This is a genomic window from Aliagarivorans taiwanensis DSM 22990 (genome assembly GCF_000429505.1).
In the GTDB taxonomy this organism is placed as follows: domain Bacteria; phylum Pseudomonadota; class Gammaproteobacteria; order Enterobacterales; family Celerinatantimonadaceae; genus Aliagarivorans; species Aliagarivorans taiwanensis.
Genome location: NZ_AUBZ01000001.1, coordinates 1 through 230,686, shown reverse-complemented (window position 1 = coordinate 230,686; position 230,686 = coordinate 1). Strand labels below are relative to the sequence as shown.

The 230,686-nt window shown below is 53.5% G+C and carries 205 protein-coding genes, 2 tRNA genes, 1 other RNA gene, 1 pseudogene and 1 riboswitch (1 of these 210 cut by a window edge); of the genes and pseudogenes, 119 read left to right on the top strand and 90 right to left on the bottom strand.

The features are described from left to right. The 3 genes from G462_RS0101075 to G462_RS0101065 all read right to left on the bottom strand — a co-directional run. Positions 1–942, bottom strand: partial view of a methyl-accepting chemotaxis protein gene (locus tag G462_RS0101075; RefSeq protein ID WP_026957345.1) — the 5' portion only. Its footprint begins 606 nt before the window's first position; 942 of the gene's 1,548 nt are visible here — the first part of the coding sequence; its start codon is at positions 940–942; the stop codon falls past the left edge of the window. A 341-nt stretch (positions 943–1,283) separates the two neighbouring features. Further along, a complete protein-coding gene (locus G462_RS0101070; protein WP_026957344.1) occupies positions 1,284–1,715 on the bottom strand; it encodes a hypothetical protein in 432 nt (143 codons plus the stop codon). Between the two features lie 198 nt (positions 1,716–1,913). Further along, the gene (locus G462_RS0101065; RefSeq protein ID WP_026957343.1) at positions 1,914–2,921 is read right to left on the bottom strand and encodes an isocitrate dehydrogenase; all 1,008 of its coding nucleotides are present in this window, start codon (positions 2,919–2,921) and stop codon (positions 1,914–1,916) included. A 589-nt stretch (positions 2,922–3,510) separates the two neighbouring features. On the opposite strand from G462_RS0101065, the gene pnp reads away from it, so the two are divergent. The 10 genes from pnp (at position 3,511) to tadA (ending at position 12,727) form a co-directional block, all read left to right on the top strand. Beyond that, complete coding sequence (gene pnp, locus G462_RS0101060) at positions 3,511–5,613, top strand: polyribonucleotide nucleotidyltransferase (RefSeq protein WP_026957342.1); 2,103 nt, start codon at positions 3,511–3,513, stop codon at positions 5,611–5,613. A 131-nt stretch (positions 5,614–5,744) separates the two neighbouring features. Next, positions 5,745–6,467, top strand: coding sequence for an oxygen-insensitive NADPH nitroreductase (nfsA, locus tag G462_RS0101055; RefSeq protein WP_026957341.1), 723 nt, complete (start codon positions 5,745–5,747; stop codon positions 6,465–6,467). Between the two features lie 23 nt (positions 6,468–6,490). Beyond that, entirely contained in the window at positions 6,491–7,120 is a 630-nt protein-coding gene (locus G462_RS0101050; protein WP_026957340.1) for a LysE family translocator, read from the top strand. 13 nt (positions 7,121–7,133) lie between these two features. Next, entirely contained in the window at positions 7,134–7,988 is an 855-nt protein-coding gene (locus G462_RS21330; protein WP_051326430.1) for a DNA-3-methyladenine glycosylase 2, read from the top strand. Positions 7,989–8,028: 40 nt separating this feature from the next. Beyond that, on the top strand, positions 8,029–8,538 hold the full coding sequence (locus tag G462_RS0101040) for a methylated-DNA--[protein]-cysteine S-methyltransferase (protein ID WP_245579505.1): 510 nt from the start codon (positions 8,029–8,031) through the stop codon (positions 8,536–8,538). A gap of 202 nt (positions 8,539–8,740) precedes the next feature. Continuing rightward, positions 8,741–9,550 carry a hypothetical protein gene (locus G462_RS21325; RefSeq protein WP_051326429.1) on the top strand — a complete coding sequence of 270 codons (810 nt, stop codon included), beginning with the start codon at positions 8,741–8,743 and terminating at the stop codon, positions 9,548–9,550. Positions 9,551–9,874: 324 nt separating this feature from the next. Then, a complete protein-coding gene (locus G462_RS21315; protein ID WP_051326428.1) occupies positions 9,875–10,486 on the top strand; it encodes a GNAT family N-acetyltransferase in 612 nt (203 codons plus the stop codon). 102 nt (positions 10,487–10,588) lie between these two features. Beyond that, the gene (locus tag G462_RS0101025; RefSeq protein WP_026957338.1) at positions 10,589–11,602 is read left to right on the top strand and encodes a metal-dependent hydrolase; all 1,014 of its coding nucleotides are present in this window, start codon (positions 10,589–10,591) and stop codon (positions 11,600–11,602) included. A 133-nt stretch (positions 11,603–11,735) separates the two neighbouring features. Beyond that, positions 11,736–12,059, top strand: a complete 324-nt coding sequence (locus G462_RS0101020; RefSeq protein WP_026957337.1) for a Dabb family protein — start codon at positions 11,736–11,738, stop codon at positions 12,057–12,059. A gap of 182 nt (positions 12,060–12,241) precedes the next feature. Next, positions 12,242–12,727 carry a tRNA adenosine(34) deaminase TadA gene (gene tadA / locus G462_RS0101015; RefSeq protein WP_026957336.1) on the top strand — a complete coding sequence of 162 codons (486 nt, stop codon included), beginning with the start codon at positions 12,242–12,244 and terminating at the stop codon, positions 12,725–12,727. Between the two features lie 224 nt (positions 12,728–12,951). Here the strand turns inward: tadA and mltF are convergent, their stop codons facing one another. Then, positions 12,952–14,454, bottom strand: a complete 1,503-nt coding sequence (gene mltF, locus G462_RS0101010; RefSeq protein ID WP_026957335.1) for a membrane-bound lytic murein transglycosylase MltF — start codon at positions 14,452–14,454, stop codon at positions 12,952–12,954. A 434-nt stretch (positions 14,455–14,888) separates the two neighbouring features. Between mltF and purL the strand changes: the two genes are divergently transcribed. Then, entirely contained in the window at positions 14,889–18,785 is a 3,897-nt protein-coding gene (gene purL, locus G462_RS0101005) for a phosphoribosylformylglycinamidine synthase (protein WP_026957334.1), read from the top strand. A gap of 108 nt (positions 18,786–18,893) precedes the next feature. Here the strand turns inward: purL and G462_RS0101000 are convergent, their stop codons facing one another. Next, positions 18,894–19,130, bottom strand: a complete 237-nt coding sequence (locus G462_RS0101000) for a hypothetical protein (protein WP_026957333.1) — start codon at positions 19,128–19,130, stop codon at positions 18,894–18,896. Positions 19,131–19,286: 156 nt separating this feature from the next. Further along, positions 19,287–20,585: a glycosyltransferase gene (locus G462_RS0100995; protein WP_026957332.1), complete on the bottom strand. Its 1,299-nt coding sequence runs from the start codon at positions 20,583–20,585 to the stop codon at positions 19,287–19,289. A gap of 132 nt (positions 20,586–20,717) precedes the next feature. On the opposite strand from G462_RS0100995, the gene G462_RS0100990 reads away from it, so the two are divergent. Continuing rightward, positions 20,718–21,065, top strand: a complete 348-nt coding sequence (locus G462_RS0100990) for a rhodanese-like domain-containing protein (RefSeq protein ID WP_026957331.1) — start codon at positions 20,718–20,720, stop codon at positions 21,063–21,065. Between the two features lie 33 nt (positions 21,066–21,098). Next, positions 21,099–21,563 (top strand): GNAT family N-acetyltransferase, encoded by a 465-nt coding sequence (locus tag G462_RS0100985; protein WP_026957330.1) that lies wholly within the window; start codon positions 21,099–21,101, stop codon positions 21,561–21,563. Positions 21,564–21,580: 17 nt separating this feature from the next. Here G462_RS0100985 and G462_RS23715 read toward each other — a convergent pair whose 3' ends face one another. Genes G462_RS23715 through G462_RS0100970 form a run of 3 tightly spaced genes read right to left on the bottom strand, consistent with a single transcriptional unit; the run spans position 21,581 to position 23,417 of the window. Then, positions 21,581–22,030: a GGDEF domain-containing protein gene (locus tag G462_RS23715; RefSeq protein ID WP_245579511.1), complete on the bottom strand. Its 450-nt coding sequence runs from the start codon at positions 22,028–22,030 to the stop codon at positions 21,581–21,583. An 8-nt stretch (positions 22,031–22,038) separates the two neighbouring features. After that, positions 22,039–22,383 carry a PAS domain-containing protein gene (locus G462_RS23710; protein WP_157378522.1) on the bottom strand — a complete coding sequence of 115 codons (345 nt, stop codon included), beginning with the start codon at positions 22,381–22,383 and terminating at the stop codon, positions 22,039–22,041. Then, positions 22,380–23,417, bottom strand: coding sequence for a cache domain-containing protein (locus G462_RS0100970; RefSeq protein WP_035476250.1), 1,038 nt, complete (start codon positions 23,415–23,417; stop codon positions 22,380–22,382). The genes G462_RS23710 and G462_RS0100970 overlap by 4 nt, the downstream gene beginning before the upstream one ends. Positions 23,418–23,520: 103 nt before the next feature. Here G462_RS0100970 and G462_RS0100965 point away from each other — a divergent pair, with 103 nt between their 5' ends. The 3 genes from G462_RS0100965 to G462_RS0100955 are packed head-to-tail and all read left to right on the top strand — an operon-like array spanning position 23,521 to position 24,567. Then, positions 23,521–23,715, top strand: coding sequence for a hypothetical protein (locus G462_RS0100965; protein WP_026957328.1), 195 nt, complete (start codon positions 23,521–23,523; stop codon positions 23,713–23,715). Continuing rightward, positions 23,705–24,208, top strand: a complete 504-nt coding sequence (locus G462_RS0100960) for a hypothetical protein (protein ID WP_026957327.1) — start codon at positions 23,705–23,707, stop codon at positions 24,206–24,208. Before G462_RS0100965 ends, G462_RS0100960 begins: the two co-directional genes overlap by 11 nt. A gap of 2 nt (positions 24,209–24,210) precedes the next feature. Continuing rightward, the gene (locus G462_RS0100955) at positions 24,211–24,567 is read left to right on the top strand and encodes a VOC family protein (protein ID WP_026957326.1); all 357 of its coding nucleotides are present in this window, start codon (positions 24,211–24,213) and stop codon (positions 24,565–24,567) included. 50 nt (positions 24,568–24,617) lie between these two features. Here G462_RS0100955 and G462_RS0100950 read toward each other — a convergent pair whose 3' ends face one another. Together G462_RS0100950 and G462_RS0100945 are read right to left on the bottom strand one after the other, a co-directional pair. Then, entirely contained in the window at positions 24,618–25,331 is a 714-nt protein-coding gene (locus G462_RS0100950) for a riboflavin synthase (RefSeq protein ID WP_026957325.1), read from the bottom strand. An 88-nt stretch (positions 25,332–25,419) separates the two neighbouring features. Next, the gene (locus tag G462_RS0100945; RefSeq protein ID WP_026957324.1) at positions 25,420–25,845 is read right to left on the bottom strand and encodes a DUF3465 domain-containing protein; all 426 of its coding nucleotides are present in this window, start codon (positions 25,843–25,845) and stop codon (positions 25,420–25,422) included. Between the two features lie 151 nt (positions 25,846–25,996). Between G462_RS0100945 and efpL the strand changes: the two genes are divergently transcribed. The 3 genes from efpL (at position 25,997) to G462_RS21300 (ending at position 29,042) form a co-directional block, all read left to right on the top strand. Next, a complete protein-coding gene (efpL, locus tag G462_RS0100935; protein ID WP_026957323.1) occupies positions 25,997–26,563 on the top strand; it encodes an elongation factor P-like protein EfpL in 567 nt (188 codons plus the stop codon). Positions 26,564–26,772: 209 nt separating this feature from the next. Continuing rightward, on the top strand, positions 26,773–27,168 hold the full coding sequence (locus tag G462_RS23705; RefSeq protein ID WP_051326425.1) for a glycine zipper 2TM domain-containing protein: 396 nt from the start codon (positions 26,773–26,775) through the stop codon (positions 27,166–27,168). Positions 27,169–27,350: 182 nt separating this feature from the next. Beyond that, positions 27,351–29,042, top strand: coding sequence for a sensor domain-containing diguanylate cyclase (locus tag G462_RS21300; RefSeq protein WP_051326424.1), 1,692 nt, complete (start codon positions 27,351–27,353; stop codon positions 29,040–29,042). On the opposite strand, the gene G462_RS0100920 is transcribed toward G462_RS21300, so the two are convergent. The 3 genes from G462_RS0100920 to G462_RS0100910 form a co-directional block, all read right to left on the bottom strand. After that, positions 29,016–30,680, bottom strand: coding sequence for a methyl-accepting chemotaxis protein (locus G462_RS0100920; protein ID WP_026957322.1), 1,665 nt, complete (start codon positions 30,678–30,680; stop codon positions 29,016–29,018). The genes G462_RS21300 and G462_RS0100920 overlap by 27 nt on opposite strands. A 99-nt stretch (positions 30,681–30,779) precedes the next feature. After that, positions 30,780–31,643, bottom strand: a complete 864-nt coding sequence (locus G462_RS21295; RefSeq protein ID WP_035476246.1) for a patatin-like phospholipase family protein — start codon at positions 31,641–31,643, stop codon at positions 30,780–30,782. A 147-nt stretch (positions 31,644–31,790) separates the two neighbouring features. Beyond that, complete coding sequence (locus G462_RS0100910; RefSeq protein ID WP_026957321.1) at positions 31,791–32,327, bottom strand: YceB family lipoprotein; 537 nt, start codon at positions 32,325–32,327, stop codon at positions 31,791–31,793. Between the two features lie 61 nt (positions 32,328–32,388). Here G462_RS0100910 and G462_RS21290 point away from each other — a divergent pair, with 61 nt between their 5' ends. Next, positions 32,389–33,174 (top strand): endonuclease/exonuclease/phosphatase family protein, encoded by a 786-nt coding sequence (locus tag G462_RS21290; protein WP_169720125.1) that lies wholly within the window; start codon positions 32,389–32,391, stop codon positions 33,172–33,174. On the opposite strand, the gene G462_RS0100900 is transcribed toward G462_RS21290, so the two are convergent. Together G462_RS0100900 and gloB are read right to left on the bottom strand one after the other, a co-directional pair. After that, on the bottom strand, positions 33,164–34,795 hold the full coding sequence (locus tag G462_RS0100900) for a lytic transglycosylase (protein ID WP_026957320.1): 1,632 nt from the start codon (positions 34,793–34,795) through the stop codon (positions 33,164–33,166). The two genes, G462_RS21290 and G462_RS0100900, sit on opposite strands and share 11 nt — an antisense overlap. 73 nt (positions 34,796–34,868) lie before the next feature. Next, positions 34,869–35,636: a hydroxyacylglutathione hydrolase gene (gloB, locus tag G462_RS0100895; protein WP_026957319.1), complete on the bottom strand. Its 768-nt coding sequence runs from the start codon at positions 35,634–35,636 to the stop codon at positions 34,869–34,871. A 68-nt stretch (positions 35,637–35,704) separates the two neighbouring features. Here gloB and G462_RS0100890 point away from each other — a divergent pair, with 68 nt between their 5' ends. Further along, on the top strand, positions 35,705–36,418 hold the full coding sequence (locus tag G462_RS0100890; protein WP_026957318.1) for a methyltransferase domain-containing protein: 714 nt from the start codon (positions 35,705–35,707) through the stop codon (positions 36,416–36,418). On the opposite strand, the gene rnhA is transcribed toward G462_RS0100890, so the two are convergent. Then, complete coding sequence (gene rnhA / locus G462_RS0100885; RefSeq protein WP_026957317.1) at positions 36,415–36,882, bottom strand: ribonuclease HI; 468 nt, start codon at positions 36,880–36,882, stop codon at positions 36,415–36,417. The two genes, G462_RS0100890 and rnhA, sit on opposite strands and share 4 nt — an antisense overlap. Positions 36,883–36,950: 68 nt before the next feature. On the opposite strand from rnhA, the gene dnaQ reads away from it, so the two are divergent. From dnaQ to G462_RS0100870, 3 genes are all read left to right on the top strand, one after another. Beyond that, a complete protein-coding gene (gene dnaQ, locus G462_RS0100880; RefSeq protein WP_211234172.1) occupies positions 36,951–37,709 on the top strand; it encodes a DNA polymerase III subunit epsilon in 759 nt (252 codons plus the stop codon). Next, positions 37,694–38,977: a TIGR03503 family protein gene (locus tag G462_RS0100875; RefSeq protein ID WP_026957315.1), complete on the top strand. Its 1,284-nt coding sequence runs from the start codon at positions 37,694–37,696 to the stop codon at positions 38,975–38,977. The genes dnaQ and G462_RS0100875 overlap by 16 nt, the downstream gene beginning before the upstream one ends. Positions 38,978–39,077: 100 nt before the next feature. Next, positions 39,078–39,773 (top strand): DNA-3-methyladenine glycosylase I, encoded by a 696-nt coding sequence (locus tag G462_RS0100870; RefSeq protein WP_026957314.1) that lies wholly within the window; start codon positions 39,078–39,080, stop codon positions 39,771–39,773. Positions 39,774–39,796: 23 nt separating this feature from the next. On the opposite strand, the gene G462_RS0100865 is transcribed toward G462_RS0100870, so the two are convergent. After that, positions 39,797–40,690 carry a TIGR01777 family oxidoreductase gene (locus G462_RS0100865; protein ID WP_026957313.1) on the bottom strand — a complete coding sequence of 298 codons (894 nt, stop codon included), beginning with the start codon at positions 40,688–40,690 and terminating at the stop codon, positions 39,797–39,799. A 71-nt stretch (positions 40,691–40,761) separates the two neighbouring features. Between G462_RS0100865 and G462_RS0100860 the strand changes: the two genes are divergently transcribed. The 6 genes from G462_RS0100860 to G462_RS0100830 all read left to right on the top strand — a co-directional run bounded on the left by G462_RS0100860 (position 40,762) and on the right by G462_RS0100830 (position 45,573). Then, complete coding sequence (locus G462_RS0100860) at positions 40,762–41,475, top strand: SDR family oxidoreductase (RefSeq protein WP_026957312.1); 714 nt, start codon at positions 40,762–40,764, stop codon at positions 41,473–41,475. A 64-nt stretch (positions 41,476–41,539) separates the two neighbouring features. Next, on the top strand, positions 41,540–42,637 hold the full coding sequence (locus tag G462_RS21285; RefSeq protein WP_035476244.1) for an AI-2E family transporter: 1,098 nt from the start codon (positions 41,540–41,542) through the stop codon (positions 42,635–42,637). Further along, positions 42,630–43,529, top strand: coding sequence for a class I SAM-dependent methyltransferase (locus G462_RS0100850; RefSeq protein WP_026957311.1), 900 nt, complete (start codon positions 42,630–42,632; stop codon positions 43,527–43,529). The genes G462_RS21285 and G462_RS0100850 overlap by 8 nt, the downstream gene beginning before the upstream one ends. A gap of 193 nt (positions 43,530–43,722) precedes the next feature. Further along, positions 43,723–44,457 (top strand): DUF1538 domain-containing protein, encoded by a 735-nt coding sequence (locus tag G462_RS0100840; protein ID WP_026957310.1) that lies wholly within the window; start codon positions 43,723–43,725, stop codon positions 44,455–44,457. Further along, entirely contained in the window at positions 44,457–45,233 is a 777-nt protein-coding gene (locus G462_RS0100835) for a DUF1538 domain-containing protein (RefSeq protein ID WP_026957309.1), read from the top strand. Before G462_RS0100840 ends, G462_RS0100835 begins: the two co-directional genes overlap by 1 nt. Further along, positions 45,223–45,573 (top strand): P-II family nitrogen regulator, encoded by a 351-nt coding sequence (locus G462_RS0100830; RefSeq protein ID WP_026957308.1) that lies wholly within the window; start codon positions 45,223–45,225, stop codon positions 45,571–45,573. The genes G462_RS0100835 and G462_RS0100830 overlap by 11 nt, the downstream gene beginning before the upstream one ends. Positions 45,574–45,910: 337 nt before the next feature. On the opposite strand, the gene G462_RS21280 is transcribed toward G462_RS0100830, so the two are convergent. The 3 genes from G462_RS21280 to G462_RS0100815 all read right to left on the bottom strand — a co-directional run bounded on the left by G462_RS21280 (position 45,911) and on the right by G462_RS0100815 (position 50,598). After that, entirely contained in the window at positions 45,911–47,044 is a 1,134-nt protein-coding gene (locus G462_RS21280; RefSeq protein ID WP_035476243.1) for a glycoside hydrolase family 53 protein, read from the bottom strand. 137 nt (positions 47,045–47,181) lie between these two features. Then, the gene (gene pta, locus G462_RS0100820; protein ID WP_026957307.1) at positions 47,182–49,335 is read right to left on the bottom strand and encodes a phosphate acetyltransferase; all 2,154 of its coding nucleotides are present in this window, start codon (positions 49,333–49,335) and stop codon (positions 47,182–47,184) included. Between the two features lie 60 nt (positions 49,336–49,395). Next, complete coding sequence (locus G462_RS0100815) at positions 49,396–50,598, bottom strand: acetate kinase (RefSeq protein WP_026957306.1); 1,203 nt, start codon at positions 50,596–50,598, stop codon at positions 49,396–49,398. A gap of 402 nt (positions 50,599–51,000) precedes the next feature. Between G462_RS0100815 and yfbV the strand changes: the two genes are divergently transcribed. Next, positions 51,001–51,441, top strand: coding sequence for a terminus macrodomain insulation protein YfbV (gene yfbV / locus G462_RS0100810; RefSeq protein ID WP_026957305.1), 441 nt, complete (start codon positions 51,001–51,003; stop codon positions 51,439–51,441). 30 nt (positions 51,442–51,471) lie between these two features. Here yfbV and rlmA read toward each other — a convergent pair whose 3' ends face one another. The 4 genes and pseudogenes from rlmA to G462_RS21275 all read right to left on the bottom strand — a co-directional run bounded on the left by rlmA (position 51,472) and on the right by G462_RS21275 (position 57,029). Beyond that, entirely contained in the window at positions 51,472–52,266 is a 795-nt protein-coding gene (rlmA, locus tag G462_RS0100805) for a 23S rRNA (guanine(745)-N(1))-methyltransferase (RefSeq protein WP_026957304.1), read from the bottom strand. Further along, a complete protein-coding gene (gene pflA / locus G462_RS0100800; protein ID WP_026957303.1) occupies positions 52,266–53,006 on the bottom strand; it encodes a pyruvate formate lyase 1-activating protein in 741 nt (246 codons plus the stop codon). Before pflA ends, rlmA begins: the two co-directional genes overlap by 1 nt. A gap of 95 nt (positions 53,007–53,101) precedes the next feature. Beyond that, positions 53,102–55,384: a formate C-acetyltransferase gene (gene pflB, locus G462_RS0100795; protein WP_026957302.1), complete on the bottom strand. Its 2,283-nt coding sequence runs from the start codon at positions 55,382–55,384 to the stop codon at positions 53,102–53,104. Positions 55,385–55,508: 124 nt separating this feature from the next. Continuing rightward, positions 55,509–57,029: pseudogene (locus tag G462_RS21275) on the bottom strand (DUF3360 family protein). 827 nt (positions 57,030–57,856) lie between these two features. Between G462_RS21275 and G462_RS0100785 the strand changes: the two are divergent. The 5 genes from G462_RS0100785 to G462_RS0100765 all read left to right on the top strand — a co-directional run bounded on the left by G462_RS0100785 (position 57,857) and on the right by G462_RS0100765 (position 62,331). Continuing rightward, entirely contained in the window at positions 57,857–58,627 is a 771-nt protein-coding gene (locus tag G462_RS0100785) for an ABC transporter ATP-binding protein (RefSeq protein ID WP_026957301.1), read from the top strand. A 105-nt stretch (positions 58,628–58,732) separates the two neighbouring features. Continuing rightward, positions 58,733–59,497 (top strand): transporter substrate-binding domain-containing protein, encoded by a 765-nt coding sequence (locus G462_RS0100780; protein WP_026957300.1) that lies wholly within the window; start codon positions 58,733–58,735, stop codon positions 59,495–59,497. A gap of 47 nt (positions 59,498–59,544) precedes the next feature. Beyond that, positions 59,545–60,246, top strand: a complete 702-nt coding sequence (locus tag G462_RS0100775; protein ID WP_026957299.1) for an ABC transporter permease — start codon at positions 59,545–59,547, stop codon at positions 60,244–60,246. 2 nt (positions 60,247–60,248) lie between these two features. After that, complete coding sequence (locus G462_RS0100770) at positions 60,249–60,971, top strand: ABC transporter permease (protein ID WP_026957298.1); 723 nt, start codon at positions 60,249–60,251, stop codon at positions 60,969–60,971. Positions 60,972–61,095: 124 nt separating this feature from the next. Further along, a complete protein-coding gene (locus G462_RS0100765; RefSeq protein ID WP_026957297.1) occupies positions 61,096–62,331 on the top strand; it encodes a cystathionine gamma-synthase family protein in 1,236 nt (411 codons plus the stop codon). A 52-nt stretch (positions 62,332–62,383) separates the two neighbouring features. Here the strand turns inward: G462_RS0100765 and bamJ are convergent, their stop codons facing one another. From bamJ to G462_RS0100740, 4 genes are all read right to left on the bottom strand, one after another. After that, on the bottom strand, positions 62,384–62,854 hold the full coding sequence (bamJ, locus tag G462_RS0100760; protein ID WP_026957296.1) for a BamJ family beta-barrel-assembly machinery protein: 471 nt from the start codon (positions 62,852–62,854) through the stop codon (positions 62,384–62,386). A 48-nt stretch (positions 62,855–62,902) separates the two neighbouring features. Then, positions 62,903–63,883 (bottom strand): pentapeptide repeat-containing protein, encoded by a 981-nt coding sequence (locus G462_RS0100755; protein ID WP_026957295.1) that lies wholly within the window; start codon positions 63,881–63,883, stop codon positions 62,903–62,905. Between the two features lie 20 nt (positions 63,884–63,903). After that, on the bottom strand, positions 63,904–65,556 hold the full coding sequence (locus G462_RS0100750) for a response regulator (RefSeq protein WP_169720124.1): 1,653 nt from the start codon (positions 65,554–65,556) through the stop codon (positions 63,904–63,906). Between the two features lie 170 nt (positions 65,557–65,726). Continuing rightward, a riboswitch (cyclic di-GMP riboswitch) is annotated at positions 65,727–65,806 on the top strand. Between the two features lie 538 nt (positions 65,807–66,344). Continuing rightward, positions 66,345–66,428, bottom strand: a tRNA-Tyr gene (locus tag G462_RS0100740). A 252-nt stretch (positions 66,429–66,680) separates the two neighbouring features. Here G462_RS0100740 and G462_RS0100735 point away from each other — a divergent pair. Continuing rightward, the gene (locus tag G462_RS0100735; protein WP_026957293.1) at positions 66,681–67,253 is read left to right on the top strand and encodes a VC2046/SO_2500 family protein; all 573 of its coding nucleotides are present in this window, start codon (positions 66,681–66,683) and stop codon (positions 67,251–67,253) included. A gap of 54 nt (positions 67,254–67,307) precedes the next feature. On the opposite strand, the gene purU is transcribed toward G462_RS0100735, so the two are convergent. The 3 genes from purU to G462_RS23700 are packed head-to-tail and all read right to left on the bottom strand — an operon-like array spanning position 67,308 to position 70,163. Continuing rightward, entirely contained in the window at positions 67,308–68,144 is an 837-nt protein-coding gene (gene purU, locus G462_RS0100730; protein ID WP_026957292.1) for a formyltetrahydrofolate deformylase, read from the bottom strand. A 26-nt stretch (positions 68,145–68,170) separates the two neighbouring features. Continuing rightward, entirely contained in the window at positions 68,171–68,626 is a 456-nt protein-coding gene (locus tag G462_RS0100725; RefSeq protein WP_026957291.1) for a YchJ family protein, read from the bottom strand. A gap of 55 nt (positions 68,627–68,681) precedes the next feature. Continuing rightward, a complete protein-coding gene (locus G462_RS23700; protein ID WP_169720123.1) occupies positions 68,682–70,163 on the bottom strand; it encodes an HD domain-containing phosphohydrolase in 1,482 nt (493 codons plus the stop codon). Between the two features lie 73 nt (positions 70,164–70,236). Between G462_RS23700 and G462_RS0100715 the strand changes: the two genes are divergently transcribed. Next, a complete protein-coding gene (locus tag G462_RS0100715; protein WP_026957289.1) occupies positions 70,237–70,632 on the top strand; it encodes a lysozyme inhibitor LprI family protein in 396 nt (131 codons plus the stop codon). Between the two features lie 102 nt (positions 70,633–70,734). On the opposite strand, the gene G462_RS0100710 is transcribed toward G462_RS0100715, so the two are convergent. Beyond that, positions 70,735–71,817, bottom strand: a complete 1,083-nt coding sequence (locus G462_RS0100710) for a ketoacyl-ACP synthase III (RefSeq protein ID WP_026957288.1) — start codon at positions 71,815–71,817, stop codon at positions 70,735–70,737. A 207-nt stretch (positions 71,818–72,024) separates the two neighbouring features. Between G462_RS0100710 and G462_RS0100705 the strand changes: the two genes are divergently transcribed. From G462_RS0100705 to G462_RS21255, 6 genes are all read left to right on the top strand, one after another. Next, positions 72,025–72,393, top strand: coding sequence for a hypothetical protein (locus G462_RS0100705; RefSeq protein ID WP_026957287.1), 369 nt, complete (start codon positions 72,025–72,027; stop codon positions 72,391–72,393). 382 nt (positions 72,394–72,775) lie between these two features. Beyond that, a complete protein-coding gene (locus tag G462_RS0100700; protein ID WP_035476239.1) occupies positions 72,776–74,284 on the top strand; it encodes a sugar ABC transporter ATP-binding protein in 1,509 nt (502 codons plus the stop codon). Between the two features lie 32 nt (positions 74,285–74,316). Further along, positions 74,317–75,303, top strand: a complete 987-nt coding sequence (locus G462_RS21265) for an ABC transporter permease (protein ID WP_051326423.1) — start codon at positions 74,317–74,319, stop codon at positions 75,301–75,303. A 118-nt stretch (positions 75,304–75,421) separates the two neighbouring features. Then, positions 75,422–76,387 carry a sugar ABC transporter substrate-binding protein gene (locus G462_RS0100690; protein WP_026957285.1) on the top strand — a complete coding sequence of 322 codons (966 nt, stop codon included), beginning with the start codon at positions 75,422–75,424 and terminating at the stop codon, positions 76,385–76,387. Between the two features lie 54 nt (positions 76,388–76,441). Then, complete coding sequence (locus G462_RS21260) at positions 76,442–77,419, top strand: ABC transporter permease (protein ID WP_051326422.1); 978 nt, start codon at positions 76,442–76,444, stop codon at positions 77,417–77,419. A 60-nt stretch (positions 77,420–77,479) separates the two neighbouring features. Further along, complete coding sequence (locus tag G462_RS21255) at positions 77,480–78,148, top strand: M15 family metallopeptidase (RefSeq protein WP_051326421.1); 669 nt, start codon at positions 77,480–77,482, stop codon at positions 78,146–78,148. 29 nt (positions 78,149–78,177) lie between these two features. Here the strand turns inward: G462_RS21255 and G462_RS0100675 are convergent, their stop codons facing one another. The 6 genes from G462_RS0100675 to G462_RS0100650 form a co-directional block, all read right to left on the bottom strand. After that, positions 78,178–79,665 carry a carboxypeptidase M32 gene (locus G462_RS0100675; RefSeq protein ID WP_035476232.1) on the bottom strand — a complete coding sequence of 496 codons (1,488 nt, stop codon included), beginning with the start codon at positions 79,663–79,665 and terminating at the stop codon, positions 78,178–78,180. A gap of 54 nt (positions 79,666–79,719) precedes the next feature. Further along, positions 79,720–80,295, bottom strand: coding sequence for a DNA endonuclease SmrA (smrA, locus tag G462_RS0100670; protein ID WP_026957283.1), 576 nt, complete (start codon positions 80,293–80,295; stop codon positions 79,720–79,722). 151 nt (positions 80,296–80,446) lie between these two features. Further along, positions 80,447–80,920 carry a phosphate-starvation-inducible PsiE family protein gene (locus G462_RS0100665; protein WP_026957282.1) on the bottom strand — a complete coding sequence of 158 codons (474 nt, stop codon included), beginning with the start codon at positions 80,918–80,920 and terminating at the stop codon, positions 80,447–80,449. A gap of 14 nt (positions 80,921–80,934) precedes the next feature. After that, positions 80,935–81,798: a TraB/GumN family protein gene (locus tag G462_RS0100660; protein WP_026957281.1), complete on the bottom strand. Its 864-nt coding sequence runs from the start codon at positions 81,796–81,798 to the stop codon at positions 80,935–80,937. Between the two features lie 2 nt (positions 81,799–81,800). Beyond that, positions 81,801–82,649 (bottom strand): SDR family NAD(P)-dependent oxidoreductase, encoded by an 849-nt coding sequence (locus G462_RS0100655; RefSeq protein WP_211234169.1) that lies wholly within the window; start codon positions 82,647–82,649, stop codon positions 81,801–81,803. A 294-nt stretch (positions 82,650–82,943) separates the two neighbouring features. Next, positions 82,944–83,150, bottom strand: coding sequence for a DUF1127 domain-containing protein (locus G462_RS0100650; protein WP_026957279.1), 207 nt, complete (start codon positions 83,148–83,150; stop codon positions 82,944–82,946). Positions 83,151–83,269: 119 nt separating this feature from the next. Here G462_RS0100650 and G462_RS0100645 point away from each other — a divergent pair, with 119 nt between their 5' ends. Continuing rightward, complete coding sequence (locus tag G462_RS0100645; protein ID WP_051326420.1) at positions 83,270–84,205, top strand: LysR substrate-binding domain-containing protein; 936 nt, start codon at positions 83,270–83,272, stop codon at positions 84,203–84,205. Here G462_RS0100645 and G462_RS0100640 read toward each other — a convergent pair. The 3 genes from G462_RS0100640 to G462_RS21250 all read right to left on the bottom strand — a co-directional run bounded on the left by G462_RS0100640 (position 84,200) and on the right by G462_RS21250 (position 86,220). Further along, entirely contained in the window at positions 84,200–84,988 is a 789-nt protein-coding gene (locus G462_RS0100640) for a DUF3108 domain-containing protein (RefSeq protein ID WP_026957277.1), read from the bottom strand. The genes G462_RS0100645 and G462_RS0100640 overlap by 6 nt on opposite strands. 38 nt (positions 84,989–85,026) lie before the next feature. Then, positions 85,027–85,689 (bottom strand): DUF3108 domain-containing protein, encoded by a 663-nt coding sequence (locus G462_RS0100635; protein WP_169720122.1) that lies wholly within the window; start codon positions 85,687–85,689, stop codon positions 85,027–85,029. A gap of 138 nt (positions 85,690–85,827) precedes the next feature. Then, complete coding sequence (locus G462_RS21250; RefSeq protein ID WP_084404864.1) at positions 85,828–86,220, bottom strand: DUF1294 domain-containing protein; 393 nt, start codon at positions 86,218–86,220, stop codon at positions 85,828–85,830. A gap of 234 nt (positions 86,221–86,454) precedes the next feature. Between G462_RS21250 and G462_RS0100625 the strand changes: the two genes are divergently transcribed. After that, on the top strand, positions 86,455–87,327 hold the full coding sequence (locus G462_RS0100625; RefSeq protein ID WP_035476230.1) for a DUF2608 domain-containing protein: 873 nt from the start codon (positions 86,455–86,457) through the stop codon (positions 87,325–87,327). 143 nt (positions 87,328–87,470) lie between these two features. Here the strand turns inward: G462_RS0100625 and adhE are convergent, their stop codons facing one another. Then, positions 87,471–90,179 carry a bifunctional acetaldehyde-CoA/alcohol dehydrogenase gene (gene adhE / locus G462_RS0100620; RefSeq protein ID WP_026957274.1) on the bottom strand — a complete coding sequence of 903 codons (2,709 nt, stop codon included), beginning with the start codon at positions 90,177–90,179 and terminating at the stop codon, positions 87,471–87,473. 1,207 nt (positions 90,180–91,386) lie between these two features. Between adhE and G462_RS0100615 the strand changes: the two genes are divergently transcribed. The 6 genes from G462_RS0100615 (at position 91,387) to G462_RS0100590 (ending at position 99,089) form a co-directional block, all read left to right on the top strand. Then, positions 91,387–93,033 carry an ABC transporter substrate-binding protein gene (locus G462_RS0100615; RefSeq protein WP_026957273.1) on the top strand — a complete coding sequence of 549 codons (1,647 nt, stop codon included), beginning with the start codon at positions 91,387–91,389 and terminating at the stop codon, positions 93,031–93,033. A gap of 91 nt (positions 93,034–93,124) precedes the next feature. Then, positions 93,125–94,045 carry an oligopeptide ABC transporter permease OppB gene (oppB, locus tag G462_RS0100610; protein WP_026957272.1) on the top strand — a complete coding sequence of 307 codons (921 nt, stop codon included), beginning with the start codon at positions 93,125–93,127 and terminating at the stop codon, positions 94,043–94,045. Between the two features lie 19 nt (positions 94,046–94,064). Then, on the top strand, positions 94,065–94,973 hold the full coding sequence (gene oppC, locus G462_RS0100605) for an oligopeptide ABC transporter permease OppC (RefSeq protein WP_026957271.1): 909 nt from the start codon (positions 94,065–94,067) through the stop codon (positions 94,971–94,973). Between the two features lie 8 nt (positions 94,974–94,981). Further along, positions 94,982–95,995, top strand: a complete 1,014-nt coding sequence (gene oppD, locus G462_RS0100600) for an ABC transporter ATP-binding protein (RefSeq protein WP_026957270.1) — start codon at positions 94,982–94,984, stop codon at positions 95,993–95,995. Next, complete coding sequence (gene oppF / locus G462_RS0100595; RefSeq protein WP_035476229.1) at positions 95,995–96,984, top strand: murein tripeptide/oligopeptide ABC transporter ATP binding protein OppF; 990 nt, start codon at positions 95,995–95,997, stop codon at positions 96,982–96,984. The genes oppD and oppF overlap by 1 nt, the downstream gene beginning before the upstream one ends. Positions 96,985–97,424: 440 nt before the next feature. Further along, a complete protein-coding gene (locus tag G462_RS0100590) occupies positions 97,425–99,089 on the top strand; it encodes an AMP-binding protein (protein WP_026957268.1) in 1,665 nt (554 codons plus the stop codon). A gap of 106 nt (positions 99,090–99,195) precedes the next feature. Here the strand turns inward: G462_RS0100590 and G462_RS0100585 are convergent, their stop codons facing one another. Further along, entirely contained in the window at positions 99,196–100,356 is a 1,161-nt protein-coding gene (locus tag G462_RS0100585) for a hypothetical protein (protein ID WP_026957267.1), read from the bottom strand. 532 nt (positions 100,357–100,888) lie between these two features. Between G462_RS0100585 and G462_RS23695 the strand changes: the two genes are divergently transcribed. After that, positions 100,889–103,666 carry an EAL domain-containing protein gene (locus G462_RS23695; RefSeq protein ID WP_051326419.1) on the top strand — a complete coding sequence of 926 codons (2,778 nt, stop codon included), beginning with the start codon at positions 100,889–100,891 and terminating at the stop codon, positions 103,664–103,666. Positions 103,667–104,029: 363 nt separating this feature from the next. After that, positions 104,030–105,292 carry a hypothetical protein gene (locus G462_RS0100575; RefSeq protein WP_026957266.1) on the top strand — a complete coding sequence of 421 codons (1,263 nt, stop codon included), beginning with the start codon at positions 104,030–104,032 and terminating at the stop codon, positions 105,290–105,292. Positions 105,293–105,353: 61 nt separating this feature from the next. On the opposite strand, the gene G462_RS0100570 is transcribed toward G462_RS0100575, so the two are convergent. From G462_RS0100570 to queF, 7 genes are all read right to left on the bottom strand, one after another. Next, on the bottom strand, positions 105,354–106,037 hold the full coding sequence (locus G462_RS0100570; protein WP_026957265.1) for an SDR family oxidoreductase: 684 nt from the start codon (positions 106,035–106,037) through the stop codon (positions 105,354–105,356). 67 nt (positions 106,038–106,104) lie between these two features. Continuing rightward, positions 106,105–106,881: a flap endonuclease Xni gene (xni, locus tag G462_RS0100565; RefSeq protein WP_026957264.1), complete on the bottom strand. Its 777-nt coding sequence runs from the start codon at positions 106,879–106,881 to the stop codon at positions 106,105–106,107. A gap of 69 nt (positions 106,882–106,950) precedes the next feature. Then, positions 106,951–108,303 (bottom strand): nucleotide 5'-monophosphate nucleosidase PpnN, encoded by a 1,353-nt coding sequence (gene ppnN / locus G462_RS0100560; protein WP_026957263.1) that lies wholly within the window; start codon positions 108,301–108,303, stop codon positions 106,951–106,953. 228 nt (positions 108,304–108,531) lie between these two features. Further along, a complete protein-coding gene (locus G462_RS0100555) occupies positions 108,532–110,118 on the bottom strand; it encodes a diguanylate cyclase (protein ID WP_026957262.1) in 1,587 nt (528 codons plus the stop codon). Positions 110,119–110,216: 98 nt separating this feature from the next. Continuing rightward, entirely contained in the window at positions 110,217–110,819 is a 603-nt protein-coding gene (locus tag G462_RS0100550; RefSeq protein WP_157378520.1) for a hypothetical protein, read from the bottom strand. Continuing rightward, complete coding sequence (locus G462_RS0100545) at positions 110,767–112,407, bottom strand: tetratricopeptide repeat protein (protein WP_157378519.1); 1,641 nt, start codon at positions 112,405–112,407, stop codon at positions 110,767–110,769. The genes G462_RS0100550 and G462_RS0100545 overlap by 53 nt, the downstream gene beginning before the upstream one ends. A 5-nt stretch (positions 112,408–112,412) precedes the next feature. Beyond that, a complete protein-coding gene (queF, locus tag G462_RS0100540; protein ID WP_026957259.1) occupies positions 112,413–113,270 on the bottom strand; it encodes an NADPH-dependent 7-cyano-7-deazaguanine reductase QueF in 858 nt (285 codons plus the stop codon). Between the two features lie 64 nt (positions 113,271–113,334). Between queF and syd the strand changes: the two genes are divergently transcribed. Further along, positions 113,335–113,865: a SecY-interacting protein gene (gene syd, locus G462_RS21240; protein ID WP_035476228.1), complete on the top strand. Its 531-nt coding sequence runs from the start codon at positions 113,335–113,337 to the stop codon at positions 113,863–113,865. Here syd and G462_RS0100530 read toward each other — a convergent pair. Genes G462_RS0100530 through G462_RS0100520 form a run of 3 tightly spaced genes read right to left on the bottom strand, consistent with a single transcriptional unit; the run spans position 113,855 to position 115,983 of the window. Then, complete coding sequence (locus G462_RS0100530) at positions 113,855–114,628, bottom strand: Zn-ribbon-containing protein (RefSeq protein WP_026957258.1); 774 nt, start codon at positions 114,626–114,628, stop codon at positions 113,855–113,857. The two genes, syd and G462_RS0100530, sit on opposite strands and share 11 nt — an antisense overlap. Positions 114,629–114,631: 3 nt before the next feature. Next, positions 114,632–114,922: a hypothetical protein gene (locus G462_RS0100525; RefSeq protein WP_026957257.1), complete on the bottom strand. Its 291-nt coding sequence runs from the start codon at positions 114,920–114,922 to the stop codon at positions 114,632–114,634. Between the two features lie 11 nt (positions 114,923–114,933). Continuing rightward, complete coding sequence (locus G462_RS0100520) at positions 114,934–115,983, bottom strand: DUF3549 family protein (RefSeq protein ID WP_035476226.1); 1,050 nt, start codon at positions 115,981–115,983, stop codon at positions 114,934–114,936. Between the two features lie 100 nt (positions 115,984–116,083). Between G462_RS0100520 and G462_RS0100515 the strand changes: the two genes are divergently transcribed. From G462_RS0100515 to G462_RS0100485, 7 genes are all read left to right on the top strand, one after another. Beyond that, the gene (locus G462_RS0100515) at positions 116,084–116,401 is read left to right on the top strand and encodes a YqcC family protein (RefSeq protein ID WP_026957255.1); all 318 of its coding nucleotides are present in this window, start codon (positions 116,084–116,086) and stop codon (positions 116,399–116,401) included. After that, entirely contained in the window at positions 116,394–117,170 is a 777-nt protein-coding gene (gene truC, locus G462_RS0100510; protein ID WP_245579504.1) for a tRNA pseudouridine(65) synthase TruC, read from the top strand. The genes G462_RS0100515 and truC overlap by 8 nt, the downstream gene beginning before the upstream one ends. A gap of 396 nt (positions 117,171–117,566) precedes the next feature. After that, the gene (locus G462_RS21235; RefSeq protein WP_051326418.1) at positions 117,567–118,919 is read left to right on the top strand and encodes a carbohydrate porin; all 1,353 of its coding nucleotides are present in this window, start codon (positions 117,567–117,569) and stop codon (positions 118,917–118,919) included. Positions 118,920–119,008: 89 nt separating this feature from the next. Next, positions 119,009–120,031, top strand: coding sequence for a MalM family protein (locus G462_RS0100500; RefSeq protein ID WP_157378518.1), 1,023 nt, complete (start codon positions 119,009–119,011; stop codon positions 120,029–120,031). A 207-nt stretch (positions 120,032–120,238) separates the two neighbouring features. Further along, positions 120,239–121,258, top strand: coding sequence for a MalM family protein (locus tag G462_RS0100495; RefSeq protein WP_026957252.1), 1,020 nt, complete (start codon positions 120,239–120,241; stop codon positions 121,256–121,258). Positions 121,259–121,566: 308 nt separating this feature from the next. Then, entirely contained in the window at positions 121,567–122,997 is a 1,431-nt protein-coding gene (gene ptsG, locus G462_RS0100490) for a PTS glucose transporter subunit IIBC (RefSeq protein ID WP_026957251.1), read from the top strand. A gap of 174 nt (positions 122,998–123,171) precedes the next feature. Further along, positions 123,172–124,239, top strand: a complete 1,068-nt coding sequence (locus G462_RS0100485; protein WP_026957250.1) for a MalM family protein — start codon at positions 123,172–123,174, stop codon at positions 124,237–124,239. Positions 124,240–124,347: 108 nt separating this feature from the next. Here the strand turns inward: G462_RS0100485 and G462_RS0100480 are convergent, their stop codons facing one another. From G462_RS0100480 to G462_RS24420, 4 genes are all read right to left on the bottom strand, one after another. Continuing rightward, on the bottom strand, positions 124,348–126,345 hold the full coding sequence (locus G462_RS0100480; protein WP_026957249.1) for a methyl-accepting chemotaxis protein: 1,998 nt from the start codon (positions 126,343–126,345) through the stop codon (positions 124,348–124,350). 142 nt (positions 126,346–126,487) lie between these two features. Further along, positions 126,488–127,156 carry a PilZ domain-containing protein gene (locus G462_RS0100475; protein WP_026957248.1) on the bottom strand — a complete coding sequence of 223 codons (669 nt, stop codon included), beginning with the start codon at positions 127,154–127,156 and terminating at the stop codon, positions 126,488–126,490. 59 nt (positions 127,157–127,215) lie between these two features. Further along, the gene (locus tag G462_RS0100470; RefSeq protein ID WP_035476224.1) at positions 127,216–129,252 is read right to left on the bottom strand and encodes a methyl-accepting chemotaxis protein; all 2,037 of its coding nucleotides are present in this window, start codon (positions 129,250–129,252) and stop codon (positions 127,216–127,218) included. Positions 129,253–129,505: 253 nt separating this feature from the next. Further along, positions 129,506–129,679: a hypothetical protein gene (locus tag G462_RS24420; RefSeq protein WP_157378517.1), complete on the bottom strand. Its 174-nt coding sequence runs from the start codon at positions 129,677–129,679 to the stop codon at positions 129,506–129,508. 56 nt (positions 129,680–129,735) lie between these two features. Between G462_RS24420 and G462_RS0100460 the strand changes: the two genes are divergently transcribed. From G462_RS0100460 to G462_RS23690, 8 genes are all read left to right on the top strand, one after another. After that, the gene (locus tag G462_RS0100460; RefSeq protein ID WP_026957246.1) at positions 129,736–131,148 is read left to right on the top strand and encodes a COG3014 family protein; all 1,413 of its coding nucleotides are present in this window, start codon (positions 129,736–129,738) and stop codon (positions 131,146–131,148) included. A 9-nt stretch (positions 131,149–131,157) separates the two neighbouring features. Beyond that, a complete protein-coding gene (locus G462_RS0100455) occupies positions 131,158–131,556 on the top strand; it encodes a YcfL family putative periplasmic lipoprotein (protein WP_026957245.1) in 399 nt (132 codons plus the stop codon). Positions 131,557–131,565: 9 nt separating this feature from the next. Next, entirely contained in the window at positions 131,566–132,162 is a 597-nt protein-coding gene (gene lpoB, locus G462_RS0100450; RefSeq protein WP_026957244.1) for a penicillin-binding protein activator LpoB, read from the top strand. Positions 132,163–132,165: 3 nt separating this feature from the next. Beyond that, entirely contained in the window at positions 132,166–133,197 is a 1,032-nt protein-coding gene (gene nagZ, locus G462_RS0100445; RefSeq protein ID WP_026957243.1) for a beta-N-acetylhexosaminidase, read from the top strand. 40 nt (positions 133,198–133,237) lie between these two features. Continuing rightward, positions 133,238–133,786: an alpha/beta hydrolase YcfP gene (ycfP, locus tag G462_RS0100440; protein ID WP_026957242.1), complete on the top strand. Its 549-nt coding sequence runs from the start codon at positions 133,238–133,240 to the stop codon at positions 133,784–133,786. A 218-nt stretch (positions 133,787–134,004) separates the two neighbouring features. Beyond that, positions 134,005–135,297, top strand: coding sequence for an NAD(P)/FAD-dependent oxidoreductase (locus G462_RS0100435; RefSeq protein ID WP_026957241.1), 1,293 nt, complete (start codon positions 134,005–134,007; stop codon positions 135,295–135,297). A gap of 129 nt (positions 135,298–135,426) precedes the next feature. Then, positions 135,427–135,870: a hypothetical protein gene (locus G462_RS0100430; protein WP_026957240.1), complete on the top strand. Its 444-nt coding sequence runs from the start codon at positions 135,427–135,429 to the stop codon at positions 135,868–135,870. Beyond that, on the top strand, positions 135,848–136,969 hold the full coding sequence (locus tag G462_RS23690; RefSeq protein WP_051326417.1) for a hypothetical protein: 1,122 nt from the start codon (positions 135,848–135,850) through the stop codon (positions 136,967–136,969). The genes G462_RS0100430 and G462_RS23690 overlap by 23 nt, the downstream gene beginning before the upstream one ends. 30 nt (positions 136,970–136,999) lie before the next feature. Here G462_RS23690 and G462_RS23685 read toward each other — a convergent pair whose 3' ends face one another. The 4 genes from G462_RS23685 to G462_RS0100405 are packed head-to-tail and all read right to left on the bottom strand — an operon-like array spanning position 137,000 to position 142,649. Further along, on the bottom strand, positions 137,000–137,404 hold the full coding sequence (locus G462_RS23685; RefSeq protein WP_051326416.1) for a DUF2919 family protein: 405 nt from the start codon (positions 137,402–137,404) through the stop codon (positions 137,000–137,002). Further along, positions 137,401–138,597 carry a CsiV family protein gene (locus tag G462_RS0100415; RefSeq protein ID WP_026957239.1) on the bottom strand — a complete coding sequence of 399 codons (1,197 nt, stop codon included), beginning with the start codon at positions 138,595–138,597 and terminating at the stop codon, positions 137,401–137,403. The genes G462_RS23685 and G462_RS0100415 overlap by 4 nt, the downstream gene beginning before the upstream one ends. Next, the gene (gene mfd / locus G462_RS0100410; protein WP_035476310.1) at positions 138,587–142,042 is read right to left on the bottom strand and encodes a transcription-repair coupling factor; all 3,456 of its coding nucleotides are present in this window, start codon (positions 142,040–142,042) and stop codon (positions 138,587–138,589) included. Before mfd ends, G462_RS0100415 begins: the two co-directional genes overlap by 11 nt. A gap of 4 nt (positions 142,043–142,046) precedes the next feature. Further along, positions 142,047–142,649: a PilZ domain-containing protein gene (locus G462_RS0100405; RefSeq protein WP_026957237.1), complete on the bottom strand. Its 603-nt coding sequence runs from the start codon at positions 142,647–142,649 to the stop codon at positions 142,047–142,049. Between the two features lie 174 nt (positions 142,650–142,823). On the opposite strand from G462_RS0100405, the gene G462_RS0100400 reads away from it, so the two are divergent. From G462_RS0100400 to lolE, 3 genes are read left to right on the top strand one after another with little or no spacing between them, the layout of a single operon-like run. Then, positions 142,824–144,020, top strand: a complete 1,197-nt coding sequence (locus G462_RS0100400) for a lipoprotein-releasing ABC transporter permease subunit (protein ID WP_245579503.1) — start codon at positions 142,824–142,826, stop codon at positions 144,018–144,020. Continuing rightward, positions 144,013–144,753 carry a lipoprotein-releasing ABC transporter ATP-binding protein LolD gene (gene lolD / locus G462_RS21220; protein ID WP_051326415.1) on the top strand — a complete coding sequence of 247 codons (741 nt, stop codon included), beginning with the start codon at positions 144,013–144,015 and terminating at the stop codon, positions 144,751–144,753. The genes G462_RS0100400 and lolD overlap by 8 nt, the downstream gene beginning before the upstream one ends. Further along, on the top strand, positions 144,750–145,991 hold the full coding sequence (gene lolE, locus G462_RS0100390) for a lipoprotein-releasing ABC transporter permease subunit LolE (protein WP_026957235.1): 1,242 nt from the start codon (positions 144,750–144,752) through the stop codon (positions 145,989–145,991). Before lolD ends, lolE begins: the two co-directional genes overlap by 4 nt. Positions 145,992–145,997: 6 nt before the next feature. On the opposite strand, the gene G462_RS0100385 is transcribed toward lolE, so the two are convergent. Beyond that, the gene (locus G462_RS0100385; protein ID WP_026957234.1) at positions 145,998–146,519 is read right to left on the bottom strand and encodes a DUF2062 domain-containing protein; all 522 of its coding nucleotides are present in this window, start codon (positions 146,517–146,519) and stop codon (positions 145,998–146,000) included. 95 nt (positions 146,520–146,614) lie between these two features. Here G462_RS0100385 and G462_RS0100380 point away from each other — a divergent pair, with 95 nt between their 5' ends. Genes G462_RS0100380 through G462_RS0100355 form a run of 6 tightly spaced genes read left to right on the top strand, consistent with a single transcriptional unit; the run spans position 146,615 to position 153,231 of the window. Beyond that, complete coding sequence (locus tag G462_RS0100380) at positions 146,615–148,786, top strand: DNA internalization-related competence protein ComEC/Rec2 (protein WP_026957233.1); 2,172 nt, start codon at positions 146,615–146,617, stop codon at positions 148,784–148,786. 30 nt (positions 148,787–148,816) lie between these two features. Beyond that, the gene (msbA, locus tag G462_RS0100375) at positions 148,817–150,574 is read left to right on the top strand and encodes a lipid A export permease/ATP-binding protein MsbA (protein WP_026957232.1); all 1,758 of its coding nucleotides are present in this window, start codon (positions 148,817–148,819) and stop codon (positions 150,572–150,574) included. Further along, the gene (lpxK, locus tag G462_RS0100370) at positions 150,571–151,566 is read left to right on the top strand and encodes a tetraacyldisaccharide 4'-kinase (protein ID WP_035476220.1); all 996 of its coding nucleotides are present in this window, start codon (positions 150,571–150,573) and stop codon (positions 151,564–151,566) included. Before msbA ends, lpxK begins: the two co-directional genes overlap by 4 nt. Further along, entirely contained in the window at positions 151,550–151,738 is a 189-nt protein-coding gene (locus G462_RS0100365; protein ID WP_026957230.1) for a Trm112 family protein, read from the top strand. Before lpxK ends, G462_RS0100365 begins: the two co-directional genes overlap by 17 nt. Further along, complete coding sequence (gene kdsB / locus G462_RS0100360; RefSeq protein WP_026957229.1) at positions 151,735–152,475, top strand: 3-deoxy-manno-octulosonate cytidylyltransferase; 741 nt, start codon at positions 151,735–151,737, stop codon at positions 152,473–152,475. Before G462_RS0100365 ends, kdsB begins: the two co-directional genes overlap by 4 nt. Before the next feature lie 12 nt (positions 152,476–152,487). Further along, entirely contained in the window at positions 152,488–153,231 is a 744-nt protein-coding gene (locus G462_RS0100355; RefSeq protein ID WP_026957228.1) for a phosphatase, read from the top strand. Positions 153,232–153,321: 90 nt separating this feature from the next. On the opposite strand, the gene gltA is transcribed toward G462_RS0100355, so the two are convergent. Next, positions 153,322–154,593, bottom strand: coding sequence for a citrate synthase (gene gltA, locus G462_RS0100350; RefSeq protein ID WP_026957227.1), 1,272 nt, complete (start codon positions 154,591–154,593; stop codon positions 153,322–153,324). A 388-nt stretch (positions 154,594–154,981) separates the two neighbouring features. Between gltA and sdhC the strand changes: the two genes are divergently transcribed. The 8 genes from sdhC (at position 154,982) to sucD (ending at position 164,478) form a co-directional block, all read left to right on the top strand. Beyond that, positions 154,982–155,371: a succinate dehydrogenase cytochrome b556 subunit gene (gene sdhC / locus G462_RS0100345; protein WP_035476218.1), complete on the top strand. Its 390-nt coding sequence runs from the start codon at positions 154,982–154,984 to the stop codon at positions 155,369–155,371. Further along, complete coding sequence (gene sdhD, locus G462_RS0100340) at positions 155,365–155,706, top strand: succinate dehydrogenase, hydrophobic membrane anchor protein (protein WP_026957225.1); 342 nt, start codon at positions 155,365–155,367, stop codon at positions 155,704–155,706. The genes sdhC and sdhD overlap by 7 nt, the downstream gene beginning before the upstream one ends. Before the next feature lie 6 nt (positions 155,707–155,712). After that, positions 155,713–157,482, top strand: coding sequence for a succinate dehydrogenase flavoprotein subunit (sdhA, locus tag G462_RS0100335; protein ID WP_026957224.1), 1,770 nt, complete (start codon positions 155,713–155,715; stop codon positions 157,480–157,482). 10 nt (positions 157,483–157,492) lie between these two features. Further along, on the top strand, positions 157,493–158,203 hold the full coding sequence (locus tag G462_RS0100330) for a succinate dehydrogenase iron-sulfur subunit (protein WP_026957223.1): 711 nt from the start codon (positions 157,493–157,495) through the stop codon (positions 158,201–158,203). 115 nt (positions 158,204–158,318) lie between these two features. Next, on the top strand, positions 158,319–161,120 hold the full coding sequence (gene sucA, locus G462_RS0100325; protein ID WP_026957222.1) for a 2-oxoglutarate dehydrogenase E1 component: 2,802 nt from the start codon (positions 158,319–158,321) through the stop codon (positions 161,118–161,120). A gap of 21 nt (positions 161,121–161,141) precedes the next feature. After that, positions 161,142–162,359, top strand: coding sequence for a 2-oxoglutarate dehydrogenase complex dihydrolipoyllysine-residue succinyltransferase (gene odhB / locus G462_RS0100320; protein ID WP_026957221.1), 1,218 nt, complete (start codon positions 161,142–161,144; stop codon positions 162,357–162,359). An 80-nt stretch (positions 162,360–162,439) separates the two neighbouring features. Continuing rightward, positions 162,440–163,606: an ADP-forming succinate--CoA ligase subunit beta gene (gene sucC / locus G462_RS0100315; protein ID WP_026957220.1), complete on the top strand. Its 1,167-nt coding sequence runs from the start codon at positions 162,440–162,442 to the stop codon at positions 163,604–163,606. Then, positions 163,606–164,478: a succinate--CoA ligase subunit alpha gene (gene sucD / locus G462_RS0100310; protein WP_026957219.1), complete on the top strand. Its 873-nt coding sequence runs from the start codon at positions 163,606–163,608 to the stop codon at positions 164,476–164,478. Before sucC ends, sucD begins: the two co-directional genes overlap by 1 nt. Before the next feature lie 106 nt (positions 164,479–164,584). Here sucD and G462_RS21215 read toward each other — a convergent pair whose 3' ends face one another. Further along, a complete protein-coding gene (locus G462_RS21215; RefSeq protein ID WP_051326414.1) occupies positions 164,585–165,154 on the bottom strand; it encodes a tetratricopeptide repeat protein in 570 nt (189 codons plus the stop codon). Between the two features lie 288 nt (positions 165,155–165,442). Between G462_RS21215 and G462_RS0100300 the strand changes: the two genes are divergently transcribed. Together G462_RS0100300 and pfkA are read left to right on the top strand one after the other, a co-directional pair. After that, positions 165,443–167,527 carry a hypothetical protein gene (locus tag G462_RS0100300; protein WP_026957218.1) on the top strand — a complete coding sequence of 695 codons (2,085 nt, stop codon included), beginning with the start codon at positions 165,443–165,445 and terminating at the stop codon, positions 167,525–167,527. Positions 167,528–168,161: 634 nt separating this feature from the next. Then, a complete protein-coding gene (pfkA, locus tag G462_RS0100290) occupies positions 168,162–169,124 on the top strand; it encodes a 6-phosphofructokinase (RefSeq protein WP_026957217.1) in 963 nt (320 codons plus the stop codon). 74 nt (positions 169,125–169,198) lie between these two features. Here pfkA and G462_RS0100285 read toward each other — a convergent pair whose 3' ends face one another. Continuing rightward, the gene (locus G462_RS0100285; protein ID WP_026957216.1) at positions 169,199–169,960 is read right to left on the bottom strand and encodes a DUF547 domain-containing protein; all 762 of its coding nucleotides are present in this window, start codon (positions 169,958–169,960) and stop codon (positions 169,199–169,201) included. A 90-nt stretch (positions 169,961–170,050) separates the two neighbouring features. On the opposite strand from G462_RS0100285, the gene ffs reads away from it, so the two are divergent. The 3 genes from ffs (at position 170,051) to G462_RS0100275 (ending at position 172,294) form a co-directional block, all read left to right on the top strand. Then, positions 170,051–170,147: signal recognition particle sRNA small type (gene ffs / locus G462_RS24130), an RNA gene on the top strand. Between the two features lie 286 nt (positions 170,148–170,433). Beyond that, the gene (locus G462_RS0100280; RefSeq protein WP_051326413.1) at positions 170,434–171,303 is read left to right on the top strand and encodes a patatin-like phospholipase family protein; all 870 of its coding nucleotides are present in this window, start codon (positions 170,434–170,436) and stop codon (positions 171,301–171,303) included. An 88-nt stretch (positions 171,304–171,391) separates the two neighbouring features. After that, on the top strand, positions 171,392–172,294 hold the full coding sequence (locus G462_RS0100275) for a dienelactone hydrolase family protein (protein ID WP_026957214.1): 903 nt from the start codon (positions 171,392–171,394) through the stop codon (positions 172,292–172,294). 52 nt (positions 172,295–172,346) lie between these two features. Here the strand turns inward: G462_RS0100275 and G462_RS0100270 are convergent, their stop codons facing one another. Then, positions 172,347–172,916, bottom strand: coding sequence for an outer membrane beta-barrel protein (locus G462_RS0100270; protein ID WP_026957213.1), 570 nt, complete (start codon positions 172,914–172,916; stop codon positions 172,347–172,349). 163 nt (positions 172,917–173,079) lie between these two features. Here G462_RS0100270 and G462_RS0100265 point away from each other — a divergent pair, with 163 nt between their 5' ends. The 3 genes from G462_RS0100265 (at position 173,080) to G462_RS0100255 (ending at position 176,431) form a co-directional block, all read left to right on the top strand. Beyond that, a complete protein-coding gene (locus G462_RS0100265) occupies positions 173,080–174,108 on the top strand; it encodes a polysaccharide deacetylase family protein (protein WP_157378516.1) in 1,029 nt (342 codons plus the stop codon). 135 nt (positions 174,109–174,243) lie between these two features. Continuing rightward, on the top strand, positions 174,244–175,221 hold the full coding sequence (locus G462_RS21210) for an alpha/beta hydrolase fold domain-containing protein (RefSeq protein ID WP_051326412.1): 978 nt from the start codon (positions 174,244–174,246) through the stop codon (positions 175,219–175,221). 118 nt (positions 175,222–175,339) lie between these two features. Further along, positions 175,340–176,431, top strand: a complete 1,092-nt coding sequence (locus G462_RS0100255) for an acyltransferase family protein (RefSeq protein WP_026957211.1) — start codon at positions 175,340–175,342, stop codon at positions 176,429–176,431. Positions 176,432–176,449: 18 nt separating this feature from the next. On the opposite strand, the gene G462_RS0100250 is transcribed toward G462_RS0100255, so the two are convergent. Genes G462_RS0100250 through xdhA form a run of 7 tightly spaced genes read right to left on the bottom strand, consistent with a single transcriptional unit; the run spans position 176,450 to position 184,596 of the window. Beyond that, a complete protein-coding gene (locus G462_RS0100250; protein WP_026957210.1) occupies positions 176,450–177,667 on the bottom strand; it encodes a urate hydroxylase PuuD in 1,218 nt (405 codons plus the stop codon). After that, on the bottom strand, positions 177,613–178,995 hold the full coding sequence (guaD, locus tag G462_RS0100245; RefSeq protein ID WP_026957209.1) for a guanine deaminase: 1,383 nt from the start codon (positions 178,993–178,995) through the stop codon (positions 177,613–177,615). The genes G462_RS0100250 and guaD overlap by 55 nt, the downstream gene beginning before the upstream one ends. 2 nt (positions 178,996–178,997) lie before the next feature. Next, positions 178,998–179,372, bottom strand: a complete 375-nt coding sequence (uraH, locus tag G462_RS0100240) for a hydroxyisourate hydrolase (RefSeq protein ID WP_245579501.1) — start codon at positions 179,370–179,372, stop codon at positions 178,998–179,000. Then, a complete protein-coding gene (gene uraD / locus G462_RS0100235) occupies positions 179,369–179,860 on the bottom strand; it encodes a 2-oxo-4-hydroxy-4-carboxy-5-ureidoimidazoline decarboxylase (protein WP_035476215.1) in 492 nt (163 codons plus the stop codon). Before uraD ends, uraH begins: the two co-directional genes overlap by 4 nt. Continuing rightward, positions 179,857–180,780: a xanthine dehydrogenase accessory protein XdhC gene (gene xdhC / locus G462_RS0100230; RefSeq protein WP_026957206.1), complete on the bottom strand. Its 924-nt coding sequence runs from the start codon at positions 180,778–180,780 to the stop codon at positions 179,857–179,859. The genes uraD and xdhC overlap by 4 nt, the downstream gene beginning before the upstream one ends. Before the next feature lie 11 nt (positions 180,781–180,791). Next, on the bottom strand, positions 180,792–183,176 hold the full coding sequence (xdhB, locus tag G462_RS21205; RefSeq protein ID WP_051326411.1) for a xanthine dehydrogenase molybdopterin binding subunit: 2,385 nt from the start codon (positions 183,174–183,176) through the stop codon (positions 180,792–180,794). Beyond that, positions 183,169–184,596: a xanthine dehydrogenase small subunit gene (gene xdhA / locus G462_RS0100220; RefSeq protein WP_026957205.1), complete on the bottom strand. Its 1,428-nt coding sequence runs from the start codon at positions 184,594–184,596 to the stop codon at positions 183,169–183,171. Before xdhA ends, xdhB begins: the two co-directional genes overlap by 8 nt. Before the next feature lie 609 nt (positions 184,597–185,205). Between xdhA and G462_RS0100215 the strand changes: the two genes are divergently transcribed. Next, on the top strand, positions 185,206–185,946 hold the full coding sequence (locus G462_RS0100215; RefSeq protein WP_084404858.1) for a TetR family transcriptional regulator C-terminal domain-containing protein: 741 nt from the start codon (positions 185,206–185,208) through the stop codon (positions 185,944–185,946). 70 nt (positions 185,947–186,016) lie between these two features. Here the strand turns inward: G462_RS0100215 and G462_RS0100210 are convergent, their stop codons facing one another. After that, a complete protein-coding gene (locus G462_RS0100210; protein ID WP_026957203.1) occupies positions 186,017–186,226 on the bottom strand; it encodes a cold-shock protein in 210 nt (69 codons plus the stop codon). 331 nt (positions 186,227–186,557) lie between these two features. Between G462_RS0100210 and G462_RS0100205 the strand changes: the two genes are divergently transcribed. Then, complete coding sequence (locus G462_RS0100205; protein WP_026957202.1) at positions 186,558–186,797, top strand: RNA recognition motif domain-containing protein; 240 nt, start codon at positions 186,558–186,560, stop codon at positions 186,795–186,797. Between the two features lie 112 nt (positions 186,798–186,909). Here the strand turns inward: G462_RS0100205 and G462_RS0100200 are convergent, their stop codons facing one another. Next, complete coding sequence (locus G462_RS0100200) at positions 186,910–188,079, bottom strand: MerR family transcriptional regulator (protein WP_026957201.1); 1,170 nt, start codon at positions 188,077–188,079, stop codon at positions 186,910–186,912. Positions 188,080–188,318: 239 nt separating this feature from the next. Between G462_RS0100200 and G462_RS0100195 the strand changes: the two genes are divergently transcribed. Next, complete coding sequence (locus G462_RS0100195) at positions 188,319–188,759, top strand: hypothetical protein (protein ID WP_026957200.1); 441 nt, start codon at positions 188,319–188,321, stop codon at positions 188,757–188,759. Between the two features lie 94 nt (positions 188,760–188,853). Here G462_RS0100195 and G462_RS21200 read toward each other — a convergent pair whose 3' ends face one another. The 3 genes from G462_RS21200 to G462_RS0100180 all read right to left on the bottom strand — a co-directional run bounded on the left by G462_RS21200 (position 188,854) and on the right by G462_RS0100180 (position 191,224). Further along, entirely contained in the window at positions 188,854–189,534 is a 681-nt protein-coding gene (locus tag G462_RS21200; protein WP_084404857.1) for a YehS family protein, read from the bottom strand. 130 nt (positions 189,535–189,664) lie between these two features. Then, on the bottom strand, positions 189,665–190,297 hold the full coding sequence (locus G462_RS0100185; RefSeq protein ID WP_026957199.1) for a MarC family protein: 633 nt from the start codon (positions 190,295–190,297) through the stop codon (positions 189,665–189,667). Positions 190,298–190,534: 237 nt separating this feature from the next. Beyond that, a complete protein-coding gene (locus G462_RS0100180; protein ID WP_026957198.1) occupies positions 190,535–191,224 on the bottom strand; it encodes a hypothetical protein in 690 nt (229 codons plus the stop codon). A gap of 167 nt (positions 191,225–191,391) precedes the next feature. Between G462_RS0100180 and G462_RS0100175 the strand changes: the two genes are divergently transcribed. Further along, the gene (locus tag G462_RS0100175; RefSeq protein ID WP_035476290.1) at positions 191,392–192,186 is read left to right on the top strand and encodes a glucosaminidase domain-containing protein; all 795 of its coding nucleotides are present in this window, start codon (positions 191,392–191,394) and stop codon (positions 192,184–192,186) included. A gap of 189 nt (positions 192,187–192,375) precedes the next feature. Then, positions 192,376–194,010 carry a methyl-accepting chemotaxis protein gene (locus G462_RS21195; protein WP_051326410.1) on the top strand — a complete coding sequence of 545 codons (1,635 nt, stop codon included), beginning with the start codon at positions 192,376–192,378 and terminating at the stop codon, positions 194,008–194,010. Positions 194,011–194,155: 145 nt separating this feature from the next. On the opposite strand, the gene G462_RS0100160 is transcribed toward G462_RS21195, so the two are convergent. Continuing rightward, a complete protein-coding gene (locus G462_RS0100160; protein WP_026957196.1) occupies positions 194,156–195,034 on the bottom strand; it encodes an alpha/beta hydrolase in 879 nt (292 codons plus the stop codon). Next, positions 195,031–196,572, bottom strand: a complete 1,542-nt coding sequence (locus tag G462_RS0100155) for a hybrid sensor histidine kinase/response regulator (protein ID WP_026957195.1) — start codon at positions 196,570–196,572, stop codon at positions 195,031–195,033. Before G462_RS0100155 ends, G462_RS0100160 begins: the two co-directional genes overlap by 4 nt. Before the next feature lie 240 nt (positions 196,573–196,812). Between G462_RS0100155 and G462_RS0100150 the strand changes: the two genes are divergently transcribed. Beyond that, positions 196,813–198,465: an FAD-dependent oxidoreductase gene (locus G462_RS0100150; protein ID WP_026957194.1), complete on the top strand. Its 1,653-nt coding sequence runs from the start codon at positions 196,813–196,815 to the stop codon at positions 198,463–198,465. A 17-nt stretch (positions 198,466–198,482) separates the two neighbouring features. Here G462_RS0100150 and G462_RS0100145 read toward each other — a convergent pair whose 3' ends face one another. Continuing rightward, positions 198,483–199,481 carry an endonuclease/exonuclease/phosphatase family protein gene (locus tag G462_RS0100145; RefSeq protein WP_026957193.1) on the bottom strand — a complete coding sequence of 333 codons (999 nt, stop codon included), beginning with the start codon at positions 199,479–199,481 and terminating at the stop codon, positions 198,483–198,485. Between the two features lie 76 nt (positions 199,482–199,557). Next, positions 199,558–200,433 (bottom strand): DUF6279 family lipoprotein, encoded by an 876-nt coding sequence (locus tag G462_RS0100140; protein WP_157378514.1) that lies wholly within the window; start codon positions 200,431–200,433, stop codon positions 199,558–199,560. A 436-nt stretch (positions 200,434–200,869) separates the two neighbouring features. Here G462_RS0100140 and fusA point away from each other — a divergent pair, with 436 nt between their 5' ends. The 8 genes from fusA to G462_RS0100100 all read left to right on the top strand — a co-directional run bounded on the left by fusA (position 200,870) and on the right by G462_RS0100100 (position 209,985). Next, complete coding sequence (gene fusA, locus G462_RS0100135) at positions 200,870–202,906, top strand: elongation factor G (protein ID WP_026957191.1); 2,037 nt, start codon at positions 200,870–200,872, stop codon at positions 202,904–202,906. Positions 202,907–203,119: 213 nt separating this feature from the next. Next, positions 203,120–204,718, top strand: coding sequence for an acyl CoA:acetate/3-ketoacid CoA transferase (locus G462_RS0100130; protein ID WP_026957190.1), 1,599 nt, complete (start codon positions 203,120–203,122; stop codon positions 204,716–204,718). Next, positions 204,715–205,428, top strand: a complete 714-nt coding sequence (locus G462_RS0100125; protein WP_026957189.1) for a beta-ketoacyl-ACP reductase — start codon at positions 204,715–204,717, stop codon at positions 205,426–205,428. The genes G462_RS0100130 and G462_RS0100125 overlap by 4 nt, the downstream gene beginning before the upstream one ends. Positions 205,429–205,690: 262 nt before the next feature. After that, a complete protein-coding gene (locus G462_RS25020; RefSeq protein ID WP_281171839.1) occupies positions 205,691–205,822 on the top strand; it encodes a hypothetical protein in 132 nt (43 codons plus the stop codon). A gap of 290 nt (positions 205,823–206,112) precedes the next feature. After that, positions 206,113–207,528: an SLC13 family permease gene (locus tag G462_RS0100115; RefSeq protein ID WP_026957188.1), complete on the top strand. Its 1,416-nt coding sequence runs from the start codon at positions 206,113–206,115 to the stop codon at positions 207,526–207,528. A 9-nt stretch (positions 207,529–207,537) separates the two neighbouring features. Further along, complete coding sequence (locus G462_RS0100110; RefSeq protein ID WP_245579500.1) at positions 207,538–208,875, top strand: ATP-binding protein; 1,338 nt, start codon at positions 207,538–207,540, stop codon at positions 208,873–208,875. A 9-nt stretch (positions 208,876–208,884) separates the two neighbouring features. After that, a complete protein-coding gene (locus G462_RS0100105; RefSeq protein WP_026957186.1) occupies positions 208,885–209,358 on the top strand; it encodes a response regulator in 474 nt (157 codons plus the stop codon). Positions 209,359–209,565: 207 nt separating this feature from the next. Beyond that, a complete protein-coding gene (locus tag G462_RS0100100) occupies positions 209,566–209,985 on the top strand; it encodes a DoxX family protein (RefSeq protein WP_035476213.1) in 420 nt (139 codons plus the stop codon). A gap of 109 nt (positions 209,986–210,094) precedes the next feature. Here the strand turns inward: G462_RS0100100 and G462_RS0100095 are convergent, their stop codons facing one another. Further along, on the bottom strand, positions 210,095–211,474 hold the full coding sequence (locus G462_RS0100095; protein WP_026957184.1) for an alpha/beta hydrolase: 1,380 nt from the start codon (positions 211,472–211,474) through the stop codon (positions 210,095–210,097). Between the two features lie 256 nt (positions 211,475–211,730). On the opposite strand from G462_RS0100095, the gene queC reads away from it, so the two are divergent. From queC to G462_RS0100065, 5 genes are all read left to right on the top strand, one after another. Further along, positions 211,731–212,396: a 7-cyano-7-deazaguanine synthase QueC gene (gene queC, locus G462_RS0100085; RefSeq protein WP_026957183.1), complete on the top strand. Its 666-nt coding sequence runs from the start codon at positions 211,731–211,733 to the stop codon at positions 212,394–212,396. Further along, the gene (gene queE, locus G462_RS0100080) at positions 212,396–213,040 is read left to right on the top strand and encodes a 7-carboxy-7-deazaguanine synthase (protein WP_026957182.1); all 645 of its coding nucleotides are present in this window, start codon (positions 212,396–212,398) and stop codon (positions 213,038–213,040) included. Before queC ends, queE begins: the two co-directional genes overlap by 1 nt. A gap of 107 nt (positions 213,041–213,147) precedes the next feature. Further along, positions 213,148–215,250: a bifunctional 2',3'-cyclic-nucleotide 2'-phosphodiesterase/3'-nucleotidase gene (locus G462_RS21190; protein ID WP_084404856.1), complete on the top strand. Its 2,103-nt coding sequence runs from the start codon at positions 213,148–213,150 to the stop codon at positions 215,248–215,250. 438 nt (positions 215,251–215,688) lie between these two features. Further along, entirely contained in the window at positions 215,689–217,791 is a 2,103-nt protein-coding gene (locus G462_RS0100070; protein WP_051326408.1) for a bifunctional 2',3'-cyclic-nucleotide 2'-phosphodiesterase/3'-nucleotidase, read from the top strand. 279 nt (positions 217,792–218,070) lie between these two features. Then, on the top strand, positions 218,071–220,197 hold the full coding sequence (locus G462_RS0100065; protein WP_051326407.1) for a bifunctional 2',3'-cyclic-nucleotide 2'-phosphodiesterase/3'-nucleotidase: 2,127 nt from the start codon (positions 218,071–218,073) through the stop codon (positions 220,195–220,197). 158 nt (positions 220,198–220,355) lie between these two features. On the opposite strand, the gene G462_RS0100060 is transcribed toward G462_RS0100065, so the two are convergent. The 4 genes from G462_RS0100060 to G462_RS0100045 all read right to left on the bottom strand — a co-directional run bounded on the left by G462_RS0100060 (position 220,356) and on the right by G462_RS0100045 (position 224,674). Further along, positions 220,356–221,177, bottom strand: a complete 822-nt coding sequence (locus G462_RS0100060) for a hypothetical protein (protein WP_026957179.1) — start codon at positions 221,175–221,177, stop codon at positions 220,356–220,358. 450 nt (positions 221,178–221,627) lie between these two features. Further along, positions 221,628–223,013: a TRAP transporter large permease gene (locus G462_RS0100055; protein ID WP_026957178.1), complete on the bottom strand. Its 1,386-nt coding sequence runs from the start codon at positions 223,011–223,013 to the stop codon at positions 221,628–221,630. Then, complete coding sequence (locus tag G462_RS0100050) at positions 223,000–223,521, bottom strand: TRAP transporter small permease subunit (protein ID WP_026957177.1); 522 nt, start codon at positions 223,519–223,521, stop codon at positions 223,000–223,002. Before G462_RS0100050 ends, G462_RS0100055 begins: the two co-directional genes overlap by 14 nt. 94 nt (positions 223,522–223,615) lie before the next feature. After that, a complete protein-coding gene (locus G462_RS0100045) occupies positions 223,616–224,674 on the bottom strand; it encodes a TRAP transporter substrate-binding protein (RefSeq protein WP_026957176.1) in 1,059 nt (352 codons plus the stop codon). A gap of 230 nt (positions 224,675–224,904) precedes the next feature. Between G462_RS0100045 and G462_RS0100040 the strand changes: the two genes are divergently transcribed. From G462_RS0100040 to G462_RS0100030, 3 genes are read left to right on the top strand one after another with little or no spacing between them, the layout of a single operon-like run. Beyond that, positions 224,905–226,302 carry a cache domain-containing protein gene (locus G462_RS0100040; RefSeq protein ID WP_026957175.1) on the top strand — a complete coding sequence of 466 codons (1,398 nt, stop codon included), beginning with the start codon at positions 224,905–224,907 and terminating at the stop codon, positions 226,300–226,302. Next, the gene (locus tag G462_RS0100035; RefSeq protein ID WP_026957174.1) at positions 226,299–226,928 is read left to right on the top strand and encodes a response regulator; all 630 of its coding nucleotides are present in this window, start codon (positions 226,299–226,301) and stop codon (positions 226,926–226,928) included. Before G462_RS0100040 ends, G462_RS0100035 begins: the two co-directional genes overlap by 4 nt. Beyond that, positions 226,928–227,884, top strand: a complete 957-nt coding sequence (locus G462_RS0100030) for a LysR family transcriptional regulator (protein WP_026957173.1) — start codon at positions 226,928–226,930, stop codon at positions 227,882–227,884. Before G462_RS0100035 ends, G462_RS0100030 begins: the two co-directional genes overlap by 1 nt. Positions 227,885–227,970: 86 nt before the next feature. On the opposite strand, the gene G462_RS21185 is transcribed toward G462_RS0100030, so the two are convergent. Beyond that, positions 227,971–228,525, bottom strand: coding sequence for an NnrU family protein (locus G462_RS21185; protein ID WP_051326406.1), 555 nt, complete (start codon positions 228,523–228,525; stop codon positions 227,971–227,973). A 199-nt stretch (positions 228,526–228,724) separates the two neighbouring features. On the opposite strand from G462_RS21185, the gene G462_RS0100020 reads away from it, so the two are divergent. After that, positions 228,725–228,801 (top strand) — tRNA-Pro (locus tag G462_RS0100020). An 814-nt stretch (positions 228,802–229,615) separates the two neighbouring features. Continuing rightward, on the top strand, positions 229,616–230,368 hold the full coding sequence (locus tag G462_RS21180) for a site-specific integrase (protein WP_051326405.1): 753 nt from the start codon (positions 229,616–229,618) through the stop codon (positions 230,366–230,368). A 16-nt stretch (positions 230,369–230,384) separates the two neighbouring features. Here the strand turns inward: G462_RS21180 and G462_RS21175 are convergent. After that, the coding region (locus G462_RS21175; RefSeq protein ID WP_035476211.1) for an ISAs1 family transposase at positions 230,385–230,686 on the bottom strand (302 nt) is incomplete at its 5' end.

Genomic DNA, 230,686 nt, shown 5'->3' with positions numbered 1-230,686 from the left:
CATCGCCTGGCTACCCTGGTGGGTGGCCTCGTTGGCCCGCTGGCTTAGTTGAGCACTCTGCTCGCAGCGCTCAGCCACCTCTTGCGAAGAGTGACTCATCTCATTAACTGCCGTTGCCACCTGTTCGGTCTCGCTGCTCTGGGCTTGCGCACTTTGCTGAATATCTTGGGTGCGCGCAAGCTCTTGCTCGGCGTTGAGTAAGATGTCGTTGCAGGTTTCGCTGCTGCGCGCCACCACTGCGCGAAGTTCGGCTTGGCGCATCCGAAGTGCCAGCTCGATGGGGGAGTACTCGTCAAAGTGGCCGCTATAAAGCGGCTCCATTAAGCGGTTGCTGTAGGCCTGCTCGGCCAGCTCGCGCAGCTTGCTCATGCGCACTCGCTGCTTCCATAGTAAGCCCAAAGCGCACAAGCAAAACAGTGGGATTAAGGCCTGCAGTATCGCGAGCTGGGGCAACGCAAAAAGCGCGCCGCTAAGGGCGAGCATTGCCAGCAGGCATAGCTGGCTGAGCCGGGAGTAACTCAAGCGCGGGCGATGTAGCTGCTTGGGCTGTTTTTGCTGCTGAATGTCTTGGTAACAGGCACCTGCGCGGTCGATTTGCTCACGCTCTGGACGGCTGCGCACCGATTGGTACTCGATGATGTTGCCAGCGGCATCTTTGATAGGCGTGACAAAGGCACTAACCCAATAGTGGCCGCTATCTTTGCATTGGTTTTTCACCAAGCCCATCCAGCTTTGACCGGCGTGTAGATACTCCCAGAGCTGCTTGAAGGCGGCCTTGGGCATATCGCCATGGCGCACCATGTTATGCGCTTCTCCCTCAAGCTCTTGCTTAGCGAAGCCAGATACATCGCAGAAGTGTTGGTTGGCGTAGGTGATGTAGCTTTTCGGGTCGGTGGTGGAGATCAAGCTGATGTCATCGGCATAACGTACCTCGTTATCCATTCGTGGCGTCCTTTCGTGAGCGGCTAACGTAAAGGTCAAAATATCATCACTTCGCGGTGGGAAGTGTCAAGTGATGCTTTGGTGTCAGTTGATAGTTCTATTGATCTGGATCTAGTGTGGTTGAATTATCCATGTTTTCAGCGTTTTAATGACATATGAGTCACTTGCGATAGGCGAGTGCCTACAGCAATTTTGCCGCCGAAGCGCTAGGTGGTAACACAGCGCCCTACCACCCGTATATACCCAAACAACCTCAAGATGCAGGATTCAGACGAGCTCAATGTTCATTGGGCGAGGCGAGAACACGAAGGAATGATGACCCATTTCGAGAGTTTTCTAAGCTAAGCCCGCGAAACCAAAATACCGCCAACGGTAATCAGGCTCGCGCCTAATAACAAAGGTGCCATCTGCACCTGCTTGTACTCCGCAAACACCCATAAACCGAGGAGCACTGCCACTAGCGTATTGGTGTTGAAGATTGGCGTGAGCACGGAGACCGGCGTGGCGAAGCGGGTGAGCGCTATAGTAATCAGCAGCATTGCCACTGCCCAACTGGCAGCGGCCAATACGCCAACCCCCATCCCTTTGAGCGTGAACTGCTCGCTTAGGCTGCCTTGCGTGAGCGCTCCCACAAGGCCGATAGCAAGTACGGTGATGCCAACGGTAATCAAATAGGCGAAGTTGCCCAATCCGTGCAGGCCACTGGCCTTGGTGAGAATGGCAAACAGACCGAGCAGCAAGGCGCCACCCACGCCACCGATTAAAATTCCCATAACGAACTCCATGCGAAAGATTTTGCAAGCATTCTGCGGGTTAATCGAGGGATAGACTGTGAACTGCGCAACGCATTTGTAAGCGCTGTGCTGATTGGCGTTTATTTGCACAGATTATTTGTGCAATCAAGGTATTGGCGAGAGGTGGAAATAAAAAGGGCCGCTCAGTCGCGACCCTTTGATGCCGGTGTCTGTTACTTAAAGGCGCTCTAGGATTGCCTGAGTGAACTCATCGGTACCGGCACTGCCGCCTAAGTCGCGGGTGGTGCGATCGCCAGTGGCAATCACGTCTTTCACCGCGTCCAGAATGGCCTTGGCTTTATCTTCCATACCGAGGTATTCCAGCATCTGGATACTGGCCAGGATCACGGAAGTTGGGTTGGCAATGTTCTTACCAGCGATATCCGGCGCGCTGCCGTGTACCGCTTCAAAAATCGCTGCCCGCTCACCGATATTGGCGCCCGGAGCCATGCCCAAGCCACCGACCAAGCCGGCACACAAGTCAGACAGGATATCGCCAAACAGGTTGGTGGTGACAATCACATCGAAGCGCTCTGGGTACATGACCAGGTTCATACAGCAGGCATCGACAATCATCTCTTCAGATTCAATATCAGGGTATTGCTTGGCCACTTCACGCGCTACTTCCAGGAACAGGCCTGAGGTGGACTTCATGATGTTGGCTTTGTGTACCGCAGTGACTTTCTTGCGGCCTTCGCGGCGGGCTAGCTCGTAGGCGAATTTCACAATACGGGTGGCACCTTCGCGAGTAATTACGCTCATGGCTTCCGCGCTGTCGCCGCATTCGCTGCGCTTTTGACCAACACCGGAGTACATGCCCTCGGTGTTCTCGCGCACAGTGATAATGTCGATGTCTTCGTAGCGGGCCTTGGTGCCCTTGAACGAGCGAACCGGACGTACGTTGCCGTATAAGTCGAACTGCTTACGCAGGGATACGTTAATCGAGGTGAAGCCAGTGCCAACGGGGGTGGTTAGCGGGCCTTTCAGGGTGATCCCGTTTTGTTCGATAAGCTCTAAGGTACGTTCGGGGAGGAGGTTGCCTTCTTCTTCGAGGGCGCAGAGACCGGCCTGGGCGTAGTCGTATTCGAAATTACATCCGGCTTTATCAAGAATGGCTACGGCGCTCTCGATGATGCTGGGGCCGATGCCGTCGCCGGGAATCACGGTGATCCTTCTAGTTGACATACTTCTTTCCTGTTCCTAGGTCTTAGGGGGAGCAAAGGGGCTGGTGGCGGGCTTGGCGTGTGTGTCCAAGTTGCCGTGGCTAAACCTTGTTGAGGTGTCCAGTCCCGGTGACTCCATGTCGATGTAGCTGGGAGGGCAGTTGCCCAGTAGCAGCGGAAGTTTACATAGTTTTAACTAAATACTCAAAGCGCTTAACCTAAGACCTTGGTATCAATCATAAAAATTTACAAAATCAAACGCTCTGCGCGGCTACGCCCAGCAGTATAGGCTGGCTCGTAAGAGGTGTCGATGCTTGTAGCACGTCTGTAACGTTGAGTTTGGTCCGCTAAGCGGCCTTTACTCTGTCATTGACGGCTCTGATTCACTTGGCCGTTTTTAGGATCTCATGAGGGCTAACAACGGGGAAAATGAGTCCTTTGTTAGTTGCCGTTAGCGCGAGCTATAGCAGGTTACTCAGCGCGAATGCTCAACAAAAATACGAACAACTCTGATAGTCATCAAAGGGTAATAACAAAGATTATCTTTTGCAGGGTCATTGCATTATACTTGTGCGCGCATTAAAGAAGAGAAAATTTAAAAGGAAATTCAAGTGAATCCTATCGTAAAAACGTTTAAGTACGGTGAGCACACCGTGACCATCGAGACTGGCGCAATCGCCCGTCAGGCAACCGCCGCTGTGATGGTAACCATGGATGACACTGCGGTATTCGTATCCGTAGTAGGTAAGAAAGAAGCAAGCCCAGGTCAAGATTTCTTCCCCCTCACCGTAAACTACCAAGAGCGTACCTACGCTGCGGGTAAAATCCCAGGTGGTTTCTTTAAACGTGAAGGCCGTCCAAGCGAAGAAGAGACTTTGATTGCACGTCTTATCGACCGTCCAATCCGCCCACTGTTCCCAGACGGTTTTGTTAACGAAGTTCAGGTTATTGCCACTGTTGTGTCGGTAAACCCACAAGTTAGTCCAGACATCGTTGCGCTAATCGGTACCTCTGCGGCGCTTAGCCTCTCAGGTATTCCGTTCAGCGGTCCAATCGGTGCTGCTCGCGTAGGTTACGTTGATGGTAACTACATTCTTAACCCAACCACCGACGAGCTGCCAGAGAGCAAGCTTGACTTGGTGGTAGCCGGTACTGAAAACGCAGTACTGATGGTTGAGTCTGAAGCTGAGCTGCTGTCTGAAGACGTAATGCTGGGCGCGGTAGTTTACGGCCACGAGCAATCTCAGACTGTTATCCAAGCGATCAACGAGCTGAAAGCCGAAGCTGGCAAGCCAACTTGGGACTGGGTAGCTCCTGCAGTAAACGTTGAGCTGAAAGAGAAAGTGGCTGGTCTGGCGAAAGGCAAGCTGACTGAAGCTTACCAAATCACTGACAAAGCTGCGCGTTACGAGCAAGTAGGCGAAATCAAGAAAGCGGTAGTTAGCGAGCTAACCGAAGCTGACGAAGAGCTGGACGCAGGTGATGTAAGCGATGAGCTGAGCAAGCTGGAAAAATCAGTTGTACGCTCACGCATTATCGCCGGTGAGCCACGTATCGATGGTCGCGAACCAGACATGATCCGCGCGCTAGACGTACAAACTGGCGTACTGCCACGTACTCACGGTAGCTCTATCTTCACCCGTGGTGAAACTCAGGCTCTGGTAACTTGTACTCTGGGTACCGAGCGTGATGCACAGATGATCGATACCCTAAACGGTCTGCAAACTTCGCGCTTCATGCTGCACTACAACTTCCCTCCATACTGTGTGGGTGAGACTGGCTTTATCGGTTCGCCGAAGCGTCGTGAAATTGGTCACGGTCGTCTGGCCAAGCGTGGCGTGTTGGCGGTTATGCCTACTGCTGAAGAGTTCCCATACACCGTTCGCGTGGTATCGGAAATCACTGAATCTAACGGTTCAAGCTCAATGGCTTCTGTTTGTGGTAGCTCATTGGCACTGATGGACGCAGGTGTTCCAACCAAGGCTTCTGTTGCGGGTATCGCGATGGGTCTGGTTAAAGAAGGCGACAACTTTGTGGTTCTGTCTGACATCTTGGGTGACGAAGACCACCTGGGCGACATGGACTTTAAAGTGGCTGGTTCTTCTACCGGTATTACTGCGCTGCAAATGGATATCAAAATCGAAGGTATCACCAAAGAGATCATGGAAATCGCTCTGCGCCAAGCGCGCGGTGCCCGTCTGCACATCCTGGGTGTGATGGACGAAGCGATTGCTACCTCTCGTGACGATATCTCTGAGTTTGCGCCACGCATTCACACCATCAAGATCAGCACTGACAAGATCAAAGACGTTATCGGTAAAGGTGGTGCAACCATCCGTTCTCTGACTGAAGAGACTGGTACTACCATCGAGATCGAAGACGACGGTACCGTCAAGATTGCTGCCACCGACGGCGCGCAGGCGAAAGACGCTATTGAGCGTATCAAGCTGCTGACTGCTGAAGTTGAAGCTGGCCAGTTCTACACCGGTAAAGTGGTACGTTTGGCTGACTTCGGTGCCTTCGTTGAAATCCTGCCGGGTAAAGATGGTCTGGTACACATCTCGCAAATCGCTGCAGAGCGCGTTGAGAACGTATCTGACTACCTGAAAGTTGGCGACATCGTGAAAGTGAAGGTGCTGGAAGTTGACCGTCAAGGTCGTGTACGTCTGAGCATCAAAGAAGCAAAAGAAGGCGAAGCACCAGCGGCTGAATAAGCTGTCGGTTTAAGCCCTTTGCTATTGAGCCGCCCAATCGGGCGGCTTTTTTCGTTTTGGAAGGTAAACTCTTGCCTGCTCAAGTGGCCACATGGGTATACTGAAGCTCCTTAGATTCAGGACCATAACTCATGACCCCGGTTATCCAAACCATCAAGCAGCATCGCTCCATTCGCCAGTTCACCGAGCAAGCCATCGAGGCTGAAATGCTCGACGCCATTATCACTAGCGGCATTGCCGCCTCATCATCCAGCCTGCTGCAGGCAGTATCGATCATCCGCGTAAGCGATAGTGATAAACGCACGAAACTCGCCGAGCTTGCCGGCAATCAAGCCTATGTGGCCAGCGCTGCGGAGTTCTTGGTGTTCTGTATCGATTTCCAGCGTCATCATCAGTTTAACTCCGAAGTGCAGAGCGATTTTACCGAGCTGACCCTTATCGGTGCCATCGATGCCGGGATTATGGCACAAAACTGTTTGCTGGCGGCCGAGTCACTTGGGCTAGGTGGGGTGTATATCGGCGGGCTGCGTAATGCGCCACAACAAGTCGATGAGTTGCTGGGTTTGCCGCAGCACTGTGCGATACTGTTTGGGTTGTGTCTGGGCCACCCGGCGCAAGATCCTGAGTTAAAACCGCGGCTAAGCCCACAGGTGCTGGTTCATCAAGATAGTTACCAGAGCTTGGACAAAGCCAGCGTAGCGCGTTATGACCAAGCCATGCGAGAGTATTACCAAGCGCGCAGCAGCAACACCAAGCAGCAAGGTTGGTCTGAGCAGGTCGGTGCCAAACTTAGCAAGGAGACCCGGCCGTTTATGCGCGCTTACCTTAACGGGAAAGGATTGGCTAAACGTTAGTAAGATCGTGTCAGGGAGGACCTATGAGTGTTGAAACGTGGCTGGCTTTTTCAGCCTTGGCCTTGGTAGCGACCTTAGTGCCGGGGCCTGCAGTATTGTTGGCAGTCTCCCATGCGCTTAGCAAGGGGATGGGCAGCGCCTGCTGCGCCATTGCGGGTAATCTCACCGGCTTGCTGCTGATGTCGGCAGCATCGGTGCTCGGCCTAAGTGCTTTGGTACTCAACTCGGCAGTGGGCTTTTTACTGATTAAGTATCTGGGGGCGGCCTATCTTATCTATTTGGGACTCAAGCTGTGGCGCCATGGCTTTACTCAAGCTTACAGCGATGCGGCCAGCTGCGTGCGCATTCATGGTGGGCTTTGGCGAAGCTATCTGCAAGGCCTGCTCACCGCCCTGAGCAACCCCAAAGCGCTGGCCTTTACTAGTGCCTTGTTTCCGCAGTTTATCGATATCCAGCAAGCGTTGTTGCCGCAGTTCTCTGCGTTAGTGGCCACTTTCTTGCTTCTCTCTGCGAGCTGCTTAGCTGGCTACGCCTATCTCAGCCGTCGTCTTTGGCAGGCACAGCGCCAGCGCCGCTCTGGCAAGCTATTATCGCGGCTGTTTGCCGGCAGCTTTGTTGGGGCGGGTGTGGCGCTGGCCGCCAGTCATCGCTAAGCAAGGAGGTGATGTGTTAACCAAGCTAGATTGCTCTCTAAGGTTTGCTGGTGATTTTGATTGGCCGCGCTGCCTAGGGTTTTATCGCTCGCGGGCCTTGGATGGTGTTGAGCGGCTAGGACGGAAAGAACGGGAAGGTCAGGAGGGGCGACAGCCACAAGAGGGGCAGAGTGTTTATCAACGCATTATCGCCTTGCCTGCAGGCTGGGCGGTGTACCAAGTACAGCACGAGGAATTCAGTCAATCACTGCAACTGCAGGCATCGCTGCAGCACGTCCAAGATATCGAACCACTCAAAGCGGCGGTAACACGGCAGTTCGATTTAGATGCCGATCTTTCACAAGTCGAAGCCCAGCTAAAGCTCGGTGCGCTGGGGGCTGGCTGGATAGATGGTGTGCGTATCCCCGGCATTATCAGCCCGTTTGAAGCGGGTGTGCGAGCGGTATTGGGGCAGCAGGTCTCGGTGACCGCTGCGCGCAACCTGGTACAACAAGTCGTTGATGAGTTAGCTAGCGCCATTGATGTAGAGGCGCAAACTTGGCGCCTGTTCCCAACACCGGCCCAAATTGCCCAGTCGGAGCTGATCTTTCTAAAAGTGCCGGGTGCCCGCCGCGAAGCCCTGCGCCGACTGGCCGGCTACTGCGCAGAACATGGCGATGCCAATCCAGATGATTGGTTGGCACTCAAGGGGATTGGCCCCTGGACGGTAAACTATGTGAAGCTGCGAGCAGGCCATTGTCGTGATATCTTTTTGGACTCGGATCTTGGGGTGAAGAATGCGCTCAAGCAGCAAAAACTAAGTCTGAGTGCCGTGCAAGTCAGCCCTTGGGGCAGCTACGCCACCTTCCAGTTGTGGCACCGACTCTAAGCAACCTTGGCAGTACTCTTTACAAAACAACGAGAACACAATGAGCAAGGAAGAGAACAGCATGAAGCCCAGCTATTTCTGTGAGTTTGTCAGCCCCATCGGTTTGATGTTTGCCGAGGCCAACGAAGACGGCTTACTTCGATTGGGCTTTAGCGACAAGCAATCTCCGTCAGCGAGCGCCGTGCTCAACCCCGGTTTCGCTTTATTGCAGGCTTGCCAAAAACAGCTAGCGGAATATTACCAAGGCAGCCGCCGCGAGTTCGACCTACCGCTCGCGGCTCCCGGTACGGACTTCCAGTTGCAAGCCTGGCAAGCGCTGCAAACCATTCCCTACGGCCAAACCCGCAGCTATGCCGAGCAAGCCGCAAGCATCGGCAAGGCCACCGCCGTGCGCGCGATTGGCGCGGCCAACGGCCGCAACCCGATCTCAATCGTAGTGCCCTGCCACCGGGTGATGGGCAAGAACGGCGCTCTGACTGGTTACGCCGGCGGGGTAGAGCGTAAGGATTGGTTGATTAAACATGAGTTGAGTGTGCTCGCGAGCAGTTAGGCCTATTCAGGTCTGGCTTGGTTGTTACGGATGTGCCAAGGCGAACCCGTGACCACAGCAAGAAGCTTAATGCGAAGGATAGCATGGCAAATTTCTATCTATAAGGATCTTTCTTATTGGGATTTTCGTCCAATTTTCATTGGTTTATCCGTATAATGCGTTAGCGATAATGTGATGTTATGTGGTTATAAGTTCGGTTTTTATGTTTAGTTTCTTTAAAAGAAAACCCGTTTTAACGGGTGAAGACTTGCTGTTTCAACTCGAAACCTACAAATGGTTGATGAAGTATTTTGGTGGGGAGGATTTTTTCCACAACACTCAGCTTGTATTGCCAACGGATCAGTTCTTTCCGCTGCGAGTTGGCTCCTCCGATGAAGCTGTGATTGCTACCTTTGCTCAGGTACAGGTTCATGCGGGGATGGCCAAGTGGCCAAGCAAATTGATTCGTCAAGAGCACGATGCAGATCCTCATTTGGGGCAGACCTTGTTGGTGAAGGGCTCGCCCAGTACAGCAAATGGGACCTTTTCTCTTCGAGAGGGGAAGGCCTACATCTCATTTAACCCCAAGCTAGAGAATAACCCGGCACGTATGGTTGCAACCTTTGCCCATGAGTTTGGCCATTACTTAACGTGTGATTTACCAGAGCCGCCTCCGGGTGGATGGGAAAACTGGGAGTTTGCGACAGACCTAACGGCTGTCTTTCTTGGATTTGGCATTTTTTCGGCTAACACCGCATTTAGTTTTCAGCAGTATACCAACACGAGTACTCAAGGCTGGCGCTCTCAGCGCTCTGGTTATCTTTCTTCAATTGAGTTGCTATTTGCCTTGGCCATTTTTTGCAGGCTCAAAGGGATCAGCCCCGATATCGCTAAACCATATATCAAGCCCACTCTCAGAAAAGTATTTAGACAATGCTGTAGGCAAGTTGATGGTTGCGACAAACTAATCAACGAGATCCGCTCTGCGAGCTACGTGGGGGCTAAGGACTACAAACCTGCTCGGTTTGAGTAGTTGCGCGATTTTACCTTACGATAAGGAGTGTTTGCTCACCTAGCCCTTGTTGGAGCTTGGGTAGCATAGCCCTCCTATCGCGTCTCTTAATTCTGCTTGTGAGATTGATAGCCCCATTGATCACATTCAGTGGCCAACGAGGAACCGAAGGTTAGATACTCCTGGTAAGCTGTTGTGAGGCAAAACTCGCTATGGCAAACTCCCGCCCGTAGCTTTATTGTCTCAGAGCCATGGATGCCTCTGTTAACTTGTTGTTTGCATCCGAGTGCCGCTTTTACTTTTTCTGCATGGCACTTCGCTCGATGCTGTTTTATCGGAGTATCCATGCCATTTTCCGTTTTAACCCAAGGACAAAGTTTCCCTTTAATTGAAGGTTATCAGGTGCGTTTGCTAAGCCCCACCGATATGCCAGCGATTTGCGCGATGCTGGCTGAGCCAGAGGTGAATCGCTTTCTGTACTTTGCGCCTGCCGATGAGTCGGTTTACTACGACTACTTTACCCCTCAGTTTGAGCAGATGGCACTAGCGATTGAACAGGGGAGTGCATTGCCACAACTGATGCTGGCCATCGTCGATACCGATGGCAAATTTGCCGGTATGGCCGCCTTGGTGGCGAGCGCCACTGAAGATGGCTCAGAGACGGAACGCGGCCTGTTTGACGTTGGCTATCAGCTACCCACCCGCAGTTGGGGCAAGGGACTGGCAACAGCAGCGACGCGTTTGCTTACGAACATCGCGTTCGAAGCGATGGGTGCACAGCGCCTGCGCGCCGATACCTATGATGACAATCAAGGAAGTAAGCGAGTGCTGGAGAAGTGTGGCTTTGCCCGAGCGGGGAAGGATTATGGCTTCTTTGATGATGGCGCCCAAGACCGTTGCTGGTTTAGCCAAAGTAGGGCGCAGTTTGAGCGCTCCAAGCAAGTCGCTACTTTGTAGCCATAGGAAGCGGTATCTCGCAATCAAATTTGTTCCTTCAATAAGCCGAAGGTATAACTGTTAGCGTTCTATAGAAATTACGCGTTAACAGGGAAAGACAATTTGGATTCACTGACTCAAGCAGTATTAGGGGCGACGGTCGCCGGAGCGGTAGCGGGCAAGCAGTGCAATGCTAAGGTGTTACTGGCAGGGGCTGCTTTGGGCACCTTGCCTGATCTGGATGTGCTGATTAGCTACAGCGATCCGGTGATGGATATGGTCAAGCATCGTGGCTTTTCTCACTCACTGTTTGTGCTGTTTGGCCTATCGTTGGTGATAGCCAACATCGCCCATCACTTTTTGCACGCTCACTGGTCCTTCAAGCGCTTGTTCGCCTTAGTTGGGTTGGTGCTGATTACCCATACGCTGCTTGATGCCTTCACCAGCTATGGCACTCAGCTGCTATGGCCCTTGCCGGGCTATTTCGCGGTATCCAGCATCTTTATTATCGACCCGGCCTATACCTTACCGCTGCTGTTGGCAATCCCCTTTGCCTTGTTTAACAGACCCAGAGCTGCGTGTTATTGCAGCATCGCTTTGTCGGTTTCCAGCCTGTATTTGCTGTGGAGTGTTGTGGCGCTCTCGGTAGTGGAAGGTCGAGTGCAGCAGAGCTTAGTGGATTCAGGGCGGGACCGTGATCTGCCGGTGTTTATCAGCCCAACCCCGTTTAACACAATATTGTGGCGAGTAGTGGTGCTCGATGGCGACAACTATCTGGAAGGGCTGAGTTCGGTACTGGACAAAAGCCCTACTATTGCGTTTATAGAACGGGAACGTGGTACTTGGCCCTTGGCTGACGAGCCAGAATCCTTGCTGGCACAGCGCAACTTCGCAGGCGACTTTGTGCGTTATCGCGAGCAAGACCAGCAGTTGATTGTGAGTGACCTGCGTATGGGTATGGCCGACTTTTTAGCGTTTCAGTTCAGCTATGCCGAGCATGGCGAGGGCAATCAGTGGGATTTGCAAACACCAGAGCAATTGGGGCGCAAACCGGGAGCCGAGCTCTACCTTCCTAAGCTGTTTCTACGGATGATGGGCGATCAGGAGATTGACGCCAACCTGTGCCGGGGCTGCTAAACACAGCCTCTTTCTGTATTGTGTAACCAACACCAATTTACATAAGTAACTGATCATTAACTTATCCAGATTGGTATAACATTCTGCTCAACCCACTTGAGCGGTAAACCTGTCATTCACGCAAGGACCTGGCATGACCCCACAAACGCCACCGCGTATCCGCCACGTACTGTTTATCCGCTTTAAGCCCGAGGTCAAGTTCGATCAGATTGTTGAAGTGATGTTCGAATTCCTGGAACTGCGCCGACGTATCGCTGGCATAGAGGCGGTGGAGTGGGGCGGCAATAATAGTCCCGAAAGGCTAGATAAAGGCTACACCCACGTGCTTGAAGTCACCTTTATCGACGAGCAAGCGCGCGATGCCTATCTGCCACACCCTGAGCATAAGCGTTTTAAGACCTTGTTTGTGCCACTGCTCGACGACATTATCGTGATGGACTTTAACCTGCCAAGCTAGTGGGCGAATTAAGCGCGAAAGGTGACTTGTGGCTGGGCTTTGACTAGAATGCGCCGCAAGCTGGAACCTTAGCAGCAAACCCAAGCTACCCTAACAACAGCCGAGAAGAACCGAGAGTAACCGTGAACGACACCCCTAACAGCCCTAATGCTAACGACGAACCCCAGCACAGCGCTGAGGATCTGCGTTGGATTGCCTATACGCTGGAATTGGCGGCCAAAGCCGAGGCCTTGGGTGAGGTGCCGGTAGGCGCTGTGTTAGTGGCCGACGGCGAGATTATCGGTGAAGGTTACAATCAAACCATTACCCTCAATGACCCCTGTGCCCATGCCGAGATCCTCGCGCTGCGTCAGGCTGGGCAACATCGCCAGAATTACCGCCTGTTGAATACCACCCTGTATGTGAGTTTGGAGCCTTGCTCGATGTGTGCGGGCGCCATGGTGCACGCGCGGGTCGAGCGCTTGGTGTTCGGCGCTTACGATCTGAAAACCGGTGCTGCAGGTAGCGTTTACGATATCGTGCGCGATAGCCGCTTAAATCACTTGATTGAAGTGCAGGGTGGGGTGAACGAAGTGGAGTGTGGGGAAGTATTAAGTCGCTTCTTCCGCCGACGACGTGTTGAAATCAAGGCGGCGAAAAAAGCGAGACGAGAACAAGAGTCTAGTTAGACTCGATGGGCATACCCATTTCAGATAGAACAAATGAACGTTGTCGACACAATACCTTACGGTGTTGACGGGCAATTTGTATACGACGTCGTGGCGAATGCGTCGCCATCCTTCTTCTTTTTAACATCGTTGTTTCCTCATGTTATAAGCCTTGGCCTCATTGCCTCGGCTACCCGATCTTTGTCAGGCTATGTTGCTAACATGACAAAACGATGAACCTTGTGTCAAGTCTCCGTGGCATTTGTGCTAGATACTTCTTCAATTTCGAGATCTTGTTCTGATAAATCCCCCGGATTTGAGAACGCTTCCGGTGTAATCGGCATGACGCTACGGCGGATGGCTTCACGCCGTGCTGCCTCGCGTTGCTCCGACTCCAGCCACAAAAGACTCTGATAATACTGACGGATATTGTTCACGTAGTGGTAGGCTTCGGCGCCACGGGCATAACCGTAACGGGTCTGCTTGTACCACTCCTTGCGCATCAGCAGCGGAAGATTGTCCTTCACATCCAGCCAACTATCAGGATTTCCTCCACGCATACGGGTGATCCTGCGCACGTCCAGCATGTGACCAAAGCCCATGTTGTAGGCCGAGAGCGCAAACCAGATCTTTTCATCCTCAGGGATGCTATCCGGCACCCGGGCAATAAGTTGTTGCAAGTAGGTTGAGCCGCCTCGAATGCTTTGCTCGGCATCCAAACGATTCTTCACGCCAACGCCTTTGGCGGTATCTAGGGTGAGCATCATCATACCGCGCACCCCGGTAAATGAGCGGGCGTGGGGCTCCCAGTGGGATTCTTGATAGGAGACTGCGGCCAGCAGGCGCCAATCAAGGCTACCGGCATACTTCTCAAATAGCGGCTGATACTCGGGTAGCTTGGACTTGGCCGAGCGCAAGAAGGTGCGGGTGTCTACGTAGTCAAACTCTTCCACGTGGCTGAAGTACTTCTCCAGCAAGCGGGCTATCTGGCCATCAACGTGTTGCTGGCCAACGAACTCGATCATCGCGCTGAACAGGCTGTCGTCGCGGCTTTGATTGATCATCCACACCACCGGGATGCCGCTTTTCACGGTAAAGGCTTGGTTTAGATCAGGATAGAAGCGCTGATGCAGCGCCAAGGTGGTGTCGTCTACCACCGCAAAACGGATCTCGTCATCGGTGATGGCTTTGAGCAGCTCCGAGGCATCTTGCTGATCGGTAACCGTGAGATCGAGCTCCAGCTCGTCATCGTTTTCAGCGATTCCACGCAGCAAGCCGTAGTGGTGGCTGCCTGCGGTCAGCCATAGCGGCGCGTCGACTTGATTGATTTCGCGGGGGCGGAAGGTGTTCTTTTTGTAGACCACCACCGCGTCGACTTGGTAGAGCTCGGGAGAGAAGCGGAACTGCTCGGCCAGTTTGTCGGTGGGGGAGAGCGCGGCGGCAATCATATCCACCTGCTTGTTTTCTAGGCTGCGGTAAAGCTCTGCCTTGGTGAACAGCGGCACCATGGTCAGCTTTACGCCGAGTTGCTCGGCAAACTCGGCGGCTAGCTCGTATTCAAAGCCCGCTTCTTTGTCGTCTTGGTTGTAGTAGAACACCTGAGGGTGGTAGAGGGTACCGACCCGCAGCTCACCGCGATCTTGTATCTTCTTGATCTCTTGAGTAAAGCTGAGGGGTTCGCAGCCGAGCAAGGTCAGTGAGAGCAGTGCCGCACCGAGATACCACCAGCGGCGAAAATCCGTAATCAAATCTTGTTTCCAGACAACTGTTTTTGGTTGATTTTAGAGATCCTGACCGTGGAGTCTAGGTTTACGCTGCGATTTCGTCCAAGCAGCAGTAAATATTTACCATTCTATATACCCAAACTACCTCAATATGCTGATTCAGAGGCTGTCTATGGGCAAAGGTCAAGGCGAGTGTTTGCAGGAAGGGTGGGCCCTTTCAAAAATACTCAACGCAGAAATTTGCCCATAGACAGCCTCCCTCCGGGCGAGTTTTATGAATGCGCATAATGCGTTATTGTTTTTTGGTTTAGCCCACCAAACCTGCAAAACAATGCCTTTTATGCGCAGCAGAAAATCTCGCTGAATATGCATCTTGAGGTAGCTTGGGTATATCAATTTCCTTATAATACCGCGAATTTTTTACTCCCACCTCCATACGGTAAAGCGAGACCCTAAATATGTTAATCCTACGTGGTGCGCCAGCACTCTCTGATTTCCGTGTTGCACAGCTACTAAAACGTTGTGCTGATCAGAACCTCCCAGTCACTTCTATTTATGCTGAATTCATGCATTTTGCTGATAACAGCGCCGACCTTAGCGAAGCCGAACAAGCGGTGCTTGATAAGCTTCTGACCTATGGGCCGACCATTACTGAACACCAGCCAGAAGGACAACTGCTACTGGTAACACCGCGACCAGGAACCATCTCTCCTTGGTCTTCTAAAGCGTCTGACATTGCCCACAACTGTGGTCTTGAGAAGGTAAAGCGCCTAGAGCGAGGCATTGCCTACTACGTTGAAGCCTCAAGCGAGCTGAATGATGCGCAACTTGGCGCGCTAAAAGCGATGATCCACGACCGCATGATGGAAGCGGTATTCACCGATATGGAGCAAGCGGCATCGCTGTTTGCCAAGGCTGAGCCTGCGCCTTACAACACCGTTGATTTGCTCGGTGGCGGTCGCGACGCGCTAGAGAAAGCTAACATCGAGCTGGGCCTGGCACTGTCTGACGACGAGAAAGAGTACCTGCTGGACGGCTTTAAAGAGATTGGCCGTAACCCGAACGACATCGAGCTGATGATGTTCGCTCAGGCTAACTCAGAGCACTGCCGCCACAAGATCTTTAATGCCGATTGGACCATCGACGGCGTCGAGCAGGAAAAATCCCTGTTCAAGATGATTAAAAACACCTTTGAACACAACAGCGAGTACGTACTGTCTGCCTATAAAGACAACGCTGCAGTAATGGTAGGTTCGGTTGCAGGCCGCTTCTTCCCAGCCACCGACAGCAAGCAATACACTTATCATCAGGAAAACATCGAAATCCTGATGAAGGTTGAAACCCACAACCACCCAACTGCGATTTCGCCATACCCGGGTGCCGCTACCGGCTCTGGTGGTGAGATCCGTGACGAAGGCGCAACCGGTCGTGGCTCTAAGCCAAAAGCCGGTCTGGTGGGCTTTACCGTTTCTAACCTGCGCATTCCGGGCTTCGAGCAGCCTTGGGAGAGCGAGTACGGCAAGCCATCACGCATCGTTGACGCCTTGGAAATTATGATCGAAGCCCCACTGGGTGGTGCGGCGTTTAACAACGAGTTCGGTCGTCCGGCAATTCTGGGTTACTTCCGTACCTACGAAGAGCAGGTCGAGAGCTTCAACGGCACCGAGGTGCGTGGTTACCACAAGCCAATCATGCTAGCCGGTGGTCTGGGTAACATCCGTACCGACCATGTTGCCAAAGGTGAAATTCCGGTTGGCGCAGCGATCATCGTACTGGGCGGCCCGGCGATGAACATCGGTCTGGGCGGTGGTGCGGCTTCGTCGATGAACTCTGGTCAATCTTCAGAAGATCTGGACTTTGCTTCGGTACAGCGTGATAACCCAGAGATGGAGCGTCGCTGTCAGGAAGTGATCGATCGCTGCTGGCAGATGGGCGATGCCAACCCTATCGCCTTTATCCACGATATCGGCGCAGGTGGTCTGTCGAACGCCTGTCCTGAGTTGGTAGACGATGGTGGCCGTGGTGGTATCTTCGACTTGCGCGCCATCCCTAACGATGAGCCGGGCATGTCGCCGCTAGAGATCTGGTGTAACGAATCACAAGAGCGTTACATGCTGGCCGTGGCTCAAGAGAATTTAGAGGTATTTAACAGCATCTGTGAGCGTGAGCGCGCCCAGTACGCGGTAATCGGTGAGGCCACCGAAGAGCGTGACCTTATCTTGAAAGACAGCCATTTTGGTAATGAGCCTATTCGTATGCCGCTAAGCGTACTGCTGGGTAAAACGCCGAAGATGCACCGCGATGTAACCCGCGCGACCTTCAATGGCCCAGCCTTTGATAGCGCCAAGGTTGAAGTGGCAGATGCCGCTGAGCGCATTCTGCGTCTGCCATCCGTTGCTGAGAAAACCTTCCTGATCACCATTGGTGACCGCAGCGTAACCGGCTTGGTTGCCCGTGACCAAATGGTCGGCCCTTGGCAGATCCCAGTGGCTAACTGTGCAGTAACCGCGGCCAGCTACGACACCTACCACGGCGAAGCGATGTCGATGGGTGAGCGCACTCCTGCTGCCCTTATCAATCACGCTGCCTCTGCCCGTTTGGCAGTGGCCGAAGCGTTAACCAACATCGCTGGCACCAACATCGGTGAGCTAAACCGCATCAAGCTAAGTGCTAACTGGATGTCGCCAGCCGGTCACCCGGGTGAAGATGTGGGTCTGTACGATGCGGTGAAAGCCGTGGGTGAAGAGCTGTGCCCGGCGCTGGATCTGACCATTCCGGTGGGCAAAGACTCCATGTCGATGAAGACCGCTTGGCAGGAAGAAGACGGTGAAGAGAAATCAGTCACCTCGCCGCTGTCACTGATTATTACTGCCTTTGCCCGCGTTGAAGACGTGCGTAAGACAGTAACCCCTCAATTGCGCAAAGATAAGGGCGATAGCGACCTTATCTTGATTGACCTAGGCAACGGCAAGACCCGCCTGGGTGCCAGCGCACTGACTCAAGTTTATAAAGAGCTGGGCAACGAGGTGCCAGATGTAGACTCGCCAGAGCTGCTGAAAGGCTTCTTCAATGCCATGCAAGCGCTGGTGCAAGACGAGAAGCTGCTGGCCTACCATGACCGTTCAGACGGCGGCCTGTTCACCACCATCACCGAGATGGCCTTTGCGGGCAACGTAGGTGTGGATGTTGAGCTAGACCTGCTAGGCGGCGACAACGTAAGCGCGCTGTTCAACGAAGAGCTGGGTGCGGTTATCCAGGTTCGCAGCGAAGACAAAGAAGCGGTACTGAACCTGCTATCTGGCCATGGCCTGGCAGCGTGCAGTCACGTTATTGGTAGCTTGAATAGCGACGACATGCTGCGCTTTACCCGCGACGGAAATATCGTGCTGGCGAACACTCGTAACCACTACCGTGGTATCTGGGCGGAAACCACCCGTGAAATGCAGGCGCTGCGTGATAACCCAGAGTGTGCTCAGCAAGAGTTTGAAACCAAGACCGATGCGGCCAACCCGGGTCTGCAAGCGAACCTAAGCTTCGACGTGCACGAAGACGTGGCAGCACCAATGATCGCCACCGGAGCTCGTCCACAAATGGCGATCTTGCGTGAGCAAGGTGTGAACTCGCACCACGAGATGGCTGCAGCCTTCGACCGTGCTGGCTTCAACGCTATCGACGTACATATGAGTGACATCCTGAGCGGCCGCGTAACCTTGGAACAATTCGCAGGCCTAGTGGCGTGTGGTGGCTTCTCTTACGGTGACGTACTGGGCGCTGGAGAGGGTTGGGCGAAGTCGATTCTGTTCAACAGCCGTGCGCGTGAGCAGTTCAGTGGCTTCTTCGAGCGTAACGACAGCTTCGCGCTGGGTGTATGTAACGGTTGTCAGATGCTGTCGAACCTTAAAGAGCTGATCCCAGGTGCTGACCTGTGGCCACGCTTTGTTCGCAACAACTCTGAGCGCTTCGAAGCACGCTTCAGCCTGGTGGAAGTACAGCAATCTCCGTCTATCTTCTTCGACGGTATGGCGGGCTCGCAAATGCCAATCGCGGTATCGCACGGTGAAGGTCGTGTGGAAGTTCGCGATGATGCCCACTTGGCGGCAATTGCCCAAAGCGGCACGGTGGCACTGAAGTTTGTCGACAACTACGGTCAGGCAACCACTCAGTACCCAGCTAACCCGAACGGCTCGCCAGAGGGTATCACCGGTCTGAGCACTGCCGATGGTCGTGTGACCATTATGATGCCTCACCCAGAGCGTGTATTCCGCACCGTGGCGAACTCTTGGCACCCAGATAGCTGGGGCGAAGACAGTGCTTGGATGCGTATGTTCCGCAATGCGCGTAAGAACGTTGGCTAAGCCCTCGCTCTAGAGCAAAACGCAAAAACCCAAGCCAAGTGCTTGGGTTTTTTATGCCTGAAGTTTTACGCTGGCAATAGTGCTTGGCGTTTGTGGTGAGATAGAACGCTAATGACGAGAAGAATGATGGGAGTCGAACGAGTTATGCTGTGCGTTGTCTTCCGACTCGTCTTCGCCGGGCTCTGCGGCGCTCTCACTGAGCAGATTGTAGACGATAACCAACATGGCGAGAAAACTCACCACGGCGGTGAGCAAGGGTACCAGCCCTAGCGCGGTTACCTTTAACAGCAGTAAAGAGCCGATAAAACAGACCAGTATTGCCAGCAAATAAAACTTCGATTTCATGGCATTCCTCGTAGGTGTTATGCGTTGACTACCTTGTTAACGCATCAAACAGACATTTTTATCACCGAGTTTGTTAAAACAGATTAACATGTTGCAGTCATATTAAAAACAATGCTGTTAATAGTTGCTGGTTGAGCCTCAATCGCAGTTTGTCAGTCAAGCTCCATCCTTGACTAATTGCCCCTCTAGAAAACTAACGACTTGCTCCGAACCATTCTCTAAGGCCAGCTCAGTCGCGAGTTGCTTACAGCGCTGGGTATAAGCCGGGTCCTCGGTCACCCTGCGTATTTGCTCAGCCAAACGCTCGGCACTGAGTTGGCGGTAGGGGATAGGTGTGCCAGCCAAACCGCGCGCCTCCAGCAGCTCTGCCCAAAAGGGCTGGTCACCAAAGAACGGCACGATAACCGCCGGTTTACCTGCGCGAAGGGCGGCAGCGGTGGTGCCAGCGCCGCCGTGGTGGACCACAGCAGCCACCTGTGGAAACAGCCAGTCGTGGGGGACTTGCTCCACCATGTACACCGAGTCCGGCAGATCTTCTGCGCGTAAACCGCCCCAGCCACGGGCCAGGATCCCCCTAACGCCGGCAAGCTCAAGCGCTTCGATAACCTTTCTCGCTGCTTTCTGCGGGTCACGTCCGGCCATCGAGCCAAAACCGACGTACACTGGCGCTGGGCCTGCGCGTAGAAAGGCCTGCAGCGACTCGCTCGGTTGCCACTGCGGGGCTGCGTCGCTAAAACAGTAACCCGATACCCGCGCATGACTTGGCCAGTCGTTGGGTTTGGCGAGCAATGAAGGGCTGTGTAGATGCAGTATCGGTAGTGGCTGACCGCTGCTCAGTGTTAAAAAGCGGTAGCGCTTTGCTGCCGGTAATCCAAGCTGCTGGCGAAGGTGCCTTACATAGCCGCGCCAAGCGATGTCGGTCAATCGGTTAATCAGCGTAAAACTTAGGCGGCGATAGCGCGCTTGTAACCGCTTCGGCAGCCAGTTTAACGCCGGCACTATAGGCAGTGAGAAATCAGCGGTGGGCACAAACATGGGGATGGGGGTTGCCAGCACGCAGGGTATTGCCAGTTTTTCTGCGATTTCGGGTATCGCCGCAGCCTTGGGGGGGAATAGGATAATGTCTGGCTGATAGGCCTTGGCTAGCTGCCACATCTGCATATTTAGCGCCTGCTGTAGCGGCTTAACCTGCTTGACCAGTTTTAGATTTAGACGAACAATATCGACGATGTTGCGGGTGCCTTCGAGCATTGCGCGGCCCTGCTGGCTATCGACAATCGCTAACAGCTCGTCGCTAAGCTCGCCAAACGCGATATCGTAGCGAGCAACGTGTTCGGCAAAGCGTACCGAGCTGGCCAACATTACCTGATGACCCTGTTGTTTTAAGGTAGTGGCAATGGCGATATAGGGCTGAACATCGCCTCTGGAGCCATAGCAACAAATGAGCACTTTCATCAGACGTATTTGCGGTAACTAAGTTGTTTTAGATAGTAAATTTTTTAAACTGATAAGCAATTGATCCGATGCGATGTTCGTCGCGATTTCAAAAGTACTGTTTGTTAAAGCATCGTTTACGAGAGGGCCAAAATGCTAAAACGTATCCTGTTATCCCTGTGTTGCCTATTCTCCGGTGTCGGGCTGGCCAATCAACGTGCGCCAGAGGCCTGGCAATGGCTTGAGCAAGGCGCCGTATTGATTGATGTGCGCACCTTGGAGGAGTTCCAGCAGGGGCATTTAGAGGGGGCAACGTTGATACCCTACCAACAGATTGTGGCCGGCGCGCAGCAGTTGGGGTTGAAGGAAGACCAAGCTGTGGTGGTGTATTGCCGCTCAGGACGTCGTTCCGGTATTGCCCAGCAGCTGCTTGAACAGGCCGGTTTTAACAAGGTGCACAATGGCGGTGGCCTGCAGGAAATGCAGTTAGCTCAGCCTTAGCCTTTAGCCACTGCCTTATTGCCAAGGAAGTCTATGGAAATTAACTACCGGCCAATCGTGGCGACTGATATCGCAGCACTTATCGATCTGCGTGCGCAAACTCGTGAGAATGCGATTAGCCAGCAGGCCCTGGCCGAGGTGTATGGGGTAACGGTTGATGCGACTGCGGCTGAGTTACAGCGCGGATTACAAGGATGGCTTGCTGAAACAGACGGGCGTGCGGTGGGCTTTGCCATGGGTGACAAACGCTCCGCTGAAGTTACCGTAGTGGCGGTGCTCGATGGCTATGAGCACCGGGGAATAGCTAAGACCCTGCTGAGCTTGGTGTGCCAGTGGTTGTTTGGCTGTGGCTATGCTGAACTTTGGTTAGACGCCAGCCCCAATCCGCAGTTTCGCTCCTTTGGTTTTTACCGGCACCTAGGCTGGCGGCGCAAAGGTCAGCCCAAGAATGATAACGACACCTTGCTGTTAAGCCGTGAGGCCTTTGAGGCTGCGTAGCCAGCTTGAGATTCGCGCTAACTGGATTGACGTACCTGATCTGAGCCTTGATAGACCACGCGGTTACGCCCTTGTTGCTTAGCCTGATAGAGCGCATCGTCGGCCCGCTTAATCATATGTGCGGCACCTTCATCGACAACTCCTTCGGCGACGCCAAAGCTGGCGGTAACCTCCCGGTCCAAGTTGTACTCTTGCTGGGAGATGTAAACCCGAAGCTTGTCGGCGAGTAGCGCGGCCGACTTGCCATCGGTGCCCGGGCAGATAATCAGAAACTCTTCACCGCCCCAGCGGCCCACTTGGTCAACCTGACGCACCCGGCGCTGTAAGTGCCTGGCGACGCTCACCAACACGTTGTCACCGGCGAGGTGGCCATAGGTGTCGTTAAGTTGTTTGAAACCATCCAAATCGAGCAGGATCACTGAGAACGACTGCTGGTAGCGGTTAAGCCGGCCGCTCTCTTCTGCCAGCAGTTGGTCTAGCTTGCGGCGGTTGTAGACCCCGGTTGGGTATCGGTGACCGAGAGCTTTTCCAGCGCCTTCTTCGAGCTGATATCTTGGGCCACTTGAGTGTAACCAATAAGCTGGCCATCTTGGTCCAAATCAGGACTAATCACTGATTTAATCCAGTAATCGCGGCCATCTTTGGTGCGGTTGTACAGCTCGCCGTTCCAAGTCTCGCCTTCCGTAATCGTCTGCCAGAGTTGCTTGTGATTGCGGCGGCTGGCTTTGGGGTGGGCGAGCACCCGATGAGTCTTGCCGATCAACTCCTGCTTACTGTAACCCGAGGCGTCACACATTTTTTGGCTTACATCGGTGATCACCCCATCGGTGTCGGTATGGCTGGGATTAAGGCGACCAGCCAAGACAGGGGGAAAGAGATCAGCAGTACGATCATTGCTATAAGCAGTGCCGCCAGATAGTTGCTGCGAAACAGTGTGGAGATCGCCTCTTGCTTGGGCGCAAACAACAGCAGCAAGCCTTCGCCGTTTGGGAACAGTTGAGTGATGTCTAAGGCATAGTGACCTTCGACGAGGTAATTGTTAGCGATATCGGCTGAACCTTGTAGGGCTCTCGCTAAGGCAGGCTGTTGGGCAAACACGCTCTCGCGCTCGGGCAGATAACGACTCCAGGCTTGGCTATCGTCGAAGTGGGCTAGCGTTTCGCCTTCGCGGTCGATCATCAGCACGTTAAATATCTCAGAGCGCAGCGCGTTATTCAGAACCGGCTGCGCATTGATGTTGATAATGACCACGCCGGCGGCGACCCGTTCGTCGAGATACACCGGGGTGGCGATACGGTAGGTGGGGCGGATCGGTATCTGGATCTGGCCTTGTTCGCGGTTAAGGTCGAGCTTGGAGTGCCAATGCAGGCCTTTTGTCAGTTGCATGGTTTGCTGAAAATAGGCCCGTGCGGATTTATCCTGCAATTGGCGGTTGGGCACTAATACGATGCTGCCGTCGTCATTGCGCTCAACCCTTACCTGCTCATTACCCCCCGCATCGATAAACCGCACCTGCATGAATAGTGGCTCTGATGCAGCCGATGCCTGAAATAAGCTCTCCAAGTTATGCAGGCTCTGCTGGGAAGGGCGCAGCAAGTAGGTTTTCATCAAGGGGTTCTCTGCCAGTGCATCCACCGAACTTTCCAGTTGAGAGATCACCTCACTGAGTTGTCTGTAGGTGTTGATGCGGGTACTTTCGAAGCGTTGTTGAATGGCTGCGTCGATATTATTGGTTTGCAGTCGAAAGTTAATCAAGGAAGAGAGCAGCGCGATAACGAAGCCAAAACTGATAAAGTAGAGAGCGAGGCGCAGGTAGGCGCGCTTTTTGTGCAGAGAATTCTTAAACAACGGCACGGTAGGAGATGAAGCCTTTAGATCCTGATGATTTAGTTTAAGAAATAGTCGAAAGTGGTCAAAATCACCACTGTTGGTAAGGATAATTCGCAGGGATGTGACGATGAAGGACAAACCGCAAGACAGAACAATGTGGGCGATGGGTGGCGGGGTGATGTTCGGTCTGGGGATCGGCATGTTTTTCTTGCCCGCCTCGCCCTTGGCGTTTGTTGGATCGCTTATCGCTGGTATTGGTTTGGGGCTGATGGTCACCGCGGCGATATCCCGCAAAGCTGATGGTGGGCGTGATGAAGCCTGAGCTGGCACTGAAGCTTGCGCAGAACCAGCAGCGACGCGAGCGTGAGCGGATTCTCGCGCAACTGCCTGAGCGATGGCAGGAGCTGCTGAAAACCGCCGACTACTTTTTGCGTAGTGATTTTTTCACTGAGTGGCCCTTTGAGCGTGGCCGGCAGTATGTCCGCAGCGCGCATCTTGAAGATAAGCGCTACTGCTATCACGATGTGGACGATATGGCTCATGCGCAAGATTGGCTTCGCGCGTCCAATCAAGCCCTTCAGCCTCCAATACTGCTATGCCTTGATATTGGCCCCTGTTTTATCCTTAAGCAGCCGGTGCCGCTTGCCTGGCTAAGCGAGTTGCTTACTAAGGATAACCACCACTGTTATGCGATGGAGCAGGGCTTCGCCCGTGGCGTGTTAGTCGACACCTACCTAGGCTATCTGGAGCCTGCGCGCATGACCAATAATCGCGAACTGATTTTTGAACTGCTGTTCTTTGAACCCAAGGATTGAACATGAAGCAACATGAGAAACTGAACTACGTGGAGTTTGCCGCCAAGGACCTGGCTGCCACCAAGGCTTTCTTCGAAGCGGTGTTTGGCTGGCAGTTTACCGATTTTGGGCCAGAGTACACCGCCTTTAGCGACCAAGGCCTTGATGGTGGCTTCTTCCTTGCTGATAAACATAGCGCTAGCGAGCAAGGTTCAGCGCTGTTGGTTTTTTACAGCGCCGATATTCACGCCACGTTGGCCAAGGTTACTGGCAACGGTGGGACTGTGGTCAAACCGCTGTTCGAGTTCCCCGGCGGCTGCCGCTTTCATTTCACCGAACCCAGCGGTAACGAGTTTGCGGTGTGGTCAGAGGGGCAGTAACCCTGCAAACCCGCGCACCAAAGAGTGAAGCCTTAGCAGCGTTTGACGAGTTACTTGTTTTCTAGGTGTTTACTGGCAGCCTGGCCCAGCGCATCGATATCGGTGCCTTGTTCCGCCAGTAGCTTCTCTAGCAGCGGGAGCATCGGGCCCAGTTGCTCTTGCAGGGTATCGCGCACGGTATCGACCACCACCTGAGTGCCGCGTTCGATCTCGACATTGATGTTGTCGCCGGCCTGTTTAAGCTCAAAGGTGGTCATGCGGCGGGTTTCTGGGATCAACCACACCTCGAACCAGCCTTGCTGCTTATCCACCGTAGACAAGGTCAGGCTGGTGCCATTTAGGGCGATATAGCCTTTGGGGAAGATATAGCGCTTCCACTGCTCACTGAGCGCGAAGCGGATGCAGTAGTTATCTTGGTCTTGAGTAACCGACAGCACCGGCGTTTTAAAATCCACGTGCCCAGATAGTGGGTGGCCGCCGATCTCTGCACCGTCTTTGGCGGCGCGCTCCACGTTCACTCGATCACCTTGTTGGTACTCACTCAAGGTGGTGATGTTTAGGCTTTGCAGCATCACATCGAAGCTGACGCGGGTATCAGATAACAGTTCGGTCACCGTGAGGCACACGCCATCCACCGCCACACTGGCGCCGATCTCTAAATCGACACAAAAGCCCGGCTCGAAATCGATGACAAAGGTGCGGATACCTTGATGATCAGAGATGGAAGCGAGGGTTGCAACGGACTGCACAATACCGGTAAACATGGGAACTCCTTAAGACTTCGGTGACGACAGCAAGCGGGGATTGTGGCAGGTTTTCCCGCTATCTGGAATTAAAAGTCATATCCGATCGCTATTGATAGCGCTTGCCGCGGTGTTTCAGCCAGCCATGGGGGTGACGATTCGCCGGATCGTGATGGGTCCAATGGATAACACCTCCTTTGTTGTTCCATTCATACACACCATAGAATGTTACCTTGTCGCCAATACTCAGGTTGGGGATACGCGGCGCTAAATCGATGTTGTGGGCAACAAGCAACGTTTGCTGGCTGGCGAGAGTGAGAATAAACCTCTGATGGCGAGAACCCACTGTATCATCGCTAAGAATGCGCGAAACGATGCCTTGTCCTTCTATCTGTAGGTTGCTTTGCTGATTGGCAAAGGCGTTCGCAAGTCGCTGATCGTTGGCGTAGCTGTGGGCAGAGAGGCCCACTATCAGCAGTAGGGCGAGTAACCAACCTAGCCATCTTGATGTGCTGCGAAAAGTGACGCTATCCATAGCTTCCTCGACATAATTAACTGCAAGCATAATAACACGATGAAGATCTCAGCAATTTTGATGTTGATCAGCCCGCACCATGGCTCTCTCTTGGCTAGTGCGATGCGCCGTGGTAAGTTTCGCTCATCTAAAGATGAAGGAAATTCCAACGATGCCAAAGGCAAGTGAAATCAAAAAGAACGCGGTTATCGAGCACAACGGCAAAGTGCTTTCGGTAAAGGAGATTAACAAGCTCACTCCAAGTGGCCGTGCCGGTGCCAGCCTCTATCGTATGAAGTGCTATGACGTAGCAACCGGTTTGAAAGTGGATGAGAGCTTTAAGGCCGATGAAATCGTTAATCTGGCCGACTTCAGCCGCCATCAGGTGATGTTCTCCTACATTGATGGCGATGAGTATGTATTCCTGGACAACGAAGATTACACCCCTTTTAACCTGCACAAAGAGACCATCGCTGACGAGCTGCTGTACTTCAATGAAGACACGGAAGGTCTGCAGGTACTTGCTGTAGATGGCAATGCCGTTGCCATCGAGCTGCCGTCTGCCATTGAGCTGGAGATCGTAGATACCTCTCCGTCTATCAAAGGTGCGTCGGCAAGTGCTCGTACCAAGCCCGCGACCTTAACCACTGGCTTGGTGGTGCAGGTGCCGGAGTACATCGCAACCGGCGACCGAATCAAGGTTAATACTGCCGAGTGTAAGTTTATGAGCCGCGCATAGGCGAAGTAAGCGCTCATGCTTTAACAGGTTTTATCATCGAAAAGGCACCGTTAGGTGCCTTTTTTGTAACGCCTTGAAAGATCTGCAGAATATTCCATCAATCAGTGTCAATTTGTGCAAATTTGCTGGGATAAGCCGCCATGGCGACATAGTATTTTAGCGGTTAATTCAGCATGTTATGGAGTAATGCTTTGTTTAGATCGGCAGTAATGGCACTCATGATGGTAGTGGGTCTGGCCGCATGTTCTTACACCCCGCCAACCTTGGTCAGCGAGCAAGTAGGCGAGGTGGTTAATGTTAAATCCTACAGCGAAACCAAACGCAACTTAGTGGCGGGTTTAGCGGGGGGCGCGGCCGGCGGCTTTTTGGGCTCGAAAATTGGCGGTGGCAGTGGCAAGAAGGTCGCCACCACCGTGGGTGCGGTAGGCGGTGCTGCGGCGGCCAGTCAGGCAGCCAGCTATGAAGTTATCTACTTCGACTACGATGTGCGCCTTGAGAGTGGTATGGTGATGCGCTTTACCAAGCGCGAAGAGCAGGGACGTTTTCAACCGGGTCAAAAAGTGGTAGTGGCAACCTTCTCTGACGGTTCTCGCCGTTTAAACTAGGTCTTTTCCCCAACTACAACCGGCGCTACCCTTATGCCACTGATTTAAGTGGCATTTCTTCCATCCTTTCTACCTCCTTTTGCTTATATAAGTTTTTGTTTATAAAAGGGTATTTACTGAGCATTTCAGTAATTGTTTTGCTAGGCTAAATGATGCGTTTGGTAATAAGCAAAGGAATGGTTATGTCCAGTAAGCGTCTGTTTTACCTCCCGGGGTTGGTGTTGGTGTTGCTGTCAGTGGTGTGTCTGATCGCCTATAGCAGCTTGGTTCGAAATTGGCTGGACAATCAAGTGCAGACGAACCTTACTCAGCAAGCTCAAAGCATCGCCCGTTCGTTGGAAAAGGAGAAGCCGATTGCGACTCCGCTTAAACTCTATGCGTTTATCTACGAGCATGGACTGGTGGGAAGCAATCGAGTCAGCTTGATTTCTCGCGACGGAGATGTACTCGCCGATAGTGGCATAAACCGTTTCCAGCTTAAGTCACTTCCCTCGCATGCAGACCGCTCAGAGGTATTGCAGGCATTAGCTGAAGGGGTCGGTGTTGCTGTTCGGCGCAGTGAAGTGCTAGATGAAGAGCTGATGTATGTGGCTGTGCCTGTTTCATACCTGGGCTTTGACGGTGTGGCCAGGGTTGCCATCCCGCTAAGCCGCCTTGAGAACATGGTCAGAGAGCTAGACTTTATTTTGGCTGCGTTACTGCTCGTGATGACCACCTTGGTTAGCTGCTTAGCGTTTTTTACCAATCGCAGTATTCAGCGGCAAATAGCCAAGCAACAGGCCAGCTTGGAGCATCAAGTAGAGCATCGCACCAGCGAGATAGAGCTGATTCAGCGTTTGGCCAATATGCTGGCCGCGTGTAATACCCTTGAGGAAGCGGAACAGGTGACTTCTGATGTACTACCGCGTTTATTAGGAAACGTAAATGGCGCGGTATCAATGATGCGTGCGTCCCGTAATCAGCTGGAGATCAAGTTGGACTGGGGAGGGGAGTGGCCCGGTGATAAAACCTTCAGCCCTGACGAATGTTGGGCCCTGCGCAAAGGTAAGCATCATCTCTCCTATGACAAGCATACCAAGCTCATTTGCCCGCATATGCATAGCTCGGAAGAGGTGCAAACCCTGTGTATTCCACTGATCGCTCACGGCAACACCATTGGCTTGATGCATCTATATCTCGAAGAAGAAGTTTCTGAAGAGTGGATGCAGTTGGCCTTTACCGTGGGCGAGCACCTTGGGTTGGCACTGGCCAACCTCAACCTGCAGCAAAAACTGCGTGAACAAGCCCTCAGGGATCCGCTGACTGGGCTGAGCAACCGTCGTGCCTTTGAAGAGGCGATGAGCAAGACCCTGATGCGCAGTGAGCGCTATCAGCAGCCAATGAGCCTTTTGATGGCCGATATGGACCACTTTAAACGCTTTAACGATAACTTCGGCCATGATGCAGGCGATTATGTCTTGAAGAGCTTGGCAACCTTGCTTATCGACAATATTCGTGGGGACGATATTGTGTGCCGTATTGGTGGCGAGGAGATCGCTATCATCCTGCCCAACACCAGTGAGCAAGGTGCGAAGGTGATTGCCGAGAAACTGTTGGATGCAGTTCGTGAGCTCGCGTTAACCTTCAATAAAATGTCCTTGGGTAAGCTGACGCTTTCCATTGGTGGGGCGACCTTCCCCCATTCAGGAACACGCTCAACCGAGTTGATTAAGCTGGCTGATGAGGCCCTGTATCGGGCCAAGCATAGTGGACGGGATCGCTATTGTTCGGATGCAGAGCTTGAGGAAGGAGGCGTTGAGTTAGTGCAACCGGCTCAAGATAGCTCTGAGCCGGTTGATGTTCCTAAGTTAGCTCAGTCGGAAGCGGCCAACTAGCTCTTGCAGCTTACTGGCATGGTCGTTCAACGAGCTGCTGCTGGCTCGGTTAGCGTTAGCCAGCTCAGCGCTTTGGTTACTCTGATCGGAGATTTGTTCAATTCGTTGAGAGATCTCTTGGCCTACATGGCTCTGCTCTTCGGTCGCCGTAGCGATTAACGCATTCATATCCATAATGGTCTGAATCGCATCCTTGATTTGCTGTAGGGCTTCGCTGGCGGCATTGGCACCATCCACCGCTTCGCTGCTACGTCCTTGGCTGCTTCCCATTGAAGACACTGCGGCATCCGAGCCGTTCTTCAGTCTTTCGATCATCTGATGAATTTCACCCGTGCTGTCTTGGGTGCGGCTGGCAAGCTGGCGTACCTCATCGGCCACTACCGCAAAACCGCGGCCTTGTTCACCGGCCCTAGCCGCTTCGATGGCCGCGTTAAGCGCAAGCAGGTTGGTTTGCTCGGCAATCCCTTGAATCACGCTCAGGGCTGAGGAGATGTTTTGCACATCGCCTTCTAGTTTTGAGATCACTTCACCCGCTTGGCTCACTTCACCCGCCAGCGCTTCAACTGAGCCTACCGCTTGCACCACGGTGCTCATGGCATTCTCTGCGTTGCCATCCGCTTCTTGAGCAGAGCCCGCGGCGTTATTGGCGTTGTCGGACACATCATGAGCTGAGGCGGTCATCTCGGTCATCGCTGTGGCCACTTGGGTGGTCTCTTCACGCTGCTCGACCAGCAACTGGTCGATACGGCCTGCGCGTTCTGACATAGCGCCGCTTTCATCCGCAACATCGTCGGCAACTTGTTTCACCATGCTGACTAGGTTGTGCAGTGAACCGGTAAAGGCATTGAAGTTACTGGCCAGCTCGCGGAACTCTTTGGCGTAGTCGGTGGGCAGGCGCGCGGTCAAGTCGGCGTCACCGGTGGCTAAGGCGGCAAACTGGTCGTTAAGGTCTCGCAGCGGTTTAGTGATAGAGCGGTTAGTCATTACCCCTATTAGCATGGCTAGGGCTATCAAGATGATACTGGTGATGATGACCACTGTTAAAGCATCTGCTTGGCTTTCTTTACTTTGCGCCCTTAACTCTGCCAGTTCGGCATCGATATCATCGGTGTAAAAACCGGTACCCAGCATCAGATCCCAACGGTCTAAGTAAATGGCGAAACTCAGTTTGGCCAATGCTTCAGTCTCCCCAGGTTTCGGGAAGTAGTAAGAGTAGTACTCACCGCGCTTAGCAGCTTGAATCAGGTCGCGAATGATGTACTGCCCTTGTTTATCTTGGAGATTCCAGAAGTTATCTCCCAGGCCTTTATCTGAGTGTCCGAGTAGCAGGCGAACCCCGTTTTTGTCATAGCCGAATATATAGCCACTTTCGCCAAATTTTAAGCCTTGTAGGGTTGGCAATGCATCTTCTAATGAGCCGCCACTTTCATAGATGTGAGCGATAGAGCCATAGGTCATATCCATATAGGATTTGAGCTCAGCGCGTTTCATCTTATTTAGATCTTGCTCTGTATTGGCAACAATATTTTCAGATAGCTCGTTCATTTCATACAGCGTTACTGCTACCAAGCAGACGCTAAGTAACAGCGCCGGGCCGATTGATAACAGCAATAAACGTTGGCGCACACTAAGAGACATTCTTTGACTCCTTTATATAAAACATCGACTTAGGCAATGCCTTTGAGTATAGAGTGAATAATAAAAGTCAAATTACTTAATAGAGTTAAGGCAAAGACCTTATTTAATTTGTGAGATCTGAGAGGGGTTTTGTTGATGAAAAATTTTACTTGGAACAATATCCAGAGCAGTTTGGTAGCCGATATCGTAGAGCGCCAACTTGGCTTCATCATCGAGGTGGAAGTCCACCGGTGAGGTATTGCCGGTATTGACCACAATGGTGCGGTGCCAGAATTTCTCGTTAACGTACTCGCGAGAGATGGTGGTCATAAAGGTGCGGATCAGCAGCGATACATAGGCCGCCAGTGGGAACCAACCGTTAGTGGGTAAGGGCTTGGTGTCGTTGTTGCCACGCAGCCTAAAGCAGATAACCGGCGTGCCATCGGAGGCCCAGTCGCGATGCAGTGCGTCCTCCGACAAGATACTGCCATCGACCATCAGGTGGTCTTGATAGTGTTTGAACGAGAAGATTAGCGGGATAGACATGGAAAAGCGCACCGCCCGCGAGACTTTTTCGTCTGGAGTTTGAATGGCGTCGAACACCACCGGCGAGCCTGAGCGAACGTCGGTGGCCACCACATGCAGCTTCATAGGCAGGTCTTTAAATCGTACCCCACCAAGCAGATTGTCTATCCACATCTCAAACTTGTCGCCGGAGCATAGCCCGCCGTTGCGTAGCAGGCTGATTAGCGAGAAGCCCTTGAACTGGTCGAAATCGGTGCTCAGGGCGATGGCTTTGATCTCTTCAATGGATTTGCCACTGGCATAGAGCGAGCTAATGATACTGCCGCCCGAGACGCCCACGATGTGGTCGAAGTCGATGTCCAGCTCATTGATCGCAGCAAGAATACCGATATGAGCAGGCAAGCGGGTACCGCCACCTGCGAATATAGGAACCAGTTTTTTGACCTGCTGCTGTTCCATGCTGTTGCCTTTTCCCTGTGTTGAGCCTGCTCGGTAACTAGAAGTATTGGTTAGCACTGAGACAGATGGATGATCTTTTTAAGACGCTAGAAACCCGCGCTGGGTCGCTGGCTTATTCAGTATAGTCTTGGCCCAGCTCAATAGGCCCTAATAACCAAATACAAAATCAATACGATTGGCTTTGATCTGCACATCCTTGCCCAGTCGCTTGGCCATCGCTTGCTTGCTGTCTGATTCGTCCAGTTGATAGAGCGGGTATCGCTCCAGATATTGGTTTAAGGCCAGCTCAACCAAGGGGGTTATCAGGCGTAGCATTGGCTCGGCATCGCTGGGCGATATCTCTTGATTGAGGATCCGCAGGTCTTTGAGGTAGATGGCGCCTTGCTCGGGCTGGTAGTCCGGGCGGGCTTCAAGGGTGGAGCGCATCTGAGCTTGTAACTGCTGGTCAGAAGTTTGCACGTTGATACTCAGTTGACTATCGAGCTGCAGTTTCTGATCTTGTTCTTGGAGCGCCAGCTCAAGGTCGGTGAGCTTGAACGCAGCTAATGCCAAACCGGGGATGCCCACTTGTTTACTCAGCTCTGCGCGTTGCAAACGTTGGTTTAGTTCAGCCTCGCTGATACTGTAGTTGTACGAGCAAGCGGTAAGGAAGAGCGTGACGGCGATGAGTAGAAAAGAGCGCATAGGCAGACCAACGGGAGGTATGTGTATCAAATGGTTAGCCAAGCTTAAGCAAGTTCTGGGAGTGGCTCAAGTTTACCTGCTGTTAGGTTGCTGCTCAGTGCTGCTCGCTTTTGATGCTTCAGCGCGCCCTTGCGATAACACCCAACTCGAGTTTGCTCCACTTGAGCTGCCGGCGGAACCCTTGTCCAGTGACGGGCTGGGCATTGTGGTGTGGAACGCCTACAAAGGGCAGCGCGACAACTGGCATAACGAGCTTAGTGAGCTGGTCGCAGGCAATCAGATATTGATGCTGCAAGAGGGCAGCCGCAAACAACTTTATGGCTGGGGGCAAATCGGTCAGTGGTATCGCTACCAAGCGCTAGCCTTTGAATGGCTGGGCGATGGTCTGGGCGTGGCAACCTTGACTCGGGCGCCGGCAGAGCGGGTATGTGCCCGTTTAACCACAGAGCCTCTTATTCGGTTTCCCAAGTCTAGCCTGTCGCTTGTCTACCGCTGGCAGGGGAGTGAGGTGCTAATTGTGAATGTGCACAGCGTGAACTTTACCCTCGATGAACTGACCTTCACCCAGCAATTAACCGATTTAAGCGATGAGCTGAACCAACATACCGGGCCGGTGGTGCTGGCGGGGGATTTTAATACCTGGAGCGATTCACGCTTGGCGGTGTTTGAGCGCTTTATCCAGCGACACAGCTTGCAGCTAGTGGCGTTTGAGCCGGATTTGCGCAGCAGAGTTTTTGGTGAGGTGCTAGACCATGTGGCCTATCGTGGCTTGAGTTTGGTGTCAGCGAAAAGCATTGTGACCGACAGCTCCGATCACAATGCTCTGCTGGTAAGATTTAGGCGCTGACTTCAGCCACATTAATGTACAGCTTGAGGCGTTGGCCGGGCTGTAGGTAGCGGTTTTGATCGAGCTTGTTCCACTTCACCAAGTCGCTGACACGTACCTTAAAGCGCGCAGCGATGGTGGATAGCGAGTCACCACTGCGAACCCGGTAGGTGATGGTTTGCAGCTGGTCGCGAGGAATATCGGTTTGTTGCCAGATCACCAGCTTTTGCCCTAAGCGCAGGGTGTCGCCCGGTGCCATACCATTCCAGCTGGCGATTTGGCGGTGGCTCACCTTGTAACGGCGACCAATCTCCCACAGGCTGTCTCCCGATTTTACCGTGTAGTTGAGCTTGATAGCGCCACGGTTGCGGCCTTGAGTCGCCGCTAGGCGCTGCTCTTGGCTCAGGGTGTAGGCTTCGCTATCACGACTGGAGATCGGGATCAGCAAGGCCTGGCCAATACGTATGGTATCGTCACTTAGGCTGTTAAGCTGACGAACTTGGCTGGAGGTGGTGTTGTAGCGACTCGCAATGGTGCTCAGGCTATCGCCTGATACCACGGTGTAGCGGGTCCACTGCAAGCGGTCTTGCTTGGGCATGTTGTTGACTGCTACTTCGAAGCGCTCGGCTTGCTCAATGGGCAGAAGCAGGAAGTGCGGGCCTTCCGGCGCGGTGGCCCAGCGGTTAAAGCCCGGGTTGAGGCGGTGTAGCTCTTCCAGCTCAATACCCGCCAGATCGGCGGCAACCGCTAGGTCGATCTGCGAGCCAACATCAACACGCTCGAAATACGGTTGGTTCGCCAGCTGTGGGATCTCCATATCGTAATCTTCGCGATTTTGCAGGATATGGCTCAGTGCCAGCAGCTTCGGTAGGTAGGCGCTGGTTTCGCGCGGCAGCGACAGCGACCAGAAATCGGTTGGCTTGTTGGCGCGTTTGTTGGCGCGGATGGCATTGCGCACCCGGCCTTCGCCTGAATTGTAGGCGGCAATGGCGTGAGTCCAGTCGCCATCGAAGAAGCGATTCAGATACTCCAGGTAATCCAGCGCGGCAATGGTTGAGGCGTAGACATCGCGACGGCCGTCATACCACCAGTTTTGCTCCAGCCCGAAGCGACGCCCGGTACCGGGGATAATCTGCCACAAACCAGCGGCACGGCCATGGGAGTAGGCGAAGGGCTGGAAGGCGCTTTCTACGATGGGAAGCAGCGCCAGCTCAAGCGGCATATCGCGCTTTTCAATCTCATCGACGATGAAGTAGAGGTAAGGCTCGGCGCGCTGTGATACCCGGCGCATATAATCGGGGTGGCGCAGGTACCAGTTCAGCTGAGATTGCAGGCTTTTTTGCTCTAGCGGGATCGCTAAACTTAGCTGCATGTCGATGCGCTCCCACAAATCATCGACCTGTTGTGGGGTAAGCGGCTCGGGTTGTTCTGGCTCAACTTGCTCGAGTGCAGCTTGATTAAGTGCGGCTTCGGCTGGCAGTTGCTCAGGCGTGGCGGCGAGTTCCAGGCTGCCCGCAGCACTCTCCATATCACTGGATAGTTCGGCTTGAGCCTGTTCGAGGGTATCCGGCTCATCTTGGCGAGCCGTAAGTTGGCACGCAGAAAGAGCGACACACATCGCGCCAACGTATAATTTTCTCATTCGTTTCCTGTCAGTCTTGCTGTTTTCGACACACAAAGTTCACATGTTATTGAGCTTGCCCGGTGGGTGCAAGTCAGAAGCGGTCTTTCCATGACCTCAGTGCTGTAAAGGTATCCAGCGGATTGGCCATTGGCTGCTGTGCTTCCATGGCGACTCGCTGCTGAACGCTAGATTCGGCGCTACGTAGAAACGGATTGATCGCTAATTCGTTGGCCAAAGAGGTTGGCACGGTCGGTAAACCTTGTTGGCGAAGTTTTGCGACGTTTTTCTGATAGGCCAACAGTTGCGGGTTGTTACTTTCCACCGCTAAGGCAAAAACCAGGTTAGCCTGGGTGTACTCATGTGCAGGATAAATAAGGGTTTTCTCAGGCAGTGAGGCGATTCGGCTGAGCGACTCTAGCATCTGTTGAGCGCTGCCTTCAAACAGGCGACCACAACCGCCCGAGAATAAGGTATCACCGATAAACAGGTGCCCCGGCGTGTAGTAGGCCACGTGATCTAAGGTATGCCCGGGTACTTCGAGTACCTCGAATTGCTCGCTTAGCCCAGCCAGTGTCAGGCGGTCTCCTTGCGCCACCCCTTGGTGCTCAAAGCGGTAGCTGCCGTTGACGGGCGCATAGACCTTGGCATCAGGGTAGCGCGCTAGTAACGCTTCAACGCCACCGATATGGTCGGCGTGGTGATGAGTAATTAGGATGTTAGTCAATTCTAGCTGCAGCTGCTCAAGGCGTGCGATGACCGGGCTTGCTTCGCCTGGGTCCACCACCGTTGCCTGGCCATTGCCAGCTTCTAATAGCCAGATGTAATTATCTGAAAATGCGGGGATATGCAGGATTTGCATTGTCTGTTCTCTGTCGCTAAAGTCTGGCTATTATTGCGCGAAACGCGGCGAATTAATACGGGAAGGCGATGCGGCCAGCGAGGATTCAGGAAGTTGTAGCAAGCCCCCACTCATGGCAGGACCTGCCACTGGGTGATTGGCTGTTGCGCCAGCAGCAGACGCTGCTCGACGAGCAATTGCCACGTATCTTTGGCTACCACATCCTCAAAGTGGGCTCGCTCAGTGCCGAACTTAGCTGCCATGTCTCCAGCGTCCGTCACCAGCTCAATGTGGCGCGTGAAAGCCAGCTTGCTGGCGTACTAGCCAAACCCGAGCACCTTCCATTTCAAGAAAGCTGTATCGACATGTGCTTGCTGGCGCACAGCCTTGATTTCTCCAAAGATCCCCACCAACTGCTACGAGAAGTTGAGCGGGTACTGACCGCCGATGGCTACATCATGCTCAGCGGATTTAATCCAATTAGCCTACTTGGTTTGCGCCGCTATGTGCCGCTGCCACGCAAGGGGCTACCGTTCAGCTCACGGATGTTCACTCCGTCACGGGTGAAGGACTGGCTAAACCTGCTGGGCTTTGAGGTATTAAGTGACGAGCGTTTTGCCTACACCAGTTTTGTGAATAACCGGCCGGCGCCGCAGTGGTTCGAGCGTTTTGGGCGGGATTACTTCCGGATGACCGCTTCGTGCTATTTCATTGTGGCGCGTAAGCGGCGGGCGCCGCTTACGCCGGTGCGCAACTCGCGTTGGGTAAAACCGCGGATAGCGGCGACCTCGGTAGGCGGTTAGCTTTCCTGATAGCCCTCGTCGACCAGTAAGTCTCTGCCGCTGGCGGCGTCGCGCGCCAAATCGTCACAGCGCTCATTCTCCGGGTGGCCGCTATGGCCTTTCACCCACTGCCAGTCCACATCATGTTGCTGACTCGCGGCGTCCAAGCGCTTCCACAAATCAACGTTTTTAACCGGCTGTTTGCTGGCGGTCTTCCAGCCTTTGCGCTTCCAACCGGCCAGCCACGAGGTAATGCCTTGGCGTACATACTGGCTGTCGGTGGTTAGTGTTACCTTGCAGGGGCGCTTTAAGCTTTCCAGCGCTACAATCGCGGCGAGCAGCTCCATGCGGTTATTGGTGGTGCGCTTGTAGCCTTGGCTTAACTCTTTGCGGTGAGCGCCGTAGGTCAGAATGGCACCATAACCGCCCGGGCCGGGGTTACCTAAACAGGAACCGTCGGTAAACACTTCAACTTCTTGCTGCATAACTTTGGTAAACTAGGGGAAATTTCTCCCTACAGTGTGACATAGGAAAACAAGTGAACCAATCTCCGATGCAACGACAGGTGGTTTTCGATACAGAAACCACCGGTATGAACGACAGTGGCGGCCCCATTTATCAAGGCCACCGGGTGATCGAGATTGGTTGTGTTGAAGTGATTGACCGTAAGCTGACCGGTCGCACCTACCATGTGTATATCAACCCGCAACAGAAGATCGACGATGAGGCGATCGAGGTTCACGGAATTACCGATGAGTTTGTCCTCGACAAGCCGCTGTTCCACGAGATTGCCGATGATTTTCTGGCCTTTATCGATGGTGCCGAGCTGGTGGCACACAACGCCCAGTTCGATATTAGCTTCCTTGATCACGAATTATCGATGTTGCCTCAAGCACGCCCCAAGTGTGCCGATATCTGTAGTGTCACCGACTCCCTGTTGGTAGCACGTCGCGGCGAATACAACGGCCGAGAGGTGCAGTTGGCGGGCAGCAAGCCGCTGCCTGCGCGTAAGAACCTGGATGCCTTGAGTGATTACTACGGCGTAGACCGTTCATCACGTACCTACCACGGCGCATTGCTCGATGCCGAGTTATTGGCCGAAGTGTTCTTGAAGATGACCGGGGGTCAAAACAAGTTAAACCTGATCCATGGTCAAGATGGTGAAGAGCAGGGCTTGGGCGTACGTCGCCTGGCAGCTGAACGCCCACCGTTGGCGGTTGTGTTTGCCAGCGACGAAGAGCAAGGCCTGCATCAAGAGCGTCTTGAACTGGTGGAGAAAAAAGGAGGAAGCTGCCTTTGGCGCAAGCTCTAATCCGGCTGTTTAGCCGAACCTGTCTGTGGTCGATTATCGCTGTATTACCTCTGTTTGCCTCAGCAAACGAGATTTTTACCAATCGTGATGTGCCGCTTATTGATAACCGCTTCCGGCTCGACCATGGGATAGAAAAGATCACCTTTATCCTGTATCGCGAAGAGGGAACCCGAGCGGCGGTATTGGTGCGACCTAACGGCAGCAAGCTGTATGCATGGGATCTGCCGGAAAATGCCACCTGGCTGGAAACCGACGAGATGGACATCGTGACCATCGAGAACCCAATGCCCGGCCCTTGGCAGGCGGTGGCTGAGAACCGTGGTCGTAACCGTATCCAGCTACTTAGCGATGTGGCGCTGGAGGTCGATGAGATCCCAACCCAACTCTACTTTGGTGAACGCCTTAAGATCGCCGCCCAGCTACATAACCGCGGCGATAAAATCGACTTGGGCGTGTATATCGATGAAGCGCTGCTGAGCGTTGCGGTGAATCGCACGGTGAATATCGACCTGCGTGAACGGGTACGTCGCGAAGAGCTGGCCAAGTTTTATGACGATGGTAAGAAGTTCGATGAAGTCCCCGATGACGGTATTTTCACCGCGGTGGTCGATGTAGACATCGAGCCCGGTAAATACGAGCTGGTGGTCAGCACCATCAACGAGGTGTTCACCCGCGCACTACGCCAAGAGGTGTTTATTTATCCCAACCCGGTGTCGGTGAAAATCGATGCGCCTGATGATGATAGCAATCAAGCGGTGATGCATATGCAGATCGACCGTGATGAGCTAGACCCCAGCAGCGTGATCATCGATGGTAAGGTGTTCAACAATGTTGGCTGGGAAGAGCCGTTTCAGGTGTTTGCCGAGACCGACAAGATTGCTGTGCCACTGCCGACTCCCGCGATGCATGGCCGCTACCGGGTCGGCGGTACGATCCTGGCCAACACCCTTGATGGGCGTGAGCTGGTGGTTGAGTTTCCAGAAGAAGACTTCGTGATCTTGCCGCCGCCGCCACCACCGGTTGCACCGGAAGTGCTCGAGCAGGCGGCCGAAGCCGAGGAGCCCAGTTCGCCATGGGGGATGATTATTGGCATCGTCTTCGGCGTGTTGCTGCTGGTTGGTGCTGTGTTCGGCTTTATTTGGTGGCGCAAGCGGGTTGCCTTTAAGAAGGCGCTGGAGAAAGCGCGCCAAAGTGAAGCGCCTGCGATGAATGGTGGTCCTGAGCCTAAGATGAGTGAAGGCCCAGAGCTGAACATGCCGCAAGAATAACAAGTGCTGGAAACGCACATCTGCAAGCGTTAGGCTTGAGCGATACAGGGGAGCAATCAGCTCCCCTGTTTGATCTGTGCTCACAAGGTAACAACACACCATGGTAGAAAAATTTAGTACTGTTTGGCAACGCGCCGCCGAGCGTAAGGGCGGGGATGCCGCATTAGAGGCGATGCTCAGTGTGCCGCGCAGCACTGCCGAGCTAGCTGAGGTTAGCGATGACCGCTGGCTGGCCGCCTTTACCCAAGTCATCTTTCAATCCGGCTTCGTTTGGCGGGTGGTGGAGCAAAAATGGCCGGCGTTTGAGCGCGCCTTCTTTGGTTTCGAGCCAGCCAAGATGTTACTGCTGGATGATGGGCACATTGAACGCCTGTGTAATGACGCCGGGATTATCCGCAATCGCCAGAAGATCCTCACGGTCCCCGCCAATGCCCAGATGATGGTGGAGTTGGCAGAGCAGCACGGTAGCTTTGCCAAGTTTATCGCCGAGTGGCCGGAGCAAGATATCGTGGGCCTATGGCTGCTGCTAAAAAAACAAGGGGCGCGTTTGGGCGGGAATAGCGCTTCCTATGCGCTGCGGCGGATGGGTAAGGATACCTTTGTGCTCTCGAAAGATGTGGTGGGCTATCTGCAGGCGCAGGGCCATATCGACAAAGCGCCTTCCAGCCAGCGTGCGCTAAATCAAGTGCAGCAGGTGTTTAACGAACTCCAACAGCAGTCAGGCCTGTCGCTCACCCAGCTGTCGCAGGTGATTGCCTACAGCGTGGGTGATAACGCCGTGCAGCTGGCCGAATAGTGCAGTTTATTGGGGCGGTGCAATTACACCAGCTGGCGCATGGCCTTATCTAAGCTCGGGTAGCGGAACTTATAGCCAGCCTCTAACAAGCGCTTGGGTAGCACCTGCTGGCCATCAAGCAGTAAGGTGGCCATCTCGCCGAAGGCCAGATCCAGCACTTGCTTGGGCGTGCGGAAAAAACAGGGGCGGCCCAGTTGCTTGGCCAGTACTTCGCTGAACTGTTGATTGCTCACCGGGGCTGGGGCGGTGAAGTTATACACGCCGGAGGTCTCACTATTGTTTAACAAGAATATGATGCCGTTGACCATATCTTGAATGTGGATCCACGACATCATCTGCTGACCACTGCCCATCGGTCCGCCTGCGCCGAGCTTAAAGGCCGGTAGCATCTTCGCCAGCGCGCCGCCTTCAACCCCCAGCACCACGCCAGTGCGCAGCAGGCAGACGCGGGTTTGCTCGCTCTCAGCCTTTAGCGCCAGCTCTTCCCAACGCTTACAGACGGTGCGGGTAAAGCACTGCTCGTGTACCTGCGTTGCTTCGTCGATCTCGCCGTCGATCTCGGTACCGTAGACGCCGATGGCGCTGCCGCTGATAAAGGTGTGCGGGCGTGGCATGCTGTTATTGATCATCTCAACCAGCTCTTCGGTGAGCTGCCAGCGACTGTCGCAGATCCGTTGTTTTTGCTTGGCGGTCCAGCGGCGGTTGGCGATGGGTTCGCCGGCCAGGTTAATCACTGCATCGACATCATTGAGGTCTTGTAGCTCATCCAAAGAGCTGATAGCTAAGATGTTATGGCCGAGTTGTTGGTAGGCGCGTACCGGGCGCCGGGTTAGGATGATAAGCTGGTGCTTTGGCTGTAATTGCCGGGCGAGGGACTGGCCGATAAAACCAGTGCCGCCGGTGAGCAAAATTTTCATTAACAGGGCCGTTGGCTAACTTAGTTATTGATTTCAATAACGATAGCAGAGATTCAGGGGATCATTGAAGTATGCCGATAGTGTTTATCAGTGGAATTGGACGGCGTTTAGGTTTCCACCTCGCCGAGCAGTTTTTGGCGCAGGGCTGGCAGGTGTTTGGTCATTATCGCCGGGCGAGTGAGCAAACCGAGGCCTTGGCTAAACGTGGGGTGAGGCTTTATCAGTGTGACTTCACCGACGCGGGCCAACTGCTCGGCTTGGCTGAGCGCCTCACCGCCGAGCTGCCTAGCCTGGATTTGCTACTGCACAACGCCTCACTGTTCGAAGGCGAGAGCGAGCATGTCACGTTAAGCGAGCATCTAGGGCTCGGCCAGCGGGCGATGGCACTGCATTTTCATGCGCCGCAGATACTCAGCGAGGCGCTGCAAGCCGCACTGCGTAATGCACGCGGGCAGATTATCGCCATCACCGATATCTACGCGCAGCTGCCGCGCCCGGATAAACGCGCCTACTGCGCCTCAAAAGCGGCCCTTAGCTGTTTGATGCAAGGCTACGCCGCTGCCTGGGCCCCATATATTCGGGTCAACTGTATCGCTCCCGGGCCATTGTCTTTTTTGCCGGAACACAGCGAGGCACAACGTGCGCAGGTGCTAGCCAGCACGCCGCTTGGGCGGGAAGGGGGCTTTGAGCCGGTGTGGCAGGTCGTTGAGATGTTGCTGGCCAACCACTTTATCACCGGAGAAACACTCAAAGTCGATGGTGGCCGCTCGTTAAGTGCTTGGTAAATGTGTTGGTTTTATCTTTGGCTGAACTTACACTTGCAAGCAAATCACTGTTAAGGAGTGAGATGTGAAATTTCCTGCCGTAAACCGAGAAGCTAATTTTCGAGATGGGTTATTGATTTGTGCATCTATTATCGTGGTGTTGGCGGGCCTAAAGGCGGCAACTCCGGTGCTTATCCCATTTTTGCTTTCATTGTTTATTGCCATTATTGCTAACCCGCTGGTTAAGATGTTGACCAAGCTGCGCATTCCACGAGTGCTGGCGGTGTTGGCAGTATTGGTATTGATTATCGTGGCCCTGATGTTAATCGCCGGCGTGGTGGGTAACTCGGTCAATGACTTCCGCGCGGCTATCCCGGAGTATCGCGATCAACTGCTGCAGCGCTTAGGCGGCGTGGTGCAGCTTGCGGCGCGCTTCGATATCGAAGTAAACATGTCGATGATTACCGGCTATTTTGACCCGGGCGTGGTGCTGGGGCTGTTCGCCAATACCTTGTCCGGCTTAAGTGGCGCAGCGACTAACATCTTTATGATTTTGTTGGTCACCGTGTTTATGTTGCTGGAAGCCGACAGCATGCCGCAGCGCCTGCATTATGCGCTGCACAGCCCTGATATTCGGATGTCGCAGATTGACCGCTCGCTCAAGGCAGTGAACAACTACATTGCGGTAAAAGCGCTGATCAGTCTGATTACCGCCACCCCAGTGCTGATAGTGCTGAGCATGCTGCGCCTTGATTATGCGGTGATGTGGGCCTTGTTGGCATTCTTGCTGAATTTCATCCCGAACGTTGGCTCGCTGATTGCGGCCATTCCGCCAATTATCTTGGCGCTGGTGCAGTTTGGGGTAAAAGAGGCGGCGATTGTGATGGCGCTGTACTTTTCGGTAAATATGGTGGTGGGCAACATGATTGAGCCGCGGGTGATGGGCAAGGGCCTTGGGCTGTCGTCGCTGGTGGTGATCCTATCGTTGATCTTCTGGGGCTGGCTGTTTGGCAGCGTGGGCATGCTGCTATCGGTGCCCTTAACCATGATCTTAAAGATTGCGCTGGAATCGAGCGAGTCAGGCCACTGGGTTGCATCCTTGCTGGCCCACCCCGATGAGCTAAAGCGCATCGATATCGAGCAATTAGAACTAGAACATATTGAGTTAGAAAAGAGTGAGTAATTTTTCCTTTGACCTGCCTGAGCTTGGAGCTGAGGCACTACGCGTAATCCACGGACGAGGAAACTGTGTACCTGGCGCCGAGGCGTTCAACCTTGAGTGGCTGCCGCCTTTAGCACTGATTGTGGCTTATGAGCCCTTGGCGGAGCCTGTTTTGGCAGCGCTAATGGCCCGTCTGCAGGCCGATGCGGCGGTAAAGAGTATCTATCTGCAGCAACGCGACCAGCCGGGCGCGCCGGTGCAGTGGCTGTGGGGCGAGGCGCAAACGCCTAGCCAGGTCACTGAACATGGGCTGCACTATCAGGTTGATATTGGCACCAATCAAAACTTTGGGTTGTTCCTTGATATGGCCGCAGGACGCCAGTGGGTGCAACAGCGAGCCAGCGGCAAGACCATCCTTAATCTGTTCTCTTACACCTGCGGCTTTGCGGTGGCGGCGTTGGCCGGTGGCGCTGAGCTGGTGGTGAATCTGGATATGAGCCAGGCAGCCTTGAACGTGGGGCGCAACAACCTGCGCCTTAATCAGCTCGATGTTAAGCGCGCCAAGTTCTTTGCCCATGACCTGTTTAAGTCTTGGGGTAAGCTGCGCAAATTTGGGCCTTATGATTTGGTGATTGCCGATCCACCGTCAATGCAAAAGGGCAGCTTCTTGGTGGAGAAAGACTACCAGCGAATCGTCCGTCAGTTGCCGAGTCTACTGAGTGACAACGGCCAAGCCTTGTTGTGCCTAAATGCGCCTTGGCTCGACCAGCAGTTTCTGCTCGATTGTGTAGCGAATGAAGCGCCTGAGCTGCGCTTTGTTGAAGCGCTGGCGCGTCCAGACTTGGTGTTGGAGAAAGACGCCGATGCTGGCCTAAAGGTTTTATTGTTCGAGCGCGCCGCTGCTGTTAGCTAGCTCTCAATCCCTTTGTTTTCCGCAGCTTGGACACGCAAAAGTGGCTCAAGCTGCTGGCCCTTTTGCTCCCCCATGTTATGTTGGTTACAACTGCTGCATTCCATCGCAGCTGTGATTAGCCGGCCATCCATCGTACTCATCAGTTTATAGGCCTTTTGGGCCCGCGCGATGATGGCATGACTAGGGGACGAGTATGGGTTATCACCTCTCTCACTTTTTCGATTCTCTCCTCAAAAGCCTCAGGGATATCAGCCCGATAATCCTGGTGGTCGCATTTTTCCAACTGTTTGTCTTGCAATCCCCGCTTCCCGATCTTGCCAATGTGTTTCTGGGCACCGCGCTGGTGGTGCTCGGCCTAACCTGCTTTGTGATGGGGTTGGAGCTGGGCTTGTTCCCAGTGGGAGAGGATATGGCCCATGCCTTTGCCCATAAGGGAAAGCTCTCGGCCTTGCTGCTGTTTGCCTTTTGTTTGGGCTTTGGCACCACCATTGCCGAACCGGCGTTGATTGCGGTGGCAGACGAGGCGGCCAAGGTCGCCGCTGTCACCGAGCATATCGTCGATAGCGATGCCGCCCGTCAAGAATACGCTGCCGCTTTACGCCTTTGTGTCGCCGCTGCTGTGGGCTTGGCAATTGTGGTGGGGGTATTGAGGGTGCTGCGTGGCTGGCCGCTGCATTGGCTGATGATCGGCGGTTATGTGCTGGTGGTGGTGATTACTGCGTTTGCGCCGCAGGAGATTATCGGTATCGCCTACGACAGCGGCGGCGTGACCACCTCGACCATCACCGTACCGCTGGTAACGGCACTAGGGGTGGGCTTGGCGAATGCGATTAAGGGGCGCAACCCCTTGCTGGATGGGTTTGGTTTAATTGCGCTGGCGTCGTTAACGCCGGTCCTATTTGTGCTGCTATTTGGGATTATCTGGTAATGGTTTGGTGGGTCGAGTTTCTCAGTAATCTGTTTGGTACCTTGGGCGATGTGGCACCCATCGTGGCGACCATTCTGTTCTTCCACTTGGTGGTGTTGCGCATCGCACTACGTCGCCCCACCCAGCTTGCGGTGGGCACCGGTTTTGTGATCATCGGTATGGTGCTGTTCTTGTTAGGGCTGCAGATGGCGCTGTTTCCCTTGGGCGAATCGATGGCCCGGCAGTTAACAAGCGAGCAGTTTGTCGGCAGCGCCGAGACCGCCAACTGGCAGAGCTACATGTGGGTGTATCTGTTCGCCGCTGCCATTGGTTTTGCCACTACCATCGCCGAGCCCTCACTGCTGGCGGTGGCCATCAAGGCCAATCAGGTATCCGGTGGGGTGATCTCGGTGGGTGGGCTGCGCAGCTCGGTGGCGATTGGCGTGGCGCTGGGTTTAGCGGTGGGCACTTATCGGACTGTGATTGGAGAGCCGCTGCAGTATTTCATTATCGCCGGCTACGCGGTGGTGGTGGTGCAAACCCTGTTTGCCCCTAAAGATATTATTCCCCTTGCCTACGACAGTGGCGGGGTAACCACATCGACGGTGACGGTGCCGCTGGTGACCGCCTTGGGCTTAGGCCTGGCGGCCTCGGTGCCGGGGCGCGACGTGTTAATCGACGGATTTGGATTGATAGCCTTTGCCAGCTTGTTCCCAATGATAGCGGTGATGGCTTACGCGCAGATTAGTGCTTATCTCTCGCGTTATAGCGAGTCAGGAGAAAATCATGAAGTTTAAGATGATTGTCGCATTCGTCGACGACCACAAGACAGCCAAGGTACTCGATGCCGCACGCGCGGCTGGGGCGACCGGCGCTACGGTGATCAACAATGCGCGAGGCGAGGGGGTGAGCCGTAAGAAAACCTTCTTCGGCTTGAGTCTGGAGTCGCAAGCGGATGTGCTGCTTTTTGTCGTGGAAAGCCATCGCGCCAAGTCTATTTTAAACACCATTAGTAAGGTTGCAGCCTTTGATGAAGAAGAGGGCAGCGGCATTGCTGTACTGCTCGATGTGGAAGAGGCGGTGGGGGTTGCCCACCAGATCCAGGCCTTGACTCACAAAGTTGACATCGATAGCTAGCTGTGCATAAAAACTGGGATCAAAGTCGTATTTCGCTCTCGTTATGTGGATAACTTTGTTGTTAGTTTAATTTAATCCACAATATCTGTGGATTAAAGTGTGTATTCATCCATAACTTAAACTTAAGTCATTGATTAAAAAGAATATATTGAGTTGTTCGAAAAGTGTCCTGCAATTGACTCTATTGTCATAAAAGGGCTGGTCGACTTTGGCTAAGCGCTTGCTTACTGTGGGAACGCTATGCGTGCAAACGCCCATCATACATAGCGCCAGCGGCAAATCCGCTTTGCTCTGAGCGGATCCCACCGTGCTATCAACATGCCACTTAGCTGTGCCCTCACTCCTGTTGATAAGTGATGGCAGGCAGCAGCTCTCCTTGATAATCAAAGAAGGCGCAGTTCTCCCACGACGAGCCCTGCCCCCATAAGTCTCGCATGTTCGAGCTTATCCAGCCCGGCTCCCAGTAGAACATCGCCTCAGTGCCCGACTGTGCCAAGTTGCGCCTAAGCGTTTGCAAAAAGGCTAGCTGCCCCTCGGGACTTGCTGGAAAGGCAAGTAGTGGTGCATCGCCATGTAGGTTGGGGTAGCTATCGTTGGCCTGCCGGGTGTGAGGATAAGCGGTCTCGAGCAGCCATAGCGGACGCTCGAAGCGCTGATTGATGGCCTGCAATGCCTCGGGCAGGGCATCAAAGCCAATGCTGCTGTGCCATAGCGGGTAGTAGGAAAAGCCAATGGCATCAAAATCATCTACCTTGGCCTTCTTGGTGATGCCCTCAAACCACCATGCTAGATGGGCGGGATCGGCCACGTGCAGCAGCACTATGGTGTCTTGCCGATACTTTTGGTCGATATCACGTACCGCGCGGATCGCGGCGTTGAAGATGTGACCGGCGTTTAGCCAGTGCCCATCACAGACTGACAGCTTGGGAAAATGGGTTGGGCTGTTGGTATAGAGCATGCCGCAGTTGGTTTCGTTGCCGATTTGCACCGCCTCGGGAAGCAGTTGCTTGCTCGCCATTCGCTCGAGGGTGTCATAGGTATATTGATACACCTGCTGCTCAAGCTCAGCTAGTTCGCGAATAGCTTGCCAGGCCTTGGGAATGTCTTGATGCTGAGGATCGGCCCAGCTGTCGGAGTAGTGAAAGTTAAGCAGTACCTGCATACCCTGCTGTTTGGCACGGGCGGCGCTATGCATCACATCAGCCAAATCGCTGTAACGCTTGCCATTGGCACCTTCAAGCTGGTCATGCCATTCCGGGCTGTGCCACAGCCGCAGCCGAATCATCTCGGTGCCATGCTCGGCGAATAAGGCGTAGGGGTCACGTGGCTCGCCGTTATGGTAATAGCGCCCGCCGTAGTTCTCGACTTGATTGATGTAGGAGAGATCGGCGCCAAAGCGCATTGATGACGACGCAGAGCCGCCAAAGGACAGCATGAGCAGCAAGGCGGCAATTTTAGACAGGTAGGGCATGCGCTTAGTTAAGCTATTGAATCGTATAGGCATTACTAGCATGGCGCGGGGTAGGGGAGTAGCGGCTTTGGTGAAAGCTGTGCACTAGCTACAAAAAAGCCGGAGCAGTTGCTCCGGCTTGTCGGCAATCGAGAGGCTTACTTAACCTGACTCGCCTGACTCGCCTGACTCGCCTGAATCGCAGTCAGTGCGATGGTGTAGACGATGTCGTCAACCAAGGCACCACGGCTCAGGTCGTTCACTGGCTTCGCCATACCTTGCAGCATTGGACCGATAGAGATCAGGTCTGCACTACGTTGTACCGCTTTGTAGGTGGTGTTACCGGTGTTCAGATCTGGGAAGATGAACACGGTCGCTTTACCTGCAACAGGGCTGTTTGGTGCCTTGCTCTTGGCTACGTTTTCCATGATTGCTGCGTCGTACTGCAGCGGACCATCGATAACCAGATCAGGGCGACGCTCTTGAGCAATCTTGGTCGCTTCGCGTACTTTCTCTACATCAGAGCCGGTGCCTGAGCTACCAGTCGAGTAAGAGATCATCGCAACGCGTGGGTCGATACCGAAGGCAGTCGCAGATTCTGCAGACTGGATGGCGATATCAGCCAGCTGCTCGGCAGTTGGGTCTGGGTTGATCGCACAGTCACCGTATACCAGTACTTGGTCAGGCAGCAGCATGAAGAAGATTGAGCTTACCAGGTTGTAACCCGGGGCGGTCTTGATCAGCTGTAGCGGCGGACGAATGGTGTTGGCAGTGGTGTGAACCGCACCAGATACCAGACCGTCTACTTCGCCTTGAGCCAGCATCATGGTACCCAGTACCACGTTGTCTTCTAGTTGCTCGCGGGCTACCACTTCGGTCAGGCCTTTGCTCTTACGCAGCTCGCACATTGGCGCTACGTACTTCTCGCGGATGCTTACTGGGTCGATGATGGTCACGCCATCACCCAAGATCACGCCTTCTTGCGCGGCAATACGCTGTACGTCTTCAACGTTACCCAGCAGTACCGGTTGCGCAATACCGCGCTCAGCACAGATAGCGGCAGCAGCGATGGTACGCGGCTCATCGCCTTCAGGCAGTACGATACGCTTGTTCGCTTCACGTGCCATCTCAGTTAACTGGTAACGGAAGGCCGGTGGAGACAGGCGACGGGTACGTGCAGAGGTTGAAGTCAGTGACTCAATCCAGTGCTTGTCGATGTGGCCAGCCACGTAGCCTTGAACCAGTTCGATACGCTGAGAATCATCTACTGGGATCTCGGTGTTGAAGCTTTGCAGCGCCAACGAGGTCTGCCAGGTGTTGGCTTCAATCAGCATCACCGGTAGGCCGGTTTCAAACGCGCGCTTACACAGGTCGATAACCTGTGGCTCTGGCTGGTAGCCGCCGGTAAGCAGCAGGGCGCCAATCTTCACGCCGTTCATCGCGGCCAAACACGCTGACACGATAACGTCTGAACGGTCGCCAGATGTTACCAACAGGCTTCCTGCGTTGAAGTGCTCAACCATGTTGGGAATAGAGCGTGCACAGAAGGTGACACGGCCCAGGCGGGTGTCCATGTTGCCTTCGTTGATAACGGTCGCATCCAAGTGGGTCGCCAGGTCGCGGGCACGTGGAGCAATCAGCGGAGCGCTCCATGGAATGCAACCTAGGATGCGCAGTGGGCTCTTACCGAACATCTGCAGCACTTCAAGGTTGGTGCTTTGACCTGCCTTGGTGTCGAACATCTCAGTCAGATCTGGGCGAGTCATTTCATGAGCATCGATAGGCGCGCCTACCTTGTTCATGATGCAGCCGATGATGCGTTTGTTCTTCAGGCCACCAAAGTTGTTGCAGGCAATCTCCATGCGCTCTTTGAGCTGCTGAGAGGTATCGCTACCAGGGTTGGTAACGAACACCATGTCTGCATCCAGTGCTTTAGCAATACCGTAGTTGATGCTATTGGCATAAGGGGTGTCCGAAGTCGGAACCAGACCTTCAACAACAACAATTTCGGCACCGCGGGTACCAGAATTGAAACGAGCAACGATTCCTTCAAGCAGGTCGTCTACCAGGTTGGCACTGATCAGGTTATCAGCGTGCGCCTTGGTGAACGGTTCGGGTGGAACGATGTTAGAGCCTTGACGAATAATTGCGGTGGAGCGCTCTGGACCAGATTCCCGAGATTTTGGCTGGGCAATAGGCTTGAAGAAATTGACGTTAACGCCATTTCGTTCCATTGCGCGAACCATCCCTAGGCTTACGGAGGTGACGCCAACACCTTCGCCTACTGGGATAAGCATGATTGTACGAGCCACTGCTGTACCTCTATTTGTGATTAGCAGAAAAAAGGTGGAGCGAACTCCACCTTGCCTTTGTTATTGCTGAGTCAGTGCTACCGCGTCGCGGGCAATGACCAATTCTTCGTTGGTTGGGATAACCAGAACAGGACGGCTGTTAGCCGTTGCAATGTTACCTTCACCACCGAAGCGTGCTTTCAGGTTTGCTTCTTCATCACATTCGAAGCCCAACAGCGCCAGCTGCTTGATTACCTGAGAGCGAATAGGGGCGGCGTTTTCACCGATACCACCGGTGAATACCAGTGCGTCCAGCTTGCCATCCAGAGAGGCAGAGTAAGACTCGATGTACTTAGCGATGCGGTAGCAGAATACGTCCATTGCACGGATCGCCACTTCGTTACCTTCTGCTACGCCGTCTTCTACGAAGCGGCAGTCGCTGGTTACTTCAGTCAGACCCATCAGGCCAGACTGCTTGTGCAGCATGTTGTTTACTTCTTCCAGGGTGTAACCTTCGCGGTCAACCAAGTGGAAGATGATGGCTGGATCGATGTCACCAGAGCGGGTACCCATTACCAGACCTTCCAGCGGGGTCATGCCCATGCTGGTGTCAACGCTCTTGCCGTTTTTAATAGCACAGATAGAACCACCGTTGCCCAAGTGAGCGGTGATAATGTTCAGCTCGTCAACCGGCTTGTTCAGTGCTTCGGCAGCAGCGTGGCTTACGTACAGGTGGCTGGTACCGTGCATGCCGTAACGACGTACGCCTTTCTCGCGGTACAGCTTGTAGGGCAGTGCGTATAGGTAAGCGTTTTCAGGCATGCTCTGATGGAAAGCAGTATCGAAAACAGCAACATGCGGCTGGCTTGGGAAACAAGCTTGGGCAGCACGAATACCGATAAGGGCTGCTGGGTTGTGCAGCGGTGCCAGTGAAGAGCACTCTTCGATACCAGCAACAACAGCATCATCGATGATGGCTGACTTGGTAAACTTCTCGCCGCCGTGCACAACACGGTGACCTACTGCCACGATGTCAGCCAAGATCTCTGGGCGAGGCTCCAGGATCTCTTTAACGATAAACTCGATGGCTTCGCGGTGAGCGGAGTAAGCGCTCAGATTAGCTTCCTGCTTTTGACCGTCCGCTTTCCATTTAATGCGGGCATCTTCAAGGTTGAAACACTCGGCCAGACCGGTAATAGCTTCTTCACCCGTTTGGGCATCTAAAACAGCGAATTTAAGAGAGGAGCTACCACAGTTCAGGACCAGGACAAGCTTTTTGCTCATGTTACGTATACCTATGGGGTTAAATTTGTTCAATTATAGACGCAGATGGAGGTCTGACCGGGTAATCACGGCCAACGTGCAGGAACGTTCGAACCTCGCTTGGAGCGCGGGTAATACAGCGATTTTATTTCAGCTAGTGCCTATTGCGCAGACGAGCTACACTTAGGACAAAGAAAAATGAGAGACAGTCGTATCACCGCGGTGAATAATACATGAAATGATTTGCCAAAAATACCGGTGTTATTGTCTGAAAAGCGATTATTTTTCGTTATTTTACTGTGAATTGGCGAAGGTCAATTTTTAAACGCTGACTGAGCGAGTTTGTTTGAGGTTTGCAGTAATCACAGTGGCGGCTAACGCCCTGGTAAGTTGTTGAAAAAAGGTCTGGATAAGGGGTAGAGAATGGCAAATTTTTCTGAGCGGGTTCGTGATGGCCGGGCATATATGAAAAAGTGGCCGGCGCAGCGTGTTTTGGCTCCCATGTTCCCCGAGAATCGGGTGATTGCCGCCACTACGCTGGCAATGAAAACCATGCCCGCGATTGCTGTCCTGACCGTTATTCTTCCATTTTCGGCGGGTATGCATGAGCTACTGCCACAGGCCGTGATGATGGCCATGGTGATATTCTTGATGCCCCTGCACGGCCTATTCTGGTTAGGCCAACGCGCTAACACCCATCTGCCACGTAGCTTAGCCAGCTGGTATCGCGAACTGCACGAGAAGCTGGCAGAGGCTGGTGTGCAGCTGGCGCCCGCCGCCACTCAGCCGCGCTATTTTGAACTGGCTGAAGCGCTCAACGCAGCATTTCGTCGCTTTGATAAAAGCTTCTTGGTGGATGACTAGAACAGCGCCCTAATGATGGGGACTAGCTGCTTAGTCCCGCTGATACCAGTCCAGCACAAACGCTGTACTCATTTCAAAAGAGGTCTTGCTTTGCAAGGCCTCTTTTAGTTTGTCGGTCTTACGCCAAGCGAAGGGGGTCATGCTGGCCAGTTGGCCCATGGCTGCTTGGTCAAGGGTGAGCTCGGCGCCAACCTTGTGTTGCTCAAGAAGCTGGAAGCCCTCAAGCTCATCGGCTTGCTCATCATGCAAGCGCACATCTTGGTAGATCTGCTGCTTGAGCTGATAAAGGTGACGCGCGCCGGGACGCACAATCAACAGGTGGCCGCCCGGTTTGATCAGTCGCTGCAGCTCACTGAGCTGACTGGGTGCCATCACTCGTACTGCGACATCAACGCTTTGCTCCGGCAAGGGGATACGGTGGTTACTGGCCACTAGGTAGTTTATCGCAGGCTGGCGCTTGGCCGCCAGGCGTACTGCGGCCTTAGAGATATCAATGGCGAACAGCTCTGCTGGCTTGAGTGATGCAAACATCGCCTCGGTGAAGTAGCCTTCACCACAGCCTAAGTCGAGTAGGGTGTTCGCGTTGACTTCGCCGAGCTGGTCGCAGATGGCGTCTGCCAAAAAATGGTAGTGCCCGCCATGCATAAACTGCTGGCGCGCTTGAATCATGTCGGTATTGTCGCCGGGATTCTTGGAGCGTTTATGTTGCACCGCCAGCAGGTTAACATAACCTTCTTTGGCGACATCGAAGCTGTGCCGGTTAACACAAGCCCACTGCTTGTTGGTAAGCGTGAGTGGGCTTTGACAGATAGGGCAGAGCAGCATTAAAAGATCACGTTATCGTGGTAGCGCTTGAGGATTGCCTGCAGGCGCTCCATGGTCTCTTTTGAAGGCGGCTTCACGCCGGCTAATGGGTACTCTTCGCCCATGGCGGTCCACTTGTGTTTGCCCAGCTCGTGGTAGGGCAGCATCTCAATCTTCTCAACGTTATCGAAGTCTTTAATGAACTCGCCTAGTGCAATGGCCGACTCATCATCGTCGCTCTTACCCGGTACCACAACATAACGAATCCAAGTGGTTTGGCCGATTTGGTTGAGGTACTTGGCGAAGTCCAGTACCCGCTTGTTGCTGACGCCAACCAAGGTCTTGTGCACATCGTCGTTAAGCTGCTTGATGTCGAGCATCACCAGATCGGCGGCTTCCATCACTTCGTCAACCACATCGGTGTGCTTGCGGATATAGCCGTTGGTATCAAGACAGGTGTGGATGCCTTCCGCCTGACAGGCGCGGAACAGGTCGCGAATAAACTCAGGCTGCAGCATCGCTTCGCCACCGCTGGCAGTGACGCCGCCGCCGCTGGCATTCATATAGTTACGGTAGGGGCGCAGGTCGTTCATGATCTGATCGACAGTCACTTCTTTGCCGTCGTGCAGATCCCAGGTATCACGGTTATGGCAGTACTGGCAGCGCATCAAGCAGCCCTGCGTAAAAACAATAAATCGGATACCGGGTCCGTCAACGGTTCCGCATGATTCGGTGGAGTGGATACGTCCAACAGTTGCCATTAAGTTTTCTACCTCAAAAAAGAAAAGCCCCGACCAAATTTGGCCGGGGCTTATTATAACCGCAGTATCGGCTTAGCCGAAACTACTCAAGGCAATTACATGCTTTGAGTGAAGGTACGGGTGATTACGTCTTGCTGTTGCTCTTTGGTCAAAGAGTTAAAGCGTACTGCGTAACCTGATACACGGATGGTTAGCTGAGGGTATTTCTCAGGGTTTTCCATCGCGTCCATCAGCATCTCACGGTTCATTACGTTAACGTTCAAGTGTTGACCACCTTCAACGTCAGCGTTGTGGTAGAAGTAACCGTCCATCAGACCAGCCAGGTTGGTCTTCTGAGTGTCATCATCTTTACCCAGTGCGTTAGGTACGATAGAGAAGGTGTAAGAGATACCGTCTTGCGCGTTAGCAAATGGCAGTTTTGCTACCGAAGTCAGAGACGCTACAGCACCTTTCTCGTCACGGCCGTGCATTGGGTTTGCACCTGGAGCGAATGGCGCGCCAGCTTTACGACCGTCAGGAGTAGTACCGGTCTTCTTACCGTATACAACGTTAGAAGTAATGGTCAGTACAGACTGAGTTGGAACGGCGTTGCGGTAGGTTTTCAGCTTACGAATCTTGTTCATGAAGCGCTCAACCAGATCAACCGCGATAGCGTCAACGGCGTCGTCGTTGTTACCGAATTTCGGATACTCGCCTTCGATGTCGAAGTCTACTGCGATGCCGTCTTCGTCACGTACTGGCTTAACAGTCGCGAACTTGATAGCAGACAGAGAGTCAGCAGCAACAGACAGACCCGCAATACCACACGCCATGGTGCGACGAACGTCACGATCGTGCAGCGCCATTAGAGAAGCTTCGTAGCTGTACTTATCGTGCATGTAGTGGATGCAGTTCAGTGCAGTCACGTATTGCTCAGCCAGCCAATCCATGAAGGTGTCCAGGCGACCCATCACATCGTCGTAGTTCAGAACTTCGTCGGTGATCTTGTCAGACTTAGGACCAACCTGCATCTTCAGCTTCTCATCAACACCGCCGTTGATTGCGTACAGCAGGGTTTTAGCCAGGTTAGCGCGAGCGCCGAAGAACTGCATGTGCTTACCAACAACCATTGGCGATACACAACATGCGATTGCGTAGTCGTCGTTTTGGAAGTCGTTACGCATCAGGTCATCGTTCTCGTACTGGATAGACGAGGTGTCGATAGAAACCTTGGCACAGTATTTCTTAAAGTTGATAGGCAGTTGCTCTGACCACAGTACAGTGATGTTTGGCTCTGGAGATGGGCCCATGGTGTACAGGGTGTTCAGGAAGCGGAACGCAGTACGGCTAACCAGGGTACGGCCGTCGGTGCCCATACCACCCATAGACTCGGTTGCCCAGATTGGGTCACCAGAGAACAACTCATCGTACTCAGGGGTACGTAGGAAACGAACCATACGCAGCTTCATCACCAAGTGGTCGATCAGCTCTTGCGCATCTTGCTCGGTCAGTTTACCAGCAGCGATATCACGCTCGATGAAGATATCCAGGAAGGTGGTGTTACGACCAAACGACATTGCTGCGCCGTTTTGAGACTTAACCGCAGCCAGGTAACCGAAGTAGGTCCACTGAACAGCTTCTTGAGCGTTGGTAGCAGGACCAGAGATGTCACAGCCGTATTTCGCTGCCATCTGCTTGATTTGGTCCAGAGCACGGTACTGCTCGAAGATCTCTTCACGCAGTTGGATGGTTTCAGCCAGAGTCTCGCCGCCAACCAGGTCTTTTTCCAAAGACTTGTGCTGTTTAGCTTTGTCAGCCATCAGGAAGTCGATGCCGTATAGCGCTACGCGACGGTAGTCACCGATGATACGACCACGGCCGTAAGCATCTGGCAGACCAGTCAGAACACCAGACTTACGACACTTCATGATGTCGCCAGTGTAAACGTCGAATACACCTTGGTTGTGAGTCTTACGGTACTCGCTGAAGATCTTAGAAACTTGTGGGTCAAGTTCGCGATCGTAGGCTTTACAAGAACCTTCGATCATGCGGATACCACCGTTAGGGATGATGGCACGTTTCAGAGGCGCTTCAGTTTGCAGACCTACGATGGTTTCCAGGTCTTTGTTGATGTAACCGGCATCGTGAGCAGTAATGGTTGAAATAACTGAGGTGTCGAAGTCTACCGGCGCGTGGGTGCGGTTTTCTTCTTTAATGCCTTCCATGACTTTGTCCCACAGGGCGTCGGTCGCTTCGGTAGCATCAGCTAGGAAGCTCTCGTCACCTTCATATGGGGTGTAGTTTTTCTGAATAAAGTCACGAACGTTAACCTCATTTTGCCAGTCGCCGGCGGCAAAGCCTTCCCAAGCGCTTGCAAAAACGTCGTTCTTATCTGCCATGTTTTGTCCCACCTATAGTTGGTATACAAATGTAAAACGTGTGTCGCCACACTGCGACGCGACCGCGCCGCTTATCTTTTACTCACTCGGTAGTATAGGGCCGAGCGAAGTTAAACCGAAACTGTTACAACAAAGCCGGAATGCCATACTGTCTTTCAAGCATGCCAACCGCGAGCATTGCGGCTAAACAGATCAGCAGTACTGATACAGGAATAATAACCCGGTCAATATAGCTCAGGGCTTTCGGGCGCTCTTTATCGCCGATCAAACCATTGTTGTCCAGTGCCATTGTTAGTGCCCAAGCCAAAACTGGGTTGGTCACCATCGCTGCGAATACACAAATACCCGCAGATTGTGAATCTTTTGCGTCTTTAATCATCTGCATGCCGGCTTCTAAAAGTGGCAGCGATACCCCTACTAGCAGGGCAACACGCATCACCGGTGGCCATACTGCCACATCCATCGGGAAGCCCAATACGGCGATGGTCATAACCAGTACGCCCAATACGATGGCGCCGGCCGGAATCGGACGTTTTGCGATGGCTGCTGGGATCATATAGGTACCCCAGCTTGAGGTGATGTTACCGCCTCCGACTGCAGTACCGACCATTTGGCGTACCGAACACACGGTCATGGTGTCATCCACGTCCATCAATACCTTGTCGGTTTTGTTGGGGTAGTTCAGTTCTTGGAAGATACGGTGGCCAAGAAAATCGGGAGACCACATGGCAACCGCCAAAATAGCGAATGGCAGCGATGCAATAAACTGTTGCAGGTTGGGAAGACCGAGCATCCAGCCGTGCTCTTGCGAGCCCCACCAGTAAACCGGGTTCAGGTTAGGCAGGCCAACTTGGGTTTCAAATACCAAGTCAAAGCCTGCGCCACACATCAGCGCGATAACCAGGCCGGTTACTGCACACAGCGGAATAGCCAGCCAGCGTTTACCGAGCTTGGCGAGAACCGCATATAACACGATAGTGGCGAACAATACGATCAGGCCCACATAGCCCATCTCGCCTTCCAGGCCATTGGCCCATTTTTGAACCTCGCCAATCTGGCTCATCGAGCCGGTAAAGCCTAAGTAAACCAGCAAACCACCGGCTACGCCTTGCGAGGTTAGGTTAACCAGCTTGGAGCCGCCTTTGAGGTAGCTAAGTAGCAGGCCGAACACGCCAATCAAGATGGCCAAGGCCAGAGGATGAGCGCCGGCCAGTGCGATACCGGCAATCATTGGGATCATCGGGCCGTGGTTACCGGCCAAGTTAGCGCGCGGGTTAACAAAGCCTGAGGCAAGCACGCAGAATAGCAGCGCGGGGATTAACATCTCTACCCGGGCCACTTCAATGGCAAAGTCTTTGCCGAGGTTTACCCATTCATATTTGGCGGTGAGGGCTTCGGCCCAAGATGACATCACCGCAGAGTACATGGCAATAATGCCGATAGTACCGGCGATAGCGGGAACCAGATCTTCCTATTCAAAGCGAAAATCACGGCCTGGCAGGTTGAGCGACCAGCGTCGCGGCTTCATGATTTGCAGTTCGTGATCCAGATAGTCAGAGCGGCTGTCAAACTCTGACGCGGGGCGGTGAAGCTCCTGATAGGTTTTTTCTTCTGCATCTCGACGCTGATGTGCGTTTGTAGACATATTATCCTCAGTGTTTTAGTACGCTGGATCAGATGCAGATCTTCTGAGCCAATTTTGCCCTGGGCTAATGCGAGATCCTTCTCTGAAACAAATTGTAATGTTGTAATCCGTACAAATTTAGCCCAGTGGTCAAAAGCGATGAATACAGCTCATCTTTTGGCCAGTTGGACGACGTTTTAACATGCGTTATTGGTAAGTTGAATCTAGAGCCTTTCGAACATTTTTCAGCAGACTACGCCAAGTTTAGCTACTAATGCTTAACAAAGATCCAATTGTAAGCAATACCTTTTAGCATCGTTGGCGGAAATTGTAGCAAAGCCGTTAGATTCCAAAGATTGATCAAGATCAATAATCGCCAAATAGTAAGTAATTTTACTACGTAATTCTGCTTATTTTGGATATGACAGCAAACGCTAGGGATTTTTGTCTGTAAGTTACTTACCAAATTTGGCTCCCTTAATAAAATAAGCAATTGCTGTGTTTACAAGTTAACAACACATCAACAACGTGCCCTAAGGAAAAGGCGAGCTTCTATATAAGGACAAAACTGAGTGAACTACGCGCAACTGAGGGTGTGGAAAAACAAGACCATAATCGATGTAATATGCACTGAAAATGAATATAAATATCCGGCGGTTGATTAGAAATAGAACATAATCTAGGCTGAAATTGTGAGATTGCACCACAAAATGTTGAGTTTGCCGGATTACAGTGGTAGCTTTCTAATCATTGGGAATAATAGAGTTGTCATGCCAAAACACTTTATAGTGTGATCTGAGCCTCGCTTTTGCAGGCGCGGTAATCGGCTTGCAAAGACAAGGAACAGAATGAGTCAAACTGCGGCATTAGAAGCGCGTAATGTGCATAAAACCTTTGGTGAACATGAGGTGCTTAAAGGCATCGATTTAACCGCGCACAAAGGTGATGTGATATCTATCATCGGCTCTTCCGGTTCTGGTAAGAGTACTTTCCTTCGCTGTATGAACCTGCTTGAGATCCCCACTCTAGGTGAGATTTACGTCCACGGCGAACATTTAGCATTTAAGCAACTGCGCAATGGCGACCGTGCCCCCGCCGATAAGCGTCAGGTTGAGCATATGCGCTCGCGCCTGTCGATGGTATTTCAAAGCTTCAACCTATGGTCACACATGACCGTATTAGAGAACATCGTTGAAGCGCCCATCCACGTACTTGGCAAAAGCAAGGCCGAGGCCACTGAACACGCTAAAGAGTTGTTGGAGCGAGTCGGACTCTATGAGCGTCGCGACTACTACCCGGCGCATATGTCTGGCGGCCAGCAGCAGCGTGCAGCCATCGCGCGTGCTTTGGCCATGGACCCTGAGGTGATGTTGTTTGATGAACCCACATCTGCGCTCGACCCTGAGCTGGTAGGCGAAGTGCTTAAGGTAATGCGCTCACTGGCAGAAGAGGGCCGCACCATGGTAGTGGTGACCCACGAGATGGCCTTTGCCCGTGACGTGAGCAATCACGTGATGTTCTTACATCAAGGCATCGTAGAGGAGCAGGGCACGCCAGATAAGGTGTTTAACAACCCCGACTCCGAGCGGATGAAGCAGTTCTTAGCACCGAAATACTAAGCCCAAAATTCTTAAAAGATATCGATAAAAACTACTATTACTAACTAGGGAAGAAGTATCGCGACAACCCAGTCCGGTACTTAAAGCAAACACATGGAGAAAACAATGAAGAAAACACTGGTCGCTCTATTTGGAGCAGTCGTTCTGTCAAGCACCGCCGTTCAAGCTAAAGACTGGGACGTGGTTCGTTTAGCCGTTGACGTACCTTATGAACCTTTTGAATACCGCGCGCCAGATGGCTCTCTGACTGGTTTCGAGATTGATCTTGGTAACGCAGTGTGTGAAGAGATGCAGGTGAAGTGTGAGTGGATAGTACAGGCATGGGATGGCATTATTCCGGGTCTGTTGGCGCGCAAATACGATGCGATCTTCTCATCAATGTCTATCAACGAAGAGCGTGCTAAGAAAGTCCTGTTCTCAGAAGCTTACTACAATACGCCAACTGGTTTCTTCGGCCCTAAAGCCAGCGAAGTTGACCCTTATAACCCAGAAACGCTGAAAGGTCTGCGTGTAGGTGCACAACGCGGTACCATCCAAGACGTTTACGCCACCGAGAACTACAGCAGCGTGGCTGAAATCAAACGCTACACCGCTGGTGATGACCTGGTAAATGACCTACGTGGCGGCCGTCTTGACGTAGTGGTACTGGATTACCCAGTGGGCGTTAGCACCATTATCGAAGCCGATGGCGGCGATGCCTACAAAGTACTGGGCGATAACGTTCAGCTAGGTGAAGGCGTAGGTGTTGCAGCGCGTAAGCGTGACACCGATTTGATTGAGATGTTTAACAAGGCTCTGGCAACCGTGAAAGAAAACGGTGTTTACGACGAAATCAACGCCAAGTACTTCGATTACAGCATCAAGAAGTAATCCAAAGCGACAAGGGCGGGAGACCGCCCTAAGCTGAGATCCAAACTATGTTAGACCTTCACGGCTACGGCCCGGCAATTTTTAAGGGCGCGATCCTAACCTTAGAAGTGGCCTTCCTCTCTCTATTTATTGCTTTGTTGTTGGGAATGCTCGCTGCAGTGGCTCGTTTGTCCAAGAACAAAGTGCTAAATGGCATCGCCATGGTGTACACCACGGTTATCCGCGGGGTACCCGATCTGGTGCTGATGCTGCTGATCTTCTTTGGTGCTCAAATCGGTGTGAATGCCTTTTCCGATGTGCTTTATGAGCGCTATGGCATCGACTTTTATATAAACATCAATGAGTTTGTGGCGGGTGTTACCACCATTGGCTTTATTTTTGGCGCCTACATGGGCGAGACCTTCCGCGGTGCCTTCCTTGCGGTAGAGCATGGGCAAATCGAAGCTGGGCGTGCTTATGGCATGTCAGCCTGGCAGGTGTTTAAACGGATTACCGTGCCGCAGATGATTCGCCATGCGATCCCTGGCATTGGTAATAACTGGTTGGTGTTGGTTAAAACCACCGCGCTGGTATCGGTGATTGGACTGGAAGACATGGTTCGCCTGGCAAAAGAAGCCGCTGGTGCGGTGCATGAACCCTTCCTGTTCTTTATCCCAGTGGCCGCGGTGTACCTGGCGCTGACCAGTGTGTCTGAATATGTGCTGAAACGGCTGGAAATCCGCTTTAGTGCTGGTGTGGTGAGGGCGTAACGATGTATGAAGCAATCGAGCAGCTGCTCGCCAATAACGACATCTTCACCTTGAGCACCGTACTTGAGTACTGGGATGGCTTGGTGATGACGGTACAACTGGTATTCCTATCGCTGATTATCGGCTTAGTACTGGCGATACCATTAGCCATCATGCGTACCTCCGAGAACTGGCTGGTGAATCGCAGTGTATGGCTATTTACCTACATTTTCCGCGGTACCCCCTTGCTGATCCAGCTGTATATCATCTACTACGGGGTGGCCTACATCGATGGCATTCAGCAATCGATGTTCTGGCCGATTGTGCGTGAAGCCTATGTACCGACCTTGTTTGCCTTTGTGTTGAACACCGCCGCTTATACCACCGAGATCTTCCGTGGTGCAATTGTGGCGACCGGACGAGGCGAGATTGAAGCGGCGATGGCCTACGGCATGTCGCGTGGTAAGTGCATGCGCCGGATTATCCTGCCGAGTGCGTTTCGCCGGGCTCTCCCTGCGTACAGCAACGAGGTGATCTTCATGCTGCATGCCAGCTCGATCGCCAGCGTGGTAACCATCATTGATATTACCGGTGCAGCCCGAGATGTGTATGCAAGGTACTACGCGCCATTTGAGGCCTTTACCTTCGCTGCGTTAATCTATCTGTGCCTGACCTTTATATTGGTGTTTGGCTTCAAGCAGTGGGAGAAACGTTGGCACCGCCATCTGAGGCCATTATCGAGTTAATTGAAAAAGGGGCGTCAGCCCTTTTTTTTCGCGACTATTTTTTTAACAGCAACTTTTTGCAACCAGCTTTGTCGAAACCTGCTATTTCGAAACCCGCTATTTCGCAACCAAAACGGAGAACCCTATGAAACTTAACGGCCTCACCACCAAGATTGTCCATTACGACCGTATGCAGGGCGTTGAGTTCGGTGGTGTTCATGCGCCAGTGCATGCCTCAGTGCCCTATGCCTATGCCCAGAGCCAGGATTTGGTGGATGTATTTCAAGGTAAGCAAACCGGCCATGCTTACTCGCGCCAATCCACCCCCACGCTCGATTACCTGCAAGGCAAGCTGGCGATGATGGAGCAATCTGTTGGCTGCTTACTGTTTGCCAGTGGTATGGCGGCGATTACCACTACCTTTATTACGCTTCTCAAGGCGGGCGATCACATCATTGCCAGCCGCCACTTGTTTGGTAACACCAGCAGTGTGTTTGGCACCTTACGCGGCTTTGGGGTAGAGGTCAGCTTGGTGGATGCAACCGATGCCGCCAATATCGCAGCCTGCGCTCAAGAAAACACCAAGCTGGTGTTTGTCGAAACCATCGCCAATCCGGCCACCCAGATTGCCGACCTGAAAGGCATTGGCGAGCTCTGCCAGCAGCACAACTGGATCTATGTGGTCGATAACACCCTAACCAGCCCACTGCTATTCCAACCCAAATCGGTGGGTGCCAGTTTGATTATCAACTCCTTATCCAAGTATGTCGGTGGTCATGGTGCAGTCTTGGGGGGCTCAGTGAGCGACACCGGGCTATATGACTGGCAGGGCTACCCGAATATCTTCGAAGGCTATCGCAAGGGCGACCCCACGCTGTGGGGGCTCAATCAGATCAAGAAAAAGGGCCTGCGTGACTTTGGTGGCTGTTTAAGCTCTGAGTCGGCCCACAAGCTTTCGATGGGCGTGGAGACCCTTGCACTGCGCATGCAGCGCCAGTGCGACAACGCCCAAGCGTTGGCCGAGATGCTGGCAGCGCACCCTAAAGTGGCGCGCGTGTATTATCCGGGGCTGGCGGAGCATCCTCAGCATCAACGTGCGGCATCGTTGTTCAGCGCCTTTGGCGCCTTGGTCAGCTTCGATCTGTTAGATACGTATCAGCCAGTGGCCTTTTTGGATAGCTTGCATCTGGTGTTAAACGCCACCCACTTGGGCGACAATCGCACCCTCGCGCTGCCAGTAGCGCAAACCATCTACTACGAGATGGGCTTGCAAGCACGCCAGGCCGCTCAGATCAGCGAGAATATGATTCGTTGCTCGATTGGCATTGAAGACCAACAGGACCTGTTGGACGACTTCAGACAGGCCTTAGAGGCACTATAAACGAAGGCGGCCTAGTAGCCGCCTTATTTGAATTGCGCGCTTAACGACGGGCCTACGACTCGATTTTAAGCAGGCTAACATCGAAGATAAGCAGTGAGCCGCCGGGGATGCTACCGATGTTGCGGTTGCCGTAGGCCAGCTTTGAGGGGATAAAGAAGCGGTATTTATCGCCTTCGACCATAAGCTGGAGGCCCTCGGTCCAGCCGCTAATCACTTGATTGAGGGGGAAGGTTGCGGGCTCGCCGCGCTCTTCTGAGCTATCGAAAACCTGGCCATTGATAAGCGTACCGTGGTAGTGAACAGTTACCGTTGAGCTGGCGCTTGGGTTGCTCTCGCCGCTGCCCTGTTCCAGTACCAAGTACTGCAGCCCTGAGGCCGTGGTTATCACTCCCTCTTTTTTACCGTTCTCTTCTAGGAACAAACGCGAATGGTCGAGGTGGGCACCCGCTTGCTGGCTACTGCTGTAGCGGCGTAAAAACCAGAAGGCAGCGAGAAAAATTGCCACGATAACGATGTATTGCAATGTGCTTACCTCTCTAAATCGTTGGAGAGAGCATTAAACTAGATTGGTTTAACGCGTCATTTTTTTTACAAACACTACCACAAACAGGGCGATAACGAAGCTTCCGGTGAACGCTTCCAAAGCGGCAACTAAGCGCGACAGCCCCACTGGGGTGAAGTCTCCGTAGCCGAGGGTAGTAAAGGTCACCACGCTGTAATACAAACACTCCGCCAGTGCGATAAGGTTCTGGGACACACTGTGTTGTAGATTAAAGCGTACGATCTCTCCACTAAAGTGGATACCCATAAAAAAGTAACACAGCGCACAGATCGCGATAATCGTGGCGGAAGAGACGATCACCCGCGCGGGCACCTCGCCATAGCCGCAACCCACTTCAACTAGCTTGGAAAGCAAGCGATTAATGCAGTAGCGCGGTAGTTGCTTGCGGCGCATGGTGAGCTCTTTCACCAAGAAACAACCGGAGATGTTAAACAGCCCTTCGTGCTCGGCAGTCTTACGTAGGTTGCGGTAGATCTCTTCGCTTTGCTGGTAGTAATCCAGCGCGCTGGTATGGTCACCCTGTTTATCGGCAGCCACCGCCAGCTTCTCCTGCATAAGATGTTCGCCGATATTGATATGGTCGAAGGCGGCTTGCTCGAGCTTGAGGCCCAGTAGGTTGGTGCCGCGCAGGTCGGCATGGTTTAGGTTAGCGCCGCGCAGGTCGGCCTTCATCAAGCTGCCGTTGCATAGCTTTACGTTAAACAGGTGGGCACCGCTCAGGCGAGCCCGGTAGAGGTCAGTCCCGCTCAAGTCATAGCCTTGCTTGCTGCCATGTTTGACTAAGTCGATGTCTTCGAGCTGAGCGCGCTTTAACTGTAGCCCGCGCAGCATGCCACCGTTGTGGGCAAACTGCTCGAGCTTGTGCTTTATATCAGGGCCTGATTTGTCTTGGTCCGGGTCGTGCCAAAAGCAAAGCCCACTGTCGAGGGCGGGCTGCTCACACTTGGCGCCAGAGCTGTCGTGATAAAGGCAACGTTTGATTTCTGGCATCGCTCTCCCCGGTGTTTAGACTACATATTTCCTTTTACAACCTGCTCAAAATCGCGCTTCAGGGTAACGTAACGTTCCGCGTGATTGGTGTTGAGTTTCAGTCCATCGAGTAACTTAATCGTATGTTTACACTCGCTGGCCAATTGAAGCCGCAGGTCTTTATCGTTGTTAACCAACAGCTTAAGGATAGCCTGAATTTTGTTGAGGATCGCACCAGTGTTACCGGGGGCGACTTGCAGGGCTTTATCGAAGTAGCTGACGGCCTCTTGGAAGCGGCCATCTTCATAGCACTCAATGCCCATCTTGTTGAACTCGCGGAACTGCCCGACTTTGAGCTCAAAGTTCTCATCTTCGAGCACCGACTGGGCGGAGCGCAGTGAAGATTTGTCCAGGCCGTCTCGCGATTTAAGTTCTTCGGCGAAGGGCATGGCGTACTCGTACTCACCCACCGAGTTCAGGGTCAAGAAGGTGTCAGGTAGTAGCTCGTTGCTGACTTGATCGGGGGTAGAAAGGTACTGCTCGTTGCTATCAAACAATACCCGCTTGGCTTTGTTTAACTCGCCCTTGGTGGCATGTACGCGGGCCTGAGAGATCCCTTCAAAGGCATCAAAGTCGAAGCTCTCGTCGCGTCCTTCTTCACGGCGTGCGTGAAACAGCACGGTGTTTACCTCATGCAACAGGCGGTTCTTGCGGTAGAGATCGTCTTCGGCCTGCGCTTCATCAATTAAGCTGCGAATGTAGTTACACAGGTGGCGAGGGCCACGGTGCACCGAGCGACGCGCTAGGTTAAGGATGATCGCAAAGGTCTCTTTAGCGATGCGCTGCTCGCCGGCTTCCACCGCAATATCAGCCAGCAGTTGTTGGCGTTCGATACTGAACGCCGCCATCTTACAGGCTTGCTGGGCGGTCTCCATGGCTTGTTCGAGTTGTCCGCCTTTCCAATAAGCGCGGGCAAGCCAGTCGTGCGCCATCATCAGCAGCGGACTTTGCGACAGTGTGGCCTTGAGAGTTTTGATTGCCTCTTGGTGCTCATGTTGCAGTAATTGGACCTGGCCTAGCTTAGCTTGCGCCCAGGTTTGGTTGCGCTCTTTGAGCATCGCTTGTAGGCCCGCTTTAGCATCATCCAGCTTACCGGTGAGGATCTGCGCCTCAATAACCAGGTTTTGGCAGTAGCTCTTATAGCGGGTGCCTGCTTCGATATGACGCTGGGCTTGGGTGATTACCCGTGGGTAGTTTTTGTCCATCAGCTCAGAGAGCACATCTTTGAGCGATTGGCGCTTGGCATGAGCCCTGGCTAAACGGTTGTGCAGCTGGAATTGCGAGAAGGGCTTGGCAATGAACTCGTCGGGCTCCATCTCCAGAGCACTGAGAACCATGCTCTTGTTGTTGTCGCCACTAATAATAAAGTACAGCGCGTCTACCTTGAGTAACTTGCGAACCCGTAGCTCTTCAAGTAACTGTCCACCGTTTTTTCCTGTTCCCAGATTGTAATCAACCAATAAGATATCGAAGTGATGCTTGCGGCAGGCTTGAACGGCAGCTTCGCCGGTGTTAGCAAAATGGATATCGGCAGCACCGAAATTTTGCAGCATCGCTTTGAGCATTACTTGGAACGCTCGCTGGTCGTCAACAATCAGAATTTTCTTGTCGTTGTAGTTATATTGACTTGCCATTTTCATCGTGAAATATGGATTTTTGCCTATCCTAGCATAACTTAGCGTAGGCGTAGCTAGTTGAACTGCAAAGCAAAGCCCACATTAACAGTGAGAAAAATAACACTTGCGGTGTAAAAGCGAATTGATCTACTATTGCCGTGTTGGCGGCAATTTTTTGCCGGTGACTACTGAGAAAAAGCCAAACCCGGAGCGATTCGGGGACGGAAAGTTACAGATCTCGCTTCGGCGAGATGGCTGAACCGCCTTGGTAAGTAGTGTGGTGATCCATCACTCTGCTAAGTAAGTTAGTCTATTTACCGTTTTTTACTTTCCGTTATGGTTGGAACGCCAAGCTGTAATTTGGCTTGGCGTCTTTTCATAACAAAGTAAATTCTCAGATTCCTCTTTACGGTGAGGGCGCCGCCAGGCGCCAAATTGCCTATCTCTTTTTTCAACATCCCCTATATGTAATCGCCTGTTCTGGGCTGCTTTCGCGTGCCTGGGTGTTGCCGTTTTAACGTGACTTGTGGCGATTGAGTCTAGATCTGGTGGGCGGGTTATCTGATGGACGTTCTAGGGTGGGGAATGTGGACGTGTTCATACCAATCAGAATAAGTAGATGTTCAGATGTTGCGCAGGGAAAATCTCTGAGGGCGAGGAAGGGCTTTTGTGACTAGTGGACTACTTACAAAAGCGCTGACGCTGTCATCAAAGATGTTAACCAGCAAGATGACCAGATACTTGTTCTGGTTGGTATCAGATCCCTGAAACGAGAAAAGCCGTCCAGAGGACGGCTTTTCGAAATGTGGTGGGGGGGGACGGATTCGAACCATCGAAGCTTTCGCGGCAGATTTACAATCTGCTCCCTTTGGCCACTCGGGAACCCCCCCGAAGTGCGAGGCGCATATTACCAGAACCGACTTTTCTGTAAAGCATCAAATGTAAAAAAAACGCCGAATAACGTCTATTTGGTTAAAAGCACATCATTGTGGTGCTTTATTGGCTGGTATGAGGGCGATTTATCAGAGTTTTACTGCAAATAGAGAGGGCGTGAACTGCTGCTGTGGCGGCGTAGCGAGTGCTAGTTCGATGTAAAGATTTGCCGCGGCTTGCCGATAGCATAAGCAACAAGCGGAGAGGCCATGCTAGCAGACAGTATTCGCTCCCATACTTTGTGTGACGAGCTACAACTAGGCGGACAACTAAACAGCTGTACCCATCAGGGTAACAAGGCTGCGTTCCACCTTATGCTCAGCATGCTTAGCCCTAACGTTTGTGACCAGCCGCAGTTTGAGATGGTAAAGCCCAGCCCTGCCGAGCAAACCCTTAGCCTGCGCCAGCGCTTTCAGCTCGCTGAGCCGCGCTCACTGCAAGCCCAGCCCCAAGACTATGCCCGTGAGGCCAGCTTTGCCCCGTTAAGCCAAGAATCCAGCCTTGCCAGCATTCGCCTGCAACATGCGCTGCAAGCCGGCCCGCTCCACGCCAATACCGATATCGCCGGCGTCGATGCGGAGGTGATGAACAACGTTGAGCTGTTAACCCGTGTTAAGCAGCAGCTGCGCTTTGATATGCAGACTGAAAACAAGCAAGTGGCGCTGGCTGCTCAAGCATCGGCAGATAAGGCCGTCACTGACGAAGTGATTGGTTCTGAGATGTATCGGGTAATGACCGATTTTGACTACGACAAGCCTTTAAAGCTTCATAGTTACGCCTGAGCATAAAAAAGCCCGGTACTAACCGGGCTTTGAATGTCGAGCTGGTGTAAATCGCTAACGGAACACAACAGTACGGTTGCCGTACACAAACACCTTCTCTTCGAGCACTTGTTGTAGGGCGCGAGCCAGTACGGTTTTCTCCACATCGCGGCCTGCGCGCGCCATCGCTTCTGCGCTATAGCTGTGGTCTACGTGGATTACGTGCTGCTCAACGATCGGCCCTTCATCCAGGTTATCGTTCACGAAGTGGGCGGTGGCACCGATGATCTTCACGCCGCGGTCGTAGGCCTGTTGATAAGGCTTGGCACCGATAAACGCGGGCAGGAAGGAGTGGTGGATGTTGAGGATCTTATTTTCATAGTGCTGCACGAACTCAGGGCTCAAGATGCGCATGTACTTGGCCAGCACCACGTAATCAGGTTGGTATTGCTCGATCACCTCGCGCACTTGCATATCGTGCTCGGTGCGCGACAAGCCGTCGTGACTGACGTAGTGGAAGGGGATGTCGAACTTCTCCACCAAGTCTTGCAGTGTGGTGTAGTTACCGATTACCGCGGCAATCTCTACATCCATATCACCAAATTTAGCCTTCATCAGCAGGTCGCCAATACAGTGTGCTTCTTTGGTTACCATGATGACAACGCGCTTTTTGCCTGCATTCACCAGGCGGCGGTGGCTGCCTTCTGGCAGGGCATTATCGAGTTCAGCCATCAGGGTTTCGTCGTTGAAGTAGCCCTCCAGCTCGGTGCGCATGAAGAAGCGCCCGTATTGGTTATCGACGAACTCGTTGTTCTTGATAATGTTCAACTGATGCTTGGCGCAGATATTGGTGATAGTCGCAATCAGTCCTTTTGCATCAGGACAGTCAGTCAATAAAATCTTCTTTTCCATGAATTGCCTATTTTGTGCTTGCTTGGTTAAGCCTTACCACAGCATTGTTTTAGTTTTTTACCGCTACCGCATGGGCAGGCAGAGTTGCGTTTTAAGCTAGCAGGGGAAAATTCGCCGTCGGTATAGTACCAGCGCCCGTCTTGTTTAACGAAGTTGGAGCGCTCATGCAGGATACCCAAGCCTTCACCTTCGCGGTAGTAGGCCTTGAACTCCACTATGCCTGTTTGTTCGTCCTGACTGCTACACGAGAAGATTACCTGTAAGCGATGCCACTGGGTTTGATCCTGCTTAAGACCAAGCGCGAGATCGGCGCTGCGAAAGTCAGGGTGATGGGTGGCAACCAGATAGTCGGTGTTGGCTAAACAGAATGCACTGTAGCGTGAGCGCATAAGCGCTTCCGGGCTGGTGGCGAGCTGTTGTTGCTCTACCAGTGGCTGACAGCAATCGTGATAGGTTTGGCCGCTGCCACAAGGACACTGCACGCTGGTTCTCCGGTAATCTTCAGGAGCGGCATTCTATCAGGATGCGCGGTAGCTGTCAGCTGACTGTAAGCGTATCCAAACTTGGCAGCAGCTTGGCTACCAGCTGTGGATCGAGTCGTGCTCCCGCTTGTGACTCCAGCGCTTGTTTAAGCTCAGAAGGCTTGTGCTCCAGCGCCGGGTGAAGCGCTGAGATTAACGCACTTAAGCGGGCAAACAAGTGGATCTCCTCACCTTGCAAGCCCATCGGCTGGCCTTGTCCATCCCAGCTCTCATGATGCTGATTGGCGATGCTAAGTGCCAGGCTTAAACGTTGCTGGTTGGTGGGTTGGGTAAGCTCGTCGGGCAGATCGCAGTGGCTGGCAAGTTTTTGCCACTGGGCGGGGTCGATTTGGCATTGGCTGAACAATGACTCAGGAATACCGATGCTACTGAGCCTGGCTATCCACGCCACTTCGACAAAACGCTGCTGTTCTGACTCGGACAGCCCAAGTATCGATACCACTTTCTCAGCGAGCGTTCGCAGCTCGCGCTGCTCTGAGTTGGGGCTCTCGATGGCATGGATAAGGCTGTTGTTCAGTAGCTTGATCATCTCCAGCTGGCCTTTAGCGACCTTCTGTTCGAGGTGGCGTTGCTGCAGCTTTAAGGTTGCGCCATCAACCAACATCGCCAATCCCTGCCAGGTACTCTCTTTTACCGGGCGCTCACTTTCTAAATAGAAGTAGATATCCGGCTGGTCTGGGTAGCACAGATGAAATACCGCGGATTGGTTGTCGGTATAGTGACTGCAGCAGTCTTTACAGCCGAGGATCTGTTCCTGCACTCGGCTGGGAAGCTCGGCAGCCGAGTGGGCTTGCTCCAAATAGGAGAGCTTTCCGGAGCTGGCCAACACTGTGACATGATGGCGAAACTCGGTGACAACCAACGCAGACAACTTTCGCGTGTCCGATTGGCTGAGCATATCGTCGAGCAGGCGTTTGGCCAGCAGCCGGTGGTCGTTGTCGTCGGGTAGGGTGGTGGCCGAGCTAATCATCGCCTGAAGTTGGCAACGCTGCTGCTTAAGTTCCAACAGTTCTTGATAGGCCCTAAGCGAGGCGCACATCAAGGTATCGAGACTCACGCTGTTAAGCTCGGTTTTATTCTTGTAATCGCTGACGTCGTAGTCACGAATTACTTGATGAGCCGGCGCCAAGCCCGGCTGGCCGGTGCGCAGGATTAAGCGAATATCGTGGTTGTTGAGCTCATTGCGGATCTGGCTTATTAAATCGAGCCCGGCGTGGTCGTTCTCCATGACCACATCCACCAAGGCGACCGCGATATCGTCGTGCTCGCTAAGGATTTGGTAGGCTTGCTCGGCGCTATGGGCATTTAAAAACTGCAGTGGGCGCTGTTGGTAGCGGAAATTAGAGAGTACCAGCTGGGTTACCGCGTGCATCTCTTGATCATCATCCACCACCAACACTTTCCATGGTTCAGGAGTATCGTTACCGGGGGATGAAGAGGCCTTTAGATCATCGACTAGAACAAAATCTTCACTCATAAACTCGTGCATAGTACTTGAATTGCATTGATAAAATCTTAGCAGCAAAGTCGCCAAGCGAAAGGAAGCAGTAATGAACAAAGTGAACTGGGTAGCCAATTTGGCCCTTTATCTGTGTATGTTGAGCCCGATGTCAGCCAGTGCGGAGGGCCTTGCTAGTTGCGAACAAAGCAGCCGTGTTGCCTATAACCAGTGCCTCGATGAGTTGCTAGCGCACACCCAGCAACAAGCCGATGCCGCCTATCAAGTGCGTAAGCAGCAAGCGATGAAATTGCAGCAAATTAGCAGTGGTGCTCAAGGGGTAGTGATGGCGCTGGAGCAAGCGCGGCTTAGCTTTGAGGCCTATCGCTATGCCCACTGCAACTGGCGTCGCCTCGAGATGGCCAGCGGCAGCGGCAGTGGCACAGAGTGGCGGATTTGCCACTATGAAATGACCGCGCAGTGGTTGCAGCAGTTGGCTAGCGAGTAAGTGGTTGATGGAGCGAAAGAAGAGACAAAAGAAGAACCCGCAGGGTAGCGGGCTCTGGTGATTGTTTTAGCGAGCTGTTACTGGCTCGCTTTATTCCCCAGTTTATTGGGGATTGGCCTTACGACAGCCCTCAATGGCTGGCGCAATCAACTGCAAGGCGCTTTGCTCGCACGGTGGAAGCGAAACGTCTGAGCGGCCCAGCGGTTCGACGCGCTCCCCCCACTGCACCGTTGCTGCTCCCCAGGTCAGGCCGGCACCGAAGGCCGCAAGTAGCAGCTTATCGCCGGGCTTAACTCGCTGCTGCTCCAGCGCTTCACACAGGGCAATTGGCACGGTGGCGGCAGAGGTGTTGCCGTAGTGCTGGATGTTTACCATAACCTGCTCAGCGTTGGCATTCATCCGCTTCGCCAGCGCCTCGATGATGCGCAGGTTAGCTTGGTGGGGAACGATAAAGTCGACATCCTCTGGCTGCCAATCCGATTGTGCCAGTACGCAGGAGGTGGCCTCGCCCATGCCGCGTACCGCACGCTTGAAGATCTCTGGCCCTTCGAAGTTGAAGCTGTAGTAGGCATCAGCGTTGGCGAAGCGTTCCCGGTTGGTACCAAAGTCTGGCACGCTTAAGATGTCACGGTTTTCGCTGTCACAGCCCAGTTTAGCGCTGACGAATCCGGCATCGCCGTCGCTTGCTTCAAGGATTACCGCTCCGGCGCCATCGCCAAACAGCACCGCGGTGTCGCGACGTGTCCAGTCTAGTAACTGGCTCAAACGCTCGGCACCAATCAGCAAAATGCGCTGCATGGCGCCGCTTTGAATTAAGGCGGAAGCTGTTTGTAGGCCATACACAAACCCGGTACAGGCGGCGTTAAGGTCGAACACCGCGGCTTGCTGCGCACCCAGTAGCTGTTGTACTCGGCTGGCGCTGTTGGGAATGTTACTGCCTGGGGTGCAGGTACACACCACGATGGCATCCAGCTGGCTGGCTTGCAGTCCGGCGCAGGCCAGCGCCTGTGAGCCAGCCATATAGCAAAGCTCGGCGACATCGACATGGGATACCCGGCGCTCTTTGATACCGGTACGCGAGCTGATCCACTCATCGGAGGTATCCATAAAGGTACTGAGGTCATGGTTGGTTAAGGTGGCTGGAGGAAGGCATTTGCCCCAACCGCTGATCACTGCTTTGCGCATAGTTACCCTGCTACTTGGATTGATTGGCTGATTATGCACAAGCCGCTGAGTGGGCGCAAAGTCGCGCAGCAAATATCAATCGTTGCTTGAAAAATCTACCTCTTTAGGTGAGGTTTTGAGCAGCTTATGGCATACTCGTCGCCTCAGATTTTAGTTATTGTTGTGAGAAGGCGAGGCCACGGATACTCACGTAGTTTGGAGTATGCCATGCCCATTGACCATCAAGACACGCTATCCTCAGCATCAACTCGCACCGGGGCGTTTGGCCCAGATACCCGCTATTTCGAAGTCGTTGTCGACGCATTCGCTCGCAAATTTAGCCTGTTATCCTTCGGCGGGAAGTCTCAGCAGCGCCACTACATTGCGGTCAATGGCCTTTCGGTTGAAGGCGTTTCTGTTGATGGAGAGCTTTGGGATATCCATCAGCTGCTGCGACAACTGTTCGTATGGGAATTTAGCGAAGTGAGCGAGCTGCCAGCTCCCGCAAAGCCGGATCCTGAAAAGTGGTTGCTGGTTGACGCTCGGGAAGTGAGTGAGCAAAGCGCTGATTCGATGCCGGATATGCAGTTGTTCTAGCGTTCTGAACGCGGCCTAAGTTTCTCTTTTTGGCGACAAGACCATAGCCCGCACGAGCCCCTCGCCAGCGCAGCCCAGACCAGACTAGGGCGATGCTGGCGAGTCACAATTGCTGTTTCAACCACAACCCATACCCCACAAATCTTTCTCTCTCTCATCGCACAGCTGCCGTTTGTAACGGTATTACAGTGTGACGCCCGCACAAACCCTCACTGATAGGTCGATCAATATCTCATATTGGTTAGCTTTTTGTGGGCTATTGGTTGAAATATGACGCGCTGTGATCAACCACGCTGTTTCGGCATTTGCTGATTGGTTAGCATTAATTAACGAGTTGAACAATTAATGCTCAGCCGTTTGCTGCGCCCATTGAGGGGGACCGATGTTTATCAAACAGCCCATTGCCAGCCTATCGGTGTCGGGACTCGCCAAGGCGTTTTCCGGAAAGACCGTGGTGAGAGATGTCTCATTCAGCCTCTATCCCGGTGAGATCGTCGCACTCGTTGGCGAGAACGGCGCAGGCAAGTCCACCACCAAGAATATGCTTTGCGGCTTGCTGCCGCCCTCCGAGGGTGAGATTCAAGTGGCTGGGCAAACTGTCTCGGTGGTCGACGGTAAGCAACATGGGATTGGCGCGGTGCATCAAGAGCTGAGCCTGTTTAGTAGCCTGAGTGTTGCCCAGAACATCTGTATCTCTGATCTTCCGGGAAAACCGGGGCGCATCGACTGGCCAGCTTGTCGGCAGATCGCCGAGCAGCAACTGGCGCAGCTCGGCGTTGATGTGGATGTGAATCAACGGGTCGAAAACTTAGGCGCGGGCAAACAGCAGATCGTCGAGATCGCCAAGGCACTGCTTCATGCCAGCAAGGTGTTGATCCTCGATGAGCCAACTACCTCGTTGACCGCGCCTGAGCGTGAACGCTTATTCACCTTGATGCGTCGCCTGAAAAAGCAGGGCGTCGCAATCATCTTTATCTCCCACTTTATGGACGAGATCTATCAGATGAGCGACAAGTTCATCTGTCTGCGCGATGGCCGCCAGGTGGGCAGTGGCAACATTGCCGACACCCCAAGGCGCGAGCTGGAGGAGATGATGGTGGGGCGCACCTTGGATGAAGCCAAGGTAACACTGACGCCACCCTCCTCCGAGCAGGCGGTGCTGGTTGAACGGCTAAGCTCCCACTACTTTCACGACATCTCGTTTTCCATCCGCCGCGGCGAGGTACTTGGCATTGCAGGCCTGATGGGGGCGGGCAGGACCGAGGTGGCGGAGACCTTGTTTGGACTGCGCCCGTTTGAAGGGCGGCTGCTGGTCTATGGCGAGCAGATGATTAAACCCAGTGTGCGGCAGATGAAGCAACGCGGGGTGTGCTACCTCACCGAAGATCGCCGCCGTAACGGATTATTTGGTGTGCGCTCGGTAAAAGAGAACCTGTCGGCCGCCAAGCTCTCCCGCTTTGTGCAGCGCCGCGTAAAAGGGATGGGCTTTCGCGGGGAGGCCAGTCAAGCCCAAGAGTGGGTAGAGCAGCTCAACATTTCGGTTCCCTCCATCGATGAAGCGGTATCCAGCCTAAGTGGCGGCAATCAGCAAAAGGTCTTGTTGGGGCGCTGGCTGGCGACCCAGCCGCGGGTATGCATTCTCGATGAGCCCACCAAAGGGGTCGATATCAGCGCCAAGTTCGAAATCCATAAAAAGATAGCGGCGCTGGCGGCGTCTGGCGTGGCGGTGCTGTTGGTGTCCTCCGACTTACCCGAGCTGCTGGATCTGTCCCATCGCATCTTGGTGATGCGCACCGGGCATATTGTTGGAGAGTTTGCCCGCGAGGACTTTGATGCGGTGGAGATTATCTCCCTGGCTGCCAGTTCAGCCTTTGAAAAACAACGGGCCTAGAAAAGCAGAATGAGCAGAGTGAGGAGAGAGCCATGTCCCTGAAACACCGATTGTCCGCTGTGAACTGGCTGCCGATTGCCGCTGCAACCTTGGTCGCCTGCATACTGTTGTCGTTGCTGTCGAGCTCATTTATGAGTTACACCAACCTGCAATCGGTGCTGGTACAAGCCAGCGTGACCGCCATTATGGCGATCGGCATGACCTTTATTATCGTAACCGCCGGCATCGATATCTCGGTCGGTGCCATCCTGTTTTTCACCTCATCGCTGTTCGCCAAGTTGATGATGGACACCGGCTCTTACGCTTTGGCCTTCGCCTGCGCATTGCTATGCGCCACGGTGCTGGGGGCGCTCAATGGTGTGCTGATCATCAAGTACAAGATCACCCCGCTTATCACCACGCTGGCCACCTACACCATGTATCGCGGTATGGCGATCCACCTAACTGGCGCGCAGAACATCCCGGTACCCCGGGAGATGGGCTTTTTGGGGAACGGTAAGCTGCTGAGCATTCCCGTCCCCATCTTGTTACTCGCAGTGGTGTTAGCGGTGGGGTTGTATCTCTTCAATGCTACCCGCTTTGGCCTGTATGCCCGGGCCATCGGTAACTCGGCCCAGTCGGCGCGCGAGTCCAACCTGCCGGTTAACAAGGTCACGGTGTTCGCTTACGCCTTAGGCGGGATCACCACTGGCATCGCCGCGCTGATTCTACTGGCGCGCGTGGGCGGCTTACAGTCGGGGATTGGCATTGGCATTGAGTTTACCGTGATTGCGGCGGTGGTACTGGGTGGCACTAAGTTATCGGGCGGCGATGGCACCATTGTTGGCAGCGTGATTGGGGCGATTTTCCTGGTGCTGATCGACAACGGCCTGAACCTGATGAATGCCTCGCCCTATGTCTACGACATCGTGAAAGGCAGCGTGCTGCTGATAGCGGTGGTGATCGACAAGGTCTCGGTGACTCGCCAGCAGCAACACCTACTCAACCAACGCGCCGCCCGTATTCGGGCAACCGGCTAGGGCGACCTGCTAGGGCAACGGTTAAGCATAAAAAGAAACACCAAAACAGGAATACCAAAACAGGAACACTAAACGAGAAAACCAACGAAGAACTACCCGACCAACAAGAGAGGTTACTATGAAACACCTTCTGTACCGCGTTCGCCAATTGCTATCGCTTGCTGTGTTGTGTTGCGTGTCGGCACTCGCCAATGCCGATGCCATCAAGCTAGGGCTATCCGTCGATCAACTGTTCGAGAGCCGGGTAGGGGTGCTGAATGCGATTAAATCGGAGGCGCAAAAGCAGGGCTTCGAGATTATTGAGGTGGTAGCCGACGGCGACCCGCAAGCGCAAAACTCGCAGATCCAATCCTTGGTGACCCAAAAGGTCGATGCCATCTTAGTGTGCGCAGTCGACCAAAACACCATTGAGCGCGCGCTGCTCGGTGCCAAGCGTAAAGGCATCCCCATCGTTGCCTTCGACCGCGCGCTGCCTGATAGCCGCGCCGTCGATGCCTTTGTTGGCCCTGACTCCATCACCGACGGTTACTTGGCTGGCCAATACACCGCCCAGCAACTTGCGCAAATCGATGGCAACATTCAGGTGCTGGAGCTGTTAGGTGCACTGAACGACCAAAATGGTATCGACCGCAGCAAGGGCTTTAACGATGCCATCGCCGAGCTTCCCAATGTTGAGGTGATTGCCATGCCCACCGATTGGGACTCTGCCCGGGCACTGGCCGCCACCCAAAATGCCTTTCAAGCAAACCCGGATATCAAAGCGGTATTCGCCGCCACCGATACCCATATCCCCAGCGTTGAAACGGTGCTGTATGACATCGCCAAGCTCCACCCTGTTGGCAGCGACCAGCACGTGGTTGTAACGGGCGTGAACGGCAGTAACGACGGTTATCAGGCCACGCTGCGAGGCAATGCCGATGGCATTGTGGTGATGGACCTGCACACCACCGGCGTGACTGCGGTGCAGCTGGCTTCGGCGTTGATTAATGGTGAGTCCGTGGAGCTCAATAACGTAATCCCCGGAAACTTCTACACCACCAGTAACATCGAAGCCAACAAAGCCAATATCTGGGGCGCCCAGTAACGCTGGCTATGGGAGAAATAAGAGAGAGATAGGGAATAGGTAGGGGAGAAAGATATGGACAGAGCACTCACACAAAACCCTCAGGCACCCACTGAGAAGGCGCGCTGGCATAGCTGGATTAAACAGTATCCCGCAGCCCCGATCATCGTGGTGTTGTTGGTGGCCTTTTCCACCCTGTCTCCCTATTTCTTAACCGCCGGAAACATCGAGTCGGTGCTAATAGCCAACTCGGTGATTATGTTGGGCGCCATTGGCATGACCATGGTGTTCCTTACCGGCGGTATCGACCTGTCCATCTCAACCGTTATCAGCGCCAGCGCGGTGATAGCGGGAATTGTGATGGCGCAAACCGATAGCATCAGCTTAGGCATCGCTACGGCGCTGGTCACTGGCTTAGCCTTCGGTGCCCTGAATGGTTTCTTGATTGGTTACTGCAAGCTCAACCCTTTTATTACCACCATGGGCACCCAATTGGTGGCGCGGGGGATTGCCTTCTTGCTCTCCCAAGGCATCGCGGTGAAGGGCACGCCGCTTGGGCTGATGGACTTTAGCTTTGTGGTGGTTCTCGGTCTGCCAGCCGTATCGATTATTACCTTGGTTATCACTGCGCTGTTTATCGTACTGCTTGGATACACCAGCTGGGGACGCGAGGTACTGCTGCTGGGCAGTAATCGCAGCGCCGCCCGCTATAGCGGTATCAATACAGCGCGCACTGAGCTGTCGGTGTACCTGTTGGCTGGCGGTTTAGCCGGGGTAGCTGGCCTTATCAGCATCATCAACTTGGGTAACGCCATCCCCGGTGTGGGCGATACCTTGCTGTTGATTATCATCGGCGGCGTGGTGCTGGGTGGCACAAGCATGACCGGGGGGGAGGGCTCGGTACTTCGCACGGTGCTTGGGGTGGCAATCCTCGCCATCTTGACCAGCGGCCTGAACCTTCTTGGCATCCCCTTCTATGACCAACTGATTATCCAAGGGGTGCTGATCTTTGTCGGCAATGGTTTGGCGCAGCATTTAAGCCGACGTCGCTGACATTGCTGTTGCTTTGAAACGGGGTAGACTGGCCTGAGCAACTGAATAGCCGAGAGCGCGTTGATTCATCTTGATATATCCTCACCAGCCGTAGTCGCTACGCCCATTGCCGAGTGTGGTGAAGGGCTAGTGTCTGTTCATGGGCTTATCGAGCTTGGGCCACCGCCAGAGAGCCCCTCAAGCAAACCCTACTATCATCTGGTTAGGCAAGGCGTATTGCACAGGCTGCTACAGGCACAACTGAGCCTTCCGCCGGGGCTTAGACTGAGGCTCTATGAAGGCTACCGCTCACCGAAGCTTCAACAGCAGCTGTTCCAAAGCCACCTCAATCAAGTGATGTCAGAGGCTAGCGACATATCACTTACAGACGCCTATCGTATTGCCGCCCGTCTGGTTGCTCCTACTCAATCCATTGATGGCGATCCGCTTACGCCACCGCACTGCTCTGGCGGTGCTGTCGATGTAGAGATCATCGATGAAGTCGGCCAGGTTCTCGACTTCGGCATGGAGATCAAGCAGTGGAGGGAGGTGCCACCGAGCCTATGTGAGACTCAGGCTGCAGGCCTGTCGGCAACAGCGCATCACAATAGAGCGATGTTATGTGCGGTGATGAGCGAGGCAGGGTTTGTAAACTATCACCGAGAATGGTGGCATTTTTCCTATGGCGACCAGTATTGGGCCTTGCTAGCTGGCTACTCCCATGCCGTTTATGGAAGTAGCCCTATCTAGCTGCATATTGAGCAATGTCGTTCGCCGGTTTATAGGTAGCGCTCTCTCAAGTGCTGCTGGAAATATCTGGCATTGAGCTTCTCTCCGGTCGCTTGCTGAACCAGCTCCCCGGTGCTTAACAAACTGGCTTTCTTCCAAATCTGGCTGCTCAGCCAATCAAAGATAGGCGTCAACTCGCCCTTTGCAATTAAGCCTTCTACATCTAACTGTTGCTTCATCGCGGCCATAAACTGCGCAGCATACATCGCGCCGAGGGTGTAGGACGGGAAGTAGCCAAAGGCACCATCGGTCCAGTGAATATCTTGCATACAGCCGTTTTTGAAATTGCCTTGGGTGGATAGCCCTAAATACTGCTGCATCTTGCTATCCCACAGCTCGGGCACGTCGCGGTGGTCGAGGGTGCCGTTCATTAGGTCGCGCTCAATCTCGTAGCGCAGGATGACATGGGCGGGGTAGGTGAGCTCGTCGGCGTCGACCCGGATAAAGTCTTTTTTCACCCGGGTATAGAGCTTATGGAAGTTATCTTGGGTGAGCACCTTGGAGGGGGTGTCGACAAAGTGCTTGTTGGCCAATTTGCTGAGCATGGCGATAAAGGGTTCGCTGCGGCCCAGTTGCATCTCGAAGAACAGCGACTGTGACTCATGGATGCCCATGGAGCGCGCTTCGCCCACTGGTAGACCTGCCAGATGATGAGGTAGCCCCTGTTCGTAGCGGGCATGGCCGGTTTCGTGAACGATGCCCATCAGCGATTGCACAAAGTCACTGTCGTGGTAACGGGTGGTCAAACGTACGTCCGATTTTACCCCGCCGCAGAAGGGATGCACGCTTTCGTCTAAGCGGCCATGGCTGAAGTCGAACTGCAGGGTCTGCATCACTTCTAGCCCCAGCGCCTTTTGCTGGGCCACTGGGAAGCAGCCAGTCGGTTGAATCAAGCTCTCACTGGCTTGCTTGTCGATGACCTGATCGATCAGCGGTGGTAGCCATTGCTTAACCTCGCTGAACAGGGTGTCGAGCTCGGCGCTGGTTACCCCGGGCTCATACAGTTCCAGCATCGCATCGTAGGGGCTTAGGCCAGCGGCCTCGGCGCGGATCTGTGCTTCTTGCTGGGACAGGCGAACCACTTCGGCCCAGTTCTTCTCAAAGCCTTGCCAGTCGTTGTTGGGGCGTTGTTCGCGCCAGGCATGCTCACACTTGGAGCCAGCCAGTGACTTGGCCTTGACCAGATCGGCCGGTAATACCGTGGCTTGTCGCCAGTGGCGCTGCATCTCGCGCAGGCTGGCGTGTTGCTCGGCGTCCAGCGATTCATCTTGGGCTTTATCGAATAGCTCTGCCAGTTGCGGGGCGGTTGCCAGCTCGTGGATTTGCAGCGATAAGGTGGCCATGGCTTCTGAGCGTGCTTGGTTACCGCCGCTTGGCATCATGGTGGCTTGGTCCCAGCCGCAGATGGCGGCTAGGTGATTAAAGTGGTCGAGCTTCTGGTAGTGATCGCAGAGTTGCTGGTAGGCAGGTTTAGACATGGGTTTCCTTTCTATATCTGACTCAATCTGGTCTGTTAGGCGGCGCGTTGCTGGTTAGGCGAGGCGACGCGCGTGCCGTTCGCGGTTCTCAAGCTTTTGTTCGGCGCCTTTTTTCAGTAGCACGTACAAGGCACCGGTTCCGCCATGGGCACCAATGGCGCTGTGGGTGGCCAATACCTGGTCGATTTGAGTCAACCACTGGCTTACGTAGCTTTTCATTAACGCCGGTGGCTGGGTGGTACGCCCCTTACCATGAACGATCAGCACGCTGCGCAGCTGCAGGCGTTGGCACTCTTTAATAAAGTTAAGGATTTCAGTGCGCGCTTGCTCAAGGCGGTGTTGGTGTAGGTCAAGGCGCGCTTGCACCTCATATTTACCAAGGCGCAGCTTCTTGAATACCCCTTCCTGCACACCGTCTTTTTTGTAGGCGACGGTGTCTTCTGGATGGATCAGCTCCACGTAATCCAGCGACAGGTACTCTTTGTCGGGCTCATTGCTGTGCTCGGCGGCTTGTTGGCGCGCCAAGCGGTTTTGCTTGTCGAGTGGGCGCTTGGTTTGCGGGAGGGCGTCTTGCTTTATCGGCGTGATGCCAGCCATTTCCTGTTGGAACAGGTCAAAATCATCGGACATAGTAGTGGCTCCTATCACACGTTTTATTTCTTTATAATCGACCCTTTTGAACAGTGCAATTGAGAAAGCAGCGGAGGCGGTTTAATTGTTCAAACACTCTCCACTGCTTTGCAGGTAAGACGCGATTAACGCCTTGAGTTAAGTGAGGTGCTTAACGGCCGTTGTGATGATGGCCCATTAGCCAGTAGGTAACCCCTAATGCCAATACCGTGGCGGCAATGGCGAAGATGTAGGTAGCATCGAGCTTATCGACATCCAATACAATCACCTTTCGGGCCACTGCCATCAAGGCTGTGGCAACCACCAAGCGCACCGGGAAGACATTGGCTTCCAAATACAGGCGGATATTGATAAAGATTTCCACCGCAATCAGCACTGCCATAAAGGCGCCGAAGGTATAGAAGATATCGTTGATGTTTAGCAGCATAAACGGTGGCGCAATCAAGCGTTGGTAGAGCACGTAGATAACATCACCAATTCCCCAGAGAATGACCAGCACCATCAGCGCGGCCAAAATTTTGATGCACAGCCGAATGATCCGATGGTAGAAGGCGATCAGCGGATCGGAATGATGAGTGGGCAGTTCCTGATGCAGCGACATATCATTGTGCGAGTCTTTATCCATACCGGCTCCTTGGGCTAGGGGGTGACTTCGGAAATGCTAAAGTCTTGTTCTTTCAGTAAGGTTAGCAAGCCTTGCTCGCCATATAAATGCAGCGCTCCCACAACTATGAAGCTGCGCCCTTGTAGGGTGCTTAGCGTATCCATCCAGTTCCGGTTGCGCTCAAACAACAGTTTGTTGATAACTTCTGGTTGCTCTTGCTGGTACATCGGGTCGTCAATCAGCAGTTGATAGAGGGCCTGATGATTGCCGCCTTGCCAGTGCTGAATCAACTTGCCGAACAGTTCGGGCACCTTGTCAAAGTCGTCGATGGTCTGGGTCAGCAGCTCCAGTTCGATGCTCTCCAGGCTGGATAGGGTATGGATCTGCTCTGCCGGCGTCTCCAGGCTGACTATGCGCTTTTGCTGGTCGCTGGCGCGGTGGATAAAGTGCAGATCGAGCCCTTCACTAGCGCGATAACCGAGGCTCTTGATCTGCTGCATGCTAATTAGCATGGCCAGATACCACGGTTGATAGGCTTGCAGCTGACCGCGCAGGCCTAACTGCTGGGCAATTTGCTGCAGCTGCTCAAAGCGGGCATCACCCAACAAGGCTTGCAAGTCCTGGTCTGCATCGGCGCGCACCAGGCTTAGCATCAGCTTTTGGTCTTCGGCGCTGAAGTTGCGCACGTCGGTTTCAATCACCAAACGCACGCTAGCATCGAATAAGTCGAGATAGCGGCTCGGTAGTGGATAGATATCTGGCTTTGCCAGATGGACCGAGCCAAACAAGTAGAGCTGCTGCTGGCCCTTCTGGGCCAGCCAAAGCACCGGCTCCGCGTAACTGCTGGCGGAGCCGAAGATGTAGAACAGGGTGAGCAGCGATTTAAGGTAACGAGTCACGGTTAGCCCTTAACCAGTAGGTTGTCGAGCCGGCGAGTCGGCAGTATCCGGCGCAAAAAGGTAAACAAGTAAGTAGGAAAAGTGACGCAATAACGCGGCTTGGCGCGCTGGCTCAGCAGTGCCTTGAGCAGGCTTTGATGTACGGCCTCGGGACCCAGAGTGAAGCGGTTGCTGTCGCCGGGCTTGGCCAAACGGTCGATGGTGCCCTGATAGGCCAAGCGGTGACGTGACGCTGCCGAGTCGATGGTTCGCTGGAACACCGACAGCGCATTTTGCCGGAACGCACTGCGGATCGGCCCCGGCTCAATCAAGCTTATCTGAATCGGGGTATCGGCCAGCTCCAGGCGCAGGGTATCGGTGTAACCTTCCAGCGCAAACTTACTAGCGATATAGGCGCCGCGATGGGGCATGGCCACCAAGCCAAGTACCGAAGAGTTTTGGATGATGCGTCCTTCGCCTTGCTCAAGCATATGCGCAATGGCCAGGCGGCTGAGATGATGCCAGCCGAAAAAGTTGCTCTCAAACTGTTGGCGTAGCGCCTGAGTGGGTAAATCCTCGAGGGCGCCGCATTGGCCATAGGCACCGTTGTTAAACAGGGCGAATAGCTTACCGTCTGCCAGCTCCAAGGCGTGTTGCCAGCCTTGCTCGATACTCGCTTCATCGTCCAAATCTAGCTGGACACAGGTAATCCCTTGCTGATTGAGGCGAGCCACATCTTTTGGATTGCGGCAACTGGCGATGACCGTGAAACGCTCATCTTGCTGTAACTGCTGGGCGCTATAGAGGCCAATTCCACTGGAACAGCCGGTAATAAGGATGGTCTTGGGTATTGAGCTTGGGACCGACGACATAAAGGCTACCGATGGCGAACACAGCGGTTAGTGTGACACGCCTTACAACGGGCTGACAATGACTAGTTGCTTATTTGATGGGCCGTTGGCTGAGTTGTTGAAAGCGCAGCTAAAGCGAGCAAAGCTCCTACTCGGGCGCTAAACTTATCGCTGGAGGTAGTATGATTTTTATGTCTGTAAAATGGACGATTGTTCTGGTCATATGGATATATCGCCGCCATAAAGCCAAAGCCCCTCAGTGTTAGGGGCTTTGTTTTCTCTAAGTGGTCAAAGTGTTCAACGTGCTCAAAGTGTTCAACGCCAAAACGGCTTGCTGGCCTCATTTATTGCATCAGCGCGGCTTAAGCCAATGTCTTTTAGCTGATGAGGGCTGAGCGTGGCTAATGCTCGGCGACTGCGCTGTTTACGATAAGCCATCTTAATCTGTTTCAAATAATCCATTATCAGGTTAGTAAAGCTAACTTCACGACTTTGCTCTGTGGTTTTGCTGGCGACTGACATAAGCCCTCCCTTTATTTGGCTAACTTCATTGATGCTTTATTCTCTTGACTTAGTTTGACCAGGGGGCGCTATACTGACAAACGTGGAATTTTGGCAGTGAGTTAAGGAAAACTTATCTGATGGAACGCTTGCCGCCTTTGCAATCGCTGTATTACTTCTATGTTGCTGCCAGCCTCGGCAGCTTTAAGCAAGCCGCACAAGCGCTGTTTGTTAGCTCGGCTGCGGTCAGCCAGCAGATCCGCAGCCTCGAGAGCTGGCTGGATATGAGCTTATTTGAGCGCGGGCACCGTGAGGTAACGCTTACTGCGGTGGGGAAGCAGCTGCTGGCGCATACCGAGAAGGGCTTTCATCATATCGAGCGGGGCATCGCTGAGCTGCGCGGTGACCCGGAGCCCGGTAAACTGGCGATTTCCACCCTTGCCTCGTTTGCCCATCAATGGCTGATCCCTCGGCTTGGCGAGTTCCAACAGCTCAACCCCGACCTACAGGTACTGCTGCAAACCGCCGAGGAGAAGGTGGACTTCTCGCGTCAGCCCATCGATCTCTGTGTTCGCTTTAGCCCGGCGCCAAGCACGGGCCTTTTTTGTGAAGAGCTGATGAACGATGTGCTCTACCCGGTGGCCCATCCCATGTACCTACAGCAACACGGTATTGAAGGCTTGGGCGATCTGGCGCGGGCGACCCTGCTGGAAGATACGCTACCGGATATGAGCTGGCAGGGCTGGTTTGATGCGGTAGGGGAGCGCTGTGGCCCGCCGCAGGCGAGCTTACGCTATCAAGGTTCGCAGCTACAGGTGGAAGGCGCGTTAGCAGTGCAGGGGGTGGCGTTGGTGCGCCACTCACTGGCGTGGCGCTATGTGAAACAGGGAACCCTGGTGATTGTGGGCGATAAGATGGTGCGCTCGCGCTATCGCTACTACATGGTTGCACCAGAGGTGGCGATGCGTAGGGACAAGAACCGCCGCTTTTGCGGCTGGTTGCAGCAGCAAGCTGATGCCTTCTGGAAAGACAGCGAACTCAGTCAATTAGACGTGGTGGATGCGGCAAGCCTATGAGCGGTCATCACTGGATTTGCTGGTGAGTAAGATATCGTCGGCAATCTTTAAGTAGGTGGTCTCAAGGGTTGCCCAACTTTTGCCTTTGCGCACGATCTCCGCTTTTACCACCTGATAATCAAGCGCGGGGGCCAGCCATAAATAGGTGACTCGGCTGTCGTTTTTGCGTTGCTCAACCTTGACCGTATCGAAGCTGCCCAACTGGGTGGTGACCTGCTCGTTACCCAAGACCTCAAAGCGATGCTTATCCATCTCATCGAGGGTGTTGTAGTAGTAGGTAATGTCGGTCAGGCCGCGTTTGATATCGTGCTGCAGCTGTACTGAGAAGCTGGCTGCATCGAGTAGCTGGCTGGTTTGGTCTTCCTCTGGCGGGAAGTGCATGCGCTCTTTGTTATCAAATACCACGATCAAGCCGCCCTTACGATCGGGAAAGCCGCGGGCGCTGAGCTTTTTAAACGGCGCCGTTTGGGTGTGATGATAACCGAGGGATACGATCGTTTGCTGTTGGTACTCAAAGCGCGCGGTGACATCGTAGGTCATGCTGCCGCCAAGGGCACTGGCGCGGTTCTCTAATTGATACTCACCGCCGGGTAGCAGACTCAGGCGTCGCTCACCCGAGCCGATGGGCACCCCTTTAAACTTGGCCTGATAGCGGGCCTCGAAGGGTTGGATCTGGGCGTAGCTCGTTGCACTCAGCAGCGGGCTCAAACACAGCAATACCAACAGAATACGTATCAATCTGGCCTCGAAGCTTGTCGATGAAGTGTTGCTCAAGTATGGCAAAGCGCCGTCTCCCTTTCCAAGTTAGGCCTGATTGGCGGCTAATCGGTGAACTCAAGTTGGGTCAACTCAACGGTGCCCCAATGGATATTGCCTTTAACTACTTCGGCTTTTACCAGCTGATAGTCCAGCTCTGGGGCAAGCCACAGTTTGTTGTAACGGCCATCGCGCTTCCAGTGCTCGAACACCAAGGTGCGATAGCGGCCGAGCTCCGTGTCGATGGTTTGCTCTTCGATAAAGCTTACCCGGTGCTGCTCGACTTTCTCCACATCAACAACCCAGTAGTGCATCTCGGTCTCGCCCTGCTTGATGTCGAGGTAGAGCTGCATCGCCATGGCGGCTGGGTCTAGCAGTTCGGAATACGCATGGAAGTCTTCGAGCTCGGGATGGGATTTGTCATTAAAGCGGATCTGAAACTGGCCATCACCATCGATAAAGCCCTTACAGGTGTTGCTGCCCAGTAAACGAGACTTCTGGCTGCTAAAGCGCTCAACCACAACCTTGTCGTCGACAATGCGCATCTGCGAGCGGTATTGGTTGCTGCGCCCGGCAAGCGCTGTGGAGCCATCATCGCGCAGCTGGTAGTAGCCATCGCCGAGGTCGAGCAGCTCGCGGTGGGCTTTACCGAGGCTTACGCCTTTCAATGAAGCGACATAGTTAGCCACAAAAGGGCGGGGAAGGGCGATGGCGTGAGTGGTTAACATCAACAGGCTCGAGAACAACAGATAACGAAGCATAATTCAGACTAACGATAAAAAGCCCGGGCAGTATGGCAAATCTGTTGCGCTGCGCCAAGCTGCGATATGCGACTATCTGGCCCAGAGCTTGAACCAGAGCTTGAATTAGAGCGTGAAACAGCGCTCGAAGTAAGAATGGTTGCAGTGCCCAAAAAGTATATACACGGCAATAACTCCAATATGCAGCAGAGCTGACAGCCACAACACCACACTAAAACTGGGCTTGCGGGTTTTGTGCCGCAGTCGCAGGCGAGCCAAGGCCGCGCCAGGCCAGCCCCCAAGCAAGGCAACCACGTGGAGTCGTTGCTCGCTGACTCGCCAGCGCTTGAGCCGGGCCGCGCGCTTATCGATGGCGTACAGCAGGTAGGCGAGCAGGCTCATACCGACACTCGCCAATGCGAAGTAGTCGGGGAGCAGGGCTTGCCAAGTCAGTATCAGGCAGAGGAGTAGATACACGGCGGCAAAGCGCGTTAACCATGAGTGATGTGCAGGAAGCATGTTGCAGCCATATGGGTGTGGTTGTTTGAACAGCATCCTAACCAATTCAAGCGCTTAATCAAAATACACACAGCAGGTGTCGGCGTCATCTAAATGTCATATATTGAAGGCGGTGGGGCAGCCACCTGAGCTACTAAGGCATGCTGAGTACAGCAAAAGAGCCGGCTGCCCATTTCCGTTTCCCCTTTCCCATGACCATAGGGACTTGCTTGATACGATAAGGACACCAAGTCGATGAAAAAAGCGCTATCTTACCTCGCGGCCAGCGTGTTGCTGGCAGCCTCTGGCTCGAGCTTTGCGGGCACCGAAATCATTCAAACCAATGACTACACCGACATTACTGCAAAGGTTGCTGCCGAGCTTGAGCAGCATGCGGTGGCAGACACGCTGATTGTGTTGGATATCGACAATACCGTGCTTACCAGTAGCGTCGATCTAGGTGGCGATATCTGGTACCAGTGGCAGCGCGGCAAGCTGGCTGTGAAGCCCACTGACGAGCAGAAAGTCGATTGCTTGTTCGAAGATGCCATCGGCCTGCTGTACGAGCTCAACCCGCAGGTGTTGGTGGAAGTATCGGTGCCCGAGACGATTCAGCACTGGCAAAACGATGGCTATACCATGATGGCTCTGACCTCTCGCTCGCCAAAGTACCGGGCGGCAACCGAGCGTGAGTTGCTCAGCAAAGGTATCAACTTTGATGTCACGGCACTTGCTCCAGAAGGTGAGCCTACCCCTGAGTATCGGGAAGTGCCCAAGCGTGAGCTGAGCTATTCTCGCGGCGTGATGATGACCACCGGTATGGACAAAGGGGACATGCTCAAGCTTATCTTGGCGCGAACTGAGCGTAGCTTCGATAAGATTGTGTTCGTCGACGACTCCCAGAAGAATATCGATAACGTTAATGCCGCCTACCAAGACGATGAGAGCGTTGATGTGACGTTGATTCATTACACCCGCGTCGAGCATCTACGTGAGCAAGAGTTTGGTGCGGTGCTCACCCAAGCGCAGGCCGACAAGATGGCGGACGATTGGGATACGCTAACTCAGACCCTGCAGACGGTGTTTCCTGCCCGTATCAACGAGGGTAAGTGCCTGAGCATTAACTAGTGAGCGAGTGCCCCGCATCAGACAGAGCCGCCATAAGGCGGCTTTTTTATGCCAGCTTGCGCCTTGGTAACCGGGTCAAACTGCAGGCATAAAAAAGCCCCACCCGAAGGTGAGGCTCAGTGCTAATTTAAACCGACTAAGGCTTAGGCTTTAGCAGTTTTCTTGGCTGGCGCCTTTTTAGCAGGTGCTTTTTTAGCAGCCGCTTCTTCTTTAGCCGCTTTAGCACGACGTGCTTCTGCGTCGGCACTGTCATCAGCTTCTACATACGGACGACCGTAGTAAGAGTCGATCAGTACTTGCTTCAGCTCGCTAATCAGTGGGTAACGTGGGTTAGCACCAGTACACTGATCATCGAATGCGTCTACAGCTAGCTCGTCAACCTTGGCCAGGAACTCAGCTTCGTTAACACCCGCTTCTTGGATAGACAGTGGGATGTTCAGCTCTTGCTTCAGCTCGTCCAACCAAGTCAGCAGTGCATCCAGCTTAGCTTGGGTGTTACCTTCGCGGAAGCCCAGGTGCTCAGCAACTTCAGCGTAACGAGCGCGTGCTTTAGGACGGTCGTACTGAGAGAACGCAGTTTGCTTGGTTGGGGTGTTGGTTGCGTTGAAGCGTACCACGTTGGTCAGCAGCAGGGCGTTCGCCAGGCCGTGAGGAATGTGGAACTCAGCACCCAGTTTGTGCGCCATTGAGTGACATACACCCAAGAATGAGTTAGCAAACGCGATACCAGCGATGGTTGCAGCGTTGTGTACTTTCTCACGAGCTACTGGGTCAGCTTTACCGTTCTGGTAAGAGCTTGGCAGGTACTCTTTCAGCATCTTAAGTGCTTGTAGAGCTTGGCCGTCTGAGTACTCGTTCGCCAGTACAGAAACGTAAGCTTCCATAGCGTGAGTTACTGCATCGTAACCACCGAAGGCACACAGTGACTTAGGCATATCCATAACCAAGTTGGCATCAACGATCGCCATGTTAGGCGTCAGCTCGTAGTCAGCCAGTGGGTATTTCTGACCGGTGGTGTCGTCGGTTACAACCGCGAAAGGAGTTACTTCTGAACCAGTACCTGAAGTGGTAGTGATACATACCAGCTCAGCTTTGCTGCCCATTTTAGGGAACTTGTAGATACGCTTACGGATGTCCATAAAGCGCATAGACAGGTCAGCGAAGTCAGTTTCTGGGTGCTCGTACATTACCCACATGATCTTCGCAGCATCCATTGGCGAACCACCACCTACAGCTAGGATTACGTCAGGCTGGTAGTTGTGACAAGCTTGGGCGCCTTTCTCTACGATGCTCAGAGTCGGATCAGCTTCTACGTCGTGGAATACTTCCACTTCCATGCCTTTCTCTTTCAAGATGGCACGCAGGTCATCGATGTAACCGTTGTTGAACAAGAAGTTGTCGGTAACGATCATCGCACGCTTCTTGCCGTCCAGGTCGTCCATCGCTACTGGCAGAGAGCCGCGACGGAAGTAGATTGACTTAGGTAGTTTATGCCACAGCATGTTCTCAGCTCGCTTCGCAACAATTTTCTTGTTAATCAGGTGTTTTGGACCCACGTTTTCAGAAATTGCGTTACCGCCCCAAGAGCCACAGCCCAGGGTCAGAGAAGGTGCAAGTTCGAAGTTGTACAGGTCACCGATACCACCGTGAGATGAAGGGGTGTTACACAGGATACGTGCAGTCTTCATCTTGTCGCCGAAGTAAGCGATACGGTCTGCGTTAGCGTCTTGGTCAGTGTAGAGTACTGAAGTGTGGCCTACACCGCCAATGTCTAGCACGATGCCCGCTTGGCGAACTGCGTCTTTGAAGTCTTTGGCTTTGTATACGCCCAGAGTCGGAGACAGTTTCTCGTGAGAGAACTCGTCGTCGTAAGACGCTTCCAGACCTTCACCGATCAGGATCTTGGTCGCTTTAGGTACGGTTACGCCAGCCAGTTCTGCAATCTTGTAAGCCGGTTGACCTACGATCTTGGCGTTAAGCGCGCCGTTGATCATCAGTACTTTACGTACCTTGTCGGCGTCAGCTTTGCTCAGTACCGCAGCGCCATACTTAGCGAAGCGCTCGATGGTCTCGTCGTATACTGACTCAACGATGATGGCGGCCTGCTCAGATGCACAGATAACGCCGTTATCGAAGGTTTTAGACATCAGGATTGAAGAAACAGCACGTTTGATATCGGCAGTTTCGTCGATAACTACTGGAGTGTTACCCGCGCCTACACCGATTGCTGGCTTACCAGATGAGTAAGCAGCTTTCACCATGCCCGGGCCACCGGTGGCCAGGATCAGAGCGATGTCGTCGTGCTTCATCAATGCGTTTGACAGCTCAACTGAAGGCGTGTCAATCCAACCGATGATGTCTTTTGGAGCACCGGCGGCAACTGCGGCGTCAAGGACTAACTTGGCAGCGAAGTTGGTAGCATTCTTAGCACGTGGGTGTGGCGAGAAGATACAACCGTTACGAGTTTTCAGCGAGATAAGCGCTTTAAAGATAGCGGTTGAAGTTGGGTTAGTGGTTGGAACGATTGCACAAACGATACCTACTGGCTCAGCGATAGTAATAGTACCGCCTTCGTCGTTACGCTCGATAACGCCACAGGTTAGTTCGTCTTTGTATTTGTTGTAGATGAACTCAGAAGCGAAGTGGTTTTTAATCACTTTGTCTTCCATGATGCCCATGCCAGATTCTTCGGCAGCCATACGGGCCAGTTCAATACGCGCAGTAGACGCCGCTAGCGATGCAGCACGGAAGATCTTGTCAACTTGCTCTTGGCTGTATGACGCAAACTCTTTTTGTGCGGCTTTGACGCGGGCAACGAGAGCATCAAGCTCTTCGATAGTACCTACAGGCATTTTTTTCTCCTCATTAATGTTAAAGCGAATAAGTTAAACATCCTTCGCACGGGCGTTTTTGACGGCTCATCTATGCAAAGTGGCGGATGCCTTACTTATTCCCTTTCACAGCAGAGATTATAGAGAGGTCAAAAAACTGATAAATTGATCTCGATCACATGTAACAGAAGCACAAATGTAAAAAAGCAACATTTTTGGCTGACTGCGCAGACATTGTTCAGCCGATTATGAGCAAAATATGTAATTTTATAACCGTATTGAGCAATTTGTTTTCTTTTTGGCTTTCAGTCTCCGCTAACATTTTTCCTACAAACCGTTTGAAGATCCATACGGCCTTAGTAGGTATACGTGTCCTCTCTGAGAAAGATTTTAGACCTAAAAATAGTCGCTGAAGCAATAACTTCCAGCAAATTCGGTCAGCGATGGTAGCGTTATCTGAATATGTATACCCGAGCAACCTCAAGGTGCATGTTCAGCGAGATAAGCCAGCCCCTCAGGCAAGGCACTGCTCCGCCGATCTAGTGGTCTAAATCAAGGAGCAGTAACGCAGTATGAGGGGCTGGAAAGCTCGCCCTTTGGGAGACGCTCAATGCCCATAGTTCTTCGTTGAAAACACTCGAAATGGGTCATCATTCCTTCGTATTTTCGCCTCGCCCTATGGGCATTGAGCGGCTCTGAATCCTGCACCTTGAGGTTGTTCGGGTATAAGCGCTGACTGTGTCATTCGCTTTACTCGCTGTCGATCGATGAACATAAAGTGGGTCACTAACGCGAACGTGCATTGGGTATAGTCGTGGTGGTCGTCGATGTTAAGCGATTGGACACTTTTAAGTAACAGAGAGTGCGGCGGCCAGCCTTACAGGTGAGTAAACTCAAACGGTTAATACCTCCCTGCAGATGTTAACTTTGTGCTATCAATTTGCGTCCGGTCAAAAGTGTCGGTGATGTTTCATACTAGTATGAGGTGTTGCTAAGTAACCGTTTTGCCTAAATAAAGGGCTGCAAAATCGGCCGTAATTAGCTTAATGTGTTGTTTTATTACTTGCCTATCAGTGACAGATCATGTCAAAGTGAAAGGGATTTGACGCATTTGACGGCTATTAGGGTGTTCGTCGGTAGATACCCCCGCCAAAGGCGCAAAACACATATATAGGACCCCACTCGCCAGGCTAGTGCCGGTGAGTGAAAACATGGAGCGCATATCTCAATGAAGACCGCAAAGTCTCTTCTTAGTCTCGCCGTTGTGGCGACCCTCGGCTTAACCGCTTGTGAGCAAGCCAGCCAACCTGAAGCCAGTCAAGCAGCAGCGCCTGCCAGTGGTGAACCCACTTTGGCCGCAGTACAAGAGCTGGTGCGTGGTAACGGCACCGAGCCGGCTTCCCTCGACCCGCACAAAACCGAAGGTGTACCAGAGTCTCATCTGATCCGTGACCTGCTAGAAGGTCTGGTCAACCAAGATGGCGACGGCAACATCGTACCGGGTGTCGCCGAGTCTTGGGAAACTGAAGACAACCAAACCTTCGTATTCAAGCTACGTGAAGATGCTCGCTGGTCGAATGGCGATCCGGTAACTGCCGAAGATTTCGTCTACAGCTTCAAGCGCGCAGTTGATCCTGCCACCGCTGGCCCATACAGCTGGTACCTGGAAATGACCGGCATGAAGAATGCCGCGCAGATTATCGCCGGTGAGATGCCTGCCGACGAGCTAGGCGTGAAAGCACTGGATGCGCAAACCCTGCAAATCGAGCTTGAGCTGCCGCTGCCATACTTCATTCAAATGTCGGCGCACACCACCTTGAAGCCCGTACACCGCGCCACCGTTGAGGCCCACGGCGACAAGTGGACCCAGCCCGCTAACTTCGTGGGTAATGGCGCTTACAAGATGAGCGAGTGGGTGGTAAACGAAAAGATTGTTATGGAGCGTAACGACCAGTACTGGGATAACGCCGATACCACCATCGACAAAGTGACCTTCCTGCCAATCGAAAACCAAGTTACCGATATGAACCGCTTCCTGGCGGGTGAGGTTGACCTGACTTACGAGATGGCCAACGAACACTTCGACCGCATCAAGAAAGACCAGCCTGAGTCACTCAAAGTGACCCCATACCTGTGTTCTTACTACTACGGCTTTAACACCAAGAAGCCACCGTTTGACGATGTGCGTGTTCGCCAAGCGCTGTCTTACGCCATCGACCGTGACGCCGTGGCCAACTTTATCGTAGGTAAGGGCGAGTACCCAGCCTACAACTTTGCCCACCAGAAAGTGGCTGGCCTGCAGGTGGATACCCCTGAGTACGCTACCTTGAGCCAAGAAGAGCGTAACGCCCGCGCTATGGCGCTGCTTAAAGAAGCTGGCTTCGATGAAAGCCACCCGCTTGAGTTTACCCTGCTGTACAACACCTCAGAGAACCACAAGAAAGTGGCCATCGCGATTGCCTCTATGTGGAAGCAGACTCTGGGCGTAGAAGCCAGCCTGGAAAACCAAGAGTGGAAGACCTTCCTGGATAACCGCCGCAACGGTAACTACGATGTGACCCGCGCTGGTTGGTGTGGCGACTACAACGAAGCGTCTACCTTCCTGTCGCTGATGCAGAGCAACAACGGTAACAACGACCAGTTCTACTACAGCGATGCCTACGACAGCTTTATGGAGCAGGCGATGCGTGCAACCAGCGATGCTGAGCGCAGCGACCTGTACCGTCAGGCGGAAGCACAACTGGCTGCCGATATGCCATTGGCGCCAATCTACCACTACGTAAATGCCCGTCTGGTGAACCCGAAAGTGGGTGGTTACCCGATGAATAACGCAGAAGACAAACTGTACACCAAAGATCTGTATATTCTTGAGTAACAACTAAGAGCACGGGATTACTCCCAACTCGCCCCACCGTGTTAGCCGATAGCGGCTGGCTGTCAGGTGGGGCAGCTCGAACGGATTCACTATGTTTAAATTTATTCTGAAACGGAGTTTGGAAGCGATCCCGACTCTGTTGGTGTTAATCACCATTACCTTTTTTATGATGCGCTTTGCACCGGGTAGCCCGTTTTCCAGTGAGCGCTCACTCCCACCTGAAGTGTTGGCCAACATCGAGGCGAAATATGGCCTGGATAAGCCAGTGCATGAGCAGTACTTCTCGTATTTAGGTGGCTTGTTACAGGGCGATTTAGGCCCCTCGTTTAAGTACAAGGATTACACGGTGAACGAACTGGTTGCCCAAGCGCTGCCGGTTTCCGCCAAGATTGGCCTGTTCGCCTTCGCCTTCACCGTGGTGATGGGCGTAAGCGTAGGCACCATTGCTGCCTTGAAGCAGAACACCTGGATTGACTACAGCATTATGTCCACGGCGATGGCCGGGGTGGTGATGCCTTCCTTCGTGCTGGCGCCGACCTTGGTGTATATCTTCTCGATTCAGCTTAAGTGGCTGCCCGCTGGCGGCTGGAATGGCGGTCAGCTGCGCTTCATCATCCTGCCGATGCTTGGCATGTCGCTGCTGTATGTGGCCTCATTCGCCCGGATTATGCGCGGCTCGATGATTGAGGTGATGAACTCCAACTTTATCCGCACCGCCAAGGCTAAGGGACTGCCGTTCCGCCATATCGTACTCAAGCATGCACTGCGCCCGGCAATGCTGCCGGTGGTCTCCTACATGGGCCCGGCCTTTGTGGGGATTATCACCGGCTCGGTGGTAATTGAGACCATCTTTGGCCTGCCCGGTCTGGGGCGCTTGTTCGTGAATGGCGCACTGAACCGCGACTACTCGTTGGTGCTGGGCCTGACCATCTTGATTGGCAGCTTCACCATCTTATTCAATGCCATCGTCGATATCGTGTATGCGTTTATCGATCCGAAGATCCGCTACTAGGCCGCTATTAGGAGTTGCAATGTTAGATAGAAAACTTAATAGCGAAACCATGGATGCGCTGGCCGAGCAGTTGGAAGTGGAAGGCCGCAGCCTGTGGCAAGACGCGCGCATGCGCTTTTTCCGTAACCGTGCTGCGATGGCGTCTTTGGCAATCCTCACCGTGATTACCCTATTGGTGCTGTTTGGTGGCTATATCAGCCAGTACGCCTTCGATCAGACCGACTGGTCAGCGATGCACAGCGGCCCGTCGATTGCCTCAGGCCATTACTTTGGTACCGACTCGCTCGGGCGCGATATGTACGTGCGTACCTTGCTCGGTGGTCGGGTATCGCTCGGTGTGGGTGTGGCAGGTGCCTTTGTAGCGGTATTGCTCGGCACTTTGTATGGCGCGACCTCGGGCTTTTTGGGCGGCACCGTGGATCGGGTGATGATGCGTCTGCTGGAGATCCTCTACGGCATCCCATTTATGTTCTTCGTGATCCTGTTGGTGACCTTCTTTGGTCGAAACATCGTGTTGGTGTTTATCGCCATTGGCGCGGTGTCGTGGCTGGATATGGCGCGGATTGTGCGCGGCCAGACCTTGAGCCTGAAAAACAAAGAGTTTATTGAGGCCGCTGAGGTGTGCGGCGTGAGTAAGGGGCGGATTATTACTCGTCACATTATTCCCAACGTGCTGGGCATCGTAGTGGTGTACGCCACACTGTTGGTGCCGCAGATGATCCTCACCGAATCCTTTCTGAGCTTCTTGGGGCTTGGGGTACAGGAGCCAAGCACCTCGTGGGGCGCGCTACTGCAAGACGGTTCGCAAACCATGGAGATCGCCATTTGGCAGTTACTGTTCCCAGCTGCCTTTATGGTGACCACACTGTTCTGCTTTAACTATGTGGGCGATGGCCTGCGTGATGCGCTCGACCCGAAAGATCGCTAGGAGGAAGGATGAAACTACTCGATGTACAAGATCTGCGGGTTGAATTTACCACTCCCGATGGCGTGGTCACCGCAGTTAACGATTTGAACTTCTCGCTGCAAGCCGGGGAAACCCTGGGCATTGTTGGCGAGTCTGGCTCGGGCAAAAGCCAAACCGCCTTTGCCTTGATGGGGCTGCTGGCCAAGAATGGCCAAACCAGCGGACAGGCGCTGTTTAACGGCGAAAGCATCTTGAATCTGCCGGAGGCTAAGCTTAACCGCATTCGAGCCGAGAAGATTGCGATGATCTTTCAGGACCCAATGACCTCGCTCAACCCCTATATGAAGGTAGGCGACCAGCTTATCGAGGTATTAAAGCTGCACAAAGGCATGAGCTCGAGCGATGCCTACCAAGCATCAATTGATATGCTGGATGCGGTGAAGATGCCGGAAGCGAAAAAACGCATGGAGATGTATCCGCACGAGTTCTCTGGCGGGATGCGTCAGCGGGTGATGATTGCCATGGCGCTGTTGTGCCGCCCTCAGCTGTTGATTGCCGATGAGCCAACCACCGCACTAGATGTGACGGTACAGGCGCAGATTATGGAGCTCTTGAACGAGCTGAAGCGCGAGTTCAACACCGCCATTATTATGATTACCCATGACCTTGGCGTAGTGGCTGGGATCTGCGACAAGGTGCTGGTGATGTACGCCGGTCGTACCATGGAATACGGTACTGCCCGCGAGCTGTTCTACCAGCCAAGCCACCCTTATACCGAAGGGCTACTGCAGGCTATTCCACGCCTGGATACTGTGGGTGAGGTGTTACCGACCATTCCGGGCAATCCTCCGAATCTGTTGAGCTTGCCGGCGGGCTGTCCGTTCTGCCAGCGTTGCCAGCGCGCCTCCGCGCGCTGCTTGAGTGAGGCGCCGCTGTTGCAAGACTTTGCCGAGGGCCGTAAGCGCGCCTGCCACTCAGACTACTATCTTGATCAGAGCCTAGACCAGAGTCTAGCCCAGAACGGTCAGGCAGGAGGACAATAATGGCTGAGCAAAAACTGTTATTGGATGTGCAGGACCTGCAGGTTCAGTTCAAGATCAAAGATAGCAAAGGCCTGCCTTGGGCCAAGCCAAAGTTGCTAAAAGCAGTAGATGGCGTATCGCTCAAGTTATTTGAGGGCGAAACCCTTGGCGTAGTGGGGGAGTCGGGCTGCGGTAAGTCGACCTTCGCCCGCGCAGTTATAGGTTTGGTGCCCAGCGAAGCCGGTAAGGTGGTTTGGCTGGGGCAAGATCTTACCGAGCTGGACAAAGGCTCGCTGCGCGAGAAGCGCAAAGAGATCCAGATGATTTTCCAGGACCCGCTGGCCTCGCTAAACCCACGCATGACCATTGGCGACATTATCGCTGAGCCGCTGCGTACCTTCTACCCAGAGCTAGGCCGTGATGAGGTCAAACAGCGGGTACAGGCGATGATGATCAAAGTCGGTCTGCTGCCCAACGTAATCAACCGTTATCCGCACGAGTTCTCCGGTGGGCAGTGTCAGCGTATCGGGATTGCCCGCGCCTTGATCCTTGAGCCTAAACTGGTGATCTGTGATGAGCCGGTTTCGGCGCTAGATGTGTCGATTCAGGCGCAGGTGGTGAATCTACTCAAAGAGCTGCAGCGCGAGATGGGGCTTAGCCTTATCTTTATTGCCCATGACCTGTCGGTAGTGAAGCATATCTCCGATCGGGTGTTGGTCATGTACCTAGGTAATGCGGTGGAGCTGGCCAGTAGCGAAGCGCTGTTTGCCAAGCCGACCCACCCTTATACCGAGGCCTTGCTGTCGGCGGTGCCGATCCCCGACCCGGATATTGAGCAAAGCAAAACCATCCAGTTGCTGGAAGGGGAGCTGCCATCGCCGATCAACCCGCCTTCGGGTTGTGTGTTCCGCACTCGCTGCCCCTTAGCGCAAGCGCAATGCGCGCAGCATAAGCCGGAGCTGGCTGGTGGCGAGGAGCATCAGGTTAGCTGTTTGCTTCGTAGTTGCTAACCTTCGATTGAGTGTTAATTAATGCCACCTGCGGGTGGCATTGTTTTATCTGCAACAAAACCGATTATCTCACGCACTGACCGCTTTCCGTCATAGTGTTGCGCTATCGTTAAGTTCACATGATTTGGCGGCCGACTTTTATTCGGCGAACACGTGTAAGCCCAGAGCCCGCCTGCCTTGAAGCATTACGGTGAGGGTTGTTTAACTCCTCCAACCAGATCGCGAATTGCGTGTAAAAGCAGCGTTTTTGGCAAAAAGTTGCATGTAATTTGTCCGAGCGGACAAAACTTTGAGATGGGCTACTGACTTTCGATGGCGGGTTAGGATAATCTTTCGGCCGTTCACCACCGGGCAGAGTTTTTAGCTCGGATTCACTAATAAAAATGTGGCATTCAGGGCACTTAGCCTTGGATACCGCGGCAAAGTAGGCAGCTAACACTATGAACAAGTCGAACAAACCCTGGCTGGATAGCTATCCGGCAGATGTCCCAGAGTTTATTGATGCAGAGCAGTTCCCCAGCATCATGGATCTGTTTGAAGACAGTTGTTCCCGTCATGGCGCTAAATCGGCCTTTGTGAACATGGGCCACGAGCTGTCCTACCAAGACTTAGAGCAGCAAAGCCGAGCCTTCGCCGCTTACCTGCAAAACTACCTACGCATGAAGCCCGGCGAGCGCATCGCCCTGATGATGCCTAACCTGCTGCAGTACCCGATTGCGCTGTTTGGCGCGATTCGCGCCGGCCTGGTGGTGGTGAACGTTAACCCGCTTTATACCCCGCGCGAGCTTAAGCACCAGCTGCGTGACTCTGGCGCTACCGCGATTGTGGCCGTGACCAACTTTGGTAACAGCCTGCAACAGGTGATCGACGAGACCTCGGTACGCCATATCATCCTCACCCATATCGGTGATTCACTGGCGCCGCATAAGCGCACCTTGGTGAACTTTGTGGTGAAGTACGTCAAAAAGATGGTACCGAAGTACAACCTGCCGGGGGCTATTTCCTTGCGCCGCGCCATCACCGAAGGTAAGAAGTTGGAGTACCGCCGTCCAGAGCTTAAAGGTGACGATTTGGCCTACTTGCAATACACCGGCGGTACTACCGGCGTGGCCAAAGGCGCCATGCTGACCCATCGCAACGTAGTGGCTAACGTGCTGCAAGTATTCGCTCACTTCGGCCCGCGCACCCTGCATGATAAAGAACATGCAGTAACGCCGCTGCCTCTGTACCACATCTTCGCTAACACCGTGAGCATGATGATGATTATGTTCCTTGGTGGTAACAACCTGCTGATCACTAATCCGCGCGATTTAGACGGCTTTGTCAGCGACTTGTCGAAATACCCCTTCACCATGATCTTTGGTCTAAACACCCTGTTTAACGGCCTGCTCAATCACAAAGGATTCTGTGCACTCGACTTCAGCCGCGCTCGCTTCACCATCGCCGGTGGTATGGCGACCCAGCAGCACGTCGCGGAGAAGTGGCAGGAAGTGACCGGTATGCCGATCGTAGAAGGCTATGGCCTGACCGAGTGCTCGCCCGTGGTTGCCGCCAACATCCACACCACCCAAACCTTCGAGCCGACCATCGGCGTACCCATGCCAAGCACCGAGATGCGCGTAGTGGGGGAGAATGGCGGCGTGTTGCCGGTGGGTGAAGCCGGTGAGCTACAGGTGAAAGGCCCACAAGTGATGCTGGGCTACTGGAACAACCAAGCCGAAACCGACGCGATTATGTCTGCCGACGGCTGGATTGCTACCGGAGATATCTGCCGTATGGACCAGCGTGGCTACTTCAATATCGAAGACCGCAAAAAGGACATGATCCTGGTGTCGGGCTTTAACGTGTTCCCTAGCGAGATTGAAGAGGTGGCCACCTTGCATCCCAAGGTTATCGAAGCCGCAGCCGTCGGTGTAGCCGACGAGGTGGCGGGCGAACGTGTGAAGCTGTTTGTTACCACCAAGGCGGATATGACCGAAGCCGAGCTAAAAGCCCACTGTAAGAAACACCTGACCGGCTACAAGGTACCGAAGTTGTACGAGTTCCGCGATGAGCTGCCAAAGTCGAATGTGGGTAAGATCTTGCGTAAAGAGTTGCGCGATTAAGCGCGAACTCAACTGAACAAGGGCTGCGTTGGCAGCCCTTGTTGTATCTACAGGTAAAGCGCGTCGTTAATCCAAGGTTTAACTCACGCGCTACTATTGGCTCAGTTTAATTCGCAACGCTCAAGAACGGATTGTAGCCGATGCGTTGGTTCAGCAGATATGTTTCCCCTTTGGACACATAGCGAGCGGTTATACCATAAGGAATGCTTGCCCGAGCGCTAGATGTTTTGAAGCTTGTAGCGTTTTGCCTTGGTATTTCAAAGATAAACTCGCGACTGGATAATGGAGGGATATCGCCATTGCTAATGGGTACTGCGTAGTAGGTACTATCGTAAAGCACGTCTACATTCGATACGCTCATATAGTCAGTTGTCTGGTTTTCCACTCGAACAACGTGCGAGTATACTCCTTCATACTTGTAGTATGCTGATACGGTTAAGCGTTCATCAGAGAACACATTGTCAATCTTGAATGGGGTGCCTTCTAAGGTGCACAGCTCAAAAGAGCGCCCGGTATAGTCACAAAAAGTGCCTGTGACAGGAATGTCACTCATTCTGAGTACGTGCTGCTTAATTTCGGCATGCAAGAAGGCGTAGAAATAATATTCATCTCTAAGCGTATCGAACATTTCGTAGTCTAATTTGTAATCAATGCTTTGAAAGTACGACTTTAGGTTCGAGTTATAGTCATTGATATCAAAAAAGGTGTCCAAGCTGCTTTGTACTCTGGCTTTATTGATGTGTCTTCCATCGAGTACGCCCTCGTTGTCTGCAACAAACCGTTGCACAAAGTCTTCGTCACCCAGAGCAATTGCCCCTTCGAGCAGTTTTTGTTGGGTCTCTAAGTTGCTAAGTAATCGCGCGTCATACTTAGGGAGAAACATCTGGAAGAACTTGGCGTCATCGCCTTTGATTGATGGGGTGGCATGCTTCACTGATGTGGCTTTGCCTGCTGCCGTCTCTACTTTGACTATCGAACGCCTAAAGTATTGCTCACTACTGTGTACATGTAGTGTCGAGTCTAAATCAAACGGACCTATCATAACGTTGGTGTTTCGTCGATCTCGTGCGCATTCGATGATGTAGTCGGTAAGCTGCTCTTGTAGGTCAAGGCAGGTGGCTTTCTTAGCGCGATTAAATACTAGTTGTGAATACTCTTTATCTAGGGGGACTTCTGCGGATTGAAGCTGTTGGCTTAGCTCTGTGCTTGCACAACCAGCTAGCGCTGTGGTTATCAAAGTAGCAACCACTAAATGCTGCTTTTTCATTATCTTTCCTTGAATATAGTCTTATCATCCGGTTGTTCAGACTAAAGCAATTTTTCTGCGATGCAATTACTAGAGCTAACTATATAAAACCTTGATTTTATTTATCTAATTAGAATTTCAAGTGTGTAAAAATATGAAGCAAGGTTAGATGCGGAAGGGCGGTGTTTAATCCGCATGAATAGAGACAAACATAACAGCGGTGGACTTTAATTAATTGCGAGCAACTGCTGAACACACCAACAAACCCAGGGAAAGAGAGCTGTCGCAGTTAAGCTGCTACGCAGTCGCTGCCAGAGAGCTCTTGCATTAGTGCTGTGCGGTGATCTTCAACTTACTTGTTCCCACTGTCTTACCCTCTATCCAACCAATATGGCAGGATGTTCTGTGCGTGGGATAACCATAGTAATAACTGACAAACGGTGAAAATACCGCCGGTTGATGGGTTGTAAATCAAAAAACTCATCGCGAGGTTTGCCTAATATAAAAACGCCACCCAATACTTGTCACTTGCACAGATCTATTTGGTGGCGGGATGTTCCCTCGGTGTTTTGCTTATTGGCTGCGTTTATTGGTGTTGCTTACCATAACCAGCTTTCCTGTTTTTGCTGATCACAGTGTACTGCTGATCCACTCCTACCATAGTGAACATAGTTGGACGCGCTTTCTTAAGCAGGGCTTTGATGAAGCCTTATCGATGGATGAAGATACGCAGATCCACCATGAGTATCTGGATGCTAAACGCTACCCCGGCGGTGAGTATCGCCAAGTCTTTCTCGATTACCTCATGCAAAAATACCGGTTACTGGATTTAGAGGTGATCGTTGTCTCCGATGACCCAGCATTCAACCTTATCAAACAACATCGCGCCGATTTTTTCCCCGAGGTGCCGCTGGTGTATCTGGGGATCAATAAAGTCGACCAAGCGGTGATTGATACTCCGGGTATGACCGGGGTGTTTGAAAATCGCGATCTAACCCAGACCGCCATTGATATCAGCCGCATAAGTGGCTCTGACCGCTTAGTGGTAGTGTCGGACAGCTCCTCTACGGGCCGCGCCAACCTCTCGAAGATCTTGCAAGCACAGGAAGCTGATGGAGGGCCTTCTGAGCTAATCGTGTTTGAAGATCTGCGCGATGATGAGGTGATAAAGAGCTTTAGTGAGGTTGACTCGCATGTTCCTGTGTTTTTGATAGGCCAGTTGTTGGCTTCAGAGCGCAACAACGCGCTGATCAGCTGGAATGGCGGGGTTGAGCTGCTCTATAAGTGGATACCTAATCCCTTGTTCACTATCGCCATTACCACCATCGATCATGGCGCAGTAGGAGCGCACGAGCTAAGCGGTGTTGAGCATGCCAAGCAGGCTTCGGGCTTAATCAATCGTATCCTCCATGGCGACTCGGTGGACAGCATTGAGCCGATTACCTTGGTGGAGAGTATTTGGTACTTCGACGCGCTCAAGCTCGGCGCCTACCGCCTGAATGTCGATAAACTCCCAGGCGATGTGGTGCTGCTTAATCAAGAGCCCAGTTTCTACCAAAAATACCGACTGATGGTATGGCTGGTCTCGACGGTGTTCGTGGTGGCGGTGGTGGTCATCATCTTGCTGATAGAGATCATCCGCCGTGGTAACCGTAACCGAAAGATCTTGGTGGAAAACGAGCATCGCTACCGTGACTTGGCGCTTGCCGGTGCCAATATTTTTTGGGAAACCTCGATTGACAATCGTCTCTCTTATATATCAGGAGATACCCGCCAGCCCTTTGGCCTCACGGTGGACTCAATCCTCGGTAAGTCCTTTAGTGAGTTGGTGAAGGGGCGCTCCTCGGTCGATTTCCCGCTGCGCCGTTTGGAGCATCACTTGGCGCACCGCAGTGCTTTTCATCACCTGCTGTTTAAGGTGCGCTTCGATGAGAATGACCTGCGGATCTACACCTTGGTGGGCAAGCCAGTCTACAACAGCAGCCGCGAATATAAGGGCTTCCGCGGCATTACCAAGGAGATTACCCATGAGTACCTGCTCTCGGAGAAAGTTGCTTATCAGGCCAACTTTGACTCGCTGACCGGCTTGTTTAACCGTAACTTCTTCAATGAGAAGCTGGCTGATTATGTCAATCAGCAGTTCAACGAGGGCGACCATGCCTTTGTCTGCTTCCTCGACCTGGATCGCTTCAAGCTGGTGAACGATACCGTTGGCCACCTGATTGGCGATGCCATGTTGGCGGAGGTCGCGACCGTGATTCAAAGCTGTGTGACAGATACAGACGTGCTCGGACGTTTGGGCGGGGATGAGTTCGGTCTGCTGCAAATCGGTAAGGATGCCAAGCAGGCCATGGCCTGCTGTGAGTTGATTGTAAAGCGGGTTGGTGATTACAAGTTCCAGTGGCAACAGCGCCATTTCGATGTGGGAGTGAGCATTGGCATGGTGCAGGTGAGCAGCCAGCTCAATGAGACCGAGCTACTGAGTAAGGCCGACCTTAGTTGCTACAAGGCCAAGGAACGCGGGCGTGAGCAGGTGTATCTGGCCGATCCCGATAACGACGAACTGTATAACGATCAATTGCAGATGGGCTACATCGCCAACATCGGACAGGCGCTGCAGCAGGGCAAGTTCTATCTGGCCAAGCAGGTGATTGTGCCGCTGCAGGAGCAGGGAGCCGGGCAGGCTCGTTGTGAGATCCTGCTGCGTTATCGCGATGAGCATGGCACTGAAGTGTCTCCGGCGGTGTTTGTGCCGGCAGCAGAGAAGCATGGGGTGATTAAGCTTATCGATAAGTGGGTACTCAAATCGGTGTTTGAGAACTACTTCAACTTCTTCCCCGACGGCAATACCGTCGTGTCGATCAACCTCTCTGGTATCAGTTTAACCAACGAGGACTTGGTGGAAGAGGTACGCGAGCGGCTCGCTGAGTCGGGGGTAAATCCTGCGAACATCTGCTTTGAGATCACTGAAACCGCCGCAATCTCCCATATCTCTAAGGCCTTGTCGTTTATCGGCCAGATGAAGAAGCTAGGTATTCGCTTTGCGCTGGATGATTTTGGCAGTGGTACGTCGTCGTTTGGCTACCTCAAACAGCTACCGGTCGACTATCTGAAGATAGATGGCTCGCTAGTGCGCAACATCGTCACCGAGCCCTCTGATCGGGCGATTGTCGAATCGATCCACGCCATCGCCAAGCTTATGAATATGCAGACCACCGCTGAGTTTGTCGAGAACCAGGAGATTGAAGCCATCCTCCGGGAGATTGGGGTGGATTATGCGCAAGGCTATGGCTTGGGTCGCCCTGAGCCCTGCGTGGCTCAAGCAAAATGATGTTCGGGGGAAACGCTAGCAGCGCTTGTCATTAACTGGTCACAAACTGGATCTAGCCTATCCATCTCGTTGGTTTACCTAGTGGTAAAACACTCTTCTATTGGTGCAAGGATGACCAGTTTAATCATTGTTTACTCTCTTTATCTCGCCGGTGTGTTCGGCATTGTTTGGCTGGCCAACAAAGGCTCATAAGCGAATGTCGGCTGGACAGCGTAGTTGTTCGACTCCACGTAGCTTTATAAATATTTAGTGATGAATGCTTTATTTATATAGGTAATTGGTTCACCTGTTTTTACTCAGTCGCTACCATTGAACACCTAGAACAAGCGAGGTTGCTCGATCAAAGTGTCTAAGGAGTGGTAGATGAGTAAGACGTGGTACTTGTTTTGGTTCTCAGTAGGGCTGTGTGCCCCATTTAGTAGTTTTGCCGGTGGGGGCAGTGATACCGCGGATTACATCCAACGATACGTCACTGAAAGCGGCCTTGAGTACAGCTACATTAGCTTCGTCGATATTGCGCCAGCGGGTTATCAGCTTAATCAGTCATGGAATGGCATGGGCATGGATGACCGGGGGCGTATCTACATCGGCTGGACCAGTTTGCGTAGCGATGGGCTAGAAGACTTTGTTATTTACTCCTATGATCCCCATACCGAGCAGCGCCACCTTATCGGCAGCATGATGATGGCCTCCCAGCAAGCGGGCAACCTGCTACCGGGCGAGGCCATCCCAAAGGGACACACCGAGATTGTTCAGGTAGGAAGCAAGATGTATATGGCCTCCCAGAGCTTCCATGATTTCAAGCGCGAGATCGATGAACTGCCTAACTATCGCGGTGCCCACCTCTATGAATACGACATGGAGACAGGCGTGTTTCGTGATGTTAGTGCCGAGATGCCCGGTGGTGTGGTACTCGAGCATGAAGGGATTGTCGGACTTGCTTACGATGCCTCATCACAGCAGTTGATTGGCATAAGCCATCCCCACTGCAACATGGTGTTCTTCGATATTAACCAGCTCAACCAGCCTCGTATCGTCGAGGGTATCCCATGGCAGTTGGGTAACCCACTAAGCAGAGAGGTGATTGTCGATAAGTACGGCAAGGTCTATTTGTACCGCGGCACTGAACGTACCGAGGAGCGCAACCAACGCTTCAATATGTGGGTCTATGACACCAAAAGCGGGACGCTGAGCGAGACTGCCCAACAGTTTAATAACGGCTTTTGGGCTGGCCAAGCCCATACCAAAGCAGGCGATACTATCTATATCTCTACCGTAAATGGTGGGCTGTTCGCGTTGGACACTGCCAGTGGCAAGGTCAGTGACCTTGGCAATGTCATTGTAGCCAGCACAGAGGCAGGAGAGAGCCTGCGTGCTCATTTCCTCTACGACATCATTCTTTCCCAAGATGAGGGCTCTATTTACGCATTGCCAGCCGGGAAACATAGCGACTTGTTCCGCTACGATATCGAAACCGCCGAGGTAACTCGGGTTGCGACCTTGCCCGATGATGTCTATTCCGGCAATAACTTGATGGGGGAGAACGGCGATATATACCTCGCCAAGTTTAAGGCGTGGTCTGGGGAAGCGCGCTTGATGATATTACATGGCGTGGGTAAGGAGTAACGCTCAGTGGATAGATGGTGTTAACGCCGCGCGGCTTGGCACGGCGCTTTCGCTCAAGCCATTACCAAGGCACCGCTTTTCCTGAGTAATCTACAAAACAACCAGATGTTTGCGGGGTAAGTTGCTCGATTTGCTGAGCCATGCCTTGGGCGGAGGTTTGGGTATCAATCAATGCGCGAGGTCCGCCCATCTCGGTTTGTACCCAGCCCGGATGCAGGCATAGCAGCGAGATGCCCTGAGGGGCCAAGTCGATACTCAGGCTTTTCACCACCGAGTTCAGCGCGGCTTTAGACGAGCGGTAGATGTATGACCCACCACTGCCGTTGTCGCCCATGCTTCCCATCTTGCTGGATATCACCGCTATCTTGCTCGGGTTGGCCATCAGCGGCAGCAGATCGAGGGTGAGGGCTGTGGTGCCGAATAGGTTGGTTTGCATGGTCTGCTGCCAGGCGTCGAAGTCCAGCTTATCGAGGCGGTAGCCCTTCGGGCCATACACGCCTGCATTGTTGATCAGTAAATCTATCTGTTTGCCTTGCAACTGTGCGACAAACTGCTGGCGTGACGATTTATCGGTAATATCCAGCGGCAGTATCTGCAGTTTGTCTTGAGGTGCCAGATTATGCAGCTTGTGGGCGCTTTGTGGGGCGCGGCAGGTGGCCACTACTTGCCAGCCCTGTTGGAGGTAGTGGTTGGTCACGGCTAGGCCAATCCCACGGTTTGCGCCTGTGATAACGACGGTTTGCATAGTAAAGGCTCCTTGTATTTGGAAAGGTTAGTTATGCTGACTTTGGGCATTTACGTTATGCCTAGGGTTATTTGCCAAGGCGCAGATGCTTAAGGTTAAACCCAAGCTGTAGCTCGGTTTGTAGCCCCAGTAGCTGCTGCGCCAGTGCCAGCTGCTCTTGATGCTGTTGCACCTTCTTAACCAGTTTGTCCTCATCCGACGCTGCCAGAATGCCCTGACAGCTTTGGTAGGTCTGCAGCAAGGTTTTGGCTGACTTCGCACCAATGCCCGGCACGCCAGTGACCCCATCGCTGGTGTTGCCCACCAAGGCCCAGTAATCAGGAAGTTGGCCAAGGGCTAGCTCGAACTTCGCCTCCAGCTCGTTGAGCTGCAGGTACTCGCGCTTGAAATAATCATACTGAGCGATACGTGCCCCAAGGATGGGGGAGTAGCCCTGGTCGGTGGAGACGATGCTGCAGTTAAAGCCGCCTTGTGCGGCCTTAATCGCCAAGGTGGCACATAAGTCGTCCGCCTCGTTGGGGCCGGACTCTGCCGAATCGATGCCTATCTCCAACAGCTCATCTTGAATCTGCGGCAGGTGGGCTTGCAGCTCACTGGGCATCGGCTTGCGCTTGGCCTTGTACTCCGGATGAAGCTGTTTGCGCCAGCTCGGCGCCTCTGGGCTATCGAATACTGCAATCACATGGCTGGGAGCAAGGTTTTTCAGCATGGCTCGACCGGCATTGCCGACCGCAGCGCGGGTGGCCACCACCAACTGCTGTGGATTGTCGAGCTGGCGTTGTTGTACCGAGAAGATGCGGCGGATCAGATTAAGGGCGTCGATCACCAGCAGATGCTTGTGCATGCGCGCGTTGGCTCCGGTTCGTTGGATCTAAGCCCTTAATGATACACGTTTTTGTCGCCCAGCTGTTGATTAGGTGGCGATGCGATAGCAAGGCTCGTAGTGGGAGCCAGGCAGCTTCATCCGCTGTTGATCCACAAAGCTTTGCAACAGCTTATCCAGTAGCTTCATTATCTTTTTATCGCCATCAATCACAAAGGGGCCATGCTGCTCGATTTGCTTAATGCCTTCCTCTTTGACGTTGCCGGCAACAATCGCTGAGAAGGCCCTTCGTAGGTTGGCGGCAAGCTCTTGCGGGGCTTGGTCCTTGTGTAGGTTGAGCGCTGCAACATCTTCATGTTTGGGCTCGAAGGGGTGCTGGAAGTCCTCTTCGATTTTGAGGCTCCAGTTGAACGAGTATGCATCGCCAATCGCTTGGCGGTAATGCTTCACCTTGGGCATGTTCTGCTTCACTACCTTCGCGGCGCTGGCCGGATCGCCGATGATGATTTGGTAACGGCTTTGTGCCTGATGGCCCAGAGTCGCGCCGATAAACTCATCCAGCGCCTTAAAGTAAGCCTCGCTGGATTTGGGGCCGGTGAGCACGATGGGCAGCGGCTGGCGGGTGTTCTCAGGATGGAGCATGATGCCGAGGATATACAGCAGCTCTTCGGCCGTTCCAGCGCCGCCGGGGAAGATGATAATCGCGTGACCAAGGCGCACAAAGGCCTCTAAGCGCTTTTCAATATCGGGCAGGATCACCAGTTCGTTAACGATAGGATTGGGCGGCTCGGCGGCAATAATGCTCGGCTCGGTCAGGCCAATATAACGGCCATCGTTGACTCGCTGTTTGGCGTGGCCCACGGCTGCGCCTTTCATTGGCCCTTCCATGGCGCCCGGCCCACAGCCGGTGCAGATGTTTAGCTCGCGCAGGCCCAATTGGCTGCCAACCTCGCGGGTGTACTGGTATTCCTCAGGACTAATGCTGTGGCCGCCCCAGCACACGACTAAGTTGGGATTAACCCGCGGATGAATGACTCCCGCATTGCGCAGCATGGCAAATACCAAGCTGGTGATATGGCTGGATTGGCTGAGGTCGATGCGCTGGCGCTTCATCTGGCCAGACACATACAGAATATCGCGCAGTACGCTAAATAGGTGCTCTTGCAGGCCGTAAATAATCTCGCCATCGACGAAGGCTTGTTCCGGCGCGTTGCTTAGCTCCAGCTTTACACCACGTTCGCGGCTCAGTACGTTGATTTCGAAGTTTTGATAACGCTCCAGCATCTCGCGACTGCTGTCGCTGTGACTGCCGGAGTTGAGTACTGCCAAGCTACAGTTGCGATAGAGCTCGTAGACGTCGCTGGCGGCGCGCTTGGTCAGTTGCTCGACTTCAAGTTGGGATAGCAGATTCATGCTGCCGACGGGGTTTATATGGGTAATCATGCTCACCTCATTGTTGTTATATCGGTCGGAGTGATAGCAGCCGGTGTTGTGGTGATGGCTGTAATGTCTGAATTATTGGGAACTTAGCACTACCCAGCATTCTGGGGAGCTTATGGCTTCCAGTATAGCTATAGCGAAGAACAGATCTGTTAGCTGATTATCAGAAAGGTGAAAAAACGCAGAAGGCGTGCTCAGGGCCACTCGATAAAGCGCCCTGAGCCAGTGAGATTAAGAAATCACGTTGAGGCGATCGCGGCCGCCGTTTTTCGATTCGTACAAGGCTTGGTCGGCGCGCTCAAAGGCATCCAGCGGCTTGTCACCATCTTTGAACAGGGTGGCACCGATGGAGATAGTGATAGACACCTGCTGGTCTTTAAAACGGAACGGCAGAGCCTTGATTTGCTCCCGCAGGTTATCGAGGGGTACCGCCAGCGCATCGGGCGAGGTGTTAGGCATCAGCAATACAAACTCTTCGCCGCCGAAACGGGCCAAGAAGTCGGTATCTCGCAGGCTGTTTTGCAGCGAACGAGCTATCACCTTTAAGGCCTTGTCACCGGCCATATGGCCATACTGGTCGTTAATCGACTTAAAGTGGTCGATATCGATGATCGCCATGGCCAGGCTGTAGCCGTAGCGCTTCCAGCGTTTGAACTCGAGCTCCATCCGTTCATCTAGCGCAGCGCGGTTGTAGACCTGAGTCAGACTATCGATAAACAGCTTGTGCTTGTGGGCGGAGAGGCGCTTTTTGTACTCGTTGGCCTCTTCGTTGACCACCCGCAGACGTTGCTCCATCTGCTGTAGGCGCTCGATCAACTGTTCGCTCTGACTCTCCAGCTGCTCTTTTTGACTGAAGATCTCGGCGATGTGGCTAAGGCGTTGCAAAATGGTGGATTTAAGCGCAGACAAGTCTTCTTGCTGGCGCACATCGGCGCCGATTTCCAGCAGGGTAGAGCGGATCTCTTTGTCGCTGGTCTTGCGCTCGTTTTGTACCCGCTTGCCGTCGGTCACTGATTGATGCACGCTGTCGTGCACCCCTTCCAGGCTTTCATTTAGCGAGAACAGGAATTCTTGCGAGGCCTTGCGCTCTTCACGGTTGCCTTCAATGATCAGCTGAATGGTATCGATACACAGGCTAGGCAAGTCGTTGGGTTCGATCCCCACCAACAAGTTCGAGCGGATCTCGGCCAGCTTACTGCCAACATCCCCCTCATAGTTCATTTCGGTAATCAGTCGCTGCAGCTCATCACAGATGCGTTTGTGCTGGCGATTATCCAACAGCCGCTCTTTGGGCTTAGCTTCCTGCTCGAGGATGGCGCCAGTGCGCGGCGCGGGCACTGAGGGCTTGTTCAGTAGTGCCTGATGGTAAAAGTTGAGTAGCTGCTCGATACGGCGCTGGGTTTCCAGCTGGGAGCTCGCGCCATCGTTATCGAGGAAGTCACTGAGTTTACGGCGTAGCTGTGGGGGCAGGCCGTTAACCTTTTGCAGCGATTCAGCGGAGCTTTTTACAATGCGGTGGCCATGGGCCAATAAGTCACGCAGGGTATTGCTGTGGCCTTTGAGCAGACCATCCAACTCGTGATAGCGCCCTTGGAAGCGGACAGAAGCGCTGTTGTCGAGGTCGTCACTGAGTTGTTTGAGTCGGGCGTCGAGCTGGGAGTCGATACCTTGGCAGGCTTGGGAGAGCAATGAGATGAGCTGGCTAGAGGCTTTCTTTTCCAGCTGCTGACCGATGTCACTTGATGCAGAGGTATCTGATGCGTCCAATTTGTTTCTCACAGTTGCAAGTTTCTTTTTAACACTCAAGACGTCACTCATGGAAAATGCTGTAGTTAGTTCAATTAATTAGTTAACACTTACACAGCATAGCATGGCCGTCAGGCAGTCAACAGAGTTGTATGTCGCTCTCTTGAAGCTTACCAACTAATATTGCTTTTATCACCAGAACACGAAATTTTGACCAATCCTTTGGATATTGCTTGCTTCACATCCTGGTGAATATCCTTGCCGAAAAACGCCACTGGCGAGTCTTTCATGGCATTGAGCTCCAGCCACTCGCTTTGACCACTTTTGATAACCAACTGCTTGGCAGCTTCTTGGGCCAAAGAAGCGACTTCTACCAGTTCTATATCGTCAATCGCATCTCGAGCTTTAGTTAAAAATGGCATATTACAGCCACCACTGATAAGCACCACCTTGAGTTGATTCTCCACGGCGAACAGCTCTGCCTGACTCTGCCAATATTCGAACCATTGGGCGCAGTCACGTGCGTTCTTGGGCGCACAGATCAGCAAGGTGCGATGGGTGAGGTGGCCAACCGCGATGTTGCTGTTATCCGGTTGTAAGATCTTCTCTATCAGATGTTTATAGAGCTCTTGGCGCTTGGCTTGGCCTAGCACGCGCTGCGGTTCGGCTTCCATCGCTTCAATGGTGAGCAAGGCCAGTACGTAGTCGTTATCCGGGTCCTCAAACAAGCTGGAGTTCTGTGCATAGCGCTTGAGCATATTGAGGGGGGTCACTGCAGTGATGCAGCTGATAGTAGCCGGTTGCCGGATTGCGCTCGAGCTGGTGGTTGAGCTTACGCATGCGATGCCCTTGAGCGATGCTACGCTGACGCGAGCTGATATAGAGCATGATCAACAGCACGATGAGCACGGCACTTAGGGTGAGGATCAGCTGCTGGAAGCTGGTCTTTTGCAGTAGCGCCGCTTTTTCTTGAGTCAGCTCTGAGAGCTGATGGGCTTGCTCGATGTATTGATAGTGCTGTTTGAACTGCTGGTCGCTGTATTTGGCACGGATCTCCTGATACTGGGAGCTCAGCTGATGGAATAGCTTGTAGTGCTCCAGCGCCAGATCAAAGTTGCCGTTTTGCTCGTAGGCCTCGGCCAGTGTTTTAAACACCCGAGTGTGACTGGGCGTCAGCCCCATGGTGTTGGCCAGCTCTTCGGCGCGCTCTAGCTGTAAAATGGCCAAGCCTGCCTCGCCATTGGCGATGTGAAGTAGGCCCAGATCAAGCAGTACGCTGAGTTCATTGTCGGGCTGTTGCTGGCGTTGGTAGAGTTCGCGGGCGACTTCGAAATGCAGCAGGGCCGCGGTGTAGTCGTTAATCGCTTGATAGTTAAGCGCTAATCGGTGCTCGATATCGGCGGATATCTCCCACAGCCGCGCTTGGTTGGCGAAGTCGCGCGCTACAAACAGGTGGGCGATGGCAACATTCTGCTGATTAGTATGACTGGCCATATCCGCCAGTGTAGCGATTTGCCGAGCGAGTAGCTGGGGGCTGCCCAGCGCTTCGGCCTGTTCGATGGCATTTTCCTGATATTGCTGGGCAATATCGGTCTCTTGCTGCTGCATATAGATAGCGGCGATCTCTTCGTTGATCTCACTTAGCAGCAAATGCTCGGCATCGGATTGGGCGCTGCGGATAAAGTTCAGTGCTTCGTTGAAGTGACTCAGTGCCAGCTCGGGCTGGTCATTGCGCACCGACAGGCGACCGAGTAAATCTTCGGCGCGGGCACGGAAGAAGGCACTTTGTGAGGCGTAGGCCTCTTCTTTGGCACGTAGCAGGTGGTTCTTGGCCTCGTTGAACTGCCCCATGCTCATATGGCGCAGCCCTTGTAAGCGTTGGATCTGAAATTGCAGATTGGGCAGCGGGTAGTATTTGAGGCTTTGCGCCATCTCGGTGGCGGCGTCGAGATGCTGTTGGGCGTGGGTTGACTGGTTGGGATCTTGCGCGGCAATCAATGCGGCAATCAAGTTGCCCTGAAGCAGGTAGGCTTGGTGGGTTTGCGCCAACTCTAGCGAGTGGTCGATGTATTGCTCCGCCAGTACCGGCTTGCCGGCGCGCAGGGCACACAGGGCGGCGATCTGTTGGGTCGCAACCTGTACTTTGACCGAGTAAAACGAGGCGTCGCCACTTAACTGAGTAGCTGCATCCAGACCGTATTCGATTTTCTCTAAGCACAGCAGTGGGCGGGTCAGCAGATCGTGGCGCAGCGTTTCCACCGATTTGGGAACGCGCAGTATCCCGTACTCAAAAGCGACGCTATTGCCTGTTAAAAACGTCAGTGAGACGCTGGCCAAGAGTAGAGTTAAGCGACCTATCACGTGGTTTACTGCCTCAACAAGCGCCAGTTACCCAGTTGAGTAACAAAATCTGGGTCGTTGCTACGCATCGGGTTAATGTCTAGTCCGCCGCGGCGAGTGTAGCGGGCATAGACGGTGAGCCTATCGGGCTGACAAAAACGCATGATGTCGCAGAACACCCGCTCCACGCATTGCTCGTGGAACTCGTTGTGTTGGCGGAACGAGATCAGGTAGCGCAGCAGTGCTTCGCGGTTGATTTGCTGCCCTTGATAGTGGATCAAGATGCTGCCCCAGTCTGGCTGATTGGTCACCAGACAGTTGGATTTAAGCAAATGGCTGTGCAAGGTTTCGGTTACCACCTCACCCGCTGTCGCCGCGCCATCTAACAAATCAGGATTAAACGCGAAGTTATCTACTTCGATATCCAGATCATCGATGCATTCACCGGGCATTGGGGAGGTGTCAAACTGGCTGTCGATGGCATGAATCTCAACGCTAACCGGGCCGCCTGCACAGGCCGACAGGTCTTTGCTTAGGGTCTGCTCGAGCTCTGATACGCAGGCTACCTTGGTTTGGTTGAAGCTGTTGAGATAGAGCTTAAACGACTTGGACTCCACCAGATTAGGTGTTTCGCAAGGCAGGCTGACACTGGCCACGGCAACTTGCGGCTTGCCTTTGGCGTTGAGCCAAGAGAGCTCATAGAGATTCCACAGATCGTAGCCCTCAAAGGGCAAGCCTTTCTCACTGTCCAAGTTCAGCTCATCGCGATTAAGCTGGCGGGGAACCGCTTGCAATAACTCTGGGGTGTAGTGACTGATGTAGTCACTTTTCTTGCCCAAGCTTAAGGCTTGAATGGCAGGGCTGGTATCGTAAGAATTTGCCATAGTCGTGGTGGTAACGCTCAGATTTAGTTAGGCTTGTTATACCACAGATTAACGATTCGCAACTATGCTCCAGCACGCCTTAGGGCCCATTGAACAGTTTTTTGAACGCCTTTCCAACAACAGTCAACCTCTTGAAGACTATGACCCACAATGGCTCTCCCCCTGTATCGAGACGAGTGACGAGCCGACCCCGCAGCACTGGCGTGCCCATAAGCGCGCCCAAGCAGGGGATTTTTCTGGAGTGGAATCGGCCTTGGAGTTGACCCTGCGCGCTGAGATCAAGCGCTACTACGGCAGCTATTTTGCTGGAGAGGTGGTTGGACAATGGGCAGAGAAACGGGTGGAGCTGGTGACCGTGTGGAATGAGCAGGACTTTGAATACCTGCTGGAGAACCTGATCGGCCATTTACTGATGCAGCAGCGCCTAAAACAGGCGCCGAGTGTGTTTGTTGCCTCCACCGATGACGAGATGCAGGTTATCTCGGTGCTCAACAACACCGGAGAAGTGGTGCTGGAACAGCTTGGGCGAGGCGTGATGGAAGTACTGTCTCCGTCCTTGGATGAGTTCCTGCAAGCGCTTCAGCTTACTTCTTAAAGTCCCAACTCAGGTTGGAGACTAGCCGGCAGTTATCGCACTTAAAGTCGATGACATCATGCTGGCTTTCACTTAGCCCCCAGGGCTCACCACAACTTGGGCAACGGCGTTGCTGCTCCGACTCAAGGCTTTCCCCTCCTACGCGGTAGAGATACAGATAGGTGGGGATCTGGGTGAGATACTCGATGCGCTTACACAGGTCCCAGCCGCGCCGATACAGGCGAGTTCCCGGTGTGCCCAGTTGCTCCACCGCTTTGTGCTCAAGCACGCTGCCATTCATCTGCAACTGGTCGCAAGCGGCCCAGTCTTCTTGCCATTTGATCACTTGCTTGTGATCGCCATTGGCGACCGCCGGAATCCGATAGAGCGGGACCGGGGTGAAGTGTTCGCCACAGCGCAGCGGTGAGCAGGCTTGCAGGTAGCTGGTATAGAGCACCTGCCAAGGGCGAGCTTCACAGGTGTCGATGTCATCGGAGTTGAGATCGCGACCGAGCACTTTTTGCTTGGGGCGCAGTACCCCGGCATCGCTGAGCTGGCTGAGGGCCTGGTTCACTTGCGGGCTATTAAACTGCGGATGCAGGCTCTCTTGCTCGGGGCAGATAAGCCGACACTCAAACTGGGCCTGATTGAGGATGAGCGGTAACTCTCGCCCTAGTACCTGACCGTTGTAGCGCCAACAGTTTAACAGGTGGTTGATCGCACGTTCGGCTGCGCTAATGGTGGTATCGCGAAAACACTCAAATACCAGCTCTACTTGATACATTGGCTATTGCTGCTCCAGTTTTTTGATACGTTCAACCGTCTCGGCCAGTTGAGCTTCTAGCTGGCTGACACGTTGCGCCAGATCTAGCTCGTTGCTGTCACTGGCGGGCTGCTCGGCGGTTGCGGTGGGCAGCTGTTCGAGTACCTTCGGATTGCGTTTGTAGGCATTGAGCCCTTCGATAACCATTGGCATGGGTAGGCGTTTGGTCAGACGAGATTTGACCAGCGCCAAGGTGGGTTGATGCCCGTCATCGACCAGACTTTTGATCGCCTGTAATACCAGTTCCTGAGACATAGCTATACCTATTAATGTTGTTGAACGTGTTGCGTCATTTGCTGAATGGCGGCCTTGAGCGACGGGCTGATATCGTTGTCGCGCAGCACTGCCAGCACAAAGGTACGCAAGTCCGGCAGCGCCACCAGATCGCGAAAAAGCGCATAAAACAGCGCCGGGTTATGCTGCTCGCTGAGCAGTTCCAGAAAGCGTTTTAATCGGGCCAGCTGTTGTAAGGCAGGCCAAAGGCGCCCGGCCACCGCAATCAATAGTTCTTCAGAGCCAGCTTGGCTGAGCAGTTGATCGAGTGCTTGCTCGACCACGACGGTCTCACTGCTGCTGGCCATGGCGCGCAGCAGTAACACTTGCTTGCTGTGCGTTGTTTCGCCGGCTAAACGCGCCGCCAGCGCTTGGGTGAGGGCGGTACCGATGACTTGATGCTCAAGCAATACTACCAGTTGTTCGAACATCTGCTCGGGCAGGTGGGGCAGGGCATCCACTAGACTTTGCTCTATTTCGCTGCTGTCGAGTCTAACCACAAAATCGGCCAAACCTTGCAGTGGCAGGCTTTGCCATTGCTCAAAGCGGCCTGATTGAACATACTGTTGCACCCGCTCAAAGCCTTGGCTGGCGCTCATATCCAGTTTACGGCTGTAGCTGGCGTGAAACAGCGCCATTTTCTCGGAAGTGGGCTTGAAGATATAGGGAGTGTTTGCGAGCTGTTGCTGCTCTTGCTCGGTGAGCTGGCGTTCTAGCTGTTGCCCCATCGCCTGTTTAAGCTGGTCGATAAACTGGTCACGGCAGCCCAGATTGAGAAACCCTTGCTCATCCACCGGGAAGCGCAGAAACCAGATATACGGCGTGCGGCTCTGCACGCGCTGCCAAAAGGCTAAGGCAAAACAGGCATGCTGTTGGATAGGCGCCGGGTAGGGGCGTTCGGCGCGCTCGATCTGTAGCAGCTCCTCAGGTTCAATCTCGCGAAACAGTCGGCCCATCTCAAAGATGTGGACCTCGCTGCCGGATTGCTGAAGTATCTCGGTCAAGCTGTGCTTTGGCATGGTGCTCGGCTCAGTGCTAGGCATGATGTTCCCTGACGGCTGTAGAAACGCGCAAGTATCCAATTTTCTGTCAAACGGTGCAAACTATAGGGTAGGTTTGCTAACATCCGAGCTTTTTACGCCCATGCCAACAGCTATTCGCCAACAGATCCGCGCCATCGAAGCAGAGCTCAAACGCCTGCAGTTGTGGCAACCCATACCTCCTTCTGCGCAAGCGTTGGAGAGCGTCGCGCCATTTTGTGTCGATACCTTAAGCTTTCCCCAGTGGTTACAGTTTGTGTTGATCCCACGTATGGATGCCATTTTGGATAGTGGCCAGGCGCTGCCGAACAAGGTCGCCATTCACCCTTATGCCGAAGAAGCTTTAAAGCATAGCGAGCTGGATGTTAGCGAACTGCTTGCGCTTATCTTAGCCTTTGACCGGAGCTTCGCCGGTGAGTGATTTTACTGAGCAAAACTTGGTGGAGCCGATTGACGGCCCACTGCCGATTGTTTTTCAAGACGAGCACTATGTGGTGGTGTACAAGCCAGCTGGCTTGTTGGTGCATCGCAGCTGGATTGCCAAGCAGGCGACGGTATTTGCGATGCAACTGCTGCGCGACCAACTTGGCCGGTATGTCTATCCGGTACACCGGCTCGATCGTCCCACCTGCGGCTTGCTGGTGATGGCCCTTTCATCGGAGGCCGCCGCCAAACTCAGCGAGTGCTTTAGCAATCGCGAGGTGTCAAAATCTTACGTGGCGATTGTGCGCGGCTATATAGAAGGGGAGCATCACCTTGATTACCCCTTGGTTGAAGAGCAAGACCAAATGACCGACGCCTTGGCGCAGAAGAATAAAGACGCGCAGCCTGCGGTGACCGATTATCGTGGCTTGGCACTGGCTGAGATCCCATACTCCACCGGGCGATTCCCCACCTCCCGCTACAGCCTGCTCAGGCTGAACCCACTCACTGGGCGCAAGCACCAGCTACGTCGCCATATGCACCATATCAGCCATCCGATTATTGGTGACACAACCCATGGCGATGGCAAGCACAATCGCTTATTCAGAGAGCTGGGTCACCCGGGTCTTTGGTTGTTTGCTGACCAACTACGTTTTACTCACCCCTACAGTGGCGAAATAATCAGCTGCAAGTCACCGCTTCCGCCCCGCTGGCAAGGTGTTTTTGAACAGTTATCTTGGAATAGTTCCCTGTTGATGGGTGATTAAGATCACATTTTTTGCAAATGCCAACATCATTGAAAACCCTTTCACTGTCAAGAAATATTCTTTCAGCACTGGCCGGTCTGCAAGGGTTTTCAGGTAATTTATTGGTTAAGTTGTAGTAAGTTTACACCTGAAAGCGTTTGCGAAACCCTTGAAAACATTTTCAAGTTGTTTCTTTGGATTGATGTGATTTGTGATCTTTGTGGCGATCTGGCAAATGCTATGGAACTTTTGCGCAAAACAGCGAAAGACAAAACGTGACCGACTTCAAGGAGTGCTAACCCTTCCCCTCCCTATAATCGTCCTCAGTTAACGGATACAAGCACTTACAAAACAAGCACCGTTAACTCTTACTGATCGGGTAAGGGATAATTAATCGAAAGGAAAAGGATTAGGATTATGAAATTAAAAGCACTGGCGCTGGCAGTGGCTGCAGCGACTGTTTCTACCTCCGCTATGAGCGTAGAGTTTAATGGTTATTTCCGTGCAGGTTTTGGTAACACTGTAGGCGGTGGCAGCCAACTTTGTTACGGTCATGGTGGTCCAGACTCTCACGTAGTGGGTCGTTTGGCTGATGAGTGTGACACCTACGCTGAAATTTCTTTGAGCCAAAACGTAGTAGAACGCTCCAATGGCGAGCGCTTCTCTATCCATACTTTGGTTGCTTACGGTACTCACGAAGCGCCTGGTAACTATGTTGATGGTCGTGGCAACTCTTGGCAAGGTATTTCAGGAGAGGGCGGTGGCTCTCTAGAAAACGGTCCTTGGGGCGGAGCTCGCTTGGCATTCCGCGAAGCTTATGCCAAATACCGCATGGCAGGTGGTTCTGAGCTGTGGGCTGGTAACCGTTACTACGGTCGTAAGGACATCCATATCAATGACTGGTACTACGTAAATGGCTCTGGCTATGGTATCGGTCTGGACAATATCACTATCGGCAACGGTGCACTGGCGTTTGCTGTGCGTAATGCGAAGTGGAATGATGAGTTTGGCGGTGCAGATGCACTTGAAGCTTTCACTGCTACTCCAATTTTTGATCTGCGCTGGAATGGCGTAAATGTAGGCATGGGTTCTTTGGATCTGATTGCTAACATTGGCTTCGTGTACGCAAGTGATGCTCAAGAGGCCTCTGAGGTCGATTATAACGACAAAACCGGTGTTGCTCTGACCGCTGAGTGGACTGTTGGTTTGTCAGGTGGTTTCAACAAGTTGGTTGCTCAGTACTCTACTGAAGGCTTCGCTTGGGCAGGTTACGGCATGAACAACCACTTAGGTGATGGTTACAATGCTGAAGCTGCTCAAATTGGCCGTAAGTCTTGGCGTATTATGGACCACGGTCTTTACAAGTTTAACCGTAACGTGGATATGAGCTGGAACGTTTGGTACTCACAGCTTCATGAAGACGAAGGCGACACTGGCAAACGTTATGGCTTTACTGTACGCCCACGTTACCTGTGGAACAATACTATGAGCACTAGCTTGGAAGTGGGTTACTACAGCAACGAAGATGGTTGGGCTCCTGAGCGCTCAGATCTGACTAAGATTGCGGTATCGCAAAACTGGTCTCCACTGCAAGAAAAAGGCGGCTTCTGGGCACGTCCTGAGATTCGAGTATTCTTGGCACACTACATGGGTGATGACGAGACCCAGCGTTACTGGAGCGATGATAACCCAGAGTGGGGTAGCTGGGGTACTGGTACCATTAAAGACCGCGACACTATGATCGGTGCTCAAGTGGAAGCTTGGTGGTAAAACTTGAAAGAAGTTAGCTAAATTTAGCTGCTAGAAAAGACCCCCAAAAAGTATTAACTTGGGGGTCTTTGTGTTTTAGGGAGAAAATAGTGATTCGGAAACTAATCATGCTACTGGTGCCTTTGACATGTGTGGCCGCATGTTCAGGTACTAACCAATCAGAGATCTTTAGTCTCTCAAGTGATACACGAGATTTATATGTATCCCCATCTAAAGCTTCAGGTGTGCTAGATAGCTCCGCTGAGTGTTGTCAGTATTTGTCTGAAATCTCATACACTACGGTTGATTACAACCAGATTGTGGAAGTGGATTTAGATAGTGCTCAGCAAGCGTTTCCGTTTACTACTGGAAAGAGTTTCCTGGCTGCCTATGAATTGCCAAAAATCAATCAAAATTTGCCGGTTACTATCAATAGCCTGATTGGTGATACATTGTTTGCGCCGACAATCGCTTTGCTTAATGAAGATTTTCAAGTGACGCGCGTTATTACTTATTCGTCATTTAACTATGTGGAGGCGGAATATTTTCGGCCAAACATGATGCAAATGACGTTTTTAGTTAAACGTGCGGCGGCTTTGGAGAATGAAAAAGAGGCCTATATGCTGGTCTACAGCACTGAAAGTGACAGAGCTGGCTCCACGCAAATTGTGCACCCCCTACGCACTTACGCTAAGGCGCAAAACAAAGCAGACCCAGGGGTTGCTGACCCATTCATCCCACATAGTGCCTTAGGCCAACTAGAGGTGAGGTTTAATGATGCAAACGAGAACGGTGTATTCAGTGATACACCATTAGTGGGTGGTTCCAGTACATCGAAAGTGTCCTTGGAAGTGTCGGAGCAGCAAATTGCTCCCGAGGAGCCCGAGGTGAAGGCTCTGAAGGCAAGTGAAGTAACTAGCTTTGATAGGGACACTGCCGGGGTTGGAGCAAAGAAAGCTACTTCGGTTAGCCAAGAGCGTTTGTCTGAAGCCGAAAGCTTCTACAATCAGCTGATTAAGCGCTATGTTGCCGAAGGTGATATTGGCAAAGCCTTGACCTTGGTTGAAGAGGCAGAAGCGATTGGCTCAAAAACCGCGCGAGAGACCTTTGTCGAGGCGGTAAAGAGTAATTAATCGTTGAGATAGATCATCAAGAAGGGCCGGCACAAACTGCTGGCCTTTTTTGATTTGGCACAATTGATTTTGCATAGTCGTGAAACTTGTTTCATGGCGGTGCTTGTAGGTGGGGGGCCGCCGACAAGTTTTGGTTGTTCCACTAGCCAAGCTAGCAGCAAAATTCTAGCTTGGGGAGTTAGTTTTTATTTAGTTAGGGAGATTGTAGTGAGTCGCAAATGGTTATGGATTGTGCTGGTTCCAGCGATTATTTCAGGATGTTCTTCAAAGCAAAATCAGCAGATACTCAGTTCCGTTCCCGGCGGTACCGAGCTGTTTGGGTTCCGAGTTCAAGATGAAAAGGCTTTGGCTGAGTCTGTTCCGTGTTGCACCTCGCTATCAGAGATAAATTACCTGGCTACGCCCGAGAGTTATTTTTTCAAAGAGTCGGTAAGCAGTGGCAATCAGAGTTTCGAGTTTGCATCGGGCAAGAGCTTTTTATTGGCTTACGAGATCCCACAAGGCAGCACAGACCTGCCAGTGACGGTAACCAGTGAAATCAAGCAATCGGTGTTTGTGCCAAAAGTCGCCATGCTTAATGAAAATTTCGAAGTAACACGTGTGGTACCTGGTGAGAACTTCGACTACCTCGAGAAGACGCAATATCAGCCACACAGGTTATTGGCCAGCTTCAATCTGCGTCGAACCGGTTCGCCTGAAACCAATGAGAAGTACCTGCTTGTCTACACCACCGATGAGCTAGTCGCAGGTACCAGCAATGTTTCTCACGTGGCAACGCTCGAGTCGCGCTCGACCTCTGGGATGAACACCACGGGTTTGAAAGACCCGATTATCCCCCATGCCACACAAGGTGTGGTCGGTGTGCACTTTGGCCGAGGCGGACGAGCACTGGATGACAGCAAGGTGATTGTTGCGAATACCAGCGAGTTGGTGGATCCAAGCCGTCCAGTGCTAGTGGCCGCTCCCGTTGCTGCTGAGACGGTTGCGCCTGCGACCAAGCCTGCAGCTGAGCCTGCCGCGGCTACACAAACGACTAGCCCTAAAGCTAAGTCTACTGTTGCGACTGGCTCGATGTTGGAAGAGACCGAGGCCTTCTATAACCAGCTCATTCAGAAGTATGTGGCTCAGGGCGATCTGAATCGTGCGCTGACCTTGGTTGAAGAAGCCGAGGCGGCGGGTTCGGCCTCTGCGCGGAGCACCTTTATTAAAGCGTACTCAAACTACTAAACGCTTTATGTTTCTAAAAAAGGCCGGCTAGCAATAGCTGGCCTTTTGTGTATCTGACGTAGCGTAAATCAACATTGTAATACGCAAATGCAGCTATGTAGCGCGCCTGTTTAGAGGTGTTACAAAGCGTTACGAAATGAGAGGTTTAACTTGTCCTAGCTCGCATTTTTTTGACATTTATCGCCGTAAACTAGCGGCGAATATCTACAGAGGGTGGCTGGATATTACAAAAACAATCAAGCCGCCCTTTTTGGTCTAGGCTGTAAGCCAAAGACTTTCTAGATTGGACGTCCCTTTAGGAGCTCACTATGTCAAACAAACTGTTTGCCAACGCACAAAAAGTTGGTAAAGCACTAATGCTACCAGTATCGGTTATGCCGGTTGCTGGTATTTTGCTAGGGGTCGGTGCTGCCGGCTTCTCATGGATGCCAGAGATTATCTCTGCACTAATGGTTGAAGCCGGTATGGCGGTATTCGGTCAGATGGCGCTACTGTTCGCTGTAGGTGTTGCACTTGGCTTCACTAACAACGATGGTGTAGCGGCACTGGCTGCGATCGTAGGCTTCGGTGTTGTACAAGGTACCCTGAGCGTAATGGCGGGTGTGATGGGCGTTGAAGCCATCGACACCGGTGTTCTTGGCGGTATCCTGGCCGGTGGTGTAGCTGCCTGGACCTTTAACCGCTTCTTCCGCATCCAGCTGCCTGCTTACTTGGGCTTCTTCGCTGGTAAGCGTTCAGTGCCAATTATCACTGCCTTCCTGAGCATCTTCCTGGGTATTATCCTGTCGTTCATCTGGCCACCAATTGGTTCAGTAATCGATAGCTTCTCTCACTGGGCCGCGGTACAAAGCCCACAGGTTGCTTTCGGTATCTACGGCGTGGTTGAGCGTGCACTGATTCCATTCGGTCTGCACCACATCTGGAACGTTCCATTCTTCTACCAAGCTGGTGAGTGTTTGAACGCTGCTGGTGAAGTACGTAACGGTATCCTACAGTGCTACATCGAATCTGATGCGGCTTCTCGTACTGCTGAAATGCACTACTTCGGCCAGCTGGCTGGTGGTTACATGTTCAAGATGTACGGTCTGCCTGCTGCTGCTGTTGCTATCTGGCACTCTGCTAAACCTGAGAACCGCGCCAAGATCGGTGGTGTGATGATCTCTGCTGCACTGACTTCATTCCTGACTGGTATCACCGAACCCATCGAGTTCGCATTCCTGTTCGCAGCACCAGTACTGTACGTAATCCACGCTCTGCTAGCGGGTACTGCTTTCGTAGTAACCAACACCCTGGGCATGGTACACGGTACTTCGTTCTCACACGGTCTGATTGACTTCATCGTTCTGTCTGCCAACTCACAGAAGATCTTCCTGTTCCCTGTAATTGGTCTGATTTACGCTGCAATCTACTACTCAGTGTTCCGCTTCGTAATCGCTAAGTTTGACCTGAAGACTCCAGGTCGTGAAGATGAAGAAGAAGAGACTGCACAAGTTCAAGGCGACGAGATGAGCAAGTCTCTGGTTGAAGCCTTTGGCGGTCGCGAAAACATCGTTAGCCTGGACGCTTGTATTACTCGTCTGCGCATCCAAGTTAAAGCGGTTGACGCAGTAGACCAAGCTAAGCTTAAGTCTCTGGGCGCAGCGGGTGTTGTGGTAGCTGGCCAAGGTGTACAAGCTATCTTCGGTACCAAGTCTGACAACCTGAAGACTGATATGGAAAACTTCCTGAAAACTAACTAAGTGGTTTTCATGAGTTGATGAGGAGGCCTAAGGCCTCCTTTTTTTATGCCTGAAGCCTGCCAAGGACTGTGATCGTGGCAGACTAATTGGTAAATATATCTGGCAGTTTATGCCACAAAATGTTGATATTGGTTAACCACTAATGGAGAGCAAAAAGATACCAAGGGAGTAGTTGTGGAACATTCGAAGTTAATCGTGGCCATGTTTTCATTAGGGCTGGCAGCCTGTTCTTCATCGGTGGAGGATTTAAGGGTATTCGATCTGGACAAGGCGTTGGCGCCATTCAGCAACGAAGTTGACGAAGCGCGCGATAATCTGAGCAGTGCTAGCTTGTGCTGTTGGTCGCTATCTGAGCTTGAGTACACGCCACTTGAGGAAAAATCCCGGGTACGCCAAGCGCTCGACGAAGACACCCAAGTGTTCCCATTTGTATCTGGTGACAGCTATACGCTGGGTTATCAGTTACCCAAGGCCAGTGCGCCTTACCTGCTGGCGATTGATAGCGTTGCAACCGACGGCGTGTTAGCGCCCACCGTCGCCATCTTAGATGCCAACCACCAAGTTATTCGCCAGATCCCTTTTAGCAGCTTCCGCTATGCCATCGCAGAAAAGAAACGCGATCCTAACCGTTATCGTGCTGTTATCCAGCTCGACCCCTCACTGGGAGATAGCTACCTGTTGGTGTACTCAACTGCCAACGATATGCAGGGCTCGGTGACCATGGTGCATCCACGTCGCATCGAAGATATCAACAATGGCCGCAACGACCCCATGATGAACGATGTAGAGTTGCCGCACAGCGCGTTAGGCGCACTCGAGTTGTATGTGAATCCAACGGTAAGAGACGGAGTTATCGAGCAAAAGCCCTTGTTTGGCGAACGTAGCCAGAAGGTAGCAACGGCCGTTGACTACCAAGGCAAGAGTATCGTTGCTGACAAGCAAGCGCGTGAGCGACGCCAGGCTGTGGTTGAGCAGCCTAAAACCACCACGGCTGCCGAGATTGGTAGCGACAATAGTGCGTTGAGCGCAGAACCTGCCACCGTGGGGGTTGCCAGCGATACGCCAGATACCAAGCGGCGCATGCTGGAGCAGACAGAGTCGATGTACAACCAGTTGATCAGAGAGTCTATTCAGTCGGGCCAGATCGATACCGCGCTATCGCTGGTGGATGAGGCTGAAACTCTCGGCTCCAAGAGTGCTCGCAAAACCTTCTTTGATACCTTGAAAACCTACCAACCGTAGCATCACTCCGCTTGCTAAGCAGGGCAGTAAACACGGCCCTGCTTACCTTTCTACAAAATGCTATTCAAATAGCGTCAAAGCGCTGCTCATACCACCTCAAAACGCTGTTCATACTACCTCAAAGCGCTGCGCGAGGGTCTCTTGCTTCTGCGCCAGGCCGCTAAGTTGGCCACTGACTTCGAGTACTTGGCCAATCTCTTGGTAGTTGCTCGCCGAGCCACTAGATATCTCATTAAGGTTAAGAGATATCGCTTGTGAGGTTTGCCGCTGTTCGGTGGCGGCAACCGAGATCTGGGTGCCGAGCTCGGCGATCTCTTCCATCAATAGTTGAATTTGCTGTTGGCTTTGTTCGGTTTCATCGGACATGCGTACGCACTGGGTCATCTCCTGATGGCACTCGCCCATTTGGTGGGTAGCGCTTTTAATGCTCTGTTGCAGTGCCTCGATCATCTCTTGGATCTTACCGGTTGAGCTGCGGGTCTTCTGCGCTAAGCTGCGCACCTCGTCGGAGACCACTGCAAAGCCACGGCCATGTTCGCCAGCCCGGGCCGCTTCGATGGCGGCGTTAAGCGCCAGTAAGTTGGTTTGCGAGGCAATATCTTCAATGACATCTAAGATCCCGGCAATGTCGGCGCCCAGGCTTTCCACTTGCTCAACCACACCGGTGCTCTGGCTTATTCGCTCTGCCAGTTGGTCGATTAACTGACGGTTTTGATCGGACAGCTCCAGGCCCAGTGCACTGGCTGCCTTTACCTCTTGAATTCGTTGCTGGGCATGGTCGACCGCATCGGACACCTGCACCGCTGATTGTTCCATCTCGGTCATGGCTGCTGCGACGCTCGCGGTACCTTGGCGTTCGCTGTCGAGCTTGTCGGTGACCCGCTCGGCGCTGGCCAGATTGCTCTGAGATACCTGTTTGATTTCGGCGGCGGTGGAGCTAAGTTCGCCCAATATGTGCTGCAGTTGGTCGATGACCTGGTTGATGTTGGTGCTTAACTCGCCGAACTCATCGGGTTTGGCGTAGCCAATCTTGCTACGTAAATCCCCTTGGGTGAGCTGGTGTAATACCGCTTTGATCTCCCGTAGTGGCGAGTTCACGCTGCGATAGATGCTGGCGCTGATAATAAGCACCACCAACAGCGAGACTGATAATAGTCCTACCAGCAATGCTCGACCCCGCTGATAGGTGCTTTCAGCGCGTTGGTTGGCTGCATTGGCACGCTCTCTTGCGATGTTTTGTACCTGCGCCAATCCAGCAACCAGCTCATCGATAGCACTGGTCGCCAGGGTAAGGTCGTGGCTCAGTTGCTGTTGGTGCTCAATGTACTGCAGCTGTTGCGAGAGCACTCCTTGCGGCTCCATAGTCTCTTGCAGCAGCTCTTTAATGCCATGGGCAATCGAGCCGTTGGCCATGTCTTGGACGCTGTCGACCAGGCTCACGATATCTTCGAAATCCATCTCGATGTCATCGCGTTTCTTCTGGTTGGCCAGCAGCGCTTTGCTGACCTCGCTGGGGTCGCTGGCATTGAGCGCCCGCAGAGTGTTGACCTCGACAAACGAAAGGGAGGTATCGAGGTTGGCAAGAATCGACTTGAGGAAGGTGCTCGATTCGGTGGTGAAGGCCTGCAGGTCACGCTGAATAGTGCCGGGCAACCTTTGTACGCGGATACGTTTTTTGGCGATGGCCTGTTGCAGCTCGATGCTGCTTTGGTGATTACCTTGAATGCTCGCTGCATGACTCAGAAACTGCTCAATGGCAGCCACAGAAGCGGTTCTCTGCTCTGCTGGCAGCAGTTCATCAGGAATATCTAGTAGTTGCTGGTTGAGCTGCTCAGCGAGTGGCGCCAGCTCGTCGAATAACTCGGCTTGAGCGTTGTTGCGGTTTTCAAACAGGTAGTTGTTCAGGTGTTTTTCGAGCTGCAGGGAGGTAAGGCTGGCGTCTCCTGCCAGTTCAACCATCGGGGTAAAGCGCTGGCTGATCTGCTGCACATCATCGTGCAATGAGCGATTGCTGTACATGGAGTAACCTCCAAGTAGCAACATTGAAATACCAAGAATGGCGAAGCTGGTGATGACGCGGGATACGATGCCTAGACCCAAACGCATACATGACCTCCATGTGAGTGAATGCGGTGTTACATTTCCTCAATTAAAATGAAACCGGTTACATTTTTCAGCAGGCATCCAGCCAGAGTGTGCGGAGAGTCAAAACTCTGTTGGCGGTAATTACTAAAACAGTGAGCTTAGCCTAGGTTTCAATCAGGTATTGCAGGATGGTTTGCTGAACAAAGCGGATTTTTTGCTTGTCATCGGCGCTGAACTTCAGGCCTACCTGATACTGCTCTGATTGCGGGTGGGTACGGTTCTGATTGCAGAACTGAACTGGGATAGCAATGGGCTTATTGTCGTGGGTTTGCAGCTGTAATTGCCCATCGGGAACACCGGCTTTCACTAAGTGTTCGGTGATGACCGCACAGCCTTGCAAGGAGATATCACACAACTGCACCGAGGATTGGCTATCGCTGAAAATCAGTTTGGCTTGAGCCTGTACCGGATGACGGGCATGTTCTCGCAGGCTGATGTACTGCATCTGTTTGGGGTAGCCAATCACCAACCAGCGGCCCACCACGCTCATCATCTTGGTGATGGCATCGCGATACGCAAAGATCGGGCCGTCGGGGTCGAGCGGGTTCATCACCCGTATCACCACGGTTTGGCCTTCACGCAGCAACTCTTTGGCGGCCTTCCAGTTATGATCGCTGCCTTGGCTGAGCAATATGCACATGTTGGGATCGATACCGACCAAACGACTGCGCAGGCGAATTGGTGTGGTGGCCGTGGGAATTTGGATCTGCACTTCAGAGTTGCAGGGCAGGGCGTCAAAGCGTTTTTTGAGTTCCGGACTGAGCAAATCCACAGGTTAATCCTTTAACTGTTGTGTGAGGTTCGGGGCGCATCCCGCGCCCCACCATTACACTACACCTTGAAGTGTTTCACCAGCTGGTCTTGGGTTTGCGCCAGCTCGCCCATCTCCTCACTGGTGTGTGCCACCACCTCAATGCTGTGGTAGTTCTCATCGCTAATATTGGAGATACGGTTAAGGTTGCTGGAGATCTCTGCGCCAGTCGCTTGCTGCTGCTCGGCGGCGGCAGCAATCTGGCTGCTCATGTCAGAGATCTGAGTGATAATCCCCTGGATCTCCTCCATCGCGCCGTTGGCATCTGAGGTTTGCGCAATACTCGATTGCATCTCATTGGAGCACTGGGCCATCACCTCTACCGCGCGCTTGGCACTCTTCTGAAGATTCTCGATCATGGTCTGGATCTCAGAGGTTGAATCGGTGGTTTTCTGAGCCAACACCCTTACCTCATCAGCCACTACCGCGAAGCCTCGGCCTTGCTCGCCGGCACGGGCGGCTTCGATGGCGGCGTTAAGCGCCAGCAGGTTAGTTTGATCGGCTATACCACGGATCACATCGAGAATCGACCCGATGTTGTTACTCATATCGCCCACTTCGCCGATGACCTCACTGCTGTGCGCCAAACGGTCGGACAGTTGATGAGTGGTGGTGATATTGTCGCTCATGATTTTACGGCCTGAACTGGAGGCATGCTCCACTTCCATCACCTTGTCCAAGGTGACATTGGCGCTAGAGGCGACTTCGCGTACCGACTGCTCCATCTCGGTCATGGCGGCTGCCACTGAGGCGGTCTCCTGACGCTGATTGTCCAACTCGCTGCGCGCCTCGTTGAGGGTTTGCGAGTTGGAGCGCGACACATTGGCCAAGCTCTCGGCACCATCGAGGATGTCGTGCAGTAGCTTGCGCATCTGGCTGACCATCTGGTTGGCGGAGCTAGCCAGCTGACCGAACTCGTTGTTGCTGGTGTAGTCAATCTCACGAGTTAAATCGCCTTCGGCGGCCGCGCCAAAGTTATCCATCAGCAAACGCAGTGGGCGCTTGATGCCCTGAGCCACACTCCAGGCGATGGCAATGGTCACTGGTACCGCAATCAGCATGGCGATAATCGCCTGCCAGCGGGTGGCGCTGATACGTTGATGAGCCTCGGCAGCGGCATCAGCGGCGATCTGGTTGGCGATGCGGTTGATCTCGTTAAGCTGTTCGACCGCGTCACTGATTAGCACGGCTACCTCGGCGGTGCGTTGCTCGATGGTCTCGCGCTGGGTGACCAGCTCAAGGTGTCGAGCCAGTGCGCCGGTGTCGGCAGTGGTATCTCGCACAAACTGGTCGATCTGGTGGCCGATGTCGTTGCGCAGCTCTGGGATCTCATCTTCCAGATTACTGGTGGCCTCTTCAAAGGTCTTGAGCAGGTTCTTGTTGCGGGCGAGGGACTTGGCGATGTTTTCAGAATCATCGCGACTTAGCCCGTCCATGGTGTTCAGCTCGATGGTCGCCATGGCATTGAGAAAGCTCTCGCTGGCCCAGCGGATGTAATCATCATCGAGCAGAATCACTTTATCAGACAGATTTTTCTTCAGCTGTGGCAGCATAATCTGCAGTTGACTCGCGCTGCGCCGCACCTGAGTAACCTGCTCGCGGTAGCTGACGTTGTCGCGCATCACCTGCATCGCCACTTGAAAGTAGTCACTTTCAAGTTGATTGAGCGCTTCAATCCGCTGACGCAGCTCTGGATAAGGCTGGGTGCTTTGCAGCAGGCTGCCAATCTGTTGAACAAAGTCGAGCTGGCTTTGCTCGAAGTTGTCTTGGCTGGATTGAATGCTTTCTGGATTAACGCTAGTAAGCGCATCTTTGAAGTGCTTATCGGCGGTGAGTAGGTCAACCGCGAACTGACTGCTTTCCAACACCAAGGGGTTGGCGTTGTTGGTTACTTCGTCGAGCTGGTTGGCGATAAGCCCGCCGGCTCGAATGTTTAACGCGCTGGCTATCAACATCATTAACACTAATAAAGCGAAGCCAATGTTTACCCGATGTACAATCGACAAATTGGCGAGCGTCTGACCTACGCCAATTGCATTATTTACAATCTTTTTCATAGCCCCTCGACTATCCCTTTCCCAAACGTAGCTTTTTTGTTTTTGTGTTTTACTGTTACCAGGCTTACTTTATTTTGTTTTTAGCCGTTACCTCGATTATGCCGAGGCTGCGTCAATTATACTATCGACAGGATCACAACAAACTTCAGCGCAGCCGCCGAACTGCTCGTAATTTAGCCGATTGAACCTTGCGAGAGACAAAGATTTTATAAATGAGTAATCACTTACTTTAAATCGCGGGCTTTTCACCGAGCTAAAGGCTGTTACCGAATAACGCATTATTGCGCGTGGCATCGTTGTGCTTTGTTGTGTTGAGGCGCGATGATGAGTCATCGACTTTTAGACTTTGGCTGATATTTTCATCGACTAAGGGGTATTTAAGTAAACTCGCGTAAAGGTGCTTTTTCCCTTGCTTAAGTTCTCGCATAATGTGGCTCCTGTTCACCCAAGAGCCTGCCATTCGTTCTGCACGGAGATTGTTGCTTGTTCTATCGCTCTACTCGTTTCAGTAATGCGCTCAAGCGCCGTGCCAAGCTGCTTAGTATTGCGCTTTGCAGCATGCTGTTAGTGGCATGTTCGGCCACCTTCTATCAGCAGCTGTTGAGTAGCTACTCCGATCAGCTGAGTTGGTCGCGCAGCTTGGTTGCGCAAGGACAGGCGAGCAAAGCTGCAGCGGCTTTCAAGGCCGGTGACTCTGGTACGGCTCAGTATTTGCGCTTGCTTGAACAAGGGCGCTTGGAGTATCTAAGCCCAGATAGCGAGCAGAGCCTGGCAAGCTTTAGCCAAGTCGATCAGCAGCTTCGCTGGCTAAGTACCCAGCCTAACTATCGGGTCTCTTCTGGTCTGCAGCAGACCGCCAGTTTAATTAGCAACGATAACTTTATCGAGTACACCATTCCGCCCTATGAGCAGGCGATGCTGCACTACTATCAGGCGCAGAACTACCTTGAGCAGCAGGGCCTGTCCGGTGCGCTGGTCGAGGTGCGCCGCGCCAACAGGCTCCAGCAACAGGCGCTTTCCGAGGCGCCGCGCGATCTCGAACAAGAGTTGCGAGAGTACCGCACCCAGTATCAGGCGGTGTTGGGGGAGTACCCACAAAGCGGTCTGTCTTCGACCCTTTCCGATCCCTATCAGCTGGCCTCATCACACGCACTGGCCGGGGCTATGTTTGTGGCCGCCGGCGAGCCTAACGACGCCTATATCTCCTACCGTAAGGCTTTGTCATTGGCACCGGACAACCCCGATCTCAAAGCCGAGGTGGGGCGTTTAGGCAAACGTTTGGGGATGAGTGACGTTGAGCAATACAGCGGCGGCGCAGAGTTGGATCTTGGCGAGGGGCAGGGGCTGGTGGTGCTGATTGCCGAGCAGGGGCTGGTGCAGGCGCGCCAAGAGGTGAAGTTTACCGTGCCAATCCCCGACGGCCGCCATTGGCGCTATTACTCGGTGGCCCTGCCGGTGATGACCGGGGTGCGCAGCGCCGACAACTTGGCCTTCCAACTTGGTGACAAGCATTATGTGGCTGCGCCGATGACCAATTTCAGCGCAGTGGCTCAGCGGCAGCTACAGGAAGACCTGCCCGGGTTGATACTGCGCCAGGTGCTACGCTTAGCCACTAAGGATGGCTTGACCCGTGAGGTTGAGAAGTCGACCAAGGAAGAGGAGTTGGCGGGTGCTCTGATGAACATCTACAACATCGTCTCTGAGCGGGCAGATACCCGACACTGGCAGACCTTACCTGCGCAGGATAATATCGCCATCAAGGCCATCGACAGCGGTAGTCACCGCTTTTCTGTGCCGGGCTGGATGAACTCGGAATCGACCATTAACGTGAGTGCGGGCAGAGTCACACTGGTATTTGCCGGTGAGTATACTGTCACGCGCAGTTTTCAACTGTAGGAGGCGCTTATGCGTAGCTTTTTGCTTTCAATGCTGATCGTGCTGGTGGCCGGGTGTTCCACCAATACCTCTGGGATATCGGCAAACTCTGAAGCCCGCGATAATAATCAGTGGCTGATTGTCGATAACTTTGGACTGGGTCGCCGCCTGACCATTTTAAACGCGCGCACCGTGGAAGAGGGCGATCGCCTGCGTGGCTTTGCCACCGTGAAGTCTACCGCCTCGAGTACCCAGAAGCTGCAGTACCGCTTCTATTGGTTCGATGAGCAAGGCGTGCAGTTAGATCTGGCGAACACCCCATGGCATCCTCTGGCGCTGCATGGGCATCAAGAAATTCAAGTACAATCGGTCGCGCTCGACACCCGGGCCGACTCGTTCAAAGTCTATATACGCGAAGTAAAAAACTAGGAGTAGTGTATGAACAAATTGGTATGTGCCACCGCGTTGGCAGCAAGTCTGGCGCTGCTCGGCGGGTGTTCTAGCAAGGTAAGCTACGGCGACCCGCAGGAAGTGGAAACCATCAACACCGAGTTCGGCTCCACCGATCTGCAAACCATTGCTGCGCAGATGACCGATTCGCTGATCGCATCGCCACTGCTCGATGAGATCACCGCCTCTGGCCGTCCGATCGTGTTTGTCGAGCGCATCAAGAACAAGACCACCGAGCATATCGATACCGAATCGGTCACCGATTCGATCTCGACCCGTATGCTGCAATCGGGCAAGTTCCGCTTTGTGGACATGAGCCGAGTTGAGTCGGTTCGCGATCAGCTGAACTTCCAAAACGACGATGAGTTGGTCGACCCGAGTAAAGCCATCGCCTTTGGTCAGATGGTCGGTGCCGAGTACATGCTCTACGGAAACCTGTCGAGCATCGTTAAGCAAGACAAGAAGGTGACCGATGTGTACTACAAGATGACCATGCGCTTGATGGATCTGCAAACTGGTATCGTCGAATGGGCGGACGAGACCGAAATCCGCAAACAGCAAAGCAAAAAAACGTTAGGGTGGTAGACGATGGGGCAGTTGTTTATCGATCTTCAGGGGACCGAGCTTGACGCCGAAGAGCGAGAGCTACTGCAACATCCCACGGTGGCCGGGGTTATCCTGTTCACCCGCAACTATCAGCAACGGGACCAGCTTATGGAGTTGGTCCGTCAAGTTCGGGCAGCGGCCAGCCGGCCGCTGCTAATTAGCGTTGACCATGAAGGTGGCCGGGTGCAGCGTTTTCGCGAGCAGTTCTCGGCGATCCCCGCGATGGGGATGGTGGCCGAGCAAGCGCGCCTGCTTAAGCTAGAAGCCAATGACTGGGCCGCTCAGCTCGGTTGGCTAATGGCTGCGGAGCTGCGCGCCTGCGATATCGATTTAAGCTTTGCGCCGGTGCTCGATCTAGACCGCGGCAGTGATGTGATTGGCAGTCGAGCCTTCTCCAGTGACCCTGATGAGGTAAGTGAGCTGGCCAGCGGCTTTATCGACGGTATGCGAGTGGCGGGCATGAAAGCCACCGGTAAGCACTTTCCCGGCCATGGCTCGGTGGTGGCTGATACCCACTTCCATCAGGCTGATGACCCCCGGCCACTTAGCGAAATTCAAATGTCTGATATGCAGCCTTTTGCGCAGCTTATCCGCCAGCGTAAGCTGGACGCAGTAATGCCGGCCCATGTAGTCTATTCATCGGTGGACGCTAACTCGGCGGGTTTCTCTCCATTGTGGCTGCAGCAGGTACTGCGCCAGCAACTTAGCTTTGATGGGCTGATCTTCAGTGATGATCTCAGTATGCAAGGCGCTTCGACCGCAGGCGACTGTTTGCAACGTGCCCAACAAGCCCTTGAAGCCGGTTGTCAGTTGTTGCTCGCTTGTAACGATCGAGCGGCTACAATAAGCTTGCTGGACGGCCTGCCGCAGCCAGTGCCGTCGTCTTCGAATCAGTTATTAGTTGAGACCCTGTTGGGCGGTTCTCACCCAGCCAGTTGGCGTGAGCTGGATAAACGTCAGGATTATCAGCGGATAAAACGCCAGCTTGAGGGCTTAGGACATGCTACTGTTTAATTGAGAACTGTCGTAACAATGTTGTATCAAGGAAAGAGCAATGATTATTTATCTGCATGGCTTTGATTCCACCAGCCCGGGGAACCACGAAAAGGTCTTGCAACTGCAATTTATCGATGAGGACGTACGTCCCATCAGCTACAGTACCATCCACCCCAAACACGATATGAGCCACTTGCTCAAAGAGGTGCACAAGCAACTCAGCTTCACCCCCGATGAGCCGAGCGTGATTTGTGGTGTGGGCTTGGGTGGTTACTGGAGTGAGCGCATTGGGTTTTTGTGCGGCATTCCGTCGGTGATCTTCAACCCCAACCTCAACCCCGAACAAAACATGCAAGGCCGGATCGAGCGTCCGGAAGAGTATCAAGACATTGCCACTAAGTGTGTCAGCGAGTTTCGCGAGAAAAACCGTGGCAACTGCCTGGTGGTGCTGTCGCGGGACAATGACGTCCACGATAATCAACAAACCGAAGCGGCCTTATCGCCTTACTACGAGATAGTTTGGGACGACAAGCAGGCCCATAAATTCGCCGATATCAGCGCCCATCTGCAGCGCATCAAAGCCCATCAACGGCGTCCACAAGCCTGATTTTTATGACGTAGATCAAATAACCCTGTTTGATCTACGTCAACTTTTGTATAATCACTCCCTATCTACTCAACCACCGTTTGTTGTCGCGTGAGTGTCGTTTCAGTCGGTTTAACTAAGTGCTAACTGCTCAAACTCTGGTGTTTTGCTCTGCTTCACCAGCGCATGCCGTGTGTTTAGTTAAACAAATTGGAACAACCGAAATTTTAGGGAAGCATATGACTAACATCGTTGTTGTTGGAGGCGGCGCAGGCGGACTGGAGCTGGCCACTAAGCTCGGCCGCAAGCTTGGCAAAAAGGGCAAGGCGAACATCACCTTGGTTGACCGCAACCGCACCCACCTATGGAAACCGCTGCTGCACGAGGTGGCGACCGGCTCACTGGATGCCGGGATCGACGCCTTAAGCTACCGCACCCATGCCGCCAAACAAGGCTTTGAATTTCAGCTGGGCGAGATGCAAGGCATTGACCGTGAGCAGCGCAAGCTGATGTTGGCGCCGATGATGGCAGAAGGGCAGGAGGTATTGCCCGCCAGACAGCTCGATTATGACTACTTGGTGATTGCCATTGGCTCGGTCTCTAACGACTTCAACACCCCGGGCGTTAAGCAGCACTGTATCTTCTTGGACAACCCTGAGCGGGCTGAGCTGTTCCATACCCGGATGCTTAACCGCTTCCTGCAGTTCTCGCAGAACGATGAAGCCGAGAAGGGTGGCAAGGTCAAGGTGGCGATTGTCGGCGCAGGGGCAACCGGTGTTGAGCTCTCTGCTGAACTCTACAACGCCGTCGACCAGATGCGTGCCTACGGGGTGCCGAAGGTATCGGCGCAGTGCCTGGAGGTGACGCTGGTGGAAGCTGGTCCGCGGATCTTACCTGCACTACCTGAACGGATCTCCGGCTCTGCCCATAGTGAGCTGACCAAGATGGGCGTCGATGTGCGTACCGCCACGCGCATCACCGAGGCCAATGAGCAGGGCTTGATGACCGCTGATGGCGAGCTGATTGAGGCTGACCTAATGGTATGGGCTGCAGGGATTAAGTGCCCAAGCTTTATGCAGGATCTGGCTGGGCTGGAGAGCAACCGCATCAATCAGTTGGTGGTGAAGCCGAGCCTGCAGACCAGCAACGATGAACGTATCTATGCGATTGGCGACTGCGCAGCCTGCGCCATGGGGGAAGGGTGGGTGCCACCGCGCGCCCAGTCGGCCCACCAGATGGCATCACTGGTCTATAAGAATCTGGCCAAGCAGCTACAAAACAAACCACTGCAAGACTTTCACTACCACGACCACGGCTCTTTGGTGTCGCTAAGCAACTACTCCACCGTAGGTTCGCTGATGGGCAACCTGATGCGCGGTTCAATGAAGGTAGAAGGCCAACTGGCGCGTCTTATCTATCTTTCGCTGTATCGCATGCACCATATCGCCTTACACGGCTATGTGAAGACCGGCTTGATGATCTTGGTTGGGCGTATCAACCAAGTATTACGGCCGAAGATGAAGCTTCATTAGACATCTAAAAGTGTGATTTATAGCCACATATTTGTTTGTGGCTATAAATATTCTTGTCAAATTAATTTGGCGTTTTGTCACTAGCGCGATTAAAGTAATCACTAGAAACCACGCAAGGAACGCGATTCAGTGACGAACTTCTGGCTAGTGCTCAGCGCCCTATGCCGACCCTCGGTACTCCTGCTGCTGCTTAGCTTTTCGGCTTCAGCGCAGTACGCCATCGTATCTGCCACTCCCAGCCCACCAGCCCAGCTTTCATTGACCAAGGCGAAGTTGGTGTTCTTGGGTAAATCGTCTTCCGTGAAGGGAATTGGTCGGGTACGACTTATCGATTTCCCCAGTGGTAATGCTGATCGCACGGCCTTCTACAAGGCCTTTCTCAACAAGAACGAAGCGGAGATGAACCGCATCTGGACCTCGCTGGCATTTTCCGGACGAGGCACCCCACCTGAAGAGAGCAGCAGCGAGGACTACTCAGCAATACGTGAATGGCTACAGCAAAACCCCGAAGGATTGGGCTACTTGCCCCTTGAGCATGTAGGAGACCTGAATGTCTTGCTTGAAGTTCACTAAACACGCGGTGATAGCATGCATGCTGGGGATCGCGCCGGCGGCGTCTGCTGTGGAGTTGCCCGATTGGCTAGGGGTGTCTGGCTTCGCATCCACGGGAGCTGCCAAAAGTAACTCGGAGATCCCCTACTATTACTCTCGCAACATTCAAGACGAGTGGTGTTGGGATTGCGATACCATCGTCGGCCTGCAGGCGGATATTCGCCCGAACGACTGGCTAGCCGCTTCGTTGCAAGTGGTTAAGCGTCCGGTCGATGACTTTAGCGATCCCGAGCTGGAGTGGGCCTATTTGGCATTCAAACCCACTTACAATGTGACCCTACGCGGCGGCCGCCTGCGCGCGCCAAGCTTCCTTTACTCGCAGGTGGTGTTTGTGAATCAGGCCTTCCCATGGATGCGGCTACCCGCGGAGGTGTACGACACCACCAGTGGCTTTACCCGCTATGAAGGTTTTGATGCCGATGCCACCTTTGAGCTAACCGACAGCCTGCTGCTGAAAACCCAGCTCTATTATGGCTTTAACACCAAGATTAAGAACAACGAGCGCAACAACATCTTGTGGGATGTGGATATCGATAGCATCTACGGCCTTCGCTTCGATATTGAGAGTTTCAACTGGCTGGCCTATGTGCGGGTGGATCGCTCTGATGCGCGGATCGAGTCGGTGGACAGTTTCCCTGCGCCGCCGTTTGATGCCTTCCCACCAGTTTTCCAACCGATTGTGGTGGAGTTTGAGACGACCAGCTGGGCCTATGGCGGTTATTATGACTGGGATAACTGGAGCCTGATTGGTGAGGCGACGGTTAGCGAGGAGCAGCCCTGGAACGCCTATCTCTCGCTGGTCTACCGCTACAAGAAATGGGCGCCCTATGTGACTTACGGAATGCGCTACGCTCGGGGTGAGGATGACCTTGATGATGCGCAAAGTGTCAGCCTGGGCCTGCGCTATAGCTTACGCTCCAATTTGGCGTTAATCGGTGAGTGGCACTATTTCAAGGTTGATCAGAACCGGGGAAGCTTTACGTCACCTTCTTCGCAAGGGCTTGCCGGGCGCTCTGCCAGTATCTTGTCATTCGGTATTAGCTACAGTTTCAACTTGTAGCCTAAGCTCACCACGTTTAGCTAAACGCGCTTAGCTCACAAAGGGGTGTTCTAAGTGGGTTCGGCTAAACAGTGCGCGCAGCAGCAGCCAAAGGCTCATTGTCGCCAGCCAAAGCAGCAACGCATTGCTCAAGTGAAAATCCCACGAACTGGCTGCCACTACCTTTAGCTGGTAGCCAATGTCTGCCAGAGTCATCAACGTGAGTATCGCCGCCTGCAAGCGCCACGGAACGCGCTGCCATGGCTTGACCACAATCAGCTTGGAAAAAGGAATGAGTCCGGCAATCAGGCTGAGGTAAAACCATTGGCGGTCTGGGTAGAACAGGGCGAGTAACTCCGCACCCTGATCGCGACTGGCGGCTGCGAAGATAAACAGCCACCAAGTTCGACTAAGCAGAACGCTGGCAAGCAGCAGCGTCGGTTGATGTGGATTCACGCGGCAGGTGAGGCGTTATCAGCAGTGGCCTCGTCGCTGGCCACTTCGTTAGCTAGCGGACGAGTTTGCTCGTTTTGCTGAGCGGTGTCGTCGCTGCTTTCAATGTCCTCATTCGACAAGGTTTGAACCTCATTCTCCGGTTCGACGGCGTCTCCCTCAAGCTCGACTAACTGCTCAGCCGATGGCTCAAATGATGCGTCTGCGCTGGCTTCAGGGCTGCGGCGTATCTGGATCAGCATGCCCATCAGCGGGTGGTCAAAGTAGTGAACCTCACCGGAACGAACTCGGCGACGCTGGTCGAAGCGGAAGCTCTGCAGCTGTTGCTGGTACTCACTTTGGCTGATTGACGAACTTGACTCCGCAGGCTCTACGTCGTCCAAGCCGCCGATAAGCACCACTTCATTTGGCTCGTCAGTGATAGCCTCAGGGAGGCTAGTCTCTGGCTCGGCCACTTCTGCTTCAGCCGCTTCAGTTACCACTTTAACTCGCTCTGGGCGGCGCAACAGGAATTGCGCGTCGATATACAAGTAGTGCTGCAGATAGACCTGAATGCCACCGTCTAGCTCCCAGAGCGAGTTAACTTGGGCTGGCTGTTCGGCGTCGGCATCGCTAAGTAAATCGCTGAGCGCCAAGTCCAGACTAGACTGCTCGTCACCTTGCTGCTCGTTGCTTGGCAGGTCTGAGTCATCTGCTGCTGGCTCTAGTGGGTCTTGGCCATGCAATAGGCCGCTATCCGCGAAGCGGTCCGAGAAATCGCGACCAGCAACCAGCTGGTAGTGTTTGGCGCGATTACGCGGCGCAACCACTTCGCGCCAACCGATGTGCATCAGCGGGGTATAGGCATCGTGGGCATTTAGGCGAGCAAACTCGTCTTTTAGCTCCAGCTGCGCAGCACTTAGCATACTGCGCTTGGTGGCGCCGCTAATTGGCCAGCCGCGGCCATCTATCTGGCTGGGCAACTGGCGGAAGCTTGGCTGGGCGCAGGGTTCGATACACTCGAACATCGGGGCCAGCAGGGCTTGCTGGGGCTTAATCGACAGCGACTGGGGCTGCGGCCAGTGCTCAGAGGTTTGCTCTAGCGCGACATCGCGCTTAAACACGATCACTTCAATATCAAACCAGCGCTCTTCCGCCTGACTTTGTGCCAATGGAAGAAGCAGCAGCAGGCCGCTTAGCAGGGGCTTAAGACTCATGGTTAGACAGTTGCTCCAGTAATGTTTCCACCAAGTTTAAGCGCTCCTCATGCCCCTCGCTGGGGATGGTGAACTTAAGCTTGTTGGCGCCTTCTAGGCGATAAATTCTTGGTTGGGATTGTAACAGGCTTACCAGAAAAGCGGGATCGACTTTCGTCTGTTCCGCAAACTCGACGCTGCCGCCTTTCGGCCCCGCTTCTAGTCGCTTGATGCCCAGTTCGGTGGCATCAAGTTTTAGCTGCTGCACGCTGAATAGGTTCTTGGCCGCCTCTGGCAACAAGCCAAAGCGGTCAATCAGCTCCACCTGCAGCTCGCGTAGCTCATGGCTGTCGCGGCAGTTTGCTAAGCGCTTATACAGCGTAAGGCGGGTGGTGACATCGAAGATATAATCTTCCGGCAGCAAGGCGGGCAGGCGTAGCTCCATATCGCATTGCTGGCTCTGGCTAAGATCCCAGTCCAGCTCCTCACCATTTTTCATGGCGGTGACCGCGCGCTCCAGCATCTCCATGTACAAGGTAAAACCGACCGCTTCAATCTGGCCGCTTTGCTCATCGCCGAGCAGCTCACCAGCGCCGCGGATCTCCAAGTCGTGGGTCGCCAGGGTAAAGCCAGCGCCAAGGTCCTCCAGCTGCGAGATGGCGTCGAGGCGCTTAACTGCATCCTTGGTCATAAGCTTCGGCGGCGGCGTGAGTAAGTAAGCATAGGCTTGGTGGTGAGAGCGTCCCACCCGGCCGCGTAGCTGGTGTAACTGCGCCAGGCCGAAGTTGTCGGCGCGGTTGATAATGATGGTGTTGGCGCTTGGGATATCGATGCCGGTTTCGATAATGGTGGTACACACCAGCACGTTAAAGCGCTGGTGGTGGAAATCGCTCATGATCCGCTCTAGTTCGCGCTCGCGCATCTGGCCGTGGGCCACGGTGATGCGCGCTTGCGGTAGCCACTCTTCCAGCTCTTGAGCAACTCGGTCGATGGTCTCCACCTTGTTGTGCAGGAAGTAGACCTGACCACCGCGCATAATCTCCCGGCTGATGGCTTCTTTCACCAACGCTACTTCGTGCTGGCGAACAAAGGTTTTCACCGCTAAGCGCTTGGCGGGCGGGGTGGCGATAATCGATAGATCGCGCATCCCACTCATCGCCATATTCAGGGTACGTGGGATCGGCGTGGCGGTGAGGGTAAGAATGTCGACATCGGCGCGCATCGCTTTGATCTGCTCTTTGTGGCGCACCCCAAAGCGGTGCTCTTCGTCGACCACCAACAGGCCAAGATCAGCGAACTTGATCTCTTTGCTCAAAAGCTTATGGGTACCGATGATGATATCCACCTGACCGGCTTCGATTTGCGCCAAGATCTCGCGCTGCTCTTTAGGCGTTTTAAAGCGCGACAGTACCGCGACATTTACCGGCCAGTTGGCGAAGCGGTCGCTGAAGTTGTCAAAGTGCTGCTGCGCCAGCAGGGTAGTGGGTACCAACACCGCCACCTGCTTGCCAGCGTTAACCGCCACAAATGCGGCGCGCATGGCCACTTCGGTTTTGCCAAAGCCCACGTCACCACACACCAAGCGGTCCATGGCGTTGGGGCTGCGCATGTCCTTGATCATGGCGTCAATGGCGTTGAGCTGATCGTCGGTTTCCTCAAACGGGAAGTCGGCGCAAAACTGCTGGTAGGCGCTGTCATCGACAGTAAACTGATAGCCCGGCTTGGCGGCGCGTTTGGCATAGACCTCGAGAAGCTCAGCGGCAACATCGCGCACTCTCTCAGCGGCTTTTTGCTTGGCTTTCTGCCACTGGTCATTGCCGAGTTTATGCAGCGGGGCGCTCTCTTCATTGGCCCCCGAGTAGCGGCTAATAAGGTGCAGCGCGCTCACCGGCACATACAGCTTGGCTTCATTGGCGTATTCAAGCTGCAAGAACTCGGTGACGATGCCGCCATTCTCGAAGCTAGTCAGGCCGTGATAGCGACCCACCCCGTGTTCGATATGCACCACCGGTTGGCCAAGCGATAGCTCGGCCAAGTTGCGGATCAGCGCATCCGCCTGAATGCCTTTGGCGGCTTCGCGATGCTTACGGGTGCGCACCTTAGCGCCGAGCAAGTCGGCCTCGGTCACTACCTGAATAGCCGGTTCGCTCAGCTCAAAGCCTTTCTCCAGCGGTGCGACCAGCAGACCGAGCTCGAACTTACGCTCAACGAACTCGCCCAGCGAGTTAACCTCGCGTAGCTTGAGTTTGAGCGGGCGTAGCAAGGCTTTGAGGGCCTCGCGGCGGCCGTCGGTTTCTGCGACGAAACAGATGCGAGCCTGCGGGTGATGCTCGATATAGTGCTGCAGCGCTTGCAAGGGTTGGTTAAGGCGGTGATTTACGCTCAGATCGGGCAGCGGATTGGCCGGGAAGTTCTGGCGGTTGCCGCTGGCGCGGGTTTTCCCTACCTGCAGTTTGATCAAGCTAAAGGGTTTTAGCGCGGCGAAGCATTCGTTGGTGTCGGCGTAGAGCTCTTGCGGCGGCAAGATAGGGCGCTGGCGATCGTAGCGGCGGTTCTCATAGCGCTGCTCCAGCTCTTGCCAGAACAGCCGGCTGGCGGCTTCCAGATCGCCCACTCGCAGTACCACGGTATCGGGATGCAACTGCTCAGACAGTAGCTCGGTGCACTGGTGAAACAGCGGCAGGTAGTATTCGATACCGGCGGGCATCACGCCCTTGGAGACCTGCTGGTAGATCGACTCCGGCTCTCGGCTGGTGTCGAAGCGCTCTCGCCACTGCTTGCGGAACTGCTCGATACCAGCGCTGTCGCTGGGAAATTCGTGGGCTGGCAGCAGGGTTAGCTGCTGGTGGGTGTCCTGACTGCGCTGGGTGTCTGGGTCAAAGTCGCGGATGCTCTCCAGCTCATCATCGAAGAAATCCAGCCGGTAGGGGCGATCGCTGCCCATTGGGAACAAATCGAGCAAGCTGCCGCGCAGAGCAAACTCGCCGTGCTCCATCACCTGCTCAACATGCAGATAACCGGCCTTAGCCAAGCGCTCCTTAAAGGCGCTGAGCGAGAGCTGCTGTCCGGCCTTGAGCTGCAGGCTATGCTGACTCAGAAACGAGGCCGGCGCGGCGCGCTGCAGCCAGGTGCTGATCGGCGCGATCACCACACTCTCGGGGTTCTGATTAAGCTGATTCAGGCTGAGAATGCGCTGGGAGATAATGTCCTGATGCGGCGAAAAGTTATCGTAGGGCAGGGTTTCCCAGTCGGGCAGCAGGTTAATACTGCGCTCGGGGGGCAGGCCGTTGACTTCGCGCTCTAGCTGCAGGGCGCTGCGGGTGTCTTCGGTTAGGATCAGCACCGGTTGTTTTAGCTGCTCGATATATTGGGCAATCACCAGAGCCAAGGTACTACCAGGCAGATTCGCTAAGTGTTGTTGATCACCGGCACCCGCCGGCAGGGGTAAGTCAATCAGATTTGCCATGTTATTACTGGTCGTTTTGTTGGCTCTGTTGGCGCGCATTGGCGCGGTCTTTAAGTTGTTGGGTCTGAATGTGCAAGCTTGCGCGCACCAGCAGTTCGATGTCTTGTTCTCGGATCCAGCGGTAAGAGACGTGGATCTGTGAGTTGGCTTCGCTTTCATCTGGCGATTGGCTTGGGCGCGCTTCAACCCGCTCTACCTCACCGTAGCAGTAGATCGCGGCGTTTTCTTCCGGAACAAAGATCTTTACGCGCAGCGCCTGACCCACCTCGAAGTCGCTGTTCCAGGCAAAGCTTAGCTCCGAGCCGCCAAAGCTGATGCTCTGACAGCGCTGCTCGGCGTTGTCGTGGTGCGACAGCACATAACTCAGTACCCGGTTAAGCTTGTTGGCTTGGCGCTCAAGGTAGGCAAGCAGCAACTCACCGGCTTCACCCAGTGGTTTTAGGCCACGCAAGCTGGCCAGCTCTTCGGTAGAGTTTTCGCCGCTTAGCCGAAATGGCTCGGGGATCTCGGCCTCAAACTGTTGCTGGTCGAGAGGGAGCGCTTGCGGCTTGACCGCCTCTACATTGAGGTTAAGCGCGTGCTGCACGCTGAAATACTGCTGTTGCATGCCTGTCCTAGGGTAGCTGGGGTGTAACTTGGCATTAGACCAAGTTGGCAATTCGAATGCAAACGAATACAAGCGCTTGTCCCTACTGGTGTTTCTGTCACATAAGCCGGCTTGTTGCCGGGGTCAGCCTCAGGGTATGATGTGGCCTGTTTTTGGATAAATAGAAGAATAACAGTGAGCTCGCATTTTTGGCTGCACCGTTTTATCGCCTGGCGGTTCTCCCGCGGCGCCAAGCAGCAACGCTTTGCCTCCTTCGTTAGTTGGTTCTCCACATTAGGTATCACCCTTGGGGTTGCTGCGCTGATTACCGTGATTTCGGTGATGAATGGCTTTGAGGCTCAGCTCAAGCAGCGCATCCTCAACCTGGTTCCCCACCTCAGTGTCCCTGCAGAACAGGCGGTGCCCGAAGCGCTACAGTCCTTGCCGTCCTCGCCATTAATCCTCAGTGAAGTGGTGCTGCAAAGCAGCAAAGGCCTGCAAGCGGGGCTAGTGCAGGGGATTGACCCCGCCGTACAGGCTGATGCAAAAGCCTTGGATAAGGCCATGCTGGTGGGGCGCTTAGGCGAGCTACAAGCTGGTAAGTATCAGATAGTGTTGGGCATTAATGTTGCCAACACGCTGGGTGTTCACGTCGGTGATACGGTGCGAGTAATGGCCACCGAGCGACTGGTTTACACGCCACTTGGCGAGATGCCAGCCCAGCGAAACTTCACCGTGGCTGGGATCTTTCAGTTTGGCGCTGAGGTCGATAGCCAATATGCGCTGGTACATATCGATGACCTTGCCCGCCTGCAGCGCAGCCGCCGGGCGGACCTGGAGCAAACCCGCTTCTTCCTCAATGACCCCTTTGATATCGATGTCTTCTCACCTCTACTCAATGCTGCGGGTCTTGAGTTTAGCGATTGGCGTAGCTACTACGGCGAGCTATTCCAAGCGGTACGCATGGAAAAGAACATGATGGGCCTGTTATTTTGCTTAATCATCGCGGTGGCAGCTTTTAATATTTTGTCATCGCTGGTCATGATGGTTGGCGACAAGCAGGGCGATGTGGCGATACTGCAGACGCTTGGGCTGGAGCGGCGCCGGGTGGTGCATATCTTTGTCCTGCAGGGGGCGTGGAGTGGCTGTATCGGCGCCTTAGTGGGGGCCTTGTTGGGTTTCCTACTGGCCACCTACATCAATCCGCTGATGTCTTTGATTGGCCTTAACTTTATCGCCAACCTTGGCGGTAGCGGTCTGCCGGTACTGTTTAAAACCGAGCAAATTCTTATTGTAACCATTGGTGCCATGCTGCTGAGCGTGGTGGCGACTATTTACCCCGCCTGGCGAGCCAGCCAGATCTTGCCAGCAGAGGTATTGCGACATGAATAATTCTTCCCAAGCGCCGGTACTTGAGGCCCGCGGCCTGACCAAGGTCTATCAAGACGGTGATATGCAAACCGAGGTATTGCATGGTGTGGATATGCGGGTGGAGCGCGGCGATGCCATCGCCATTGTTGGGGCCTCGGGCTCTGGCAAAAGCACCTTGCTGCACCTGCTGGGAGCACTTGATAGCGTCACCGCCGGTGAGGTTGCCATTGATGGGCAGCGCTTAGCGGGAATGAGCAACAAGCAATTGGCTGCGCTGCGTAATCAAAAGCTGGGCTTTATCTACCAGTTCCACCACTTGCTCGGTGAGTTCACTGCGCAGGAAAACGTGGCGATGCCGCTATTTATTGCTGGGGTAAAGCGCGCCGACGCGATGCAAAAAGCGGCTGAGTTATTGAAGCGGGTAGGCTTAGGTCACCGCTTAACGCATCGCCCTTCAGAGCTTTCCGGCGGTGAGCGTCAGCGCACTGCGATTGCTCGGGCGCTGGTAAATCAGCCCTCATTGGTTTTGGCTGATGAGCCCACCGGCAACTTGGACAGCAACAGTACTGCATCAATCTACGAGCTGCTGTTGGAGCTAAATCGCGACTTGGGTACTGCCTTTGTGGTGGTGACCCACGACTTGCAGCTGGCCGCGCGTTTCCCTCGCCAGATGCATATGCAGGATGGCCGCTTTCAAGACGGTCACTCTCAAGACCGAGCTGCAGAGGACAACACCCAAGAGGTGGGCGCGTGAGTTTGCCGCTGTCGACCTTAATCGGGCTGCGCTATCACCGAGCGCGCCACCGTAACGGCTTTATTTCATTTATTTCTGCATCGAGCACCATCGGGATCTTGCTCGGGGTGGCAGTGCTGATCATTGGCCTGTCGGTGATGAATGGCTTCGAGCGGGAGCTGCAGCAGCGCTTTTTGGCAATCATCAGCCACGGAGAGCTGGAAGCGGTGGAGCAGCCACTGGCCGATGGCGCTGGCTTGCTGGAGATCGCCACCTCACAACAAGGGGTTGAAGCGGCAGCGCCCTACATAAGCCTAAGTGGCTTGCTGCAAAAAGGTAAGCAGATGAAGGCGATTGCGGTGAAGGGTATCGACCCTGACGCCGAGCGCCAGATCAGCCGCTTGCCGGAGTTTGTATCAAGCGAAGCCTGGCAGGCGCTCGAGCCCACACAAGCCAACATCATTATTGGCGCGGGCATTGCCGATGAGTTGGGGCTCGCAGCCGGTGATACTGCAACGCTGCTGCTACCTCAGCAAAGCACTGGCCAGCGCCTGAGTTCGCCACAGCGGGTGGCGGTGCGGGTGGTGGGGCTAATGCGCGCCGCCGGTCAGCTCGATAACCAGCTGGGTTTTGTACACATCGATCAGGCCCGCCAGTTAAATCAATGGGAATCGGGCGTGAGTGGGATCAGCCTGCGCGTGTCTAACCCGCTGCAAGCCGATGAGCTGGTGCGCACTATTGGTATGCACTCCGAGCAGTTGGTGTATGTTCGCTCTTGGATGCGTACCCATGGCTTTTTGTACCAGGACATTCAGTTGGTACGCACCATTATGTACGCCATTATGCTGCTCATTGTGGCGGTGGCCAGCTTTAACATTGTCTCTACTCTTATTCTGGCGGTGACCGAGAAGCGCTCAGACATTGCCATCCTCAAAACCATGGGGGCGGAAGACGGTTTGTTGATCCGCGCCTTTGTGGTGTATGGCGCCTACAATGGCGTGCTCGGATGCTTGCTTGGCGTGGTGTTGGGGCTGTTAGGCGTTTGGAGCCTGCCATCGCTGGTGGCTGGGGTTGAGCAGTTGCTCGGTCGCACCATCTTATCGGCCGATATCTACTTTATCGACTTTCTGCCGGTGGAGCTGCTGTGGAGTGATGTGGCGCTGGTGGCACTGGCTGCATTGAGCCTGAGCTTGCTGGCGACGCTGTGGCCTGCTTGGCAGGCAACCCGCATTCGCCCCGCCCAAGAGTTAGGCGGTTAAGCGCCCTTACTCGGGGTTCACCTTACTACGACGTCGCAGATAACGGCGTCGCACTGAGGCTCGCCAAAGATTGGTCATAAACACGTAGCCAATAATCGCGAACACTACGCCACAAACTAAGCTGCCCAACAAAAAAGCCGGGCCGAGGGCGGTTAGCAGGCTGCGCAGCCCTTCAATACTGACATGGAAGCGATAGTCCAGCGTGGCCTGGCCAAGTAGCTTGGTGCCCACCCAGTAGCAGCCATAGAACATCGCCGGCCAGGTAATCGGGTTTGAGATCCACACCATGGCCACTGACAAAGGCAGATTAACCTTCAGCGCGATGGCTAACATGGCGGCCAGGATCATCTGCATCGGGATCGGCACAAAGGCGACAAAGATGCCGAGGGCGAATCCGCCTGCGGCCGAGCGACGATTTAAGTGCCAGATGCTAGGGCTATGCAGCCAATCACCCAGAAACTTCAAATGCTTATGCTGGCGCAATTCTTCAGTCTTAGGGATGAATCGCTGTATGGTACGTTTTGGCATATAGTTAGTTATTAACTCACTACTCGATAACTACTGCGTTGGTTTTTGCAAGCGCGTTTTTGTCTGCGGCCATCTCTTCACTATGGTGGCACTCTGTGCCGACTCTAGCAGTAATCTGTGGCGCTTTCATTGCGGGTGTGCTCGCTTTGTTACTACGCTACCGATTTATCGCGGGCTTACTATTGGGTATTGCTTGGCTGGGGTTTCACGCCCATGGCTATCGCAGCCTGATCCAGCATGTTGAATCCTACCAGCAGCCTGTACGCTTTTCAGGAACCATTACCCAGCTCGATGCGAAAAGCTACGGCTTGCAAATGCGGCTTAATTTACACCGAATCGAGGGCTATGGGCAATGCTGTAACGCTCTCTTCAAGGCGGCGCTGATTATCTATGACAATCAAGCGCGAGACTTTGAGGTGGGACAAGTCCTTGTCGCAACAGCCAAACTCAAACCTGCCCATGCACCGCTTAATCACTATGGCTTTAACTATACCCGTTGGTTGCTGGCCAAGCAGGTGGTCGCAAAAGGTCGCTTGATTGAGATTGAGAGCATAAGCGGAGCGCGTGATTGGCGAGAACGCAGTGTCGCTAATCTAGCTGCTTCCCTTATTACGCTTGAGCAAGGAGGGGTTATTCTGGCGCTACTCTCAGGGGATAAGCGGCTGTTGGCGCCTGAGCAGCTTACGCGCTTTCGCGAGGCAGGACTAAGCCATCTGTTGGTGGTGTCCGGCTTACACATCGCCACGGTTGGGCTGTGGGTGTGGGGGGGGCTGAGCTTGCTATTAGCGGGCAACCGATTTCGGGTAAGCCGGTTGATACTGTGCTTGGCGGCCACTCTCGGTTATGTGGCGCTTACCGGTTGGGCCTTGCCTGCTCTCAGGGCCTTGCTGATGTTTAGCTTGGTACTGCTGGGCGTCTTTTATCGACAGCTCTGGCGACCGTGGCAAGGCGTGCTCCTATCGGCCTTGGTTATCGTGCTGGTCTTCCCGTTCAGCGTCTATGACAGCAGTTTTTACCTCTCTTTTGCGGCAACGGCGGCAGTTTTGCTGGCGCTATGGTGGCAGCGCACGAGCAAGCTAAAACAGTTGGTGGCGATACAGCTCGTTATCGGTTTGATGCTGTTGCCGCTTCAACTTGGTCTGTTCGGCGGCGTTGCCTTGTTCGCGCTGCCCATTAATCTAGTGATGGTGCCGCTGTTTACCTTGGTAGTGATTCCGGGGTGCATGATGGGGCTGTTGCTGTTGGGCGTCTCTGAGCCCTTGAGTATGCTGGTTTGGCAAACCATGGGCGTGGTGATTGCTTATGTCGATAATGCCCTAGCCAGCTTATCAGAACTGTCGCCACTCAGTGCCCATGCGCCCGGTTGGCTCAGTGGTATGTGGTGGTTGGTGTTATCCAGCCTTTTATTGTTGCGTTCCCGTTTGTCCAGAGCTGCTGTGCTACTCGCGGTGTTGCTCGCGCCGAGTATCAACACATTGCTGGTTGCGCCGCAGCGCGCCTCTCAATGGCGGGTAGTGGTGCTTGATGTTGGGCAGGGGCTGTCGGTGGTGGTAGAGCGAGCAGGTCATGTGCTGCTCTACGATACGGGTGCGCGTTATCCCAGCGGTTTTAGCTTTTTTGAGGCCAGCTTTCTGCCTTGGTGGCGAGGGAATGGCAGCCCGAGGGTTGAACATATAGTGCTTAGTCACGCCGATAATGACCATGCTGGCGCAGAGCTGCCACTGCTAAGCATGTTTCCCGGTGCCGATGTTTACCGTGGGCGTGATCATCGTTGGTCATCAGCAAACTGCAACGATACGGTTGATTGGCACGGTTTACGGCTACGCTTGTTCCATGCCGAACAGTTTAGTGGCAACAACGGCTCTTGCTTGTTGTTAGTTGAAGGCCCTATGCATCGGGTTTTGATTAGTGGTGATGTTGAACGCTCGGCTGAAGAGGTGCTGGTCGAGAAAGGGCTGCCAAAGGTTGATGTTTTAGTGAGTCCCCACCATGGCAGTCGCAGCTCCTCGAGTCGTGCGTGGGTGAGGGCGCTCAAGCCGCAGTATGTGGTGCATAGTGCTGGTTTTGCTAACCAATATGGCTTTCCTGCTACTGAGACGCTAGAGGCCTACCGGGGCGCTCAGCAGTACGTCACTGCTAGCAGTGGATCAGTGGAGTTTCGGATATCGCAAAGCGGGGTTGAGGTGGTCAGCGAGCGCAGCCATCGACAGCGCTATTGGTATCATCGAAACACTAGTAGTGATTTGGCCCCCGACTGGGTAGAATAGCTCGGTTTTATGTGTAACAGATGACATTTTATGATTGAAGAAACGGCAACTGACAGCAAAGCCAATTTTAAGCGCCTGCTGAGCTATGTGAAGGATCGCAAGAGCGGTTTGATACTGGCTATTATCGGCATGATTGGTTACGGCATTGTCGATACTATTTTCGTCTACTCCATCAAGCCTCTGATTGATGACGGACTGACCGGGAACAATCCCAACGTTCTTAAATATATGCCGATCTTTGTGATGCTGATTGTGCTGTTCCGGGGCATCTGTAACTTCGCCTCATCCTATGGCATGGCGTGGGTGGGTAGCCACTTAGTGATGAAGATCCGCCGTCAGATCTTTACCCGACTGATGTCGATGCCTGTTTCGTTCTTCGATAAAAACCCCACGGGTGACCTGCTTTCTAAAATCACCTACGACTCGACCCAAGTTAGCTCTGCAGCGACCAACGCCTTGGTGAGCTTAGTGCGCGAGACGGCGACGATTATTGGCTTGCTCGGTTTGATGTTCTATCACAGCTGGCAGCTTTCTATGGTGTTCTTCTTGGTGGGGCCGGTTGTGGCCGTGGCGATCCGCATCGTGTCCAAGCGTTTTCGTAAGATCAGCCGCAACATCCAGACTGCGATGGGCAAAGTAACAACCTCTTCAGAGCAGATGCTCAATGGTCACCGTGAGATCCTGGCCTTTGGTGGGCAAAAACAGGAAGCCGATGAGTTTGATGTGGTAAGTAACAACATTCGCCGCCAGCAGATGAAGATGGCGTCGGCCAGTGCCATCGCTAACCCGGCTGTGCAGATTATTGCCTCTTCAGGTTTGGCAATCGTGTTGTACATTGCCTCGTTCCCGGGCATCGTGGAACAGTTAACGCCCGGTACCTTCACCGTGATCGTTACATCGATCATGATGCTGTTGAAACCGCTCAAGGTTATCACCTCCATCAACAACGAAATTCAAAAAGCACTTGCGGCCTGTGGCAGCTTGTTTACCGTGCTGGATATGCCGGGTGAAGTGGATGAGGGCAGTGTAGAAGTTGAACGAGCTAAGGGCCGTGTTGAGCTTAAAGGTGTGAGCTTTTGCTACCCCTCTAAGCCGGATATCGAGGTGCTGAAGAACGTTGATTTAGAGATTCAAGCGGGTGAGACGGTTGCCTTTGTCGGCCGCTCCGGTAGTGGTAAGAGTACCATCGCATCGCTGATACCACGCTTTTACGATGTGGAGTATGGCAGCATTGAGCTCGATGGCATTCCGCTGTCGGATTACACCCTTAACAATCTGCGCCAGCAAATCGCCCAAGTGTCGCAATCGGTGCACCTGTTCAGCGGCAGTATCGCTAGCAATATCGCCTATGGTATGTCGGAGGCAAGCCACGAGCAGATCGTCGCCGCCGCAGAAATGGCCAATGTGGCGGAGTTTGTCAACGAGCTGGAAGATGGCTACGACACGCTGGTCGGTGAGAAAGGCGTCATGCTTTCCGGTGGTCAGCGTCAACGTATCGCCATTGCCCGCGCCCTGCTGCGAGACGCGCCTATCTTGATTATGGATGAAGCCACCTCTGCGCTGGATAGCGAATCCGAGCGCAAGATTCAACAGGCGGTCGACCGGGTGTGTAGCGATCGCACCGCCATCGTTATTGCTCACCGTCTCTCCACCATTGAACGTGCCGATAAGATTGTAGTGATCGATGAAGGCCGGGTCGTTGAGCAAGGCGACCACGAAACCCTGATGGCAGCCAAAGGGAGCTATTACCAGCTACGCTCGATTCAATATGGGCAAGCTGAAGAGTGAGCCTTTGGTATGCCCCCAAGCTGTGGCAGTGGCCGTTAATTGTGCTGTTGTGGCCGCTGAGCCTGCTGTTCTCGCTGATAGCGGGGCTTCGGCGGCGCTCCTACCAGCGAAAAGGCGGCTACCGCGCCAAGGTTCCGGTGTTAGTAGTCGGCAATATCAGTGTCGGTGGCAATGGCAAAACCCCATTAGTGGTAGCACTAGTGGAATACTTTCAGCAGCTAGGCCTCAACCCCGGTGTACTGAGTCGCGGCTATGGTGGCAAGGCGGAGCACTACCCCTACCAAGTCTCTCAGCAAAGTATGGCAAAGCAGTGCGGCGATGAGCCACTGCTTATCCATAGTCGCACCAAGTGCCCGATGGTAGTGGCACCCAAGCGCGCTGAGGCCGCAGCGCTTCTGGAGCAGCAAGGCGTGGATGTCATCATCAGCGACGATGGCATGCAGCACTACGCGCTGGAGCGAGATATCGAGATTGCAGTGGTGGACAGCGAACGCGGCCATGGCAACGGTTTTTGCTTACCGGCAGGGCCACTGCGCGAGCCGGTTAGTCGTCTGCAGCAAGTCGATTTGCTGGTAGCGAATGGGGCAGGGCAGCGTTTTAATCAAGGCCACCGCATGTCATTGGATATCGCGCCGCTTAAGCGGGTTCGCGATGACCATCCCCTGACGGATAGCGCTGACTATTTAAATACCAACTCAATCACGGCAGTCGCTGGCATTGGCCATCCGCCGCGCTTTTTTGCTAGCCTGCAGGCTCAAGGGGCGTCGCTGCAAGAGTGCATTGCTGTGGCCGATCACCAAGCTCTGAGCGAGCAGGATGTATCGCGACTACAGAATCGACATGTGGTCATGACCGAAAAAGACGCATTGAAGTATCGTGATAGCGCAGGCGAACATTGGTACTACCAACCGGTGAGTGCCAAACTTCCGCAACAGTTTTACGATACGCTTAACGCTTTAATGAAGGAACACCTCAATGGCGCTAGATTATAACCTATTGGAAATCGTTGCTTGCCCGGTTTGTAAGGGAAAGCTCTACTACGACAAGCAACAAGATGAGCTTATCTGCAAGTTTGATCGCTTGGCATTCCCGGTTAACGATGGCATTCCGGTGCTGATTGAAGAACAGGCCCGCGAGATGGCCGCCAGTGAGTTGCCCAAATGAGTTTTGTTGTTGTTATTCCAGCCCGTTATCAGAGCACCCGCCTGCCGGGCAAACCACTGATTGATATCGCCGGTATGTCGATGATCGAGCGGGTCTACCGACAAGCGCTGCAATCCGGGGCGGAACGGGTGGTGATTGCCACAGACGATACGCGTATCGAGCAGGTGGCACAGGGCTTTGGTGCAGAGGTGGTGATGACCTCGCCAGACCATGAGTCGGGCACCGAGCGCTTAGGCGAGGTGTGTGACAAGCTGCAGTTGGCCGCCGATACGGTTGTGGTGAATGTGCAGGGCGACGAGCCTTTGATTCCACCGAGCGTAATTGCTCAGGTAGCGGAACTGCTTGAGGGCGATATTGCCCAAATGGCGACCTTAAGCGCGCCGATTGCCGAAGCGGATTTGAACGATCCTAATGTGGTTAAGGTCATCAGCGACAGCAATGGCCACGCTATCTACTTCAGCCGCAGCGCCATCCCGTTTCAACGCGATCTCCAGCAGGGCGACCAGTTCCCGTTTGCTCGTCATATCGGGATCTATGGCTATCGGGCCGGGTTTATCCGCCGTTATCTGAATTGGCAACCCTCGTTAATTGAGCAGGTCGAGAAGCTCGAGCAGCTAAGGGTGCTTTGGCATGGCGAGAAGATCCGTATCGCCGAAGCGCAAGAAACGCCGGCCCATGGCGTCGACACTCAGGAAGACCTCGAAAAGGTACGTGCCCTGCTCGGTGCCTATACCTAACTGGAGTTAACAATGCAGATTGTCACCGACACGCATACCCACACGGTAGCCAGCGGGCATGCTTACAGTTCGCTGCAAGAGAACATCGCTGCGGCCAAGCAAACCGGCCTGAAGCTGATGGCCATGACCGATCATGCTTCAACCATGCCCGGTGCGCCGCACTACTGGCACTTTGAAAACCTGAAGGTGATCCCGCGGGTGGTCGATGGGGTGGGGGTATTGCGTGGGATTGAAGCCAATATTCTCAATCCTGAAGGCGAGCTGGATATTACCGAAAGCCTCGCGCAACGCCTCGACGTGGTGATTGCCAGCTTCCACGAGCCGCTTTTCAAGCCGGGTGATGCAGCGACCCATTCCAAGGCCTTGCTGGCGGTGATCAAAGGCGGTAAGGCGGACATTCTTGGACACTTGGGCAATCCCAACTTCCCCTTCGATATCGATACCGTGGTTGCCGCTGCCGCCGAGCATAAGGTGATGATTGAGATTAACAACTCGTCGTTTGCCGGTTCTCGCCAAGGCAGTGATGTTAACTGTGAGAAGATCTTGCTGGCGGCTAAGCGATTGGGCGCGCTGCTCTCTTTCGGGAGCGATGCGCATATCTCCTATCAAGTAGGGCGTTTTCCCCACGCGTTGGCGTTGGCGCAAAAGCATGACTTTCCCGCAGAGCGCTTGGTTAGCACCAGGGCCGAGCGCCTGTTAGATGCGCTAGCGGCGAGAGGGAAACAGCTGCATCAGCACTATCAAGAGGTGCTGTAGCTAGCTCGCGTTAACCTCTACGTAAAGGTTATACCTTGCCAACAAAAAAGCCCGCTGATTAGCGGGCTTTTGCATCATGGCTAGTGATGATTATTTGAAAGCGCGCTGGGCCTCACCAGTGTAGCGCTGACGAGGGCGGCCGATACGCTGGGTATCTTCTTCCATCATCTCTTTCCAGTGGGCAATCCAGCCAACAGTACGAGAAATCGCGAAGATTACCGTAAACATCGAGGTAGGAATACCGATCGCTTTCATCACGATACCTGAGTAGAAATCCTCGTTCGGGAACAGTTTCTTGTCGATGAAGTAGGGGTCTGATAGCGCGATACGCTCGAGCTCCATGGCTACTTCAAGTAGCGGATCATCGATATTTAACTCGTTAAGTGCCTCGTGACAACTCTCGCGCATTACTGTTGCGCGCGGATCGTAGTTTTTGTGAACACGGTGTCCGAAGCCCATCAAGCGGAATGGGTCATCTTTGTCCTTGGCGCGAGCAATAAACTCAGGAATACGATCCACCGAGCCGATCTCAGCCAGCATGGTCAAACAGGCCTCATTGGCACCGCCGTGAGCAGGTCCCCACAGACAGGCAATACCTGCAGCGATACACGCAAATGGGTTAGCGCCAGAAGAGCCCGCCAAACGTACAGTAGAGGTTGAAGCATTTTGCTCATGGTCAGCATGAAGGGTGAAGATGCGGTCCATAGCGCGCTCTACAACTGGGCTGATCTTGTACTCTTCGGTGGGTACCGAGAACATCATATTCAGGAAGTTCGCGGCATAGCTTAGATCGTTTCGGGGGTAAACGAAGGGCTGACCAATAGAGTACTTGTAGCTCATGGCTGCCAGAGTGGGCATCTTAGACAGCAAACGGAATGCAGCAATCTCGCGGTGACGCACGTTGCTGATATCCATCGCGTCATGATAGAACGCCGACAAGGCACCCACCACGCCCACCATGATTGCCATAGGATGCGAGTCACGGCGAAAGCCTTGGAAAAAGTGAATCAACTGCTCGTGCACCATGGTGTGGCGCGTCACAGTGGTTTTAAATGTCTCGTATTGCTCAACGCTGGGACGTTCACCGAACAATAGGATGTAGCATACTTCGAGGTAGTCTGCATGTTTGGCCAACTCTTCAATAGAGTAGCCGCGGTGTAATAGGATACCTTTGTCGCCATCGATGAAGGTGATTTGGGACTCACAGGCCGCTGTGGCCAGGAAACCGGGATCAAAGGTGAAGTAACCTTGTTTGCCTAAACTTCGAATGTCGATTACATCTTGGCCCGCTGAGCTCTCTAGAATTGGAAGCTCTACGGCTTCTTTTCCAGGCAACAGCAGACTGGCTTTATTGTCAGCCATAACACGTCTCCCTGCTTATTGTATTTGTACTAATCCGGATACAAAGTGCACGTCATTTTGGATCACTTAGGGTAAAAATGTCAATTGACCATTGTTGTAACATATGGCCTGTTGTTTAAATAATGTGAACAAAGGCTGTTTTGACAACAGCTTGAAATCGATAAATGTGGCCTAGATTGCGGAAATGTTAATTGTGTTTAAAAAAGCTGATGCTTATACTTAAAGCCGTTGTACAGCAGAGTTTGGCTTGTTGTTGTTGTGGTAAAAGGTAGTTTTTTAGACTTTAGTCTCATATTTAACGAAAACTCTACATAACTAACAAGTCATGGTTTTATTATCGGTCTGATCTGTGCATCAAATAAACATAATAAGTGTTCAATGGAGCTGAGTGGACGGACCCGTGAAAAAAGACCAAAGACCCGTAAACCTCGACCTACGTACTGTTCAATTCCCTCCGACGGCGATCGCCTCAATCTTGCACCGCGTATCCGGTGTGCTGGTGTTCTTCTTTCTGGCAATCTTGCTTTGGCTACTGGCGATGTCCCTCTCTTCGCCTGTCGGATTCGAGCGAGCCGCCGGGATTGTCGACAATTTTCTGGTTAAGTTGATCCTTTGGGGACTGCTCACCGCACTGATGTACCACATCGTCGGCGGTATTCGTCACCTAATCATGGATCTGGGCTACTGGGAAGAGCTCGAATCTGGCAACGCCAGCGCCAAGGTGAGTTTCATCATTACTGGCTTGTTAGCCATCGTCGTGGGAGTAATTGTATGGTAACTAATGCAGCAACCTTCGGCCGCAGTGGCGTTCATGATTACATCTTGATCCGCGTCACCGCAGTCATCCTGACCCTCTATACCTTTTACTTGTTGGGCTTCTTTGCCTTCAACGAGGTCAATTATCTGAGCTGGACAAGCTTTTTCTCTGGCATGTTCACCAAGATATTTACCCTGCTAGCCCTGCTGAGCATGTTGATACATGCCTGGATCGGCCTATGGCAAGTACTTACTGATTACGTTAAACCGGTAGGGCTGCGCCTGGCTTGTCAGTTTGGGTTAATGCTAATTGCCTTCGTCTATCTGGCGGCTGGCTTGTCGATTATCTGGGGGTAAATATCTGTGACTATTATTACGCGAGAGTTTGATGCCGTGGTAGTCGGCGCAGGTGGTGCCGGTATGCGCGCTGCTTTGCAAATTTCCAAAGAGGGCAAATCTTGTGCCCTGATTTCCAAAGTATTTCCAACCCGTTCTCACACCGTATCTGCCCAGGGCGGGATTACTGTTGCGCTAGGCAACTCCCACCCAGATAACTGGCAGTGGCACATGTACGACACCGTGAAAGGCTCCGATTATATCGGTGACCAAGACGCCATCGAATACATGTGTAATGTGGGACCGGAAGCGATTATCGAGCTGGAACAGATGGGCTTACCATTCTCCCGCTTTGATGACGGCAAGATCTACCAGCGCCCGTTCGGTGGCCAATCCAAAGAGTTTGGTGGCGAACAAGCGGCGCGCACCGCTGCTGCGGCCGACCGAACTGGCCACGCTCTGCTACACACCTTGTATCAGCAGAACGTGAAGAACCAAACCACCATCTTCTCCGAGTGGTATGCCCTCGATTTGGTGAAAAACGCCAACGGCGATGTGGTTGGCTGCACTGCCATGAATATGGAAGATGGCCAGATTGTGTACTTTAAGGCGCGAGCGACTGTACTGGCGACCGGCGGTGCTGGACGTATCTTTGCTTCAACCACCAACGCCCACATCAACACCGGTGATGGTGTCGGTATGGCGAGCCGTGCCGGCGTACCCATCCAAGATATGGAGATGTGGCAGTTCCACCCAACCGGCATTGCCGGTGCCGGGGTACTGGTAACCGAAGGCTGCCGCGGTGAAGGTGGTTATCTTCTAAACAAAGATGGCGAGCGCTTTATGGAGCGTTACGCTCCCAATGCTAAAGATTTGGCTGGCCGCGACGTGGTTGCCCGCTCAATGATGACCGAGATCCGCGAAGGGCGTGGCTGTGATGGTCCTTGGGGCACCCACATCAAACTTAAGCTCGACCACTTGGGCGAAGAGATCTTAGAGAGCCGCTTACCGGGTATCTGTGAGTTGAGCCGCACCTTTGCCCACGTTGATCCTGTGAAAGAACCCATCCCGGTTATCCCAACCTGCCACTACCAGATGGGTGGCATTCCTTGTAAGGTGCATGGTCAGGCGATTCGCCAAAACGCTCAGGGCGAGGACGAAATCGTCAACGGCTTGTTCGCAGTTGGTGAGATTGCTTGTGTATCGGTACATGGTGCCAACCGTTTGGGCGGTAATTCACTGCTCGATTTGGTGGTGTTTGGTCGCGCGGCAGGTAAGTTCCTGGGCGAATACCTCAACGACGATGTGTCTTACCAAGATGCCTCGGGCGATGACCTCGACGCCGCCATGGCGCGTTACCAGCGCTGGGAAGACTCGCCAAGTAATGGTGAAGATCCAGTGCAAATCCGCAAGGACCTGCAAGAGTGCATGCAGCTTAACTTTTCGGTGTTCCGTGAAGGTGAAGCGATGGCAGAAGGTCTTAAACAGCTGCAAGAGATCCGTGAGCGCCTGGCCAACGCCAGCCTCCAAGACAAATCCCACGACTTTAATACCCAGCGCGTTGAGTGCTTGGAGCTCGATAACCTGATGGCGACAGCTATCGCGACTGCACATGCGGCGAATTTCCGTACCGAGAGTCGCGGCGCCCACTCACGTTTCGATTACCCCGAGCGTGATGATGCCAAGTGGTTGTGCCACAGCGTGTTTGACCCGGTCAGCGAGACCATGGGCCGACGCGAAGTAAACATGGAGCCTCAGTTACGCGAGCGCTTCGAACCGAAAGTCAGGACTTACTAAGGAGGCGGTGATGAAGGTGAATTTTTCTGTCTACCGCTACAACCCGGAAACAGACACAAAACCCTATATGAAGGCCTATCAACTTGACGTGCCGGAAGGCTCCGATATGATGGTGCTTGATGCGTTAATTTTGCTTAAAGAACAAGACCCTAGCATTGCGTTTAGACGTTCATGCCGGGAAGGGGTCTGTGGCTCCGACGGGATCAATATGAACGGTAAGAATGGGCTTGCCTGTATCACTCCACTGTCGGATTTATTGGGCAAGGGAGATATAGTGATTCGCCCGCTGCCTGGATTGCCGGTCATCCGCGATCTGGTGGTGGACATGGCGCAGTTCTACGAGAACTACGCCAGAATTAAACCCTATCTTATCAACGACGGCTTACCGCCTGCTCGGGAAAACCTCCAGTCACCGGAAGAGCGCGAACAACTTGATGGCATGTACGAGTGTATCTTGTGCGCCTGTTGTTCCACGTCTTGCCCTTCCTTCTGGTGGAATCCAGACAAGTTTGTCGGACCTGCTGGCTTGCTGGCTGCTTATCGTTGGCTGGCCGACAGTCGCGATACCGCAACCGACGAACGCTTGGCAGAGCTCGACGATGCGTTCTCGGTCTTCCGTTGTCACGGCATTATGAACTGCGTCAGTGTGTGTCCTAAGGGACTCAACCCAACCAAAGCCATCGGCCACATCAAGTCGATGTTAATTAAGCGGGCTGTTTAGGCGCAGGAGTGACCTTCTGCAGTAACTAAATAGCCATGCTGCAAGGCAGGATGGCTATTTTTTGTATAACATCAATAAGCTGGTACGCGGGCTTATCGAATCTAGGATAGTGTTAATGCAAAATGGCGTGATGAAAGCCTGGCTGGAATCCTCTCATCTGGCTGGAGCCAACTCGACCTATGTCGAAGAACTCTACGAGTCTTTCCTGGAAGACCCTGAATCTGTGCCGCAGCAGTGGCAAGACGTGTTTGGCGAACTTCCTCCGGTTACTGGGATCGCTGAAGACACCCCCCATAGCCCGGTTCGCGACTACTTCCGTAATCTGGCGAAGCAAAGTAATCGCAGCTCCGGCGCGACCGAAGATCCGGTCCAGAGCGCGAAGCAGGTTAAAGTCCTGCAGTTAATTAACGCTTTTCGCTTCCGTGGACATCAACATGCACTGCTCGACCCGCTAGGTCTGTGGGTGCAAGATCGAGTGGCCGATCTCAGCCCTGAGTTCCACGCCCTCGACCAAGACGATTTCTCTGAAACCTTCAACGTCGGCTCCTACGCCATCGGCAAAGACACCATGGTGCTTAGCGAGCTCTACGATAGCTTGCAGAAAACCTACTGTGGCTCCATCGGTGCCGAATATATGCACATCACCGATACCGACGAAAAACGTTGGATCCAAAGTCGTTTGGAATCAGTTGAAGGGCAGGGCAACTACGACGAGCAAGATCGGCTGCGTTTTCTCAAAAGCCTGACCGCCGCCGAAGGTTTGGAAAAATACTTGGGGGCCAAGTTCCCCGGTGCCAAACGTTTCTCGCTCGAAGGCGGCGATAGCCTGATTGTGATGCTCAAAGAGCTGATCCGCGGTGCAGGTGTCGCGGGCATGAAAGAAGTGGTGGTGGGTATGGCCCACCGTGGTCGCTTGAATGTACTGGTCAACGTGCTGGGTAAGAACCCCTCGGACTTGTTCGACGAGTTTGCTGGCAAGCACGATGACACTTGGGGCACCGGTGATGTGAAATACCACCAAGGCTTCAGTTCAGACTTTGCAACTCCCGGTGGCAATGTTCACTTGTCGCTGGCCTTTAACCCCTCTCACCTTGAGATTGTTAACCCGGTGGTGATGGGCTCGGTGCGTGCCCGCCAAGACCGCCGCCAGGTCGAAGATTGTATGCCGATTACCATCCACGGCGATTCGGCGATTGCTGGCCAAGGTGTGGTGCAAGAAACCTTTAATATGTCACAGGCGCGTGGCTATAAGGTTGGCGGTACCATCCGCATCGTGATTAATAACCAAGTGGGCTTTACCACCTCTAACCCGCGTGACACCCGTTCTACTCAGTACTGTACCGATATCGCGAAGATGGTGCAGGCGCCGATCTTCCATGTGAACGGCGATGACCCAGAAGCGGTGGCCTTTGTTAGCCTGTTGGCGCTGGAGTTCCGCAACACCTTCAAGCGCGACGTAGTGATCGACTTAGTCTGCTACCGCCGCCATGGCCACAACGAGGCGGATGAGCCGAATGCGACCCAGCCGTTGATGTACCAGACCATCAAAAAACATCCAACTCCGCGTAAAGCCTACGCTGACGCGCTGGTGGGCAAAGGTCAGTTAGAAGACAGCCGCGCCACTGAGATCGTCAATGAGTACCGCGATGCGCTGGATGCCGGAGATTGTGTGGTCGAAGAGTGGCGACCAATGGAAGAGCATAGCGTCGATTGGCGACCGTTTATTGGCCATGATTGGGATATTGCCTACGACACCAAGCTTGAGATGGACAAGGTGCTTGATTTAGGCGAACGGGTCACCCGTTACCCCAGCGAGCACAAGCTGCATCCGCGGGTGAAGAAAATCTATGACGACCGGGTGCTGATGGCGCGCGGCGACAAGCCGATGGACTGGGGCTTTGCCGAGAACATGGCCTACGCCAGCTTGCTGGATGAGGGCATTAATGTGCGCCTGACCGGACAAGACTCCGGGCGTGGCACCTTCTTCCACCGCCATGCGGTATTGCACAGCCAAGTAGACGCCTCGACCTACGTGCCGCTAAAGAACCTCAGAGAGGGGCAGGGCCACCTTGCACTGTTCGATTCAGTTCTATCAGAAGAAGCGGTAGTGGCCTTCGAGTACGGCTATTCCACCGCACAGCCTGCGTCCTTGGTGATATGGGAAGCGCAGTTTGGTGACTTCGCTAACGGCGCCCAAGTAGTTTTCGATCAGTTCTTGTCATCGGGCGAGCAGAAGTGGGGGCGGATGTGTGGCCTAGTGCTGCTGTTGCCTCATGGCTACGAGGGCCAAGGCCCTGAGCACTCCTCAGCCCGTTTGGAGCGCTACCTACAGCTATGTGCTGAGCACAATATGCAGGTCTGTGTGCCAAGTACCCCGGCGCAGGTTTACCATATGCTACGCCGCCAACAGATCCGGCCGATGCGTCGTCCACTGGTGGTGATGTCGCCCAAATCCTTGCTACGTCACCCACTGGCGACCTCGTCGCTGGATGAGTTGGCCAATGGCCGCTTTGAGAATGTCATCAGCGAGCTTGATGAGCTCGATCCCAAGCAAGTTCGCCAGGTGGTGATGTGCTCCGGTAAGGTCTACTACGACTTGCTCGAGCAGCGTCGCAAGAATGAACAAAGCGATGTGGCAATCATCCGCATCGAGCAGCTCTACCCCTTCCCTGAGGCCGACATGCAGCAGGTGCTGAGTGAGTATCAGCACGTCGAGCGCTTTGTCTGGTGTCAGGAGGAGCCGCAAAACCAAGGGGCTTGGTATTGTAGCCAGCACCACTTCCGTAACGCGATCCCCGAGGGGGCCAGTCTGCGCTATGCCGGTCGCCCTGCCTCAGCTTCACCGGCTGTCGGCTATATCTCGTTGCACTTGAAACAACAACGCGCGTTGGTGAATGACGCACTCAACGTAGAATAAAAGGACGTAAGGAAACCAATAATGAGCATTGAAATTAAAGTGCCTGATTTACCCGAATCCGTCGCAGATGCCAGTATCGCTACCTGGCACAAGCAGCCTGGCGATGCGATTGCGCGCGACGAAGTGATTGTTGAAATCGAGACCGATAAAGTGGTCTTGGAAGTCCCTGCTCAGGAAGACGGGGTATTGGAAGTGATTCACCACGGCGAGGGTGACACGGTGTTGGCCCAGCAAGTGATTGGTGTAATGAAACCAGGCGCTGTTGCCGGCGAAGAGACCACCGCCAAGCCCGATAGCGGGGATGCCGAGCCTGCCGCTGATGCGAGCAACGACAGTGCCGATCTTGAAGCGCTGTCCCCGTCAGTGCGCCGTTTGGTGCAAGAGAAGGGCGTGGACGTTAGCCAGCTCAAAGGTACTGGCCCGGGTGGACGCATTGTTAAAGAAGACGTTGAAGCCTACCTGGCAGGCGGTGGCAAGCCTGCAGCCGCGCCAGCGCCTAGCCAACCTGTTGCCGCTGTTACAGCACCACCGATTGGTGCGCGCAGCGAGAAACGGGTTGCCATGACCCGACTGCGTAAGCGTATCGCCGAGCGTCTGCTAGAAGCCAAGAACACTACCGCCATGTTGACTACCTTTAACGAAGTCAACATGAAGCCGATTATGGACCTGCGTAAGCAGTATCAGGAAACCTTCGAGAAGCGTCACGGTATCCGCTTGGGCTTTATGTCGTTCTATGTGAAAGCCGTGGTTGAGGCGCTCAAACGCTTCCCTGAGGTGAATGCATCGATTGATGGCGATGACATCGTTTATCACAACTTCTTCGATGTGAGCATCGCGGTGTCTACCCCACGTGGCTTGGTGACGCCGGTGTTGCGCGATTGCGACACCTTGGGCATGGCGGAAATCGAAGGCGCGATTAAAGATCTGGCGATTAAAGGCCGCGACGGCAAGTTGACCGTGGATGAGCTGACCGGTGGTAACTTCACCATCACTAACGGTGGGGTGTTTGGCTCGTTGATGTCGACGCCAATTATCAATCCACCGCAAAGCGCAATCTTGGGTATGCACAAGATCCAAGACCGCCCCATGGCAGTGGATGGCAAGGTAGAGATCCTACCAATGATGTATCTGGCGCTGTCCTACGATCACCGCTTGATTGACGGCAAGGAATCAGTAAGCTTCTTGGTCACCATTAAGGAGCTGCTGGAAGATCCTACGCGCTTACTACTTGACGTATAAAACAAAATTGGGCCCATGAAGGGCCCAACATAACGAGTGTAGAACACTCATGTATCCCTCAAAACTATGGATAGAACAACATGAATTTGCATGAATATCAGGCTAAGCAACTGTTCGCCGAATACGGTTTGCCCGTGCCCGAAGGCTATGCCTGCGACACGCCTCAGGAGGCTGCGGAAGCGGCTGGAAAGATTGATGGCGATCGTTGGGTTGTAAAATGCCAAGTTCACGCTGGCGGCCGTGGCAAAGCAGGAGGCGTAAAAGTCACCGCCGATAAGGAAGAGATCAAAGAGTTTGCCCAGCAGTGGCTGGGGAAAAACCTCGTTACCTACCAAACAGACGCGAACGGTCAGCCGGTATCGAAGATCCTGGTCGAAGAAGCCTCTGATATCGCCAACGAGCTGTATCTCGGTGCGGTTGTAGACCGCGCGACCCGTCGAATTGTGTTTATGGCCTCAACCGAAGGCGGTATGGAAATCGAAAAGGTTGCCGAAGAGACGCCGGAGCTTATTCACACCATGGCGATCGACCCACTGGTTGGTCCACAGCCATACCAAGGGCGCGAGCTGGCGTTTAAGTTGGGCCTTGAAGGCAACCAAATCAAACAGTTCGTTAAAGTCTTCTCAGGCTTGGCCAATATGTTCAGCCAGTACGACTTAGCCCTGCTGGAGATTAACCCGCTGGTTATCACTGGCTCAGGCGACTTGTTGTGCCTCGATGGCAAGATCAATATCGACTCCAACGCGCTGTATCGCCAACCAAAACTGCGCGAGATGCACGATCCCACCCAAGAAGACGAGCGTGAAGCCCACGCCGCTCAATGGGAACTTAACTATGTAGCGCTAGATGGCAACATCGGCTGTATGGTGAACGGTGCCGGTCTGGCGATGGGCACCATGGACATCGTGCAACTGCACGGCGGCGCTCCGGCAAACTTCCTTGATGTAGGCGGCGGCGCCACCAAAGAGCGCGTCACCGAAGCCTTCAAGATCATCCTCTCAGACGATGCAGTACAAGCTGTGCTGGTAAACATCTTCGGCGGTATCGTGCGCTGTGACCTGATTGCAGAAGGTATTATCGGCGCTGTAGAAGAGGTGGGCGTCACCGTACCGGTCGTGGTGCGCTTGGAAGGCAATAACGCCGACATCGGTGCCAAGGTCTTGGCCGACTCAGGGTTGAATATTATTGCAGCGACCAGCCTGACGGATGCAGCTGTGCAAGTAGTAAAAGCTGCGGAGGGTAAATAATGAGTGTCCTAATCGATAAAAACACTAAGGTAATTTGTCAGGGCTTTACTGGCGGACAGGGCACCTTCCACTCCGAGCAAGCGATTGCCTACGGCACCCAGATGGTGGGCGGCGTATCTCCGGGCAAAGGTGGTCAAACTCACCTTGGTCTGCCGGTGTTCAATACCGTGCGTGAAGCGGTAGAGCAGACCGGGGCGACTGCGTCGGTTATCTATGTGCCTGCACCGTTTTGTAAAGATGCCATCTTGGAAGCTGTGGCTGCAGGTATCAAGCTGATCGTGACCATTACAGAGGGCATTCCTACTCTGGATATGCTGGATGTAAAAGTACGTCTTGATGAAGCTGGCGTGCGTATGATTGGTCCGAACTGTCCGGGAGTGATTACTCCGGGTGAATGTAAGATCGGCATTATGCCCGGACACATTCACAAGCCCGGTAAAGTGGGCATTGTATCTCGCTCGGGTACCCTTACCTACGAAGCGGTGAAGCAAACAACCGATGAAGGCTTTGGTCAGTCCACCTGTGTGGGTATCGGCGGCGACCCTATTCCCGGCTCTAACTTTATCGATGTACTGGAGATGTTCCAGAACGACCCGCAGACTGAAGCGATTGTGATGATCGGTGAAATCGGTGGTAGCGCAGAGGAAGAAGCCGCGGCCTATATCAAGGCTAACGTAACCAAACCTGTGGTGAGCTACATCGCTGGTGTGACTGCACCTCCGGGCAAGCGCATGGGCCATGCCGGTGCGATTATCGCTGGTGGTAAAGGCACCGCTGCGGATAAGTTTGCCGCACTGGAAGACGCTGGTGTGAAAACCGTACGCAGTCTGGCGGATATCGGTCAGGCGCTACGTGAGATTACCGGCTGGTAAGCGACTAGCAGCTAATTTGTGCGCAATCAAAAGGGGCTTTACAGCCCCTTTGTTGTATCTGAACGTTGAACATTTCTCAGCAGTTCATGTCTTAGTTGCTTATTGCTCAGTTGGCTGCGGTTAGCATCGCGGGCGAGCTGGGTAGCTGTTGAGAGCGGTAGTAGGCGAGTGTCTCCTCGGCGATGTACACACCCATGATGGCCGCCATCTCAAATAGGCTTTCAGCTTGTTGGTAATCTTGCTCAACGCCACGGCCATAATGATACATCCTGCCTAGATTCCACAATCCGCGGGCGTCACCACGATTGGCTGCGGTTTGAAATAACTGGTTGGCTTTAGCGTAATCCTGAGGCACACCCGCGCCGTGGTAGTAGAGCAAGCCCAGTGCATTGGCCGCCTTGGCTGAACCAAGTTGGTGAGCTTGGCGATACCAGTTTGCACTCTCATTGAGCGCATCCGGGCTATCAATTGATAGTGCAGTCATTTTCCCCAGCCAGTAGGCAGACTCCGCTGAGCCTTGTTCAGCGAGCTCCCGATGTTGCTGGATGCAAGCAGGGGAGGTGTTAGACAAAGAGCAGTCAGTATGGCTTACCGCGGCCTGTAGCTGCGGGCTAAGGGCTGGGCCGAACAGTAACGCGATAACCAATAGACGGTACAGTGATTTCAGCTTATTCATACTCGCTCCTGATGCGACAAAAGTGTGATCTAACACGCATATTTCGCGCCAACAGTACCTGCTGAAGTTTTCACTGATGTGACAAATTTGAAAAAGCTCATTAAGGAAGCGGGTTTTCTTTAGCAAGATCAATCTTGTCCCAGTCAAACGTGAACAGAGCAGCAGCTTCTCTGGCGGTATTTGCGCAATCCCTCAGCACAGCAGGCAAAATCTTGATTTTTTTAGGTAATTGATGAACGATGGGACGGCGACTCGCAACAATAATGACTAGCTTGCTAAGGAATACCTATGAAGGACTCACTGCCCGTAGAGCACCTCTACTTTACGGAAGCCAATCTGGACAAGATTCTGTCGAATCTCGATCAGGTCAGGCATAACATTTTCCCCGATTTAACCGAAGAGCAGAAACTGGTTGATCAGAGCTTCCCATCGGTTTGCTTGATTGGCCTGGGACGCTGTGGGTCCAATATTGCCTTGGAAGTGGCTACCCTGGTGTACAACTCGCGGGTTCACTACCTCAACGAGATTGAGTACCAAGAGAAGCTGGCCGAAGAGAGTGAGATCAAGCCGCTGCGCTGGATCCGCAATCACCTGTCTATGGATAAAGGCAACGGCAACAATCCGGTATTCCTTATCGAGCCTGTGGTACTGGTGGGTGACTTAGACAAAGACATCGCTGGCCGCATTAAGTATTCCTCAGAGCATGGCCGCCAAGAGTTTCTCGAGCAATACAAAAAGCTACAGATTATGGACCTCTCTGAGGTGCATGCCGGCGGTGCCGGTAACGCCCCGATCCTCGGTCAATATCTGGCGAAGATTATCCTTAACAAAGACACCAGCAGCTTCCGCGATGAGAATTGGCGACATGTTCACTCGTATCTGGTGGACTCGTGCGGCATCAAGGCCAACCAGAGCCGCCTGTACTTCTATATCTTCTCGGCGGGCGGTGGTACCGGCTCGGGCATGGCGTCGGAGTTCGGTCTAGCGCAGCAGTTCTCCTATATGAGCAAGACCTTCGATTATCAGGTCGCTCAGTCGGTACAACCGGATAAGCGTGACTCGTTTGTGTTTGAGCCCATCTTCACCTCCGGGATCTGTATTCTGCCGAACATCTCCGGCAGCAGCATTGAGGTATCGGAAGCGCTGCATATTAACGCCGGCCGTCTGCTATGTAAGTACCTCAGCGAAGAGTGGAACTTCTCTTACAACGAAGAGCGCGAGCAATCGGATACCTCAGATGAGGTGATGCGTCGGATCCGTCCATGGAACTCGATGATGCTGATCTCCAACGACATCATGCGCTACGTGGAGCACAGCGGCGGCGATGAGGTCAAAAACATCGACGTGAACACCATGGAGAAGTATGCCAACCAGTATATCTCCCAGCAGATCTTCAACATTCTGACCGCTCAAGCGGTGACCACCGACTACGACGAGAACTACTTCCGCCGCGCCGGTATCGACATTTCCGACACCATCCGCCTAGATGCCAACGACTTGTTTATGAGTATGGCGGGGCCGGTGGCGGTTGCCTACGCGGAAAGCGTTGTGGCCAACAGTGCCATTGAAGGTGTGGACATCGACGACCTATTCTACCGCTCTATCGACCTGCCGCACTTCAATAAAGACACGCAAGCGATTGAGGGGATCAGCATCCTGCCGATAGAGTCGCAACGCTATAAGCGCGCACTCGATAAATATAAAGACAGCAACTACGGCCCTGAGCAGCTCAACCAGATGCACTTCTTCAAAAACTGTTCGTCGGTAGTGTCGATCATCTCCTTGCCGAAGGACTACAAGCTGTCGTTTATGGACCTGAACAAGCTTAAGGTGCATATCAACAAGCTGTTCCCGAACACCACTTTAAAGCGTTACGCTCTGGTGATTGGTGCGTCGGCTAACCTCTCTCTAACCACTTTGGTGGCCAAGAGCCCATGTTTGAGCGACGATTTCCTCACCTTGGTGGTGGCCTACATTAAGCGCTGCTTCGCGCGTGATGAGTACCGCTATAACGATGAGATTGATCAGGCCATCTTGCGCTTTATCACTGAAGACAAGTTCGACGAAGAAGAGTTGGCGACCTACCTGCACGATTTCGAAAATCCCGCCAAGATCCTCGATACCAACTGGTATGCGATCAAGCCGATGTACGAGAAGAAGTATCGCGAGCTGATCAATGAAAGCGGCAAGTTTGTCTCGATCAACGATATCCGTCTGGAGCTGGGCAACGTTCAAAAGGCCATCAAGTACCTGCGTGAGATCTATCGCCACCGCATCAGCAAGACCAATATCCTGTCACTGGATAAAGAGGGGGCCTCGGGCGTACTCCACCTCTCGCCTGAGTTACATAACCTCGAAGAAGAGTCTTCTTAATATCCGATGGGCTGGTTGCCAGCCCACGCTTTTTTCCGAAGACATAACGAAAAATGCCGCTCAATTGAGCGGCATTTAAAAATCTTGCAATAAATCTTAGCGATACTGGGCTTCAGGCTTCTTAGATTCTTTTTTGTCTTTCAGGTAGTTACCGATAGCCTGACGGTTAGTGTTACGATTGCGTGCAATTGCTCTAGCCAGTTCTTGATTCATCGTATTCCTCATTTAAGCCATTTTTTACCGGCGGTGAAATTATCAATAACGCATGTTACATGAATGTTACTTGCGTGTGAAGTGTTGATTACAATGCGCAGGCAATTGTACTGCTAATAGGCATAACGTATATTCACTTATCGAGGCGTTGCTTACCGTCACTTTCGTGGTGTATTTTCTTGGACTTAGCTGCGTAATTGTTTCAGAATGTCGCGGTTTACTGATTCGCATCATGAAAAAATGCTGTATGCGTATGGCAGAATTAGCCCTAATTTTGGATCAGGGCCTCAGCGCTGGCTGGGTCAGGGGCCACGGCGGTATAGCAGGATACCGCAACAGGATTTCAGGACGTTGGTAAATGACCGACTTCCGCGCTTTGCTTTAAATATCATTACAAATTCTCGAAAACTGAGAGGAAAACATGGTTAAGAAAATTGGTGTATTGACCAGTGGCGGTGACGCGCCAGGGATGAACGCCGCAGTTCGTGCAGTTGTACGCACCGCGCTTAAAAACGACATCGAAGTATGTGGTGTCTACGATGGATACCTGGGCTTGCATCAGGATCGCATCGAGCTGATGTCGCGCAAGAGCGTATCTGATGTGATTAACCGTGGCGGTACTTTCTTGGGCTCAGCGCGTTTCCCTGAGTTTAAAGAGCTCTCAGTACGCGAAGAAGCCGTTGAGAACATGAAGAAGCACGGCATCGAAGCCTTGGTTGTTATCGGTGGTGACGGCTCTTACATGGGCGCCAAGAAACTGACCGAAATGGGCTTCCCATGTATCGGTCTGCCAGGCACCATCGACAACGATATCGCTGGTACCGACTACACCATCGGCTTCGACACTGCACTGAACGTTGTTATCGATGCTATCGACCGTATCCGTGATACCTCGTCTTCACACAACCGTATTTCGGTAATCGAAATCATGGGTCGCTATTGTGGCGATCTGGCCATGCAAGCAAGCATTGCCGGTGGCGCCGAGTACGTGATCCTGCCAGAGAAGGGCTTCGACAAGAACGCTCTGCTGGATAGCCTAAAAGAAGGCCAGAAACGCGGTAAGAAGCACGCCATCGTTGCTATCACCGAGCACATCACTAACGTGAACGAGCTGGCAGCAGGCATCGAGATGGCAACTGGCATGGAAACCCGTGCTACCATCCTTGGCCACATTCAGCGTGGTGGTTCACCAACTGGCCGTGACCGTGTAATGGCTAGCCGCATGGGTGCCTATGCTGTTGAGTTGCTGATGCAGGGCGAAGGCGGTCGTTGTGTGGGTATTCAGAACAACAAGATGGTGCACCATGACATCATCGATTGTATTGAGAACATGCGTCGCCCATTCAACGATGAAATGTACGATCTGAGCAAGAAACTGTTCTAAGCCCAGCTTAAGGACAACTTGCTAAGTAAAAAGCCGGCTTCCGCCGGCTTTTTTGATCGCTGAACTCCTAGTTGTTAGCCGGGGCAGCGATTCAAAGCCCAGTCATAGTCCAGGTAGCGGATGTTGGCTTCGCTGATTTGCTCAGGGGTGGCATCAAACGACGCCGAGTAGTCGCTGAGATACTGATTCAGGCTGGCACCAAAGTCTTGGCGGTACCAGCGGAAGATCGCCGACAGCTCCATACGCTTGGCATAATCCACATACAGATTTTTATCGCTGGCCAAAAAGTTCTCGAACACGGTCTGTAGCTGCGCCTCTAGCTGATCGCCTTGATAGGCAAAATCCTGCAGGGGAGGGCAGCCTTTAGCGGCACACACCACCGCGGCATGAATATGCGGGTTTTGATACATCGGCCTTATTAGCTCGTGTTCGATATGATCGAGATGCACCGGCTCCCCAAACAGCGCGAAACGTTTCTTTTTCCAAGGCGATTGAAACAGCGTGCCCAGCTCTTTGATGGAGTCCAGATCCGGGTAACGGGTTAGGATCAGCTCAAGGGTGAAGGCATTGTAGGCGTTAATCAGAAAGGCCAGTTGCTCCGGCTTCGGCCACGCATCAAACTCGGCTTGTGAAATGGCCGAGAGGCTTTGGTTGTAGCGGTCTAAGGCGCCATCGTCGATCTGCCCATAGTTAACACAACTGGTGCTATTGGGCTCTAGCCACACCACGCTTTGTTTGAGGATCTGGTCAAACAATTGGTGGTCGAACTGGGCAATTGCGCTGCCGCTAGCCAATAATCCACCGCTAAAGCACAAAACCTGAGCAAACGACTTCATCTTCTCTCCTTTTTCTCCTGTATCCATTGCATTGGCAGAGCGCTTAAGGGAGAATAGCCCCGCTTCGCAAGAAGCCATCTATGGTGGCCTCATTGGTCCTCTCGCATTGATACCTCGTGAACCCGGTCAGGTCCGGAAGGAAGCAGCCGCAGCGAGCGACTCAAGTGCCGGGATGCGGCTGGTGAGGTCGCCACCCAATTGTAGCACTCCCCCTTATTAGTCAGCCTCGACTAACTAACACTACAACGATTCCCGATATCATTTCTGCGCTGTAAATCTGCGTTAGTCTCTTTTAGATTGCACGCGAACCTTTATACCTCATTACGCTACGCTTGCGCATATGGAGCATTCGACCGGATAACGTAACAATAAATTCCAGCGACGTCGCCGATATGTTTTGGATTGCTTAAAACTATCAAAATAATCATTTTTAACAATTTAAAACTTTCAATTGGCTCAACTAAGCTAGTCCAATGTTAGTCAGCTCTACCGGGGGATGTGTGGAAAACGCACCATCAAACATTAATCATGCGCTTGTCGTGGAAGGTGGCGCAATGCGTGGGATCTTCGCCAGTGGCGTGCTCGATGCCTTTTTAAGCCAAAACTACCAGCCCTTTGATGCGGCCTTTGGTGTCTCTTCGGGGGCAGCCAATGTGTTGGGCTATCTGGCCAAAGCGCCGCAGCGCAGTATGCAGGTGATCACCCAATTGGCCACTTCTCGCCGCTTCTACAACCCCACTCGCTTTATTCGCGGCGGCCACTTGGTCGATGTCGGCTGGCTATGGCGCGAGTCCCAGCGGCAGATGCCGGTCGACCAGCAGGTGCTGTTCAACAATATCCCGTTTTACGCGGCGCTCACCGATATCGACAGCGGTAAGGCCAAGTACTACCGGGTGTCGCCCGATAACCTCGATGCGTTAATGGAAGCGACAGCCGCTTTGCCGGTGGTCTACAAACACACGCCGTGTTTTTCTGAGGGCTGTTTTACCGATGGCGGCGTGACCGACTCGTTGCCCGTGAAGAAGGCCTACAAACTAGGGGCGAGCAAAATCACCGTGATCCTCTCGCACCCCGATGGCTACAGCATGAAACCCAGCCGCTTTCCGTGGTTGGCGAAAGGCTTGTTGCGCGATCAGCCGCAAGTGAAAGACGCCTACCTGAAACGTGCAGAGGGTTACAATGCCTCTCTCGATTTTATCCGTAACCCGCCTGAGGGCCTTGAGATTGAGGTGATAGCCCCACAACAGCCCTACGAGGTTGAGCGCTTTACCATGTCGAAAAGCGCGCTGCTTGACGGATACGTTATGGGGCTTAACAAAGGGGCAGAGCACTTATCTCACTAAGCAACGATTCTCGGATACGCTGCTGCGGTTGGGCAAAACGTTTAAATGGAGCGTACAACTAACGCTAATCATCACAAGGAAGAGAGCTATGCAACAACGCGAATCAGTAGACAGTACAGCGGTCATCCCCCAAGAGGCCTTCGATTGGTACGACGAGTATGCCCACGGCCTGATTGACCGACGGGAGTTTCTCAATCGTCTGGCTGGCTTGGCGGTGCTAGGGCTGAGTGTGCCACTTATCACTGCGGCCCTGTCGCCAAACTATGCACAAGCCGAGCAGGTATCGTTTAACGACCCTGATATCTTGGCCATCTACCAAACCTTCCCCTCACCTGATGGTCATGGAGAGGGGCGCGGCTATCTGGTTCAGCCAGCTAAGCTGGAAGCCAGCGCTCCGGTGGTGCTGGTGGTCCACGAGAACCGCGGACTGAATCCCTATATTAAGGATGTGGCACGGCGGGTTGCCAAGGCCGGCTTTATCGCCTTTGCCCCTGACGCGCTCTATCCACTCGGCGGCTATCCCGGAAACGACGACCAAGGCCGGGCGATGCAAAAAAACCTCGACCGAGCCAAGATTGAGGCAGACTTTATCGCTGCTGCCAGCTTCTTAAAAAGCCACGAGCAGAGCAATGGCAAGCTGGGTGCGGTCGGATTCTGTTTCGGCGGCTATGTGGTGAATATGCTGGCGGCCAAGATGCCAGAACAACTCGATGCCGGCGTGCCTTTTTACGGTACCCCGGCCGCGGAGCAGTTACGAGCGAACGTTAAAGGCCCGCTACAGCTGCACTTCGCCAGCTTGGATAAACGCGTTAATGCCACCTGGCCAGACTACGAGGCTCAGCTCAAGGCCAACGCTGCAGACTTCCAGGCGCATATCTATGAAGGGGTGAATCACGGCTTTCATAACGATTCAACCGGTCGCTACGCCGAGGCAGAGGCGGAGCTTGCCTGGCAGCGCACTATTGCGTTTTTTCAGGAAAAGCTCGGCTGAGGCCAGGTTCATAACGATGAAGGCGGCCTAGGCCGCCTTTTTAGCGCGAGCCTCAGAACAGGAAGTTAAAGCCAAAGTAATACTGGTCGTAGCGGCGGCGCTCGTCGCCAAGTTTGGGCTTGGATTTTTTAAAGCCATAGTTAAACTGCAGGCGCTCGGCGAGGGTAATCCCGAACTCCAGGCCCCACAATAAGCCCCAACTGCTGTTGTTATGGTATTGGCTGTCGCCTTCAAAGGTGCTTCGACGTTTCTCATGGTAGTGATGAACACCAAACACCGGGCCGAAATGGATCGGGCGCTGTTGGATTTCGAAGTGATAGACCGGTTTGATGTTTAGCCCGTAGGAGTATGCCTCGCTGCGGCCACTGGCTCCCAACCAATGAAAGGTTTCGCTGCCAAAGTCGCGGTACTCAGCTTCAATGAACAAGCCAAATTCTGAGTCAATCCGGTAGTCATAACCGGCGAATAGCGAGTAAGAATCGTCGAAGATCGAGCCATCGCTGTCTACAAACGCAAAGTTCGCTCCCAAGTAAAAGGGCTTGCTGGCAGGGGAGTTGGATGAAGGAAGGGCATTCGCAGCCACGCTTAAGGGCAGCATAAGCAGCCAAATTAGGTTTTTCATTTTAACTATCGTCGCTTTCAGTTAGTCATTTTTAGCCTTTGCAGTATTGCTAAAGGCGGCGCAGTTATACCATTTACCAGTGCGCCGCTCTAGTCGCTAAGACTGTTTATGCCTTATTCGTTGGTGTAAAATTCTGCAGATAAGTAGAAGCGGAAGATAAATAGTGAAACTAACTAAGACGCTTGCTTTGGCATTGCTAGGCACCTCTTTCACCCCATTGGCAATGGCGAGCTCGTTGAACGTGATGCTCTATCATCATGTGGATGATCACACACCACACTCCACCTCGACCCGCTGGGACGATTTCATCGCCCAACTCGACCATTTTGAAGAGCAGGGCTATCAAGTGCTCGACTTAGCGGATGCCATTAAGCAGCTGCAAGCGGGTCAGGCCTTGCCTGAGAAAAGCGTGGCGCTGACCTTTGATGATGCCTTTGTCTCGGTGTGTGAGCGGGCATATCCAGAGCTTAAGCGCCGCAGCATGCCTTTTACCGTATTTGTTGCCACCGATCCCATCGATAAGGGCTACCAAAACTACTGCAGCTGGGAGCAACTACGCGAGCTGGCCGATGATGGTGTGGTCATCGCCAACCACACCATGGACCACGACTATATGGTGCGCGATGCCTTCACCAACGAGGCGTGGTTTGAACAAGCCAAAGCGAATGTCGAAGGCGCGCAACAGCGGATTCAAGAGCAACTGGGCAGTGCGCCGATGCTGTTTGCCTATCCCTATGGCGAGTACAACGACCAACTAAAAGCGTGGATCGCCGAGCAGGGTTATATCGCCTTTGGTCAACAGTCTGGCTCGATTGGAGAAACGAGTGATTGGCAGGCGCTGCCACGCTTTAATGCGGCGGGCAATTATGCGAGCGTGAGCTCATTGCGCCTTAAGTTTACCGCAAGGCCGCTAGCGCTCGATTACTCGGCCCTACCTGATCCGCTTACGCAGCAGCGTCAACCGCTGCTAAGCGTTGAATTGTATCCCTCCAGCGAGGCCCATTACCCCCACCTACAGTGTTATCTGAACGGTCAGGCGCTGGAGCTTAACTGGCACTCGCCGCTACATTTTGACGTAACGCCGCCAGAGGCGCTTGGTAATGGTCGCCATCGGGTGAACTGTACCGCACCCCACCGCAACGGCTCGCCTTATTACTGGTTATCGCAGCAGTGGCTGGTGGTTGGACGATAACAAGCAGCGTTTATTGCATCGAAGATATGGTGTAATCTGGAAATTGGTACACCAATTTGGGCCGCTCAGAAAGTGACACTATGAGCAGGCTCACCAGCGAATGCAATGATCCATTGAGGCTTAAGGAAGCAGTCTATGTCGTTCACTCCAGCTGGGTTTTATATCCCCAGTACAATATCAAGTGAAGCCAAAACGTTTCTCCGAAGGTGTTGCGCAACTGGGGACATTCCTCCTCAACCCGCGTTGGACGATATTGAAAGTTGGAAACAACTGCAGCAGCAGGTTGAGCTGTTTGGTTGTCAGCGCCAGCAACCTGTCGTCGAACGCTATCAGCCAGATATCAAACATACAGAGGTTGCTGGCGTGCCTTGCCTGCTTATCTCCGCTGACAATTGCGCCACTTCGAAGCAGTGCATTGTGTATGCCCATGGGGGAGCGTTTGCTTTGTTTAGTGCTCATTCTTCACTTGATAGTGCAATCCCTGTTGCAGTTGCTAGTCGTCGCAAAGTGATTTCAGTCGATTATACCTGTGCGCCTGAGGGGGATTGGCGCTTGATTACGGCGCAAGTTAAGGCGGTGGTGTCGCTGGCAATTAAACAGTATGGGGCACACAATATAGCGGTAGCTGGAGACTCTGCTGGGGCCGCGATTATGGTAAGTAGCTTGCTGCAACTGCGTGACCAGGGTGAGGCTTTGCCCGCTGCCGTGGTGCTTTGGTCTCCTTGGTCTGACTTAAGCGAAACGGGCGATACTTATCAGACTCTCAAAGAGGCCGAAACCTGTTACCGCTATGAATCACATCTACTGCCAGCGGCCAGAGCATATGCAAGCGGGACCGCTTTGACTCACCCAAGCATATCCGTGGTGTATTCCGACTATACCAAAGGGTTCCCTCCTTGCCTTATTCAAGGTGGTACCAAAGAGATATTCCTCAGCAACTTTGTTCGTTTGTATCGTGCACTAGAGGACGCGGGCTGCGAGGCAAAGCTCGATCTTTACGAAGGTATGCCGCACGTTTTTCAGGCGCAGATACCCGATGGTGAAGAGTCAGTAATCGCGTTGAAGCAAACAGGGCGTTTTATGGCTAAACACTTAGCCTCATTATCGTCTTAGAATACGTAACGCAACCAAAAGGTTAACCAATGTCTCATATTGGTAGTTCAATTGCTGATGTTAGAGCTGTAGTTTCGTAATCTGACTTGATTAGGAACAGTTCGAGGTTGTCATAGCAGTGAAGCAAGACGCAATAAACCCACAGCAATCGTTGTTTATCGACTACGCCAAGGGGCTGGGAATACTGTTGGTTGTAATCGGCCATTACAACTGGCAGGCCGATGCGGTGTACACCCCGTATCTATTTCATATGCCGCTGTTTTTTATTCTCGGCGGCTTAGTGTTGCGGCCCTATGCCGATGAGCGGCGCTGGGCGCGCAAGTGGCTACGTAGTTATCCGCTCTACTATGTGGTTTGGTACACGGTGATAGGCCTGATTACCTTAGCGCTGACCTCGCTGTTTGACACTAGAATTGTGCTCTACCTCGGTCAAGGCTGGGATATATTCGCGATGCCTTTGCGCGGCAATAGCCACGCTAACTCCTTATTTATGATTGGCTGGTTTTTGGTGAGCTATGCGCTGGTTTCGGGCGCGTTTCGCATCATGGTTAGTCGCGGCCGGGGACGAATCAACCGTTACTACCTGTTGTTAGCGACAGTTGTGCTGGCCTATTTGGCGAGCGAATACCTGGCGCCCGCCTTCCATGCTGAGCGCCTGTGGTATCGCAACGTGCTGGTGCAACTGGCGGTGGGCTCGATGTATATGGCCTTTGGCTATGCACTGCGGCCTTGGCTGGACAAGCTGGCCAGCTTTAATCTAATGGCCAGCTGCTGGATTGTGCTGGCCACCATTGTGGCGCTTGGCTGGGTAACGCCGCTTGGCATGTCCTGGAGCGAATATCCCGATGGTTTTGTGCTGCACACCCTTAGCGCGGTGCTAGGCAGTGTTGGCTTGCTAAGCCTTTGTTATCTGCTGAGCCAAGCCAAACCGCAGGCTAGCCTGCAACTGTTAGGGCGTTACTCCAAAGATATTATGACCTTGCACCTGCTGATGTTTGTGCTGCTGGACATCCTGTTTGCCTCGATGGGCTTGTTGCAGATGAGCTATATCTCAGCGCTGCACCATTGGGTGTCACCGAAGGTCTGCTGGTTGTATCTGCTGGTGGGAAGTGTGGCACCGATTGCGGTGCGAATGGCCATCGATAGCGCCAAGAGGGCCATCAAGCAGCGCACTCAACAAAGTGCTGAGTGCGCAGTGAGTTCAGCATAGTTAGGCAACGGCTGTCAGCTATTGCGTGGCCAATAGCTGGCGCAGGGTCTCCCGCTCTTGTTCTGTCATCTCGGTTTTATTCATAAACGGCATGTCTGCCGAGTCAACTGCGCGGGCGATAATACGCGGTGACCAGCGCTGCACATCCTGCCAGTTATCAAAGGCAGCACCGCCCGGGGCGATAGTAAACACCTCGTCGGTGGGTTGTTGGCTGTGGCAGCTGCTGCAGCGCTTTTGCACAATATCCAGCGCTTGCTGGGCCTGTGGAGTGAGCGTCTCTGCCGCCGGCTGAGAGTGCTCATGACTATGGGCTACAGGCTGTAGCTGGGTCTGCGGCCAGCTAAGCGCGATGGCTAGTACCAACATGGCAGCGCAGCCGCTAATCAATACCTCTGGCTTGAACTGCCCCTGATGCTTGAGGTTGAAGAAGTGTCGCACCCAGGCGCTGATCAGCATCACCATCATTCCTACCAGCCAGTTGTGGGCGTGCTGGTAGATGATCGGGTAGTGATTGGAGATCATCAAAAACAAGATGGGCAGGGTGAAGTAGTTGTTGTGTATCGAGCGTCGCTTGCCTTCTAGCCCCGGTTCGGGATCCACATCCTCGCCAGCTGCGACCTGCGCTACCATCTTGCGTTGCCCGGGGATAATTTTATGCCACACGTTGTTCACCATAATCGAGCTGATTAGGGCGCCCATATGGATAAACGCGCCCCGGCCGCTGTAGATAGAGCTGAACAGATAAAAGAAACCACCACCAATCACGATCAGGCTCAGCAAGAACAGCCAAGGCTTGGCGGAGAGTGGGTTGCGTACCAATGCCTCGTAACAACATACGCCTAAAAAGATCCCCGCCATCCCGAACAGCACCGCTTGGTGGGTACTCAGCTCCATTACCCGAGGGTCAATCAGGTAGGCTTGGGCATTAAAGTAGTACATCCAGATCAGCAGGGCGGTGCCGGTGAGCCAGGTGGCGTAGGCCTCCCACTTAAACCAGTGCAGCTTTTCCGGCATTTGTTCGGGGCCGACTTGGTATTTGGCCACTTCGTAGAAGCCGCCACCGTGTACTGCCCACAGATCGCCCTTGATGCCTTTTTTCTTCTTCCACTCTGGTGGGGTCTTTAGGCTGTTATCCAGCCAGGTGAAGTAGAAACTGGCGCCAATCCAGGCGATCCCACAGGTTATATGGAACCACTTGATAAAGAGGGCAATCCATTCGTAGAGCTGAGGCCACATACTTTACTTCCTTTTTGATAAACGAGTTTTCCGGCGACATAGGTTTTATCGACAAGGCGGTCGTCACCGAGGGTGGAGAGAGCGAATAGTTGTTCTGCCAGGCTCTTGCAGCGCAGAAGTCGCTGTTGCAGAACCGGGTGGGCGCGAAAATCCAGTTCGATAAAGTCGGCTTCGCTGCCGGCATTCAGGTTACCCACCTGCTGCTCTAGCCCCATGGCTACTGCTGCGCCTTGGGTACATAGGTAGAGCGATTCAAAGGGGTTGAGGCTTAGCCCCTGTAGCTGGCAAATCTTGTAGGCATCACTTTGGTTGGCGAACAGGCTTAGGCTGGTGCCCGCGCCCACATCTGAGGCCAGTGACAGGGCGATGCCCGCATCTTTGGCGCGGCCATAGTCAAACAAGCCACTACCCAAAAACAGGTTGGAGGAGGGGCAAAAGCTAATGGTGGCACCAGAGCTTGCCAGCGCCTGATACTCGCGGTCCTCTAAGTGAACCGCATGGCCAAACAGTGCCCGTTCACGCACTAGATCGTTAGCTTGATAAACCCCCAGATAATCAGGGTGCTCTGGGTAGAGCTCTTTAATCCACGCTACTTCACCAAGATTTTCACTCAAGTGGGTTTGGATAAAGGTATCCGGGTGCTCATTAGCCAGTTGACCGGCTTTTGCTAACTGCTGCGGGGTGCTGGTGGGGGCAAAGCGTGGAGTGATTGCGTAGAGCGAGCGGCCATTGCCGTGCCAGCGTTCAATTAAGGCCTTGGACTGGCGATAGCCCAGCTCGGGGGTATCTTGCAGATCGTCTGGGCAGAAGCGGTCCATCAACACCTTGCCGCAGATCATCCGCGCATTGAGTTTGCTAGCCTCGCTAAAAAAGGCATCCACCGACACGGGATGCACCGTGGCAAACACGCTAGCGGTGGTGGTGCCGTGGGCCATGAGCTGGCCGAGGAACCACTCGGCCTGGCGCTGGGCATAGGCGGCATTGGCAAACTGAGCCTCGGTGGGGAAGGTGTACTCATTCAGCCAGTCCAGTAGCTGCTTGCCATAGCTGGCAATCATCTCAATCTGTGGGAAGTGGACGTGGCTGTCGATAAGCCCTGGCAGGATCAAGCCCTTGTGCTGCTCTACGCCACCGTAATTCAGCAAGCGTTGGTTATCGGCCAGACTGAAGAAATCAGCGGCCTCACCGAGGTAGGCAATCTTGCCGTTTTCCACCACTAACACGCCATCGGCGAAGTATTGGTGGTTGTTAGCCGGGTCGTTGGTGCTGCGTGGGAAGTGCAAGATACTGCCGCGGTGCACGCGTCGCGCGTGAGAAGATACTGCCATGGTTAGCTGCCTCGATAGCTGGAGTAGGCATAAGGAGAGAGCAGCAACGGCAGGTGATAATGGCGCTGCTCATTGACGCTGAAATGCACGTCTACTCGCGGGAAAAAGGCCTCGCCAAATTGTTGCTGACAATAGTCGGCGGTATGAAAGCGCAGGGTGTAGTGGCCGGCATCCAGACTTAGATCATCAAAGCGAAAGCGGCCGTCGGCGTCGGTGCGGCCTTCAGCCAACGGCTGCTGCTCATCGAGGCGCAGAACCTCCAATACGATACCTTCGGCGGGTAAGCCGCGGCTGGTATCAAGGACATGACAGCTCAGGCTGCTGCTGAGCATTTTGCTGTCCACTGTTTTGGTGTCGGTTGCAGTGCTTACAGTCATCGGTAAGCCTCCATTCTTAGTAAACTGATTTTGCGCTGCTCGGCAGCGGCGTTGGCCAATTCCTGTTGGCGGGTGTTGTTGATGCGTGCCTCAAGCAGCGCCAGCATCTCGCTGGCTGACTTGCCGGTGGCAAATACGATAAAGATAAAGCCGAAGCGCTCGCGGTAGCGTTGGTTCTGCTCTAGCAGCGCTTGTAAGGTTTGTTCGCTGGCCACACTCACTTGGCTCTGCTCGGCCTCGCTGAGGTGTTTGCCATGGGCATACTTGGCGCGCAGGCTGCTGATATCGCCGATCATGGGGTGGCCGGCGAAGGCCTCTAGCCAATCTTGCTCGCTTAGGCTGTCAAAAGCCTTATCTACGGCTTCGGTGAATTCGGAAAACGCGTTAAACGGACCTTGGGCAAGTACTAGGTTTTGCCATTGCTTGCTAGCGCAGATCTGCGCCAGCTGGTGGCGGCCTATCTCATGTAAAGGCGTATGGGGGCTCACTCGCTTGCCTCCTTAGAGAGTTGCTTCAATAGCGCGGTGCTGCGCTTCCACTGCCGGGCACACTCTTCATTAGCCGTAACGGTATTTTCCGCAACGGACGGCGCTGCCAGCTGTTCAAATCGTTCCATCAGCTGGGCAGCAATCGATACCGCGACCTGCATCGGCAGCTTGCCGCGGATATCCGGTTTACCGATGGGGCAGACCAAGTTTGCTGCCAGCTCAGGCGTGGTTAACTGCTCGCGCAGACGGTAGTCGAAGCGTTGCTGCTTGGTGCGCGAGCCAATCAGGCCAACAAAGGGGAAGCAGTCACAGGCCAAGGCTGCTTTAGCGATATCGAAATCCAAGCCGTGGTCTTGGGTCATAATCACTAGGTGGCTATTTGCAGAGAGCGCTGCAACAACGTGTTCTGTACTGTTTGACTGTGCCGAGTCCAATAGTTGAGTGTCTATGCCTTGCTCACTGAATGGCGCCAGCCAATCGCTGCGGTTATCGATAACCTGCAGATGACAGTTCAGCCCTTGCAGGATTGGGCACAGTGCCCGTGCCACGTGGCCGGCACCAAATACCACCACCTTGGGCATATCCAGATTCAGGTACTCAAACATCACTTGAGTGGCACCGCCGCAGCACTGACCTAGATCGGCGGCCAATGAGTAGCGCTCCAGCGCCACCTGCTTATCAGCGCTGGCAAGGCCGGCGCGGGCGCTCTCGATAACCTGATACTCCAGGTTGCCACCGCCTAAGGTATCGAACTGGTGGTGGTGGCTGATTACCATTTTGGCGCCACTGGCGCGGGGCAGTGAACCTGCCTCGGCGACCACGGTGGCGATACAGTAGGCTTCGCCCTGTTGTTCCAGCCATTGGCAGGCGGCTAACCAGTCTTTAGACGATGAGGCTTGCTTATCATAGGGCTTATACATGGGATGACTCCTTAGGCATTGTCCACCTCCTCGGCCACCTCAGTTGCACTGTTTGACGTCGACTTTGCCTGAGTGATTGCGTTACAGGCTCGCAGGATTTCTTCGCCAGTGGCCGGCGCGTTAAGCGGCACCGCATGTTGGTGATCGGCCAATGAGGCAATCGCATCGTAGATGGCGCACCACACGCTGATGGCATGCATAAACGGTGGCTCGCCGACTGCTTTAGAGCGGTAGATGCTATGCTCGGGGTTGGCCTTGTCGAACAGCGCGATGTTCATCGCTTTGGGGTAGTCGCCGATGGTGGGGATCTTGTAGTTCATCGGGCTATTGCTGAGCAGCTTACCTTGCTCGTTCCACACCAGCTCTTCGTTGGTGAGCCAGCCCATACCTTGGATAAAGGCGCCTTCAATCTGGCCAAGGTCGATGGCCGGGTTCAAGCTGTTGCCAACATCGTGCAGGATATCGACGCGATCAATCACCATCTCGCCGGTTAGGGTATCGATGGTGACCTCGGAGCAGGCGGCACCAATCGAGAAGTAGAAGAACGGGCGACCTACCGATTTGGCGGAGTCGTACCAGATTTTAGGAGTCTTGTAGAAGCCCCTGGCTGACAGCGACACCCGGTTCATGTAGGCGTCTTGCACCAAGGTTTCCCAAGGGAACTGGCGCTCGCCACTTAGTAGCTGGCCATCTTCGATATCCAACTCGCCGCTTAGTTGGTAGTGCTCGCGGGCGAAGTCCAATAGGCGCTGCTTGATGGCAATCGCTGCATTGTGGGCGGCCATCCCGTTGAGGTCTGCGCCAGACGAGGCTGCGGTCGGTGAGGTGTTCGGCACCTTGTCGGTGCGGGTTGAGGTAATTAGCACCGAGTCAAAATCCAGCCCCAGGCTCTGCGCCACGATCTGTTGGATCTTGGTATGCAGGCCCTGACCCATCTCCGTGCCGCCGTGCGATACCTGTACACTGCCATCGGTATAGACATGCACCAGCGCACCCGCTTGGTTAAGGTGGGTGGCGGTAAAGGAGATGCCGAACTTCACTGGGGTTAGCGCCAGCCCTTTTTTCAGTACCGGATTAGCGGCATTAAAGGCTTTTACCTGTTCGCGGCGAGCACGGTAACTGCTGCTCTCTGCCAAGGTGTCGATCACCGTTTTAATGGTGTCGGTTTGCGCAACCTCCATCCCGTAGTGGGTGGTGTTGCGACCTTCCCGGTAGAGATTGCGCAGGCGCAGGTCGAGGGCGTCGATACCGGCGGAAATGCTCAAATCCTGCATGGCCCGCTCAATCGCCATCATCCCTTGCGGCCCGCCAAAGCCACGGAAGGCGGTGTGCGAGACCATATCGGTGCGCAGGCGATTGCCTACCACCTCGGCAGCGCCCAGTGAGTAGGCGTTGTCGCTATGGAACATCGCCCGGTCGACGATGGCACCGGACAGGTCGGCAGAGTGACCACACAGGCCGTTCACTTCAATCTTGGCGCTCTCAATGACGCCTCGTTCATCTGCTGCCAGCTGGAAACGGTTCACAAAGGGGTGGCGCTTGCCGGTGGCGGTCATATCTACCGCGCGCGGCAGGCGCAGCTTAACCGGCTTACGGGTGAGCCACGCGCCGAGGCTGGCCAGACAAGCCCATTGGGCCGCCTGAGTTTCTTTACCGCCAAAGCCACCGCCCATACGGCGCATGTCCACGGTGACCTTACTAAACGGTACGTGCAGCACTTCCGCCACCAGGGTTTGTACCTCGGTGGGGTGCTGGCTGGAGCTGCGCAGGAAGATCCCACCATCTTCGGTGAGTTCGGCCAACGAGATTTGCCCTTCCAGATAGAAGTGCTCTTGTCCGCCAACACTCACCTCGCCGCTGACTTGCAAGGCCGATGTGGCCAACTGATCTTGGCTCACCGCTTGGCCCATTTGATTGGGCGCTAGCACCGGCTCGATGGTTTGAGCATCTTCAAAGCTGACATGGGCGTGCTGTTGGTTAATCGTTAACTTGGCCAGTGCGGCTGCTTGCCAGGCTTGGCGATGGCTGCGCGCCAGTACCAGTGCCACGGGTTGGCCGTGGTACTTGATTTCGCCTTCGGCCAGCAGTGGATCGCCCTTAAAGATCGGGCCGATATCCTTCTCGCCGGGGATCGCCTCATGGGTGTACACCCCCACCACGCCGGGCGCTGCGGCGACCGCCGACAAGTCCAGTTGCTCAAGCTGGCCTTTGGCCACATCGCTTACCACCACCGCAGCATGCAGGCAGCCACGGGGGGTAGGGTAGTCGTCGATAAACTGGGCTTCGCCACTCACTTGCTTAGCGGCGCTTTCGTGCTTATGGGAGCGGCCAACGACTTGGTAATCGACCGGTGTTTCGCTCTGCTTGCGGTGGCTGACTTGAGTGAGTTTACGCATAGTCGGTCAACCTCGTGGTGATTTGCTGGCTTTCCAGGTAGAAGCGTTGCAACAGGTTTTGCACTAGCTGCACGCGGTATTCGGCGCTAGCTCGAACATCTGACAAGGGGGAGATGTGCAGCGGCACGGCGGCCTTGAGCTTGTCGATACTAATTTGGTTAAAAGGCTGACCTAGCAGTAGCGCTTCCAGCTCCCTGAGGCGCACGGATTTAGCCGCGATCCCGCCCGCCGAGATAATGCAGTGCTTGACCCGCTGGGCGTCATCCACGCGCAGGCTAAGGGCTAGCACTACGGTGGCGATATCGTCTTCGAAGCGCTTGCTGACCTTGTAGATGGCATGTTGAGTGCCCGGTTGTGGGCGTGGCAGGTGCACGGCGCTGATCCACTGCTTGTTTTGCAGGCGGGTCTGCCGATAGCCGGTGATGTAGTCTTCGGGGGCGAAAAGCTGGCGGTTTGTTCCGTCATCAATCTCAATGCTGCCGCCAAGGCTAATCAGTAGTGGCGCGATATCGCCAATCGGTGAGGCATGACCGAGGCTGCCACCTAAGGTGCCGCGGCGGCGAATAGTCAGGCTGCCAAGGCGTTCAATGAGTTCATCGGTAGACGGGAAGTGCTCGCGCATAAATTCATGGAACATATCCAACGGCAGGGCAGCACCAACGCGCCAGCCTTGCTCGGTCTCGCTGATGCCTTGCAGATCGTCCACCGCCGACATATCGATAAGCTGCTCGATATCTTTTAGCTGCTGGGTGATCTCCAGCGCCAGATCGGTACCGCCAGCGATTAGCTGCGCCTCAGGGTACTTAGCGCGCAACTCGGTCAACTCACTGCGGGTTTGCGGGCGATGGTAGACACCGCTTTGCAGCGTGGTGCACTGCTGCTGCCAGGTTTTGACGGCGGCTTCATCGGGCTGGGCGGGGTCGAAATACTCAACGCCTGCCAGCTCGGCGACATCGTTGGCGGCTTCGATAAGCGGGCCGTAGCCGGTGCAGCGACACAGGTTACCGGCCAGATATTCCGCTGGGTGGGCGGGGGCTTGGCGCTGTTTGCTCAGGGCGTACAGCGACATAATGATGCCCGGAGTACAAAAACCACACTGTGAACCATGCTTGTCCACCACCGCCTGTTGTACTGGGTGTAGCTGATTAGCTTGCAGGTTTTTTAGTTGCTCAACCGTAATCACCTGCTTGCCATGTAGAGCATGTAGCGGGGTGATGCAGGCGTTGATCTGGCGATAGCGTAGCTGCTGCTGATCGTCGAGTTCGACTACGACAACCGTGCAGGCGCCACAATCGCCGCTGGCGCAGCCTTCCTTACTGCCGGTCAATTCCATCTGTTCGCGCAGGTAAGTCAGCAGCATGGTGTCGGCACGCGCATCGGCCACCGTTTCCAGCTGCTGGTTGATCATGATTTGTAACATCGCATCCTCGTTGTTATCGCTAAGCCTGTTGCAGTGGCTTAGTTAAAACCTGTCCATATGGTCAACTCTTTGTCGAAAAAAAGACTCGCCTGCTACGGCATCGGCGAGTCTGACGACGGGAACGTTCGCGAGGTTCTGCTGAGTCTCTACTGAGACTGTTCGTCCTTGAAATCCAGCGAACCGTTCCGCATATCATTTAGCTTGGGTCTAGTTACCGCATGTTAGACCAAAGCGTGAATCCAGCTTGTATCTACTTGAGTCAGTTACTCAAGCTTAAGTGAGTATCCAAAGCTAAAGTGAGTTACCCAAAGCTTAAGTGAGTCCCCAAAGGGGCTGCAAAAACCTGACCACTTGGTCGTGTTTTATTAAAATTATAGTTTTTGCGTGTTAATGTCATGTATCTTGCGATTCTTGTGGTGTTAATCAAAAGTTACAGGCCGCACTCGCGTGGCCAGTAAGCACTAACCTTGTTCTTTATTGGTGCGTTAACATGCCGGTAACGTTTGATCTTGGTGCAATTGAGTCGCAGCATAGTGATTGCCTAAGCAACTTGACAGCCATAGGATAAATACGAAATAAAGAGCCGGGTTTTAATGAGGAATAGATTGGATGACGCAAACTACAGCCGCGCCAAACCAGATAACTGTGACAACCGAGTCTGCTTCTGCGCAGCAAGCCGCTGCTGACGCTGGGGGCAATGCGAAAGGTAAGCGCCGCGGTGCAAAGCCAGTCGTAGCTAAACAGCTGGGCGGGGCAATTCGCCAGCGCAACGAAGAGCGCATCCTACGGGCTGCGGCAGAAGTGTTTGCCAGTGCCGGTTATAAAGGTACCTCAGTACAGGCGATCGCCGACAAGGTGGAGCTGCCCAAAGCTAACATCCTTTATTACTTCAAATCTAAAGCTGGCCTGTATACCGCAGTGCTCAATGACATCCTTGAGATGTGGAACCAAGGCTTTGATGAGCGGGCCATTGAACGTGAGCCTGCCGATGTGATCCGCGAATACATCCTCGCGAAGATGCGCTATAGCCGTACCCGGCCGCAGGAGTCGAAGATCTTCGCCACCGAAATCATCCATGGCGCACCGGTTATCCGCGATGCCATCGACCTGCCAATGGTCGGCTGGACCAAGCAAAAGGCTTCGGTGATTCAGGCGTGGGTAGCGCAAGGCAAGATGAGAGCCATTGAGCCGCTGTATCTGCTGTTTCTTATCTGGGGGACGACCCAGTTCTACGCCGACTTCGACAGCGAAATCGCCATGATCAAAGGGCGTGCATTGAGCGACGAGGAGTTTAGTAAGGCGGAGGATTTTGTGGTTGAAACGGTGCTGCGCGGTTTAGCGCTGATTTAACCGTGAAAACAATCTATTAGATACAAAAAAGGCAAGCTGAGACGCTTGCCTTTTTTCTCAGTAATCAGACTTAGATTACTTCGATGTTGTCTGCTTGAGGACCTTTTTGGCCTTGAGACACGGTGAACTTCACTTGCTGGCCTTCAGCCAGAGTTTTGAAGCCGTTGCCCACGATAGAACGGAAGTGAGCGAATACGTCAGGGCCGTTTTCTTGAGCGATAAAGCCGAAGCCTTTTGATTCGTTAAACCATTTTACGGTGCCGGTTACGGTGTTAGACATGATGTATATCCTGTATAAATTAAATTAGCCTTTTGCAGGCGTGAACAGCGGAAAACAAACGAGATTTAAAACTACAGGACGAGGAACAACTAGGTACAACGAAATGGAGAACTAAAAGGGGCTTACTTTCAAGCTGCGGGTAAAATATAGACGAACGAGAGCGTTGTCAAACGTTTTCTCAAATTAATCTCAGCCTGTCTGCGAGCGTTTTCAGATTGCAGTGGGTAGAGACAAGCATCCGTTGATATCTCGAAAAGATAAATCTTTACTTGGCTTCGCTGAGCCCAGCTGAGACAATCCGCGCGAAATTCTTCCCACCTTATGGACTCCTATGAAACTTCTCGTTCGCAACCTGCCTCGCTCTACCACTGAAAATGACGTTCGCACGCTGTTTTCTGAACATGGCGTTGTCGCCGAGTGCACCTTGGTATTTGACCAAGAGACCGGTAAGTCTAAGGGCTTCGGGTTTGTGGAAATGCCAGAAGACGCTGAGGCGAAGGCGGCCATTAAGGCACTGCATATGAGCGACGTGGGTGGTCGCGCTATTCGCGTTAAGATTGCTCAAGGCTAAACGGCCTCAGCTCGCTTAAACGCTTCACCCTGATGGGGCTCCTTCAAGGATGTTGCTCCCCGCAGAGAGCAACACTTGCTGCGGGAAGCTGGCCACACTTCAAACTAGACGCTTAGCGCTTCATCAAAAACACTTGATAACCAAACTCACTGGCGCACTGCTGGTAGATGGTTAACTCGCTCCCGATATCCTCAAGGGCTTTGGAATTCGCCATGCTCGGTTGCAACTGCTCGACCCGTTGCGCTAGCGGCTGGTAGTAGTTCTGCCATGCCTGTTGGCTGAGGGTGAAGCTGCTAAGTAGCTGGTAGCCTGCCGCCTCAACTTGCTGCTCGCGCGTCGCCACTGTTTGTATGTCTGGGTATTCTTGGTTCCAGAATGCTACTGCCTGCTCGCTAGGGCTATCGGTTAGCCAGACCAAATCACTGAGCATCAAAACGCCTTGGTCCTTAAGCAGTGGCCGCCACTGCTGCAAGGCTTTCTCCACGCCCATGATATAGGCACAGCCTTCCGCCCAAATTAGCTCGAAGCTGGCGGGCTTAAACGGCAGCTCCGTCATGCTGGCATTAACGGCGGATATGCGCTCACTCAAGCCTTGCTCGCGAGCCCGTTGATTGAGGGCATCCACAGCGCTCTGCTCGTTGTCTATGGCGGTTATCTGCGCATTGCTATGCTGGGCCAATAGGGCTGTTGTGAGCCCTTTGCCGCAGCCTATCTCTAGTATTGAGGTAGGCGCGCCGGGGACTTGCTCAAAGGCGCGCAGGGTGTCGCTTTCGCTGCCCGGGCCCCAACGCTCGAGTGTTTCAAAGACCTTCATAAAGTCGGCCATGTATTGATCATGTTCGTTCATATCTTTCGATAACCATTTCAGTCGTAGGGCATCTTTTTCGCTAAAGCCCTGTTTTATTAACCAATCCAGATGGGCATCCGGCGCTAGCTCGTTGGCGGTTTGGTGCCATGCCTTTAGGTCGCCTTCGCCGAGCAGCGCCGCAAGTAAATGGCGGGATTGCTGTTTTTGAGCAATCTCACCGTCCAGTGCCTGAAGCCGGTTGCGCAGTAGCTCACGGTCCACCTTGGCTTCCAGGCAGGCTTTGCACTCTTTGAGGGTTAGCCCACCGGCCTGTAGCTGCTGAATCAAGCGAACCCGCTGCAGATCATGCTCGCTATATACGCGGTAGCCGTTGCTTTGCCGCTTACCTTGAATCAGCTGCTGTTTTTCGTAGTAGAGCAAGGCGGTGCGGGACAGTCCCACGGCAGCTGCCAGCTCGGATATGCGATAGGCCATAGGGCTCCTGCATCTGGGAGAATGGAAGACACTGTAAACTATAGAGCTGTAGACAGGTCAATGGGTGGTTGTCACATATAGTCAAAATCTGCGTCCATCTCGGCTAGTCTAATAAGTTGTTGATAGGTAATATTATTTTTGCGGGTGTAGCAATGAATTGAGAGAAGGATCTATGTTTTGCTGGGCCAAACGATAATCATCTGAACCACTCGGTTAGTTTGAATGCGTTAGGGATACTCATGGATATAAAGTTAATTGTTGCATTGATTGGTTTAAGTGGAGTGCTAGCTAGCGCCTTCACTCAGTATTATCTCGGTCGCAAATCAGAGAGAAACAAAAACGTTTTAGAAGTCCGGACGCAAGCTTACTTAGATCTTATCAACTCGGTCGCTGAGTTAGCGAGCTCTGCAAAGCATGGAGCTAAACGTAATCGGGAACAGTTAGCGACGTTGATCCAAGCGAAATCCAGAGTTGTACTGATTGGAAGTAACGATGTTGTTCTGGCGTTACATCATTTCTTTGAGAACTATCCATCTCTTTCGTCTGATGAAGCATATCGAGCATTCAGTAAAATAGTGGCCGCTATGCGAAGTGATTTATCAGGCGATGTGAGCCTCGATGAAAGCGTGTTAGTGGAGTCACTCTTTGATGTGAAGCAAAACATGAATTCAAAGAGTTAATGCTGGATACGATGGTGGGAGATCTATCACCAAGAAACTAACTGGCACAAACGTCTTAGTTAGGTAGGACGCATGCGCCAGCTAGATGCTCACTTTACTTATCGGCCTTCCACACCAAGATGCCTTTTTTCGCCTTATTAGACTTTGGCTTGTCACCACCGGGCTTACGTCCGCCAAACTTATCACCGCGTGGCGCGTTGCCTGATTTCCCACTACCCGGCTTGCGTGGGCCCTTAAACTTCCCGTCACCTTTTGCCTTGCGTGAGGGGGCGTTGCTCGGCGCTTGCCCATCGGCTTGAGCGGGTTTTTCACCGCGGCGGGTCTTGGCCAAACCGTTCAAGAAGTTACGCAGCAGTTGGTCGCCACACTCTTGGTAGTTGCGGTGATCCGGGCGGCGGAACAGCGCCGACAGTTCGCCCTTGCTGATGCGAAAGTCTTCTTTGGCACAGATGGCGATAATGTCGTCGTCGCGCAGGGTCAGGGCGATGCGGATCTTGCGCAGCACTTCGTTGTTCGACAAGCGCTCTTTGGGGCCGAGTCTCACCGGCTCTTTCCCCGGCTGCTTGCCGCGGTTTTTGATGATCAGGCCATCGAGGAACAACGACAGTACGCTATCACGGCAGCGCTGGAAGCCGGGCTCGTCTTCCTTTTTCATAATGCTGGCGAGGTAGGGAAGCTCAATGTCATAGTCGACCAGCGCAAAAACCTGTTGGATTTGGCGGTCATTCAGCTTCAGTGCGTAGCGCAGGCGGCGCAGGATGTCGTTGTGGATCATGGCGGTTCCGGTGTGGTTGCGGGCGCGTAGGGTAACAGGCGCCCGGGTAAATGTCAGCGATAATTGCAGGCCACAAGCCGGCGGCTGTCAATCAAAGCACAGGAATTGTCGCTGGCGTAAAATTGTGGCCTTAGCCGGCCGCTTGGTGGATTTCGATAAAGAAGCGGTAGATACCTTCTAACAGGCTGCTCATGGCAACCGCCGCTAGTACCAGCCCCATAATGCGGCTAATCAGCGCAGCGCCGGCGTTACCGATGACTCGTTGAATGGGGCGGGCCAACCATAACAGCCCTAGCGTACACAGTAGTACCAGCAGCATAATGCCAGCGGTGACCGCTTGCTGGCTGATGGCATAGCGGGAGTTATCGGTAAGCATCACAATCGCCAGAATCGCACCCGGTGAGGCAATCGAGGGAATCGCCAGCGGAAACACCGCTTGGCTCCACAAATCCACTTCGCCCAGTTTCATTTCTTGCTCGGGCTTACTCTCGCCGAAGATCATGGTCAGCGCGAACAATAGCAGCACTAAGCCTCCAGCGGCTTGGAAAGCGGGAAGGGGCACTTGCATCTCTTCGAGCAAGATCTGCCCGAATACCAGGAAAAACAGCAATGTCATGGTGGAGATAAACACCGCTTTGATGGCCACCATATGCTGTTGTTTTTTGCTGAGGCCAACGGTTTGAGACAAGTAGACCGGGATCGAACCAAAGGGGTCGATAACCGCCCAAAGCAATACAAACTGTGTGAGTACCAGATCGAGCATTCGCTGCCTTATTCGCTAGAGAGAGGGCTATCTTAACAGATACTTAGCCCAGGACGAGTTCAGCGGGCTGTTAATCTGCTCGCTGGATATTTGCGTCTGCAAATCTGTGAGGAGTTGGGAGTAATCGCCAAAATCGCCGTTTTTACGTGCAGTTGGGATAAGTGGTACTCGCACAACAAAAAACGGCGCTCCCACAGGGAACGCCGTTGTCTTGCATAGCGTGCTCGCTGAGCGGTATTAGTGCAACTTGGCCGTTTGCTCATCGCGCAGGGTGGCAATATGCGCCAACAGGTATTTCACCTGAGAGGGACGCTGCTCACAGCAGGTGGGCAGCCAGTAACCCAGCATGCGCTCGAAGGGGTAGAAGTGTTCCCCATCTTGCATGCAGCGAAGCTGGTTACACAAATCATCAAAGGCGGCAGCTTGCTCGCCGTTGTCGGGCAGTGAGCCGATCTCCTCAACCTTGCTGGTGAAGATATCGCTAACGGTTCGCAGGTGCTCATCGGCACTCTCCATCCCGCGCTGATAAAAGCGGTACTCGCCGTGCACCATAAATAGCTGCTTGAGCATCTTTGGCTGGCCTTCTTGGGTCAATACCCCAAAGCTCTCACCGTAGTCCTGCATGTTGTTTAGCCAGCGCTCGAAGAACAACTTGAGGAAGTCTTCGGTGTTACCGGGCTGCATATCGGCGAACACCATGCTGTAGAGGCTGTACTCTTCGATGGCGAAGATCACCGACTTGCCTTCAACCTGTTGTACGTCGATTAACCATTGAGAAAGCTCCACCTCACTACCATCAAGATTGGTTAAGTGGGCGCTGTCGTCCTCGCGATTTGCCGACGGGGCCTGGCTAACAACGAGGCGTTCGGCGCTGCGGCCATGGTTAAAGAATGCGGTGGCGTTATCACTGCAGTTAAAAATTATCATCAGGTTATCCGGAACTACTTACGACCGAAGTCGTTGGATTGGGCAGGAAAGTGGCTATTTCTACCATATTTTACTGGCATAAGCCATGCACTCAGGGGAAGCCACTAGGCAAACAACACTTGGCAACTGAATGTAATTTGTGCAAAATCCACGGCTTTGTTGTAACCGTGGAAAGCCTAGTTTTGTTGTTTAAGCGTACCCGTTTCGTTGCTATTTGTTTGATTCCTATGTTTTTGTTCTCGTGCTCTGAGCCGCACAAGCCGTCGGTGAATAAAGCCGATGCACAGGTGATGGGCGAGCTACCTAATTTTGCCGCCATTGAGGAAGTCGGTGAAAAGAAGACCCAGTTCTTTGACTACCTGCGAGTGGGCATCGACCTGGAAAATCAAAGGATTGAACAAGAGCGCACTGAGCTAAACGCGATGCGCGAACAACTTGCCGATGGCGCGCTATCCAACCCACAGCTAGACAAGCTGGTAGAACTGGCTGGGCGCTACAAGGTAAGCATCGACCAAGAGCAAGTCAGCATTACTGTAATCGATGAGCTGCTAAACCGGGTGAATGTGATCCCTCCGGCGCTGGTATTGGTGCAGGCGGCCAACGAGTCGGCATGGGGCACCTCGCGCTTTGCCACCGAGGGTAACAACCTGTTCGGACAATGGTGCTATCGCGAAGGCTGTGGCTTGGTGCCGCTGTCACGTGTTGAGGGGATGACCCACGAAGTGGCCAAGTTCGATAGCGTGCAGCACTCGATTCACGCCTACTTTATGAATATCAACACCAACCGCGCCTACCGGGCGGTACGCGAGCAGCGCGACCTGTTGGTAGATGCCGGTGACGACCTGCTGGGGGTTGAAGCGGCCGAGGCGATGAGCCAAGGTTTGCGCAGCTACTCAGAGCGCGGGGAAGAGTACGTGCTGGAGCTGCAGACTATGATGCGCCACAATAACCGCTACCTCTAAAGGGATATTGTTCTTTAGATTCCCTTCGGGCTGGCTCAACCCACTGAGCCAGCTTCACAGCAAATTCCCCACCGAATACGCCTAATCTATTAATAATTCTCATATTACTATGCGCTCTATACTTGCTGATAGGCCTGCCGTAAGGAAAGCAACTTTTCCTTTGGTTTAAGCAAGATAGAGAGGAATGTAATGAACAATGTGAGCTTGCGGATTAAGTTCTCGGTTGTGTTGATCATCAGCGCAATTTTATTATTGGTAGTCGCAGCAACCGGCTACTTTATGGGCAAACAAACCGCCCGAAGTCTCGACTTGGTAAACTACAACATCCTGCCTGCGATGAACGATGTGCTCAATGCCGACCGGGATCTCTATCAGGCGCGAGTCGCAGAGCTCGAAGCCATCGAGGCTCTGGAGAGCGGCTCGGATCACCGCAAGTACCGCGCCGTTTTTGTGGAAAATACCCAGCAAGCCTACGACCGCATGCAGGCCTTCAAGAAGGATTTGGTGGACTTTCCCAGCGCAACCCGCGGCCTAGAAGATTTTGACCGCCGTTTTAACATCTGGAAGGACTCCTCACAGAAAGTCTTCGACCTATTGGACCAAGGTGAGCTGTATGAAGCGATTACCGTGAGTATCGATGAAGTGCACGATACTTTTGGCGATCTCCGTGAGCTCTACAACGTGGCCACCGAGTCTGCCGAGGCCATCGCCGCACAAGTCAACGAAGACAGCGACAGCCTGCTGGCCAAGCAGAACACCATCTTGATTACGGTGTCAGTCATCGGCTTTGTGTTTGCGCTGGTGATTGCTTTCTTCCTGCCGAAGGTGGTGGTTGAGGGGATTACGGCGGTGAGTGACCGCATCAAAGACATTGCCCAAGGCGATGGCGACCTTACCCAACGCGTAGAGGTCAAATCGCAAGACGAGCTGGGCGAGCTGGGCACCAACTTCAACCAGTTTGTTGAGCAGCTCGAGTCGCTGATCCGCTCGGTGCGCGAGTATGCCGATGAGCTTAATACGGTAGTGGTTGATCTAACCGGTAAAGCAGCTCAGTCCACCGAGATTGGCACCGAGCAAAACCAATCGGTGGAGATGATTGCTACGGCAGTAAATGAGATGGCAGCAGCGATTCGCGAGGTGGCCAACAATGCCACTCATACCGCCGAAGAGATCAACGTGGTCAACACCCAAACCGAGCAGGGCCAGATGATTACCCAAGAGTCGGTCGCGCAAATCAACCGCTTGTCGGGCTCGGTGCAGGACGCATCGGACGTGATCGCTCGCCTCTCGGAGGATTCTGAGAAGATTGCCTCGGTACTGGATGTGATCCGTGGGATTGCCGAGCAAACCAACCTGCTGGCGTTGAATGCGGCAATTGAAGCGGCCCGTGCCGGTGAGCAGGGTAGAGGCTTTGCTGTGGTGGCCGATGAGGTGCGCACCCTGGCCAGTAAGACCCAGCAGTCAACCGAAGACATTCAGAAGATGATTGAAACCCTGCAAAACGGGGTGACCCGGGCGGTGAGTGCCATCGAGCAAGGCAGCGGGATGGCTGCAGAAACGGTGCAACTAGCCGATCAAACCCAGCAGTCATTGGCCTTGATTCTGGACTCCACCTCCAAGGTTTCCGAGGTGTCGGTAGCCACAGCGGCTTCCACCGAGCAGCAAAGCCACGTAACCGAAGATATCAACCGCAACCTGACCGAACTCTCGGACAAAACCCGCATCAACCTGGAGACGGCTGAGCAAACCCAGTCACACTCCAATTTGGCGCTGCAAACCGCCCAAGAGCTCTCCAACGTGTTGTCGCGCTTTAAGGTCAGCTAAGCGGCTTAATACCAATCCATAATAGGTAACTGCTCATACTTGCTGGTTAAAATCATTGATGACAGCGTCAACGCTTTTGCAATTAGCCCACTAGTCACGGCAAGCGTTTCCTCGTCCTCAATGATTTTCCCTGCGCAATCTCTGATCACTTACCCATATGGATTGGCATAAGCCACTCCAACAGCAGGGTTAGCGCCTGACGCCATTCGTTCTCTATCGGAATGGCGTGGCCGGCCCCCTCAACAAAGGCGCAATCCCGTTGGTGGAATTCGGCGGTTTGGCGCACTTGTTGTGGGCTCACCAAGCGATCCTCACTGGCACCAATCACTAATACTGGCAGCGCTTCGGGTAGCGGCGTTTTAAGCTCGGTCTGCTCGGTAAAGATGCTCAGCGCTTCGGCTTTCACGCTGCGGCGCAGCTCGTTGAGCTGGCTGTGGCTGGGTTGTCCGGCAAACAGCATTTGCTGAGCTGCCAGCAGGTAGAAGGGGTTAAACAGGGCTAAGCCGGGGAACAGCATGAGTTGTGAAAGGGCGGTGGCCAAAATCGGCTCGCGAATCATTAAATCCATACTCAAGCGCTCCAAGCCCTGCGGCGGGGCCGAGGCCATCAGGGCCAAGCCCTGGAGTTTGTCGGGATGGTTATGAGCGTAGTGCTGGGCAATCAATCCGCCTAAGGAGAACCCTACCACCACAGGCTTAGTCTGATAGCGCTGCTCGGCCCAGGCGACTATCTGCTCTATATCGTTTAGGTAGGCCTTGAGGCCGCTTAAGCCATCGCTGACCCGGCTTTGCCCGTGACCGCGCAGGCTGAGCGCGATGGCCGGATAGCCTGCTTCGGCCAGTGCTGGGAGCAGGTGGTAAGTAAACAGGCGCGCATCGCTAAGCACGCCATGTAGCAGAATAACCGGTGGCCTGACGATTTGCTGAGGCTCTGCCAGGTAGTACTCCAGTTGGCCACCACTGTGGCGCAGTTGCTGGTGTTGAATAGCCGTTTCCATTTCCGTTGCGAGCAAAAACTGAGTCATGATATCGCCCTCGGGAGTTCAAAACTAAGCATGGTAAGTTGATGTTCATCACTGGTTTGCATAAACACCTGTCCGTTTTGCGCTTCAGCCAGCTGCTTCATTGAGTAGGTGCCAAGGCCGGTGCCGCCCTGTTTGTCCTGACTGATGTACTTATCCCAGAAGCGGTGACGGATAGCCTGTGGCACCACCCCTGAGTTGATGATTTCTATCTTGACCAGCTGTGGTGTCACGATCTGTTTGACCTGCAGCTTGGTTTGTTCGGGCGCCGCTTCGAAGGCATTCTTCATCGCATTGAACAGCATCGAATAGCTTAGCGAAGGATCGCCAAGCGCGGTGATGGCTTTATCCTCGACCAGCACCTGCAGCTCCAGTTGTTTGTCTCTAAAGGTGTTGCGCAAAGCGTCGCAGATCTTGGAGACCGTTTCGGCTGGCGAGAAGGGCGTTGGCTGGAGTTCGAAATCGCCGCGTTCGATCTTAGCCAACTCCTGAGACTGGTTGATATGGTCGAGGCTGCTCATGCTTAACTCTTCGATAAGGTTGGCCTGCTCTTCCACAATCGGGTGGTCACCACTGTGTAAGCGGATCTCTTCAGCCAGGCCCGCAATCGCGGCTAAGGGGCCCTTTAGGTCATGGCGTAGTAGTTGGTCGACTTGTTCTTTAAGGCGCTGATTTTCCAGCATGTTGTCGTAGTCCGCCTGCAGGTTTAGCCGCACGTTCACGTAGTCGAGCTGGTTCTTGACCCGCAGCTTTAGCAGCTCCGCATTAATCGGCTTGGTGATGTAGTCGATAGCGCCGCCGTCGAGGCCGCGGCTTTGATACTTCACCTCTGATAAGGCGCTAACAAAGATCACCGGAATCATCTGCGAGCGCGGATCGCTGCGTAGCCGCTTGAGTACCTCAAAGCCATCCATACCGGGCATCATTACATCCAGCAAGATCAAATCGGGCGGGGTATCGGATTGGCACAACCCCAAGGCCCGCGGGCCGTCTTTGGCCAGTTGCACGCGGTAGCTCGGCTTTAACAGCTCACTGAGCAGGGTGAGGTTGTCAGGGCTATCGTCCACCACTAACACCGTGTTGCGCTTGCCAGCACTGCTGCTACCTGAGGGGGGATTCTCGGCACCGGTGCTGGATTGTGCCATCGCGCGGTTGCGCACCTGTCCACTGATTGCTGCTTGCACCCGGTTTTGCAGGATCTGGCTGTTAAAGGGTTTGATAATCAAATCGCTCACACCGCTTTGGATAGCCTGCTGCACCCGTTGTCGTTCAGATTCGGCAGTAATCAGGATAAACGGAATGTGGCTCAGTTGGGCGTGCTTCTTGACCTCTTCCAACAGCTCTATGCCGGTCATTATCGGCATGTTCCAGTCTGCGAGGATGATGTCCACCGATTGGTGGGTAAGCGCTTTTAGCGCCTGTTTACCATTCTCGGCCTGCAATACTTGTGAAAAACCAAAGCGGCGCAGCTGCTCGGAGGTGATTTTGCGAATGGCCTGCATATCGTCGACCACCAAGGCTGTTTTACCGCTTAGATCCATAAACTACTTATTTCCAAAATATTTAGATGATTTGAATGTAGTTAAGGCGCGACGAAATAGACAGATTTTGTCGGGCGACAAGCGCGTTAATTTAAGTGCGTTGGTTTGAATGAGCTAAAAGCAATCCACGGGATCTACAGGGTGTACTAAAAACTTAATATTAGACATATCTAATGTAAGTGGTATAGTCGCGTTTAGCGAATGCTCAGAGCTGAGCAAACCAAGTTATTGGAGAGAAGCATGACTAAGATTGTGATTGTGGGTGGTGTGGCTGGTGGCGCGTCTGCCGCGGCCCGTGCACGGCGTTTAAGTGAAGATGCGCAGATCATTATGTTTGAACGCGGCGAGCACGTCTCGTTTGCCAACTGCGGACTGCCCTACCATATCGGCGGGAATATCCAAGACCGCAGCAAACTGTTGCTGCAAACCCCGCAAAGCTTCTTGGCGCGCTTTAACGTCGATGTACGGGTGATGAGTGAGGTGGTGGCGATTGACCGCGTCGCCAAGTCTGTCACGGTGAAAAACCAGCTCGATGGTACTGAGTATCAAGAGAGCTATGACTTCCTGCTACTAAGTCCGGGCGCTGCACCATTAACCCCACCAATTCCGGGTCTGGAAAACCCGCTTACTTATTCACTGCGCAATATCCCTGATATGGACCGGATCATCCGAAGTCTACAATCGCGTCAGGTCAAGCATGCCACGGTCGTGGGCGGCGGCTTTATCGGGTTGGAGATGATGGAGGCCTTCCATCAGCTCGGCATTCAAACCACCTTGCTGGAGTTAGGTGAGCAGGTGATGGCGCCGGTGGACCGGGAGATGGCGGGCTTTGCCCATCACACAATCCGTGAGAAGGGCGTTGATCTTCGCCTTAACACCGCCTTAAGCAGCGTCGAGTATGTCGCCGAGCTGGGGCAACTACTGCTAACACTCAGCAGCGATCAGCTGCTGCAAACCGACTTGCTGATTATGGCAATCGGCGTGCGTCCAGAGACCGCGTTGGCCGAGCAAGCGGGCCTGCAGCTGGGAGAGACCGGTGGTATTTGGGTGAATTCGCAGATGCAAACCAGTGACCCAGCCATCTACGCGGTCGGCGACGCGGTCGAGGAGCGCGACTTTGTCACCGATACGCCAAGTTTGGTGCCTCTGGCAGGCCCGGCAAACCGCCAAGGGCGCATGGCGGCCGACAATATGCTGGGGCGTAACCAGCATTACCAAGGCACTCAAGGCACCGCGATTTGTAAGATTTTTGATCTGGCTATTGCCTCAACCGGGCGTAATGAAAAGCAGCTACGGGCAGCCGGCACCAGCTATCAAAAGGTGTACGTACATACCGCCAGTCATGCCAGCTATTATCCCGGCGCTGAAACCGTATCGTTCAAGCTGTTGTTCGAGCCTGAAACGGGCAAGATCTTGGGCGCCCAAGCGGCCGGTAAAGATGGCGTCGATAAACGCATCGACATCATCGCGGTGGCCCAACGGGCTGGGATGACCATAGAGCAGTTGCAGCACCTTGAGCTTACCTACGCACCGCCGTTCGGCTCTGCCAAGGATGTGATCAATCAGGCTGCTTTTGTCGCCCATAACCTGATGGTGGGCGACAGCCATGCCATTCACTTCGATGAGATAGATTCACTGGGCGACAACCAACTGCTGCTGGATGTGCGCAACCCCGGCGAGTTGGAGTCGCAAGGCTTTATCGATGGCGCCATTAACATCCCAGTAGATCAACTGCGTGAGCGAATGGATGAGCTGCCCAAGGACAAGGAGATCATCATCTATTGTCAGGTGGGACTGCGCGGCAATGTTGCCTACCGCCAGTTGGTCAATCGCGGCTATCAGGCGCGTAATCTGCTTGGTGGCTATCGCTCTTATCGCTTTGCTACGGCCTAAGCACGGCTGACTGAGGGTTATTCGCGAACACTTACCTCAGCCACGATAGCGGCATGGTCGGAGCATTGACGGTCGAGCTCGCTGTGGGGGTTGAGTAGGTGTCTGTCGGCCACCCACACATGCTCCACCTGGCCATGGCTGCCATCTTGGCCAGCATCAAAGGCGCCATTGAGCAGGATATGATCGATGCGCGAGCCATGTGGCCCCCAGTAATGGCTGGGAACTGGCGGGCTTTCTTGCAGGGCGAGGTCGTAGGCGTGCTGGAAGCGCAGCTCACTGGCCAGCTCTTGCGCCTGTTGTTCGCTGAACTCGCTGCCTTCTGGCAATCTTGGCAGGCGTTTTTCAGCCTGAAACAGGCGGGCAACCAACGAGTCTGGCCCGTCGTTAAAATCGCCCATAATGGCGGTGGGTGGCGGCGCTGTTTGCGCGAGATAATCGCCCAGTAGGTGGGTGCCTTCGCGGCAGCGCTGCTGCGCCGATAGCCATCCCCCCAGCTTCGGGTAGAGGCAAAGCTGTTCGATAAGGCTTCGCTCGGCATTGGCTTCAATGCTGGGGCGCTGGGATTTAAAGTGCACCACATAGACCTGGATTAAGCCAAACTCGGGCACCCGGATCTTGACCCTTAGCGGTGCGCGGCTGTAGGCAAAGTCGCTATCTTCAAGTAGCTCGCAAACCTTGGCGATTGGCGCGAGCAATACCGCCTCTTCAATGGCAAAGCGCGACGCCAGCGCAACCGGGGGAGAGGAGTGGATGTAACCCTCTTCCACATCGGCTTCCCCCAAGCAGCAAAAATGGGCATAGCCGAGCTGTTGCATCTGCGCCTTTAGCGCGTCGGGGCTGAAGATCTCTTGAAAGGCGATGATGTCGGCGTCGAGCTCTTTGAGGTAGTTATCCATCCAGCGCTGCTTATCACACCACTGACTGCCGTCGTAGATGTTTTCTGCTTGGTAGTAGGCGCCGGGCGGAGCCAGATAGTTGAGGGTATTAAAGCTGGCCAAACGAAAGCGAGTCGGCATGTGAGTTCCAAGTGCAGTGACAACTAGCTGTCATTATATGTAGTTTTCGCTGGTTCTGCCGTGCGCTAAGTCTTCTCTACAGTGCACTCTTCTCCTCTGTCATGGCGGTCTGCTGGCGTTTCGGCGTTAACGCTTCGAGGGTTTTCTGCCAATAGCGCAGGCGGCCAGTAAAGTAGTCTTGTTGCTTGGGGGTTGTGCTTCGCAGGATTGCCACTAACGCTAGCTGCCAGCGTTGCTGGTTTGCGTCTAACTTGTCCTGATAGTTTTGCGGGAACAGGTATTCAGCTTGGGTGATCACCCGGTGAAAGCCTTCCCGTAATTGTTCGGGATTATCTTTGCGCCAGTACAAATAACTCAGGGTCTGACTGACTTTACGGCGGTGGGCGATCCACTCCTCAGTGGTGTCATGCAGCGCTAGAGTGAGCTCGCCGATAATCTGTTTCTGCGCAGGCGAGATGGATCCAAGCCAGCGTTTAACGAACTTCTCGATGCGCTTTTGCCGTTTGCTTAGGCGCTGCTCCGGGCTGAGCTTTTGGTAGCTTTCCAACTGCTCGATGTTCTCTTTTTCGGCAACCGCTAACATGGCTCTAAATTGCTGATGGCTGAGCTGCTCGCCCATGGCAAACAGGTGTGGCTCCATCTCCTCGATAAGCCTCTGCCAGTGCGCTCGGAATGTTTGGCTGTGCAGGGCAACCTGGTCTTGGGTGACTTGAGAAAGGTCCAGTGATTGTAGCTGCTGCAGGTGGGATAGATAATGGGGCAGCTCTCGCTCGCGGTGCCATTGCCATAGCGCGTCAAAGGCTTGGTCGTAGTAGATCTGCTGTTCGGGGTTTAGCTCTACATAGTCATCCACATACATCTGGCTAAACCAATCGAGATGGTTGTAGACAAACTTGGCACCGCAGCCGCTCAAGCCTATACATAGCAAGCTTACTAACAACGCTCTTTGCATATTAGGCCCTCGTTGATCATCACTCTGGCAACAGCACAACCCAAGCGGTGGGAGTGCTTCCTTGGTTAGACTACGCGATTAACTCGGAGTTTGGTTGCTTTTGTATTGTTTGCGTTGATGATGCTTGTTCGCCGTGTTGAGCAAGGTTAGCAAGCTGTTACGCACAAGTGACAAAATGTGCGCTGGTTGGCGCTTTTGCAAAGTGGGTTTGCAGCCTTGGAGGGGCTTGACTTGGATCAACGTTAGTCAGCAGGGTTAACGCGACACTGGGTCTAATCGCGACATTCGCAGGAGGCTGTTTGTTGGGTCATACCATCAACGTCATCACATCACCACCGCGCTATAGCATCCGCAAGCTTAGCTGGTACACGAGCCTGTCTGTTTAATTCCTTTTTCTTCCCCCAAAACCCTACCAAAACTCAGAAGGAGACCGCGTATGTCTGTGGAACGTATTCGCAACATCGCATTTATCGGACAGTCTGGTGCTGGCAAAACCAGTCTGGTGGAGCGTTTGCTGTTTGAAACCGGCGACATTACCAGCCAGGGCGAACTAGCCCGAGGCACCACCGTTACCGACTTCGACCCCCAATCCATCGCCTATCAACACTCAGTAGAAGCCACCCCAGTTAACCTAAGCTGGCACGATACCCAACTCAATATCATCGACACGCCGGGACTGGGCGACTTGCTCGGTCGCAGTATTAGCGTGTTTCCTGCCATCGAAAGCGTCGCGTTGCTCACCCAACCCCATGCTGGGGTCGGCAACACCGCGGAACAGCTATTTAACACTGCCAAGAATAAGCAAAAGTGTCGGCTTATTGTGGTTAACAAGATTGATGCAGAAGATGCCGCCAGCGCGCTGCCTGCGCTGATGGGGCAGCTACAAGCCAGCTTTGGCGCGAAGTGTTTGCCAATTAACCTGCCTGATCCCAGTGGCCACCAGGTGGTCGATTGCTACTTTAAGCCCGACTATAACAGCGACACCCTGTTTAGCTCGGTAGAGGAAGCCCACGATCAGCTTGTCGACCAGGTGGTAGAGGTCGACGAAGAGCTGATGGAGCTCTATCTCGAGCAAGGGCAGGCGCTCAAGCCCGAGCAGCTACACGACGCCTTCGAAGCGGTGCTGCGCGAAGACCATCTGATCCCCGTCTGTTTTGTCTCGGCGCGCACGGGCGCAGGGCTCAATGAGCTGCTGCATATCCTTAGCGAGCTGATGCCCACGCCACTGGAAGGTAACCCGCCGCAGTTTTATCAAGGTGAGAAAGCGGTCAGCCTGAGCCAAGAGGAAGGCGCCCACGCGGTGGGGCATGTGTTCAAGGTAAGTGTTGATCCGTATATGGGGCGAGTAGCCTTTATCCGGGTATTCCAAGGTGAAATTAACGCCGAGAGCATGCTGTTTATTGGTAGTGAGAAGAAGGCCTTCAAGGTTGGCCACCTCTATCGCATTCAAGGCAAGCAGCGCAGCGAGATCAGCAAGGCGGTGTCCGGCGATATCTGCGCCATTGCTAAGGTGGATGAGTTGGACTTCGACTGTGTGGTGCACGACTCCCACGACGAAGATGGCCTGCACCTTACCACCATGGACATGCCTGCACCGATGTTTAGTCTGGCGGTCAGTCCGGCGCGGCGCGGCGACGAGCAAAAACTCTCGGAAGTGCTGAAAAAGCTGTGCGCCGAGGACCCTAGCTTGCGCTTACGTCACCGGGTGCGTCAGAACGAAACCCTGCTCACCGGTGTGGGCGAGTTCCACCTCAAGATTGTGTTAGAAAAGGCGCTGCAGCTGTATAAACTGGAGATCGACACCACGGAGCCAAGCATCGACTACCGCGAAACCATCACCGGTGCGGCGGAAGCGGTGCATCGCCATAAAAAGCAAACCGGTGGCGCTGGGCAGTTTGGCGAGGTGCACCTGCGGGTGCGAGCATTGGGTCGCGGCGAAGGCTTCCGCTTCGTCAATAAAGTGGTGGGCGGCGCTATCCCAACCAGCTTTATCCCCGCGGTAGAGAAGGGCATTCGGCAGATCCTTGATGAAGGGGCCATCGCTGGCTTCCCGCTGCAGGATATCGAAGTGGAGGTGTTCGACGGAAAACACCATAGCGTGGATTCCAAAGAGATCGCCTTTGTCACCGCTGGTCGCAAGGCCTTCTTGGAAGCCATCGATAAGGCCGGGCCGATTATCCTCGAGCCGATTGTCGATATGCAGATCCAGGTGCCCTCGGAGTTTATCGGTGATATCACCGGCGATCTCAGCGGTCACCGAGGCATGGTCACCGACAGTCTGCCGCAGCCCAGTGGCTTGGTGGTGATTCAAGCCAAGGCACCGCTTAGCGAGCTGCAAGACTATGCCCGACGGATGAAGTCGATGACCCGTGGCGAAGGCTCCTTCTCCATGTCGCTCAGTCACTTTGAAACGGTGCCGATGCAGGTGCAAAAAGGGCTGGTGAAAGCCCACGACCACCCGGTATCAGCGTAAGCCGGTAAACCAAGCTTGGGCAGCGAGTCTGCCCAAGCGATTCTTTCGTAGCCTGTAGCCTGTAGCCCGCAGCTAGTCGCCCACAGCTCGCCGCCCGCAGCTAGTCGCCCACCGATTGTTTCATTCCCGTAATTCTGATTTACCAAATCTGCAATTTTCATCTGCCCGCGCTCTCCTAGACTAGTCCCTTAGATACCGACAGGGACGACGATCATGGTGGCGCAACTCACGCCTCGACAGGCAGCTAACTGGATTAAAGATGGCAACGCAGTAATGTTTGGTGGCTTTATTGGCGCAGTGGTGCCCGAGGCAATTGAGCGCGCCATCGCCGAGCGCTTTATCAGCGCCGGACACCCGCGCGATCTGACGTTGGTGTTCGCCGCCGGTCAAGGCGATGGCAAAGAGCGCGCCCTTAACCACCTCGCTCAGCAAGGGCTGGTAGCACGGGTGATTGGCGGACACTGGGGCTTGGTGCCTAAGCTGGCGCAACTAGCGGTGGATGAGCTTATCGAAGGCTACAACCTGCCACAGGGCATTATCTCCCACCTGCTACGGGATACCGCCGCCGGCAAACCCGGCACCTTAAGCAAGGTTGGCCTGAACACCTTTGTCGACCCTCGCTTAGAAGGGGCGAAAATCAACCGACGCACCGTGCGTGACTGGGTCAGCGTGCAGATGCTCGAGGGTGAAGAGTTTCTGTTCTATCGTCGCTTGCCGGTGGATGTGGCGGTGATCCGCGGTACCACTGCCGATACCCGCGGCAATATCACCATGGAAGACGAGTGCCTGATTGTCGAAAACCTGGTGGCGGCGCAGGCGGCGAAAAACCAAGGCGGCAAGGTGATTGTGCAGGTAAAGCAGGTGGTGGAAGCCGGCACTCTTGACCCTCATAGCGTCAAAATCCCAGGGATCTTGGTCGATGCAGTGATGGTGGCTGAGGATCAAAAGGAGCATATGCAGACCTTTGCCACCGCGATGAATCCCGCCTTTGTCAGCCGGGGCCCTCGCCAGCAGTCTTCTGATGCGGCGACTTCCCACGCTCACACCCACACCCACACCCACGCGCTTGATGCCAAGACCATTATCGCCCGCCGCGCCGCGATGGAGCTGCAAGCGGGCGCCATCCTGAATCTTGGGATCGGCACCCCGGAGTATGTTGCGGAAGTAGCCACCGAGTGCGGCGTGATTGATCAGTTAAACCTGACGGTGGAGCCCGGCGCGATTGGTGGCGCGCCGGCCAAGGGCCTGGACTTTGGTGCCAGTGTATTTCCTGAGGCGATCATCTCCCAAGACCAGATGTTTGATTTCTACGACGGTGGCGGCATTGACCAAGCCTTTCTTGGATTAGCCCAGTGCAGCTTCAAAGGTGATATCAACGTCAGTCGCTTTGGCAGCAAGATTGCAGGCTGTGGCGGCTTTATCAACATCAGCCAGAACGCCAAGCAGCTCTATTTCTGTGGCAGCTTTACCGCCAAAGGCCTGCGGGTTGCGGCGGAGCAGGGCCAACTCAAGATCCTCCAAGAAGGCAAGCAACTCAAGTTTATCTCTCAGGTGGAACAGGTCACCTTCAGTGGCGAGCGGGCGGCACGCGAAGGACAACCGGTGTTGTATATCACCGAGCGGGCGGTGTTCCGGCTCGACCAGCGCGGGCTAGTGCTGGAAGAGATTGCCCCGGGCGTTGACTTGGAGCGCGACATACTGGCGCATATGGCCTTTCGCCCCATCATCAGTGAGCAACTGCAGCTGATGGATGCACACATCTTTTCACCCAATTTCACGCTTACTCTTACTAAGAACGGACACCAGCTATGAAACGAATTGCCATTGTCAGCGGCGCGTCGCGCGGTATTGGTCGCGCCATTGCAGAAACCCTTATCGACCACGGTTACTACGTGGTCGGGATGGACTTAGAGCCCCTCAGCTGGGGGAGTGTAGAGCAGGTGCTATCCATTTCGGTGGATGTTAGCGACCGTGACCGAGTCAGTGAAGCTATCGCCGAAGTGCGCGCCCATTTTCAGCGTATCGATGTGCTAGTGAATAATGCCGGGCTCACCCGCGACGCCTTGCTGGAGAATATGTGCGATGAAGACTGGCAAGCAGTCATTGATGTCAACTTAAAAGGTGCCTTCTTGCTGACTCAGGCAGTGGCACCACAGATGATGGAGCAGGGCTATGGCTGCGTGGTGAACATAGCCTCCATTGTCGGCCTCGATGGCAACATTGGCCAAAGCAACTATGCCGCCAGCAAAGGGGGATTGGTGGCGATGAGCCGCAGCTGGGCCAAAGAGTTCAGTCGCAAGGGGGCGCAGGTGCGGGTCAACTGTGTTGCGCCGGGCTTTATCGAAACCGAGATGACTGCCAACTTGCCGGAAAAGGTCAGTGAGCAGATCAAGGTTCGCACACCGCTAAAGCGCATGGGCTCTACCGACGATATCGCTCAAGGGGTGCTGTTTCTCGCCTCGGATAAGTCCTCATTCATTACCGGGCAAGTACTTAAAATAGACGGTGGCTTGGTATTGTAGGCGTAAGCTGAGTTTTCTGAAGTTCTGTAGATTGTTTGAGCTAAAGGTTACAAAAGTGTTGAAAGTGGCGTTTCACCTCTTAAATGCACTAGTGTAATCGTTTTCAAAAGGCGCGATCTATGCCACATATCCGCAGTCAAATGGATGATACTTCGGCTATTTTTACTTACAGTAAAGTTCTTGCAGGGAATTCCGAGACTGATTGGGTAAACCGTGTGGACCCGCAGTTCTTGGGCTAGCAGTACTGTTCAAGGACTTTCCAATGACAAAAATAATTATTCCATCGCTGTTGGGGCTGATATATCTGGTATATCAATTTGCCTCAACTACCGTCTTATTAATGGTGGTGGCGCTGCTGTTGTTTATCAACGGGCTGCGCAGTGGATTAGGATAAACGGTAATTTAAAGGGGCTATTCAGCCCTTTTTGTCTAACGTAAACCCGCAAAAATCAACACTCCTGAACGATTCTCATCTTTAACTAAGTAAAAGCTCGAATTTAAAGTGATTAATATCACAACTTTATTGATCTAAACCGTAATCTTCTTACAGTGATCGTTGCATAATTACAGCCTGAATCTCCTCTCTTGGCTCACCGGCTTGAGCCAGACACAGCAAGCCTTTCAGTGTTATCTGCTGACATGGCAAAGCCTGACAGAATTTTGGTTTAAGGGAATATAGTTAACATGCGCAAATATTTTAAATACCTCCTTCCTATAGTGATTCCGCTCGTGGTGTTGTTGTTGCCAGCGTCGGCGTTTCCAGTTGAAGGTTTGACCATCCTGCAGCAGCGGGTAATTGCTCTGTTCTTGCTCGCCGCCCTGTGCTGGGTACTTGAGCCTATTCCAATCTATGCCACCTCGGTGGTGATCATCGTGCTAGAGCTGTTGCTGCTCTCTGACAAAGGTATTGCGCTATTCCGAAGTGGGGCAGGAAGCCCTGAGTTTGGTGAGCTGCTGTCATCTAGCTCGATTATGGCGACCTTTGCCAGCCCGATCATTATGCTGTTCTTGGGCGGATTCTTCCTGGCCATGGCCGCCACCAAGTATCGTTTGGACGTCAACTTGGCGCGGGTACTGCTCAAGCCTTTTGGTAGCAACCCCAAGTATGTGATGTTCGGTTTGATGCTGATTACCGCCATCTTCTCGATGTTTATGTCGAATACTGCAACCACCGCCATGATGCTGTCGATTCTGGCGCCGGTTATCGTGCTGTTCGGTAAGGATGACCCGGGTAAAACGGCATTTGCTCTGAGTATCCCGGTTGCCGCCAACATCGGTGGTATCGGTACCCCAATCGGCACCCCGCCCAACGCGATTGCGCTGAAATACCTGGTGGGTGAGAACGCCATCGGCTTTGGTGAGTGGATGGCCTTCGGCGTACCGTTTGTCGCTATCTTGCTGGTGTTTGCCTGGGTACTGATGTGTGCCATGTTCCCGGCCAAACAAGACAAGATTGAGCTGAGCATTAAAGGCAAGTTCTTGAAAACGCCAAAAGCGATCATCGTGTATGTGACCTTTGCGGCCACCATCTTGCTGTGGTTGATGGGCTCAAGCCATGGCATGAACTCCTACGTTGTCGCGATGATTCCGGTAGCGGTGTTCTCAGCCACCGGCATTATCAACAAAGAAGACCTGAAGAAGATCTCTTGGGAAGTGCTGTGGTTGGTATCGGGTGGTATTGCCCTGGGTCTGGCTCTGGATCAAACCGGTCTGGCTAAGCTCATGGTGAACAGCATTCCGTTCGATAACTTCTCGCCGTTTGTGGTACTGGGCGGCGCGGCTGCGCTGTGTCTGTTGATGGCTAACTTTATGTCGCACACGGCTACCGCTAACTTGCTGATGCCAATTATGGCAGCACTAGGTATGTCGATGAGCTCACTGGTGCCATTCGGTGGCGGCGTTACCCTGATTCTGGTAGTGACCTTCGCTGCATCACTGGGTATGTCTTTGCCAATTTCTACGCCACCAAACGCGCTGGCCCATGCCACTGGCAACGTGGAAAGTAGCCAAATGGCCAAGGTGGGTGTGATTATTGGTGTTGTCGGTGTGCTGATGAGCTTTATTATGGTGTGGATCCTTAACCTAGTGAACTTCATCTAAACACGCTCTATGGACAACGACATCATGCACCAGCAACAGCTGCAGCGAATCAAAGAAACCTACTTTAGCACTGCGGAACGAACCCGCACGGTTAAGGCGGGAGAAACGGTGCTGCAGCAAGGCGAATACAACGATTGCCTGTTTCTGGTGAAAAAAGGCCGGCTTTCAGGGTTTTTGCATAACCCTGAAAGCAACCTGACTGCCAAGGTCTTCGAGGTACACGAAGGGGCGTTTTTTGGCGTACATAGTTACTTCGCCAAGACCTGGGAGTCGTCCACCACCATTATTGCTGACTCCGACAGTGAGCTGGCTTGGGTGAATAAAACCACCCAAGCGGTCGAGCCTAATGTTTATGGCTCGCTCAGCGAACAGTTCACCCCGGTGGTAGTGCACGAGCTGGCCCAGCGCCAGATGCGCACCGGCCTACAAGCGCTGGAAAAAGAGCGCGCCCTGCAAAAGCTGCATGCTGCTGAGCAGATGACCACCTTGGGTCAGCTGGCGGCCGGTATCGCCCACGAGCTTAATAACGCGGTGGGCGTGCTGAGCAGCAAGACCGAAACCCTCGCTGAGGCGCTGTGGCAGCTGGTGGATGAAAGCCACCCAGAGGCCAATGGCTTTTTAGAGCTGGGCGTTGCGGTGGGCCAGTCCAGCTCCTCGTCGGAGGTGCGTAAGCGCGCCAAGCAACTGCTCGAGAGCTACAAGCTAGACCGCGATACCGCCAAGCAACTGGCCAAGGCGGTGCCGGAAGGCGAGGTGAGTCGTGAGTGGTTTAACGACATCGAGCAGTCGCTGCACTTTTGGGAGATGGGGCGCGATCTGCATGATATGCGCCTGGCCTCCAAGCATGCGGCATCGATTGTTCGCTCGGTTAAGCAACTGGGCGGCGGCGATCAGGCCAAGCAGCCCGATCTGGATGTCAACGACACCATCCATAAGTCGCTGGCCCTGCTGCAAAGCAACCTGCGGCGGGTGAATGTGGTGCTACGTCCAGCGGTCTTGCCCAAGATCAATGCCAGCGCTACCGAGTTAGTGCAGGTTTGGGTAAACATTATTAAAAACGCCTGCGATGCAATGGAGCACGTGGCCGAGCCGCAGCTGGAGATTGTCACCAGCTACTATAAAAACCGCTTGGTCGTCTCTATCTCCAACAACGGGCCTGCCATTGATGAGCAGACCCGCCGCAAGGTGTTTCAACCGAATTTCACCACCAAGAAAGGTGGACTCTCTTTTGGTTTGGGTCTCGGGCTGTCGATTGTGCAGCGCATCGTGCATAGCTACGGCGGTTCGATTGCACTGAAAAGTGATGCCGAGAAGACCAAATTCAGAATTAAACTACCAATCGCTTGAGGTATGGTTATGGAAAAAATCAACATTATTTGCGTGGATGATCAACGGGAAGTCTTAAGCGCGGTATCCAAAGACTTGTCTGCGCTGTCTGATCTGTTTCAGATCGAAGAGTGCGAGTCAGCCGATGAGGCACTGGAACTGATGGACGAGCTGGATGCCGAAGGTCAGCACATCGCTCTGGTTATCTCAGACCACGTAATGCCGGGTAAAACCGGTGTGGAGCTGCTCACCGAGATCTCCGACGACAACCGCTTTGCCAAGACCAAGAAGATCCTGCTAACGGGTCAAGCGACTCATCAGGACACCATTGCCGCAATCAACCGTGCGCGCATTGAAAGCTACTTCGAGAAGCCATGGAAAGCCGATGTACTGCTTGCTACTGCACGTACTTTGATTACCGAGTACATCTTTGATCAGGGCCTCGACTACCAGCCTTGGAGCGAGCAACTGGACAACGCTGTGGTATTGTCTCGCCTGCACTAAGAGCGCGTTTTTACCAAAGCGAGCTGCGCTAAAACGATGCGCAGTATCCGACAATAGCGCCCGCTCTGGGCGCTATCAACAAAACCTCTTCTGTATATATTGTTAATATAATTCATTGATAAGATTACATTAATTTACAATATGGCAACTTGAGCGCAAACTCTTCGCCACTTACTATGATTGCATTCGTGTAAAGGAGGACAACACGTGAATGCAAGCATCCGCCGCCTGTTTGCGGCTAACACTTCTTGGTCGGTCGACCTGCTTATCCGCCTGATGCTGGGCGCCATCTTCGTATTCCATGGCTGGGGTAAAGTCACCGGCATTGAAGGCACCATCGGCTTTTTCCAAAAAATCGGCCTTGAGCCCGCCACCTTGCTTGCCTATTTGGCGGCCTATGGCGAGGTGATTGGCGGCATCTTGATTGCCGCAGGCTTGGCGACCCGCTTGGCGGCGCTAAACTGCGCGGTGATTATGCTGGTGGCCATCGTCAATGTGCACCTGGGGCAGGGCTTTAAGGGCATGGAGTTCCAGTTGTTGATTCTGGTGGCTTCCCTGCAACTGCTGATTACCGGCGCAGGCCGTTGGTCACTGGACGCCTTGGTGTTTGGTAAGCGCAGCGCTTAGCCCCTAGACAATTAATCAACTCAAGTTTCCTATGTTGTGTTTGCTGTGAGCAGCTTAGCCCGGTTTTTACCGGGCTTTTTTTGCGTTTTACAACGCGCCTAACTCACATCTACCCTACTTCTTTTACTAGCCGCTTGGTAGCCTCTGGCAGTAACCTCCGCCAATAGTGCCAGTTATGCCCCCCTGCGCTGAACGCAAAATTCGCCGCCAGCCCTTGGCAAAGCAACTCTAACTGGCGATTACAGGCATAACTGACGGCATCTTGCTCACCGCAGTAGTAGTGGATGTGTGGTGCGTGCTCGCTTGGGTAAGCTTCGACGACCTGCGCCGCTTCTCGCAGACCAAAGTAGCCGGACAGGGATGCCGCTGCCGCAAACCTATCTGGGTAGCGGTAACTGAGGTAATGCGCGCCAAAACCGCCCATGGATACGCCGATCAAGCCGCGTTGGCGTGGGCCTTGGCTTAATCCCCACTGGCTGGCTGAGGGGAGTAGCTGCTCGATAATAAAGCGCTCCACATCACCTAGATAGTAACTGTCGCCGGCATCGAGGGTGACCAGCGCGACTGGCGGTAGCTCACCTTGCGCAATCAGTCTATCCAGCAAGATATCGACTTGGCCCTCGGCAAACCACTGGTTGCGATTCCCGCCTTGGGCATGCAGCGCCAATAGCCATGGCAGAGTTTTACCTTCGCTGCCCGCCGGGCGATAGACCTCTATCTGACGCATCTTTCCGTCACTATTTGCCAGCTTGTGACTGCTTAGGCTGCCGCGCTTGCTGGGTTTTGAGAGTGGCTCATACCGATTATCAAGCGGGCCGACGGATAACTGTGAGTTTGCTCCTTCAGAGCCTTCAACCGTTGCGGCATGGTTTTGGGTATCGAGCTGCCACTGTCCGTCTTGCACAATCTTATAGGCCCACGTGCCCGGCTGAAGGTATAGCTGAAGCAGCCAGTCGCTGTCATTAGTCTTGGCAAAGGGCAGGCTGTGGGCTTGCCAATCGTTCATTTCGCCGGCCAGCGAGACCTGCTTGGCATCAGGCGCGTGCCAGCGGAGCTGTACAGGAATGCTGCCCAGCATAGCAGTTAGCGCGTTGGGTAGACACCCGACAGGGCGCGGCGCTGCGAACTCTACTTTTGTCATCAGGTTGTTATCGCAAAGCTGCGGCGAGCTAAGCGTGAGCAACAGCTCGTCGCTATCGGGCAAATGGATGAGCTGGATAGCCGCTGCAAACGGCTCGCTGATCTCCCACGCAAGCTGCAGGGGCGAGCGTTCAATAACGCGGACTGTCACTTCCTGGCCGGTGTCGGCGGTGGCTTCACTGGCAGCCAGGTTGTGCCAATAACGTAGGGTGGCGTGCTGATCACCGATGTGTTCAATCCTAAGCGCATCCTCCATGAGATTGGGCCAACAGCCCTGCCAGATTTGCCTTGTAAACAGGCCAGTTAGATCGCCATCAATTTTGCTTGGAGCGATGGATAAGTTACTCATGGTGCGGGCCTTATTGCTGAACTTGGATATGCTCAGGTTAGCGCCAGCCAATCGGCAATAATTGGCAAATCTTGCGATTTTGGCTGCGGCCGTGATTTTGCTTTTTAGGCTTAAGCGCAGAGTATTCGCTTCGCTTGGCTACACTGTTAGCGTTTAGCTTCAACGCCAACATCCGCGACGACAGCAATATCACTTGGGGTCGTCTGCAACTTGGTGTAAATTACCCGCCCGAAATTGACGAGAGCGAGAGAGTGGAATGGCAGAGAAAGCAGTCGTAGTTTATTCCGGTGGAATGGACTCATTTACTGTATTGCATCAGGCGATACAAGATGGCAAAGACGTGCATGCCTTGAGTTTTAACTATGGGCAACGCCATTCCAAAGAGCTGGAGTACGCCAAAGCGGTGTGCAAAGAGCTGGGTATTCCGCATCTGATCAACGATATCAGTGCCATTAACCAATTGCTGCAAGGCTCGTCGCTAACCAGCGACGATATCGAGGTGGCAGAAGGCCACTACGCCTCTGACAATATGAAATCCACCGTGGTGCCGAACCGCAATATGATCTTGCTGTCACTGGCAATTGGCTACGCAGTATCGATTGGCGCCGACTCGGTGTACTACGGCGCCCACTCTGGCGACCATGAGATCTACCCGGACTGCCGCCCAGAGTTTGTCGAAGCGATGAATGCGGTTAGCCAAATCGCCAACTATGAGCCGGTTAAGGTCTACAGCCCCTTCCTCTATCAAGACAAGATCGACATCCTGCGCGCCGGTGTGGCGATGCAGCTCGACTACGGCAAGACCTGGACCTGCTATAACGGCCGCGAAAAAGCCTGCGGTAAGTGCGGTTCGTGCAATGAGCGCCTCGAGGCCTTCGCTACCCTTGGCCTTAGCGACCCGCTTGAGTACGAGAGCGCCTAATGTATCTGGTCAAAGAGATGTTCTACTCCCTGCAAGGGGAGGGGGCACAAGCCGGTCGCCCTAGCGTGTTCTGTCGCTTCAGTGGCTGCAACCTGTGGAACGGCAAAGAGAGCGGCCGAGCCAATGCTCAGTGCCGCTTCTGCGATACCGACTTTGTCGGTACCGATGGTAACAATGGTGGCAAGTTCCGCCACGCCGCCGAGGTGGCCGATGCGGTCGCCGCTCTGTGGCCCGAAGGCAACCCGGGCAAACCCTATGTGGTGTGCACCGGCGGTGAGCCGCTGATGCAGCTCGATGATGCGCTTATCGAGGCCTTCCATGCGCGCGGCTTTGAAGTGGCGGTGGAAACCAATGGCACCATCGAAGCGCCAGCGGGCATCGATTGGCTATGCGTTAGCCCCAAGGCGGGCTGCGAGCTTAAGCAGCGCAGCGGCCACGAGCTCAAACTCATCTACCCGCAAGCGGAAAATCAGCCACAAGACTTTGCCGGGCTGGACTTTGACTACTTTTACTTGCAAGCCAAAGACGAAACCGTGATCGGTGGACTGGCCAACCAGAACTTGCAAGCCACCTTGCAGTACTGCCTGACTCACCCGCAGTGGCGCCTCAGCATGCAGATGCACAAGATAGTGGGTATCGAGTAGTGAGCTCGTCGGGTTACCAATCCTTAGATTCTCAGGTAGTAGCTTCGCGAAGGTTGAAAGCTGCTGCCATACTTCTCCAACCTTCACCTCAACTCAAATAAGAAGCTATGACTAAACAGACTTCCTTGATTAACGGCCTGCGCGTAAGTGCAGTGCTGGTATCCGGTGGCTTGTTGGCAGCCTGTGCCCAACAAGAGGACGCTCCACAAAGCGATACCATGACTCTGCGATTGATGGAAACAACCGACATCCATGCCAATATGCGCAGTTTCAACTACTTTACCGGTCAGGAAGACCCTCGTTTCGGTTTCTCGCGCACCGCCTTGGTGATTGAGCAAGCCCGCACCGAGCAAGCCAACCACTTCTTGGTGGATAACGGCGACCTTATCCAGGGCGCGCCATTTGGTGACTACGTGGCCAAGCAGCTGGGTACCGAGTGGCTGGCTAAGAACACTCACCCGATTTACAAGGCGATGAACCTGGTTGGCTTTGACGTGGGCAACATGGGTAACCACGAGTTTAACTTCGGCCTGGAGTTTCTCGATGCCTCCATCGAAGGTGCTGAGTTCCCTTATATCAGCGCTAACGTGTTCCAGTTTGAGGGTGCTGAAGTTGATGAAAACGGCAACTGCCTAACCGCGCTGGATGATCACTACAACGGCAACTACGACGCCTTCTTCGAGAACGAAACGCCGTACTACCAGCCTTATGTAATTGTGCCAAAAACCTACATCACCGACGGCGGTGTTGAGGTGACCATGCACGTGGGCGTGATTGGCTTTGTGCCGCCGATGATCATGGGCTGGGACAAGACTCACCTTGAGTGTCAGGTGCAGGTTGCCGATATCGTTAAAGCCGCTGAGCATTTCGTTCCTGAGATGCGCGCCAACGGCGCCGATATCGTTATCGCCGTGCCGCACTCAGGTCTAAGTGGCAGTGCCCACTTGAGCTTTGAAGAGTACAGCTACGACTACATCGAGAACGCTTCTGGCCTGTTGGCGCAGGTAGATGGCATCGACGCGATTATGTTCGGCCACGACCACCTCGACTTCCCAAGTGCTGGCTTCGAAGGCTACCCAGGCGCTGATATTGAAGCCGGTACCCTGCATGGTACGCCATCGGTTATGCCTGGCTTTTGGGGTAACAAATTGGGCGTGATTGATCTGAGCCTGAACGTAACCATCCAAGGCGATCAAGCCAGCTTTGAGATTGCTGCCGCTGATGTGCACCTGATGGATATCGACGATACCGCAGGCGTAGAGCACGAGTCGGCTGAGATCATCGAGCAGGTAGAAGAGGCCCACCAAGGCACCGTGGATTACATGGCCACCGAAATTGGCCAGAGCGATCAGCCTATCTACAGCTTCTTCTCACTGGCCGGTCCTGATCTGTCGGTACAGCTAGTTAACGAAGCGCAGATGTGGCGTGGTGAGCAACTGGTTGCCGACGGTGCTTTTGGTGCTGACAACGATCTACCACTGTTGGCGGTAGCCGCACCATTCCGCGGTGGTCGTAACGGCCCGGGCGATTTCACCTACGTAGCGGCTGGCGCGATTACCCTGAGTAACGTGGCGGACTTGTACATCTACCCCAACACCCTGCAAGTGGTGAAGATGAACGGTGCGCAGGTTATCGAGTGGCTGGAGATGTCGGCAGCGCAGTTCAACACCATCGTTGATGGCGACGCCGAGCAGTCTTTGGTGAGCGAAGGCTTCCCGACCTACAACTACGATGTGTTCTTTGGTATCGATTATGAAATCGACCTAAGTGTTGAGCCGCGTTACAACGCCGATCAAGCCGAGCCAGCCCGCGATACTCGCCGTATCCAAAACGTTCGCTATCAGGGTAAGCCGATGCCGCTGGAGCAAGAGTTCCTGATTGTGACCAATAACTACCGTGCCAGCGGCGGCGGCCACTTCCCAGGCATCACCAGCGAGGTGATTGTTTACGAAGACCCAGAAGAGACCCGTAACCACGTACAAGGTTACCTAGAGTCTCTGGGTGAGCAGGCGCAAGCGAGCGACGGCATCATCCGCTTCAAGCTGCAAGAGAACTGGAAGCTGACCTTGGGTGAGAGTGGCATTAAGCCGGGCAACGTACAGCTGAAATCTTCGCCCTTAGCCTTAGAGTTTGTGGATGCACGCCCGCAAATCGAAGCGCTGAATGAGCAAGATGCCGATGGCTTTGAGCTGCTAAAAGTACGCTTTTAGAATACTGCGATAGCGAGCCCGTGCAGATGCCGGGTGATTAAATAACACTAAGGCTGCTCGGCAATTGAGCAGCCTTTTTAGTTTCGCCTGCCCCAAAAAAACTTGCTAGAACACGCTGCCAAACGCCAGTAGATATGTACTGTGCTCTTCGTTTTTAGGTCCTCAAGAACCTGTTCCAGCTTTCGCGTTGCCTTACGAGTTGATAGTAATTTTCTTGAAAACATAATTCTACCAGCTGGTCAAAAATTAACTTATTGGTAGTCTAATTCACTGCTTTAGTGAAATTCGTGGTGTCACGCGCGGTCTTTATGGCTTTCAATAGTGATAAGTCCTGCCTTTGCGTTCCTCGCTGGAATTAAGTTTCATATTAATTAAAAGTTATTGTCACAATTGACCAATAGATTGTTACTGCCTTTTATTAACTAAACCTTAGGTAATATGGAAATTAACAATCAAACCAAATACTTGCTGCGCATGAGCGCGGTAGCTGTGGCATCCGTTTTGGCGGTGGCATGTGGTAGCAGTAACTCTGATTTCACCACCGAGACCATGACCTTGCGTCTGATGGAAACCACCGATCTGCACGCTAACATGCGCAGCTTTAACTACTTCACCGCGGAAGAAGATTCTAAATTTGGTTTCTCTCGAACTGCCTTGGTTATCGAGCAGGCTCGCGAGCAGCAGCCCAACCACTTTCTGGTGGACAACGGGGACCTGATCCAAGGCGCGCCGTTTGGCGACTACGTTGCCAAGCAGTTGGGCACTGACTGGCTTGCCAGCAACACCCACCCAATCTATCGAGCGATGAACTTGGTGGGCTATGATGCAGCGAACATGGGTAACCATGAGTTCAACTTCGGTCTACCTTTCCTTGATGCTTCTATCGCTGGTGCTGAGTTCCCCTATGTCAGCGCGAACGTTTTCCACTTCGAAGATGCAGAAGTGGATGCTGACGGTAACTGTCTGACCGCCATCGACGATCACTACAACGGCAACTACGCCGAGTTTTTCGAAAACGAAACCCCTTATTACGACCCATATGTAATCGTTTCCAAAACCTACACCACAGACCAAGGGCGTGAGGTTGAGATGCAGGTCGGGGTGATTGGTTTTGTGCCACCCAAGATCATGGGCTGGGATAAATCCCACCTTGAGTGTCAGGTACAAGTTGCTGATATCGTGAAGGCCGCAGAATACTACGTACCTAAGATGCAAGCTGCCGGCGCAGATATTGTTGTCGCGGTACCACACTCAGGCCTAAGCGGCAGCGAGGGCATCGATTTGCCTGACTACGAGTACGATTACCTGGAAAACACCTCGGCGCTGCTGGCGCAGGTTAAGGGTATCGATGCCATCATGTTTGGCCACGATCACTTGGATTTCCCCAGTGATAAGTTTGCAGGCTTCCCGGGCGCAGATGTTGAGGCTGGCACCATTCACGGCGTACCTGCGGTAATGCCAGGGTTTTGGGGCAACAAGCTTGGGGTGATTGACCTAAGCTTGCAGCTTACCCTTGATGGCGATCAAGTCGTCCGTTACGCGATTACCGGTGCTGATGTTGCCCTGATGGACATCGATGAAACCCAAGGTGAGCAAAACGAAGACCCGCGCATTGTCGCCGAAGTAGCGGCCGAGCATGACGGTACCGTTGAGTATATGGCCACCGAGATTGGTGAGAGCGACCAGCCCATCTACAGCTTCTTCTCGTTGGCTGGCCCAGACTTGTCGGTACAGTTGGTGAACGAAGCGCAGATGTGGCGTGGCGAGCAGCTTAAAGCCGATGGAGCCTTCGGTGCCGACAACGACCTGCCGCTGTTAGCGGTTGCCGCCCCGTTCCGTGGTGGCCGTAATGGTACCAGCGACTTTACCTATGTGCCCGCAGGACCAATTACCCTGAGCAACGTGGCCGACTTGTACATCTACCCCAATACCTTGCAAGTGGTGAAGATGACCGGTGCCCAAGTGATTGAGTGGCTTGAGATGTCGGCGGCTCAGTTTAATACCATCAAAGGTGGCGATGAGGAGCAAGCGCTCGACAGTGCTGGCTTCCCTACCTACAACTTCGATGTGTTCTATGGCCTGGACTACGATATCGACCTCAGTGTTGATGCGCGTTACGACGCCTACCAGCCAGAGCCGGCGCGCGATACCAACCGTATCTTGAACATCATGTACCAAGGCGCACCGCTAGACCTTGCACAAGAGTTTCTAATTGTGACCAACAACTACCGTGCCAGCGGTGGCGGTAACTTCCCGGGTGTAAGCGCTGACATCATCGTTTACGAAGATCCGGAAGAGACCCGCAACCACATCCAGAACTACCTGGAATACCGCGGAGCCAATGCCGGTGATGATGGCATTATCCGCTTCGAGCTGCAGCAGAACTGGACACTCACTCTAGGTGACAGTGGCCTGGCGCCAAGCAACGTTCGCTTGACCTCATCGCCGATTGCCTTGAACTACGTAGATGCGCACAGCCACATCGAAGCGCTCAATGAGCAAAACGCAGAGGGCTACGAGATCTTTCGTATTCAGTTTTAAGCACTGAGTTAGGCTTTTACCCAAATAAAACCGATGCGCCAGCGCATCGGTTTTTTTATGTTCACTTGAGCCTTTTGGGGAGTCGAGCCTCTCACAACCCTTGCCCTTGAGTAGCCTTCAAGCCCTTTGATTCTCGCTCTTTGGTCAATAACCCCGCTTATGTTTTTACAGGTGGTATAAATATCTTTTATATAGCAATAAATCAGTTTTATTGTGCTGTTTTATGTGTCATATTCCGCGCGCACTAAATCCAAAGCATTTACTAAATAACGAAATCCCATGAAAAATACCTTTTCTGGCAAGTCGCTGCTGCGCCTAAGCGCTACAGCCGTTGCTTGTTCACTTTTGGCTGCCTGTGGCGGCTCTAGCTCTGATAGCGAGCAGCCTTACGACGGTGAAACTCTTACCATTCGCTTGATGGAGACCACCGATATCCATGCCAATATGCGCAGCTTTAACTACTTCACTTCAGAAGAAGATCCGGAGTACGGTTTCTCTCGCACAGCGCTGATTATCGACAAAGCGCGTGAAGAACAACCAAACAGCTTCTTGGTTGATAATGGTGACTTGATCCAAGGCTCTCCATTTGGTGACTATGTGGCGAAAGAGTTGGGCGCAGGCTGGTTGGGTCAAGGTAATATCCACCCGATTTACCGTGCCATGAACCATGTGGGTTATGACGTCGCTAACATTGGTAACCACGAGTTCAACTTCGGACTAGAGTTTCTAGATGCGTCAATTGCAGGTGCTGACTTCCCATACGTCAGTGCCAACGTGTTCTACTTCGAAGATGCCAAGGTGGATGGTCATGGTGTTTGTCGTACCGCCATCGACAAGCACTACAACGGGAACTACGACGCCTTCTTCGAGAACGAGACGCCGTACTTTGCACCTTATGAGTTGGTGGAAAAAACCTATATCTCAAGTGAAGGCCGTGAAGTTGAAGTAACCGTTGGTGTTATCGGTTTTGTTCCTCCACAAATCATGGGTTGGGATAAAAGCCACCTAGAATGCCAAGTCCAGGTGGCTGATATCGTGAAGGCAGCTGAGTACTACGTGCCGAAGATGATTGAAGAGGGCGCTGAAATCGTGGTTGCGGTTCCTCACTCGGGCCTGAGTCGCACTGGTGAGTTGCCAGACTACGAGTATGATTACGCGGAAAACGCCTCTGGCCTGCTGGCCCAAGTAGACGGTATCGATGCGATTATGTTCGGCCACGACCATGTAGACTTCCCGCATGAGAGCTTCGCTGATTACCCTGGCGCTGATGTGAAAGCAGGTACCTTGTACGGTGTACCAGCAGTTATGCCTGGCTTTTGGGGTAATAAGCTGGGCGTGATTGACCTGACTTATAAAGTACTCGCGAAAGATCCTCTTGAAGCAAAAGCCGGTGGCATCATTACCGACCTGCTTAGCGCCGATGTGAAGTTGATGGATATCGATGAAACTGAAGGTGAGCACAACGAAGACGCGCGCATTGTGGCCGAGGTTGCCGCGGAGCACGAAGGTACTGTTGAGTACATGGCAGAAGAGATTGGCGAGAGCGATCAAGCTATTTACAGCTTCTTCTCATTGGCAGGTCCTGATCTGTCAGTGCAGTTGGTTAACGAAGCGCAAATGTGGCGTGGTGAGCAGCTGAAGTCAGATGGTGCATTTGGCGATAACAACGACCTTCCGATGCTGGCTGTTGCTGCGCCTTTCCGCGGTGGCCGAAATGGTCCGAGCGACTTTACCTATGTACCTGCCGGTCCAATTACTCTGAGTAACGTGGCTGACTTGTATATTTTTCCGAATACTCTGCAGGTGGTTAAACTCACAGGCGCGGGCGTGATTGAATGGCTAGAGATGTCTGCTGGTCAGTTCAATACCATCGCAGGTCGTGACGATGAACAAGCACTCAAAAATGCTGGGTTCCAAACTTACAACTTCGATATCTTCTTTGGTATTGAATACGAGATCGACATCAGTGTTGAGCCTCGTTATGAGCAAAATAACGAAGAGCCGATCAACCCAGATAGTAACCGTATCGCCAATGTGACCTATCAAGGTGAGCCCTTGGATCTTGAGCAAGAGTTCCTGATTATCACTAATAACCATCGCGCTAGCGGTAGTGGCAACTTCCCGGGTGTTGGTCCAGAGGCTATTGTTTACGAAGATCCGGAAGAAACCCGAAACCATATCCAAAACTACTTGGAGTTTTTGGGCGACGAAGCTGACGGCGGTGTTATCACGCTTAACCTTGTGAACAACTGGAAGTTAACTCTGGGTGACACTGGCCATGCACCTGGCAACGTGCGCTTGGCGACCTCACCGCGAGCACTGGATTATGTAAGCGATCACGCTCAGATCGAAGCGCTTAATGAACAAGACGCTGATGGCTATGAGTTGTTTAGAGTTCACTTCTAAACCGACTCAACACTAAAACAAACCCGAGCATTGCTCGGGTTTGTTTTATATGAGCAGAAACAACTCCGCTTGTGAGTCGCTAGCCATGGGCACATTTGTTCTAATGCACTAGTTTCTACTCAAAATAGCCATGACGGGTAAAGACCCCTTGGTTTGCCTTAGCGGATGTACATCGCAAAATAAGGCACGCCCGGTGGGTTTCCGCGGTAGTACATGGTTTTTAACACGCGAGAAGCATTGTGGCTCCATGCCTCGGAGCGGCTAAACCCATCGAAGTGCGAATGCATGCCTAATACATGGGCAAGTTCATGTATTGCACTGTTTTCCGAGGCGGTTTTGACCATGGTATCGCTTCCTGGATACTCCGCTGCATCGAGGTTCACCCAGACAAAGCCGTGTCCACTCGCACGCCAGATCTTCTGATAATCGGTGGTTATGTAACGCGGAATACTGTCTGAGTAGGGGGCAGTAGAGACATTGCTACTGCTACAAACCGAGTCATTGCATACTGCGGTAGCTTGGCTGAAGATAATCCCACCACCGCTATCAAGTCGGCTGTAATCGATATCCGTAGGTGCGTCGATGTTTAAGTTAATCACGCCATGGCGTTCGAACATGGTTCTGCCTACTGCGAGCTCAACTTGGTCAAGGGCATAGTTGAAACGCTTGTCGACTTGGTCGAGAAAGTATACGGGGATCAACCGATTTTCAACATCCCATACGGTTAGGCCTGGGTACTCTGGTACTTCGCTAAAGGGTGATACACAGTAAAGGGCGCGGCAGGTCAATTCTCCGTTGGACAGTGTAGCTACGCCCCAAGTATCTAGACCTAGCGGGTTGCGACAGATATCCCGCCCGTTCTGGTTGCTACATTCCACCGCTCGAGCAACGTCCTCGTCGGTAAATTTGTCGTCTTCCACGGTGCAGCCCGTGATGGCGACTATGCTTGCCAAAAGCCCCATTTGAATAGTGTGTTTCATTGTAAATCCTTGTAGTTATTGCGTTTGATACTACATGGATTGCTGGTGTTTGGTAGAGGCTGGGTATATTTTTGCAATACTTTGCAAACAAACCAAACGCCCATTCCAATACTTTATTGCAGCATCTCGCGATGTTGAGTGAAAGAGAGTTGCATCTGCAATTCGGACTACTTTGAGTACCGCAGGGTCAATGCCGGCGACGATGGCATGATTCACTTTCGAGCTGTGGGAAAACTGGACGCTGAACGTTCGCTGAGCTTATCGCCGATTGCGTTGGACTACTTAGATGCGCTCAGTCACATCAAAGCGTTCATTGAGCAAAACGCAGAAGGTTACGAGTTGTTTCAGGAACGGTTCCAAAGCGCCCAAAGGCCGACTCGCAGTAATAGCAAACCCGAGCAATGCTCGGGGTTGTCGTTTCTAGGCAGGATTAACTTTGATTATCTGCTCCTAGCCATAGGCCACACTCGGGAACCACAACACCAGCTGTGGCCACACCACCAAGCACACTAAAGCAACCAGTTGGATAATGATAAAGGGGATCACGCCGCGGTAGATCTGCTTGAGCTCCACCTCTGGCGGGCACACGCCTTTTAGGTAGAACAGTGCAAAGCCGACCGGTGGGGTGAGGAAGCTAGTCTGCAGCGCCATCGCCACCAACATCACAAACCACACCAGGCTTGGGTTATCCACCACGCCGTGGCCGTCGATCTCTATCCCGAGGCTGGAAACCACCGGCGCCAGCAGCGGCAGGGCAATCAGGGTGATCTCAATCCAATCAAGGAAGAAGCCCAGCAAGAAGATAATCCCCAAGATAAAGGCGATGATCCCATAGGGGCCGAAGGGCAGGCCGCTTAGGAAGGACTCAATCAGCTCATCACCACCGAGTTCGCGCAGCACTAGTGCAAAGCAGGTGGCGCCGAGGAAGATCATAAAGATGTAGGCGGTGGTGCCGTAGGTGCTCATCAGCACCTCCTTAATCACCTTAAATGAGAGCTTACGGTTGAATGCAGCCAGCATTGTTGCGCCCAATGCGCCAATGCCTGAGGCCTCGGTGGGGGTGGCAATACCGGCGAAGATGGAGCCGAGCACTACAAAAATCAGCACCACGGTGGGGAAGATATCTTTAAGCACCCGCGCCACCAAGCGCCACTCTACCTTTTGCACATCGGCAGGCACTGGGGCAGAGCTGGGGCTTAGCAGGCCAACAATCAAGATATAGGCGATATACAAGCCGCCCAGCAGCAGACCCGGGATAATCGCGCCCATAAACAGGTCGCCCACCGACAGCCCCAATTGGTCGGCCATAATCACCAACATAATCGAGGGCGGCAGTAAGATCCCCAGCGTACCGGCCGAGGCCACTGTGCCCAGCGCCAGCGGCAGGTGATAGCCTTGGCGCATCATGGTTGGCAGCGACATCACGGTGAGCAGTACCACCGATGCGCCGATAATCCCGGTGGAGGCCGCTAAAATGATACCAATCGCCATCACGGTAATCGCCAGGCCGCCATGTACTCGGCCAAACAGCTGCTGCATCGAGCCCATCAGTTTTTCGGCAATCCCGGATTTATCCAGCATGTTGCCCATAAAGATAAACATCGGCAGGGCGACCAGGATCCAGTTATCCATGATCTTGAAGATGCGGTTTACCACCAAACCCAGCGTTAGATAATCCAGCCCGGTGAAGGTATCGAGGTAGATATCTGCAAAGTAGCCTACTGCGGCGAATAGCACGCCCACACCGCCCAGCACATAGGCCACCGGAATACCGGTAAACAGCAGCGCGATAAAGGTGGCGAACATGCCGATAACTAAGACTTCATTTGCTTCCATGCGAGCCTCCCAATACTGCGATTTGACGAAGAATTTGCGCCACTATCGACAGCAGCAACAAGCTAAAACTCACCGGGATAACCCCTTTAATGATCCAGCGAAATGGCAGCCCTGAGGGTGCGCTGGAGCTTTCATTGACTCGCCAGGCTTCATAGGCGAAATCATAGGAATGCAGGATGACGATGATCACAAAGGGCACTGCGAGCAGGCTCAGGCCGAGCACTTCTACCAGCGCTTTCGCTTTGGCGGAAAAGCGTTGGTAGAACAAATCGACCCGCACATGTTGATTGGTGATTTGGGCATAAGCAGTGCCGAACATGACGGCGGTGGCATAGAGGTGCCATTGCACCTCTTCTAGCGCGATTTGGCCGTTGGAGAACACCTTACGCAAGATGACCTGCAAGATAATCACACCGATAAGGAGCAGGTTTGCCCAGGCGAAGAAGCGCGATATTGAGCGAACCGCCTGTTCTATCGTTTTTGGGATGCTCGCTTGTGGAATATTCATGGTTGTTACGTCCTTCGAAAAGCGAAGCAAGCGGTCAGGGCATGTGATGTTGTTCTAGGCCACACCCCGACCCACTTGAGTTATACGAGGGGATCTAGTCGCGAGGTAGGAAGCCGTTTTGCTCCCACAGCGCGTAGCCTTCACGGAACTGGCTTAGGTCGGCCCACACTTTGGCGAAGTAGGGGTCGGCTTCCTTCTTCTCTTCTACCACTTCCAGCCAGGTGTACTCGAACAGATCAAGCATCTCTTCATTCCAGTAGCGGATTTGCACGCCATTGTCTTGAGCGGTTTGCATGGCGGAGTACTGCATCGCTTCGCCTTCGGCAATCGAGTAGGTCATGGTGGCCATACAGGTGGTTTCGATGGCTTTCTGCTGGTTCTCGTCCATCTCGTTCCAGGTGTCTTTGTTCACCAGCAGCTCAAACACGGTGCTCTGTTGGTGCCAGCCTGGGAAGTAGTTGTACTTGGCCACTTTGTGGAAGCCTAAACGCTGGTCGATAGCAGGCTGGGAGAACTCCGAGGCATCGATGGCGCCTTTCTCCAGTGCGCCGAAGATCTCACCGCCGGGGATCTGCACCGTACCCACACCGAGTTTTTCCATTACTGAAGCGCCTAAACCAAAGAAGCGCATATTCAAGCCTTTCAGATCTTCCGGTGACTCAATCGGTTTTTTAAACCAGCCTGAGGTTTCAGGCGAGATAATCGCGCACGGCAGTACCTTCACGTTGTAGCCTGCTTCGTCGTACATGCCTTGATAGAGCTCCAGGCCATTACCGAAGTACAGCCACGCCATGTACTCACCGGCTTCAGGGCCAAACGGTACCGCTGAGAACAGCGCGGCAGCAGGCATTGAGCCTTGCCAGTAACCGGCGGTGGAGTAGCCAGAGTTGACCTTGCCGGTGGATACCGCATCGAGGATTTCCGCAGGATTCACCAGCTTGCCTGGCTCATACACCTTCATCTTAATAGTGCCGCCGGAGGTGATCGGAATATGCTCCGAGAACCACTTAATGGGTGAACCTAAGGCGGGCAGGTGGGTGCCAAAGGCAATCGGGGTTTTTAACAGGACTTTGCCAGCGGCGAAGCTAGCGGTACTGGTGGTGCCGAGGGTGACGGCAAGGCTGCAAGCAATGGCCAGAGTTTTGAAGTTCATCGTGCGCTCCTTGAGATGTTCTATTCAGTTCCGTGTACTATTTGGTTATGCAATTAAGCTGGTTATGTAAATAAGTTGTTGCCCGGATTGGGTGCTGCCATTGCAGTGTAGGAAGCGCAGGATTGCGCAGCTATGGGTATTAATGCGCAAATTTACTGCGGAGAATACGCAAGCCAATTACGCAAAACTACGTACGACTTTGGTCTAATTTGTCGCTCAGGAGTAGCCAGATGGAGTTGGTGAACCGCAATAGGTTGAGTTTGAGCATTGTGATGCTGTCGGTGGTACCACTGGTTGCGGTGACCACAATTGTTGCAACCTTGTTATTTTCGCAAGCCAAACAATTAGTCGATGATGAAGTCACCTTAATTCGCAGCAACCTGATCAACCTCAAAAAGCAGGAACTGCAGCAGTACGTCGAGTTGGCCCTAAAAGCGGTGATGCCGATCTATGAGGAAGCCGCCGCCGACGATGCACACGCCCAGCAACTGGTGATCGATCATCTCAGCACCTTAACCTATGGCCAAGATGGCTACTTCTTTGTCTACGACTATCAAGGCGTGTCCTTGGTGCTGCCCTACCAGCAGGACCGCATCGGTAAAAACTGGTGGGAAGTGGAAGATGTGACCGGCAAAAAGCTGCTACAGGAGCTTATCTATGCCGCCCAGCATGGCGGCGGCTTTGTGGAGTACCAATGGCATAAGCCGTCCAAGTCTGAACCTTTGCCCAAGCTGAGCTATGCGGTGGGGCTGGATAAATGGCAGTGGATGATTGGCACTGGCGTGTACCTCGACGATATCGAGCTGCAGGTAGCCCATGTGGAGAACGGCTTCGATGGCCGGGTCGGTAAAAGTGCCGCCGCGCTATTCTTGGTGGTGTTTATCGCAGTGTCGCTGGTGGCAGGTTTGGGCGCATCGATGAACTTCAGTGTTCGACGAATGGCCAATAGCCAACTTAGTAAGTTAAATCAGAGAATTATCGAATCTCAGGAGAAAGAGCGCAGCCGCGTGTCTAAAGAGTTACACGATGGCATTAACCAGCTGTTGGTGGCTGCAAAGTACCGTCTCGATAATCTGCGCTCCGGCACGATGACCGCCCGGCAACTAGAGCAATGGCAGGCCAGCCAAGAGGTGATGGATCAGGCGATCGTCGAGATCAGGCGGATCTCCCGCGATCTGCGCCCCTCCCAGCTAGACGACTTAGGGCTGGTGGCGGCGCTGCAAAGCCATATCAGCACAATGCAGGAGCGCTGCCAGATGGAGCTGATATTCGAACACGATATCAAAGGCTTGGCGCTATCTTCGCAGGTCGAGACCACGTTATACCGGGTCACCCAAGAGGCGCTGCGCAATGTAGAGAAGCACAGCCAAGCCAGCGGCGCCGACGTGGTACTGCAACGCGAGGGCGACAAGTTACTGCTCACTATCAGCGATGACGGTGTGGGCTTTGAGGTGGGCGGTAAGCGCCGCCTTTCCGAACATATGGGGCTTAACAACATGCGCGAACGTATCGCTGCCATCGCCGGTTTGTTCTGGGTGGAGAGCGAGCCGGGCACCGGCACACAGGTGCGCATTGAGCTGCCCGCAGAGAGTTTACGCGAGCAAGGGCTCGCCACGGAGGGCTTATGATTTCAGTGATTTTGGCCGATGATCACCGCCTGATGCAGGACGGCTTAAAGTCTCGGCTGGAGCTTGAGCCCAACATCCGCATCAGCGCCTGTGTCAGCAATGGTGAAGAGGCGCTCAACGCAGCGTTTGAGCTAAATGCTGACGTGCTGCTACTCGACATTAATATGCCCGGCATGAGCGGCCTGGAAGTGCTGGAGCAGCTCAAGCAGCAGCAATCAGAGCTGGCAGTGGTGATCTTATCGATGCACGATTCGCGCGATTACATCATGCAGGCGATTGCGCTGGGGGCGAAGGGTTACGTGCTCAAAGACGTCAGCTCCGACGAGCTGGTGATGGCCATCAATCAAGTGGCCGATGGCGGAAGCTACTTCTCGGCCCAAGTCTCGCAAAAACTGGTGCAGCACCTACAACCCAATGCCAGCGAAGAGGAAGAGGAGAGCCTGTCGCCGCGCGAGAACGATGTACTGGCCGCGCTGGCCAATGGCGATTGCAACAAGGTGATCGCCGACAAGCTGCATATCTCGGTACGCACCGTGGAGACTCACCGCCTGCGCATCAAGCGTAAGCTCGGCGTCAACTCCACCGCGGGGCTGGTAAAAGCGGCTATTGAGCGGGGCTTGGTGTAATGGCTTCTCGCTATCTGAGCTCGCGCACGCCGATCGTCGACAAGATCATCTTCTTCTGTGCGGTGATTGATAGCGGCTCGTTCCGTGAAGCCGCCAAGCAGCAAGGCGTATCGGCAGCAGCGGGCAGCCGCTGGGTAAAAGAGCTGGAGCAGCATCTGGGCACCGAGCTTATCAAACGCAGTACCCGCACCATGCTCACTACCCAAGCCGGCGAGCTGCTATACCAGCGTTTTAGCAAACTGCTGCCAGAGATCGACACAATCTGCGCCGAGGTGGAGAATCTGGCGCAGCAGCAGCGCGGCGAGATCAGGCTAAGCTCAACCCCACTGTTTGCGCAGCAATACCTCTCAACGATTGTCTCGGAGTACATGCAGCACCACCCCAAAGTCGACTTCAAACTGTTTATCGAAGCAGGGGATTTCGACCCGCTAAAGGTGGACTTCGCCTTTCGCGCTAAGGCCAGCTACCGTGGGCAGAGTGAACAGGACTCAATGTTGGTAAGTCGCCACTTACTTAGTGAGCCGCTTTACTTATGCGCCGCCCCAGACTACCTACAGGCAAATGGCATACCGCAAAGCCCGGAGCAGCTCGCTCAGCATCGCTGCCTGTATGCCCATACCTTAGTTGGCGGAAATCGTTGGTGTTTTGAGCGCGATGGCGAGGCAACCATGGTGGATATCAGCGACGCCCTGCAGTGCGACAATAGCGCAATGCTGCTCGACTTCGCCCTGCATGGCGCAGGCATTGCCTACTTGCCACACTCGCTGGTGGTTGATCATCTGGCGCGTGGTGATCTGATCAGTGTGATGGATCAGTACATGCGGGTGACCTTCGATGTGCGGATGTACTACCGCCCGCGCCACCCCATGCCCGAGCGATGCCAGCAGTTTAAGCAGTACCTGCTAACTCGATTGGACACGCTGCGCGAGCAGGGCATTGAAGCGACTCGCGCGTGAGTTGTTGAGTATGAGCTGCTGCTGTGGAGACTTGTACAAGATACCTGTTATAGCATTCGCGACGTAGCAATTAAGCGCTGAGTCTTCTAGCGAAGCGCAATCCCAAACAGTGGCCCATGTAAGCTGACAAAGGCCACATACAACACAACCCCAACAACGAATACCAGCAAATCCTTCCACCAAGGCTGAGCTGGCAGCGTACACAGTTTGCCCCTTTTAACCAGCACCACCAGGGCTATCAGTGCATAGAGTCCGATGGTGGCAAACAGCAACACCGAGGCCAGATCGCCATTTACCAGTAAATGGCCGATTGCCCACAGCACAAACCCGGTCAACATGGGGTGGTGTAACCGGCGGCGTAAGTTACAGGGAATAAACATCGCCGCCAGCAATACAAAGAAACTTAGCACCAAGCCATAACACAGATGCCGCGCGCCGTAGTGCCAGCTCAATACATACAGGTGCTGATACTCCGCCTCTCCGCGCCCCCAAAACATCAGCAGAAACCCCGCTAATGAGACAAGGGCATACACCCCTTGGTAGCGCTTGCCCATACGATCGACCAGAAGCGCACGATAGTGGGTGAGGGTGAGAATATGCGGCGTTAAGAACAACACCATACCGAGCAATAGCCACATCATAAGCAGCGTCCTTTCGATGCTATCAAAAGTCTCATTATGCTCGCTTTCCTTTGCAAGTAGTTGGATCTAAGCCAATTTAGGCGATTAAATGCACGGTTAAACCACTAAGCCCGAAAAAACGTACCCCAACTGTTGCAGTTTTTTAAAGCCTCGGATAAATTAGCCTGCGTTGTGACGCGCTAAGCACAACCTAGTCTTTCGGAACGTAGCGCAGCCTGGTAGCGCACTGTCATGGGGTGTCAGGGGTCGGAGGTTCAAATCCTCTCGTTCCGACCATATCAAGCCCGTAACTCATTGAGTTACGGGCTTTTTTCATGTCTTCAGAAAATGCCTTTGGGTAAAACTCGGGTAAAACTTGGGTAAAACTCAACATCGAATTTGGCTATTTGGGCCGCTCATAAACAGGCCGTGCGTGGTTAGAACTTCTTGAACGCATCGGTCTGGCTCAACTTCTTGTATCCAGTAGAGCTGAATATGACTAAGCAACATAAAGTACTGCGATAAAGCTTATTGACGAGATAAAAGAGTGGTCTTTTTGGCTAGGAAACTAGAGGGTTATCGCCAATTAAAAAGGAAGGTTGGCATCAAACTTCTCTTATGCGTCAAAATATAGCTAATAATGTTTCCTGAAGTTCTATGCGCGCATTATTGTGGTTTTTTCAAAATTTGGTGGCAGATCCTGCGCGAAATTCACCCTATACACAGGAAGGCCTCAGAAATGGAGAAATGACATGGCGCGCTTAATGCGGGGTTCCCTTTGGGCAAAGCGAGAGTTTGCAGAGGGGTCGATCCCTACACCTAGAACCATCAGAAACTGGCTGGACAATGGAATCATTCAAGGAGCGGTAATTGATGAACGTATGTATGTATTTGATGATCAGTCCTTCAGCACTCGCTCGGAGGTATCTCGTTGCGTTGATGAGCTCATTGATATGAGTTCCTGATACTAATGGGCCGACCTCGACATCGTTCCAATCGAGCGCTACCTCCACACCTTTATCACGATCCAAAGAGGGGGTATCGCTTTACTCTGATTAACGGAGTTCGCAAGGACCTCGGTACAGACCGAAACTACGCCATCAGCATTGCCATGGGGTACAACCGCCAAATGCGTGGCTCCTACTCGGTAGGTGTTGAAGATCTTATCGCGATGTCGTCATCTGATAAGGACATCTTCCTTGGAACACACATCCCTAAGCTCTTGCAAACCATGATTTCACGGGAACAGCCGAAAGCTTCGAAGCTCTCTACATTGCGCAATGATGCAGAGCGATCGATTCTCTTTTTCAAGTCTATCCCTGCATTTGACATTGAGTTACAGCATGTAAATGCATACATGGAAGAGTTTCATAAGACGGCTTCGGCTAACGTCTACAACCGGAAAATCGCTTGGCTAGAAAAACTATTTGGTTACGCCTGCGATGCTGGGATCATGCGCGACAACCCAGCCTCGCAGAAAATGAAGTTTCCCAAGAAAGCTCCAAAAGCACGTCGGCGGCTTACCGCAGAGGATTTTCTTGCCATCTACAATGCTGCCGAGCCTTGGTTGCAGGTTGCAATGGATCTGTCGTTGCAGACTGGAACTGCACGGCTAGAGACCGCCCGTATACGTTATAACCTTGAGAGACCCCAAAAAGGCGTTTGTGGATGTATGTGGTACAAAGAGCCGCAAAATGGCGTGTATGGAAAGTTATTCATCCATCGGCAGAAAACCGAGGAGAATGAGGCCTCTTGGGTAGCTATCCCAATTGGTGGGCGATTGAAGGTAATCATTGATCGCAGTGTCGATGATGTTGATTCACCCTACGTAGTACATCGCCCTGAGGGCAGGGTGAGAGCGTGAATGGTTACTTTTCACTCTATTTCTCTGAGAACCCTGCTGATAGCACCTGTTCAAGGTAAGTTGTGTTCATTGCCGCAATATTTTGCTTACGCCTGATGCTGGCTTTTTTACCTGTTTCCTGTCGCAGCAAGTTCAGCGCCATATGGCGGACAATCGCCAAAAGCTCAGCGGCGTTCTCTCGGTAAATTTGGCAGTCATCTTCGCTGAACGATGTATCAAGTACCCAGTGAAGGCTGTTTTCGATACCCCAATGACCGCGTACTGCGTCGGCGAATTGCTCTTTGCTGAGTTCTGCCGAACTGATGTAGTAGCGGTATT

What these genes read in the sequence shown, in the direction of transcription:
- G462_RS0101070 (WP_026957344.1), bottom strand. Translation starts at nt 1,715, where the DNA reads ATGGGAATTTTAATCGGTGGCGTGGGTGGCGCCTTGCTGCTCGGTCTG.
- G462_RS0101065 (WP_026957343.1), bottom strand. Translation starts at nt 2,921, where the DNA reads ATGTCAACTAGAAGGATCACCGTGATTCCCGGCGACGGCATCGGCCCC.
- nfsA (WP_026957341.1), top strand. Translation starts at nt 5,745, where the DNA reads ATGACCCCGGTTATCCAAACCATCAAGCAGCATCGCTCCATTCGCCAG.
- G462_RS0101050 (WP_026957340.1), top strand. Translation starts at nt 6,491, where the DNA reads ATGAGTGTTGAAACGTGGCTGGCTTTTTCAGCCTTGGCCTTGGTAGCG.
- G462_RS0101040 (WP_245579505.1), top strand. Translation starts at nt 8,029, where the DNA reads ATGAGCAAGGAAGAGAACAGCATGAAGCCCAGCTATTTCTGTGAGTTT.
- G462_RS21325 (WP_051326429.1), top strand. Translation starts at nt 8,741, where the DNA reads ATGTTTAGTTTCTTTAAAAGAAAACCCGTTTTAACGGGTGAAGACTTG.
- G462_RS21315 (WP_051326428.1), top strand. Translation starts at nt 9,875, where the DNA reads ATGCCATTTTCCGTTTTAACCCAAGGACAAAGTTTCCCTTTAATTGAA.
- G462_RS0101020 (WP_026957337.1), top strand. Translation starts at nt 11,736, where the DNA reads ATGACCCCACAAACGCCACCGCGTATCCGCCACGTACTGTTTATCCGC.
- purL (WP_026957334.1), top strand. Translation starts at nt 14,889, where the DNA reads ATGTTAATCCTACGTGGTGCGCCAGCACTCTCTGATTTCCGTGTTGCA.
- G462_RS0101000 (WP_026957333.1), bottom strand. Translation starts at nt 19,130, where the DNA reads ATGAAATCGAAGTTTTATTTGCTGGCAATACTGGTCTGTTTTATCGGC.
- G462_RS0100995 (WP_026957332.1), bottom strand. Translation starts at nt 20,585, where the DNA reads ATGAAAGTGCTCATTTGTTGCTATGGCTCCAGAGGCGATGTTCAGCCC.
- G462_RS0100990 (WP_026957331.1), top strand. Translation starts at nt 20,718, where the DNA reads ATGCTAAAACGTATCCTGTTATCCCTGTGTTGCCTATTCTCCGGTGTC.
- G462_RS0100985 (WP_026957330.1), top strand. Translation starts at nt 21,099, where the DNA reads ATGGAAATTAACTACCGGCCAATCGTGGCGACTGATATCGCAGCACTT.
- G462_RS0100965 (WP_026957328.1), top strand. Translation starts at nt 23,521, where the DNA reads ATGAAGGACAAACCGCAAGACAGAACAATGTGGGCGATGGGTGGCGGG.
- G462_RS0100960 (WP_026957327.1), top strand. Translation starts at nt 23,705, where the DNA reads ATGAAGCCTGAGCTGGCACTGAAGCTTGCGCAGAACCAGCAGCGACGC.
- G462_RS0100955 (WP_026957326.1), top strand. Translation starts at nt 24,211, where the DNA reads ATGAAGCAACATGAGAAACTGAACTACGTGGAGTTTGCCGCCAAGGAC.
- G462_RS0100950 (WP_026957325.1), bottom strand. Translation starts at nt 25,331, where the DNA reads ATGTTTACCGGTATTGTGCAGTCCGTTGCAACCCTCGCTTCCATCTCT.
- G462_RS0100945 (WP_026957324.1), bottom strand. Translation starts at nt 25,845, where the DNA reads ATGGATAGCGTCACTTTTCGCAGCACATCAAGATGGCTAGGTTGGTTA.
- efpL (WP_026957323.1), top strand. Translation starts at nt 25,997, where the DNA reads ATGCCAAAGGCAAGTGAAATCAAAAAGAACGCGGTTATCGAGCACAAC.
- G462_RS23705 (WP_051326425.1), top strand. Translation starts at nt 26,773, where the DNA reads ATGGCACTCATGATGGTAGTGGGTCTGGCCGCATGTTCTTACACCCCG.
- G462_RS21300 (WP_051326424.1), top strand. Translation starts at nt 27,351, where the DNA reads ATGTCCAGTAAGCGTCTGTTTTACCTCCCGGGGTTGGTGTTGGTGTTG.
- G462_RS0100920 (WP_026957322.1), bottom strand. Translation starts at nt 30,680, where the DNA reads ATGTCTCTTAGTGTGCGCCAACGTTTATTGCTGTTATCAATCGGCCCG.
- G462_RS21295 (WP_035476246.1), bottom strand. Translation starts at nt 31,643, where the DNA reads ATGGAACAGCAGCAGGTCAAAAAACTGGTTCCTATATTCGCAGGTGGC.
- G462_RS0100910 (WP_026957321.1), bottom strand. Translation starts at nt 32,327, where the DNA reads ATGCGCTCTTTTCTACTCATCGCCGTCACGCTCTTCCTTACCGCTTGC.
- G462_RS0100900 (WP_026957320.1), bottom strand. Translation starts at nt 34,795, where the DNA reads ATGAGAAAATTATACGTTGGCGCGATGTGTGTCGCTCTTTCTGCGTGC.
- gloB (WP_026957319.1), bottom strand. Translation starts at nt 35,636, where the DNA reads ATGCAAATCCTGCATATCCCCGCATTTTCAGATAATTACATCTGGCTA.
- G462_RS0100890 (WP_026957318.1), top strand. Translation starts at nt 35,705, where the DNA reads ATGCGGCCAGCGAGGATTCAGGAAGTTGTAGCAAGCCCCCACTCATGG.
- rnhA (WP_026957317.1), bottom strand. Translation starts at nt 36,882, where the DNA reads ATGCAGCAAGAAGTTGAAGTGTTTACCGACGGTTCCTGTTTAGGTAAC.
- dnaQ (WP_211234172.1), top strand. Translation starts at nt 36,951, where the DNA reads ATGCAACGACAGGTGGTTTTCGATACAGAAACCACCGGTATGAACGAC.
- G462_RS0100870 (WP_026957314.1), top strand. Translation starts at nt 39,078, where the DNA reads ATGGTAGAAAAATTTAGTACTGTTTGGCAACGCGCCGCCGAGCGTAAG.
- G462_RS0100865 (WP_026957313.1), bottom strand. Translation starts at nt 40,690, where the DNA reads ATGAAAATTTTGCTCACCGGCGGCACTGGTTTTATCGGCCAGTCCCTC.
- G462_RS0100860 (WP_026957312.1), top strand. Translation starts at nt 40,762, where the DNA reads ATGCCGATAGTGTTTATCAGTGGAATTGGACGGCGTTTAGGTTTCCAC.
- G462_RS0100840 (WP_026957310.1), top strand. Translation starts at nt 43,723, where the DNA reads ATGGGTTATCACCTCTCTCACTTTTTCGATTCTCTCCTCAAAAGCCTC.
- G462_RS0100835 (WP_026957309.1), top strand. Translation starts at nt 44,457, where the DNA reads ATGGTTTGGTGGGTCGAGTTTCTCAGTAATCTGTTTGGTACCTTGGGC.
- G462_RS0100830 (WP_026957308.1), top strand. Translation starts at nt 45,223, where the DNA reads ATGAAGTTTAAGATGATTGTCGCATTCGTCGACGACCACAAGACAGCC.
- G462_RS21280 (WP_035476243.1), bottom strand. Translation starts at nt 47,044, where the DNA reads ATGCCCTACCTGTCTAAAATTGCCGCCTTGCTGCTCATGCTGTCCTTT.
- G462_RS0100815 (WP_026957306.1), bottom strand. Translation starts at nt 50,598, where the DNA reads ATGAGCAAAAAGCTTGTCCTGGTCCTGAACTGTGGTAGCTCCTCTCTT.
- yfbV (WP_026957305.1), top strand. Translation starts at nt 51,001, where the DNA reads ATGGCAAATTTTTCTGAGCGGGTTCGTGATGGCCGGGCATATATGAAA.
- rlmA (WP_026957304.1), bottom strand. Translation starts at nt 52,266, where the DNA reads ATGCTGCTCTGCCCTATCTGTCAAAGCCCACTCACGCTTACCAACAAG.
- pflA (WP_026957303.1), bottom strand. Translation starts at nt 53,006, where the DNA reads ATGGCAACTGTTGGACGTATCCACTCCACCGAATCATGCGGAACCGTT.
- pflB (WP_026957302.1), bottom strand. Translation starts at nt 55,384, where the DNA reads ATGGCAGATAAGAACGACGTTTTTGCAAGCGCTTGGGAAGGCTTTGCC.
- G462_RS0100785 (WP_026957301.1), top strand. Translation starts at nt 57,857, where the DNA reads ATGAGTCAAACTGCGGCATTAGAAGCGCGTAATGTGCATAAAACCTTT.
- G462_RS0100780 (WP_026957300.1), top strand. Translation starts at nt 58,733, where the DNA reads ATGAAGAAAACACTGGTCGCTCTATTTGGAGCAGTCGTTCTGTCAAGC.
- G462_RS0100775 (WP_026957299.1), top strand. Translation starts at nt 59,545, where the DNA reads ATGTTAGACCTTCACGGCTACGGCCCGGCAATTTTTAAGGGCGCGATC.
- G462_RS0100770 (WP_026957298.1), top strand. Translation starts at nt 60,249, where the DNA reads ATGTATGAAGCAATCGAGCAGCTGCTCGCCAATAACGACATCTTCACC.
- G462_RS0100765 (WP_026957297.1), top strand. Translation starts at nt 61,096, where the DNA reads ATGAAACTTAACGGCCTCACCACCAAGATTGTCCATTACGACCGTATG.
- G462_RS0100755 (WP_026957295.1), bottom strand. Translation starts at nt 63,883, where the DNA reads ATGCCAGAAATCAAACGTTGCCTTTATCACGACAGCTCTGGCGCCAAG.
- G462_RS0100750 (WP_169720124.1), bottom strand. Translation starts at nt 65,556, where the DNA reads ATGGCAAGTCAATATAACTACAACGACAAGAAAATTCTGATTGTTGAC.
- G462_RS0100735 (WP_026957293.1), top strand. Translation starts at nt 66,681, where the DNA reads ATGCTAGCAGACAGTATTCGCTCCCATACTTTGTGTGACGAGCTACAA.
- purU (WP_026957292.1), bottom strand. Translation starts at nt 68,144, where the DNA reads ATGGAAAAGAAGATTTTATTGACTGACTGTCCTGATGCAAAAGGACTG.
- G462_RS23700 (WP_169720123.1), bottom strand. Translation starts at nt 70,163, where the DNA reads ATGAGTGAAGATTTTGTTCTAGTCGATGATCTAAAGGCCTCTTCATCC.
- G462_RS0100715 (WP_026957289.1), top strand. Translation starts at nt 70,237, where the DNA reads ATGAACAAAGTGAACTGGGTAGCCAATTTGGCCCTTTATCTGTGTATG.
- G462_RS0100710 (WP_026957288.1), bottom strand. Translation starts at nt 71,817, where the DNA reads ATGCGCAAAGCAGTGATCAGCGGTTGGGGCAAATGCCTTCCTCCAGCC.
- G462_RS0100705 (WP_026957287.1), top strand. Translation starts at nt 72,025, where the DNA reads ATGCCCATTGACCATCAAGACACGCTATCCTCAGCATCAACTCGCACC.
- G462_RS0100700 (WP_035476239.1), top strand. Translation starts at nt 72,776, where the DNA reads ATGTTTATCAAACAGCCCATTGCCAGCCTATCGGTGTCGGGACTCGCC.
- G462_RS21265 (WP_051326423.1), top strand. Translation starts at nt 74,317, where the DNA reads ATGTCCCTGAAACACCGATTGTCCGCTGTGAACTGGCTGCCGATTGCC.
- G462_RS0100690 (WP_026957285.1), top strand. Translation starts at nt 75,422, where the DNA reads ATGAAACACCTTCTGTACCGCGTTCGCCAATTGCTATCGCTTGCTGTG.
- G462_RS21260 (WP_051326422.1), top strand. Translation starts at nt 76,442, where the DNA reads ATGGACAGAGCACTCACACAAAACCCTCAGGCACCCACTGAGAAGGCG.
- G462_RS0100675 (WP_035476232.1), bottom strand. Translation starts at nt 79,665, where the DNA reads ATGTCTAAACCTGCCTACCAGCAACTCTGCGATCACTACCAGAAGCTC.
- smrA (WP_026957283.1), bottom strand. Translation starts at nt 80,295, where the DNA reads ATGTCCGATGATTTTGACCTGTTCCAACAGGAAATGGCTGGCATCACG.
- G462_RS0100665 (WP_026957282.1), bottom strand. Translation starts at nt 80,920, where the DNA reads ATGGATAAAGACTCGCACAATGATATGTCGCTGCATCAGGAACTGCCC.
- G462_RS0100655 (WP_211234169.1), bottom strand. Translation starts at nt 82,649, where the DNA reads ATGTCGTCGGTCCCAAGCTCAATACCCAAGACCATCCTTATTACCGGC.
- G462_RS0100650 (WP_026957279.1), bottom strand. Translation starts at nt 83,150, where the DNA reads ATGTCAGTCGCCAGCAAAACCACAGAGCAAAGTCGTGAAGTTAGCTTT.
- G462_RS0100645 (WP_051326420.1), top strand. Translation starts at nt 83,270, where the DNA reads ATGGAACGCTTGCCGCCTTTGCAATCGCTGTATTACTTCTATGTTGCT.
- G462_RS0100635 (WP_169720122.1), bottom strand. Translation starts at nt 85,689, where the DNA reads ATGTTAACCACTCACGCCATCGCCCTTCCCCGCCCTTTTGTGGCTAAC.
- G462_RS21250 (WP_084404864.1), bottom strand. Translation starts at nt 86,220, where the DNA reads ATGCTTCCTGCACATCACTCATGGTTAACGCGCTTTGCCGCCGTGTAT.
- G462_RS0100625 (WP_035476230.1), top strand. Translation starts at nt 86,455, where the DNA reads ATGAAAAAAGCGCTATCTTACCTCGCGGCCAGCGTGTTGCTGGCAGCC.
- adhE (WP_026957274.1), bottom strand. Translation starts at nt 90,179, where the DNA reads ATGCCTGTAGGTACTATCGAAGAGCTTGATGCTCTCGTTGCCCGCGTC.
- G462_RS0100615 (WP_026957273.1), top strand. Translation starts at nt 91,387, where the DNA reads ATGAAGACCGCAAAGTCTCTTCTTAGTCTCGCCGTTGTGGCGACCCTC.
- oppB (WP_026957272.1), top strand. Translation starts at nt 93,125, where the DNA reads ATGTTTAAATTTATTCTGAAACGGAGTTTGGAAGCGATCCCGACTCTG.
- oppC (WP_026957271.1), top strand. Translation starts at nt 94,065, where the DNA reads ATGTTAGATAGAAAACTTAATAGCGAAACCATGGATGCGCTGGCCGAG.
- oppD (WP_026957270.1), top strand. Translation starts at nt 94,982, where the DNA reads ATGAAACTACTCGATGTACAAGATCTGCGGGTTGAATTTACCACTCCC.
- oppF (WP_035476229.1), top strand. Translation starts at nt 95,995, where the DNA reads ATGGCTGAGCAAAAACTGTTATTGGATGTGCAGGACCTGCAGGTTCAG.
- G462_RS0100590 (WP_026957268.1), top strand. Translation starts at nt 97,425, where the DNA reads ATGAACAAGTCGAACAAACCCTGGCTGGATAGCTATCCGGCAGATGTC.
- G462_RS0100585 (WP_026957267.1), bottom strand. Translation starts at nt 100,356, where the DNA reads ATGAAAAAGCAGCATTTAGTGGTTGCTACTTTGATAACCACAGCGCTA.
- G462_RS23695 (WP_051326419.1), top strand. Translation starts at nt 100,889, where the DNA reads ATGTTCCCTCGGTGTTTTGCTTATTGGCTGCGTTTATTGGTGTTGCTT.
- G462_RS0100575 (WP_026957266.1), top strand. Translation starts at nt 104,030, where the DNA reads ATGAGTAAGACGTGGTACTTGTTTTGGTTCTCAGTAGGGCTGTGTGCC.
- G462_RS0100570 (WP_026957265.1), bottom strand. Translation starts at nt 106,037, where the DNA reads ATGCAAACCGTCGTTATCACAGGCGCAAACCGTGGGATTGGCCTAGCC.
- xni (WP_026957264.1), bottom strand. Translation starts at nt 106,881, where the DNA reads ATGCACAAGCATCTGCTGGTGATCGACGCCCTTAATCTGATCCGCCGC.
- ppnN (WP_026957263.1), bottom strand. Translation starts at nt 108,303, where the DNA reads ATGATTACCCATATAAACCCCGTCGGCAGCATGAATCTGCTATCCCAA.
- G462_RS0100555 (WP_026957262.1), bottom strand. Translation starts at nt 110,118, where the DNA reads ATGAGTGACGTCTTGAGTGTTAAAAAGAAACTTGCAACTGTGAGAAAC.
- queF (WP_026957259.1), bottom strand. Translation starts at nt 113,270, where the DNA reads ATGGCAAATTCTTACGATACCAGCCCTGCCATTCAAGCCTTAAGCTTG.
- syd (WP_035476228.1), top strand. Translation starts at nt 113,335, where the DNA reads ATGCTCCAGCACGCCTTAGGGCCCATTGAACAGTTTTTTGAACGCCTT.
- G462_RS0100530 (WP_026957258.1), bottom strand. Translation starts at nt 114,628, where the DNA reads ATGTATCAAGTAGAGCTGGTATTTGAGTGTTTTCGCGATACCACCATT.
- G462_RS0100525 (WP_026957257.1), bottom strand. Translation starts at nt 114,922, where the DNA reads ATGTCTCAGGAACTGGTATTACAGGCGATCAAAAGTCTGGTCGATGAC.
- G462_RS0100520 (WP_035476226.1), bottom strand. Translation starts at nt 115,983, where the DNA reads ATGCCTAGCACTGAGCCGAGCACCATGCCAAAGCACAGCTTGACCGAG.
- G462_RS0100515 (WP_026957255.1), top strand. Translation starts at nt 116,084, where the DNA reads ATGCCAACAGCTATTCGCCAACAGATCCGCGCCATCGAAGCAGAGCTC.
- G462_RS21235 (WP_051326418.1), top strand. Translation starts at nt 117,567, where the DNA reads ATGAAATTAAAAGCACTGGCGCTGGCAGTGGCTGCAGCGACTGTTTCT.
- ptsG (WP_026957251.1), top strand. Translation starts at nt 121,567, where the DNA reads ATGTCAAACAAACTGTTTGCCAACGCACAAAAAGTTGGTAAAGCACTA.
- G462_RS0100480 (WP_026957249.1), bottom strand. Translation starts at nt 126,345, where the DNA reads ATGCGTTTGGGTCTAGGCATCGTATCCCGCGTCATCACCAGCTTCGCC.
- G462_RS0100470 (WP_035476224.1), bottom strand. Translation starts at nt 129,252, where the DNA reads ATGAAAAAGATTGTAAATAATGCAATTGGCGTAGGTCAGACGCTCGCC.
- G462_RS24420 (WP_157378517.1), bottom strand. Translation starts at nt 129,679, where the DNA reads ATGCGAGAACTTAAGCAAGGGAAAAAGCACCTTTACGCGAGTTTACTT.
- G462_RS0100455 (WP_026957245.1), top strand. Translation starts at nt 131,158, where the DNA reads ATGCGTAGCTTTTTGCTTTCAATGCTGATCGTGCTGGTGGCCGGGTGT.
- lpoB (WP_026957244.1), top strand. Translation starts at nt 131,566, where the DNA reads ATGAACAAATTGGTATGTGCCACCGCGTTGGCAGCAAGTCTGGCGCTG.
- nagZ (WP_026957243.1), top strand. Translation starts at nt 132,166, where the DNA reads ATGGGGCAGTTGTTTATCGATCTTCAGGGGACCGAGCTTGACGCCGAA.
- ycfP (WP_026957242.1), top strand. Translation starts at nt 133,238, where the DNA reads ATGATTATTTATCTGCATGGCTTTGATTCCACCAGCCCGGGGAACCAC.
- G462_RS0100435 (WP_026957241.1), top strand. Translation starts at nt 134,005, where the DNA reads ATGACTAACATCGTTGTTGTTGGAGGCGGCGCAGGCGGACTGGAGCTG.
- G462_RS23690 (WP_051326417.1), top strand. Translation starts at nt 135,848, where the DNA reads ATGTCTTGCTTGAAGTTCACTAAACACGCGGTGATAGCATGCATGCTG.
- G462_RS0100415 (WP_026957239.1), bottom strand. Translation starts at nt 138,597, where the DNA reads ATGAGTCTTAAGCCCCTGCTAAGCGGCCTGCTGCTGCTTCTTCCATTG.
- mfd (WP_035476310.1), bottom strand. Translation starts at nt 142,042, where the DNA reads ATGGCAAATCTGATTGACTTACCCCTGCCGGCGGGTGCCGGTGATCAA.
- G462_RS0100405 (WP_026957237.1), bottom strand. Translation starts at nt 142,649, where the DNA reads ATGCAACAGCAGTATTTCAGCGTGCAGCACGCGCTTAACCTCAATGTA.
- lolD (WP_051326415.1), top strand. Translation starts at nt 144,013, where the DNA reads ATGAATAATTCTTCCCAAGCGCCGGTACTTGAGGCCCGCGGCCTGACC.
- G462_RS0100385 (WP_026957234.1), bottom strand. Translation starts at nt 146,519, where the DNA reads ATGCCAAAACGTACCATACAGCGATTCATCCCTAAGACTGAAGAATTG.
- msbA (WP_026957232.1), top strand. Translation starts at nt 148,817, where the DNA reads ATGATTGAAGAAACGGCAACTGACAGCAAAGCCAATTTTAAGCGCCTG.
- G462_RS0100365 (WP_026957230.1), top strand. Translation starts at nt 151,550, where the DNA reads ATGGCGCTAGATTATAACCTATTGGAAATCGTTGCTTGCCCGGTTTGT.
- kdsB (WP_026957229.1), top strand. Translation starts at nt 151,735, where the DNA reads ATGAGTTTTGTTGTTGTTATTCCAGCCCGTTATCAGAGCACCCGCCTG.
- G462_RS0100355 (WP_026957228.1), top strand. Translation starts at nt 152,488, where the DNA reads ATGCAGATTGTCACCGACACGCATACCCACACGGTAGCCAGCGGGCAT.
- gltA (WP_026957227.1), bottom strand. Translation starts at nt 154,593, where the DNA reads ATGGCTGACAATAAAGCCAGTCTGCTGTTGCCTGGAAAAGAAGCCGTA.
- sdhD (WP_026957225.1), top strand. Translation starts at nt 155,365, where the DNA reads ATGGTAACTAATGCAGCAACCTTCGGCCGCAGTGGCGTTCATGATTAC.
- G462_RS0100330 (WP_026957223.1), top strand. Translation starts at nt 157,493, where the DNA reads ATGAAGGTGAATTTTTCTGTCTACCGCTACAACCCGGAAACAGACACA.
- sucA (WP_026957222.1), top strand. Translation starts at nt 158,319, where the DNA reads ATGCAAAATGGCGTGATGAAAGCCTGGCTGGAATCCTCTCATCTGGCT.
- odhB (WP_026957221.1), top strand. Translation starts at nt 161,142, where the DNA reads ATGAGCATTGAAATTAAAGTGCCTGATTTACCCGAATCCGTCGCAGAT.
- sucC (WP_026957220.1), top strand. Translation starts at nt 162,440, where the DNA reads ATGAATTTGCATGAATATCAGGCTAAGCAACTGTTCGCCGAATACGGT.
- sucD (WP_026957219.1), top strand. Translation starts at nt 163,606, where the DNA reads ATGAGTGTCCTAATCGATAAAAACACTAAGGTAATTTGTCAGGGCTTT.
- G462_RS21215 (WP_051326414.1), bottom strand. Translation starts at nt 165,154, where the DNA reads ATGAATAAGCTGAAATCACTGTACCGTCTATTGGTTATCGCGTTACTG.
- G462_RS0100300 (WP_026957218.1), top strand. Translation starts at nt 165,443, where the DNA reads ATGAAGGACTCACTGCCCGTAGAGCACCTCTACTTTACGGAAGCCAAT.
- pfkA (WP_026957217.1), top strand. Translation starts at nt 168,162, where the DNA reads ATGGTTAAGAAAATTGGTGTATTGACCAGTGGCGGTGACGCGCCAGGG.
- G462_RS0100285 (WP_026957216.1), bottom strand. Translation starts at nt 169,960, where the DNA reads ATGAAGTCGTTTGCTCAGGTTTTGTGCTTTAGCGGTGGATTATTGGCT.
- G462_RS0100280 (WP_051326413.1), top strand. Translation starts at nt 170,434, where the DNA reads ATGTTAGTCAGCTCTACCGGGGGATGTGTGGAAAACGCACCATCAAAC.
- G462_RS0100275 (WP_026957214.1), top strand. Translation starts at nt 171,392, where the DNA reads ATGCAACAACGCGAATCAGTAGACAGTACAGCGGTCATCCCCCAAGAG.
- G462_RS0100270 (WP_026957213.1), bottom strand. Translation starts at nt 172,916, where the DNA reads ATGAAAAACCTAATTTGGCTGCTTATGCTGCCCTTAAGCGTGGCTGCG.
- G462_RS21210 (WP_051326412.1), top strand. Translation starts at nt 174,244, where the DNA reads ATGTCGTTCACTCCAGCTGGGTTTTATATCCCCAGTACAATATCAAGT.
- G462_RS0100250 (WP_026957210.1), bottom strand. Translation starts at nt 177,667, where the DNA reads ATGTGGCCTCAGCTCTACGAATGGATTGCCCTCTTTATCAAGTGGTTC.
- guaD (WP_026957209.1), bottom strand. Translation starts at nt 178,995, where the DNA reads ATGGCAGTATCTTCTCACGCGCGACGCGTGCACCGCGGCAGTATCTTG.
- uraH (WP_245579501.1), bottom strand. Translation starts at nt 179,372, where the DNA reads ATGACTGTAAGCACTGCAACCGACACCAAAACAGTGGACAGCAAAATG.
- xdhC (WP_026957206.1), bottom strand. Translation starts at nt 180,780, where the DNA reads ATGTATAAGCCCTATGATAAGCAAGCCTCATCGTCTAAAGACTGGTTA.
- xdhB (WP_051326411.1), bottom strand. Translation starts at nt 183,176, where the DNA reads ATGCGTAAACTCACTCAAGTCAGCCACCGCAAGCAGAGCGAAACACCG.
- xdhA (WP_026957205.1), bottom strand. Translation starts at nt 184,596, where the DNA reads ATGTTACAAATCATGATCAACCAGCAGCTGGAAACGGTGGCCGATGCG.
- G462_RS0100215 (WP_084404858.1), top strand. Translation starts at nt 185,206, where the DNA reads ATGACGCAAACTACAGCCGCGCCAAACCAGATAACTGTGACAACCGAG.
- G462_RS0100210 (WP_026957203.1), bottom strand. Translation starts at nt 186,226, where the DNA reads ATGTCTAACACCGTAACCGGCACCGTAAAATGGTTTAACGAATCAAAA.
- G462_RS0100205 (WP_026957202.1), top strand. Translation starts at nt 186,558, where the DNA reads ATGAAACTTCTCGTTCGCAACCTGCCTCGCTCTACCACTGAAAATGAC.
- G462_RS0100200 (WP_026957201.1), bottom strand. Translation starts at nt 188,079, where the DNA reads ATGGCCTATCGCATATCCGAGCTGGCAGCTGCCGTGGGACTGTCCCGC.
- G462_RS0100195 (WP_026957200.1), top strand. Translation starts at nt 188,319, where the DNA reads ATGGATATAAAGTTAATTGTTGCATTGATTGGTTTAAGTGGAGTGCTA.
- G462_RS21200 (WP_084404857.1), bottom strand. Translation starts at nt 189,534, where the DNA reads ATGATCCACAACGACATCCTGCGCCGCCTGCGCTACGCACTGAAGCTG.
- G462_RS0100185 (WP_026957199.1), bottom strand. Translation starts at nt 190,297, where the DNA reads ATGCTCGATCTGGTACTCACACAGTTTGTATTGCTTTGGGCGGTTATC.
- G462_RS0100180 (WP_026957198.1), bottom strand. Translation starts at nt 191,224, where the DNA reads ATGATAATTTTTAACTGCAGTGATAACGCCACCGCATTCTTTAACCAT.
- G462_RS21195 (WP_051326410.1), top strand. Translation starts at nt 192,376, where the DNA reads ATGAACAATGTGAGCTTGCGGATTAAGTTCTCGGTTGTGTTGATCATC.
- G462_RS0100160 (WP_026957196.1), bottom strand. Translation starts at nt 195,034, where the DNA reads ATGACTCAGTTTTTGCTCGCAACGGAAATGGAAACGGCTATTCAACAC.
- G462_RS0100155 (WP_026957195.1), bottom strand. Translation starts at nt 196,572, where the DNA reads ATGGATCTAAGCGGTAAAACAGCCTTGGTGGTCGACGATATGCAGGCC.
- G462_RS0100150 (WP_026957194.1), top strand. Translation starts at nt 196,813, where the DNA reads ATGACTAAGATTGTGATTGTGGGTGGTGTGGCTGGTGGCGCGTCTGCC.
- G462_RS0100145 (WP_026957193.1), bottom strand. Translation starts at nt 199,481, where the DNA reads ATGCCGACTCGCTTTCGTTTGGCCAGCTTTAATACCCTCAACTATCTG.
- G462_RS0100140 (WP_157378514.1), bottom strand. Translation starts at nt 200,433, where the DNA reads ATGCAAAGAGCGTTGTTAGTAAGCTTGCTATGTATAGGCTTGAGCGGC.
- fusA (WP_026957191.1), top strand. Translation starts at nt 200,870, where the DNA reads ATGTCTGTGGAACGTATTCGCAACATCGCATTTATCGGACAGTCTGGT.
- G462_RS0100130 (WP_026957190.1), top strand. Translation starts at nt 203,120, where the DNA reads ATGGTGGCGCAACTCACGCCTCGACAGGCAGCTAACTGGATTAAAGAT.
- G462_RS0100125 (WP_026957189.1), top strand. Translation starts at nt 204,715, where the DNA reads ATGAAACGAATTGCCATTGTCAGCGGCGCGTCGCGCGGTATTGGTCGC.
- G462_RS25020 (WP_281171839.1), top strand. Translation starts at nt 205,691, where the DNA reads ATGACAAAAATAATTATTCCATCGCTGTTGGGGCTGATATATCTGGTA.
- G462_RS0100115 (WP_026957188.1), top strand. Translation starts at nt 206,113, where the DNA reads ATGCGCAAATATTTTAAATACCTCCTTCCTATAGTGATTCCGCTCGTG.
- G462_RS0100110 (WP_245579500.1), top strand. Translation starts at nt 207,538, where the DNA reads ATGGACAACGACATCATGCACCAGCAACAGCTGCAGCGAATCAAAGAA.
- G462_RS0100105 (WP_026957186.1), top strand. Translation starts at nt 208,885, where the DNA reads ATGGAAAAAATCAACATTATTTGCGTGGATGATCAACGGGAAGTCTTA.
- G462_RS0100095 (WP_026957184.1), bottom strand. Translation starts at nt 211,474, where the DNA reads ATGAGTAACTTATCCATCGCTCCAAGCAAAATTGATGGCGATCTAACT.
- queC (WP_026957183.1), top strand. Translation starts at nt 211,731, where the DNA reads ATGGCAGAGAAAGCAGTCGTAGTTTATTCCGGTGGAATGGACTCATTT.
- queE (WP_026957182.1), top strand. Translation starts at nt 212,396, where the DNA reads ATGTATCTGGTCAAAGAGATGTTCTACTCCCTGCAAGGGGAGGGGGCA.
- G462_RS21190 (WP_084404856.1), top strand. Translation starts at nt 213,148, where the DNA reads ATGACTAAACAGACTTCCTTGATTAACGGCCTGCGCGTAAGTGCAGTG.
- G462_RS0100070 (WP_051326408.1), top strand. Translation starts at nt 215,689, where the DNA reads ATGGAAATTAACAATCAAACCAAATACTTGCTGCGCATGAGCGCGGTA.
- G462_RS0100065 (WP_051326407.1), top strand. Translation starts at nt 218,071, where the DNA reads ATGAAAAATACCTTTTCTGGCAAGTCGCTGCTGCGCCTAAGCGCTACA.
- G462_RS0100060 (WP_026957179.1), bottom strand. Translation starts at nt 221,177, where the DNA reads ATGAAACACACTATTCAAATGGGGCTTTTGGCAAGCATAGTCGCCATC.
- G462_RS0100055 (WP_026957178.1), bottom strand. Translation starts at nt 223,013, where the DNA reads ATGGAAGCAAATGAAGTCTTAGTTATCGGCATGTTCGCCACCTTTATC.
- G462_RS0100050 (WP_026957177.1), bottom strand. Translation starts at nt 223,521, where the DNA reads ATGAATATTCCACAAGCGAGCATCCCAAAAACGATAGAACAGGCGGTT.
- G462_RS0100045 (WP_026957176.1), bottom strand. Translation starts at nt 224,674, where the DNA reads ATGAACTTCAAAACTCTGGCCATTGCTTGCAGCCTTGCCGTCACCCTC.
- G462_RS0100040 (WP_026957175.1), top strand. Translation starts at nt 224,905, where the DNA reads ATGGAGTTGGTGAACCGCAATAGGTTGAGTTTGAGCATTGTGATGCTG.
- G462_RS0100035 (WP_026957174.1), top strand. Translation starts at nt 226,299, where the DNA reads ATGATTTCAGTGATTTTGGCCGATGATCACCGCCTGATGCAGGACGGC.
- G462_RS0100030 (WP_026957173.1), top strand. Translation starts at nt 226,928, where the DNA reads ATGGCTTCTCGCTATCTGAGCTCGCGCACGCCGATCGTCGACAAGATC.
- G462_RS21185 (WP_051326406.1), bottom strand. Translation starts at nt 228,525, where the DNA reads ATGATGTGGCTATTGCTCGGTATGGTGTTGTTCTTAACGCCGCATATT.
- G462_RS21180 (WP_051326405.1), top strand. Translation starts at nt 229,616, where the DNA reads ATGGGGTACAACCGCCAAATGCGTGGCTCCTACTCGGTAGGTGTTGAA.